Annotated in this window: 190 protein-coding genes and 5 pseudogenes (1 of these 195 only partly in view); 97 read left to right on the forward strand and 98 right to left on the reverse strand. The window is 72.5% G+C overall.

Annotated elements, in window-relative coordinates; translation table 11 throughout:
• Window positions 1-24: 24 nt before the first annotated feature.
• Window positions 25-1,917 carry a glycoside hydrolase family 5 protein gene (locus ACIGEZ_RS25025; RefSeq protein WP_399834700.1) on the reverse strand — a complete coding sequence of 631 codons (1,893 nt, stop codon included), beginning with the start codon at window positions 1,915-1,917 and terminating at the stop codon, window positions 25-27.
• 27 nt (window positions 1,918-1,944) lie between these two features.
• Window positions 1,945-3,237: a YncE family protein gene (locus ACIGEZ_RS25030; protein ID WP_399834702.1), complete on the reverse strand. Its 1,293-nt coding sequence runs from the start codon at window positions 3,235-3,237 to the stop codon at window positions 1,945-1,947.
• A gap of 289 nt (window positions 3,238-3,526) precedes the next feature.
• Between ACIGEZ_RS25030 and ACIGEZ_RS25035 the strand changes: the two genes are divergently transcribed.
• From ACIGEZ_RS25035 to ACIGEZ_RS25045, 3 genes are all read left to right on the forward strand, one after another.
• Window positions 3,527-4,654 (forward strand): sensor histidine kinase, encoded by a 1,128-nt coding sequence (locus ACIGEZ_RS25035; RefSeq protein WP_399834704.1) that lies wholly within the window; start codon window positions 3,527-3,529, stop codon window positions 4,652-4,654.
• Window positions 4,642-5,283, forward strand: coding sequence for a response regulator (locus ACIGEZ_RS25040; RefSeq protein WP_399834706.1), 642 nt, complete (start codon window positions 4,642-4,644; stop codon window positions 5,281-5,283). The genes ACIGEZ_RS25035 and ACIGEZ_RS25040 overlap by 13 nt, the downstream gene beginning before the upstream one ends.
• Before the next feature lie 69 nt (window positions 5,284-5,352).
• Window positions 5,353-8,403 carry an AAA family ATPase gene (locus ACIGEZ_RS25045; RefSeq protein ID WP_399834708.1) on the forward strand — a complete coding sequence of 1,017 codons (3,051 nt, stop codon included), beginning with the start codon at window positions 5,353-5,355 and terminating at the stop codon, window positions 8,401-8,403.
• Here the strand turns inward: ACIGEZ_RS25045 and ACIGEZ_RS25050 are convergent.
• The 6 genes from ACIGEZ_RS25050 to ACIGEZ_RS25075 form a co-directional block, all read right to left on the reverse strand.
• Window positions 8,392-9,924 carry an ATP-binding cassette domain-containing protein gene (locus tag ACIGEZ_RS25050; protein WP_399834710.1) on the reverse strand — a complete coding sequence of 511 codons (1,533 nt, stop codon included), beginning with the start codon at window positions 9,922-9,924 and terminating at the stop codon, window positions 8,392-8,394. The two genes, ACIGEZ_RS25045 and ACIGEZ_RS25050, sit on opposite strands and share 12 nt — an antisense overlap.
• Complete coding sequence (gene lanKC / locus ACIGEZ_RS25055) at window positions 9,921-12,710, reverse strand: class III lanthionine synthetase LanKC (protein ID WP_399834712.1); 2,790 nt, start codon at window positions 12,708-12,710, stop codon at window positions 9,921-9,923. The genes ACIGEZ_RS25050 and lanKC overlap by 4 nt, the downstream gene beginning before the upstream one ends.
• Before the next feature lie 114 nt (window positions 12,711-12,824).
• Window positions 12,825-12,938: a class III lanthipeptide gene (locus ACIGEZ_RS25060; protein ID WP_399834714.1), complete on the reverse strand. Its 114-nt coding sequence runs from the start codon at window positions 12,936-12,938 to the stop codon at window positions 12,825-12,827.
• A 195-nt stretch (window positions 12,939-13,133) separates the two neighbouring features.
• Complete coding sequence (locus tag ACIGEZ_RS25065) at window positions 13,134-14,288, reverse strand: hypothetical protein (RefSeq protein WP_399834716.1); 1,155 nt, start codon at window positions 14,286-14,288, stop codon at window positions 13,134-13,136.
• Between the two features lie 72 nt (window positions 14,289-14,360).
• Window positions 14,361-15,071 carry an HNH endonuclease family protein gene (locus ACIGEZ_RS25070; RefSeq protein WP_399834718.1) on the reverse strand — a complete coding sequence of 237 codons (711 nt, stop codon included), beginning with the start codon at window positions 15,069-15,071 and terminating at the stop codon, window positions 14,361-14,363.
• 105 nt (window positions 15,072-15,176) lie between these two features.
• The gene (locus ACIGEZ_RS25075) at window positions 15,177-16,487 is read right to left on the reverse strand and encodes a hypothetical protein (protein WP_399834720.1); all 1,311 of its coding nucleotides are present in this window, start codon (window positions 16,485-16,487) and stop codon (window positions 15,177-15,179) included.
• Between the two features lie 119 nt (window positions 16,488-16,606).
• Between ACIGEZ_RS25075 and ACIGEZ_RS25080 the strand changes: the two genes are divergently transcribed.
• The 3 genes from ACIGEZ_RS25080 to ACIGEZ_RS25090 all read left to right on the forward strand — a co-directional run bounded on the left by ACIGEZ_RS25080 (window position 16,607) and on the right by ACIGEZ_RS25090 (window position 19,415).
• Window positions 16,607-17,539: an aminoglycoside phosphotransferase family protein gene (locus tag ACIGEZ_RS25080; RefSeq protein ID WP_399834721.1), complete on the forward strand. Its 933-nt coding sequence runs from the start codon at window positions 16,607-16,609 to the stop codon at window positions 17,537-17,539.
• 160 nt (window positions 17,540-17,699) lie between these two features.
• Window positions 17,700-18,170, forward strand: coding sequence for a cation:proton antiporter regulatory subunit (locus tag ACIGEZ_RS25085; protein WP_399834723.1), 471 nt, complete (start codon window positions 17,700-17,702; stop codon window positions 18,168-18,170).
• 3 nt (window positions 18,171-18,173) lie between these two features.
• Window positions 18,174-19,415 (forward strand): cation:proton antiporter, encoded by a 1,242-nt coding sequence (locus tag ACIGEZ_RS25090; RefSeq protein WP_399834725.1) that lies wholly within the window; start codon window positions 18,174-18,176, stop codon window positions 19,413-19,415.
• A gap of 20 nt (window positions 19,416-19,435) precedes the next feature.
• Here the strand turns inward: ACIGEZ_RS25090 and ACIGEZ_RS25095 are convergent.
• The 3 genes and pseudogenes from ACIGEZ_RS25095 to ACIGEZ_RS25105 form a co-directional block, all read right to left on the reverse strand.
• Window positions 19,436-19,564 (reverse strand): annotated as a pseudogene (locus tag ACIGEZ_RS25095) (MarR family transcriptional regulator); the annotation flags it as partial.
• Between the two features lie 144 nt (window positions 19,565-19,708).
• Window positions 19,709-20,455 (reverse strand): DUF2071 domain-containing protein, encoded by a 747-nt coding sequence (locus tag ACIGEZ_RS25100; protein ID WP_399834727.1) that lies wholly within the window; start codon window positions 20,453-20,455, stop codon window positions 19,709-19,711.
• Window positions 20,452-20,802, reverse strand: coding sequence for a metalloregulator ArsR/SmtB family transcription factor (locus tag ACIGEZ_RS25105; RefSeq protein WP_399834729.1), 351 nt, complete (start codon window positions 20,800-20,802; stop codon window positions 20,452-20,454). Before ACIGEZ_RS25105 ends, ACIGEZ_RS25100 begins: the two co-directional genes overlap by 4 nt.
• Window positions 20,803-20,997: 195 nt before the next feature.
• Between ACIGEZ_RS25105 and ACIGEZ_RS25110 the strand changes: the two genes are divergently transcribed.
• A complete protein-coding gene (locus ACIGEZ_RS25110; RefSeq protein ID WP_399834731.1) occupies window positions 20,998-21,588 on the forward strand; it encodes a cysteine hydrolase family protein in 591 nt (196 codons plus the stop codon).
• Between the two features lie 115 nt (window positions 21,589-21,703).
• On the opposite strand, the gene ACIGEZ_RS25115 is transcribed toward ACIGEZ_RS25110, so the two are convergent.
• Complete coding sequence (locus ACIGEZ_RS25115; protein WP_399834733.1) at window positions 21,704-22,885, reverse strand: alpha/beta hydrolase family protein; 1,182 nt, start codon at window positions 22,883-22,885, stop codon at window positions 21,704-21,706.
• A 131-nt stretch (window positions 22,886-23,016) separates the two neighbouring features.
• Between ACIGEZ_RS25115 and ACIGEZ_RS25120 the strand changes: the two genes are divergently transcribed.
• From ACIGEZ_RS25120 to ACIGEZ_RS25130, 3 genes are all read left to right on the forward strand, one after another.
• Complete coding sequence (locus ACIGEZ_RS25120; RefSeq protein WP_399834735.1) at window positions 23,017-23,757, forward strand: hypothetical protein; 741 nt, start codon at window positions 23,017-23,019, stop codon at window positions 23,755-23,757.
• An 85-nt stretch (window positions 23,758-23,842) separates the two neighbouring features.
• Complete coding sequence (locus ACIGEZ_RS25125) at window positions 23,843-25,246, forward strand: hypothetical protein (protein ID WP_399834737.1); 1,404 nt, start codon at window positions 23,843-23,845, stop codon at window positions 25,244-25,246.
• A 117-nt stretch (window positions 25,247-25,363) separates the two neighbouring features.
• Entirely contained in the window at window positions 25,364-25,765 is a 402-nt protein-coding gene (locus ACIGEZ_RS25130; protein ID WP_399834739.1) for a nuclear transport factor 2 family protein, read from the forward strand.
• Between the two features lie 19 nt (window positions 25,766-25,784).
• Here the strand turns inward: ACIGEZ_RS25130 and ACIGEZ_RS25135 are convergent, their stop codons facing one another.
• Window positions 25,785-26,480, reverse strand: a complete 696-nt coding sequence (locus ACIGEZ_RS25135) for a type 1 glutamine amidotransferase domain-containing protein (protein WP_399834741.1) — start codon at window positions 26,478-26,480, stop codon at window positions 25,785-25,787.
• A 164-nt stretch (window positions 26,481-26,644) separates the two neighbouring features.
• Between ACIGEZ_RS25135 and ACIGEZ_RS25140 the strand changes: the two genes are divergently transcribed.
• The 3 genes from ACIGEZ_RS25140 (at window position 26,645) to ACIGEZ_RS25150 (ending at window position 29,366) form a co-directional block, all read left to right on the forward strand.
• On the forward strand, window positions 26,645-27,571 hold the full coding sequence (locus ACIGEZ_RS25140) for a LysR family transcriptional regulator (RefSeq protein WP_399834743.1): 927 nt from the start codon (window positions 26,645-26,647) through the stop codon (window positions 27,569-27,571).
• Between the two features lie 171 nt (window positions 27,572-27,742).
• Window positions 27,743-27,994 (forward strand): EF-hand domain-containing protein, encoded by a 252-nt coding sequence (locus ACIGEZ_RS25145; RefSeq protein WP_399834745.1) that lies wholly within the window; start codon window positions 27,743-27,745, stop codon window positions 27,992-27,994.
• A 193-nt stretch (window positions 27,995-28,187) separates the two neighbouring features.
• Window positions 28,188-29,366: a low temperature requirement protein A gene (locus ACIGEZ_RS25150; RefSeq protein WP_399834747.1), complete on the forward strand. Its 1,179-nt coding sequence runs from the start codon at window positions 28,188-28,190 to the stop codon at window positions 29,364-29,366.
• Between the two features lie 21 nt (window positions 29,367-29,387).
• Here ACIGEZ_RS25150 and ACIGEZ_RS25155 read toward each other — a convergent pair whose 3' ends face one another.
• The gene (locus tag ACIGEZ_RS25155) at window positions 29,388-30,098 is read right to left on the reverse strand and encodes a pyridoxamine 5'-phosphate oxidase family protein (protein WP_399835262.1); all 711 of its coding nucleotides are present in this window, start codon (window positions 30,096-30,098) and stop codon (window positions 29,388-29,390) included.
• 92 nt (window positions 30,099-30,190) lie between these two features.
• Window positions 30,191-31,555, reverse strand: coding sequence for a globin domain-containing protein (locus ACIGEZ_RS25160; RefSeq protein WP_399834749.1), 1,365 nt, complete (start codon window positions 31,553-31,555; stop codon window positions 30,191-30,193).
• Window positions 31,556-32,023: 468 nt separating this feature from the next.
• On the opposite strand from ACIGEZ_RS25160, the gene ACIGEZ_RS25165 reads away from it, so the two are divergent.
• Window positions 32,024-32,452: a hypothetical protein gene (locus ACIGEZ_RS25165; protein WP_399834751.1), complete on the forward strand. Its 429-nt coding sequence runs from the start codon at window positions 32,024-32,026 to the stop codon at window positions 32,450-32,452.
• Between the two features lie 136 nt (window positions 32,453-32,588).
• Here ACIGEZ_RS25165 and ACIGEZ_RS25170 read toward each other — a convergent pair whose 3' ends face one another.
• Window positions 32,589-33,014 carry an ester cyclase gene (locus ACIGEZ_RS25170; protein WP_399834753.1) on the reverse strand — a complete coding sequence of 142 codons (426 nt, stop codon included), beginning with the start codon at window positions 33,012-33,014 and terminating at the stop codon, window positions 32,589-32,591.
• 184 nt (window positions 33,015-33,198) lie between these two features.
• Here ACIGEZ_RS25170 and ACIGEZ_RS25175 point away from each other — a divergent pair, with 184 nt between their 5' ends.
• The 4 genes from ACIGEZ_RS25175 to ACIGEZ_RS25190 all read left to right on the forward strand — a co-directional run bounded on the left by ACIGEZ_RS25175 (window position 33,199) and on the right by ACIGEZ_RS25190 (window position 43,452).
• Window positions 33,199-34,677, forward strand: coding sequence for a glutamate-cysteine ligase family protein (locus tag ACIGEZ_RS25175; RefSeq protein ID WP_399834755.1), 1,479 nt, complete (start codon window positions 33,199-33,201; stop codon window positions 34,675-34,677).
• Window positions 34,678-34,720: 43 nt separating this feature from the next.
• Window positions 34,721-36,595: a transketolase gene (locus ACIGEZ_RS25180; protein ID WP_399834757.1), complete on the forward strand. Its 1,875-nt coding sequence runs from the start codon at window positions 34,721-34,723 to the stop codon at window positions 36,593-36,595.
• Between the two features lie 273 nt (window positions 36,596-36,868).
• Window positions 36,869-42,994, forward strand: a complete 6,126-nt coding sequence (locus ACIGEZ_RS25185) for a DNRLRE domain-containing protein (protein WP_399834759.1) — start codon at window positions 36,869-36,871, stop codon at window positions 42,992-42,994.
• Between the two features lie 128 nt (window positions 42,995-43,122).
• Complete coding sequence (locus tag ACIGEZ_RS25190) at window positions 43,123-43,452, forward strand: hypothetical protein (RefSeq protein ID WP_399834761.1); 330 nt, start codon at window positions 43,123-43,125, stop codon at window positions 43,450-43,452.
• Window positions 43,453-43,504: 52 nt separating this feature from the next.
• Here ACIGEZ_RS25190 and ACIGEZ_RS25195 read toward each other — a convergent pair whose 3' ends face one another.
• Window positions 43,505-44,209, reverse strand: coding sequence for a DUF2470 domain-containing protein (locus ACIGEZ_RS25195; protein ID WP_399834763.1), 705 nt, complete (start codon window positions 44,207-44,209; stop codon window positions 43,505-43,507).
• Between the two features lie 124 nt (window positions 44,210-44,333).
• Between ACIGEZ_RS25195 and ACIGEZ_RS25200 the strand changes: the two genes are divergently transcribed.
• The gene (locus tag ACIGEZ_RS25200; RefSeq protein ID WP_399834765.1) at window positions 44,334-45,596 is read left to right on the forward strand and encodes an aromatic acid exporter family protein; all 1,263 of its coding nucleotides are present in this window, start codon (window positions 44,334-44,336) and stop codon (window positions 45,594-45,596) included.
• 12 nt (window positions 45,597-45,608) lie between these two features.
• On the opposite strand, the gene ACIGEZ_RS25205 is transcribed toward ACIGEZ_RS25200, so the two are convergent.
• From ACIGEZ_RS25205 to ACIGEZ_RS25215, 3 genes are all read right to left on the reverse strand, one after another.
• Entirely contained in the window at window positions 45,609-46,181 is a 573-nt protein-coding gene (locus ACIGEZ_RS25205; RefSeq protein WP_399834767.1) for a GNAT family N-acetyltransferase, read from the reverse strand.
• Window positions 46,182-46,508: 327 nt separating this feature from the next.
• A complete protein-coding gene (locus ACIGEZ_RS25210) occupies window positions 46,509-47,510 on the reverse strand; it encodes a helix-turn-helix domain-containing protein (protein WP_399834769.1) in 1,002 nt (333 codons plus the stop codon).
• 137 nt (window positions 47,511-47,647) lie between these two features.
• On the reverse strand, window positions 47,648-51,382 hold the full coding sequence (locus ACIGEZ_RS25215; RefSeq protein WP_399834771.1) for a S8 family peptidase: 3,735 nt from the start codon (window positions 51,380-51,382) through the stop codon (window positions 47,648-47,650).
• Window positions 51,383-51,812: 430 nt separating this feature from the next.
• Between ACIGEZ_RS25215 and ACIGEZ_RS25220 the strand changes: the two genes are divergently transcribed.
• The 7 genes from ACIGEZ_RS25220 to ACIGEZ_RS25250 all read left to right on the forward strand — a co-directional run bounded on the left by ACIGEZ_RS25220 (window position 51,813) and on the right by ACIGEZ_RS25250 (window position 61,442).
• Window positions 51,813-53,342: a gluconokinase, GntK/IdnK-type gene (locus ACIGEZ_RS25220; RefSeq protein WP_399834773.1), complete on the forward strand. Its 1,530-nt coding sequence runs from the start codon at window positions 51,813-51,815 to the stop codon at window positions 53,340-53,342.
• A 38-nt stretch (window positions 53,343-53,380) separates the two neighbouring features.
• On the forward strand, window positions 53,381-54,301 hold the full coding sequence (locus ACIGEZ_RS25225) for a cyclase family protein (protein WP_399835264.1): 921 nt from the start codon (window positions 53,381-53,383) through the stop codon (window positions 54,299-54,301).
• Between the two features lie 122 nt (window positions 54,302-54,423).
• Entirely contained in the window at window positions 54,424-56,028 is a 1,605-nt protein-coding gene (locus tag ACIGEZ_RS25230; protein ID WP_399834775.1) for a GMC oxidoreductase, read from the forward strand.
• Window positions 56,029-56,194: 166 nt separating this feature from the next.
• Window positions 56,195-57,034 carry an SDR family oxidoreductase gene (locus ACIGEZ_RS25235; RefSeq protein WP_399834777.1) on the forward strand — a complete coding sequence of 280 codons (840 nt, stop codon included), beginning with the start codon at window positions 56,195-56,197 and terminating at the stop codon, window positions 57,032-57,034.
• Window positions 57,035-57,070: 36 nt separating this feature from the next.
• On the forward strand, window positions 57,071-58,552 hold the full coding sequence (locus ACIGEZ_RS25240; protein WP_399834779.1) for a cytochrome ubiquinol oxidase subunit I: 1,482 nt from the start codon (window positions 57,071-57,073) through the stop codon (window positions 58,550-58,552).
• Complete coding sequence (locus ACIGEZ_RS25245) at window positions 58,549-59,607, forward strand: cytochrome d ubiquinol oxidase subunit II (protein ID WP_399834781.1); 1,059 nt, start codon at window positions 58,549-58,551, stop codon at window positions 59,605-59,607. The genes ACIGEZ_RS25240 and ACIGEZ_RS25245 overlap by 4 nt, the downstream gene beginning before the upstream one ends.
• A gap of 59 nt (window positions 59,608-59,666) precedes the next feature.
• Window positions 59,667-61,442, forward strand: coding sequence for a cation:proton antiporter (locus tag ACIGEZ_RS25250; protein ID WP_399834783.1), 1,776 nt, complete (start codon window positions 59,667-59,669; stop codon window positions 61,440-61,442).
• A gap of 26 nt (window positions 61,443-61,468) precedes the next feature.
• On the opposite strand, the gene ACIGEZ_RS25255 is transcribed toward ACIGEZ_RS25250, so the two are convergent.
• Entirely contained in the window at window positions 61,469-63,316 is a 1,848-nt protein-coding gene (locus tag ACIGEZ_RS25255; protein ID WP_399834785.1) for a glycoside hydrolase family 15 protein, read from the reverse strand.
• A 262-nt stretch (window positions 63,317-63,578) separates the two neighbouring features.
• Here ACIGEZ_RS25255 and ACIGEZ_RS25260 point away from each other — a divergent pair, with 262 nt between their 5' ends.
• Complete coding sequence (locus tag ACIGEZ_RS25260) at window positions 63,579-64,862, forward strand: DUF2254 domain-containing protein (RefSeq protein WP_399834788.1); 1,284 nt, start codon at window positions 63,579-63,581, stop codon at window positions 64,860-64,862.
• Window positions 64,863-65,063: 201 nt separating this feature from the next.
• The gene (locus ACIGEZ_RS25265; protein WP_399834790.1) at window positions 65,064-65,252 is read left to right on the forward strand and encodes a hypothetical protein; all 189 of its coding nucleotides are present in this window, start codon (window positions 65,064-65,066) and stop codon (window positions 65,250-65,252) included.
• A 172-nt stretch (window positions 65,253-65,424) separates the two neighbouring features.
• Here ACIGEZ_RS25265 and ACIGEZ_RS25270 read toward each other — a convergent pair whose 3' ends face one another.
• Window positions 65,425-66,072, reverse strand: coding sequence for a LysE family translocator (locus tag ACIGEZ_RS25270; protein ID WP_399834792.1), 648 nt, complete (start codon window positions 66,070-66,072; stop codon window positions 65,425-65,427).
• Between the two features lie 439 nt (window positions 66,073-66,511).
• Here ACIGEZ_RS25270 and ACIGEZ_RS25275 point away from each other — a divergent pair, with 439 nt between their 5' ends.
• Window positions 66,512-66,724 carry a hypothetical protein gene (locus ACIGEZ_RS25275; RefSeq protein WP_055598567.1) on the forward strand — a complete coding sequence of 71 codons (213 nt, stop codon included), beginning with the start codon at window positions 66,512-66,514 and terminating at the stop codon, window positions 66,722-66,724.
• 25 nt (window positions 66,725-66,749) lie between these two features.
• Here the strand turns inward: ACIGEZ_RS25275 and ACIGEZ_RS25280 are convergent, their stop codons facing one another.
• Window positions 66,750-67,109, reverse strand: a complete 360-nt coding sequence (locus ACIGEZ_RS25280; RefSeq protein WP_399834794.1) for a hypothetical protein — start codon at window positions 67,107-67,109, stop codon at window positions 66,750-66,752.
• 176 nt (window positions 67,110-67,285) lie between these two features.
• On the opposite strand from ACIGEZ_RS25280, the gene ACIGEZ_RS25285 reads away from it, so the two are divergent.
• From ACIGEZ_RS25285 to ACIGEZ_RS25300, 4 genes and pseudogenes are all read left to right on the forward strand, one after another.
• Entirely contained in the window at window positions 67,286-67,477 is a 192-nt protein-coding gene (locus ACIGEZ_RS25285; RefSeq protein ID WP_399834796.1) for a hypothetical protein, read from the forward strand.
• Window positions 67,478-67,755: 278 nt separating this feature from the next.
• Window positions 67,756-68,091: pseudogene (locus ACIGEZ_RS25290) on the forward strand (nucleotidyltransferase domain-containing protein); the annotation flags it as partial.
• Between the two features lie 324 nt (window positions 68,092-68,415).
• Window positions 68,416-69,189, forward strand: a complete 774-nt coding sequence (locus ACIGEZ_RS25295; protein ID WP_399835267.1) for a metallophosphoesterase — start codon at window positions 68,416-68,418, stop codon at window positions 69,187-69,189.
• Complete coding sequence (locus tag ACIGEZ_RS25300; RefSeq protein ID WP_399834798.1) at window positions 69,186-69,689, forward strand: hemerythrin domain-containing protein; 504 nt, start codon at window positions 69,186-69,188, stop codon at window positions 69,687-69,689. Before ACIGEZ_RS25295 ends, ACIGEZ_RS25300 begins: the two co-directional genes overlap by 4 nt.
• A 123-nt stretch (window positions 69,690-69,812) precedes the next feature.
• Here ACIGEZ_RS25300 and ligD read toward each other — a convergent pair whose 3' ends face one another.
• From ligD to ACIGEZ_RS25325, 5 genes are all read right to left on the reverse strand, one after another.
• Entirely contained in the window at window positions 69,813-70,736 is a 924-nt protein-coding gene (ligD, locus tag ACIGEZ_RS25305) for a non-homologous end-joining DNA ligase (RefSeq protein ID WP_399834800.1), read from the reverse strand.
• A complete protein-coding gene (locus ACIGEZ_RS25310) occupies window positions 70,733-71,359 on the reverse strand; it encodes a DNA polymerase ligase N-terminal domain-containing protein (RefSeq protein WP_399834802.1) in 627 nt (208 codons plus the stop codon). The genes ligD and ACIGEZ_RS25310 overlap by 4 nt, the downstream gene beginning before the upstream one ends.
• 152 nt (window positions 71,360-71,511) lie before the next feature.
• Window positions 71,512-71,676: a hypothetical protein gene (locus ACIGEZ_RS25315; protein ID WP_399834804.1), complete on the reverse strand. Its 165-nt coding sequence runs from the start codon at window positions 71,674-71,676 to the stop codon at window positions 71,512-71,514.
• Between the two features lie 317 nt (window positions 71,677-71,993).
• Window positions 71,994-72,338 carry an STAS domain-containing protein gene (locus ACIGEZ_RS25320; protein WP_399834806.1) on the reverse strand — a complete coding sequence of 115 codons (345 nt, stop codon included), beginning with the start codon at window positions 72,336-72,338 and terminating at the stop codon, window positions 71,994-71,996.
• An 88-nt stretch (window positions 72,339-72,426) separates the two neighbouring features.
• The gene (locus ACIGEZ_RS25325) at window positions 72,427-72,663 is read right to left on the reverse strand and encodes a DUF6480 family protein (RefSeq protein ID WP_399834808.1); all 237 of its coding nucleotides are present in this window, start codon (window positions 72,661-72,663) and stop codon (window positions 72,427-72,429) included.
• Window positions 72,664-72,825: 162 nt separating this feature from the next.
• Here ACIGEZ_RS25325 and ACIGEZ_RS25330 point away from each other — a divergent pair, with 162 nt between their 5' ends.
• Window positions 72,826-74,028 (forward strand): PP2C family protein-serine/threonine phosphatase, encoded by a 1,203-nt coding sequence (locus ACIGEZ_RS25330; RefSeq protein WP_399834810.1) that lies wholly within the window; start codon window positions 72,826-72,828, stop codon window positions 74,026-74,028.
• 747 nt (window positions 74,029-74,775) lie between these two features.
• On the opposite strand, the gene ACIGEZ_RS25335 is transcribed toward ACIGEZ_RS25330, so the two are convergent.
• A complete protein-coding gene (locus ACIGEZ_RS25335; RefSeq protein ID WP_399835269.1) occupies window positions 74,776-74,976 on the reverse strand; it encodes a hypothetical protein in 201 nt (66 codons plus the stop codon).
• Between the two features lie 809 nt (window positions 74,977-75,785).
• Here ACIGEZ_RS25335 and ACIGEZ_RS25340 point away from each other — a divergent pair.
• Window positions 75,786-76,547, forward strand: a pseudogene (locus ACIGEZ_RS25340) (collagenase); the annotation flags it as partial.
• Window positions 76,548-76,891: 344 nt separating this feature from the next.
• Here the strand turns inward: ACIGEZ_RS25340 and ACIGEZ_RS25345 are convergent.
• On the reverse strand, window positions 76,892-77,857 hold the full coding sequence (locus ACIGEZ_RS25345; RefSeq protein ID WP_399834812.1) for a pirin family protein: 966 nt from the start codon (window positions 77,855-77,857) through the stop codon (window positions 76,892-76,894).
• Window positions 77,858-77,982: 125 nt separating this feature from the next.
• Here ACIGEZ_RS25345 and ACIGEZ_RS25350 point away from each other — a divergent pair, with 125 nt between their 5' ends.
• A complete protein-coding gene (locus ACIGEZ_RS25350; protein ID WP_399834814.1) occupies window positions 77,983-78,330 on the forward strand; it encodes a tetratricopeptide repeat protein in 348 nt (115 codons plus the stop codon).
• Window positions 78,331-78,386: 56 nt separating this feature from the next.
• Here ACIGEZ_RS25350 and ACIGEZ_RS25355 read toward each other — a convergent pair whose 3' ends face one another.
• Together ACIGEZ_RS25355 and ACIGEZ_RS25360 are read right to left on the reverse strand one after the other, a co-directional pair.
• Window positions 78,387-80,453 carry a hypothetical protein gene (locus tag ACIGEZ_RS25355; RefSeq protein ID WP_399834816.1) on the reverse strand — a complete coding sequence of 689 codons (2,067 nt, stop codon included), beginning with the start codon at window positions 80,451-80,453 and terminating at the stop codon, window positions 78,387-78,389.
• A 13-nt stretch (window positions 80,454-80,466) separates the two neighbouring features.
• Entirely contained in the window at window positions 80,467-83,169 is a 2,703-nt protein-coding gene (locus tag ACIGEZ_RS25360) for a hypothetical protein (protein ID WP_399834818.1), read from the reverse strand.
• A 143-nt stretch (window positions 83,170-83,312) separates the two neighbouring features.
• Between ACIGEZ_RS25360 and ACIGEZ_RS25365 the strand changes: the two genes are divergently transcribed.
• Window positions 83,313-83,804 carry a DUF6153 family protein gene (locus ACIGEZ_RS25365; protein WP_399834820.1) on the forward strand — a complete coding sequence of 164 codons (492 nt, stop codon included), beginning with the start codon at window positions 83,313-83,315 and terminating at the stop codon, window positions 83,802-83,804.
• An 83-nt stretch (window positions 83,805-83,887) separates the two neighbouring features.
• Window positions 83,888-84,538 carry a DUF305 domain-containing protein gene (locus tag ACIGEZ_RS25370; RefSeq protein WP_399834822.1) on the forward strand — a complete coding sequence of 217 codons (651 nt, stop codon included), beginning with the start codon at window positions 83,888-83,890 and terminating at the stop codon, window positions 84,536-84,538.
• A gap of 80 nt (window positions 84,539-84,618) precedes the next feature.
• On the opposite strand, the gene ACIGEZ_RS25375 is transcribed toward ACIGEZ_RS25370, so the two are convergent.
• Complete coding sequence (locus ACIGEZ_RS25375; RefSeq protein ID WP_399834824.1) at window positions 84,619-88,374, reverse strand: choice-of-anchor D domain-containing protein; 3,756 nt, start codon at window positions 88,372-88,374, stop codon at window positions 84,619-84,621.
• Window positions 88,375-88,677: 303 nt separating this feature from the next.
• On the opposite strand from ACIGEZ_RS25375, the gene ACIGEZ_RS25380 reads away from it, so the two are divergent.
• Entirely contained in the window at window positions 88,678-89,595 is a 918-nt protein-coding gene (locus ACIGEZ_RS25380) for a class I SAM-dependent methyltransferase (RefSeq protein WP_399834826.1), read from the forward strand.
• A gap of 138 nt (window positions 89,596-89,733) precedes the next feature.
• Here ACIGEZ_RS25380 and ACIGEZ_RS25385 read toward each other — a convergent pair whose 3' ends face one another.
• The 3 genes from ACIGEZ_RS25385 to ACIGEZ_RS25395 form a co-directional block, all read right to left on the reverse strand.
• Window positions 89,734-90,255 (reverse strand): cupin domain-containing protein, encoded by a 522-nt coding sequence (locus tag ACIGEZ_RS25385; RefSeq protein ID WP_399834828.1) that lies wholly within the window; start codon window positions 90,253-90,255, stop codon window positions 89,734-89,736.
• 98 nt (window positions 90,256-90,353) lie between these two features.
• Entirely contained in the window at window positions 90,354-92,021 is a 1,668-nt protein-coding gene (locus tag ACIGEZ_RS25390) for an amidohydrolase (RefSeq protein ID WP_399834830.1), read from the reverse strand.
• Between the two features lie 88 nt (window positions 92,022-92,109).
• Window positions 92,110-93,516, reverse strand: coding sequence for a purine-cytosine permease family protein (locus ACIGEZ_RS25395; RefSeq protein WP_399834832.1), 1,407 nt, complete (start codon window positions 93,514-93,516; stop codon window positions 92,110-92,112).
• Between the two features lie 181 nt (window positions 93,517-93,697).
• Here ACIGEZ_RS25395 and ACIGEZ_RS25400 point away from each other — a divergent pair, with 181 nt between their 5' ends.
• The gene (locus ACIGEZ_RS25400) at window positions 93,698-94,303 is read left to right on the forward strand and encodes a TetR/AcrR family transcriptional regulator (RefSeq protein WP_399834834.1); all 606 of its coding nucleotides are present in this window, start codon (window positions 93,698-93,700) and stop codon (window positions 94,301-94,303) included.
• A 2-nt stretch (window positions 94,304-94,305) separates the two neighbouring features.
• Here ACIGEZ_RS25400 and ACIGEZ_RS25405 read toward each other — a convergent pair whose 3' ends face one another.
• Both ACIGEZ_RS25405 and ACIGEZ_RS25410 read right to left on the reverse strand, forming a co-directional pair.
• A complete protein-coding gene (locus ACIGEZ_RS25405; RefSeq protein WP_399834836.1) occupies window positions 94,306-95,214 on the reverse strand; it encodes a hypothetical protein in 909 nt (302 codons plus the stop codon).
• The gene (locus ACIGEZ_RS25410; RefSeq protein ID WP_399834838.1) at window positions 95,211-96,680 is read right to left on the reverse strand and encodes a dihydrolipoyl dehydrogenase family protein; all 1,470 of its coding nucleotides are present in this window, start codon (window positions 96,678-96,680) and stop codon (window positions 95,211-95,213) included. The genes ACIGEZ_RS25405 and ACIGEZ_RS25410 overlap by 4 nt, the downstream gene beginning before the upstream one ends.
• Window positions 96,681-96,803: 123 nt before the next feature.
• On the opposite strand from ACIGEZ_RS25410, the gene trxA reads away from it, so the two are divergent.
• Entirely contained in the window at window positions 96,804-97,172 is a 369-nt protein-coding gene (trxA, locus tag ACIGEZ_RS25415; protein WP_399834840.1) for a thioredoxin, read from the forward strand.
• 116 nt (window positions 97,173-97,288) lie between these two features.
• Here the strand turns inward: trxA and ACIGEZ_RS25420 are convergent, their stop codons facing one another.
• The 3 genes from ACIGEZ_RS25420 to ACIGEZ_RS25430 all read right to left on the reverse strand — a co-directional run bounded on the left by ACIGEZ_RS25420 (window position 97,289) and on the right by ACIGEZ_RS25430 (window position 100,031).
• Window positions 97,289-98,476: a thiolase family protein gene (locus tag ACIGEZ_RS25420; protein ID WP_399834842.1), complete on the reverse strand. Its 1,188-nt coding sequence runs from the start codon at window positions 98,474-98,476 to the stop codon at window positions 97,289-97,291.
• 150 nt (window positions 98,477-98,626) lie between these two features.
• Window positions 98,627-98,896 (reverse strand): hypothetical protein, encoded by a 270-nt coding sequence (locus ACIGEZ_RS25425; RefSeq protein ID WP_399834844.1) that lies wholly within the window; start codon window positions 98,894-98,896, stop codon window positions 98,627-98,629.
• Between the two features lie 112 nt (window positions 98,897-99,008).
• The gene (locus ACIGEZ_RS25430; protein ID WP_399834846.1) at window positions 99,009-100,031 is read right to left on the reverse strand and encodes a LacI family DNA-binding transcriptional regulator; all 1,023 of its coding nucleotides are present in this window, start codon (window positions 100,029-100,031) and stop codon (window positions 99,009-99,011) included.
• Window positions 100,032-100,199: 168 nt separating this feature from the next.
• Between ACIGEZ_RS25430 and ACIGEZ_RS25435 the strand changes: the two genes are divergently transcribed.
• The 4 genes from ACIGEZ_RS25435 to ACIGEZ_RS25450 all read left to right on the forward strand — a co-directional run bounded on the left by ACIGEZ_RS25435 (window position 100,200) and on the right by ACIGEZ_RS25450 (window position 104,014).
• On the forward strand, window positions 100,200-101,483 hold the full coding sequence (locus ACIGEZ_RS25435) for an MFS transporter (protein WP_399834848.1): 1,284 nt from the start codon (window positions 100,200-100,202) through the stop codon (window positions 101,481-101,483).
• A gap of 36 nt (window positions 101,484-101,519) precedes the next feature.
• The gene (locus tag ACIGEZ_RS25440; RefSeq protein WP_399834850.1) at window positions 101,520-102,227 is read left to right on the forward strand and encodes an alpha/beta fold hydrolase; all 708 of its coding nucleotides are present in this window, start codon (window positions 101,520-101,522) and stop codon (window positions 102,225-102,227) included.
• Between the two features lie 8 nt (window positions 102,228-102,235).
• Window positions 102,236-102,460, forward strand: a complete 225-nt coding sequence (locus tag ACIGEZ_RS25445; RefSeq protein WP_399835272.1) for a hypothetical protein — start codon at window positions 102,236-102,238, stop codon at window positions 102,458-102,460.
• An 81-nt stretch (window positions 102,461-102,541) separates the two neighbouring features.
• Window positions 102,542-104,014 (forward strand): flotillin family protein, encoded by a 1,473-nt coding sequence (locus tag ACIGEZ_RS25450; RefSeq protein WP_399834852.1) that lies wholly within the window; start codon window positions 102,542-102,544, stop codon window positions 104,012-104,014.
• Window positions 104,015-104,075: 61 nt separating this feature from the next.
• On the opposite strand, the gene ACIGEZ_RS25455 is transcribed toward ACIGEZ_RS25450, so the two are convergent.
• From ACIGEZ_RS25455 to ACIGEZ_RS25465, 3 genes are all read right to left on the reverse strand, one after another.
• On the reverse strand, window positions 104,076-104,420 hold the full coding sequence (locus tag ACIGEZ_RS25455) for a hypothetical protein (protein WP_399834854.1): 345 nt from the start codon (window positions 104,418-104,420) through the stop codon (window positions 104,076-104,078).
• A 71-nt stretch (window positions 104,421-104,491) separates the two neighbouring features.
• The gene (locus tag ACIGEZ_RS25460; protein ID WP_399834856.1) at window positions 104,492-104,659 is read right to left on the reverse strand and encodes a hypothetical protein; all 168 of its coding nucleotides are present in this window, start codon (window positions 104,657-104,659) and stop codon (window positions 104,492-104,494) included.
• Window positions 104,660-104,720: 61 nt separating this feature from the next.
• Window positions 104,721-105,794 (reverse strand): glycosyl hydrolase family 18 protein, encoded by a 1,074-nt coding sequence (locus ACIGEZ_RS25465; protein ID WP_399834858.1) that lies wholly within the window; start codon window positions 105,792-105,794, stop codon window positions 104,721-104,723.
• A 70-nt stretch (window positions 105,795-105,864) separates the two neighbouring features.
• Here ACIGEZ_RS25465 and ACIGEZ_RS25470 point away from each other — a divergent pair, with 70 nt between their 5' ends.
• A complete protein-coding gene (locus ACIGEZ_RS25470) occupies window positions 105,865-106,281 on the forward strand; it encodes a type II toxin-antitoxin system PemK/MazF family toxin (protein WP_399834860.1) in 417 nt (138 codons plus the stop codon).
• Here the strand turns inward: ACIGEZ_RS25470 and ACIGEZ_RS25475 are convergent.
• Window positions 106,266-107,099: a TIGR02452 family protein gene (locus ACIGEZ_RS25475; protein WP_399834862.1), complete on the reverse strand. Its 834-nt coding sequence runs from the start codon at window positions 107,097-107,099 to the stop codon at window positions 106,266-106,268. The genes ACIGEZ_RS25470 and ACIGEZ_RS25475 overlap by 16 nt on opposite strands.
• A 129-nt stretch (window positions 107,100-107,228) precedes the next feature.
• Between ACIGEZ_RS25475 and egtA the strand changes: the two genes are divergently transcribed.
• From egtA to egtD, 4 genes are read left to right on the forward strand one after another with little or no spacing between them, the layout of a single operon-like run.
• The gene (gene egtA / locus ACIGEZ_RS25480; protein ID WP_399834865.1) at window positions 107,229-108,497 is read left to right on the forward strand and encodes an ergothioneine biosynthesis glutamate--cysteine ligase EgtA; all 1,269 of its coding nucleotides are present in this window, start codon (window positions 107,229-107,231) and stop codon (window positions 108,495-108,497) included.
• A complete protein-coding gene (egtB, locus tag ACIGEZ_RS25485) occupies window positions 108,494-109,816 on the forward strand; it encodes an ergothioneine biosynthesis protein EgtB (protein ID WP_399834867.1) in 1,323 nt (440 codons plus the stop codon). The genes egtA and egtB overlap by 4 nt, the downstream gene beginning before the upstream one ends.
• Window positions 109,816-110,568, forward strand: coding sequence for an ergothioneine biosynthesis protein EgtC (egtC, locus tag ACIGEZ_RS25490; RefSeq protein WP_399834870.1), 753 nt, complete (start codon window positions 109,816-109,818; stop codon window positions 110,566-110,568). Before egtB ends, egtC begins: the two co-directional genes overlap by 1 nt.
• Complete coding sequence (gene egtD / locus ACIGEZ_RS25495; protein WP_399834873.1) at window positions 110,565-111,530, forward strand: L-histidine N(alpha)-methyltransferase; 966 nt, start codon at window positions 110,565-110,567, stop codon at window positions 111,528-111,530. Before egtC ends, egtD begins: the two co-directional genes overlap by 4 nt.
• On the opposite strand, the gene ACIGEZ_RS25500 is transcribed toward egtD, so the two are convergent.
• The 3 genes from ACIGEZ_RS25500 to ACIGEZ_RS25510 all read right to left on the reverse strand — a co-directional run bounded on the left by ACIGEZ_RS25500 (window position 111,425) and on the right by ACIGEZ_RS25510 (window position 114,580).
• Window positions 111,425-112,351 carry a lysophospholipid acyltransferase family protein gene (locus ACIGEZ_RS25500; protein ID WP_399834875.1) on the reverse strand — a complete coding sequence of 309 codons (927 nt, stop codon included), beginning with the start codon at window positions 112,349-112,351 and terminating at the stop codon, window positions 111,425-111,427. The genes egtD and ACIGEZ_RS25500 overlap by 106 nt on opposite strands.
• Window positions 112,348-113,166: a GNAT family N-acetyltransferase gene (locus ACIGEZ_RS25505; protein ID WP_399834878.1), complete on the reverse strand. Its 819-nt coding sequence runs from the start codon at window positions 113,164-113,166 to the stop codon at window positions 112,348-112,350. Before ACIGEZ_RS25505 ends, ACIGEZ_RS25500 begins: the two co-directional genes overlap by 4 nt.
• Before the next feature lie 163 nt (window positions 113,167-113,329).
• A complete protein-coding gene (locus tag ACIGEZ_RS25510; RefSeq protein WP_399834881.1) occupies window positions 113,330-114,580 on the reverse strand; it encodes an extracellular solute-binding protein in 1,251 nt (416 codons plus the stop codon).
• Window positions 114,581-114,839: 259 nt separating this feature from the next.
• Between ACIGEZ_RS25510 and ACIGEZ_RS25515 the strand changes: the two genes are divergently transcribed.
• The 3 genes from ACIGEZ_RS25515 to ACIGEZ_RS25525 all read left to right on the forward strand — a co-directional run bounded on the left by ACIGEZ_RS25515 (window position 114,840) and on the right by ACIGEZ_RS25525 (window position 118,669).
• Window positions 114,840-115,055 carry a dodecin gene (locus ACIGEZ_RS25515; protein WP_399834884.1) on the forward strand — a complete coding sequence of 72 codons (216 nt, stop codon included), beginning with the start codon at window positions 114,840-114,842 and terminating at the stop codon, window positions 115,053-115,055.
• 163 nt (window positions 115,056-115,218) lie between these two features.
• Window positions 115,219-116,277, forward strand: a complete 1,059-nt coding sequence (locus ACIGEZ_RS25520) for an MsnO8 family LLM class oxidoreductase (RefSeq protein WP_399834887.1) — start codon at window positions 115,219-115,221, stop codon at window positions 116,275-116,277.
• The gene (locus ACIGEZ_RS25525) at window positions 116,258-118,669 is read left to right on the forward strand and encodes an ATP-binding cassette domain-containing protein (protein ID WP_399834890.1); all 2,412 of its coding nucleotides are present in this window, start codon (window positions 116,258-116,260) and stop codon (window positions 118,667-118,669) included. Before ACIGEZ_RS25520 ends, ACIGEZ_RS25525 begins: the two co-directional genes overlap by 20 nt.
• A gap of 177 nt (window positions 118,670-118,846) precedes the next feature.
• On the opposite strand, the gene ACIGEZ_RS25530 is transcribed toward ACIGEZ_RS25525, so the two are convergent.
• Window positions 118,847-119,437, reverse strand: a complete 591-nt coding sequence (locus tag ACIGEZ_RS25530; RefSeq protein WP_399834892.1) for a YceI family protein — start codon at window positions 119,435-119,437, stop codon at window positions 118,847-118,849.
• 100 nt (window positions 119,438-119,537) lie between these two features.
• On the opposite strand from ACIGEZ_RS25530, the gene ACIGEZ_RS25535 reads away from it, so the two are divergent.
• The 4 genes from ACIGEZ_RS25535 (at window position 119,538) to ACIGEZ_RS25550 (ending at window position 123,177) form a co-directional block, all read left to right on the forward strand.
• Window positions 119,538-120,392: a helix-turn-helix domain-containing protein gene (locus ACIGEZ_RS25535; RefSeq protein WP_399834895.1), complete on the forward strand. Its 855-nt coding sequence runs from the start codon at window positions 119,538-119,540 to the stop codon at window positions 120,390-120,392.
• A 109-nt stretch (window positions 120,393-120,501) separates the two neighbouring features.
• Entirely contained in the window at window positions 120,502-121,329 is an 828-nt protein-coding gene (locus ACIGEZ_RS25540) for a type II CAAX prenyl endopeptidase Rce1 family protein (protein ID WP_399834899.1), read from the forward strand.
• Between the two features lies 1 nt (window position 121,330).
• On the forward strand, window positions 121,331-122,581 hold the full coding sequence (locus tag ACIGEZ_RS25545) for a sensor domain-containing protein (protein WP_399834901.1): 1,251 nt from the start codon (window positions 121,331-121,333) through the stop codon (window positions 122,579-122,581).
• Window positions 122,533-123,177, forward strand: a complete 645-nt coding sequence (locus ACIGEZ_RS25550; protein WP_399834903.1) for a response regulator — start codon at window positions 122,533-122,535, stop codon at window positions 123,175-123,177. Before ACIGEZ_RS25545 ends, ACIGEZ_RS25550 begins: the two co-directional genes overlap by 49 nt.
• Window positions 123,178-123,191: 14 nt before the next feature.
• Here the strand turns inward: ACIGEZ_RS25550 and ACIGEZ_RS25555 are convergent, their stop codons facing one another.
• Genes ACIGEZ_RS25555 through ACIGEZ_RS25565 form a run of 3 tightly spaced genes read right to left on the reverse strand, consistent with a single transcriptional unit; the run spans window position 123,192 to window position 126,602 of the window.
• The gene (locus tag ACIGEZ_RS25555; protein ID WP_399834905.1) at window positions 123,192-123,938 is read right to left on the reverse strand and encodes a succinate dehydrogenase/fumarate reductase iron-sulfur subunit; all 747 of its coding nucleotides are present in this window, start codon (window positions 123,936-123,938) and stop codon (window positions 123,192-123,194) included.
• Window positions 123,935-125,878 carry a fumarate reductase/succinate dehydrogenase flavoprotein subunit gene (locus tag ACIGEZ_RS25560; protein ID WP_399834908.1) on the reverse strand — a complete coding sequence of 648 codons (1,944 nt, stop codon included), beginning with the start codon at window positions 125,876-125,878 and terminating at the stop codon, window positions 123,935-123,937. Before ACIGEZ_RS25560 ends, ACIGEZ_RS25555 begins: the two co-directional genes overlap by 4 nt.
• A 1-nt stretch (window position 125,879) precedes the next feature.
• Entirely contained in the window at window positions 125,880-126,602 is a 723-nt protein-coding gene (locus ACIGEZ_RS25565) for a succinate dehydrogenase (RefSeq protein WP_399834911.1), read from the reverse strand.
• A 95-nt stretch (window positions 126,603-126,697) separates the two neighbouring features.
• Between ACIGEZ_RS25565 and ACIGEZ_RS25570 the strand changes: the two genes are divergently transcribed.
• Window positions 126,698-127,687, forward strand: a complete 990-nt coding sequence (locus ACIGEZ_RS25570; protein ID WP_399834914.1) for a LysR family transcriptional regulator — start codon at window positions 126,698-126,700, stop codon at window positions 127,685-127,687.
• On the opposite strand, the gene ACIGEZ_RS25575 is transcribed toward ACIGEZ_RS25570, so the two are convergent.
• Window positions 127,684-129,861, reverse strand: coding sequence for a putative bifunctional diguanylate cyclase/phosphodiesterase (locus tag ACIGEZ_RS25575; protein ID WP_399834917.1), 2,178 nt, complete (start codon window positions 129,859-129,861; stop codon window positions 127,684-127,686). The genes ACIGEZ_RS25570 and ACIGEZ_RS25575 overlap by 4 nt on opposite strands.
• On the reverse strand, window positions 129,858-130,670 hold the full coding sequence (locus ACIGEZ_RS25580) for an SAM-dependent methyltransferase (protein WP_399834920.1): 813 nt from the start codon (window positions 130,668-130,670) through the stop codon (window positions 129,858-129,860). The genes ACIGEZ_RS25575 and ACIGEZ_RS25580 overlap by 4 nt, the downstream gene beginning before the upstream one ends.
• Before the next feature lie 499 nt (window positions 130,671-131,169).
• Between ACIGEZ_RS25580 and ACIGEZ_RS25585 the strand changes: the two genes are divergently transcribed.
• From ACIGEZ_RS25585 to ACIGEZ_RS25595, 3 genes are all read left to right on the forward strand, one after another.
• Window positions 131,170-131,913 carry a hypothetical protein gene (locus ACIGEZ_RS25585; RefSeq protein WP_399834922.1) on the forward strand — a complete coding sequence of 248 codons (744 nt, stop codon included), beginning with the start codon at window positions 131,170-131,172 and terminating at the stop codon, window positions 131,911-131,913.
• Between the two features lie 39 nt (window positions 131,914-131,952).
• A complete protein-coding gene (locus tag ACIGEZ_RS25590) occupies window positions 131,953-132,717 on the forward strand; it encodes a hypothetical protein (RefSeq protein ID WP_399834925.1) in 765 nt (254 codons plus the stop codon).
• Between the two features lie 168 nt (window positions 132,718-132,885).
• Complete coding sequence (locus ACIGEZ_RS25595; protein ID WP_399834926.1) at window positions 132,886-133,443, forward strand: hypothetical protein; 558 nt, start codon at window positions 132,886-132,888, stop codon at window positions 133,441-133,443.
• A 155-nt stretch (window positions 133,444-133,598) separates the two neighbouring features.
• On the opposite strand, the gene ACIGEZ_RS25600 is transcribed toward ACIGEZ_RS25595, so the two are convergent.
• Window positions 133,599-134,108: a hypothetical protein gene (locus ACIGEZ_RS25600; RefSeq protein ID WP_399834929.1), complete on the reverse strand. Its 510-nt coding sequence runs from the start codon at window positions 134,106-134,108 to the stop codon at window positions 133,599-133,601.
• Window positions 134,109-134,442: 334 nt separating this feature from the next.
• Between ACIGEZ_RS25600 and ACIGEZ_RS25605 the strand changes: the two genes are divergently transcribed.
• The gene (locus ACIGEZ_RS25605) at window positions 134,443-135,102 is read left to right on the forward strand and encodes a class F sortase (RefSeq protein WP_399834933.1); all 660 of its coding nucleotides are present in this window, start codon (window positions 134,443-134,445) and stop codon (window positions 135,100-135,102) included.
• A 120-nt stretch (window positions 135,103-135,222) separates the two neighbouring features.
• Here the strand turns inward: ACIGEZ_RS25605 and ACIGEZ_RS25610 are convergent, their stop codons facing one another.
• Entirely contained in the window at window positions 135,223-136,119 is an 897-nt protein-coding gene (locus ACIGEZ_RS25610) for a polysaccharide deacetylase family protein (protein WP_399834936.1), read from the reverse strand.
• Between the two features lie 105 nt (window positions 136,120-136,224).
• Between ACIGEZ_RS25610 and ACIGEZ_RS25615 the strand changes: the two genes are divergently transcribed.
• On the forward strand, window positions 136,225-136,671 hold the full coding sequence (locus tag ACIGEZ_RS25615; RefSeq protein ID WP_399834939.1) for a universal stress protein: 447 nt from the start codon (window positions 136,225-136,227) through the stop codon (window positions 136,669-136,671).
• An 18-nt stretch (window positions 136,672-136,689) separates the two neighbouring features.
• Here the strand turns inward: ACIGEZ_RS25615 and ACIGEZ_RS25620 are convergent, their stop codons facing one another.
• Window positions 136,690-137,880 (reverse strand): CapA family protein, encoded by a 1,191-nt coding sequence (locus tag ACIGEZ_RS25620; protein WP_399834941.1) that lies wholly within the window; start codon window positions 137,878-137,880, stop codon window positions 136,690-136,692.
• A 242-nt stretch (window positions 137,881-138,122) separates the two neighbouring features.
• On the opposite strand from ACIGEZ_RS25620, the gene ACIGEZ_RS25625 reads away from it, so the two are divergent.
• From ACIGEZ_RS25625 to ACIGEZ_RS25635, 3 genes are all read left to right on the forward strand, one after another.
• A complete protein-coding gene (locus tag ACIGEZ_RS25625) occupies window positions 138,123-138,683 on the forward strand; it encodes a sigma-70 family RNA polymerase sigma factor (RefSeq protein WP_399834943.1) in 561 nt (186 codons plus the stop codon).
• A 5-nt stretch (window positions 138,684-138,688) separates the two neighbouring features.
• Window positions 138,689-139,102: a PaaI family thioesterase gene (locus ACIGEZ_RS25630; RefSeq protein WP_399834946.1), complete on the forward strand. Its 414-nt coding sequence runs from the start codon at window positions 138,689-138,691 to the stop codon at window positions 139,100-139,102.
• Between the two features lie 246 nt (window positions 139,103-139,348).
• Window positions 139,349-139,780, forward strand: a complete 432-nt coding sequence (locus ACIGEZ_RS25635) for a hypothetical protein (RefSeq protein WP_399835275.1) — start codon at window positions 139,349-139,351, stop codon at window positions 139,778-139,780.
• Window positions 139,781-139,917: 137 nt separating this feature from the next.
• Here the strand turns inward: ACIGEZ_RS25635 and ACIGEZ_RS25640 are convergent, their stop codons facing one another.
• The 8 genes from ACIGEZ_RS25640 to ACIGEZ_RS25675 form a co-directional block, all read right to left on the reverse strand.
• Window positions 139,918-141,123, reverse strand: coding sequence for a histidine kinase (locus ACIGEZ_RS25640; RefSeq protein ID WP_399834949.1), 1,206 nt, complete (start codon window positions 141,121-141,123; stop codon window positions 139,918-139,920).
• Entirely contained in the window at window positions 141,120-142,868 is a 1,749-nt protein-coding gene (locus tag ACIGEZ_RS25645; protein WP_399834952.1) for a cation acetate symporter, read from the reverse strand. Before ACIGEZ_RS25645 ends, ACIGEZ_RS25640 begins: the two co-directional genes overlap by 4 nt.
• 10 nt (window positions 142,869-142,878) lie before the next feature.
• A complete protein-coding gene (locus tag ACIGEZ_RS25650) occupies window positions 142,879-143,280 on the reverse strand; it encodes a hypothetical protein (RefSeq protein WP_399834956.1) in 402 nt (133 codons plus the stop codon).
• Window positions 143,281-143,380: 100 nt separating this feature from the next.
• Entirely contained in the window at window positions 143,381-144,142 is a 762-nt protein-coding gene (locus tag ACIGEZ_RS25655) for a LytR/AlgR family response regulator transcription factor (RefSeq protein WP_399834958.1), read from the reverse strand.
• Window positions 144,143-144,152: 10 nt separating this feature from the next.
• The gene (locus ACIGEZ_RS25660) at window positions 144,153-145,013 is read right to left on the reverse strand and encodes an Fpg/Nei family DNA glycosylase (RefSeq protein ID WP_399834961.1); all 861 of its coding nucleotides are present in this window, start codon (window positions 145,011-145,013) and stop codon (window positions 144,153-144,155) included.
• A gap of 14 nt (window positions 145,014-145,027) precedes the next feature.
• Window positions 145,028-146,416 (reverse strand): wax ester/triacylglycerol synthase family O-acyltransferase, encoded by a 1,389-nt coding sequence (locus ACIGEZ_RS25665; RefSeq protein ID WP_399834963.1) that lies wholly within the window; start codon window positions 146,414-146,416, stop codon window positions 145,028-145,030.
• A gap of 124 nt (window positions 146,417-146,540) precedes the next feature.
• A complete protein-coding gene (locus ACIGEZ_RS25670; RefSeq protein ID WP_399834965.1) occupies window positions 146,541-148,634 on the reverse strand; it encodes a SpoIIE family protein phosphatase in 2,094 nt (697 codons plus the stop codon).
• 70 nt (window positions 148,635-148,704) lie between these two features.
• On the reverse strand, window positions 148,705-149,922 hold the full coding sequence (locus tag ACIGEZ_RS25675) for a DUF6777 domain-containing protein (RefSeq protein ID WP_399834967.1): 1,218 nt from the start codon (window positions 149,920-149,922) through the stop codon (window positions 148,705-148,707).
• A gap of 182 nt (window positions 149,923-150,104) precedes the next feature.
• On the opposite strand from ACIGEZ_RS25675, the gene ACIGEZ_RS25680 reads away from it, so the two are divergent.
• From ACIGEZ_RS25680 to ACIGEZ_RS25695, 4 genes are read left to right on the forward strand one after another with little or no spacing between them, the layout of a single operon-like run.
• Entirely contained in the window at window positions 150,105-151,082 is a 978-nt protein-coding gene (locus ACIGEZ_RS25680) for a YndJ family protein (RefSeq protein WP_399834969.1), read from the forward strand.
• Between the two features lie 47 nt (window positions 151,083-151,129).
• Entirely contained in the window at window positions 151,130-151,717 is a 588-nt protein-coding gene (locus ACIGEZ_RS25685) for a DUF1990 family protein (protein ID WP_399834971.1), read from the forward strand.
• A gap of 58 nt (window positions 151,718-151,775) precedes the next feature.
• Window positions 151,776-151,940: a hypothetical protein gene (locus tag ACIGEZ_RS25690; protein ID WP_399834973.1), complete on the forward strand. Its 165-nt coding sequence runs from the start codon at window positions 151,776-151,778 to the stop codon at window positions 151,938-151,940.
• A gap of 28 nt (window positions 151,941-151,968) precedes the next feature.
• On the forward strand, window positions 151,969-153,393 hold the full coding sequence (locus ACIGEZ_RS25695; RefSeq protein WP_399834976.1) for a lipase maturation factor family protein: 1,425 nt from the start codon (window positions 151,969-151,971) through the stop codon (window positions 153,391-153,393).
• A 119-nt stretch (window positions 153,394-153,512) separates the two neighbouring features.
• On the opposite strand, the gene ACIGEZ_RS25700 is transcribed toward ACIGEZ_RS25695, so the two are convergent.
• The 3 genes from ACIGEZ_RS25700 to ACIGEZ_RS25710 all read right to left on the reverse strand — a co-directional run bounded on the left by ACIGEZ_RS25700 (window position 153,513) and on the right by ACIGEZ_RS25710 (window position 156,204).
• On the reverse strand, window positions 153,513-153,683 hold the full coding sequence (locus tag ACIGEZ_RS25700) for a hypothetical protein (protein ID WP_399834978.1): 171 nt from the start codon (window positions 153,681-153,683) through the stop codon (window positions 153,513-153,515).
• A gap of 252 nt (window positions 153,684-153,935) precedes the next feature.
• Complete coding sequence (locus tag ACIGEZ_RS25705; protein ID WP_399834980.1) at window positions 153,936-155,411, reverse strand: SDR family NAD(P)-dependent oxidoreductase; 1,476 nt, start codon at window positions 155,409-155,411, stop codon at window positions 153,936-153,938.
• A 67-nt stretch (window positions 155,412-155,478) separates the two neighbouring features.
• Window positions 155,479-156,204 (reverse strand): IucA/IucC family C-terminal-domain containing protein, encoded by a 726-nt coding sequence (locus ACIGEZ_RS25710; RefSeq protein WP_399834983.1) that lies wholly within the window; start codon window positions 156,202-156,204, stop codon window positions 155,479-155,481.
• Window positions 156,205-156,485: 281 nt separating this feature from the next.
• On the opposite strand from ACIGEZ_RS25710, the gene ACIGEZ_RS25715 reads away from it, so the two are divergent.
• Window positions 156,486-157,544: a DMT family transporter gene (locus tag ACIGEZ_RS25715; protein WP_399834986.1), complete on the forward strand. Its 1,059-nt coding sequence runs from the start codon at window positions 156,486-156,488 to the stop codon at window positions 157,542-157,544.
• On the opposite strand, the gene ACIGEZ_RS25720 is transcribed toward ACIGEZ_RS25715, so the two are convergent.
• The 3 genes from ACIGEZ_RS25720 to panD all read right to left on the reverse strand — a co-directional run bounded on the left by ACIGEZ_RS25720 (window position 157,425) and on the right by panD (window position 159,968).
• On the reverse strand, window positions 157,425-158,804 hold the full coding sequence (locus ACIGEZ_RS25720; protein WP_399834989.1) for a transglycosylase family protein: 1,380 nt from the start codon (window positions 158,802-158,804) through the stop codon (window positions 157,425-157,427). The genes ACIGEZ_RS25715 and ACIGEZ_RS25720 overlap by 120 nt on opposite strands.
• Before the next feature lie 355 nt (window positions 158,805-159,159).
• Entirely contained in the window at window positions 159,160-159,504 is a 345-nt protein-coding gene (locus tag ACIGEZ_RS25725) for a GNAT family N-acetyltransferase (protein WP_399834992.1), read from the reverse strand.
• Between the two features lie 38 nt (window positions 159,505-159,542).
• Window positions 159,543-159,968, reverse strand: a complete 426-nt coding sequence (gene panD, locus ACIGEZ_RS25730; protein WP_399834995.1) for an aspartate 1-decarboxylase — start codon at window positions 159,966-159,968, stop codon at window positions 159,543-159,545.
• 366 nt (window positions 159,969-160,334) lie between these two features.
• Between panD and ACIGEZ_RS25735 the strand changes: the two genes are divergently transcribed.
• The 5 genes from ACIGEZ_RS25735 to ACIGEZ_RS25755 all read left to right on the forward strand — a co-directional run bounded on the left by ACIGEZ_RS25735 (window position 160,335) and on the right by ACIGEZ_RS25755 (window position 163,746).
• On the forward strand, window positions 160,335-160,559 hold the full coding sequence (locus ACIGEZ_RS25735; protein WP_399834998.1) for a hypothetical protein: 225 nt from the start codon (window positions 160,335-160,337) through the stop codon (window positions 160,557-160,559).
• Between the two features lie 123 nt (window positions 160,560-160,682).
• Window positions 160,683-161,630, forward strand: a complete 948-nt coding sequence (locus tag ACIGEZ_RS25740) for a flavodoxin domain-containing protein (RefSeq protein ID WP_399835001.1) — start codon at window positions 160,683-160,685, stop codon at window positions 161,628-161,630.
• Between the two features lie 252 nt (window positions 161,631-161,882).
• Window positions 161,883-162,341, forward strand: coding sequence for a Crp/Fnr family transcriptional regulator (locus ACIGEZ_RS25745; RefSeq protein WP_399835004.1), 459 nt, complete (start codon window positions 161,883-161,885; stop codon window positions 162,339-162,341).
• 23 nt (window positions 162,342-162,364) lie between these two features.
• Window positions 162,365-162,994 (forward strand): CBS domain-containing protein, encoded by a 630-nt coding sequence (locus ACIGEZ_RS25750; RefSeq protein ID WP_399835007.1) that lies wholly within the window; start codon window positions 162,365-162,367, stop codon window positions 162,992-162,994.
• Between the two features lie 65 nt (window positions 162,995-163,059).
• Window positions 163,060-163,746: a response regulator gene (locus ACIGEZ_RS25755; protein WP_399835010.1), complete on the forward strand. Its 687-nt coding sequence runs from the start codon at window positions 163,060-163,062 to the stop codon at window positions 163,744-163,746.
• 10 nt (window positions 163,747-163,756) lie between these two features.
• On the opposite strand, the gene ACIGEZ_RS25760 is transcribed toward ACIGEZ_RS25755, so the two are convergent.
• From ACIGEZ_RS25760 to ACIGEZ_RS25775, 4 genes are read right to left on the reverse strand one after another with little or no spacing between them, the layout of a single operon-like run.
• Window positions 163,757-165,487: a GAF domain-containing protein gene (locus ACIGEZ_RS25760; RefSeq protein ID WP_399835013.1), complete on the reverse strand. Its 1,731-nt coding sequence runs from the start codon at window positions 165,485-165,487 to the stop codon at window positions 163,757-163,759.
• Between the two features lie 51 nt (window positions 165,488-165,538).
• Window positions 165,539-168,160: a cation-translocating P-type ATPase gene (locus ACIGEZ_RS25765; protein WP_399835016.1), complete on the reverse strand. Its 2,622-nt coding sequence runs from the start codon at window positions 168,158-168,160 to the stop codon at window positions 165,539-165,541.
• Between the two features lie 7 nt (window positions 168,161-168,167).
• Window positions 168,168-169,028, reverse strand: coding sequence for a universal stress protein (locus ACIGEZ_RS25770; protein WP_399835019.1), 861 nt, complete (start codon window positions 169,026-169,028; stop codon window positions 168,168-168,170).
• Window positions 169,025-169,927 (reverse strand): universal stress protein, encoded by a 903-nt coding sequence (locus ACIGEZ_RS25775; RefSeq protein WP_399835022.1) that lies wholly within the window; start codon window positions 169,925-169,927, stop codon window positions 169,025-169,027. The genes ACIGEZ_RS25770 and ACIGEZ_RS25775 overlap by 4 nt, the downstream gene beginning before the upstream one ends.
• A 249-nt stretch (window positions 169,928-170,176) precedes the next feature.
• Between ACIGEZ_RS25775 and ACIGEZ_RS25780 the strand changes: the two genes are divergently transcribed.
• Both ACIGEZ_RS25780 and ACIGEZ_RS25785 read left to right on the forward strand, forming a co-directional pair.
• Window positions 170,177-170,800, forward strand: a complete 624-nt coding sequence (locus tag ACIGEZ_RS25780; protein ID WP_399835024.1) for a CBS domain-containing protein — start codon at window positions 170,177-170,179, stop codon at window positions 170,798-170,800.
• A 22-nt stretch (window positions 170,801-170,822) separates the two neighbouring features.
• A complete protein-coding gene (locus ACIGEZ_RS25785; RefSeq protein ID WP_399835027.1) occupies window positions 170,823-171,812 on the forward strand; it encodes an Acg family FMN-binding oxidoreductase in 990 nt (329 codons plus the stop codon).
• Between the two features lie 27 nt (window positions 171,813-171,839).
• On the opposite strand, the gene ACIGEZ_RS25790 is transcribed toward ACIGEZ_RS25785, so the two are convergent.
• The 3 genes from ACIGEZ_RS25790 to ACIGEZ_RS25800 all read right to left on the reverse strand — a co-directional run bounded on the left by ACIGEZ_RS25790 (window position 171,840) and on the right by ACIGEZ_RS25800 (window position 176,083).
• Complete coding sequence (locus ACIGEZ_RS25790; protein WP_399835030.1) at window positions 171,840-174,230, reverse strand: glycoside hydrolase family 65 protein; 2,391 nt, start codon at window positions 174,228-174,230, stop codon at window positions 171,840-171,842.
• On the reverse strand, window positions 174,227-174,967 hold the full coding sequence (locus tag ACIGEZ_RS25795; protein ID WP_399835032.1) for an HAD family hydrolase: 741 nt from the start codon (window positions 174,965-174,967) through the stop codon (window positions 174,227-174,229). The genes ACIGEZ_RS25790 and ACIGEZ_RS25795 overlap by 4 nt, the downstream gene beginning before the upstream one ends.
• Window positions 174,968-175,042: 75 nt before the next feature.
• Complete coding sequence (locus tag ACIGEZ_RS25800) at window positions 175,043-176,083, reverse strand: zinc-dependent alcohol dehydrogenase family protein (protein WP_399835035.1); 1,041 nt, start codon at window positions 176,081-176,083, stop codon at window positions 175,043-175,045.
• 174 nt (window positions 176,084-176,257) lie between these two features.
• Here ACIGEZ_RS25800 and ACIGEZ_RS25805 point away from each other — a divergent pair, with 174 nt between their 5' ends.
• From ACIGEZ_RS25805 to ACIGEZ_RS25830, 6 genes and pseudogenes are all read left to right on the forward strand, one after another.
• Window positions 176,258-177,685, forward strand: coding sequence for an MBL fold metallo-hydrolase RNA specificity domain-containing protein (locus tag ACIGEZ_RS25805; protein ID WP_399835038.1), 1,428 nt, complete (start codon window positions 176,258-176,260; stop codon window positions 177,683-177,685).
• A gap of 93 nt (window positions 177,686-177,778) precedes the next feature.
• Window positions 177,779-178,249: a cyclic nucleotide-binding domain-containing protein gene (locus ACIGEZ_RS25810; protein ID WP_399835041.1), complete on the forward strand. Its 471-nt coding sequence runs from the start codon at window positions 177,779-177,781 to the stop codon at window positions 178,247-178,249.
• A 12-nt stretch (window positions 178,250-178,261) separates the two neighbouring features.
• Window positions 178,262-178,915 (forward strand): CBS domain-containing protein, encoded by a 654-nt coding sequence (locus ACIGEZ_RS25815; protein WP_399835043.1) that lies wholly within the window; start codon window positions 178,262-178,264, stop codon window positions 178,913-178,915.
• 53 nt (window positions 178,916-178,968) lie between these two features.
• The gene (locus ACIGEZ_RS25820) at window positions 178,969-180,309 is read left to right on the forward strand and encodes a nicotinate phosphoribosyltransferase (RefSeq protein ID WP_399835046.1); all 1,341 of its coding nucleotides are present in this window, start codon (window positions 178,969-178,971) and stop codon (window positions 180,307-180,309) included.
• Window positions 180,310-180,416: 107 nt separating this feature from the next.
• On the forward strand, window positions 180,417-181,292 hold the full coding sequence (locus tag ACIGEZ_RS25825) for a potassium channel family protein (protein WP_399835049.1): 876 nt from the start codon (window positions 180,417-180,419) through the stop codon (window positions 181,290-181,292).
• Window positions 181,283-181,552, forward strand: a pseudogene (locus ACIGEZ_RS25830) (DUF4389 domain-containing protein); the annotation flags it as partial. The gene ACIGEZ_RS25825 and the pseudogene ACIGEZ_RS25830, both read left to right, overlap by 10 nt.
• Here the strand turns inward: ACIGEZ_RS25830 and ACIGEZ_RS25835 are convergent.
• The 8 genes from ACIGEZ_RS25835 to ACIGEZ_RS25870 all read right to left on the reverse strand — a co-directional run bounded on the left by ACIGEZ_RS25835 (window position 181,534) and on the right by ACIGEZ_RS25870 (window position 191,185).
• On the reverse strand, window positions 181,534-184,275 hold the full coding sequence (locus tag ACIGEZ_RS25835) for a cation-translocating P-type ATPase (RefSeq protein WP_399835052.1): 2,742 nt from the start codon (window positions 184,273-184,275) through the stop codon (window positions 181,534-181,536). The pseudogene ACIGEZ_RS25830 and the gene ACIGEZ_RS25835 overlap by 19 nt on opposite strands.
• Window positions 184,268-184,858, reverse strand: coding sequence for a hypothetical protein (locus ACIGEZ_RS25840; protein ID WP_399835054.1), 591 nt, complete (start codon window positions 184,856-184,858; stop codon window positions 184,268-184,270). Before ACIGEZ_RS25840 ends, ACIGEZ_RS25835 begins: the two co-directional genes overlap by 8 nt.
• 50 nt (window positions 184,859-184,908) lie before the next feature.
• Window positions 184,909-185,412, reverse strand: coding sequence for a flavodoxin domain-containing protein (locus tag ACIGEZ_RS25845; RefSeq protein ID WP_399835056.1), 504 nt, complete (start codon window positions 185,410-185,412; stop codon window positions 184,909-184,911).
• Window positions 185,409-185,867, reverse strand: a complete 459-nt coding sequence (locus tag ACIGEZ_RS25850; RefSeq protein ID WP_399835059.1) for an Hsp20/alpha crystallin family protein — start codon at window positions 185,865-185,867, stop codon at window positions 185,409-185,411. Before ACIGEZ_RS25850 ends, ACIGEZ_RS25845 begins: the two co-directional genes overlap by 4 nt.
• A 217-nt stretch (window positions 185,868-186,084) precedes the next feature.
• A complete protein-coding gene (locus ACIGEZ_RS25855; protein WP_399835061.1) occupies window positions 186,085-186,498 on the reverse strand; it encodes a CBS domain-containing protein in 414 nt (137 codons plus the stop codon).
• A gap of 243 nt (window positions 186,499-186,741) precedes the next feature.
• Complete coding sequence (ppsA, locus tag ACIGEZ_RS25860) at window positions 186,742-189,144, reverse strand: phosphoenolpyruvate synthase (RefSeq protein WP_399835063.1); 2,403 nt, start codon at window positions 189,142-189,144, stop codon at window positions 186,742-186,744.
• A 128-nt stretch (window positions 189,145-189,272) separates the two neighbouring features.
• On the reverse strand, window positions 189,273-190,283 hold the full coding sequence (locus tag ACIGEZ_RS25865) for a universal stress protein (protein WP_399835066.1): 1,011 nt from the start codon (window positions 190,281-190,283) through the stop codon (window positions 189,273-189,275).
• A complete protein-coding gene (locus tag ACIGEZ_RS25870) occupies window positions 190,280-191,185 on the reverse strand; it encodes a universal stress protein (RefSeq protein ID WP_399835069.1) in 906 nt (301 codons plus the stop codon). Before ACIGEZ_RS25870 ends, ACIGEZ_RS25865 begins: the two co-directional genes overlap by 4 nt.
• A gap of 222 nt (window positions 191,186-191,407) precedes the next feature.
• Between ACIGEZ_RS25870 and ACIGEZ_RS25875 the strand changes: the two genes are divergently transcribed.
• Entirely contained in the window at window positions 191,408-192,265 is an 858-nt protein-coding gene (locus ACIGEZ_RS25875; protein WP_399835071.1) for a universal stress protein, read from the forward strand.
• Window positions 192,266-192,460: 195 nt separating this feature from the next.
• Here ACIGEZ_RS25875 and ACIGEZ_RS25880 read toward each other — a convergent pair whose 3' ends face one another.
• Both ACIGEZ_RS25880 and ACIGEZ_RS25885 read right to left on the reverse strand, forming a co-directional pair.
• On the reverse strand, window positions 192,461-193,168 hold the full coding sequence (locus ACIGEZ_RS25880; protein WP_399835074.1) for a helix-turn-helix domain-containing protein: 708 nt from the start codon (window positions 193,166-193,168) through the stop codon (window positions 192,461-192,463).
• Window positions 193,165-194,067 (reverse strand): universal stress protein, encoded by a 903-nt coding sequence (locus ACIGEZ_RS25885; protein ID WP_399835077.1) that lies wholly within the window; start codon window positions 194,065-194,067, stop codon window positions 193,165-193,167. The genes ACIGEZ_RS25880 and ACIGEZ_RS25885 overlap by 4 nt, the downstream gene beginning before the upstream one ends.
• A 367-nt stretch (window positions 194,068-194,434) precedes the next feature.
• Here ACIGEZ_RS25885 and ACIGEZ_RS25890 point away from each other — a divergent pair, with 367 nt between their 5' ends.
• The gene (locus ACIGEZ_RS25890; protein ID WP_399835080.1) at window positions 194,435-195,037 is read left to right on the forward strand and encodes a CBS domain-containing protein; all 603 of its coding nucleotides are present in this window, start codon (window positions 194,435-194,437) and stop codon (window positions 195,035-195,037) included.
• A gap of 43 nt (window positions 195,038-195,080) precedes the next feature.
• On the opposite strand, the pseudogene ACIGEZ_RS25895 reads toward ACIGEZ_RS25890, so the two are convergent.
• Window positions 195,081-195,308: pseudogene (locus tag ACIGEZ_RS25895) on the reverse strand (DUF1918 domain-containing protein); the annotation flags it as partial.
• 202 nt (window positions 195,309-195,510) lie between these two features.
• On the opposite strand from ACIGEZ_RS25895, the gene ACIGEZ_RS25900 reads away from it, so the two are divergent.
• From ACIGEZ_RS25900 to ACIGEZ_RS25935, 8 genes are read left to right on the forward strand one after another with little or no spacing between them, the layout of a single operon-like run.
• Complete coding sequence (locus ACIGEZ_RS25900; RefSeq protein WP_399835082.1) at window positions 195,511-196,188, forward strand: CBS domain-containing protein; 678 nt, start codon at window positions 195,511-195,513, stop codon at window positions 196,186-196,188.
• Window positions 196,185-197,987 carry an acetate--CoA ligase gene (gene acsA, locus ACIGEZ_RS25905; RefSeq protein ID WP_399835085.1) on the forward strand — a complete coding sequence of 601 codons (1,803 nt, stop codon included), beginning with the start codon at window positions 196,185-196,187 and terminating at the stop codon, window positions 197,985-197,987. The genes ACIGEZ_RS25900 and acsA overlap by 4 nt, the downstream gene beginning before the upstream one ends.
• A complete protein-coding gene (gene pdhA / locus ACIGEZ_RS25910) occupies window positions 197,987-199,051 on the forward strand; it encodes a pyruvate dehydrogenase (acetyl-transferring) E1 component subunit alpha (protein ID WP_399835088.1) in 1,065 nt (354 codons plus the stop codon). Before acsA ends, pdhA begins: the two co-directional genes overlap by 1 nt.
• Window positions 199,048-200,058, forward strand: a complete 1,011-nt coding sequence (locus tag ACIGEZ_RS25915; RefSeq protein WP_399835090.1) for an alpha-ketoacid dehydrogenase subunit beta — start codon at window positions 199,048-199,050, stop codon at window positions 200,056-200,058. The genes pdhA and ACIGEZ_RS25915 overlap by 4 nt, the downstream gene beginning before the upstream one ends.
• 1 nt (window position 200,059) lies before the next feature.
• Complete coding sequence (locus ACIGEZ_RS25920; RefSeq protein ID WP_399835093.1) at window positions 200,060-201,382, forward strand: 2-oxo acid dehydrogenase subunit E2; 1,323 nt, start codon at window positions 200,060-200,062, stop codon at window positions 201,380-201,382.
• A complete protein-coding gene (locus ACIGEZ_RS25925) occupies window positions 201,379-201,648 on the forward strand; it encodes a phosphopantetheine-binding protein (RefSeq protein WP_399835095.1) in 270 nt (89 codons plus the stop codon). The genes ACIGEZ_RS25920 and ACIGEZ_RS25925 overlap by 4 nt, the downstream gene beginning before the upstream one ends.
• Window positions 201,648-202,328 (forward strand): CBS domain-containing protein, encoded by a 681-nt coding sequence (locus tag ACIGEZ_RS25930; RefSeq protein WP_399835097.1) that lies wholly within the window; start codon window positions 201,648-201,650, stop codon window positions 202,326-202,328. The genes ACIGEZ_RS25925 and ACIGEZ_RS25930 overlap by 1 nt, the downstream gene beginning before the upstream one ends.
• Window positions 202,325-203,182, forward strand: a complete 858-nt coding sequence (locus ACIGEZ_RS25935; RefSeq protein ID WP_399835100.1) for a universal stress protein — start codon at window positions 202,325-202,327, stop codon at window positions 203,180-203,182. Before ACIGEZ_RS25930 ends, ACIGEZ_RS25935 begins: the two co-directional genes overlap by 4 nt.
• Window positions 203,183-203,194: 12 nt before the next feature.
• Here the strand turns inward: ACIGEZ_RS25935 and fdhF are convergent, their stop codons facing one another.
• Together fdhF and ACIGEZ_RS25945 are read right to left on the reverse strand one after the other, a co-directional pair.
• Entirely contained in the window at window positions 203,195-205,888 is a 2,694-nt protein-coding gene (fdhF, locus tag ACIGEZ_RS25940; protein WP_399835102.1) for a formate dehydrogenase subunit alpha, read from the reverse strand.
• Window positions 205,885-207,579, reverse strand: a complete 1,695-nt coding sequence (locus tag ACIGEZ_RS25945) for an NAD(P)H-dependent oxidoreductase subunit E (protein ID WP_399835105.1) — start codon at window positions 207,577-207,579, stop codon at window positions 205,885-205,887. The genes fdhF and ACIGEZ_RS25945 overlap by 4 nt, the downstream gene beginning before the upstream one ends.
• A 343-nt stretch (window positions 207,580-207,922) precedes the next feature.
• On the opposite strand from ACIGEZ_RS25945, the gene ACIGEZ_RS25950 reads away from it, so the two are divergent.
• From ACIGEZ_RS25950 to ACIGEZ_RS25960, 3 genes are all read left to right on the forward strand, one after another.
• A complete protein-coding gene (locus ACIGEZ_RS25950) occupies window positions 207,923-209,137 on the forward strand; it encodes a nitrate/nitrite transporter (RefSeq protein ID WP_399835107.1) in 1,215 nt (404 codons plus the stop codon).
• Window positions 209,138-209,257: 120 nt separating this feature from the next.
• Window positions 209,258-209,989 carry an ABC transporter ATP-binding protein gene (locus ACIGEZ_RS25955; protein ID WP_399835109.1) on the forward strand — a complete coding sequence of 244 codons (732 nt, stop codon included), beginning with the start codon at window positions 209,258-209,260 and terminating at the stop codon, window positions 209,987-209,989.
• Window positions 209,986-212,934, forward strand: coding sequence for an ABC transporter permease (locus tag ACIGEZ_RS25960; RefSeq protein WP_399835112.1), 2,949 nt, complete (start codon window positions 209,986-209,988; stop codon window positions 212,932-212,934). Before ACIGEZ_RS25955 ends, ACIGEZ_RS25960 begins: the two co-directional genes overlap by 4 nt.
• Window positions 212,935-213,162: 228 nt before the next feature.
• On the opposite strand, the gene ACIGEZ_RS25965 is transcribed toward ACIGEZ_RS25960, so the two are convergent.
• The 7 genes from ACIGEZ_RS25965 to ACIGEZ_RS25995 all read right to left on the reverse strand — a co-directional run.
• A complete protein-coding gene (locus ACIGEZ_RS25965; RefSeq protein ID WP_399835115.1) occupies window positions 213,163-214,023 on the reverse strand; it encodes a DUF3592 domain-containing protein in 861 nt (286 codons plus the stop codon).
• 42 nt (window positions 214,024-214,065) lie between these two features.
• Complete coding sequence (locus ACIGEZ_RS25970; RefSeq protein ID WP_399835118.1) at window positions 214,066-215,166, reverse strand: hypothetical protein; 1,101 nt, start codon at window positions 215,164-215,166, stop codon at window positions 214,066-214,068.
• A 577-nt stretch (window positions 215,167-215,743) separates the two neighbouring features.
• The gene (locus ACIGEZ_RS25975) at window positions 215,744-215,986 is read right to left on the reverse strand and encodes a DUF5302 domain-containing protein (protein ID WP_399835120.1); all 243 of its coding nucleotides are present in this window, start codon (window positions 215,984-215,986) and stop codon (window positions 215,744-215,746) included.
• 305 nt (window positions 215,987-216,291) lie between these two features.
• Window positions 216,292-216,915 carry an HD domain-containing protein gene (locus tag ACIGEZ_RS25980; protein ID WP_399835123.1) on the reverse strand — a complete coding sequence of 208 codons (624 nt, stop codon included), beginning with the start codon at window positions 216,913-216,915 and terminating at the stop codon, window positions 216,292-216,294.
• A gap of 95 nt (window positions 216,916-217,010) precedes the next feature.
• Window positions 217,011-221,882, reverse strand: a complete 4,872-nt coding sequence (locus ACIGEZ_RS25985) for a NaeI family type II restriction endonuclease (RefSeq protein WP_399835125.1) — start codon at window positions 221,880-221,882, stop codon at window positions 217,011-217,013.
• Window positions 221,875-222,819: an AAA family ATPase gene (locus ACIGEZ_RS25990; protein WP_399835127.1), complete on the reverse strand. Its 945-nt coding sequence runs from the start codon at window positions 222,817-222,819 to the stop codon at window positions 221,875-221,877. The genes ACIGEZ_RS25985 and ACIGEZ_RS25990 overlap by 8 nt, the downstream gene beginning before the upstream one ends.
• On the reverse strand, window positions 222,816-224,532 hold the 3' portion of the coding sequence (locus ACIGEZ_RS25995; RefSeq protein WP_399835130.1) for a hypothetical protein. It continues 458 nt past the right edge of the window; only the last 1,717 of its 2,175 coding nucleotides appear in the window; its start codon lies beyond the right edge, outside the window; the stop codon is at window positions 222,816-222,818. Before ACIGEZ_RS25995 ends, ACIGEZ_RS25990 begins: the two co-directional genes overlap by 4 nt.

Genomic DNA, 224,532 nt, shown 5'->3' on the forward strand with positions numbered 1-224,532 from the left:
CTCCGGCAGGCCCCTTCGTCGCGTCTAGAGGGTGCGGCAGAGCAGGGCGTCCGGGGTCTTGCCCTTCGCCCAGGCGCCGGTGAAGGCGATTCCGGCCGCGTACTCGCCGGTGGCGCACTGGCCCTTGTAGTTCCCCTGGGCGAACTCGCCGCCGGGCCCGCCGGGCGGGCGGTTGTCGCCTCGGTCGAACCAGAGCGTACGGCCGGTCACGGGAAGCGCGCGGGACGCCGGGGCGCACAGCACGCCCGAGACGGCCTGACCGCGAACGCTGTAACCGGTCATGAACTGGCCCTGGGGGCACTGGAGTTTGGTGTATCCGGTGGCCCAGTCGCCCTCCTTGACGTACCGCTCGTCCTTGACGACGGTGAACCCGCCCGTGGGTGCGGCGAGCCGGGGTGCGCCCGCGTCCGTGCACAGGCCGCGGCCGTCGCGGTGGGCCAGGCCGATCAGGCGCTGCCCGTCGGGGCAGACGCCCTTGCGGGCGCCGGAGTCCCAGTCGCCGTCGGCCCGTGCGCGCGGGGACTGCACGGCGTCGGCGTGGTCGAGGTTCAGCATGTCCCAGGTCTCTGCGACCGGGACTTGGCCCGTCCTGCCGGGGGCGGTGACCAGGCGGCTCCAGTGGGGGGCGCGCCAGTCGGCGCCGTCGAGGATGCCGGAGCGGCGGCCCTGGGTGTCGTAGTCGAGCAGCTTCCAGCGGCCGTGGCCGGTGAAGCCGACCGCCGGCCAGTAGGCGAAGTCGGTGTCGCGGGCGATGAGGTGGTCGACGAAGTTGCCGAACCAGGCGCGTGCCTTGGGGTCGGTCTCGTCGGCGCCGATGCCGAACTCGCTGATCCAGACGGGTGCGGTGTAGTGCCGGCCGGTGTCGGCGGCGACGTAGAAGGCCTGGCGGTCCAGGGTCGCGAACAGGTCGTCGCGCGACAGCTCCTGGTAGCGCCAGTCGTGGGTCTCGCCGGTGCCGGTGGCGCCGGTGTGGTTCGGGCCCGTGTAGCCGTAGAAGTGGGCCGAGTAGACGAGCTTGTCCGAGGCGACCAGGGTGTGGGAGAGGGTGCGGGCGGGTTCCAGGGTGGGGCGCCCGTGCGGGAGGCCGTCGGCGGGGATGCCCTGCCAGTTGATTCCCTCGACGACCACGAGGAGGTCGGGGTTGGCCTCGGTGAGGAGCCGGTCGCCGAGACGCTGGGTGGCCGCCCACCAGTCGTGGTCGTCGCCCCATCCCCAGTTGGCGTCGTCGGTGATGGTGCGCCGGACCTCGTTGTAGAGGTCGGCGCCGACGACCCGCTTGTTGTCCTTGTAGCGCCTGGCCAGGAACAGCCAGTCGGCCTCCCACTGGGCGGTGGTCTGGCTGGTGTTCCAGCGTTCGTTGCCGTCGAGGCTGCAGCACCAACGGGAGGTGTTGGTGTGGTTGTTGAGGACGACGGCGAATCCTTCGGCGGTGGTCTCGGCGATCACCGCGTCGAACACCTGGAGCGGTGTCCGGCCGCGCAGCGCCGGGTTGGCCGCGACCGCCGCGTCGGGGACGGGGCGCTGGTCGTGCAGCATCTCGTTGGAGAACGGCAGCCGGACGCTGTTGATGCCGAGGGCGTGGAAGTCGGCGAGGATCGTGGCGAGGGGCGCACGGTCGAGGCCGAGTGGCAGCTGGTCGGACTTCTCGGCGTCGTGGTGGTTCGCGGGGTCGGCCATGTCTCCTGAGCCGTTCCACGAGCCTTGTGCGCCGTGCCAGTTGGCCGATGTGAGCTTGAAGCGGTCGCCGTTCGCGTCGACGATGTAGCGGCCCCGGGTGCTGAGCGGGGGCTGCCAGCTCTCCGCGAGGGCGGTGGCGTTGGGTGGGGTGGATGCGGTCGGTGCGGCGGGGGCCGCTGCCGGGGTCCCGGCAGCCAGAAGGGCCGCGGTGAGCGCGGCCCCCAGGAGGGTTCTCTTCACGATGTCCTTCGGTGGGAGGGGTTGAGGTCAGTCGGCCGAGGGGCCGGTCCAGTCGGCGGGGACGTGGGCGAGTCGTACGCGCTGCGGGTGGTCCCCCACGTTCACGCTGGCCACGCGCTGCCCGGTGGCGAAGTCGATCGCCGTCACCTTGTCGGCGCCGCTCTCGGAGATGACGCAGGAGCGGCCGTCGCCGCTGACCGTCGCCCAGTAGGGCTTGCTGGCCTCGACGAGCGGGCCCTGCCGGAGCGTGGCGCGGTCCACGACGGTCGCGTAGTCGTCCATGGTGCCCGCGACGCAGAGTTTGCCGCCGTCCGGGCTCATCGAAAGTCCGTGGTGGCGCGAGTCGTTGACCCACTTGGTGCGGTCGGGGTCGGTCGCCGGGTTGCCGGGCAGGACCTTGAGGCGGGTGATCCGGTCGGCGGCGATGTCGTACTCGAGGAAGCCGTTGAGGAACGAGACCTGGAAGTAGAGCTTCTTCTCGTCGGGGGTGAACGCGACGGGCCGTACGGCGTCGGAGAGGTCGGTGCGGCCGAAGGCGTCGAGGCGCTCGCGCATGTCGATGACGCGTACGGTCTCGAAGGTCTTCGCGTCCACGATCGTGATCTTCCGGTCACCCTTGGTCCAGTCGAGCCAGGGCTCGTCGAGGGCGGTGGTGACCTCGCCGATGGCCATGTTCCACAGCAGGCCGTCGGAGGTGAACACGTTCTCGTGGGGCTTGTCGCCGGTCTTGAAGGAGCCGACCTGGCGGCCGGTGACGATGTCGAGGACGTGCACGGTGTTGGCGGTGGAGGCGGAGACCGCGACGCGGGTTCCGTCGGGCGAGACGGCCATGTGGTCGGAGCGGTAACCGGCCACGGGGAAGCGCCAGTTGATCCTTCCCGTGCGTAGGTCGAGGGAGACGACGTCGGCGAAGCTGGGCCGGGAGACGACCATGGCGGTGCCGTCGGGGGTCGCGTACATGTCGTCGACGTACTGGTCGTGCCCCTCGCCGGGCCCGCTGCGGACGCCGAGGAAGAAGGCCAGCTTGATCGGGTTGAGGTAGATCTCCCGCAGCCGCTCCTCCTTGTCGGGGATGACGTCGAGGCGGCCGACGCGGCCGAACGCGCCGCGGGACTCGATGACGTCGGCGGTGCCGTCCCAGTTGTTCCCGACGAACATCACCTCGCGCAGTCCCTGCGCGCCGGCGCGCTCGGGGGCCGCGGCGGCGCCGGTGCCGCCGACGGTGGCGACGAGGGCGAGCGCGGCCGCGAGGGCTCCGCCGAGGCGGCGCCGGGCGCGGGTGCGAGGGGGGTGGGGCTGGGTCAGGCGGGGAGAGGGCATGGGGGTTCCTTCTTCCGGCTCCAGAGGGCGACTTACCCGAGGTAACCATGCACATGCCACCCCCACAAGCCCTGTGGACGACCTTGGTTACCCCTCGGTACGGGCTACCCGCACAACCCGGCCACATCGCCTTCACATCGCGCACAAAACGGCTGGTAGAAGCGCTGTCGGCAGGTCCCGGCTGGGGCAGAATGCGGCCGACGGCGACAGGTGCGGCACGGGAGGCGTGGTCTTGCCGGTGGGGTCCTTACCGAAATGGCGGCTGCCCACGCTGCGGCGGAGGACGGGGGTGGGGTCCGGGCTGCAGCGCGCCCAGTCCTTCATGATCCTCACCACCTTGCTCTACCGGGCGAGCCATCTGACCGTCGGCGTCCTCGCGGTCGCCCAGCGCCGGTCCGACCACCTGGTCGCCTACCTGGGCATCGCGACCGCGCTCGGGCTGAGCGTCCTCGTGTACGGGACGGCCCTGCGGCGCGGCTGGTTCGACCCCCGGCACGTGTGGGCGGACGTGCTGGTCACCGGCTGCGCCCTGCCGTTCGCGCTGTACGCGTGGGCCGGGATACGGGAGACCTCGTCGCTCGGCTGGGCGATGCTGCTCGGCGGGTCGGCCAGCGCCGCCGCGGCCATCGCCCTCGTACGCTTCCAGGCCCCCGTCGCGATCGCGCTGTTGGTCGCGACCCATCTCCTCGGCTACCACCTGGTCGGCGCGCGCCCCGCCGTCCTCGGCGGACACGTCAACTCCCTGCTGTCCTCTGCCGTGATGGCCTGGGTCATGTGGTGGTACCTGTGCCGTCAGGGCCGGCTCCTCGACGAGGCCAACGCCCGCGCGCTGGCCGCGGAGGCGCAGCGGGCCCGCTACGCCGAGCGCCTCGCCCACCACCGGGCGCTGCACGACACGGTTCTGGCCACCCTGACGACCCTGGCCGGGGGCGGGATCGACGCCAACGCTCCTGAGGTGAGGGCGCGTTGCGGCCGGGAGGCCGCGTATCTGCGCCGGCTGATCCAGCAGACCGCCGACGAGGTCCACCACCCGGAGATGGGCGCCGCCCTGGAGGAGGCCGTGAGCTCCGTGGAGAGCCTGCAGCTACGTGTCACCGCCCAGTACCACGAGCTGCCCGAGGTGCCGCCCGAGGTCGCCGCCGCGTTCGCCGACGCGGCGCGGGAGGCGCTCAACAACGTACGGCGGCACGCCGGCACCGGGCACGCCTACCTCACCGCCACCGGGGACACCGGCGGGCGGGGCGGGGCCGTCGTCACGGTGGTCGACCGGGGGCGCGGCTTCGATCCCGACAGCTACGAGGCCGGGTTCGGGCTGCGCGGTTCGGTGCTCGCCCGGATGGCCGAGGTCGGCGGCCGGGCCAGCGTGGACACCGCGCCGGGCGAGGGCGTCCGTGTGGAGCTCAGATGGCCCGGCTGATCACCGTCGCCGTCGTCGACGACGACCGGATGCTCCTCGACGGCATGCGCTCCTGGCTGGGCTCCGTACCCGAACTGCGGCTCGTGGCGACGGCGGCCACCGTCGGCGAGCTGCTCGGGGCGGCGACCGGCGCGGCGCCGGACGTCGTCCTGCTCGACCTGCTGCTCCGGGACGGCTCCGCGCCCGCCGACAACATCCGGCGGCTGCTGCACTCGGGCAGCCGGGTCCTGATGATCAGCACCGTGCCCGACCGCGCCCGGGTCATCGACGCCGTCCGCGCCGGCGCCGACGGCTATCTGACCAAGGACAACGATCTACCGACGCTGGTCGCCGCCGTCAAGGACGTCTTCGCCGGCCACGGCGCCCACTCCCCCGAACTCGCCTTCGCCTGCGCGCACGACGACAGTCCGTCACGTCCCCGGCTCTCGCCGAGGGAACGCGAGATCCTGCTCGACTACGCCTCCGGGATGACCCTGAAGTCCGCCGCCCGCCGCGCCGGCATCACGGTCCACACCGCCAAGGACTACCTGGACCGGGTGAAGGCCAAATACCAGCAGGCCGGCCGCCCCGCGTACACGAAGATCGACCTCGCGCGGCGGGTCCGCGAGGACAGCCTCGAAGGGGGCTGACGGCCGGTCCCCCACCGCAAGCCCCCCAAATGGACGGCTGCAACGCGTCCCTCCCCCGTTCCTATCGTCATGCCCGGCGAACGCCGACCGAGCTTCCTCTTCCCCACCCACCTGGAGAGGCAGATGACGATTCCGTACGCCTGTACCACCCCGCTCCCCGACGGCGGCGTCCACACGCGGCCGGGGGAACTCGTGGGCCGGGGTGCCGAGTGGGCGCGGATCACGGCGGTGCTCGCCGCCGCCCGGTCCGGGCGGGGCCGGGCGGTGCTCGTCACGGGCGAGCCGGGCGTCGGCAAGACCCGGTTCGCCGCCGAGGCCGTGGGGGCGGCCGAGGCGGCGGGCATGGTCACGGCGCGGGGCCGGGCGGGCACGGTGGGGCCGGCCGTGCCGTACCGGCCGCTGGTGGAGGCGCTGCTCGCGCTGGTACGGGCCGAGCCGCCGGCCCAGCACCGGCTCGGCCGGTACGGGCCGGTGCTCGCCCGGCTCCTCGACGACGCGCGGGGCACGGGGGTCTCCGCGCTGTCGCCGCTCGTGGTCGCCGAGGCGGTGCTGCGGCTGACCTCCGTCGTCGGCCGCGGGCGGGGCTGTCTGCTCGTCCTGGACGACCTGCACGAGGCCGATGCCGGGACCCTCTCCGTCGTCGAGTACCTGCTCGGCAACGTCGGACCACTGCCGGCGGTGCTCCTGCTCACCACCGGCAGCGCGCCGGGCCCCGCGGCCGAACTCGCCGCGCGGGCCCGCGAGGACGGCACCGCCGCGGTCCTCGACCTCGCGCCGCTCGGCCGTACCGACGTGCGCCTGCTCCTCTCGAGCGAGCTGGGGGTCGCCCCGGAGCAGGTGAGTCCGGCCCTGGTCCGGCGCGCGGCGACCGGCGGCGCGGGGATCCCGTTCGTGGTCAGGGCGCTGGCCCACGACCCCGCGCCCGTCCCCACCGCCCTGGTGGAGCACGTCCGGCTCCGCGCGGAGCGCCTCGGCCCGTCGGGGGTGGAGCTCCTCGGCATGGCGGCCGTGTTCGGCGGCCGCTTCCCCGCCCCGGTCCTGCGCCACGCGACCGGCCGCACCGACGCCGGGCTGTGCGCGCTGCTGCGTGCCGCCGTCGCCGCGTCCCTCGTCGTACCGGACGGCCCCGGCACCGACTGGTACGCCTTCCGCTTCCCCCTGGCCGCGGACGCCCTGCGATCGGCGCTCGGCCCGGTCGAACAGCCCGCCCTGGCCCGGCGGGCCGCGGCGGCGCTCGCCGAGCTGCACCCGGGTCTGCCGGGGGTGTGGTGCGGCCACGCCGCCGAACTCCACGAGCGCGCCGGCGACACCGGGGAGGCCGTCCGGCTGTACGGGGAGGCGGCCGATCGGGCGACGGCGGAGGGCGCGACGGAGCGAGCGCTCACGCTCCTGAGGCGGGCCCACGATCTGCTGGACGCCGCGACCGCGCCGGAGCTGCACGCGACGGTGCTGGAACGGCTCCTCGACGCGGTGGCGCGTTCGGGCAGGCTGGACCGGTTACCGGCGGGCGCCGGGCCGGAGACGCTCGGCTCCCCGTGCCTGCCGGGGCCGCGCCGGGCCGGGCTGCATGCACGACTTGCCGAGATACACGCGCTCGCGGGGCGGCCCGCCGAGGCGCTGCGCCAGCTCGATCTGGCGCGCTGGCTGCTCGGAGAGCGGCCGGATGACGGTGCCGGCGCTGCCCCGGACGACCGTGCCGGCGGTGTCCCGGATCACCGCGCCGGCGCTGACCCGGATCACCGTGCCGCCGTTGCCCCGGATGACCGTGCCGGCACGGTCGTGGATGACCCTGCCGCCGCGGTCGTGGATCTCGCCGCCGCCTGCGTGGAGCCGAGCCGGCTGGCGCCCGAGCGGCTGCGTACCGCCGAGGACTGTGCGCGGCGGGCGGTCGGGCGGGGCGGGGGCCCGGAGGTGGTCGGGCGGGCGCTGCTCGTGCTCGGAGGCCTTGACGAGCGGGGCGCGCCGGGGCACTTCGCGCGGGCCCGGGCGCTCGCGGACGCGCACCGGCTGCCCGGGCTCAGGGTCGCCGCGGAGGCGGGGATCGCCCGGCTCGCGGTGGAGCGGGACGGCCGGGCGGGGCCGGCCGAGCAGGCGCGGCAGGCGGCGCTGCGGATGGGCCTGTTGCCGACGGCGCACGAGGCCGGTTTCGCCTTGGCGCTCGAGCGGGTGCGGCGCGGCGCGTTCGGGGCTGCGCGCGAGCTGATCCAGGAGGGCGGCGCCGAGGCGGCCAGACTCGGGCTCGGCCGGGCCGACGCCCTGTGGCGGCTTGCGGACGCGGTGCGATGGGCGCACCTGGGCAGGCGCGCCGAGATGCTGGACGCGCTGGAACGGCTCGCTGCGCCGGTCGACGCAGCGCCGGGGGTGCGGCCGATGGCGTACGGGCTCGCGCGGGCGTTCTGCTCGCTCCTGGAGGAGGACCACGAGGCCGCCGAACGGGAGTGGGCGCAGGCCCTCGCGTACGACGCGGAGAACCCGGCGACCGGCGACTTCGGCCGGCACGGTGTCGTGCTGCTGCTCGGCGTGCTCGCGGGGCGCATGGGACGGCACCATCACGAACGGGTCGCGGCCGCGAGCGCCGCGGGCACCCGCTGGAACCGGCCTTTCGTCGGGCTCGCGCATGCGGTGCTCCTCGGCCGGGAGGGCCGCGCCGCCGAGGCGTCGGCCGCCGCCGCGGTGGCGTTCGACGCCGCCGGCCCCTACCCCCTGGCCCGGCACCTGTCCCAGCGGCTCGTCGCGCGGTCGGCGTACGAGGACGGCTGGGGCGCCCCGGTCGCATGGCTGCGGGAGGCCGAGGAGTACGTCCATGGCGCGGGTCTCCCCGCGGTCGCCGGCGCCTGCCGGGCCCTGCTGCGCGGGATGGGCGCATCGGTGCGGCAGCGCCGGACGGGGACCGAGCAGGTGCCGCCGGGGCTGCGCCGGTGCGGGATCACCGTCCGCGAGTTCGAGGTGGCGCGGCTGCTCGCCGAGCGGTTCGGCAACCGGGACATCGCGGGCCGGCTGCACATCTCGCCCCGCACCGTCGAGAAGCACGTGGCGAGCCTCCTGCAGAAGACCGGCCACCCCAACCGGGCGGCGTTCGCCTCCGCCGCCCGGGACCTGGTGGCGGGCTCAGCGTCGTAGCGCATCGGCCGTCGCCGCCAGGTCGACCACCCGGTCGAACGAGCCGTCGAGGTGCTCGTCCCCGTGGTGGACGACGAGCAGGGCGCGTCCCTCGGTCCGCTCGCGCAGCATGCGCAGGACGAGGTCGCGGCCGTCGTCGTCGAGGTTCGCGAACGGCTCGTCGGCCAGGTAGACGTCCGCCTCCTCGCTCAACAGCGTGGCCACGCCCACCCGTTGGCGCTGTCCGGAGGACAGCTCCGAGGGCAGCTGGTCGGCCAGGCCGTCCAGGCCCATCGCGGTCCGCAGGCCGGGGTCGGCGACGAGGGCGCGTACCGGCAGCGGGGGAAGCTGCACCGGCGCGGTGAGGCTCGCGACGCGCGGTGGCAGGGTGACCGTGCCGGCGTCGGGGGCGAGGGTGCCGGCGACGACGTGCAGGAGGGTGGTCTTGCCGCAGCCGTTGGGGCCGCGGAGCAGGGCGTGTTCGCCGGGCCGGAGTGCGAAGTCGGGGAGCGCCACGACCGGTCCGTCGCCTCCGCCGTAGTCGATGCGGGCGCCGTGGACGCGGACCAGGGGGCCCGCGTCGTGGTACGGGGTCGGATCGGAGGCGCGCAGGGCCTCGATCCGCCTGAGCACGGCCGTGCTCCTGCGCGTCTGCGGGATCATGTTGACGAGGTCGAAGATGCCGGTGACGGCCCGCCACAGCGAGTTCACGAAGGCGAGGAAGCTGCCGAAGGACATCCGGCCGGAGAAGACGAAGAAGGCTCCGACGACCATCGACGCCGTGTCCGACAGGTTCATCACGAGGTCGCTGAGGGTGCGCTGCTTCTGCCCGAGGCGGTAGTTGACGAAGGTGATGCCGAGGAAGCCGCGCAGGGCGTCCTGGTTGGCCGCGCGGGTGGCGGGCAGCAGCGAGGGCAGGCCGCGCAGGGCGTGGAAGGCTTCGAGCGTCCGGGTCAGGGTGTTGATGTAGCGCGCCTCGGCCTCGCGTTCGGGCCCCGTGTTCTTCTCGATCCGCTTGCCGAGCCGGTTGCTGACGAGGACCAGGGGCGGCACGATCACCAGCAGGATCAGGCTGGCCTGCCAGGACAGGTAGAGCAGCACACCGAGGAAGACGGCGGAGGCGACGGCCTGGCGCGCGATGCGGATGCAGACGTCGACGGCCGGGAGCACGCCCTCGCGGACGTCGTTGTGGATGCGGCTGACGTACGAGGCGTTGCCCGCCTCCGCCATGGTCCGCCCGTCGAGGCCGAGCGTACGGCCGAGGAGTTCGGTCTCCAGGGCGAGGACGAAGGTGTTCTCGAACCGTTTGCGCCACCAGGCGATCCCGTAGCCGGCGATGTTGAGGGTCAGCCCCAACAGCAGGTAGCAGGCGCCGAGGAGGAGGAAGCGGCGGAAGTCGGCGGTGAGGATGGCCTGGTCGAACAGCGCCTTGAGGAGGAGCGGGTGGAGCAGGGCCTCGATGCCGCCGGTGGCCGCCTCGGCGGCGAGGACGGCCACGAAGGGGGCCCGGTGGCCGCGCAGGGTGCGCCACAGCTCGTTCACCGGGCCGTCCCTCCGACGTTGTCGGGCGCGGCCGGCGCGTCCGATGCGGCCGGTGCGTCCGGTGCGTCGAGCTCGTCGAGGAGGAAGTCCGCCGTTCCGCCGTGATTGACCCGGTGCAGCACCCGCAGCACGCCCGCGGAGCCGGTCAGGTAGTCGGTCGAGCAGCGCAGGAGCCCCTCGCCGGGTACGCCGAGCGGGGCGGGACCCTCGCCGCGCGGCACCCGGAAGCGCTCGGCGGGTTCGAACAGGAAGACCTTCCGCACGAAGTCGAGCTGGCGCAGGGCCGTGTCGCGGTACGCGCGGTCGCCGGTGAACGCGGCCGCGTCCAGGAGCGCGTCGGCGATCCCGCTCATCCCGAACGAGTAGCCCGGCAGCACGGAGTGACCGACGTCGAGGCCGCGCAGCACCGTGCGGGCGGCGTCGAGGTCGCCGTAGCGCAGCAGCACCTGCGCCACGCCGGCGGAGCCCACCTCGACGTACGGCTCCATGGTCTTCTCGTGCTCGAACATGATCGGGCCGCCCTCGTCGTCGAGCGGCTTGGCGTGGGCCATCTCCCAGGCGAGGGCGTCCTGGCCGAGCCGGAGATACCTCTCCTCCCCGGTGACCTGGTGCATCCTCAGCAGGAACAGCGCCACGCCGGCCTGCCCGAAGCCGAGGCCGGTCAGCGGCTGCTCGGGCGAGAAGGAGTTGAGCCAGTAGGCGTGCCGGCCGTCGCGCCGTGCGCTGTCGCACAGCAGACGCGCGCAGTCCTGCGCGGCGGCGAGGTCGCGCGGGTCGCCGTCGCCGTGCAGGTGGAAGCGCAGGTTGGTCATCCCGAGCCCGGCGAGGCCGTAGTAGAAGGTGTGGTCGGCGGTTTCCGGCGCGCGGCGGTTGGCGTGGCCGAGGAGCTCCCTGGCCTGGCGCCGCAGCCCGAGCGAGTCCGCCGCCCAGGCGATGCCGGCGAGTCCGCTCATCAGGCCGTCGGGGTAGGCGGCCAGGTCGAGCCGGGAGAGCTCGCCGCGGAACCAGTCGCGCCATTCGTCCCGTACCGGGATGCCGGAGGCGCCCAGCGCCCACAGCACACCGCTCGCGCCGAAGCCGAGGCTCAGCGGGTTGGTGACGTGGGCGAACGGGTCGACCGGGAAGAGCGTGGCCCGTTCGGTGTCGGCGACCGCCTCGACGAAGGCGGCGACCCCGGCCTCGGCCTCCGCGAGCCCGAGCCGCTCCTGCACGACGGGGCGCGGCGGCGCGGAGCGTACCTCGTCGAACAGGCTCGTCTCGTCGGACAGGGCGTCGATGACCTCGGTGAGGGTGATGCGGGCGCCGGCGAGCTCGGTGAGCAGCTCGTGGATCCGGGGCGGCCAGCCGAGGGCGTCGAGGAAGACGCGGTAGCTGTCGAGGACGTTCTCGCGGAGGTACGACATGGCGGCGATCGGGAACACGAAGTACGCCATGGTGGTGGCCAGGGCGAACAGGTCGCCTTCGGTGCCGAAGGCCCGGTAGGTGTGGCGGGAGAGGCTGAAGCCGGGCGTGAAGAGCTCGACGGGCCGGTCGAGCGCGGTCCCGCCCCCTTCCGCGTCCCCTTCCGCGTCCGCCTCCGCGTCCGCCTCCGCGAGCCTGCAGGCCTCGAGGTCGACGATGGTCACCTCGTACGTCTCGGTGTCGATGAGCAGGTTGGCGGCGGTGAGGTCGCCGAGGATCACGTTGCGCTCGTGGGCGGCGCGGACGGCGCGGGCGAGGCTGCGGAAGACGGCGAGGAAGATGCGCAGGAAGTCGCGGGACCTGTCGATGTCGAAGCCCGGGCGGGCGAGCGGGTTGCGTTCGAGCAGGACGGAGCGGATGTCGGAGCCCTCGACGAACTCCTCGGCGATGTAGTGGTGTTCCCAGTGCCGGAACCGCGCGACGGGGCGCGGGTACGAGCCGGCGTCGGCGAGGCGGTTCAGGAAGGTCCACTCGCGGGCGAGGATGTCGACGGCGTCGTGGTCCTGCCGGGGGTTGGGGTTGGTGTGCGGGCGGGCCTCCTTGAGGACGACCTTGCGGTCGCCGTCGGCGGTGTCCTCGGCCGTGTACACGCCACCGCTGTTGGAGAACTGGATCGCCCCGGTCACCCGGAAGCGCCCGCCGAGCAGTCCGTCGTCGTCCCCGTCCGCGTCCTCGTCGGGCTTCCAGTCGTCGAACGGCCAGGGGACCCAGGCAGGTTGGGCGTATCCGGGCCGGCGTTCGTCGGGTAAGGCCGATCCGTCGGGGCCGAGGATGTGCGGCACCCGTCGGCCGAGGACGTCGACGGTGTGGGTGTCGAGGAACTGCCCGTACCGGAAGTACAGCGACCTGCTGTCGCGGTAGCGCAGGTCCGACAGCACGTACGCGCCTTCGGCGCCCTCCAGGAGGCGGGCCAGGTCGGCCAGGCAGGTGCGGAACTGGTCGTCGTCGCGCGGGTAGACGGTGACGAGCTTGCCGCCGCTGCCGCGGGACATGCCCTTGGAGTTGAGCATCTCGAAGACGTTGAGGTCGAGGGCGATCTTGAAGTCGACCGCGTGGCCGGTGAGGTACCCGATCACGGTGGCGGCGACCTCGCGCACGTTGCGGTGGTGCGCCGAGACGTGGATCTTCCAGCCCTGCGCGGGAAGCGCCGGGTTGTGCCGATGGCTCCACCAGATGCCGCTGCGGACGAACCGCGCCCGGGTCCGCTCGTCGAGCGCGGCGAGGAAGTGATCGTCCCTCGGGATGTAGTGGACGTCGAGCGGATCGAAGAACAGCGTGTTGTTCCAGGCGAACAGGAACCGGTTGACCCATCGTTCGTTGCGCATCTCAGCCTCTGTGTCCGTCCGGGGGGCCGCCGTCGGCCGGCGGCCGGTGAGAACAGCGGGATCCGCGGGGGGACACGGGGTGCAGTCCGCGTCCCCCCACGGATCACCGTCGGGTCACTCCGGCTGGGTGGAGCAGCAGTTGCTGCTGCTGCTCGTCAGGGACACGACGGCCGCGTTGTTGGTGGCGGCGGTCGCCTGCAGGTTCTGGAGCTTGAGGACGCTGCTCATACGGGACATCTCCTCGGTATGCGAGTGCGTGGACCACGCACGTCGGAATGGGGTTCCGTACCGGCCGGCCGATCGGCATGCGCCAGTCAACGCCAAGCGACCGGCCGCCACATGGGAGATGCGCCCCCATAATTCCGCCCCCTGGCCCCCACGTACGCCCGTCGGCGTCCACCCGGGAAAGGTGGTGGCGGGCCCTCAGACCGTGTCGACGATGAAGACGTCGAGCGCCTGCGTCACGATGTCGATGGGATTCGCGAAGGACCTGCTCCCGTTCACCGCGCCGGCGAAGTGGAGGCCCACCGGATTGCGCACCAGGTCGAGGGTCCAGACGATCGCGCCGGAGTCGCCCAGCACGGTGAAGGGGCCGCTGTCCCCGACGATCGCGAGGGAGCCGGAGAAGTACGCCATGGCGCCGGTGGGATATCTGACCCAGTGCGAGGCGCCCACCTCCTGCACCGTGCCCGAGGTCACCTCGGTCGTCCGCCCGCTCTTGCCCACGGCCGAGCCCACCGTCACGGCCGCGGTCGTCGGGCTGATGGGCACCTCGAAGGGGCCGAACGGTCCGGGCGCGAGGACCTTCGGACTGACGTTCAGGCGGTCCGCCCAGGCCGTCGCACAGTCGACGCTGTTGATGGTGCCGTCGAACTCGATCCGGACCGTCTTCTCCAGGACCGCCACCAGATCCGGCGGAAAACCGCCCCCGTCGGCGGTGGCCGGCTGGATGACCCCGTTGCCGAGCGCTCCCTGGTTGACGTTCGCAAAGACATGGTGGCAGCTGATGATCAAGGTCCGCTGGTTCCGCGGGAACGACCGCCCGGTGGACAGACACCCGAGTGTGCCCCGGTCGAGTGCGTTGGGCAGACCGATGAGCGAGATCCCTCCGGGCGCCGGCCTTCTCACGAAGGTGAACGACTGCGCCTCGATCTCACCCGTGACCACCGGCACCACGGCGACGCCCCGGGATCCGGCCGCGCGCACCCCCATCCGCTCGACGAGTACCGACACGACGTCCTCGGGGTGCCTCGGCCGGCGGAGGTAGACGTTCAGCGTCCACTGGCCCGGCTCCACCGCGTCCCCGCGCGCCCCGTAATCGGACGGTCTCGCCCGGCCGATGCCGACGCCTTGGATGTTGGTGGTCTCGGTGAGGTCCTCGGCGCTCCTCACTCCGTTGCGCTCGTCGGCCTGGCCGGTCAGGAACGCCTCGATCCCGGAGCGCGCTTCGAGGAGGTCCACGGGGAAGAGCGAGGGGTCGGGTGCCGCACGCTGGTACAGGTCCCGCGGCGCCCTGATCTCCACCTCTTCACCGGAGCCGGCGAAGTCCTCAGGCGGCGGCTCGCTGATCCGTGGCATGGGGCACCTCCTGCGCCGCCCCCCTCTCGTCCATGCTCGCACGGAGGAAGGCGGCTCGCTCGCCCGGCCGCGTCACGCCGGGCAGGTGTCCAGCATGCGCCCGAGCATGCTCTTCTCGGACTTGGTCACCGTCAGGTCGTACGTCGACTTCACCGACGTCCAGGCCCGGGCGTAGACGCACCAGTACGCCCGGGACGGCGGCTGCCACTCGTCGGGGCCCTGGTCGCCCTTGGAGCGGTTGGAGACCGCGGAGACGGCGAGGAGTTGAGGGTGGGTCAGGTCGTTGGCGAAGGCCTTGCGCCTGTCCTGGGGCCAGGTGTTCGCGCCGGAGCGCCAGGCGTTGGCGAGGGGCACCATGTGGTCGATGTCGAGGCCCGACGCCTTGGTGTAGGTCTTGCCGTCGTAGACGCTGACCCAGCTGCCGGAGACGGCACGGCACTCGTCGTCCCGCCGTACGTCCGTGCCGTCGCGTTCGAGGACGGCCTCGCGGGTGTTGCAGCTCTGGCCCTGTTCGGCCCAGTGCGGGAAGCGGTCGCGGCTGTAGCCGGTCATCGAGCCCTGGGGCGCCATCTTCAGGCCGGCGAGGCGGGTGCGGGCCTGTGCGGGGGTGGGCAGGCCGGGGAGGGTTCCGTCCTGCGCGGCGGTTCCGCCGGGTGCGCCGGTGCGTGGCGGCGGCGACGGTTTGGCATCGCCCTCGCCCGCCGTGCCCGTGGAGCAGCCCGTCACCGCGAGCAGCAGCGCCGCGACCAACCCCGATACCCTGCCGTACGTCTGACGCCCCATGAGCCGGACCTTTCCCTCCTCCGTGTGACCTACACGCCCACACGTGCGTGCGGGCCGCGGCTCGATGCCGCGGCCCGCTCATGCCTCACCGCCCGCTCCCGAAGGTCAGGCGGGGTTCTTCACGTCCGCCACGTAGACCGCGCCGCCGAGGCAGTCGCTGATCTCGTACCGGGGCGCGGTCGCGCCCGTCCAGCGCAGGAAGCCGCTCGCGCCGGTCGCGGCCGCCATGTCGATGAAGCGGCAGCCGTCGTAGATGAGCTTGCCGGCGGTGGTCGCGGCCGAGCCGGTCGCCACCTGGTGCGAGCCCATCAGCGCGCAGTCGGTGTAGCGCACGGTCGGGCCGCGGTCGCCGTTGGCGTTGAACGCGTACACGTGCGTGACGGCGTTCGGTGCCCACGACTTGAAGCTGTTCGCGGTGTCGTCGCACGAGACGAAGGAGATGCTGCCCTTGTACCAGCGGGAGTCGATCACCTTGTGGCCGAGGCCGCGCAGCTCGAAGCGGATGCCCTGGGCGTACAGCCGCATGGTGGAGTCGGCCCGGGTGGCGGCGTCGGACGACAGCTGGAAGAAGGTGCCGTTCGAGGCGGTGTCGGTGAGGATGTAGGAGCCGCCGGTGAAGTTCATCGAGCCGCCCCGGTTGTTCTTCACGAACACACCGGACTGGTACTCCACCTTGCAGTCACGGAACCAGTAGTTGAGGAACTGGTCCTGCTGGCTCGCGGCCGGGGTCATCCCGATGACGAGGAAGGCGTCCGAGTAGGAGCCGCCGACCTGGCAGTGGTCCCAGCCCATCTCGCTGTTGAGGTTGGAGGTGGTGGCGGGGCCGTCCAGGCCGATGCCGCGCTTCCAGCTGCCGCGCCACTCCACGTCCGTGTACCAGGTGTCCTGCACGCCGTACGTCGCCGAGGAGTACGCGTAGTTGAAGCTCGACGTGGGGTTGTTGCTGGTGAACGTGAGGCCGGAGATCCGGATGTTCTTGTAGCGCTGGTAGTTCGTCCACAGCGTGGTGTCGTTGGCCGTCGGCGCGTAGACGATCCGGGAGAGCCGCTTGCCGTAGCCCGTGATCGACAGGCCGTCGACGATGCCGCCGCCGCCCTCGCCGTTGACGTTCGGCAGCAGCGAGTCCGGCTGGGTCAGGAGGTACGTGCCCGGCGGGATGACCAGGACCTTCTTCGGGATCGCGCCCGAGATCGGGTCGGGCTGGAAGGAGGCGAGCACCTCGGCGGCGGCCGCGCGGAAGGCGTCGTCGCTCGCGGTGGCGCCCGTCGGGTCGGCGCCCTTGCTGATCACGTCGACGCTGTACGGGTCGTCACCGGCCCCGGCGGCGTACGCCGGAGTGCCCCCCATCACCAGTGCTCCCGCAGCGGCGCCGGCTCCGGCCGTCGCCATGCCGCGGATGACGGAACGTCTGTCCATGCGTCCGGTCATGCCCCTACCCCCAGTTTTGTGATCATGAGAAAGACAGCACATCCGATCATGACTCCGAAGAGGACGCAAGACCGGTCGCGACCACCCGGGGCCCGTAGGGTGCCGGAATGATCGCGATTCCTGGGGACTTCGTACGGAGCACGGTCGCTCGCGAGGGGGAGCCGGGGCGGGCGTGGGCCGCCCGTCTGCCCGGACTCGTGGTGGAGCTCCTCGAGCGCTGGAGCCTGACCCTGGACGGGGAGGTGCTGCACGGCGGTGTCGGCGTGATCGTCCCCGTACGGCGAGGGGACAAGGAGCGTGCCGTCCTGAAGCTGTCCTTCCCGCACCCCGGCAACGTCCACGAGCCGGACGCCTTCGGCGTATGGGGCGGGCGCGGTGCCGTGCGCCTCTACGAGCGCGACGACGAACGGTTCGCGATGCTGCTCGAACGGGCGGACACCTCGACGCTGGCGGAGCTGGCGGACGGTGACGAGGTGGTCCGGGTCGCGGGACGGATCGGCCGCCGGCTCGCGGTCCCGGCGCCGCGCGGGCTGCCCCGGCTGAGCGAACAGGCCGGCGCCTGGGAGCGGGAGTTGCTGACGGACGCCGATGAGCTGCCGCACACGATGGCGCGGCGGGCCGTGGACGCGGCCGTGGCCACCGTCCGCGAGCTGGGCCGTGAGCAGCCGGACACGCTCGTGCACGGGGACCTGCACGCCCGGAACATCCTGCGCGCCGAACGCGAGCCGTGGCTGGCCGTCGACCCGAAGGGGTACGCGGGCGACCCCGCCTACGACGGCGGCACGCTGCTCAAGTCGCGGGCCTTGACATTCCTCGAGGCGGACGATCCGCGCCGGGCCGCGCACCGGGTCGTGGCCGGGTACGCCGAGGCGGCGGAGCTGGAGCGCGAACGGGTGCGGCGCTGGGCCCAGCTCCATGTGGTGCAGGCCGCGTTCTGGGGGCGGCGGCACGGTCTGCGGGTGGCCCGCGGCGGGGCGGCCCTGGACGAGCTGATGGTCTTCGCGGACCGGCTGGCGGAGGCGCTCGTCGAGCGGGCGTGACCAGGCCGCTCGGCGAGCGGACTGGTCACACGAAGGGACGCGATGTGGGCGCATACCTCCGCGATCATGGCCGAATCCGCCGATTTGTTGCCTGGGTAAAGTAATCACCAAGACACCACGCCGCCCGCCGTCGAGGAGAGCCGTCGTGCCCGCTGCGCGCATGAGCCGTACACCCCTGCCCGGAATCGGGGTCCGCTACGACCTGACGACGCGTGAGGAGCGTCGTCTGTCGGTCGTCGCGGGACGGGACGGGTCACGGGTGCTCAGTTCCTACCGGAGCGACGATCCCGACGAATGCTCCCTGTCGGTACGGCTGACCGCCGAGGAGTCGGAGGCGCTGATCGACGCGCTCATGCCGTCCCACCACAGCCCCAGCCTGCTCTCCACCACGGACCTGGGCCTGGTGGCCGAGCGGATCTCGCTGTCCGCCGCCTCCCACTGGAACGGCCGCCACCTCGGCGAGACGCGGATGCGCACCGAGACCGGCGTCTCGATCGTGGCGGTGCTGCGCCGCGCGGACGCCGTTCCTTCGCCCGGCCCCGACTTCCGGCTCGCCGGGGGCGACACCCTCATCGTCATCGGCACCCGTGAGGGCGTCGACGCCGCCGCCGCGATACTCGGAAGGGAGTGATCCGTGCACTCCTCCGCGGTCTTCCTCATCGAGTTCGGCGCGATCATCCTCGGCCTCGGCCTGCTCGGCCGCATCGCCGGCCGGCTTCAGTTCTCCCCCATCCCCCTCTACCTCCTGGCCGGACTCGCCTTCGGCGAGGGCGGGCTGCTCCCGCTGGGCGCGAGCGAGGAGTTCGTGGCCATCGGCGCCGAGATCGGCGTCATCCTCCTGCTGCTGATGCTGGGCCTCGAATACACGGCCACGGACCTGGTCGGGAACCTCAAGACGCAGTACCCGGCCGGTCTCGTGGACGCCGCCCTCAACGCCCTGCCGGGCGCCGCGATGGCGCTGCTCCTCGGCTGGGGCCCGGTGGCCGCGGTCGTCCTGGCGGGCGTCACCTGGATCTCGTCCTCGGGCGTCATCGCCAAGGTGCTCGGCGACCTCGGGCGGCTCGGCAACCGGGAGACCCCGGTCGTCCTGAGCATCCTGGTCCTCGAGGACCTGGCGATGGCCGTCTACCTGCCGATCGTCACCGCCCTGCTCGCCGGGGCCGGCCTCGCCGCGGGCAGCGCGACCCTGGCCATCGCGCTGGGCGTCGCGGGTCTCGTGCTGTTCCTCGCGGTCCGGTACGGGCGGCTGATCTCCCGTTTCGTCTCCAGCGACGACCCCGAGAAGCTGCTCCTCGTGGTACTCGGCCTCACCCTGCTCGTCGCGGGCGTCGCGCAGCAGCTCCAGGTCTCCGCCGCCGTCGGCGCGTTCCTGGTCGGCATCGCCCTGTCCGGCGAGGTCGCCGAGGGCGCCCACAATCTGCTCAGCCCGCTGCGGGACCTGTTCGCCGCCGTGTTCTTCGTCTTCTTCGGCCTCCACACCGACCCCGCGAGCATCCCGCCCGTCCTCCTGCCGGCGCTCGCGCTGGCGGTGGTCACGGCGGCCACCAAGATCGCGACCGGCTACTGGGCGGCCCGCCGGGCCGGCATCTCCCCCAAGGGCCGCTGGCGCGCCGGGGGGACGCTCGTGGCCCGGGGCGAGTTCTCGATCGTCATCGCGGGCCTGGCCGTGACCGCCGGCATCGAGCCCTCCCTCGGCCCGCTCGCCACGGCGTACGTCCTGATCCTCGTCGTCCTCGGCCCGCTCACCGCGCGCTACACGGAACCGGTCGCCAGCCGCCTGACGGGCCGTCGCCGCCCCGTCGCCGCCCCCGCGCCCCCGCCGAGGGAGGAGATGCTCGACCCGGTCGGCGACGGCACGTCCGGCCGGGCGTCGTAGGCGTGGTGACCAGGAGCGCCCGTCCCTCCGACGTTGGCGATCATCCTGCGCAGCACCTTGAGCGCCGCCACGTACTCCTCGTCACTGATGCCTTCGTGGACCTCCACGCGCAGCTGCGCGACCGGCCCGCGCAGCCGGACCCTCGCTGCACATGTGCCGAGGGGCTGGCCGGCCAGCACGTTCTCCGTGGCGGCCGGATCGGCCGGCGCCTGGTCGGTGACGCCACCGCTCGGCGAATTCATGATCACAAAGCTGCATTCCCGTCGTGCGCACAGGCAGCGTCGAACGCCGGATCACGGCGCACCCACGGCCGTTCCGCAGGTCGCCATCGCGGCGAGCGGCTCCCAGCGCACCGGGACGTCGCGCATGACGAGTACGGAGTCCAGTCGGGCGCTGCCCGGCGGGAAGCGGTCGGGGGCGTCGAAGTAGCTGGACGAGGCCGCGGTGATGCGGCCGGGTTCGATGTGCCAGGCGGTCGTGTCGAGTCGCATGCCGTCGAGGTGGCGGCCGGAGCGGGTGGCCGAATAGCCCCTGCTGCCCGTACGGAAGAAGGCGGAGGCCTCGGCGAGGTCGGCGAAGAGTTCGCTTCCCTGCAGGCGGTCGGTCACCTCGGCGGTGACGTCGACGCGGGTGCGGCCGTCGCGGGTGGCGTAGGCGACGCGGAGGGTGTCGGGGGTCTCGTGGACCTCGAAGTCGGCGTGGCCGTGTTCGCCGGGGAAGACCCGGCCGCCGGCCCAGCGGTTGACGAGGGAAGCCGTGTCGCGGCGCGGGATGTAGACGCCGGTCTCGACGCCGTCCGGGCCGTCCCACTCGACGGCGATGCGGTGCGCGGCGTTCTCGCTGCGCAGCCCCACGGCGGCAGGCGCCCAGGCGGGCCGCACGGAGCCGAGACGCAGGAGGCAGATGCCAGCGACGGCGTGGCCCCGGACGAGCTGCGGGCGCAGCGTGGCGGGCAGGAGGGGCGCGACGGCCTCCGGGGCGACGCGGTAGTTGACGAGCAGGCGCCGTTCGATGACGGAGGCGAGGCGTGGGGGTCTCATGCGTCGTTCTCCTGCTCGTGGGCGGCGCGGCCCGTGTCGGTGCGCCACTTGGTGTGGCGGAGCACGATCTGCTCGGGGCAGACGGCGCTGAGGAAGCGCCCCACGCTGGTGGCGAGCCGGTCCTCGACCAGGGAGTAGAGGATCCGGTTCCCGTCCCGGCGCTCGGAGACGAGTCCGGCCCCCTTGAGCACGCCGAGGTGACGGGAGATGGAGGGGGCGCTGATGGCGAAGCGGCTCGCGATCTCCCCGGCGGGGAGCTCGCCGCTCCTGAGGTCTTCGAGGATCTGTCGCCGGGTGGGATCGGCGAGGGCCCGGAAGACTCCGGCGTCGTCGGCGCGCTCTGTCATGACACCTATTTAGCATGTTGGCTAAACAGCTAACAACCCTGGGAGGGGGATCAGGCACCCGGAGCCGATGTCCGGATCTGCAACTCACATGACATTGCCGCCATCCGGGGCGGGTTCGTAGCGTGGGAGCACGGTCGACGGGCGCTCGCCCCGGCCTTCTTCCCACCCGCACCAGCATTCCGAGAGAGGGCGGCCATGCCGACCACGACCCTGCGCGAACTCAACGGCTTCGACCAGACCCCGGCCTCGCTCGCCGGCTCCACGCTGCTCCTGATCGACTACCAGAACACCTACACCCGCGGCGTGATGGAGCTGGACGGCTGGGAGGCCGCCCTCGACGCCGCAGCCGGGCTGCTCGCCCGGGCCCGGAGCGCGGGCGCGAAGGTCGTCCACGTCGTCAACGACGGCGGCGAGGGCACCCCGTACGACATCCGCGCCGAGATCGGAGAGATCCACCCGCGCGTGGCCCCGGTCGAGGGCGAGCCCGTCGTGGTCAAGACGGTGCCGGACGCCTTCGTCGGGACCGACCTGGCCGAGCGGCTCGACGCCGCCGGCAACAAGGACGTCATCGTCGTCGGGTTCATGACCCACATGTGCGTGGCCTTCACGGCCGCCAGTGCCTTCCTGCGCGGCGACCGCCCGACCGTCGTCGCCGACGCCTGCGCGACCCGCCCGCTGCGGACGGCCGTCGGCGAGGTGTCCGCCGCCGAGCTCCACCACGGCGCGCTCGCCACGATCGAGGACCTGTACGGGGTCGTCGTACCGACCGGCGCCGCCCTGAACTGATCCCCGTCCACGGGACGTACGACGGCCGGCGGCGGCTCCGGAGGGGAAGCCGCCGCCGGCCGTCAGCCGCGCACCGGGCTCAAGGCCTGGCCGGCGGCCGTTCCCACAGCCGGGCTCACGGCTGCTGGAACCGCACCTCAGGATGCGCGGCGCTCGGCCCCACGAGCAGCGGCTGCGGCCGGCCCTTCAGGTGCTGGTCGAAGAAGGCGCCGACGTACGCCCGCGTCACGGCCAGCGCCCGGCCGGCCGGGATGTCGCCCGCGGGCAGGCCGAAGTGACGCTGGATCACCGGCCCGTCCGAGAAGCTGAAGTGATCCGTCCCGGTCACCGTCAGCCAGCGCTTCCAGCCGCCGAGCCGCGGCCAGGTGGTGTTCCACGAGGCGTCCTCCCCGCCCGGCCGGTGCATGTCGTCGTCGGTGCCGAGCATGAGGAACGGCCGTCCGCCCAGACCACCGGCGGGGAGCTCGTCATGGAACGAGCCGTCCATGTTGACCCCGGCGTCGATCCGGCGGTCCGCGAGCATCGCCGTCGCCGCGCTCGCGCCGCCGATCGAGTGGCCGGCCATGCCGATCCGCTTGCGGTCGATGCTCGCCGCGTACTTCCAGGCGGGCTTCGGGCCGGTCAGCCGGTCGAGCAGGAAGCGCACGTCCGCGGTGCGCGCGGCGGTGACGTCGTTGCCGTGCACCCGGCCCTCCTCCAGGGCGGTGCACGCCACACACGTGAGGATCCGCCCGTCCGGCACGGCGGTTCCCGAGGACTCGTAGGCGTGGTCGACGGACGCGACGACATAGCCGCGCGAGGCGAGGTCCACGGCGAGGTTCGTGAGGGTGAAGCGCGGCACCCCGAAGCCGGGCGAGAGCAGCACCAGGGGATGCCGGCCCGGCGCGGGCCGCGCGTCCGTCCTGCTGTAGGTACCCATGCCGGCCAGCGCGCTCACGGACGCCGGGTCCTCGACCTTCACGCCCTTCAGGAGCAGACGTGACTCCGCCTCGGTGGCGTACGGAGCCGGCTTGCCGTCCGCGCCGCGCGCCGACGGGTAGTGCAGGGTCACCATGAGTTCCCGGCCGTCGGCCTCGGGCACCCAGGGGTCCTTGCGGGACCGGTCGACCAGATGGAGGGCGGAGGTCCCCACCCCGTACTTCCCGGTGGGCGCGGGAAGTTCGAGCGGGACGGTGGTGGCCGCCGCGACGGACCGGGGCGGGGCGGGGGTCGCCGCGGCGGCGGGGAGGGCCGTGGCGGGTAAGGCGACGGCGCAGGCGAGGAGAGCGGCCGTGGCCGCTCGTGTCAGTTTGACCATGAAGATGACGCTACGGCGGCCGGCATGGCCGGCACGTCAGCCCTCGGTCGTACGCACGTCGCGGGGCGTACGCCTGTAGTCGGACCCTTCCACGTACGCTCACCCCGGCGCGCCGTGACGAGGAGGACCCGATGAACGCCCATGACGAAGCACCGCCGGAGCTGGACCCGGCCAGCGTCCTCAATGCGAAGCGGACGCTCGTCCAGCTGCTCGCCCGGGCGGGCGTCTACTCCGGTGACGCGGAGGAGCTGATCGGGCTCGTGGAGGCCGGCGCCCTCGCCGTCGCGCACGAGGAGACGGCCGGGATCGGTCAGGAGGCGCCGCGGGAGAAGGGCGAACTCTACGTGTCGGGCTGGCTGGACGGCACCCAGGCGGCCGGCGCCGCCCTCGCCGGGCTCGCCGAGCGCGCGCTGCGGGACGCCGTCGCCGGCGGCCGGCCCGGCGCCTCCGCCGACGACCGGCCGCCCGTCGGCAGGATGGAGCTGGAGCGGGCCAAGGTCGCCGTCATCCCGCTCTACCTCTCGTTCACGGCCGAGTCCGACCTCGACCCCGAGGCCACCGACCAGGTGCTCAACGCGGTGCTGCGCACCATGAGCTCGCGGCAGCGAGCCGGGTACCCCGGGCTCCTGACGCAGTTCTCCACCACCCACCGCGCCCACCTGGAGCGCCTTTACGCGGAGTACGGGCCGGGCAGCGCCATCGCCATCCACGGCCGTTACTCCCTCGTCCACTCCCCCACCAGCGTGGCCGTCCTGGAGCGGCTCGCCACGGACCCCGCGCCCCTGCGCGAGGAGTGGGACGCCGCCGAACTGCCGCCGGCGTGGCTGGACGGGCTGACGACCGCCTGGGACCGGTCGGCGGACGCCCGGTAGCGGCGGGCGGTGAGCCGCCGTCACTGACTGTTCGTCATGTTGCTAACGTCAGGGCTATTTGATCACTGACGCAAGGGAATCAGAGATGCGAGCAGCGAAGGCGACGGCCCTGGCCGTGCTGACGGCCGCGACGCTGGCCGGCTGCAGCAGTACGCCGGACGCGGACGCCAAGAACGACCCCGCCGCGGCCGCGACCGGCGACAAGGCGCTCGCCACGGTGGCCGTGCCTCCGGCGTACGACGCCACCAAGGGCTGGGACGAGACGCTGCCCTGGGTGCCGGGCGACGTGGACGAGCCGCCCGTGGCCGTACTGCCGGGCGGCGACGCCGTCGCGATGCTGAACGTGGACGCGGGCGGGTTCCTCGTGCAGTCCAGGGCCGCCGACAGCGGCAAGGTCCGGTGGGCCTCGGCCGCCTGGCGACCCCCGATGCCGATGGACGGCGCGAAGCAGGAGGGGGAGATCCCCGACGTGCTCGGCCTCGAGCAGGACGGCCGCAGGTTCGTCGTCGTCTCCGCGCACGGGATGGCGGGCAAGGACGAGCTGCACGACGGCACCGAGGTGGTGCGTCTCGCGGTGTACGCCGCCGAGGGCGACGGCACCGGTCGCAAGCCGCTGCGGGAGATCGACGTGCCGGTGTCCACGGACCCGGGTGACTGGCGGGTGAGCGCCGACGGCGGCCGGCTGCTCGTCGGGTTCGGCGAGGACGGCGACTACCCGCTGCGGTCGGCCGCCGTGGACGTGGTCACGGGCAAGGTGACGCCGTACGACGACGCCGCCGGGCTCCTCCGGCAGTGCGACGGCAGGCCCCTGGAGTGCGGCTGGGACCGCGTGGTCGCGGCCGGCGCCAAGGGCCCGCTGGTCGGGCTCGGCCACGGGTTCGGCGTCCCGGGCGTCTGGTTCAGCGACGGCGTCCGGCCCGAGGGCGTGGCGGCGAAGACCCCCTTCGGCTTCGGCGACAGCTGGAACGGCGACGTGTACGGCGTGGCCGGCGGCCGCTTCCTCGCGCAGTGGCACCGTACCGGCAAGGACGGTTCGAGCGAGCCGACGGCGTGGTCGGTGCACGAGGTCGGCTCGGGCGCCCTGCTGGCCCGGATGGACTGCGCCTACGACGACTTCCCGACGGTCACCTCCCAGGGCGACTCCCGCAACCACCCGGTCGTCACCTCGCCCTCGGGCCGCTTCCTCGCGGCCGGTCCGGTCGCCTTCGACCTGCAGCGCAAGCAGGGCGTCTGCCTCCAGGGCGACGGCAACCGCAAGACGATCACGGTGGGTGCCATCGCCGACGACGGCACCGCGTACGGGAAGGTCGGCGACGACGCGTCCGGGGCGCTCGTGGTGCGGCTCGACCTGACCACCGCGACGGGCGAGGCCAAGGTGCTCGGCGCCGGGGTGGAGATCCCGCAGCACACCGCGGTCGGCGGTTCGGGCCTGTTCGTCGCGCGCGACCAGGACGACAACGTACGGGTCTCGGTGCGGGCGGGCCGCTGAGCCCAGGGGATCCCCGGGGGGCAGGGAAGGGGTGGCCGGCCTGGACAGCCACCCTCCCCTCCCCCTACCCTCCAACGCACCTATTCAACTTATTGAATAAGCGATCGTGAGGGACCCATGCATCCGTTCCGCACCGCCGTCGAGAACCGCGACGAGGCCGCCATCGAGGCCCTGCTCGCCGACGACGTCGTCTTCACCAGCCCCGTCGCCTTCAAGCCGTACCCCGGCAAGGCGATCACCGCCGCGATCCTGCGCGGAGTGATGCGCGTCTTCGAGGACTTCACCTACGTCCGCGAGATCGCGGACCCCGACGGCCGCGACCACGCCCTCGTCTTCACCGCGACGGTCGCCGGCCGGCAGATCCAGGGCTGCGACTTCCTCCACTTCGACGAGGACGGGCGGATCGACGACTTCACCGTCATGGTCCGCCCGCTCTCCGCCGCACAGGCCCTCTCCGAGGCGATGGGCGCCCAGTTCGACCGGATCGCCCGCGAGGCCGGCGAGGCGGCCGGGGCCTGACCGGCGCCGACGTCCTCGCTCAGGCCAGCTTCTTCAGGACCTCGGTCGCCAGCGCGGCGGAGGAGGACGGGTTCTGACCCGTGATCAGGTTGCCGTCGACGACCACGTGCGGGGCCCACGGCTCGCCCGCGTCGATGGTCACGCCCGCCTCGGCGAGCCGGGACTCGAGCAGCCACTTCGCCCGGTCGGCCAGGCCGGCCTGGATCTCCTCCGCGTCGGTGAAGGGGCTGACCTTGCGGCCGGCGAAGGCGTTGGTGCCGTCCTCCTTCACCGCGGCCAGGAGCGCCGCCGAGCCGTGGCAGACGACGGCGAGCGGCCGGCCGGAGTCGAGGGCGTCGATCAGCAGCCGCCCGGAGGCCGCGTCGGCGGACAGGTCCTCCATGGGGCCATGGCCGCCGGGGTAGAAGACGGCGTCGTAGTCGTCGAGCCGCACGTCCTCCAGGCTGATCGGGTTCTTGATCTCGTCGACGGCGGCGAGGGCGGCGGCGACCTGGTCGGCGCCCTCCTGCCCGCCGTTGAACTCGGGTGCGAGGCTGCCCCGGTCCACGGTCGGTACGACGCCGCCGGGGGTGGCGACGGTGATCTCGTGGCCCGCGGCCTTGAACGCCGCGTACGGCGTGACGGCCTCCTCGGCCCAGAAGCCGGTGGGGTGCTTGGTGCCGTCGGCGAGGGTCCAGTGGTCGGCGCCGGTCATCACGAAAAGGATCTTCGACATGGGTTTCTCCAAAAGGGACGGGCCCAGGGCGGACGCGCGCCGGGGCGTGCACCGCGGACGCGGATCGCCGGTGCGGTGACGTCCTCGACCGTAGGGCCGCGAACCCATGGGAATCCAATAGGCTCGGGCATATGGCCGATAGGAAATCCGATGGACAGCCGGGAATGCCCGCGGGGCCCGTGCACGGGCCGGGACTGCCCGACCTGAACCTGCTGCGGACCTTCCTCGCGGTCTACCGGGCCGGTGCCTTCACCGCGGGCGCCCGCATGCTCGGCCTCTCCCAGCCGACCGTCACCACGCAGATCCGCGCCCTGGAGGGCCAGCTGGGCCGGGAGCTGTTCGAACGGCTGCCGCGCGGCGTCGCCCCGACCCCGTTCGCGGACGAGCTGGCGGCTCGTGTCATGGCGCCGCTGGACGCGCTCGGCGCCGTCGGCGGACCGGGCGGGCTGCTCGGCGAGGGCGACGTGGACCCCGTCCATCTGGCGGGCCCGGCCGAGTACCTCTCGCACAGCGTGCTGCCGACCCTGGCGCCGCTGATCGAGAAGGGCGTACGGCTGCGCGTCGGCTTCGGCCTCACCGACGACCTGCTCGACGCGCTGCGCGCCGGGCGGCACGACCTGGTGGTGTCCACCCTGCGCCCCCGCGGCCGGTCACTGGCCTCGGTCCCGCTGGCCGACGAGGAGTTCGTGCTGGTCGCCGCGCCCGTGTGGGCCGAGCGGATCGGCTCCCGGATCGCCGCCGAGGGGCCCGCGGCACTTCAGGGCTTGCCCCTCGTCTCGTACGCCGAGGACCTGCCGATCCTCCGCCGCTACTGGCGGCACGTCTTCGGCCGCCGCCTCACCGCCGACCCCGCCGTCACGGTGCCCGACCTGCGGGCCGTGCGGGCCGCCGTGACCGGCGGCGCGGGCTTCAGCGTCCTGCCGCGCTACCTGTGCACGGCCGAGCTGGCCTCCGGCGCCCTGGTCCTGCTGCACCGGCCGGACGACGCCCCGATCAACACCGCCTTCCTGGTCCAGCGCCCCGGCTCCTCCGCCAACCCGCACGTCACCCTCGTACGCGACCACCTGATCAGGAGCGCGCGAGAGGAGTGACCGTACGAGCACCGTTCGGACGGAGAGACCATGGGACCGGCGCCGTCGAGGGTCGGAGAGAACCCGCTGAGGGCCGGAGACGACGAGGCAACCCGCCGGGCGGACCCGACGTCCTTACGATGAGGACGACGGCCGACACGACGCCCACGGCCACAGGGGACAGGACACGCGATGAGCGACAAGGCCCGGATACTCTTCGACGCGCTCGATCTCGACCAGGACGGCACCCTGACGCGCGCCGAGGTCATCAGTGCCCTCCGTGCCAAGGGCCCGACCCTCGCCGCGCAGGGAGTGATCCCCTTCTGGGGCGTGGGCGGCGACGACGACTCCTCGGCCCTGTTCGACGAGGCCGACGTGAACGGCGACCGCGTGCTGACCTTCGAGGAGTTCGCCGCCCTGGTCGACCGCCGCTTCGGCTGGTGACACCCGCGTGACCGGGCGGACAGGACCCGGGGCCTGTCCTGGCGCCGGGCCCCCCCGTCGAGCACCGGGCGGTCCCGCGGGGCGCGTTCGGCGGCGAAGGGGCCGGAATCGTGATCTGATGCAGCGGGTCTGATGCGGCAAGTCGTCACCTCAGGCCGTGCCGCAGCCGAAACCCGCCCTCCCGGATGGCCCGATGAGCACTCCGCACCCGACGGCTCCGTCGCCCGAGTCCGCGCCCTCGCCCGCGCCCCGGCACGCCGGCTGGCTGGAGCTCTTCTTCGACCTGGTGTTCGTCGCCTTCGTCGCCCAGCTCTCGCACGGCCTGCACGGCGACCCGGGCTGGCACGAGTTCGGCGTCTTCTTCGCCCTCTACTTCCCTCCCTGGTGGATGTGGGCCAACCTCACGGTCTCCGCCAACCTCTTCGAGGACGACCGCGCCCGCCGCCGCGTCGCCATGCTGGCCGCCATGCTGTGCCTGGCGGTGATGGCCGCCGCGGTGCCGGAGGCCGACGGCGACCGGGGACCCGCCTACGCCCTCGGCTACGCGGGCACCCGACTCGTCCTGCTGGCCCTGTGGTGGCCCGCCACCCGCCTTCCCGCGCCCGACACGATCCCCCGCTGGCGGCCGCTGACGTACTGCCTGCTCTCCGGGCTGCTGTGGGCCGGCTCGGCCGCCGTACCCGCGCCCTGGCGCTACCCGGTCTGGGCCGCCCTGCTGCTCGCGGAGATGGTCCTGCTGCTCGCCTCTCGCGGCCAGGGCGTCCCGGGGCGGTTGCACACCGGGCACCTGGTCGAACGGGTCGGCCTCTTCGTGATCATCGTGCTCGGCGAGTCCGTGCTCGGCCTCATCACCTCCACCGACCAGACCTGGACGGCGGCGGCCGGTGTGGTGGCGGTGCTCGGGTTCGTCCTGCTGGCCGCGCTCTGGTGGTCGTACTTCGACTTCGCGTCGACCGCGGCGGAGCGGGTCATCGGGAGCGCGAACAGGCGCGACGCCTATCTCCTCGCCCGTGACGTGGGCGGCTTCCTGCACTTCTTCGTCACCGCCGCCGTCATCTCCATGGCCGCGGGACTGGCCACCGCCGTGGAGGAGTCCGGCCACGACCACCTGGCCCGCGGGGCGGTCTGGGCGCTCGCCGGGGGCCTGGCCCTCTACCACGCGGCGCACGCCCTGATCGCCCTGAGATTCGGCCGGCCCCTGCGACACGTCGCCGTCTGGGCGGTCCCCGGCATCGGCATCCCGCTCCTCGTCGTCCTCGGCGCCGACGCCCTCGCGCCCTGGCTGGTGGTCCTGCTGCTCGCCGCCGAGGCGATCGGCCATCTGCTGTTCGCGAAGGCCCTGGTCCGCCGGCAGGCGGCCGCGGCCACGTAGACCCGGCCGACCACCCTCACGTCATCCGACGGGCGTCCGCCTGCTGAACCACCCACTGAACCGCCGTGCCCCCGCGTCGCCCGCGCGCCGTTCCGCCCGCTCCAGGGCCTTCTCGGCCTCCGCCCGCCAGGTCGCCGCGTCCGCGCGGGGTGGCGGCAGGAACGGGCCGCGCCCGGGTGCCTCGGCCGCGGCCTCGAAGAAGTCGCCGCCCTTGCGCTTGAAGTCGTCCGTGCCCCAGGGACGTCCCGCGCCGTGCCGGGGGACCTTCTGGAGGTGCGGGATGTGCTTCGCGCAGTGGATGTACGCCTCGTCGACGTCGACCTCCACCCACACCAGGGCCCGCCGGCCGGGCACCGGGTCGACCGCGAGCCCGGAGTGGGCGCGGCGCATCTCGTCGTCGGCCACGATCCGGGCCGAGCCGTTGACATGGAGGCCGATGCGGTCCCGGAGGAAGTCGACCATGAGGATGCCGACGTGCGGGTTCTCCTCGATGTTGCCGAGGCTGGCGTGGACGCCGTTGCCCCGGTACTCGGGGTAGGCGAGCGTCCGCTCGTCCAGGACGTGGAGGAAGCCGGGCGGTCCTGCGCGGAAGGTGTTGTCGCACTCGCCGTGCCGGTCGGCGGTGGCGAGGAAGAACATCTCCTGTCGTGCCACGAACTCCCGCATCAGCGGGTTCAGCCGGTCGAGGACCTGGTCGGCGTAGAAGCGGTCGGCGCGCTCCGTGGTGCCCATGCGTTGCTGGACGTCGTGTTCGCCGTCGCTGCCGGGGCGGTGGGTGCGCAGCGGGGTCGCCTGCCGCTGTCCGGCTGCCTGTTCGAAAGTGCTCACGTCGTTGCCCCGACCAGTTCCTCGATGGAGTCGTGCCGTATGCGGTGGGTGGGGACGCCCATGCCCACCAGGGAGTCGACGCTGCGGCGGATCATGCCGGGCGGGCCCGACAGGTAGGCGTCGTAGGTGTGCCAGGGGCCGAACTCGCGTACCGCCTCGGGCAGGCCGCCGGACAGCAGGCCGACGGGGCCGTCGTCCACGACCGGGCGGACGGAGAGCCAGGGGTGGGACTGCTGGAGCCGCAGCATGGTGTGGATGTCGTACAGGTCGTCGTTGCGGCGGGCTCCGTAGAACACGTCGACGGTGCGCCGCCTGCCGTGCTGGGCGACGTCCTCGACCAGGGCCTTGATGGGCGCGATGCCGGTGCCGCCGCCGAGACAGAGCAGGCCGTTGTCGCGGCTGTGGTCCACGGTCATGGAGCCGCTGGGGGGACCGAGCCGGATGACGTCCCCGGGGCGGGCGCGGTGGACGAGCGCGTTGGAGACCCAGCCCGCGGGGACGGCCTTGACGTGGAAGGAGAGCAGTCCGTCGGAGCGTGGCGCGGAGGCGAAGGAGTAGTGCCGCCAGACCCGCGGCCACCAGGGGGTCTCCAGGGTGGTGTACTGCCCGGCGAGGAAGGGGTAGGGCTGGTCGGGCCGGACCGTGACGACCGCGATGTCCTTCGTCCGCATGTCGTGGGCGACCACCTCCGCCTGCCACCAGGCGGGCGCGCGCAGCTCGTCCTCGGTCGCCGCGTCGATCATGATCTGGGATATCAGGGTGTACGCGCCGACCCAGGCGGCCTCGGTCCTCGGCCCCCAGACCGACGGGGCGTAGCGGGTGAGCGCGCCGATCAGGGCCTCGCCGACGGCCGGGTAGTGCTCGGGGAGGGTGCCGTACTTCCGGTGGCCGCGGCCGAGGTGTCTGAGGTACGTGGTCAGGGTCTCGGCGTCGTCCGCGTGGGTGGCGGCCGTGAGCAGCGCCTTGAACAGGCGGTCGCGCTGGGAGTCCATGGCCGCGGGGAAGAGCGCGCGCAGGTCGGGGTGGCGGAGGAAGAGCAGCGCGTAGAAGTACGAGGTGACCTTGTCGGCGATCGGCTCGATCTCGGCCATGGTGCGGCGCAGGAGCGCGGCGTCGGAGGTTTCCTCGGGAGCCTCCGGAGCCGGCCGCTCTCCTCTGGGGCCTACCGGTGGGGGGCCCGGCCGCCTGGGAGTCGCCTCCCTGGGGCTTTCCCGCCAGGGGCCCGCCTCCCTGGGAGCCGCCTCCCTGGGAGTCGCCTCCCCGGGGCTCGCCACGTCGGGGCTCGGCCCGAACCAGCCTCCGGCCCCACCTCCACCACCAGGTCTGCTCCCGCCGGCCGACGGGGTCGTCGGAACTTCCATCGGTCTGCCTCGCCTCGAACGTCTTCGGTCGGTCCTCGCACGCGGGGTCCGAGTGTGCCCCGTTTTCCCTCTCTCCAGCGGAATTCCCGCAGATTCCCTCACCCGTACGAGTGAATGCGCCCGACCATACCTGTCGTACACAACTCCCGGGTGGCCGCTGCCTCCACGCCCGAGCGGAGCACGAATGTGCTGGTCAAGGAGGGTTACTGATGAGTTGGAACGCGGCGGCGGCAGGATCTCCACCGGATCCGCGAGGGATTCGCCGACGGAAAACTCACGAGGTGATCAGATTTCCTCCACATGTCAGCCGAAGCGGCCCTCCACGTGGTCGGCGGTACGGGGTGCGGGAGACGCCATGGCCCCCTGGCCCGATCGGACCCCTGCGCGCGGACGCGGCGGCGCCCTGCGCGGCCCCGTTTGCCAGACTGCCTCGATGCCTCCGAAACGCGACCCCGAGGAGCCCGGCCGATGAGCGAAACGCTGTTCGTGCGCTACCAGGGGACGGTACGCAGCCCACGGGCCCACTTCCCGGGCGTCTTCGCCCTGGCCAACGGACTGGCCCGGGAAGGGCGGCTCAGCGAGGAGGAGTTCCGGTTCTGGCGGGCCGCCAACGACTGGTACGACGCCGCGTACCCCGATCCGTCCGCCACCGATCCGACCGTCTACGACCACGACCTGCACCCCGGCGCCGTCGCCTGGTTCAAGGCGACGGCCGCCCATCTCCTCGACCGGGTGACCGGCTACCTGGATCTCCTGGCCGCGCACGGGGTGGCGTGCGAGCGGATCGAGTCGGTGGACCCGGGGCGGATCGTGTACGAGGACGAGGTGCAGGTCGTGGTGGTGCCGCACCGGATTCCGGACACGGGCCGCCGGCCGGCGGCGGGGCCGCCGCGGTGAGCTGGTAGGCGCGCACATGGAGCAGGAGGTGGGGCCGATGTCCGGGTGCGCGCGTCATCCTGCCCCGAGTGCGGTCGTCAGTAGAGGGTGCTGACAGTCGTCCCCCTGTCCGCCGTGCGGTGCCGGCCGTCGGAGATCAGGCCTCCGGGAGCAGGCCCAGCTGGTCCAGGAACTCCATCTGGTCGAAGTACAGCCGGTAGCTCTCGATCCGGCCGTCCTTGACCGTCGCGAGGTCGACCCCCCGGATGTTGACGGTCTTGCCCGTGGGCGGCAGGGTCTCGCCGGTGGGGAGCGGGATCGGCCCCGTGTTCACGCCGCTGTAGATGCCCTCGTCGATCGCGGTGTCGCCGATCTCGTACTGATGAAGGGGCGTGAACGTGGCATCCGGTATCGGTTCGGCCAGCGAGCGCCAGTACTCGACGATCGCGTCGCGCCCCCGTATCTCCCCCTCGTCCGGGGTGAGGGCGACGGCGTCCTCGGCGAACAGCTCGGCGATCGCGTCGAGATCCGGCTTCGTCACCGCCTCGGTGAGACGGTCCATGACCGTGCGTGCCTCTCCCATGATCCACCTCCGTGGCTCGGATCCGGGTGGCGTCCAGGACTGATGTGTCCCGTTCCCCTGATTTTCTCATCGATGCCGGCGCACCGGTCGGGTGAGCGCCCGGCCGTCGGCCACGGTGGTTGGGTCGGCCTCGAAGTGGGACGCTGAAGGGGCAGGTCCGTGCCGATGAGCTCGGGAGGGCCGAATGGGACGCGACGTCCCGGCGCTGGTGTTCACCCGTGACGACCGTCGCCGGTTCCGGAACAAGATGCACACGTGCCTCGACGTGTTCGCCCAGATGCTGCGGGAGTCGCGCTTCGACTTCGAGCGGCCCCAGGTCGGCATCGAGATCGAGCTGAACCTCGTGGACGCCGACGCCGAGCCCGCCATGCGCAGTGCGGACGTCCTGGAGGCGATCGCGGATCCCTCCTGGTCCAGCGAGCTGGGCCGGTTCAATCTGGAGATCAACATCGCGCCGCGGGAGCTCACCGCGGGCGGCCGTGGCTCCTGGGAACAGGAGATACGGGGCGCGCTCGACCACGCCGAGGAGCAGGCCGCGGCGGTCGGCGCGCACCTGATCATGATCGGGATCCTGCCGACCCTCGAACTGAAGGACGTGGGGCCCGAGTCGCTGTCCGAGAACCCGCGCTACCACCTGCTGAACGAGCAGATCTTCTCCGCGCGGGGCGAGGACCTGCTCATCGCGGTCGACGGCGTGGAGAAGCTGCGCACCTACACGGAGACGATCACGCCGGAGGCGGCCTGCACCAGCACCCAGTTCCACCTGCAGGTCTCGCCGGACGAGTTCGCCGACTACTGGAACGCCGCGCAGGCCGTCGCGGGGGTGCAGGTGGCCCTGGCGGCGAACTCCCCGTTCCTGTTCGGCAAGGAGCTGTGGCGCGAGACCCGTATCCCGCTCTTCGAGCAGGCCACCGACACCCGCCCGGACGAGATCAAGGTGCAGGGGGTACGCCCCCGGGTGTGGTTCGGCGAGCGGTGGATCACCAGCGTCTTCGACCTCTTCGAGGAGAACGCCCGGTACTTCCCGGCGCTGCTGCCGCTCTGCGACGACGAGGACCCGCAGGAGATCCTCGCCGGCGGCGGGATCCCCGGCCTCGCCGAACTCACCCTGCACAACGGGACGGTCTACCGCTGGAACCGCCCCGTCTACGCCGTGGTCGACGGCGTACCGCACCTGCGGGTGGAGAACCGCGTGCTGCCCGCCGGCCCCACGGTGGCCGACGTGCTGTCGAACGGCGCCTTCTACTACGGGCTCGTCCGCGCCCTGGTCGACGAGGACCGGCCCGTCTGGTCCCGCATGTCCTTCGCGGCCGCCGAGGACAACCTGCACGCCGCGGCCCGGCACGGCATCGACGCCCAGCTGTACTGGCCGGGCATGGGCGAGGTCCCGGCGACCGAGCTGGTGCTGCGCCGCCTGCTCCCGCTCGCGGACCGCGGCCTCGAACGGCTCGGCCTGGACGCGGCCTGGCGGGAGCCGTTGCTCGGGATCATCGAGCAGCGCTGCGTCAGCGGCCGCAACGGCGCCGTATGGCAGTCGGAGACCTTCCACCACATCCACGACATCGGCCATGTGGACCGGCACCAGGCACTGCGGCGGATGACCCGCCAGTACATCGACTTCATGCACATGAACGCCCCGGCGCACACCTGGCCGGTCGAGTAGAGACACCATGCCCCACCCCGCCCGCGGGGAAAGGACCTCCACCATGACCTCGGTACGAACCACCACGCTCGGCCCCGAGAGCGACCTCTCGCAGGTCTTCGAGCTCGCCCAGCAACTGCGGGTGGACTCCGTGCGCGCCAGCACGGCGGCGGGGTCCGGGCATCCCACCTCCAGCCTGTCGGCGGCCGACCTGATGGCGGTCCTGATGACCCGCCACCTGCGCTACGACTGGAACGCGCCCGACAACCCGGCCGGCGACCACCTGATCTTCTCCAAGGGACACGCCTCCCCGCTGCTGTACGCGATGTTCAAGGCCGCCGGCGTGATCGGCGACGACGAGCTGATGACGACGTACCGCCGCTTCGGGCACCGTCTGCAGGGCCACCCCACTCCGGTGCTGCCCTGGGTGGACCTGGCGACCGGGTCGCTCGGGCAGGGCATCGCCTACGGGGTCGGCATCGCGCTCGCGGGCCGGGACCTGGAGCAACGGCCGTTCCGGGTGTGGGTGCTGTGCGGCGACAGCGAGATGACCGAGGGCTCCGTGTGGGAGGCGCTCGACAAGGCCGGCCACCGCCGGCTGGCCAACTTCACCGCCCTGATCGACGTGAACCGCCTCGGCCAGAGCGGCCCCACCGAGCTGGAGTGGGACACCGGCGCGTACGCACGCCGCGTCGAGGCGTTCGGCTGCCGTGCCGTCGTCGTCGACGGCCACGACCTCGAAGCGATCGACCACGCCCTCACCGTCGCCTCCGACGGGCAGGGCCCCACCGTCGTCGTCGCCAGGACCGTCAAGGGCCGCGGCGCGTCGGAGGTCGCCGACAAGAACGGCTGGCACGGCAAGCCCCTCCCCCAGGACATGGCCGACCGCGCCGTCGCCGAGCTCGGCGGCCGCCGTGACCTGAGCGTACGAGGCCCCCTGCCGCCCGACGACTCGCCGCCCCCCGCCCGCCCGGCCGCCGGGCCCGTCGAGCTGCCGCGCTTCGAGGTGGGCGACGAGGTCGCCACCCGGGTCGCCTACGGCAAGGCGCTGGCCGCGCTCGGCGCTCGTCCCGAAGTCGTCGTCCTGGACGCCGAGGTCGGCAACTCCACCCATGCCGAGGACTTCGGGAAGGCCCACCCCGACCGCTACTTCCAGACGTACATCGCCGAGCAGCAGATGGTCGCCGAGGCCGTCGGCATGGCCGTCCGCGGCTTCCGCCCGTACGCCACCACCTTCGCCGCCTTCCTCACCCGCGCCCACGACTTCCTGCGCATGGCCGCCGTCTCCCGGATCACCCTGGCGGTGTGCGGCACCCACAGCGGTGTCGAGATCGGCGCCGACGGGCCCTCGCAGATGGGCGTCGAGGACCTCGCCATGATGCGGGCCCTCCTCGGCTCCACGGTGCTCTACCCCAGCGACGCCACCTCCACGGCGGCCCTGACGGCCGCGATGGCCGACCTCGACGGCATCGCCTACCTGCGCACCACCCGCGGCGCCTACCCCGTGCTCTACCGGAGCGGCGAGGCCTTCCCGGTGGGCGGGTCCAAGACCCTCCGCCACGGCGAGCGGGACCACGTCACCCTCATCGGCGTCGGCGTCACCCTCCACGAGTGCCTCAAGGCGGCGGACGACCTCGCCGCCGAGGGCATCCGGGCCCGGGTCGTCGACCTGTACTCGGTCAAGCCGGTCGACACGGACACCCTCACCCGCGCGGCCCGGGACACCGGCGCGCTCGTCGTCGTCGAGGACCACCACCCCGAGGGCGGGGTGGGCGAGGCCGTCCTGTCCGCGCTCGCCGCGGCCGGCAGCCGCCCGGCCTTCGCCCACCTCGCCGTCACCGTGCTGCCGGGCTCCGGTACCACGCGCGAACTCCTCGACCAGGCCGGCATCTCCCACCCGCACATCGCCGAGGCCGCCCGCCGTCTGATGAAGCACTAGTTGCGCCGATTGCGGCCGTAGAACGCGCTTTCCGGGCGAATAACTCGGCTTTTCCGAAACGCACTTGACCCCTGGTCACATCCCCCTTGGCCGAATCCGCCATTACCTCAAGAGAACCTCTGAAACCTATGAAGGTTTCCGGGCATCCGAGGCGTGGCGATCACCGGTTCGAAATCCTGTCCGCCGGAAGTCACAAGGCACGGACAAGATTTGGGAGGGATAGTGCCAAACGGACCCCAGCGGTCAGGAAAGCACAGATCGACCCATCAGCGCTTGCGCACGATCGCCGGCGTGGTCGCCGCGGTGCTCGCCGCCGAGACGGCGGTGATGGTCGCCACCACCGGCCAGGCCGTCGCCGTCGGCTCGCAGCAGCCCACCGTGCGCACCACGCCCGTGGAGGCCGCGCCCAAGGGCCCGGCCGAGGCCCAGGACGAGGCGTCCGCGCGGCTGATGGCGCGGCTGCAGAAGCGCAGGATCGAGGTCCTCTCGGCGCGCACCGAGACCTCGGCCACGTACGTGCTGCCCGACGGGCAGATGCAGACCGCCGTGTACGCGGCGCCGGTCCGGGTGCAGAAGGACGGCACCTGGCAGGACATCAACACCACCCTCGCGGACGCGGGCGCCGATCTGAAGCCCCGCACCGCGACGGCGGACGTCACCGTCTCGGACGGCGGTGACAAGAGGCTCGCCTCCGTCTCCCGCAGCGGCCGCAGCTTCGCGATGGGCTGGGAGAAGAACCTGCCCGCGCCGAAGCTCAGGGGCGACACCGCCGCGTACGACCTGGGCGGCGGCCAGACCCTGACGGTCACGGCGCTGCCGCAGGGCTTCTCGCAGAACGTCCTGCTCGCCAAGGCCCCGACACAGCCGGTGAGTTACCGCATGCCGGTGGAGGTCAAGGGACTCAAGCTCTCCAAGGCCGCCAGCGGGCGCCTGCTGCTCAAGGACGCCGCGGGCAAGCTGGTCGCCGAGGCCCCGGCACCGATGATGTGGGACTCCTCCAAGGACCCGCGCTCGGGCGAGTCCAAGCGGCTCGCCAAGGTCCCGGTCACGATCGAGACGGCGAAGGACGGCAGGCAGACCCTCGTCCTGACGCCGGACCCGAAGTACTTCACCAAGGACGTGACCTACCCGGTCACCGTCGACCCCACGTCGACGCTCGCGGCCTCCACCGACACCTGGGTGGCCACCAACTACCCGGACTCGCAGGTCTCCTCGGAGGAGCTCAAGTCCGGCACGTACGACGGCGGCACCACCAAGGCCCGCGCATACGTGAAGTTCGACGTGTCGGCCTTCAAGGGCAAGCGCATCAACGACACCAACCTGGCGCTCTACTCGTACTACGCGTCGTCCTGCTCGACCACCGGCTCAGGCACCCAGGTGCGGCGCATCACCGCCGACTGGAACTCGTCCACGGTCACCTGGGGCGCGCAGCCGGCGAGCACCGACACCGGTGCGGTGGTCAGCACCGCCGCCAAGGGCTACAGCTCCGCCTGCCCGGCGGGCACCGTCGACTTCGACATCGACGCGATCGTCCAGGCCTGGGCCGACGGCCAGCCCAACTACGGCCTGCAGATCAAGGGCACCAGCGAGACCGACTCGCTGACCTGGCGGCGCTACCGCTCGGCCAACTACGTGAGCGGCGACAACGCCCAGGAACCCCACCTGACGGTCACCTACGACTCGTTCCCGGGTACGGCCACGTCCTCCGCGATCTCGCCGTCCGCCGTCAACGCGTACAACGGCATCCGGTACGTGACCTCGCTGACCCCGACGCTGTCCGCCAAGGTCACCGACCCCGACGGCGCCACGGTCCGGGCGCAGTTCGAGATCACCCCCGACCCGGCGTACAACAACACGACGTACACCTACACGGGCACCAGCGCCGCCGTGGCCTCCGGGTCGACCGCGACGCTGACCATCCCCACGGCGAACGCGCTGCCGTCGGGCCCGAAGCTGCGCTACCGGGTGCGGGGCTACGACGGGACCTTCTACGGCCCGTGGAGCGCCTACCTGCCGTTCGGCGTGAACACGGCCAAGCCGGCCGCGCCGACGATCAGTTGTGAGACGTACGCCAAGGACACCTGGACCGCGCGCGCGACCGGCGCGGTGACCTGCACCCTGGACACGGCCGCCACGGACGGCCAGGGCTTCCTGTGGGGTGTCGACGACGCCAACCTGCCCAACCGGGTGGACGACACCGTCGACGGCACCGGCGGCGACGCGCTGACCATCCCGGTCAACCCCGAGGACGGCTGGCACACGCTGCGCGCCAAGACCGTCGACTCCGGCGGCAACCTCTCCGCCGACGTCACCACCTACGCCTTCGGCGTCGGCGCCGACGGCGCGGCCGTCATCGCCCCCGCCGACGGGGACGACACGGCGCGGCGCATCGCCCTGCAGGCCAAGGGCAAGGCCGAGTACACGGGCGTGACGTACGAGTACCGGCGCGGCGAGACCGACGCCTGGAAGACCGTGCCGACGGCCCAGGTCACCACCGCCACGGGCGGGGCCGTCAGCTGGCCCGCCACGGTCACCTCCGGCACCGCGCCTCCGCTGGTGTGGGACGCGGCCACCTCGCTGGCCGAGGACGGCGTCCTCGAACTGCGGGCCGTGTTCGACGCCGGCACGAGCGCCAGGTACCACTCGCAGATCGTCGAGGTCACCCTCGACCGGCAGGCGGGCAACGCGCCCAGCCTGGAGGTCGGTCCCGGCACGGTGAACGCCCAGACCGGCGACTTCACCTTCAGCGACAGCGACGCGGACGTCTTCGGGCTCTCCGTGGAGCGCTCGCACTCCTCGCGCCAGCCGGTCGCGCAGGAGGTCCAGGAGGGCCAGGCCGCGATCTTCGGCCCCAACTGGTCCTCCGGCGTGGGCGCCGAGGACGCGGGCACCGACTGGACGGTGCTGCGCAGGACCTCGGCCACCTCGGTCGAGATCCTCGACTCCTCCGGCGTCGCCACCGCGTTCACCGCGACCACCGGCGGCGGCTGGAAGGCCGAGTCGGGCTCCGAGGACCTCACCCTGACGGGCTCGCTGACCGGCACCTTCACCCTGAAGGACACCGGCGGCACCGTCAGCGTCTTCCGCAAGGTCGACGCGGCGGCGACGGCCTGGACGCTCGCCACCACCGCCCTGTCGGTCGACGACTCCACCACCACCGTGGTCTCGGAGAAGGTCACCGTGGGCACCACGGTGCAGTCCCGTCCCAAGTACCTGATCGGCGCCTCCCCCGCGGTCGACGCCGCCACCTGCCAGGCCACGCCCGCCACCAACGGCTGCCGGGTCCTGGAGTACGTGTACGCGTCCTCCACCACCGCGACGGCGAGCGCCTTCGGCAACTACGCCGGCCAGGTCGCCCAGCTCAAGCTGTGGGCCACCACGCCCGGTGCGGGCGCCGCCACGGCCGAGACCGTCGCCCAGTACGCGTACGACACCTCCGGTCGGCTGCGCGAGGTGTGGGACCCGCGCATCAGCCCCGCGCTGAAGACCGCGTACGGCTACGACGCCGCCGGCCGGCTCACCGCGCTCACCGACCCCGGCGAGCTGCCGTGGACGCTGACGTACGGCAAGGCGGGCACGGCCGTCACCGCGGGCGAGGGGATGCTCCTGTCCGCTTCGCGGCCGACGCTCACGCAGGGCAGTGCCACCCAGACCGACGGCGGCAAGGCGACCACCACGGTCGTCTACCAGGTGCCGGTGTCGGGCGCCGCGGCCCCGTACCAGATGAACGCGGCCGCGGTCGCCGTCTGGGGTCAGAACGACGCCCCGGTCGAGGCCACCGCCGTCTTCCCGGCGGACCAGGTCCCCGCCTCCAACGTCGGCACCTCGCTGAGCGCGGACGCGTACAAGCGGGCGACGATCGTGTACGCCGACGCCTCGGGCCGTGAGGTCAACACGGCCCTGCCCGGCGGCCACATCGACTCCGTCGACTACAACCAGTACGGCTCCGAGGAGCGCTCCCTGACCGCCGGCAACCGGGCGCTGGCGCTCGGCGCCACCGACGCGGCGAAGGCGCAGCTGACCCGGCTCGGCATCATCGACGCGACCGTCGCCGAGCGCGCGGAGCAGCTCTCCACCCGCACCGTGTACACGGTGGACGGGCGCCGCGAGACGGAGGAGTCGGGACCGCTGCACCTGGTGACCCTGGAGCGCGCCCTGACCGGGGGCACCGCCGAGGGGACGCTGCCCGCGGGCAGCGAGGTCCCGGCCCGTACCCACACCGTCAACACCTATGACGAGGGCCGTCCCGCCGACGCGGTGGTGCAGGACCTGGTGACCACCGCGGTCACCGGGGCCGCCGTGCAGGGCTACACCACCGACGCCGACCGCCGCACCACGGCCACCGGTTACGACTGGACCTCGGGCCAGCCGGTGCGCAGCGTCGTCGACCCGGGCGGTCTGGCGATCACCACCACCACGGCGTACGACGCCGCGGGCCGCAAGACCAGGGAGACCACGGGCCGTTCCCAGGGCACCGACGCACTGACCACCCTGACCGAGTACTGGACGGCGACCGGCACCGGTGCCTGCGCGGGCAAGCCCGCCTGGGCCGGTCTCGTGTGCCGCACCAGCCCGGCCGGCACGGTCACCGGCGGCGGCGCCCAGCCGGCCGAACTGGTCACCAAGACCTTCGGCTACGACCGCTGGGGCAACATCTCCACGGTCACCGAGACCGCCAACGGCACCACCCGCACCACCACGGTCACCACCGACACGGCGGGCCGGCAGACGAAGACCACCGTCACCGGCGGCGTGGGCACGGCGATACCCGAGGCCACGACGGTCTACCAGCAGCAGAACGGCGAGGTCGCCTCGCAGACCGCCGCCGGCGCCACCGTGGCGTACGGCTACGACGCCCTCGGCCGCCGGATCAGCACCACCGACGGCAGCGGCAACACCGTCACCACCGCGTACGACGCCCTGGACCGCCCGGTCCAGGTCTCCGACTCGGCGCCGTCCAGCACCACGTACGCCTACGACACGGCCGTGGAGCCGCGGGGCCTCGCCACCAAGGTGACCGACTCGGTCGCCGGCGCCTTCGGGGGCAGCTACGACGCGGACGGCGAGCTCGCCACCGAGTCCCTGCCCGGCGGCATCACGCTGACCGTGGACCGGGACCCGGCGGGCAACACCACGGCCCGCAGGTACGCGGCCGCCGACGGCACGGCCCTGCTGGCCGACACCACCGGCTACACCACGCACGCCCAGCAGGCCGGGCACAACCAGTCCGACGGCACCGCCACCTCCACCGCGTACGGCTACGACGCGGCGGGACGGCTCGTGACCGCGCAGGACACCGCGGACGCCCTGTGCACCCGCAGGACCTACGCGTTCGACGCCAACAGCAACCGCACCGGCCTGACCACGGCCGACTGCTCCGAGGGAGGAACCGGTTCCACCAGCGTCTCGCACACGTACGACAGCGCCGACCGGATCGTCGACAGCGGCTACGCCTACGACGCCTTCGGCCGCACCACCGCGACGCCGGCCGGTGCCCAGCTGACGTACTACGCCAACGACCTCGTCCGCAGCGAGACCGTCGGCGACAGCCGGCAGACCTGGAACCTCGACGCCACCGGCCGCCTGGCCGCGTGGACGGTGGAGGCCAGGGGCACGGACGGCACCTGGACGCAGACCGCGTCCAAGACCCACCACTACGGCACCGGGGACAACCCGACCTGGACCGCCGAGGACGCCCAGGGCACCATCACCCGCTACGTGGGCGGCCTCAGCGGCCGGCTGACCGCGACGACGGACAGGACCGGCGGACTCGTCCTGCAGCTGCTCAACCTGCACGGCGACGTGTCGGTGCAGCTCCCGGCGGACACCGCCCAGGCGCCCGTGGTGCTGCGCACCGACGAGTACGGCAACCGGACCGAGGGCACGACCGCCGCGCGGTACGGCTGGGTCGGCGGCCAGCAGCGCTCCTCGGAGACCCCGAGCGGCTCCACGCTGATGGGCGTCCGCCTCTACTCGCCGGCCACCGGCCGCTTCCTCCAGCCCGACCCGGTCCCGGGCGGCTCGCTCAGCGCCTACGCGTACCCGGGCGACCCGGTGAACTCGCAGGACCTGGACGGCCAGCGCTGGAAGAAGAAGAAGGTCTGGTACGTCAAGAAGAAGAAGGCCAAGAAGCTGGCCCGCGCCATCAAGGCGGGTGCGCGGCTCGTGTCGGCCTTCGGCCGGATCGGCCTGACCATGCCCGCCGTGTGGGCCAAGATCGCGGGCCTGGCCCTCGAGGCCATCGGCGGAGCGATGCGGTGGTTCGCCGCCGAGATCCAGATCAAGAACGCGATGCCGAGAAGCAAGGGCGTCAAGATCACGGTCGGGATCTGGCAGCACAAGGGCTTCTGGTCATGGGTGATGTACCCGAAGATCAAGGTCAACCGCTGGAAGAAGTAGCGCCCTGAGGGGAGGGGGCCGGCCGGCTCCCTCCCCTTGCTCTTTCGTGGCCCCTTCATCACCGTCGACGTCTTCATCACCTTCGACGTGCGCTCTCCACGTCGCCGTTCCGGAAGCGAGGACATCTCGTGATCGTGTTCCAGGCCGCTTTCCTTGTACTCCTGGCGGCCCAGGCCGTTCTGGTCGTGCGTCACGGCCGCGGCCTGCGGCTCGAGTCGGCCGTCACCGCCGGTTTCGCGGCGCCGTTCCTCCTCCTGCCCCCTGACGGCGGCTGGCACCTGATGGAGACGGCGCTCAGGGTGTACGTGGCGGTGGGCGTCGCCCCGCTGGTCGAGACGGCCTTCCGCAAGGCCGGCACCCCGCGCAGGACCCTCGACGACCCCCGCGCCCCGCGCTTCTGGGCCGCCGCCGTGACGTGCGCGCTGCTGGCCGCCCTGGTCGCACGGGTGCCGGTGTAGCCCCCCACGGCGAGCGGCGTGGAGTGAGGGACCGTCGGCGCCGGGGGCGCCGTCAGGCCGGCAGGTGGTGGTGGGACGAGCGGCGGGCCGCCGTCAGGAGGGCGTGGATCTGCAGGCCGGCCTGATCGACGTCCGTCATGGGCGTGGGGAACGACAGCCGTACGTCGCGGTGCGCGGCGCGGAATTCGAGGCGCAGGGTCATGCCGTAACGGTCCATGGCCAGCGGCAGGGCACGCACCAGGCCGGTCTTGGCCTGCGGCTCGACGAGACGCAGGAGGAGGGGGACGAGTTCGGGGTGGTCGTCGACGAGGTGGGTGAGCATGCCGGCCTCGCAGGAGGCCATCGGATCGATCTCCGCCTCCTGCAGTTGCTCGAGGGTGACGTACGTGCGTCCCCCGGCGTCCTCGATCACCGCCTGGCCGAACTGCATGCAGGTGCTGTCGGTGGACGCGGCGGTGTACGGCGCGGCCATGAGGCCCGACAGCGTCACGCGGGCGCGCAACCGGGCGCGTACGGGCGTGGGTGCGATGTCGGTGAGCTCCAGTCGGACGGGGATCCGCGGCGTCCGGTGGTCGGGCCCGAACGTCCCGGCCGGCTCGTGGAGGTGGATGCGGCCCATCGGGCCGGTCCCGTCGAGGCTGTGGACCACCTCGCGCTGGCCGTCGGTCACCACGGTCATGGAATGGGCCGCCGTGAGGATCGACCGCATCCGCTCGGCGGGTGTCGGCTGCGTGGCGCGGGCACGGTGAGAGCGCATGCGAGTTCTCCATGAGGATGTCGTGGACACCCAAGCACTTACTTAGGTATGCCTAACCTAACTCATCGCCTGGGAGTGAGGAAGGGCGGGGCGCGGTGTGCCGGGGCCCGGAAGGGGCAGCGGGATGGCAGGCTCGGGTGGGCCGGACACCGTGAGCGGAGCGAGGTGGTACGTGACCCGACTCAGCGGACCGCGCGCCGGGTACGCCGATCTGGTGAAGCGGCTGCGCCGCGACCCGTTCGTCGTCCAGACGGTGCGGTCGACGGCGGCGGCGACCCTGTCGTACGTCGTCGCACTCTGGCTGAGCAGCGAACCGGCGCCGCTGACCGCGCCGTTGACCGCGCTGCTCGTCGTCCAGGTCACGCTCTACTCGACGCTCACCACGAGTCTGCGCCGGGTCAACTCCGTCGTCGTCGGCGTGCTCATCGCCATCGCGTTCAGCGTGCTCGTCGGACTCTCGTGGTGGAGCCTCGCCCTGGTCATCCTGGCGTCACTGGTGGTCGGACGGCTCGTCAAGGTGGAGGAGTTCATTCCCGAGGTCGCCATCAGCGCGATGCTGGTGCTCGGTGTCACCCAGGTCGCCCACACCGCCTGGGACCGGGTCCTGGAGACGCTGATCGGCGCTGTCGTCGGGATGCTCTTCAACCTGGTGCTCGCCGCGCCCGTCTGGGTGGACACGGCGGGAGAATCGATCGAGGACCTGGCCCGGCGGATGCGCAGACTGCTGCTCGACGTGGCGGAGGAGTTCGCGGGGGCGCCGCCGGTCGAGCGGGCGGCGGCGCGGCTGCACGAGGCGCGACGGCTCGACAACGACGTGGCCGACGTGGACGCCGCGCTGCGCACGGCCGAGGACAGCCTGCGCTTCAACCCGCGGGTCAAGGAGGGGCTGCTGCACCGGATCGTGCTGCGCACCGGGCTCGACACGCTGGAGATCTGCGCCGTCGTGCTCCGCGTCCTCACCCGCACCCTGACCGACCTGGCCAAGCGACGGGCCGGTGAGGAGCTCCTGCCCCGTCCGACCGCGCTCGCCCTGCAGGAGACGGCACAGCACACCGCCGACGCGTTCGTGAGTTACGCCGTCCTCGTCACGGCTCCCGGCAGCCAGGGAGCGGAGGCCGCCGAGACCCGGCTCGCCGGCGAACTGCGGGCGGCCCGCGCCTGCCGGGACAGCGCCGCACACCTGCTGCTCGCCCTCGCCCTGCGGGACCCCGGCAGCTGGCAGCTGTACGGGGCCCTGCTGGCCGAGGTCGACCGCGTACTCGACGAACTGGACCCCGACCACCGGGGCCGCCGCCTCATGGAAGAGCTCGACCGCCACACGCGGGACCGCCGCGACCGGCTGCGCCGCCTGTCGCCGAGGCGCGGCCGCACGCCCCCAGCGGACTGATCCGCGTACCGCTCACCGCAGATCGAGCCGCATCAGGATCCGGGGATGCCCCGCGAGCACCGAGGTGGTGTCGGCGGCGTGGGTGAACCCGGCGCGCTCGAAGTTCTTCCGGAGCCCGGCGTACGCCATCGTGAGGTCGACCCTGGCGTCACCGTTGTCGAGCGGATACGCCTCGATCACCGGTGCTCCGTGGGCACGGGCGAACTCGACCGCCCCGGCGATCAGCGCGTGCGAGATGCCCGTCTTGCGGTGACCGGGGCGCACCCGGATGCACCACAGCGACCAGACCGGCAGGTCGTCGACGTGCGGGATCTTCCGGCTGCGCGCGAAGGTCGTGTCCGAGCGCGGCGCCACGGCGGCCCAGCCGACCGGCTCGTCACCGTCGTAGGCCAGCACCCCCGGCGGGACGGCGGCGCGGCAGAGCCCGGCCACGTACTCGCCCCGGGCCGGCCCGCGAAGCTCGTTGGCGAGCTTGGAGGGGATCCGGTAGCTCAGACACCAGCAGACGGTGGCCCCGGGCGACTTCGGGCCGATCACTGCCCGGACGTCCTCGAAGACCGAAGCCGGGCGAACCTCGATGCTCACCGTGCCACGATCTCACGCCGGAGCACGGCGGACCATGGCAGGGCCCTCGGTCACAAGGCCGGGGTACCGCCCGGCCGTTACTCGATCCGGTGTCGCCGAGGGCCTCGAGGACCCGTCGCAGGCCGTCGCCGGTCTGCGTGACCAGGCCGCGGTCCACGTCGGCGAGGAGTCGGGCGTGGTTCGCCAGGTGGTCGGCGAAGGCGGCGCGGGTGACCTCGCCGGCGATCGCGGCCCTGATCATCCTCGGCGTCCGAACCCCCTGCCCGGCCGCACCGAACCTCCCCGGCCGGACGCGCCGGCCATTCCGTCCCTCGACTCCCTGCTCATTCAGTCACGTTCGCAGGGCTCCGCCCAGCCGTTTCGTACCGCGCAGGCGCCGAGCTGCATCCGGGTCCGGACTCCGGCCAGGTCCATGAGGTGACGCAGGCGCCGGTGCAGCGTGCGCGGTGACAGACCGAGTTGTGTCGCGGCCGCCAGGTCCGTCAGGCCGGCCAGGAGCAGCGCGAGGATCCTGCGGTCGAGCTCGGTGGGGCCTTGCGGACCGACCTCGACGGTGGGTTCGGCTGCTCCGGCCGTGGCCGACAGCGCGAGCGGGTCGGCAGCGCGCCATACCGTCTCGAACAGAGCGTCCAGCGCGTCCAGCAGTCCGCTGCGGTGCAGCAGGGCGGCGCCGGGCTCCCCGTCCGGTGTGACCGCGAGCGGGACGAGGCCGAGGTCGGCGTCGGCCAGCACGAGCTTCATCGGCAGCTGGTCGGCGACACGCAGGTGCACGCCCTTGCGCAGGGAATCGATCGCGTCGTCGAGGATGCCCGGCTCTGCCAGCACGGCCCGGTCCAGGACCGCCCGGAACCGCACGCCGCGGCCGATGGCCATGGGTTCGGCCGTGTTCTCGTCGGGCGGCAGGGCGACGAACGGTGCGGTGATGAAAGAGCGGACCTGCGTACGGGCCGCCTGCTGTACCTGGAGGAAGCGATGGCGGATGGCGTCGACACCCGTGACGACCTCGATGAGGTCGCTGATGCTGCTCCCGGTCATCGCCGCCCGGTGTTCCTCCGCGAACGTCGCCAGGGCGTGCTCGGCCATGCGGAGCCCGTCCCAGCGCTGGCTGATGAGAGCGCCGAGTGCCATGGCCGGAGGTGCGGCGGTGAACCGCTCGTCCGCCGACCTGGTCACGAGTCCCCACCCGACCAGGCGGGACAAGACCTGGTCCGTGTGGGTCCTCGACAGGGCGAGCAGGCCGGACAGCAGGATCGCGGTGGAGTTCGGGCGTCCGAGCAGCGCCCGGTAGACGCGCTCGTCATCGGGTTCGAGGCCCAGAACATCCAGCATCGGCGACCGACTCTCTTCCGCTTGCCGCAGCGGGGAGAGTATGCGCGATGGCGGCAGACCCTGGAAAGTCCCTGATGGGAGCAGGTACGAGGGGAAGGGCCCCGGGGAGTCGCCTCCCCGGGGCCCGACGGTGCGGTTCATCGCAGGCCGTACGCCCGGATGATCTCGTTCTTGACGCTGAAGCCGCTGTCCGTCCCGGCGCTCGCGCGGACCGAGAGGAAGCCGCCGGGCTTGCCGTCCGCCTTGAACGAACCCGTCCAGTTGCCGTCGGCGCGCTTGGTCACGGTCACCTTCCGCCAGGTCGCGCCGTCGTCGTACGAGACGTCCAGCCTCACCGTGGTGACGGTCCCCGGCACGGTGCCGCGGCCCATGGACACCGGCTTGAGCGCGATCTCCTGGGTCGCATGGGCCTTGACGTCACCGTGCAGGTCCGACTCCAGCCTGTAGTCCAGGTTCAGCACCGGGAACGGCTCGAAGAAGTCCGAGTCGACGGTGTCGGACATGAACGTCCATTCGGTGTGGGTGCGCGTCGACAGCCGGAAGACGTCACCGGGCCGCTCCGCGTCGAGGACGGCGCGGTAGGGCAGCTTGCCCGCCGGAACCTCCACCCACTGCATGTCCGTGCTGTTCGGGTTGTCGTGGATCAGTGTGTCGCCCTGGAAGACCCGCAGTCGGGTCGGCGTCTCGCCCCACGGCAGGAAGCCGCCCAGCCGCATGGCGTCGCTGGCGGATGCCCACGCCTGCACGTTCCACGTCATGGAGTTCTGCCAGCGGGAGTTGTACACGCCGAACGACTCGCTCTGGCCGGGCCTGGTCGCCGGAGCGAACCAGTCCAGCCGGGTGGCGCTGCCCTTGGCGTACACGTTGTCGCCCGACACCATCACCCACGGCAGGGTTCCGTCGACGCCCTGCGCGTGGAACTCCCTCCAGACCTGACCGGGTGTGACCCATTCGGTGCGGGTGCCCGGGTGCCACTCGCGCTCGGGGAAGTTGAACGACGGGCTGAGGGTGAAGTCGGACCGGTAGCCCTCCGCCGCCCGGCCTTCCGTGGCCGAGTAGTAGCGGGCATCGATCCGGGCGAGGTCGCCCTTGGCCGGCTTGTAGACCAGGGCACGGTCCGGAACCCGGCCGGGGTACTCCCGGGTGAGGTCGTACACGAACGGGGTGTACTCGCTCTGCTGTGCGGTCAGCTTGAAGATGCCCGCCTTGGCCATCGAGACGAGGGCCTTGCCCGCGTCTCGGTGCACGGAGGCGACCGGGATGGCCGACTCGCCGACGTACTCCATCAGGGGACCGACACCGTCGTTGACCACGATCAGCGCCTTCGCACCGGCCACGACCGCCGCCTCGGTGCGCTCCTGGGGCGGGACCTCGTCGCTGCGCTGGACGACGACGACCTTGCCCTTGGCCTTGACCCGCTCGTACGCGGCCGACGCGCCGTTGCCCGCGTAGACGGCGCCCAGGATGTCCGTGGCGGTGCCCAGAGCGCTGCCCGCCTGCACCAGTGCCTCGAACCGGAGTCGACCGCCGACCGTGCTCAGGCCGAACTGCGGCTCTCCCTTGCGCCAGCGGGTGGTCAGCATGAACTCGCCCTGCTTCATCGGCTCCGTCGGCGCGACGTAGACGTCGTCGTACGTCGGCGGCAGCACGTACGCGCTGCGGTAGTCCATGAACGGGTCGAGGCCCTTGTAGTGGACGTTGAAATCGACCTTGCGCTGGCGGTCCTCGGTGCGCTGCGGCGCCTCGGTCTGCAGCAGGCGCGCCTTGCTCGCGTCGAGCACCACGTCCGCGGCGCCGTCCTCGAGCACGGTCTCCGGATCGACCAGCACGGCCAGACCCGAACGGTCCGCCTTCTCACCGGCCACGTCGACATACCCCGCCACGGTGTACAGGCCGGGTGCCATGCGCAGGGTCGTCGAGCCGTCGACGTAGACCTGCCACGGCCAGAAGTCACCGGCCAGGTTGACCGTGACCCAGCCGGCGCCGGGCTTGCCGTCCCGTCCGACCAGCTTGACGTTCAGGTCGTAGCGCTCCTCCTCCTTCAGCAGCGCCACGGACGTGCGGGTCACCGGCTGCCCGGTGGCCGCGTCGGTGGCTGTCACGTAGCCGGCGTGCCGGCCGGCGGAGGCGGACTGCGGGTCACCCGTCACCGGGACGGTGGCGGTACCGCCCGCCGGGACGGTCACCGTGGTGGCGCCCAGCGTGAACGGGCCGCCGGCGTCGGTCAGCGCCAGGTCCAGCGCGACGTCGGCGGAGCCGCTGTTGGTGAAGGTCAGGTCCTTGGTGACGGCGCCGTCGCTCGGCTCGTGCGGCCAGGTGTAGTTGCCGAAGAAGAGCGATCCGGTGCCGCGGACCGTGGTGCGCACGGCGGCGGCCACGTCGAGACGGCCGGTGCCGACCTCGTACGGCGAGTACCCGCCGTCCAGGCCCCTGGCGGTGCTCATCAGGTGTTCCTTGAGCTGCGCGCCGGTCCAGTCCGGGTGCCGCTGGGCCAGGATCGCCGCCGCGCCGGCCACATGCGGGGTGGCCATCGAGGTGCCGCTGAGGGTGCGGTAGAGGCCCTCACCACCGCCGGTCATCTGCTGCGAGCGGGCCGCGGTGATGTCCACGCCGGGCGCCGCGATGTCCGGCTTCATGCCGCCGGAGTAGGCCAGCGGGCCGGTACTGGAGAAGGACGCGAGCCGGTCCTGCTTGTCCGTTGCGGCCACGGTCAGCGCGGAGGCGGCCGCGCCCGGGGCGGAGATGGACTCCGGCCCGGAGTTGCCGGCGGCTATGACGAACAGCGTGCCGTACTGGGCGGACAGCGCGTCGACCGTCTGCGACATCGGGTCGCTGCCGTCCGTCGGGTACGAGTCGCCGAGGCTCATGTTGACGACGTCCGCACCGGATTCGGCGGCCCACTGCATGCCGGCCATGACCCAGGAGTCCTGGCCGTAGCCCTCGGCGCCGCCGAGCACCTTGCCGACGAACAGGTCGGCGCCGGGGGCGACGCCCTTGTTGTCGCCCCCGGAAGCGGCGCCCGAACCGACGATCGTGCCGGCGACGTGGGAGCCGTGCCCGTTGACGTCGGTGACGGCCTCACCCGGCACGAAGCTCGCCGTGCCGTCGATCAGGCCGGCGAAGTCGGGGTGGTCGACGTCGATGCCGGTGTCGAGCACCGCGACCTTGACGCCCTTGCCGTCGTACCCGGCCGCCCAGGCCTCGGGCGCGCCGATGAGCGGCACGCTCTCCTTCAGACCGGCCTTCACGCGGCCGTCGAGCCACAGCTTCGCCACGCCCGCGCCCAGCGACGGGCTGCCCTGCGGCGCGACGGCGTCCCAGAAGGTGCGGGTCTGCCGCTTCTCGGTGCTGAGCGCGGCGCCTCGGATGCCCTTGAGCCTTCGGGTCAGCCTGCTGCCCCGGGGGGCCGTGGGCTCGACGGCCGCGCGGGACTTCGGCTGGGTGTACGTCGCGATCAGCGGTACAGCGCCCGACTTCGCGTCGTCGTAGCCCATCTCGATCAGGTCGGTGACGTTGAACAGCCGTCTGTCCAGCTTGTCCGTGCCCAGCAGCGGCGCGGCCTCGTCCGGGACGACGAACAGGTCACCCTTGATCTGCTGGACCTTCACGCCGCCGACGGCGCTGTCCGGCCGGTCGACTTCGGCGATCTGCCTGCCGTCGGCCGTCGTGGTGACGGTGACGACGTCGCCGGTGACCAGGGTGACCTTGTGGGTCGCCGAGGGCTTGGCGGGAACGGTGGGCTTGCTCGGAGTGGCCTGTGCGGGCGCTTGCAGGACCGCAAGCCCCGACGCCAGCAGCGGCACCGCGGTGACAGCCGAGATCAGCCGCCAGCGCCTGCGCCGGAAGGCGGAAGCATGAGAGGGGGAGGACATGCCATGGGTCTATCGACCGGTGAACGCCGTCGTGAAGGCCTCACGACGGCAAGTCCTCGCCATGGCAAAGGCTTGCCGCCGTGAATCGTGGGATTCCGGACGGAAACCGGCGCCCTCCGGGGGTGAACGTCCTGTGGTGTCGACCGCGTGCCGGTGACATGGGGAGGTGGCCCTCCAGCCGCGCCGGTGGGGTGCCTGCGCCACCGGTCCTCTCGCCTTGCCGACGTGCGCCCGGTGGGCGACGGGGGGCAGATTGGAGGTATTCGGTCCACCGGACGAGGACGCCTCGGCGGACCGGCCGGACGATACGAAGGAGCCTGGCATGACGACCCATACGAGCTCACCCGGCCGGCGAGCGGACCCGCACAGCGGCGGGTGGCTGGTGTTCGCCGCCGTCACGGTGAAGGACTGACGGACGGCACCGGCGCCCATGGCACACGCAACAGCGAAAGGGGAGCTGCCGCAGGTGGTGCTCGTCGTCGGCGTCGCCGGGGCGGGCAAGTCGACGGTGGGGCGCCTCCTCGCCGATCGACTGGGCTGGGTGTTCCGGGACGCGGACGAGTTCCACTCCGAGGCCGACCGCGCCAAGATGGCGGCCGGTCATGCCCTCACGGACGACGACCGGGGGCCGTGGCTCGAAGCGATCGGGGCGTGGATGGACCGGGCGATCGCGGCTGGTCGGCAGGCCGTCCTCACCTGCTCCGCGCTCAAGCGTGCCTACCGGAACCGGCTGCTGGCAGGGCGCCCCGGCGTTCTTCTGGTGTACCTGCACGGCTCGCGCGAGCTGCTGCGTTCCCGGCTGGCCGCGCGGCACGGTCACTTCTTCCCGGCAGACCTGTTGGGGAGCCAGCTCGCGGAGCTGGAGGAGCCGGAGCCCGACGAACACCCGTTGGTGGTGGAGGTCGATCAGCCTCCGGAGGCCGTCGTCACAGCGGTGCTTTCGCTGATGCGCCGGCAGGCCGGCTCCGGGAGGCCGGTGTCCGGATCCGGGACGGCGCAGGCCGTCCACACCGCTGTGCGCGACGGCCCTTCCGCGTCCCCCGGCCCGACGGGGGCGTCGTGGCGGTTGGTCCACGGAGAGCAGAGCGTGACAGTGGTCCAGCTGGGCGGCGCCCTGCGCGATTACGTCGTGAACGGCCGGCCACTGCTCGACGGGTTCTCCGCGGGATCCGCCATCACGGGCGGGCGGGGGCAGCTGCTGGCGCCCTGGCCGAACCGGGTGGGCGGCGGACGCTACCGCTTCGGCGACCAGGACCTCCGACTCCCTCTGACGGAACCGGAGAAGGGCAACGCGATCCACGGGCTGCTCCGCTGGTCGCTGTGGACGCTGCTGGCCCGTGCCGACGACGCGGTCCGGGTCGGCACGACGCTCTGCCCTCAGCCCGGATATCCCTTCCTCCTCGAGGTCTGCGCGGAGTACCGGCTCGGGCCCGGCGGCCTCGAGACCGCCGTCTTCGCCACCAACACCGGTTCGGGGCCGGCACCTTACGGTGTGGGCCAGCACCCCTACCTGACAGTCGGCACCGACCTCGTCGACACCGCGCTGCTGACCGTTCCCGGCCGGTACCTGATCCGTACCGACGACCGGGGGCTGCCGATCGGCCAGGAGCCGGTCGACGGGACCGCGTACGACTTCCGCACCGCCCGCCCCATCGGCGGTCTGCGGCTGGACACGGCCTTCACCGGACTCGACCGCGGCCCCGACGGCCGGGCCGTCGTGCGCCTCGCACACCCTTCCGGGCTGCGGGGTGTCGATCTGTGGCTCGGCGAAGGCACCCGGTACGTACAGGTGTACACGGGCGACACACTGGCGGAACCCGAGAGGCGACGGCGTGGTGTCGCCGTGGAGGCCATGTCCTGTCCGCCGGACGCCTTTCGCAGCGGCACGGATCTCACCGTGCTCGAGCCGGGCGACACGCATGTGCTCCGGTGGGGCCTCAGCCCCTGGGGGCCGCCATGACCCCGGCCTCCGAACCCTCGGCCGTGCCCGGTCCCGTCATGCCCGTGCACGAGTTCCGTGCGCTCTACGAGCGGCTGCGACGCGGAGCGGCGCGATCGACGCAGGACGGCGGTCGGCCCGGCGCGCTCCGCCATGTCACGCCCGAGCGGGTCGTGGCGGCCGTCGCGGAGGTCCGCCTCGGGCGCACGGTGTCGCTGGCCGCTCCGATCGAGACCGTGCCGGGCCCCGACGACCCCGAGCCCGCGGTGCACCGGATGACCGGGCCCGCTCCGGACGAGCTCGGTGCGGACGGGCTGCACTTCGCCACCGACCGCTTCGCGATGAACGTGCACGGGGACGCGGACAGCCATCTCGACGCGCTCTGCCACGTGGTGCTCGACGGGGAGCTGTACGGCGGGGCGCCCGCGAGCAGCGTGACGCCCGAGGGTGCCCGCGCGCTCTCCGTGGACCTGGTCGCGCACGGCATCGTCGGTCGGGGCGTGCTGCTGGACATCCCGCGGCTGCGCGGCGTGCCCTGGCTGGAACCGGGCGACCAGGTGACCTCGCACGACCTGAGGGCCGCCGAGGCCGCGCAAGGGGTCCGCGTCGGACCGGGAGACCTGCTGTTCGTCCGGGTGGGGCACCGCCTTCGCCGTACGGAACTCGGACCGTGGAACGCGGCGACGGCTCGGGCCGGCCTCCACCCTTCCGCCATGGGGTTCCTGGCCGAGCGGGAGGTCGCCGTCCTGGGCGGAGACGGCAACAACGACACCGCACCCAGCGCGGTGCCGGGCGTCTCCTTCCCCGTGCACGTCCTGGCCGTCCACGCCATGGGCATCCATCTGATGGACTACCTGCGGTTCGAGGACCTGGTCCCTGTCTGCGCGCAGGCGGGGCGATGGAGTTTCCTGTGTGCGGTCGCCCCGCTGCGGCTGCCCGGAGCCACCGGCTCGCCGGTGAACCCGATCGCGGTGCTGTGACCCGCAGGGCGGCCGGCGACCGCCCCTCCGGTCGCCGTTCACGAGGAGGCCGGATACGTTCGAACGGGTGGGACGCCCGGCCCCGCACAGCGGAGACGAAGGCCCGACGCCAGTTCAGGGCCATGATCGCAAGGACGGTGGTCGTCGTGGGCGACGCCCCTCACTACGACGTCATCATCATCGGTACCGGCGCCGGCGGCGGCACCCTCGCCCATCGGCTCGCCCCGTCCGGCAAACGCGTGCTCCTCGTCGAACGCGGCGACTACCTGCCGCGCGAGCGGGACAACTGGGACTCGACGGCCGTGTTCGTCAAGGGCAAGTACCGGGCACCGGAGTTCTGGCTGGACAAGGACGGCAGTGAGTTCCCGCCCGAGGTCAACTACTACGTCGGCGGAAACACCAAGTTCTACGGTGCCGCCCTCTTCCGGCTGCGGCCGGAGGACTTCGGCGAACTCCGTCATCACGGCGGCCTCTCCCCCGCCTGGCCGATCCGGTACGAGGACCTGGAGCCGTACTACACGCAGGCCGAGCACCTCTACCTCGTCCACGGACGGCACGGTGAGGATCCCGGCGAGGGGCCGGTGAGCGCGCAGTACGCCCATCCGCCCGTGGAGCACGAGCCGCGCATCCAGCAGTTGAGCGACGACCTCGAGAAACGCGGTCTGCACCCCTTCCACCTGCCGATCGGCGTCAATCTCGGCCAGGAGAACGGGGGGCGGGCCACCCACTCCAGTGTCTGCATCCGCTGCGACCGGGTGGACGGCTTTCCCTGTCTGGTGCGCGGCAAGTCCGACGCCGAGGTGATCTGCGTCGAGCCGGCCCTGCGCCACCCCAACGTCGAGATGGTCACGAACACGCGCGTGGTCCGCCTGGAGACCGATGCGGGGGGACGCCGTGTCAGCGCGGTCGTCGGCCGGCTGCCCGACGGCTCGGAGGTCCGGTTCACGGCGGACGTGGTGGTCGTCTCCTGCGGGGCGGTCAACTCCGCCGCGCTGCTCCTGGCCTCGGCGAACGAGCACCATCCGAACGGTCTCGCGAACAGCTCCGACGTGGTCGGCCGCTTCTACATGCGGCACAACAACCTGGCGCTGATGGCCGTGTCGAAGGAGCCCAACGACACCCGGTTCCAGAAGACCCTGGCCCTGCACGACTGGTACCTCGGCGCGGACGACTGGGACTACCCGCTGGGCGGCATCCAGATGCTGGGCAAGTCGGACGCCGAGCAGATCCACGGCGAGGCCCCGCGGTGGGCCGGTACGGTCACACCTGACATGCCGTTCGAGGTGCTGGCGCACCACGCCGTCGACTTCTGGCTGTGCGGTGAGGACCTGCCACTGGCCGCCAACCGGGTCACGGTCGACGGTGACGCCCGCATCCGTCTCGCTCTCGACGAGAAGAACAACGTCGAAGGTCTCAGGCGGCTGAGGCACAAGCTCCAGGGAATGCTGGGCCACCTGGGGATGCACGAGCACCACCTGCTGTCCCACAGCATCTATCTGCACAAGGGCATGCCGATCGGTGCGACGGCTCACCAGGCGGGCACCGTACGCTTCGGCGCCGATCCCGCCGACTCCGCGCTGGACGTGAACTGCAAGGCCCACGACCTCGACAACCTGTACGTCGTCGACACGAGCTTCTTCCCGAGCATCGGCGCGGTCAACCCGTCCCTGACGGCCATCGCCAACGCGCTGCGGGTCGGCGACCACCTCGTGGCCCGGCTGGGCTGAGACCGGGTCCCCGCTGGTCCGATCGGACGAAGATGCTCGGCCCAACGGCCCAGCGGGGGTTGTCCCCGCATGCCGAACGCCGCGGCCGGTGGTTCCGTGACCTCCGTGCCTGGCCGGCTGCAGCCGGGCGGAGCGCAGCCGCAGGAAACGAGGAGGCAGGGGCATCATGGGTTCCACCGCGGAAGCACCGCAGGGTGCTGTCCCCGCACGTCTGCTGCGGGGCCAGAAGGCCCTGGTCACCGGAGCCAACTCGGGCATCGGCAAGGCCACGGCCATCGGCCTGGGCCGAGCCGGTGCCGACGTGGTCGTGAACTACGTGACGGGCCGTGAGGCCGCCGAGGAAGTGGTCGAGGAGATCACTTCGTTCGGGGTGCGCGCGGCGGCGTACGAGGCGGACGTGTCCCAGGAGGACCAGGTCGCGGCCATGACGGGCCGGATGGTCGAGGAGTTCGGGACCATCGACATCCTGGTCGCCAACGCGGGACTGCAGCAGGACGCACGGCTCACCGACATGACGCTCGCCCAGTGGCAGAAGGTCATCGACGTCAATCTCACCGGTCAGTTCCTGTGCGCCCGTGAGGCGGCCAAGGAATTCCGGCGCCGCGGCGTGGTCCCCGCGGTGTCCCGAGCGGCCGGGAAGATCATCTGCATGAGTTCGGTGCACCAGATCATCCCGTGGTCGGGCCACGTCAACTACGCGTCCTCCAAGGGCGGTGTGCAGATGATGATGCAGACCCTGGCCCAGGAGCTCGCACCGGAGAAGATCCGGGTGAACGCGGTCGCCCCGGGGGCGATCAGGACTCCGATCAACCGCGCCGCATGGGAGACGGCCGAGGCCCGGGAGGACCTCCTGAGGCTGATCCCGTACGACCGCATCGGCGACCCGGAGGACATCGCCGACGCCGTGGTCGCCCTCTCCTCCGATCTCATGGACTACGTGGTGGGGACCACGCTGTACGTCGACGGCGGGATGACCCTCTTCCCGGGTTTCGCCACCGGCGGCTGACCCCTCTCCCGGACGTCACGGACAGCGAAGGCGCGTATGCCCACCTCGTTCCACCTGCTGGCGGATGCCCCGGCGCAACTTCTGCCGGCCCGGGAGCTCATGGCCTTCACCCTGGCGTCCCACATCATCCTGGTGCCCCTGGGCGTGGCCTTCCCCCTCATCACCCTGGTCATGCACTACCGCGGGCTGCGCCGCAGGGACGCCACGGCCCTGCTCCTGGCACGGCGCTGGTCGGCCGTCATGGCGGTGCAGTTCGCGCTCGGCATCGTCACCGGCACCGTGCTCTCCTTCGAGTTCGGCCTGCTCTGGCCCGGCCTGATGGGCAGGTGGGGTGATGTCTTCGGCATCGGATTCGGCGTCGAGGCCTGGGCCTTCTTCCTGGAGGCGGTGCTCATCGCGGTCTATCTGTACGGCTGGCGGCGGCTGAAGCCCCGTACCCACTTCCTGCTCGGGCTGCCGCTGCCGGCCGCAGCGCTGCTCGGAGCGTTCGGCATCCTGGCAGCCAACTCCTGGATGAACACGCCACAGGGCTTCTCCCTCGACTCCGAGGGCGATCCGGTCGACGTGAACGTCTGGAAGGCGATCTTCACGCCGATGTTCGGGCCGCAGTACTGGCACTTCGTCGTGGCGATGGTTCTCACCGCGGGCTTCGTGGTGGCCGGTGTCTACGCGGTGGGCTGGCTGCGCGGCCGCCGGGACCGCTATCACCGGCTCGGTTTCGCCGTTCCGTTCACCATCGCGGCGGTGGCCGCTCCGGTGCAGTTCGTGCTGGGCGACTCCATCGCCCGGTCGGTGTTCCACAAGCAGCCGGTGAAGTTCGCCGCGATGGAGATCGTCTGGGAGACCGACACCCGCGTGCCGGAGTACCTCTTCGGGCGCCTGCACCCGGACGGATCCGTCTCGGGAGGCATCAAGATCCCGCTGCTGGACTCGGTCCTGGCCGGCTTCTCTCCGGACACCAAGGTGGTGGGGCTGACCTCCGTGCCGGCGGACCAGCGGCCCACGGCCACCCAGGCGACCATCGCCCACTGGGCGTTCGACCTGATGGTCGTCATCGGTTCCGTCCTGGTGCTGCTCGCCCTCTGGTACGGCCTGGTCTGGCTGCGGCACCGCCGGCTTCCCGCCTCGACGTGGTTCTACCGCTCCGCCGCCTGTGCGGGCGTCGCCTCCGTCCTGGCCGTCGAGTCGGGTTGGATCGCCACCGAGGTGGGTCGTCAGCCCTGGATCGTCTACCAGAACATGCGGGTCGCCGAGGCGGTGACCTCCACCCGCTCCACGACCCTGTGGATCACGCTCGGCGTGGTGATGCTGGTGTACGTGTTCCTGTTCGGCTCGTTCCTCCTCATCCTGCTCAGGATGCGCACGCGCTGGCGGCTCGCCGACGAGGAGCGGGCCGCGGGCGGGCCACCCCACGCGCCGGAGGCCGACATCCCCTACGGGCCGCGGGCCCCCGTCCCGGCGGGTGACGCCCCCGTCGCGGACGGCGGATCCGCCGGGACCGAGGACGGCCGCCCATGACCGCCGACCTCATCGCCGTGGTGCTGCTTCTCGCCGTCGCCGCGTACGCCTGCGCGGGCGGGACGGACTACGGGGCAGGGTTCTGGGATCTGACGGCCGGGGGCGCGGAACGCGGCAAGCGCCCCCGGTGGCTCATCGACCACGCCATGGCTCCCGTCTGGGAGGTCAACAACGTCTGGCTGATCTTCGTCCTCGTCATCCTGTGGACCGGCTTCCCCCTCGTGTTCCAGACGGTGTTCACGGCGATGTGGCTCCCCTTGGTCCTGGCCGCCATGGGCCTGGTGCTGCGCGGCGCCGGTTTCGCCTTCCGCAAGCCGTCCCGGCGGCTCGCGGGCCGCCGGCTGTACGGTGCCGTGTTCGCCGTGGCCTCGGTCGTCACGCCGTTCTTCCTCGGTGCCGCCGTCGGCGGGGTCGCGTCGGGACGGGTGGCGCCCGGTACCGAGGCGTCGGCGGACGCCTGGTCCAACCCCACGTCCCTGATGTTCGGACTGATCGCCATCGCGACGACGGCCTTGCTCGGCGCGGTGTTCCTCACGGGGGACGCCCGCCGGTTCGAGGCGCCCGATCTCGTCGGCTACTTCCGGTGGCGGGCTCTGGGCAGTCTCGCCGTACTCACCGTCCTGGCGGTGATCACCGGGTTCGTCACCCATGAGGACTCCCCTCACGTGTGGCACGGACTCACCCACGGTCTGGGGCTGCTCTTCGTCATCGTGGCCGGGGTGGCCGCCCTCGCGACATCCTGGCTGCTCCTGCGGACGCCGGGCGCGTGGACGCGCGTCACGGCGGTCGGGGTCGTCGCCTCCGCCGTCGTCGCCTGGGGCATGGCCCAGCGCCCGTACCTCATCCCCACGTCACTGACCGTGGCCGACGCCGCGGGCGCACCCGCCACGCTGACGTGGCTGGCGGTCGTCACCCTGGTGGCCCTCGTGCTCGTCGTGCCGGCCGTCGTCCTCCTCTACTGGCTGGACGCGCGCGGTGAGCTGGAGGAGCTCACCGACGCCGAGCTGCGAAAAGGAAGCGGCACGGACGGCGGCGGTGCGGGACCCGGCGGCTGACCGCCCGGACCGACACCGGACCTCCCCCTCGTGCCCGGACTCCTACGAAGGAAGCCGCTGTGACCGACGACGAGATCCTTCTCGGACTCGCCCTGACGGTGGTGCTCGCCACCGGCTCGCAGATCCTGGCGAGCAAGCTGCGCGTCCCCGCCCTGATCATCCTGCTTCCGGTCGGGTTCGCCGCCGGTGCGATCACGGACGCCATTCATCCGGACAGGTTGATGGGGCCGACCTTCTCCGCCCTGGTGTCGCTGTCCGTCGCGGTGATCCTCTACGACGCCGGCCTGGGGCTCGACCTGCGCAAGCTCACCGGCCACACCCGGGGGATCGTGGGGCGGCTGCTGGTGTACGGGGTGCTGCTCACGTTCCTGGTCATCGCGGCGGTGTCACCCGCGATGTTCGACATGCCGCTGCGCGTGGCCGCGATGCTGGGCGTGATCCTCGTCGTCTCGGGGCCGACCGTCGTGGGGCCGCTGCTCGACTTCGTGCGGCCGACCGACAAGGTGCGACGCATTCTGATCTGGGAGGGGACGCTGACCGACCCGATCGGCGGCATTCTCGGCGCCCTCACCTTCCACGCCATCGCCACGGCGCACCAGGTCGACATCGGCCGGGGATACCAGCTGGGCCAGTTCGGCATCAGCCTGGCCGTCGGCCTGGTCGGCGGGGTCGTGGGAACCGCGTTGCTCGGGTTCACTCTGCGGACCCTGAGACTCGGCGAGACCCTGGGAACGCTGGCTCAACTGGCCACGGTGATCGCCGTATCGGCGGGCTGTGACATCGTGCGGGACGACACCGGGCTCATCGCCGCGATCGTCACGGGCCTGGCCGTCGCCAACATCCGCGGCTTCGACATGCCGGCTCGGCGTCCCTTCTTCGAGACCCTTGTCCAGCTGATCATCGGGCTGCTCTTCGTCTCGATCTCCTCCACCGTCACGCCGGCATCCCTGGTACCGGTGCTCCTTCCCGCGCTCGCCCTCATCGCGATCCTCGTCCTGGTGGTGCGGCCGCTCGTGGCCTTCGCCGCGACGGCGCGCTCGGGCCTGGGCCGCGGGGAGCGGGCCTTCATCGGATGGATGGCCCCGCGCGGCATCGTCGCGGCGGCCACGGCATCGGCCTTCTCCGCCAGCCTGGTCCAGCGAGGGGTGGGCGGGGCCGCGCGGATCCTTCCCGTCACGTTCCTGGTGATCGTGGGAACCGTACTGCTCTACTCGCTGACGGCCGCACCCATGGCCAGACGGCTGGGCGTCGTCAAGCCGGCGGGCACGCGCATCCTCCTGGTGGGCGGCGAGCCGTGGGTGGTCGATCTGGGAAGGGCCCTCCGGTCCGCGGGACTCGACGTGCTGATGTGGGCGGGGCTCGACGAGGAGCGGGAACTGATCAGGGCGGCGGGGCTCGAGCTGGCCAAGGGCGACCTGCTGGCCACGGCCATCAACCCCGGGGCGCGTCTCGAGGGCGTGACGGCCGTGTTCCTGGCCACCGACGACGACGACTTCAACGCGCTCGCCTCGGTCGTGATGCAGGACAACGTCGAGGGGCCCGTCTACCGGGTCGGACCCCCGCACGACAGCCACGGCGTGGTCGCTCCCTACACCGGTGGCGACATCCTCTTCGGCCGTTCCCTCGTCCGTCGCGTCCTGGCGGAGCGCTACGCGCGGGGCGCCCGGTTCGTGGTGCAGCCGGCCTCCGGCCCCCTGCCGCCGGAACACGACACCCTCTTCGTGGTGCGGGCCGACCAGCGGCTGGACCCGGTCACCGAGCGGCAGGCGGCCGTCCCGCAGGAGGGCGACACCGTCGTACTCCTCGGTTCCGTCCCGACGGCCGGCGGGCAGTAGGCTCGCAGGCCGGCTCGTGCGACCCGCTAGGTCCCGCCCCTGCGTGCTCCGTTGAGCTTCGCGTCCAGGGTGATCGCCGCGTCGATCAGCGCCAAGTGCGTGAAAGCCTGGGGGAAGTTGCCCAGCTGCTGACCCGTCAGGGCGATCTCCTCGGAATACAGGCCCAGGTGGTTGGCGTAGGTGAGCATCTTCTCCAGCACCAGTCTGGCCGTGTCGGTGTGTCCGGCCCGTGCCAGGGCGTCGACGTACATGAACGTGCACAGGGAGAAGGTGCCCTCGGAGCCGCGCAGTCCGTCGGGTGACGCCTCGGGGTTGTAGCGGTAGACGAGGCTGTCGCTGACCAGCTCACGGTCCATCGCGGCCAGGGTGGACGTCCACTTCGGATCGTCCGGCGTGATGAAGCCGACCGTCGGCATGCGCAGCAGCGACGAGTCGAGCACGTCGTCGCCGTAATGCTGCACGAACGCCTGCTTCTTGGGGTCCCATCCCCGGCTCAGGACCTGCGCGTAGATCTCGTCTCGCGCGTCCGCCCAGCGGCCGCGGGCGGCGGGACGGCCGTCGTCGTAGGCGATCCGCAGGGCGCGGTCGAAGGCGACCCAGGACATCACGCGGCCGTAGGTGAAGTCCTTCCGCCCGCCGCGGGTCTCCCACAGCCCTTCCCCGGGCTGGTCCCAGTGGTCGACCAGCCAGTCGAGCAGCGTGTGCAGCGCGGTCCAGCCCCCGGTGTCGAGATGCATGCCGTGCTGGTGCGCGAAGTAGATGCTGTCGAGCGCCTCGCCGTAGATGTCCAGCTGCAGCTGGCTCGCGGCTCCGTTGCCGATGCGGACCGGCGCGGAGCCGCGGTACCCCTCCCAGTGGTCCAGGGTCTCCTCGACCAGGTCGGAGGTGCCGTCGACGCGGTACATGATGTTCAGTGGCCCGGTTCCGTTTCCCCCGCCCGCCTCTTGCTTCACCCGGTCGTGCAGCCAGCTGATGAACGCGGACGCCTCCTCCGTGAAGCCCAGTCCCAGCAAGGCGTACACCGAGAACGACGCGTCGCGGATCCAGGTGAACCGGTAGTCCCAGTTGCGCTCTCCGCCCAGTTGCTCCGGCAGACCCGTCGTCGGCGCGGCCACCAGGGCGCCGGTCGGCGCGTAGGTCATGAGCTTCAGCGCCACGGCCGAACGTTCCACCGCCTCCCGCCAGCGACCCGAGTAGGCGGACTGACCGAGCCACGAGCGCCAGAAGCCGACCGTCTCGTCGAAGAGCCGCTCGAACTCCGCCACTCGGACCTCGTGCGGCGGCCCGCCGGGGGACGACTCCATGATCAGACCGCGCTGCTGACCCGCCTGCAAGGTCAGGCTGAAACGCAGATCCCTGTCGCCCGAGAGGATGGTCAGCAGCCGGTCGTCCTGCGGCTCACGGACGGCGTGGACGGCGAGGTCCATGTGCTGCGAAGTGAACAGGGCCCCGTGCTCCGAGATGTGGAGCTCGTGCGGCGTACGGCCGTAGTCGAAGCGCGGAGCGATCTCCCCTTCGAACGTCATGCTGCCCCGCACACAACGCAGCATGCGCACCAGGCGGTGCCGGTCCGTCGCCGTCGTGCCGGTCACCGGCATGAAGTCGACCACCTCGCCCGCACCGGCCTCGGTCATGAAACGCGTCACCAGAACGGCGGTGTCCGGGTGGTAGAGCTGCTTGGTGGTGTAGGTGTCCGCGGCCGGCCTGACAGTGAAATGGCCGCCCTTCCGCCGGTCGAGCAGAGCGCCGAAGACGCTGGGCGAATCGAACCGCGGACAGCAGAACCAGTCGATCGTCGCATCGGTCGTCACCAGGGCCGCGGTCTGCAGATCACCGATCAGGCCGTGGTCCTCGATCAGGGGGTAGTCGTCCATCTTGAGCCCCTTTCGGCCCCGGTAGACAACGATCGGGCACCCTGAGCGGCGCCCGGGGTGGTGCAGGCGCCATTCGGCCAGCTTAGGCCGACGGTGCCCTCCCGTCCTGGCGAGCCAGGCGCACCGGGGGACGACGGGAGCACTGCCGCTGCGCCGCTGCCAGAAGGGCTCTACGGTGAGGTGGCAGCGCTCCCGCCGAGGGAGCCCGCGGTCTCGTGCGCCTCGTGAGCACCGGACTCCTCCGGGTGTAAGGAGGCGTGACGTGGGTGTCCTGACGTCCTGGGCAGCCAGATTCAGGCTGCGGCAATACGTCAAGGCGAGTCTGTGGATCGTGCCGTTGTTCGGTCTCGTCCTCGGCGTCCTTCTCGCCGAGCTCGCGCTCACCGCCGACAGCGCGGACTGGCCGAGCGGCTGGCAGTACTCCGCGACGACGGCGAGCGGCGTGCTCTCCGCCATCGTGGGGGCGATGGTGGCGTTGCTCGGATTCGTCGTCACCATCGGCGTACTCGTCGTGCAGCAGGCGACGGGAACGCTCTCCCCTCGCTACATGCGCCTGTGGTACCGGGACCGGCTGCAGAAAGCGGTGCTGGCGACCTTCACCGGGACTTTCGCGTTCGCGTTCTCCTTGCTGCGCAGCGTGGAAACCGGCTCCGTCCCCGACCTCGGCGTCACCCTGGCCGGCGTGGCGGTGGCCGTCAGCCTCGTGCTCCTGCTCGTCTACCTCAACAGGTTCACCCACAGTCTCCGACCGGTGGCCATCGCCGAACTGGTCACCCGCATGGGAGAGGCCGTCTTCGCGAGCGGGGCCGCGGCGATCCGGGACGCGGTGCCACGCGGGGACGGAACCGTGTCGTCCGACGGTCCGGTGATGCGACTGCGTACCGGACGCGGCGGGGCCATCCAGGCGTTCGACGTGGCCGGGTTGGTCGCGGAGGCGGCGCGCCACGACTGCGTCTTCGTCGTGACCCGGCTGATCGGCGACTTCGTACCGCCCGGCACCGTCCTCATCGAGGTCCACGGGGGTACGTCGCGACCGGACCCGGACCGGGTGACCGGTCTCGTCGCCCTCGGGGCCGAGCGCACCATCGAGCAGGACCCCGCCTTCGCCCTGAGGGTCCTCGTCGACGTCGCGATCAGGGCCCTGTCGCCCGCGGTGAACGACCCCACGACGGCGGTGCAGGTGGTCAACTACATCGAGTCCTTCCTGCACACGGTCGGCAGCACACACCTCCCCGGCCGATACGTGCTGGCCGATCAGCACAAGCACGCCCGGCTCGTGCTCCCGGGGCGTGACTGGGAGAACTTCCTTCAGCTCGCCGTGTGCGAGATCCGCGACTACGGTTCGTCGTCCGTACAGATCTGCCGACGGCTCCACGCCATGCTCGAGGGGCTGCTCGAGACTCTGCCGCCGTCTCAGCACGCCGCCGTGCGAGCGGAGATCAGCCTGCTGCAGGAGTCGATCGACCGGGAGTTCGCCGACCCGGCCCGCCGGGCCATCGCTCGACAGCCCGACCACCAGGGCATCGGTGGGCAGTACTCCTCGTAGTGCGGTTGCACGGGTCGCCGGGACGTCGGCGCAGGTCGCCGGCTTCGGGCGAGTCCTGCGGGCGCACGACGCTCGGCACCACGTCCCCGGAGCCCCGCCCCAGGGGACCACGTTCGCTCATCGGAGATGCGGATCACCGCTCCCGGTGCCAGCTTGGGAGGGGCGGAACATTCGCCTCCACGCGGTAGAGGAGTTGTCGTCATGGGCGGTATGCAGGACAAGCGCCAGGAGCCCGGCAAGGGCCGCGAAGAGCAGGAGCGCCCGATCCACGATCAGGACCCCGTGCATCCGGAACCCGCCGCGCCGTCCCGCGGGAAGGACCCCGCACCCGGGAGGCGCAAGGGGAGCCGGAAGAGCGACAGGGCACGCGAGCGCGACGAGGGCCTCTGAAAGGAACGCGACGTCCGCCGCTTCCGCTACGGCGAGACTCCATCGGGCACTGCCTTCGAGTACGAGGGTCTGCTCATCGTCGGTGACACGGCGTACGAACGCTCATGACCCGTATGGCCCTTCGCCCGACCAGGTCGCAGCAGCAACGGTGTCACAGGCGCGCGTGCACGGCTCAGGCAGCCGAGACAGGCGTACGGGACAGGGCTGTGCGCAGCGCGAAGACACCGAGCAGGCCGCCTGCCGCGAACCGCTGAGCGGCCATCACGCGGGGCCGGGCGGCCAGAAACCCCGACACCCGTGCCGCGCCCAGCATGATCAGGGCGTTCACGGAGATCCCCACGATGATCTGCACACCACCGAGCTGCAGCAGTTGCGCCCAGGCCGGACCCGCCTGCGGATCCATGAACTGGGGCAGAAGAGCGGCGTACATGAGAGCGATCTTGGGGTTCAGCAGGTTGGTCAGGAGCCCCGTCGAGAACAGGCGGGCGTCGGAGACGGGAGGCAGGTCCCGGGCCGGAGCGAAGGGGGAGCGGCCACCCGGCTTGAGCATGCCCCAGGCCAGGTAGGCCAGGTAGGCGGCACCGGCCAGCTTGACCACCGTGAACGCCAGGGGCACGGCGGCGAACAACGCGGACAGGCCGGCTGCCGCGGCCAGCAGATAGCACAGGAATCCCACGGCGGTCCCGCTCAGGCTGACCAGGCCCGCCCTGCGGCCTTGGGTAATGGCCCGGGAGGCGAGGTGGATCATGTTCGGTCCCGGAGTCAGAGCCATGCCCAGTTCGACCAGGGCCACTCCCCCCACTGCGGCCGGACTGATCACTGGTCAACTCCCGTTCGTTTGCCGGGTACCCGGTACCCGGCGTGGGCGGCGTCCGGCGGCGACGGACGGCTGCGACGCATCGGCAGGCCCTGCGTCGCAGCCGCCTCAGGATACGGGCCTGCCATTCGGTGTCTCCGTGCGCCCTGGGTCGCCGTGGTGTCTTGACCCGCCCTCGGACCGCTCGGGCGGTCGCGACCGCCGTCGTACAGCGGTGCCGGAGCCCGAGCCCGCCCAGGTGAGGAGGTAGGAGCGGCCCTTCCTTCGGCGGCCGAGCTGACAGAAGCGCCGTAACACGACGTCCCGCCGGCCCAGGGTCGGCTTGACTCGCCACCCTCTGAGCAGGCCGCTTCCCGGCGCCTCGGCCCGCTCAGCGCACTCCGACCGCCGCTCTGGGGCGGCGGGCTCGGCGTTCGCGACCTGCCGGAGGCACCCTGGAGGTGTGGGTACCGCTCCGATCGTCGTCCACCCGCCCTCCCCGACCGGAGGCCGGCGGGTCACCGTGCGTGGCGAGATCCTCGGTCTGGCCCACCGCGACGAGGACGTCGTCGAGTTCCTCCGCCGCGCCGGCCTGCCCGAAGCGGAAGACCTGCTCGACGATCCCGCCTGGGTCACGTGGCGAGGCAGCCGCCCGCACCGGTACGAGGCGGCTTGAGCGGGCGGCTCGTGCGCGGCCTGTCTTACCGGTGTCCCCACCAGCTGCTCGGCCCCGGACTCCCGGTGAACCGGGAGAGGAGACCGTGGCGGCGACGCCCCACCCTCAGCCCGAGGGCGTACGCCCCGGTGAGGGCGGCCGCCGTGCCTGCGGCGGCGCCGCCTGCGAGGGCCTTGCGGGCGCGTGGGTCACTCCAGACCCAGCCGCCCCGGCCGACGGTGCCCTGCACGGCCTGCACGGCCGCCAGCGTCTTCTCGGCCACTGGCGCGGGGAGCGCCGTGAGGGTTCCGGTTGCCGTCGGCTCGGCGTCGGCCGCCTTCGGCTGGGCGGCATGCGAGCCGCTACGACGGGGCTGGTCGTCCTTGCTCGATTCGCTGGCACTCATGTTGTCCGTCTGCCCGACTCCGCCGGAGCAAACCCGGTTGGCGGCACGACTTTCGCCGATGCCCGCCGCTCGCAGAACCTTCACATCCGGGGCCGTGAAGCGTCCGGTTGTGCGGGAACGCGGGCAGGGAGCGAGGAACGGCAAGGAAACGAGGTTCGGCCGAGAGGAGAGGGGCCGTGACAGCGGTTGCCGTGTTGCTGCTGCCCGTCATGGGGTTGCTCCTGTTCATGATGGACCGGGTCGAGGACCGGGTGACGGCCGCGCCGAAGCCGGCGCGGCGCGCCACACGGAACCACCTGCGGCTGGTCGAGGACCCGGACCTATCTCCGGGCGCCGGACACGAGGCGGGGCGCGCCGACGCCGCATGAAGGCGCAGGGGCGACGCCTGGGCGCTGTGGCGGCCGTTTGCGGTCGGCCGCGGACCGCGGCCCCGGGGGACCCCGTCCGCGTCGGACCGACGGGGAGCCGGCGTTCAGCCGGGTCCCCGGTCGCATCCGGTCCGCGTCGAGTGACCTGCCGTGATCGCGCTCGCGGGCGGTCTCCTCGCCCGCGCATTCTTCCCGGCGCACGGGGTACCCGCGTGTCCCCCGCCTCGTACCCGACGACGGCGCCATACGGCACAAGCGCATACGGCAGGAGGCATCGCATGAACCTCGCTGAAGGACGCCGAGCCGACGCCGGCCCTCCGGCAGAGGCCTCGCCGCCCCTGCGGCCGCACGCGCCGTTCGCGGCGGAAGCCGCGGCGGACGGGCGGCGGGCCCAGGTCCTGCCACCGGACCACACCCAGGCCATCCTGGAGGTCACGAAGGAGGTGGCCGGAGTCCTCAAGTCGTCGGGGTGCCCGTTCGCCCTGGTCGGCAGCGTCGCGGTCTACGCGTACGGCATTCCGGTCAGGCTGCAGCACGACACCGACTTCGCCGTGCGGCGCGAGGACGCCGAGAAGGTGACCCGGCTGCTGCGCGAGCAAGGCGTCGAGGTCGTCGACCCGTCCGAGGACTGGCTGGTGAAGGCACGCAAGGACGGCGAACAGATCGACCTGATCTTCGCCCTGGCCGGCCGGCCCGTCACCACCGAACTGCTCGATCGCGCCCCGACCCTGCCCGTGGACTCGGTTCACATGCCGGTCATCGACCCGACGGACCTCATGACCGGGCGGCTGGCAGCGCTCTCGGAACACCACTGCGACTACGGCCCGCTCCTCCCGGTCGCGCGCGGGCTGCGTGAGCGCGTCGGCCTCCACGGACGCACCGGAGCGGATGGAGGAGCTGCCATGAGTCCGGGGCCGATCACCCGGCAGCCGGACGGCGTGGTCCGGGTGGCGGCCGTGGGCGACATCCACCTGAGCCCCGACTGCGCCGGACTGCTGCGCCCCGCCTTCTCGACTCTGCCGGAGTGCGCGGACCTCCTCCTGCTCGCGGGTGACCTGACCCGGCACGGCACCGTCGACGAGGCCGCGGTGGTGGCGGACGAGGTCCGGGACCTGGGCGTCCCGGTGGTGGCCGTGCTGGGCAACCACGACTACCACTCGGACGAGGAGGCCGACATCACGCGGGTACTCGCGGCCGCGGGCGTCAGCGTCCTGGAAGGACGCTCCGTCACGCTCTCCGTGGCCGGTCACACCGTCGGCGTCGCCGGTGCGAAGGGCTTCTGCGGTGGCTTCGCCGGCCGCAGCGCCGGCGCGTTCGGCGAACCGGAGATGAAGGCCTGGGTCCGCACGGCGCACATCGCCGCCGAGCGTCTGGCGACCGCGCTGGAGGAGCTGTCCGCCGACCGCTGCGAGGTCCGGATCGCGCTGACCCACTTCTCCCCCGTGCCGGACACGCTGGCGGGCGAGCCCGTGGAGATCTACCCCTTCCTCGGCAGCTACCTGCTCGCCGAGGCCATCGACGCGGTGGGCGCCGACCTCGCGGTACACGGTCACGCACACCTCGGCACGGAACACGGCAGGACAGCGGGCGGGGTCCGCGTACGCAACGTCGCCCAACCGGTCATCGACCGCGCGTTCGCGCTGTACCAGCTGCCCGTCCACAATCGTGGTTCCGGCAGGCGCACAGGCAGTCGAGCAAGGAGGACGACGTGAGCACCGACAGCAAGCGGGACCAGGACGTCGTCGCGGTGATTCTCGAGGACCACCGCGCCATGGAGGACCTCTTCCGCCGAATGCGGAGCATCGAGGCCGATCGCGCCACCGCGCTGAAGGAGTTCTCGGCCCTGCTCATCGCGCACGGCGAGGCCGAGGAGGCCGAGGTCTACGGCGCGCTCAAACGCTTCCGGGGCGTCGACGACGAGGAGGTGGAGCACGGGACGGAGGAACACGCCGAAGGGAACAAGGCGCTGCTGGCCCTGCTCGAGGTCGAGGACGTGGGCTCCGACGAGTGGGACGAGCGGCTGGAGGACCTGGTGGAGGCGGTCTCCCACCACGTGGACGAGGAGGAACGGACGATCCTCAACGGTGCCAGGGAGAACGTCCCCGACGAGCGCAGGGCCGAGTTGGGCGTGGCGTTCCGGAAGGAGCGTGCGAAACAGCTGGCCTCGGACTGCGGGAGTCCGGAGAACGTACGCAAGATCGTCGACGGGTGAGGTGGCCTTCCACGCCGTCAGGCCGGCCCGGTCAGCGGCTCCGGACCCTCAGGAGTCCCGGTCAGCAGCTGCGGACCCTCAGGAGCCCGGTTCACGGGGCAGGGTCAGGGTCAGGAGCCCGGTTCACCGGGTCAGTGCGGTGAGACGTTTGCGGGCCCTGGTGAGCGAGCGCGGTCTCGGCGGGTCGTGCCAGGGGTTCTCTTCGAGGCGCCGGCCGACGGTGGCGAGGGTCCATCGGCGCGCGGAGAGACCGGGGTCGTCGAGTTCGGCCCACCCCAGCGGCGCCGCGACGGGAGCACCCGGAAGCGCGCGGACGGCGTAGGGGGCGACGGCGGTCTGGGCGTAGGCATTGCGCTGGACGTCGAGATAGAGGCGGCCTCGCCGGGCCTTCTTGCGCGGCTCGGTGGTGAATCGGTCGGCGTCGCGGGCCGCGAGGACCCCGGCGACGTCGTGGGCGAAGGACCGCACGTCGTCGAAGGGTGCCCGGCGGTCGAGGGGCACGACGACGTGGAGGCCTCGTGATCCGGTGGTCATGACCTGGGACGGCAGCTCCAGTTCGTCGAGCAGCTCGTGGAGGCCGTGCGCTGCGTCCCGCACCAGGCTGAAGTCGTCTCCGGGCGGGTCGAGGTCGAACACGAGCCGGTCGGGATGGTCGGGGCGGTCGGCCCGGGACAGGAAGCGGTGCGGGGTGATGCACGCCTGGTCGGCCAGGTAGAGCAGGGTCGCGGTGTCGTCGCACAAGGCGTACGTGACGGTGCCGCCCTGCTTGGGCAGCTCGGCTCGGTGGACCCAGTCCGGGAAGTGGTCCGGCACCTCCTTCTGCATGAAGGCGGGTCCCTGCGTCCCGTCCGGGTGCCGTTCCAGCATCAGGGGGCGTCCGCGCAGGTGGGGCAGCATCCTGTGGGCGGCGGTGCGGTAGTACTCGGCGAGGTCGGCCTTGGTGATGCCGTCGCCGGGGAACAGGACCTTGTCCGGGTGGCCGATCCCGACGCTCCGGCCGCCGGCCCGTATCCGCCAGGGCCCAGTCGATCGCTGGTGCGTCGTCATCTGCCTCTCCCTGATCGCTCGGCCGCGGCGACCTGCCGCAGCGTGCGGCCGGTACGGGCCGAGCGCGCCCGCCTGGGGTCGGGCGTGCCGGTTCCGGCGGCCCGCTCGTCGGCCTCCTTGACCAGGAGCCATGCCTCGCGTCCCTCGTCCTCGGCGCGGCGGATCCGGGTGAGCGCGTAGCCGCCGTGCAGCTTGCGGCCGTCGAGCCGGAACGAGGCGTGGCCCCGCTCCAGTGCCTCGGCGAGGGGAACCTCGTGGCCCTGACGGTCCGTCGTGGCGTTGTGGTAGGTGCCCTCGTCCCACACGATCACGGTGCCGCCGCCGTATTCGCCTTGCGCGATGACGCCCTCGAAGTCGCGGTATTCCAGCGGATGGTCCTCCGTCGGCGTGGCGAAACGCTTGTCGTGCGGATCCCTGGAGGGGCCCTTGGGCACGGCGAACGACTTCAGTACGCCGTCGGCTTCGAGCCGGAAGTCGAAGTGCATGCTGCGCGCGTCGTGGATCTGTACGACGTACGACGGCGGACCGTCGGCCCGTTGCGCCGCTGACCCGCCCTCCGGCTCGGCCGTCTTTCCGAAGTCCCGCCGGGCGTGGTAGCGCGCCGGCTTTCCGGTATCCGTCACGGCCTCCTCCTCGCATCCTCGTGCCGTCGGGGAAGCAGTCCCGATCAGCGGCCACCCCAGGACCGCGGCGCCAGTCGTCGCCGATTCGGGAGCAGCCGCCTGGGCGGCACGCCCGGTCCCCCGACGGCGCACCGCCCCCGGCCGTCCGGCCGTCAGGGGGTCGGGGTGCCGTCCGCCGGCGGCTCGGGCTCCTCGTCGTCATCGGCCTTGGCCCGTACGTCAGGCGGGGTGGGCGCGGTGATGTTCCGCTGCTCCGAGGACCGTTCCCTGGTCTCTTCGTCGATGTGCGGGTTGTCGTTCCGTTCGGGGGTGGTCATGTCCTCACCTCTCTCGTCGGTCCGGATGGGGCCGCCCCCGGCGCACTGTCGCGTCGGGCCTTGGGCGGCCGGAGTGAGGCCTCGACGGCCCCGTTGAGGGTTCGCCGGGCAGGGCGGCCGGGATGCCCGGCGGCTGCCCACCCGGACGGTCGGGAAACGGCGCCGGCTTCCACTTCCGCGGGTGGCGCGGCTGGGGTCGCGCGGGCGGCAGGCCCGGGGGAAGTGAGCCGCCCGGAGGATGGAGGCGACTCGCCCTGCGATCAAGGCCCTGCTCAGGCCCTGCCAGGGACCAGTGCCGGTGCAGCGCTCGAACCGGTTCAGCCCGCCACGGCCGGGCCGAGGACGAAGAGCCCCATCGACCCCGTGAGCTCCAGCAGTCGCACCATCTGGTGACTCGGCGCCGCGAGCCTGAGGCGGTGACCGGACTCCGTCGCCTCCTGCCGGGCGGCCAGCAACGCGTTGAGCCCCGAGGAGTCGCAGAATGACGAGTGCCGCAGGTCGACGACGATGTCGGCGCCTCGTGGCGCTTCCGCGACGGCCGCCATGAGCGAAGCACGGAGCTCCTCCGCGTGGTCGAGGTCCATGTCGCCGCGTACCCGCACCACATGAGGGGCACGTGCGGCGGTCGGGGTATCCGGTGTGTGCTCGTTGCTGACAGGCATGGCGCGCCTCCTCGCACGACTGGGCGACTGCCCCTCGCACAGCGTTCCATGCCTGCCACCGCACGGCGCGGCGATCGGTGCCTCCGGGTCAGCGGGTGGCCAGCACGACGGCGTACGCGAGGAAGAACAGCGCGCACACGATCGCGACGGCGCACACGGCGATCAGCGGCCCCCGTCCCCAGCCCCTGCGGGGAGGCCGGTGGGGCCCGACGCCCGTACTCGTGCCCGCTTCGGCGGGCGGCGTTTCACCCGGGGGCAGTACTGCGTCTCGGTTCAGGCCCGGTGTGGTCCGCGGATCCGGGTCGGGATTGCTGGGGGTCGTCATGACGGACACCTCCTCGGAAACGTGAAGACCGCCCGGCGACTACCCCGCTTGCCCCGAAGCATCCACCGAGCCCGACACCCTCCGAGGAGGATGCGATCACGACCGGCGTCTGCCTAGCCTGAAGGCACCGCAGGCAGGCCCCAGAGGACACAGGGAGATCGCGTGGCGGCCTTCGAGGGTGTTCTTGCCGATCTGGCCCGCTCCCATCTGCTGTCCGGGCGCGAGCTCGCGTCCGTGGTGAACGACGCGGGCCGCAGGATGGGGCTGACGGGCAGCGCCATGTACGTGACCGATCTCCAGCAGATCCGCCTCATCGCACTGCCGCCGCCCGTGGCGGCGGATCAGCAGACGCTGGACATCGACACGTCGCAGGCGGGTCTGGCGTACCGGACGCAGGTGGTGCAGCGGTCGCGGGACGGCGCCACCGCCTGGGTGCCGATGATCGACGGGGCCGAGCGTCTCGGCGTACTGAAGGTCACCGCGCCTTCCCTGGACACCGCCCTGCTCAAGGGCTGCGAGGCGCTGGCGGGCATGGCCGCTCTGCTGGTGGTGTCGAAGTCCTCCCACAGTGATCTGCTGGTCGAAGCGGAGCGGTGGCGGGCGATGACGGTGCAGGCCGAGCTCTTGTGGGCGTTCCTGCCGCCGCGGACGATCGGCACGGCGGAGGCGACCTCCTCGGCGGTGCTGGAGCCCGCGTACGACATCGGCGGTGACACCTTCGACCACTCCCTGGACGACGACGGACTGCACCTGACCGTCCTCGATTCCATGGGGCACGACCTCGCCTCCGGCGGGGCCAGTGCCGCCGGGCTCGCCGCCTGCCGTGCGACGCGCCGCTCCGGCGGCTCGCTGACCGACATCGTCACCTCGATCGACCGGATCCTGGCCGACTGGTTCACCGACCGTCTGATGACGGCCGTCGTCGCTCACTTGGACACCGCCGGCGGTGTGCTCACCTGGATCAATTGCGGGCACCCCGCGCCGCTGCTGATCCGCGCCGGCAGGGTCGTGCGCAACGCGCTGGAACGCGAGCCGGATCTACCGCTCGGCTGGGGCTTTCTCGTCGAGTCGCCGCCCACCGAGCACCGGCAGCGACTCCAGCCCGGCGACCGGATCCTCATGTACAGCGACGGCGTCACCGAAGCACGCTCCCCCGAGGGTGACCTCTTCGGCGAACAGCGGCTGGCCGACACGGTCATCCGTGCCACCGCCGCCGGCGACCCGGCCCCCGAGGCCCTGCGACGCCTGGTACAGCGCCTGCGGCAACACCAGGACCACAAGCTGCGCGACGACGCCACGATCCTGCTGATCGAGTGGCACCCCACGGCCCAGGAGCGCCGGCACACCGCGAACGAGGGACGGTGACGTCGGCCGGCCGCGTACCCGGAGGCGGGCGGGGCTGAGGCAGGAAGTGGAGGCACGTCCGCCGGCAGGAGGCCCAGCGCGGTTCGCCGGAGTCCAAGAAGGTCCACGAAGCCGGTACCGAGAGCGAACGGGAGCAGTTGGCGGAGGCCGTCCAGCCGGCGGTGAACAGCGACAGGAACAGGGTGTCTCCCCGCAGCCGTACCAGCGCCTGCCGCCCGTACGCCTCCACATCCTCGACGCCTGCCGTCCTGGGCAACTCCTGCGCGGCCAAGGCTGTCGGGCAGGCCTTCTGCTCGTCCTGCTCCAGCTGCTGACGGGTCTGCGGAGCCAGCAGCCGGCAGGCCCGGACATGGTCGCCGGCCGCTGTTCTCCAGGATGTGGTCCGTCATGTCCGGTGCGGCCTCGCGGACGGCCGGGCGGAAGAACCAATCCTCGATCCAGGCGTGGACGGTGGGTTCCCGACAGGGGGGCGCTCCTCGTCAGGTGTTGACGCGGCTGTTGGTGCCGTCGTGGCCGTCGGCCTGGTCATCGTCGAACCAGTAGTCGCCGGCCGCGGGGTAACGGAAGGAGTGGCCGCTGTGCGCGGCCAGGACGACCGTCGCCGCGCGTATGCCGTCGCCTCGGGCCTGCAGCGGGTGCGCGGCGGGGTTCCAGTGGTCGAAGTCCCCCACGACGCTGACCGGACCGTCCGGTCTGTCGGCGGGGAGGACGAAGGTGACCTGGGTGCGGCCTTTGAGCTGTTTGCGGTCAAGCACCTGGGACGACTTGGGTGAATTCGGCGGGCGACAGCCAGCCGTCGGTGTCGAGGTGACGGAACGCCTCGGCCGCGTTCTCCTCGGTGAACCCCGGGAAGTGCCCGCGCTGGAAGGCGAGCAACTCGGCGGGGCTGACCCGGCCGTCCCGGTCGATGTCCGCGATCTGCAGGTAGATCTCGGCGATCCTGCCCAGGGTGGCCTCGGCAGCCCCGGATTCTCAGCCAGCGACCGGGTCGACGCGACGAACCGATCCCTCGAAATCCCCTGGCTGCCGGCCGGCAGGAACGGCAGGTGCACGTCCCGCCAGACGCCCAGGTAGGCGTCGACGATCCGCCGCGTCTCCGGGGAGTCCTCGGCGTGCCCGAGGGAGGACGCCACCCGGCGGCCCATCACCAGGTGGTCCTCCTCGGTCAGTACGCCGTTGCCGTGCACGTCGAGCTGGTCGAAACCGCGCTCGATCTTCGCCGTCAGAGAGTCCTGACCGGTCATCACCGCTCCTCGTCATCGCGTGTCCCGCGACTGGGCGCGAGGATGCGCCTGCCGCGCGGGTCAACGAGGCGCCGCTCGGGGAGGAAACGCTTTCCTCGTACCGCCGAGAGCCTGCTCAGCCTGCGGGTGGTCGCGTTGGGGGCGCACGGCCGCAGACGCCCACCGGCTTCGCTTATCACGGCGGCGCGGTGAACACTCTTGCTAAGACATGTGACATGTGCCATTTTACAGCGCATCCGTCGTCGACGGTTTCCCCAACTCGTCTTCCAGGAGCCGACATTGCGCACCTTGGCCATCGCCACCGCTGTGCTGATCGCAGCCGCCACCCCCGTCGCCGCCGCCCACGAGGCCCCGGCCGCCGCGGGCACCCACACCTCTCGGTCCGCCACCGAGACGGCGCCGCCGACCGGCCGGGCCGAGCCCAGGCCGGACCACGTCTTCGCCGACGCGGGGCAGCGCCCGGCCCACGGCACGAGCAGGAACGCGCCGACCCTGACCGCGGCCGGCGGCGGCAGACTCGAAGCCAGAATCCTGCCCATCGTCCACGACTGCAGCCCGACACTGCGGATTCGCGCCCAGGAGATCACCACCGCCCAACTGGCCGCCACCTGCGCGAGCCTCGCCAACCAGGACGCCTACTTCCACAGCGTGGTCAAGGACTCGGGCCCCGTCGCGGACGACTACAACACCAAGCTCGAAGTCGACGTCTTCAACTCGAGCGCGGACTACAAGGCGTACGCCGGCCGGATCTACGGCATCGACACCAACAACGGCGGCATGTACCTGGAGGGGGACCCCGCCCGGCCCGGGAACCAGCCCCGGTTCATATGCTACGAGCGCACCGACGCGAGCCCCGGCTGGCAGATCTGGAACCTCAACCACGAGTACACCCACTACCTCGACGGCCGCTTCGACCTCCACGGCGACTTCGCCGACAGCCAGACGACCCCCACCGTCTGGTGGGGCGAGGGCATCGCCGAGTACATCTCCTACTCGTACCGCGGCGTCCCCTACACCAGCGCGCTGATGGAGGCCGGCAAGCACACGTACGCCCTGGGCACGCTGTTCGACACCACCTACGCCGACAGCGACGTCAACCGCACCTACAGCTGGGGCTACCTCGCCACCCGCTACATGGTCGAGCGGCACCCAGCAGACGTAGCCACCGTCCTCGGCCACTACCGCTCCGGCAACTGGACCGCCGCACGCGCGTTCCTGGACACGCTGGACTACGAGAGCGACTGGCGCGCCTGGCTGACGGACGTGGCGGCCGGCGCCTGATCGCCGCCTCACCACAGAACTCCCGGTGAGCCGCCGGGCAGGCGGGAGGACCGTGCGACGCGTGGGGTGCCGTGGCGGCTACACCACCGTGTCGAAAAGGACCTTGCGCCTGCCCGCGAAGATGACCTGCGACGGGCTGGAGAATCGTTCCTATCGCCGCAGCGGGTCAGCATTCAGCTGACCAGATCTGCTCACACCCGAGCACACCCTGGAAGTGCACCCACCGACTGCACGACTGCGGAAGGGACTGCGCTCCGCACCCTCCCGCAGTCACGACGACAGCCGCGGCGGAGCCGAGCGCCCCTCGACCTTGAACCGACAGAAGAGAAAGCCCCGGGTCAGCGCACCCGCCCCCGCGCCTTCAGCTGCGTCGCCGGGACCTCCGGGGCGTCCAGGCGGGCGCCGTCGTAGCCCTTGACCTCGCCGAAGCGGGGGCCGGACATCCAGTCCTCCCTCGCCTCGCGGATCTCCTCGTCCGTGCGGCCCACGAAGTTCCACCACATGACGATCTCCTCCTCGAACGGCTCGCCGCCCAGGAGCATCAGGCCCGCGTCCGAGACGGCCCGCAGCGGGAGTTCGGTGCGGCCGCAGCCGAGGTAGAGCATGGAGCCGGGCAGGACGGGGACGTCGTCGACGTGGGCCTCGCCGGACATCGCGAGGACCGCGTACTCGAAGTCCGGCTGGAGCGGGAGGCGGGTCTCGGTGCCGGCGGCGAGGGCGAGGTCGGCGCCCGTGATGGGGGTGTACGCCGTGCCCGGGGAGACCGCGCCGTCCAGCTCGCCGAGGATCACCGTGGCGGTCAGGCCCGGAGCCGTGACGTGCGGGAGTCCGGCGTGGTGCTGGAAGTGGGGCTCGACGTGCCGGTGGGCGTCGGGGAGGGCGACCCACAGCTGGGCGCCGTGCAGATAGCGGGCGTGGGGCCTGGGGCTCTCCTCGGAGTGGGAGATCGCCCGGCCCGAGGTCATGAGGCCCAGTTCGCGGGGGCGGATGGTCTGCAGGCTGCCGGTCGAGTCGCGGTGCAGGACCTCGCCCTCGTGGAGCCAGCTGACGGTCTGCAGGCCCATGTGGGGGTGGGGCGGGACCTGCATGCCCGCCTCGTCGGCGATGTCGTCGGGGCCGTAGTGGTCGACGAAGGCCCAGGCGCCGACCATGCGGCGGCCCAGGTTGGGGAGCAGGCGGCGGACCTCGGTCGACTCTCCGAGCCGGACGCGGCGGGGGCTGAGGAGTTCCCGTACCGGTTCGGCGACGACGAAACCGCGGCCGCCGCAGACCTGCAGGGCGGCCTGGCGATCAAGATTGCTCATGTGCCTCAACCTATTCCTGTCGCGGTGCCGTACGGGGTGGACCCGCGCCAAAATAGTAGTGGAATATTGAACCATCTGGGGGTGTTGCAGCAGCCGCAGAGGCCCGACCTACGAAAGAGTGAGCCGTGAGCGACGACACCTACTACGAGTTCGGCACCGCCGCCGAGCGGTGGGACCGTGCCCAGCTGTTCTTCGACGCGAAGGAGTACCGCACGGCCGTCCGCATCCTGCGCGGTCTGGTCGCCGAGCACCCCGGCCAGACGGCCCAGCGGCTGCTGCTCGCCCGGGCGTACTACCACTCCGCCCAGCTCAGCCGGGCCGAGGAGGAGCTGCGCGCCGTCCTGGAGCGCGACCCCGTCGAGCACTACGCCCGGCTCATGCTCGGCCGCACCCTGGAGCGCCAGGGCAGGGCCGAGGAGGCCGCCCCGCACCTGCGGCTCGCCGCCGCCATGTCCGGCGACACCCTCGCATAGGACTGCGGCGACCCCCGCGCGCAGGAGTCACCCCGTGAAGCGCGTGACGCCGGCGCTCACGCCTTGAAGCGGAGGTCCGCGGCGCCCTTGAGCAGCGGGGCGTCGTTGGCCTCCGTCCACTCCTTGTGACCCACGAGGTCCTGCACGCACGTGTCGTTCGCCGTGGCGATGACCGTGCCCGGCCGGACCGCCGAGGAGTACCGGCGGGTGAGCGCCGTGTTGCCGTGCACGGACTTGCGGACGGACGCCAGCGTCACGTCCACGCGCGGCGCGTCGGGGAACGTCGCCTGGAGCACGAACACCCCGCCGCCCTTGGCGAATTGCGGCTTCGCCAGGGCCGCGCCGTGCTCGTCGTAGCCGCAGCGGTTGCCGGTGATCTCGCTCGCCGCGTCCGTGCGGACGGTCACCTGGGTGACGCCGAAGACCTCCCGCAGGATCGCCGTCCACATGTCCGGCACCCCGCCCATGTTCCCCTCGGTGTCGGCGTAGTGGACGATGCCGCCGCCGGGCCGGTCGGACGTCGTGTTCGCCTCGATCCGGGTGCCGGTGAGGGTGAGGTCGGCGTTGCGGGCCGAGATGCCGCCCCCGCCCGGCTTCGCCTTGCGCCGCTCCCCCGGCCGTGGCGCGGCCTCCAGGCCCCGCGCGACGTTGTTCCTGATCACGCACTGCTCGAAGGTGCCGGCCGAGCCCATGGTGATCCGGACGCCGCCGCCCATGCTGCCCGCCCGGTTGCCGCTCACCTCGGTGCCGACCAGCCGTACCGGGGACAGGACGGAGGCGTAGAGCCCACCGCCGTCGTCGGCGGCCGCGTTGCCGGTGATACGGCACTCCCGCAGCGTCACGGCGCGCCGCCGGGCGTCCAGGATTTCCTGCTCCTGCCAGGCCGACCAGCGGTCGAGCCGGAGGGCGGAGGCGGCGATCGCGTAGAAGGCGAGCTGGACGGCCTCGTCGACCCGGCCGGTGACGAGGTCGGCGAGGATGCGCGGGGTCTTGGCGAGCACCGGGTTGGGCTCGAACGGGTCGAGCAGCCAGCGCAGGTAGTGGTAGAGCTCGCTCGGGGTGAGGCCGACGATCGTGCCGGGGCTCAGCACGGCGGTGCGGGCCGCCGACGCCCGGTCGGCGAGGAACTTGACGAGGTCGAGCTCGCTCAGGTCCCGGGCGAGCCGGCCCGGCAACGACACCTCGCAGCCGATGCCGCCGCCGTCGAGCCTGCCCCGCCGCCCGGAGGCGTTGCGGTCGATCCAGCACCCCTCCAGGGTCGGCCAGCCGTAGCCGACGACCGCGAGCCCGCCGCCACGCCCCTCGGCCTTGTTGCCGCGGATCAGGCAGTGGCGGACGGTGGGGCTCGCCCAGACGGTGGCGACGCCGCCGCCGAAGGACTGGCCGGCCAGCCACATGGCGGTGATCCCGGGCGGTACGAGGGCGTCGAAGCGCCGACCCGCCTCGACGAGCAGCGCGGCCCGGTCGATCCGGGGCAGCGCGGGGGTGCCCCGTACGAGAGCGAGCATGGTGTTGGCGGCGTCGATCACCCGGTTGACCGAGCCCACCGTCCCGGCCGGCAGGACGTCGCCGATCAGGTCGAGCACGGCGGCCCGCAGCGCCGTGCGGTCCGGCTCCGGCCACGGCCGGAAGGGCGCTGTCTCGGTCCGGTTGCCGGTGATGACGCACCGCTCGATCAGCACGTCGTCGGCGTCGACGACCGCGACGCCGCCGCCCGCGCCGAGTGCCGGATCACGCGGGGTGTGCACCGAGTGGCCGCCGCTGATCCTCAGGCCCCGGACGGTGACGGGGCCGAAGCCGCGCCGCCCGCCCGGTCCGGAGGGCCCGATCCGCAGGACCCGGTGCCGGTCGCCGCCGTCGAGGGCGGGCAGCACCCGCGGGTCGAAGCCGGGCGCGGCGGGGTCGGCCTGCGGGTGTTTCAGGAGGTGGTCGCTGGTGAGGGTGACGGGCCGGTCGAGGACGAGTTCGGGCTCGCGGTAGACGGCGTTGTCGAGGATGACGACGGTGTCGCCGGCCGCGGCGGCGCGCAGGGCGTCGGCGACGGTCTTCGCCGGCTTGCGCTCGCTGTCGAAGCGGCCGGACCGCACGCCCCTGGTCGCGTGCACATAGCGGGTGGTGGCCATGGGGCGGGCCGGCCTAGAGCTGCTGTCCGGTCTTGGGGTCGTACGTCACCTCGACGGCGACGACCTGGTCGGTGGGCAGGACCTCCACCCACTGGTCGAAGATCCGGTACGGCTCCGCGGGCCGGAAGCCGCCGGCCAGCGGGTCGAAGCCGGTCTCGAAGACCTGCTCGCTTCGCAGCGTGTTGGGGACGCTGGTGTTGGACTCCCGCAGTTCCGCGGCGAGCAGTTCGAGTACCCGGCCGATGGTCTGGCCGCGGTACTCGTCCGGGTCGCCCTCCTGCCAGGCGTACGGACGGTCGAGCGCGGCCTCGCCCTCGACGCCCGCCCTGGTCAGCCAGCCCAGCGCCTCCGACTCGTGCCCGGGCCTGATCGGCAGGACGGCCTTCACCCAGGCGGAGTTGAGGAACTCGTTGCGCCGCTCGTCCCCGTCGGCCTGCACGAGCCAGCCGAGCGAGCTGCCCATCGGCGCCGGCTGCGAGTCCGCCGTGACCAGGTAGTCGACCCGCCACTCCTGCTGGGGATTCGGCCCCTTGGCGTCGGGCGGGTTGTGCGAGCTGGTGCGCGAGTATGCGGTCAGGACGGTCTCCCCCGCCAGCGGATCCGCTGCGGAACCCTCCCAGCGGGCCGGGGGCACCGGGTAGCGGCCGAGCGAGTCCGGCCCGGCCGGGGTCGCCACGTCGTCGGGACGCCAGAAGTCCGGCGAGACGAAGTACAGCATCTGGTCGACGTCGAAGATCTGCCGGATGAGCTCCGCCTCCAGATGCGCGTCCCTCGGGTCGAACAGCCGCAGCTGGTCCAGGAGATGGGCGAAGACCGAGTGCCGCTCCTCCTTGCGCAGGTCCTCGGCGGGCCGCGGCCGCACCTTGCTGAGGAGCGTCGTCCGGTCCCGTACGGCCGCGGCGTACGCCTTGCGCTGCAGAGCGGCGACGTCCTTCTCGTACTGCTCCAGCGCCGCCTTGTACGCCACCTCGGCCGGGTTCACCGCCGGCGGCTCCCAGCGCAGCTGCAGGCTGAAGGTGATGATCGCGGTGCCGCCGAAGTGGACGTTGTCGGCGCGGACCTGGAACCGTCCCGTCTCGGGCCGCTGGATCACGTACTTGACGAGGAACTTGGCGTCGCCGCCGTTGCCGTTCTTCGCCGACACCAACTGCACGAAGTCCGGGTTGGCGCTCAGGGTGTAGCCGGGGGCGGGCGGGATGGCACCGTAGTCGAAGTTCGCGACGATGTACTCGTCCTCCTCGCCCCGCCACAGCCGGTCGAAGCCGTCCTGGCGGCGCCAGTCGGCGTCGTTGTGCGGGGCGTTGGTGCTGTCGGGGTGCTCCGCGATCGGGAACGTGCCGGTGAACGTCGTCAGGACGGGTGCGAGCGGCTCGGGCGGCTCGGGCTTGCGCAGCGAGGTCAGGTCCGGCGCGGGGACGACGTCGACGAGCTCACCCAGACCGAGCACGCGACCGGGGGCGTTGACGAACACCTGCCAGCTCATCCGGGTGCCGATGTGCTGCACCTGGACGCCCACCTTGCGCATCTTGCGGCGCAGTTCGTAGTTGGCGAGCCGGTCGGTGGTGTTCTGCACGACATAGCGGCGGCTGGACGTGTCGGTGGTCTCCGTCACCGTCTTGAAGGTGGTGGTGAAGTTGCGCCGGATCTCGCTGCTCACCTTGGAGCTCTGGGTCCGCGCGTGTTTGTGGGTGAGCTCGGAGGACTTGCTGGTGGTGGTCTTCGTGGCGTAACTGGCGCTCGCGTCGGCGTGGTACATCCCGGCGAACGAACCTCCGGCGGAGGCGCTCGCCCCGAGGCTGGTGTCGTTGGCGTTGGACTCCTTGACCGCGTCGGCCACGTCGCTCTGGTCGGTCAGCGTCTCCTCGGACTTGCGCGTGGTCTCCTCCGACTGGGACGCGGTCCGCTCGACGAGGGTGCGGCGCGTGGTGGTCTCGACGAGCTCCACCATGCCGCCGGGGCTGAGCCACAGGTGGCCCGCGGGCGCCCCGAGGAACGTGTCGAACTCGAAGAAGTACTGCCGGAAGAGGTTGACCAGGCCGACCGGCGACAGGATCCCCTCGGTCGGCGGGTCCTGGCCGGCGAACCGCGCGAGCACGGCGAGCTCGGGGCTTTCCAGGGCGCGCGCGGCGGGCCCCGCGAAGGCCTCGGGCGCGGGCGGCGGCCCGCCCGGGGCGGCGAGCCGGCCGGCTGCCGAGTAGCCGAGCCAGCCGGGCAGCGGCTGGTACACCCCGAAGAGCTCGCTCGCGTACGGCAGGGTGCCGGCGAACTCGGTCACCGGCCTGCCCGTACGCACCGGACCCGGCACGGGGGCGGTCAGCACCCGCACCGGACCCGACGGCCCGCCGGAGGAGGTCGCGAACGGCGTCACCGTCCACGGCTGGCCGGGTCCGCGCACGACGAGGAGCAGGTCCCGCTCGGACTGGGCCGGGGGCGCCACGAAGGAGATCGTCTGCGGCCCGGTGCCCGTCACCGTACGGCCCGCGTACTGGCGGCCCGAGCCTGGATCGGCCTCGACGAAGGCGCCGTCGAGGGCCGGCACCCCGGGGAACAGGGCCGGGTCGCGCAGGTCGACGTCGGCAGGCAGGGCGAGCGCGACCCGCTGCCCGGGGTGGAGGTCGGCCGGACTCGAGGGCTGCACGCGGTAGGACCAGACCTGGTACCAGGAACCCGCGGTGGGCAGCGGGGTCCTTCCGGCGAAGGTGACGACGATCGACATGGGCGTGCCTCCCGGCGTGGTCAACGCGGACGGGCCGGTGTCGGCGCCTCCTGGATCAGCGTCGGGGGCGCAGGGGGCGCACGTCACGGGCGTGGCGGGTGTACGCCAAACGGGGGTACGCGAAGGGCCCCGCAGGTACCGGTGTGGGGTATTGGGTAGGGTCGGATCAGGAGGTCGAGACCCTGCACGCGCACCCACGGACACGACGCAGCAGCACCCGGGCGGGAGGCGCCCCGGCGCACCTGCTGCTCGTCGTCGTGCTCGCGCTCGGCGTGTTCGTGATGCACTCCGTCGGACACCCGGAGGGTTCTTCGGGCGGCGGTACGGAGGGGACGACGCATGCGTCATCCGCGCCGGCGCACCACGGAGGCGACTCCACGGGATCGCCGCCCGGGCCCGCCTCGGAGTCGTCGCCGAAGTCCTCCTCGCACGACTCCGGCATGGCGATGGACATGACCACGCTCTGTGTGGCCGTGCTCGGCATCTGGCTGCTCGCCGGACTCGTCAGGGCCGCGCTGTGCCGCCACGCCGACTGGACCGCGCTGCTCGCCGCACGCCTGCTGCCCTCGTCGGGCCCCAACGCGCCGCCGCCACGCCCTCCTGACCTCGCCCGGTTGTCGGTCCTCCGGATCTAGGCCGTACCGCACCCGCGGGCGCTTCGCGCTGCCCGCAGACGTGTTCGGCCCATCCGAGAACGACAGCACACGAGGTGTCACACATGCGTGCCTTCATCAACCCCTCTGCCCGCAAGCTCGCCCTGACCGGCGCCGTCGCCGCCGGCGCCCTCCTGCTCGCCGCCTGCGGCGGCGGCTCGGCGGACGACACGAGCGCAATGGACCACGGCGGAAAGCCGTCCGTCTCGACCACCGCCTCCGCTTCCGCCTCGGCGGGAGCCTCCGCATCCGGCTCCGCGGGCGCGTTCAACGACGCGGACGTGATGTTCGCGCAGATGATGATCCCGCACCACGAGCAGGCCCTTCAGATGGCGAAGCTCGCCGGCGGGCGGGCCGAGGACGCCGAGATCAAGAAGCTCGTCGGCGAGATCGAGAAGGCCCAGGACCCGGAGATCCGCACGATGCGGACCTGGCTCGAGGCCTGGGGCAAGCCCGAGTCGGCGGGCCACGCCGGCCACGGCATGGCCGGGATGATGTCCGACCAGGACATGAAGGAGCTGGCGGCGGCCAAGGGCAAGGCCTTCGACCGCAGGTTCGCCGAGCTGATGATCGCCCACCACGAGGGCGCGGTGGAGATGGCGAGGACGGAGCAGAAGGAAGGCTCCGACGCGGCCGCGAAGAAGGTGGCCGACGACGTGGTGCGGACCCAGGCCGCCGAGATCGCTCAGCTGAAGCGGATCCTCACCCGGCTCTGACCCGTTCCCCACGCACACGAAGCGGCCCCGCGCCCATCGCGCGGGGCCGCCCCCTTTCCCCGTATCCCCGTATCCCCGTGTCAGTAGCCGATCCGTACCCCCGCGACCGCGTGCTGGTCGGTGCTGCCGCCCGTCGCGCCGCTGAAGCCGACGAGGACGTTCTGCGGGAGGGCCACGGCGACGTCGATGACGCGGGTGCCGTCGATGCTGACCTGGAGGTGACCGCTGACGACGACGGCTTCGACGATGTGGCTGCCGCTGCGCAGGTTGGGCACGTTCGTCGCCGTGGCCGCGTACGTCAGCGCGGAGCCGGTGCCCTTGGTGGCCACCGCGACGAAGTTCGACGACGGGTCCGTATCGTCGTTGGCGTACGTGTCGAGGGTGACGGCGACGCCCGGGAGCCCGGCGTAACCGAGTCCGCCGCCGCCGGAGCCCAGTGACTTGGGTGTCGCCTTCGTCGCGTCGAGGAGCAGCAGCGCGAGCCCGTCGGCGCCGGTGCCGCCGCCGATGGTGGCGGCGAACCGGGCGTTCAGCTGGGCGGACGGCACGGCCGTGCCGTGGATGGCGGAGCCGGTCTTGTCGGACTGGGCGGGGGTCAGGATCAGGTTGCCGCCGGAGAGGACGGCGCTGCCGTTGTACGTCCAGCCGTTGGGGCCGGGCGGCGGCACCGCGAACGCGGCGGCGGTGATGGCCGCCTTCCGTACGGTGTGGATGTCGTGCTTGCCGCCGGTCGCCCCGGTGAAGGCGAGGTAGGCGGTCGGCGGCAGCGAGGCCACGCTGGTGCTGAGCCGCTGGGTGCCGTCGACGGAGACGGTGAGGGTGCGGCCGCTGACGGCGACGTCGACGGTGTGGGTGCCGGAGCGCAGGCTGGGCACGTTCGTGGTGGTCGAGGCGTAGGTGAGGGTGTCGCCGGTGCCGGCGGTGGCGATGCCGACGAAGTTGGCCGAGGGGTCGGCGCCGTTGCGGTACGTGTCCAAAGTGACGGCCACACCCGGCAGGCCGGAGTAGCCGAGACCGCCGCCCCCGGCACCGAGTGCGGTCGGGGTGGCGCCGGCGGCGTCGAGAAGGGCGAGGGAGAGGCCGTCGGCGCCGTTGCCGCCGCTGAGGGAGGTGGTGAAGGAGGCGTGGAGGCCGTCGGTGAGCACGGGCACGGGCCAGACGGCCGAGCCGCGCTGGTCGGTGACGGCCTGGGTGAGCTGGAGGTCGCCGCCGGACATCCGGGCGTTGCCGTTCAGCTTCCAGCCGCCCGCGTCGGGGGCAGGGACGGTGACGCCGGTGCCGGCGGTCCCGGTGCCGGTGAGGGTCTCCTTGAGCGTGCCGCTGCCGTCGTCGGCGGAGATCTCGTACGTGGCGTTCGCGGTGCCGACCGCGGTCGGCGAGAAGGTCACCTTCTGGTGGAACACCTCCCCGGGGCGCAGGACCAGGCCCTCGCTGACGGGGTCGGCGACGTGGAAGGGGGCGGCGGGCGCCTTGGCTTTGGTGAGGGTGAGCGGGATGTTGCCCGAGTTGCCGATGTCGAAGGTCTCGGTGATCGACTGCCCCACCTTCACCGATCCGAAGTCGGTCGAGGCGGGTGTCAGCGTCAGCTTGGCCTGCCCGCTCACCGCGTTGCCCTTGAGGTCCACGGTGGCGGTGCCGTTCTGGCCGGTCAGCGAGAGCCTTCCGGTCTGGTCGCCGGCGGCCGTGGGGTTGTAGGCGACCTGTACGGACACGGACTGCTGGGGCTGCACGACCGTACCGGAGCCGGGCAGGCCGGTGACGCGGAACGGCGCGGCCGGCGCCACGGAACCCGAGACGGTCTCGGGCTGGGTGCCGGTGTTGGTGAAGACCACGCCGAGCGACTTGGTCGTCGTCGTGGGGATGGAGCCGAAGTCGAGCGCGGTGGGGGCCGCGACGAGGCCCGGCCGGGTGCCGTAACCGCTGAGCCCGACCGCGCTGTCGCCGAGGTTCGTGGCGAAGGTCAGCACCGAGGCGGCGGGCCCTGGACCGGTCGGCGCGAAGGACACCGGCACGGAGTAGGTGTCGCCGGCGTGCAGCGTACGGGGAAGGCCGGTCGGGCGCGCCGTGAACGCCCCGCCCGCCGGAGTCCGCACGGCGTCGATCGTCACGTCACGGGTCGCCTTGACCGTTGCCGTGGCGCTGCCCGAGGAACCGACCGCCACCTTGCCGAAGTCGACCGGGTCGCTGGTGAGGGCGATGTTGGCGGGACGCCCGAAGGCGAGGACACGGCCGTCGCGGGTACCCACGTAGACCCGGCCGGCGTCGGTGGCCGGCACGGAGAACTTCGAGGCGGTGCCGATCGGCGCCGACCAGCGCAGCTTGAGCGTGCCGTCGACGGGGACGGCGTCGTACGCCCGGAGCTGGCCGTTCGCCCCGTTCGCGCCGTCCGTGTACACGCCCCACACGAGCGCCGAGCCGGGGTTGGTGCCGGTGGAGGTGATCACCGGCGAGCCGGAGGTGTAGCCGAACTTCTCCGCGCTGCTGCCGGTGTTGGTCAGCGCGGGTGCGCCGGAGCCGGTGAGGCCGTACGCGAACGCGCGCAGCGGACCGCGGTTGCCGATCGTGTACACGTAACCGCCCTGCCCGCCGTACGCGGCCGGGTGCCCCCACACACCCTCGTACGGGCCGAAGGTGCCCAGCACCTTGTCGGTGCCCCCGGGGCCCTGGCTGCGTCCGCCGAGGTCGTCGCGGTCGAGCAGGAACAGCCGGCCGTCCTTGCCGATCTGTACGAGGAGCCTCGGGTGGCTGCTGGTGCCGAAGGGCGTGCCCGGCAGGGCGACCGGGCCGCCGGCGCCGAGGTCGGTGTCCTTCTGGTCCAGCTGTTCGGCGTCGGAGGGGCTGAAGAAGTCCTTGGCGGACAGGCTGCCGTCGCTCTGGACGGCCAGCCTGACCACGGACTCCGACAGCTGGCCGGGCGGGGTGTTCCCGGGGCCGACCGGCGGGGTCCTGCCGTTGCCGGTGGTCACGAAGATCCGGCCCGGCCCGTCGGAGACGGGGGCGCCGCCGCCCTGCCAGATGCCGGCCGCGCCGGTGGCGGAGGAGTCCTGGGTCGCCCACATCGTGGTCTTGCGGGTGGTGGTGTTCACGCCGAGGAGGTAGCCGACGTACGGGGGGCGGATGCAGTGCGAGGCGAAGCCGATGTACACCGAGCCGTCCAGGAGGAGCAGCCCGGCGCGCTGCCCCGCGGTGAACGGGTTGAAGGCGTGGGCCGGGTCGTTGGTCGGCGTGCCGCCCACCTTGATGGGCCAGCCGCTCCGCTCGGCGCCGGTCACCGGGTCGAGGGAGTGCACGTACCAGTTGGGGTGCTGGACGTCCGGGCCGTCGTTCACCTTGGAGGTGAGGAGGAGGGACTTGGTCTCCGGGTCGTACACGGGGGTGGAGGTCACGCCGATGTTCGGGACCAGGTCCCCGCAGTTGATGGCCGAGGCGGGCCAGGGCGTGCCGAGCTCCTTGGTCCAGCTGATCTTTCCGGAGGCGGCGTCGAGGCCGTAGACCTTGTTGTTCTCCGTCGCGACGACGACGGTGCCGCCGATGACCAGGGGCTGGGCGTAGACCTGGCCGTCGACCGCGGTCGAGAACTGCTGGCCGAAGTCGGAGCTTGACACCTGGTCGGGGGCGAGGCCGGGCTCGTTCTGGTCCCAGCCGGTGCGCAGCGTGTCATGGGAGATGGTGGTCTGGTCGGCGGCGGCCCGCGGGTCGGGGATGGGAGGGACCGGCCGGCCGGCCGGGCTGACGGCCGCGGTCGCGGTCGCGGTCGTGGGCGCCAACGCCCCGCCGGCACCGAGGATCAGACACATCGTCAGCATTCGGGCGAGCGCTCGGCGTCTGCCGGTCATCATCTCCACCTTGTGTGGGGCCTCCACCGTGTGTGGGGGCGCGGGGCGGGGCGGAGACCGGATCGCCCCCACCGAGCCCATCGTGCGGCGAGCCGGCCGCAGTCGGGCGCCACCGCGTCAGGGAAACGGTGCACTTCACCTGGTCGGGTGGCTGCGGCCCGCTGGACGGAGGCAGGCCGGCCAGTCCTCGGAGGCGTCGGCAGGAGCGCAATTCCGAAGAAGCGGCGCCGGTGGACCGCCGCCTAACGTGGTGATCACGAGAAGCGGGGCGCAGCCCCGTACGGGGAAGGAAAGCGGAGCACCATGTCTGACGAGCGAGCAACGGTCATCGACGGCAATGCAGTGGACGGCACGGCAGTGGAGGGCGCGACGGTCGACGGCACGGCGGTCGACGGCACGGCCCTGCGGGTCGCCCTGTGGCGGGCCCTGCACGTACAGGCCGACCCGCGTCCGCATGTCATCGAGGACGAGATCGGGCTGCGCCTGGCCGGCCCGGAGGACGGCTGGACCGGCCGCCCGGACATGGACCGCGAGGCCACGAGCCGTATGCGCGCCTCCATCGTGGCCCGGGCCCGATTCATCGAGGACCTGGTCGAGGAGCAGGCCGGCCAGGGGGTCACCCAGTACGTCATGCTCGGCGCCGGCCTCGACACGTTCGCCCAGCGCAGGCCGGACCTGGCTGCCGGACTTCGGGTCTTCGAGGTCGACCAGCCCGGTACACAGGCCTGGAAGCGGCAGCGCCTGGTCGAGCTCGGCCTCGGCGTCCCCGACTGGCTGCGGCTCGTGCCGGTCGACTTCGAGGCGGGTGACTCCTGGTGGGAGCGGCTGGTGGCGGCCGGCTTCGACGCGGACCGGCCCGCGGTCGTCGCCTCCACCGGCGTCATCATGTACCTCACGCGGGACGCGGCCGCGGCCACGTTCCGTCAGATCGCGCAGCTCGCCCCCGGCTCCACGCTGGCGTCGACGTTCATGCTGCCACTGGAGCTCGTCGCACCGGAGGAGCGTCCGCTGCTCCGGGCGACGGAGCAGTCCGCACGGGCGGCCGGGACGCCCTTCGTCAGCTTCTACTCCCCGTCACAGATGCTGGAGCTGGCCCGCGAGACCGGCTTCGGGGAGGCCCGGCACATCTCGGCCGAGTCCCTCACCGAGCGCTACTTCGCCGGCCGTACGGACGGACTGCGGCCCTCCAGCGCCGAGGAGCTGCTGGTCGCGAAGGTCTGATGCCCGCCGCTTGCCCCAGGTGCGGGAGCGGAGCACTGGCCGGCAGCCGAACGAGGTGGTCGACGGACATGAGAACTGCTCCGCCGCGGCGAGGTCCCGCGGGGGGGCGGGTGACGCGGACGTGCGCGGCGGCGTCGATCACGCCGAGGCCTCCAGGGCGGCGCGCCAGACGGGGCTGTCGACGTAGTGGTTGTCGTACTGCTCGGCCGAGTCGGCGATCTCCTGGAAGTCGGCCTCGCCGCGCATGACGCGGCCGAGCAGACGCAGGTAGTCGAAGCGGCCCATGCCGGGCGTGAAGACGAACAGGACGTCCGCCTCGCAGCCGGGCGCGGCGGCGAAGGCGTGCGGGGTGTGCGGCGGCACGGCGAGGAAGTCGCCCGCGTCGAGGGTGGTGATCTCCTCGCCCACCAGGACCTGGAGGGAGCCGCTGATGACGAAGAACAGCTCGGTCGCCTTGGTGTGGAAGTGGGCGGGGGCGCCCACCGCTCCCTTGGCGAAGGTGGAACGGTAGCTGGTGAAGCCGTCCGCGGTCTGGCCGGAGTCGGCGAGCAGGGTCATGACGCTGCTCGGGTCGGCACAGGTCTCGGCCTCGGCGTGGCGGGTGAGCACGGGCGCGAAGGGCGCGGCGGGCAGGGACGTGGCGTTCTGGTCTGCGGTCACGACAGTGACTCTATGATCTTGAACACCACCCCGGCCAAACGGATTTTCGACCTCCGGGCCCGGCCCGCCGCGTCCACCCCTTTTCCGTGGATTTCCCGCTAGCGGGAGGCGTGCACGGCTTCCCCGCCCACGACGTCCCCGCCCACGACGACCGTGTCGGCGACGGTGCCCGGGATGGCGTCGGGGTCGATCCGCAGGATGTCCCGGGACAGCACGACGAAGTCGGCGAGCTTGCCGACGGTGAGCGAACCCCGGTCCCGTTCCAGGAAGTTGGCGCGGGCCGATCCCATGGTGTAGCCCTCGACGGCGGTGACGACGTCGATCGTCTCCTCCTCCGTCCAGGCCGCGCCTCCGCCGGGCGGGCGGCGGGTCACGGCGGCGTGGATGCCGATCATGGGGTCCATCTCGGCGACGTTCCAGTCGCTGGACAGGGCGAGCAGGGCTCCCGCGCGGTGCAGGCTGCGTAGCGGCCAGGCCTTGTGCCAGCGTGCGGGGCCGATGTTGACGGCCCAGTCCTGGCCGGGGCCCGCGATGTCGGGGGCGGCGTGCCGGGGCTGCATGCAGGCGGTGACGCCGAGGGCGGCGAAGCGCGGGGTGTCGGCGGGGTCGAGGCATTCGACGTGCACGATCTGGTGGCGGGCGTCGCGCGGCCCGTTGACGGCGCGCGCCCGCTCGACGGCGTCCAGGACGGTGCGGATGCCCCGGTCGCCGGTGGCGTGCACGAAGCACTGGAAGCCGCGCGCGTCGAGGCGGGTGAGGAGCTCGGCGAACTCCTCGGGCGGGTAGAAGGTGTCGCCGCGGTGGTGGCGGCAGCCCGCGTACGGTTCGAGGAGCGCGGCGGTGCGGGGTTCGACGACGTCGTCGATGTAGAGCTTCAGCGGGCCGACGCGCAGCCGGTCGTCGGCGAACTCGCGTGCCGCGGCGGCGAATTCGTCGAGCTCGGCGTCGGTGGTGCCGCGCGGGTGGAAGAGGGCGGCGACGATCCGGGAGCGGAGCCGGCCCTCGGCGCGGGCACGCTGGAAGAGGGCGAGGTCGTCGAGGGAGTTCTGGGGTTCGACGACGGTGGTGATGCCGTAGCGGGCGGCGTCGTCGAGGCTCTTGGCGAGGCGCCCGTACTGGCGGTCGGCCGAGGCCCAGGGGACACCGAGTTCGCGCAGCGCGCGATGGCCCTCGCGGGAGAGTCCCTTGATGGCGAAGTCCTTGACGAATCCGGTGGGTTCGCCGGTGTCGGGGTCGATGACGGCGGTGCCGAACGGCAGGTCGGTGCGGCCGGTGTGGACGCCGAGGCGGTGCAGGGCGGCGGTGTTGAGCCAGGCGGTGTGGACGTCGTAGCTGAGGACGAGGGCGGGGGTGTCGCCGGTGACGGGGTCGAGGTCGGCGGCGGTGGGCATCCGGCCGCCGGGGATCGCGGAGTAGTCGAAGGCCTCGGCCTCGATCCAGGCGGCGTCCGGGTGCGCGGTGTGCCAGGCGCGGATGCGGGAGTGGATCTCGTCGAGGTCGCGGGCGCCGGCGAGTTGGACGCAGGCGTCGTCGGAGCCGAGGCGTACGTGGTTGTGGGCGTCGACGAAGCCGGGCAGGACGAGCCGGCCCTCCGCGTCGAGCACCCGGGTGCCGGGCCCGGCCCAGGCGTGGGCCTCGGCGTCGGCGCCCACCCACACGATCCGGCCGTCGCGGACGGCGAGGGCCTCGGCCTCTGGCAGGTCGGGGTCGACGGTGTGGATGCGGGCACGGGTGAGGAGCAGGTCGGCGGGGGCGGGGCGGTTCATACGGGGCTTTCTCCAGGTGCGGTACGGCGGGGGGGGCTGCGGGGGGCCTGCGAGGGGGGGGGCCTGCGAGGGGGCGGCGGGCCGTCTGTCAGACGGGGGTGGGCCGTACGGTGCGGCGGGCGAGGACGACGTACACGAGCGCGGAGACGACCGAGCCGAGGAGGGTGAGGTCGGCTCCGCCGAGCGGCGCGACGAGCGGGCCGGTCCACAGCTCGGAGTCGCAGGTGAGCGCCGCGAAGAGCATTCCGGCGAGGAGTGCGAGGAGACCGGCCGGATGCCATCCGGCGCGGTACCCGTACGCGCCGCCTTCGGCGGCGTGCAGGGCGTCGGAGTCGTACGTGCAGCGGCGCAGCACCATGTCGGCGAGGAAGACGCCGCCCCAGGGGGCGAACACGATGATCAGGAGGGAGAGGAAGGCGAGCAGCGAGGTGGTGAAGTCGGCGAGGAAGAGGGCGCCCAGCGAGCCGACGGCGGTGACGGCCGCGCTGATGACGATCGCGCGGGCCCGGCTCCAGGGGATGCCGAGGACCTGGAGGTTCAGGCTGGACGAGTAGAGCGTGATGATCGAGTTCGTGACGGAGCCGCCGAGGACCAGTACGAGGAAGACGGGCCCGAACCAGCCGGGCAGCAGTCCCTCCGTACCGGCGACCGCGTCGGCCATGTCGGTCTGGGTGGCGGCGGCGACGCCCGCGACGCCCAGGGCCACGGAGGAGACCAGGCCGCCGAGGCCGCCGCTCCAGGTGAGGGACTTGAGGGAGGTGGTGCGGGGCAGGTAGCGGGTGTAGTCGGCGGGCATCGGCAGGTACGAGAAGGGGCCGGCGAGCATGACGACGAGGGCCAGGCTCCAGCCGGAGGCGCCGGGCGCGGCGGCGGGGGCGGCGGTGTCGGCGCCGGGGAGCACGAAGGCGATGAGGGCGGCGAAGCCGACGGCGAGGGCGTAGGCCATCCAGCGTTCGGCCCACTGGACGGTGGCGTGGCCCCACAGGGCGACGGCGAAGGTCAGCGTGAGGGTGACGGCGAGGGCGACGGCGCGCGGGAGGCGGCCGCCGCTCCAGCCGAGGTCGGCGAGGAAGGCTTCGAGGGCGAGCGTGCCGACGACGGTGTTGACGACCGTGTAGCCGATGCTGACGACCCAGTTGAGCAGGCCGGCGGGCCAGTTGCCGCGGACGCCGAAGGCCGCGCGGGAGATGACGAGGGTGGCGGTGCCGGTGCGGACGCCGCTGAGTCCGGCGGCGCTGATGACGAAGAAGGAGAGTCCGCCGAGCACGACGACCCCTGTGGCCTGCCAGAAGGAGAGACCGAAGGCGACGGCGAGGGCTCCGTTGATGACGTAGGTGAAGGTCAGGTTGGAGCCGAACCAGAGCCAGAAGAGGTCCTTGGCCCCGCCGTGGCGTTCGGTGTCGGGGATCGGGTCGATGCCGTGGCCCTCGACCTGGAAGACCTCGTCCTGGCCGCTGCGGCCCGCTGTCGCGGGCGCCGTCTCGTGTCCGAGCACGCCGCACTCCTGTCGTGAATGGCGATCGCCAATGACGATCTTGAATGACGATCTTGAATGCTGTTCTAACTCTTTGAATGGCATTCAAGATGTGGGATGGGTTCCGGCCACGTCAAGACCTGACCGGATCGCGGATTAGAGTCGTCCCCGTAGAGAGCGGCCGACGACGAGGACGGGACCGGTGGCAGGGGCAGCACGGCGGCGGGACGGGAGCATCACCCAGGAGCGGATGCTCGAGGAGGCCATGACCGCCATCGCCGAGGACGGCCTCGGGGCGCTCACCATGTCCGCCCTCGCCGAACGCCTCGGGACCAGCGGCGGCCACATCCTGTACTACTTCGGCAGCAAGGACCTGCTGCTGCTCGCCGCCCTGCGGTGGAGCGAGGCCGCGCTCGCCGAGGAGCGGCGCGAACTGCTCGCCCGCCGGGTCACCGCCCCGCGCCGGCTCGACCTCTTCCTCCAGCTCTATCTGCCGCGCGGGCCGGGGGATCCCCGCTGGACGCTGTGGATCGAGCTGTGGGCCCGCATTCCGGCCAACGAGGAACTGCGCGCTGCGCAGCGCGAGCTCGACCGGGGCTGGCAGCAGGACCTGGAGGCGCTGCTCGCCAAGGGCGTCGCCCAGGGACGGTTCGCTCCCCTGGACGTGACCGCGCGCGCCTCCGAACTCCTCGCGCTGCTCGACGGGTTGAGCACGCGCGTGGTCCTCGGGTACGAGTCGGGCCCGGACGCCCGGCCCGCCCTGGAGGCGGCCCGGGCGGCGGCCGGGCTGCTGGTCCCTCGCGTCTGAGCTCAGCCCTCCGGCGGCGGCTCCCAGGGAAGCGGCCGCAGGGTGGCGAACGGCCATTGGAGGGCGTCGGGGTGGCGGCTCGTCTGCTCCGCGTACCAGAGGATCTGCTCGGTGTGCAGCATGGGGCGGGAGAGCCGCGCGATCGGCGGATACGAGGCCGCAACGGCCTCGGCGACCAGGAGGCTCGCCTCGGCGTCCGACCCGGGTTCGCCGGGGTGGCCGTGCGGCACGCCGTACCACGCGGCCACGGACCGCAGCGAGCGGCTGCCCGGGCGGTAGCGGTCCGCGTGCCGGTCGAGGACGAGCGGGTCACAGACAGGCGCCACCCCGGCCGGCAGCCGCTCGGTGAGCGGGGCGAGGCCGTGCCGGACGAGCTCGGCATGCAGCGTGCTCAGGACATACGGGGCGAACCAGACGACGAGCAGTTCCCTGGATCCGAGATGCGCGGCGACGAGGCTCGCGAGCTCGTCCAGGGCGCGGCCGGACGGGACGGCACCGTCCGAGCCCGCAGCAACAGGGGACGACGTATCCACGGACGGGATATTGGATCCAGGATGCACCACAGGGGACGCGGGATCCGCGGACCGGAGATCGGATCCTGGATCCAATATCCAATCGTGTGCCGTGCCGTCGCTGCCCCGCAGGGCCGCGGATCGGATCCGATCCACCGCGGGCCGGTTGCCGGTGGCCGCGATGTCCAGCGCCAGAAGCCGCCGCCGGTGCCAGCCGGGATGGTCGCCGCGCGGCGGCGGGCCGGGCACCGGGGCGTGCTCGGGGTGGTAGACCTCCCAGCCCTTCGCCCCGTGCCGCAGCAGCCCGGCGCCGGCCGGGACGGGCGCGCCACAGTGGGCGCAGGAGGCGTCGTACTCGTTGACGCGCTCGCGCGGCCGCCCGCCCGGCCCTTCGGTCATGACGTGCCCGCTCCGTCCCGGTACGCCTCCAGGAGCCGCAGCCAGGCCTCGCTCAGCGTGGGATAGGCCGGAACGGCGTGCCAGAGGCGGGCGATCGGGACCTCGCCGGTGACGGCGACGGTCGCCGAGTGGAGGAGTTCGCCGATGCCGAGCCCGACGAACGTGACGCCGAGGACGGTCTCCCGGTCCAGGTCGACGACCATGCGCGCCTGCCCGCGGTAGCCCTGGGCGTACAGGCCCGCCCCGGCGACCCCGGACAGGTCGAGGTCGACCGCCCGCACCCGGTGCCCGGCGGCCTCGGCGGCGGCGAGCGTGAGACCGACGGACGCGGCCTCCGGGTCGGTGAAGACGACCTGCGGGACGGCGGCGTGGTCGGCGGTCGCCGCGTGCGGGCCCCAGGCCGCGGCCTCCACGGCCCCGTCCCCGCCGGCCCGGGCGGCGATGGCGGCGCCCGCGATCCGGGCCTGGTACTTGCCCTGGTGGGTCATCAGCGCCCGGTGGTTGACGTCCCCCACGGCGTAGAGCCAGTCGTGCCCGTCGACGCGCAGGCTGTCGTCCACCGACAGCCAGGAACCGGGTTCCAGGCCGACCGACTCCAGACCGATGTCCTCCGTACGGGGCCGGCGCCCGGTCGCGAACAGCACCTCGTCGCCCTCGACATGGTCCCCGCCCTCCAGGACCACGGTCACCGGACCCGTGCTCCCGTCCCGTACGACCGCGCTGACCGTGACACCGGTACGGACGTCGGCGCCGCGTTCGGCGAGTGCGGCGGCGACGTGCTCGCCCGCGAACGGCTCCATCCGGGGCAGCACGCCCGCGCCCCGTACCAGCAGCGTCACGCGCGCGCCGAGGGCCTGCCAGGCGGTGGCCATCTCCACGCCGACCACTCCCCCGCCGACCACGACCAGACGGCCGGGCACGACGGACGAGCTGGTCGCCTCGCGGCTGGTCCACGGCCGGGCACCCGCCAGCCCCGGCAGGTCCGGCAGGACGGCCCGGCTGCCGGTGCAGACCACGACGGCGTGCCGGGCGGTGAGGACCCGGCGGTCGCCCTCCGGCCCCTCCACGGTGACCCGGCGCGGCCCCTGGAGCCGGCCGTGGCCGCGGTAGAGGCGGGCGCCGGTGGATTCCAGCCACTCCACCTGGCCGTCGTCCTTCCAGTCGCCGACGACGGCGTCCCGGTGGGCGAGGACCTCCTGGGTATCGAGCGGGCCGTAGGCGTGGCGGCGAAGGCCGGGAACCCTGCGGGCCTCGGAGCGGGCGATGGCGGGCCGGAGCAGCGACTTGCTGGGCATGCAGGCCCAGTAGGAACACTCGCCGCCGACCAGTTCGCCCTCCACCGCCGCCACACTGAGCCCGGCCGCCCGGACCCGGTCCACCACGTTCTCCCCGACCGGTCCCGCGCCCAGGACCACCACGTCGTACGCGTGCTCGTTCTCGTGCCGGTGTTCCGCCGCTTGTGTCATGGCTTCCAGTCTGGGGGCGGCGGTGCGGAATAGCGCGGCTCGATACGCCGTTGTGCGGGGCGAGTCCCCAGGGGACCGTGTGGACGGCACGCAAAGGGCGCTGGACCCCGAAAGGTAGGAAGAATGAGCACTGTCGAGCTCACCAAGGACAACTTCGACCAGGTCGTGAGTGAGAACGACTTCGTCCTGATCGATTTCTGGGCGACGTGGTGCCCGCCGTGCCGTCAGTTCGCGCCGGTCTTCGAGGCCGCGTCCGAGCGCCACGACGACCTGGTCTTCGCCAAGGTCGACACCGAGGCGCAGCAGGAGCTGGCGGCCGCGTTCGAGATCCGCTCGATCCCGACGCTGATGATCGTCCGCGACAAGGTCGCGGTGTTCGCGCAGCCCGGCGCGCTGCCGGAGGCGGCCCTGGAGGACGTCATCGGCCAGGCGCGTGCCCTGGACATGGACGAGGTCCGCAAGTCCATCGCCGAGTCGCAGCCCCAGGCGTAGCCACCGCGGCACGGGTGGTCGGCCCGCACGCGGCGTGCGCTCACCCCGCACGCGGCCGGGCGTCGCGCAGGGGTGGTCCGGGATCCGGGCCACCCCTGACGCGTACCCGCGGGCTCTCAGCGCTCCAGGACGAGCGCGAGGCCCTGCCCCACGCCGATGCACAGCGCGGCGAGGCCGGTGCCGGAGCCGGCCGCCGCGAGCTGGTGGGCGACCGCGCCGGCCAGGCGGGCGCCCGAGGCGCCCAGCGGGTGGCCGATGGCGATGGCGCCGCCGCGCGGATTGACCACGGCGGGGTCGAGTTCCGGCCATTCGGCGAGGCAGCCGAGGGACTGGGCGGCGAAGGCCTCGTTCAGCTCGAAGGTCGTCAGGTCCGCGAAGCCGCGGCCGGCCTTGTCCAGGGCACGTCGGACGGCCTCGACCGGGCCGAGTCCGAAGAGCTGCGGCTCGATGCCGGTGACGGCGGAGGCTCGGATCCGGGCGAGCGGCTCGCGGCCGGTCTCGCGCAGCCCCTCCTCGTCGACGACGAGCAGGGCCGCGGCGCCGTCGTTGAGCGGCGAGGCGTTGCCCGCGGTGACGGTGCCCCCCTCGCGGCGGAAGGAGGGCTTGAGCTTGGCCAGGGCCTCCATCGAGGTGGTGTCGCGGATGCACTCGTCGCGTACCAGGTCGACGCCCTCGTAGGGGACGACCTCGCCGTCGTACAGGCCCTTGGCCCAGGCCTCGGCGGCCTTCTGGTGGCTGGCGAGGGCGAAGGCGTCCTGCGCCTCACGGGTGAGGGCGTGCTTGTCGGCGACGAGTTCGGCGCCCTCGCCGAGGGCGACGGTCCACTCGGCGGGCATCCTCGGGTTGGTCATGCGCCAGCCCAGCGTCGTGGAGTGCAGCTGCTGGTGGCCGGCCGGGAAGGCGCGCTCCGGCTTCTGCAGGACCCAGGGGGCCCGCGACATGGACTCGACGCCGCCGGCGATGACGACGGAGGCGTCACCCAGGGCGACGGCGCGGGCGGCCTGGATGACGGCCTCGAGGCCGGAACCGCACAGCCGGTTGACGGTGACGCCGGGCACGGAGGTGGGCAGCCCGGCGAGCAGGACGGCCATGCGGGCGACGTCGCGGTTGTCCTCGCCGGCGCCGTTGGCGTCGCCGAAGTAGACGTCGTCGACGCGGGCCGGGTCGAGGGCGGGGGTGCGGTCGACGAGCGCCTTGACGACGTGGGCGGCGAGGTCGTCGGGGCGTACGGAGGAGAGGGCGCCGCCGAACTTGCCGATCGGGGTGCGGACGGCGTCGACGATGTAGACGTCGCGGATGCTCATCGGTTCTCTCCCACGGGGCTTGCGTGACCTTTGTCAGGGCAACGGCGCGGGGATGTTCGCCTGGTGAAGCATTGTTCGTCCCCGCGGGCCCGAGTCTCCGCCCGTCCGCGGGCCCCTGTCAACGCCCCCAGGACCCGTCACGGCCGCGCCCTACGCCGTCTGCGGGCCCCTGATCAGCGCCGTCAGGCCGTAGTCGAGTTCCCGGCCGTCGACGAGCAGGGCCTCAACCGTCCGCGTCTCGGGGTCGATGTCGACGACCAGGCCGTGACCCTCGTAGATCGGGTAACCGGACTCGCCCGTACGGCCGGTGGCCTCCACGACCGCGGAGCGGACGGCGCTGTTCTCCACGGACGCGCCGCCCCGGTCCTCCACGTGCGCCGGCACCAGCAGGATCTCGAAACGCTTCGGGTGTGTGCTCATGGACCGACGCTAAGCCGACCGCGCTTCCACCGCCGCCCGGCCCGGCGCGCTCCCCGGCCCCCGGCCGCCCGGCCCGCCGCGCCTCCCCGCCACACCGCCCGGCCCGCGACGCTCAGCTGGACTCGCGGTGCAGCACCCGGGAGGCGAGCAGCTCCTGACGCACCGGCGCGGACTCGGGGTCGCGCACCACCCGGTCGACCAGCTCGGCGAGCTCGCGCCCGATGACCATGTCGATGTGTACGGTGCTCAGCCGCGGCCGCAGCAGCCGGCCGAGGACCAGGTCGTCCGAGCCGACCACGGCCGTCTCCCCGGGGATCGCGATCCCGGCGTCCTTGAGCGCGCGCATCAGCAACATCGCGTACTCGTCGTTGTACGCGAACACGCCGTCCAGGCCGAGGTCCCTCCAGCGTGCGGCGAGCTCGTTCGCCGGCTCCTCCTCGTAGTGCAGCGGCAGCGGTACGACGCGGGCGCCGACCCCCTCGGCCGCCTGCCGTACCCCCGCGAGGCGGGGAGCGGAGAACATCTCCAGGCCCGGCTCCTCGGGCATCACGACGCCGATGGACCGGCAGCCCCGCTCCACCAGGTGCGCGCCGGCCACCCGGCCGACCTGCGCCTGGTCCATCACCAGCGCGTGGGTGCCCTCGACGCGCTGCGGACCGACGGTGATCACGGCCTTGGCACCGGAGCGCCGCAGCAGCTCGACGCCGTGCGCCGTCAGTTCGACCTGGCCGAGCGAGACCACCGCGACCGGTCTGAGCTCGGCCCAGGCGCGGGCCGCCTCGTCCGGGTCGAGACCGACGCTGCCGTACTGCACCACCGTGTAGTCGAGCCGGCGCAGCGCCCACTGGAGCTCGTTGAAGAAGCGGCTGTAGAGCGGGCCGATCGGCACGTGCGCGGTGGGCATCAGGACCATCCGGCTGTGTCCGGCGCGCAGGCTGCGGGCCGCGGCGTGCGGGACGTAGCCCAGCTCCTCGGCGGCCTCGCGGACCCGGCGGCGGGTCGGTTCGCTGATGCGGACGGCCGCGGTGTTGTTGAGGACGTAGCTGACGGTGGCCCGGGAGACGCCCGCGAGGCGCGCCACATCGGCGCTGGTGGGAACGGAACGTCCGGCGGACTGCTTGGGTGACTGGCTCATCGCGACGGCATCTTTCCAGAACGATCCGGACTCAGCTCTGGCGGATGGCCGGATTCGAGTGCTAGACAGGGATTACACGTGCCACTGACACGTGTAAACATCCTTGTCGCCACCCTTTTCACATTCCGCTCTCGCCCCCCGCACGGGCGATCACCTCAGGAGGGCACCGTGGCCCTTTCCTCCTCCGGCACGTCCACCGGCACCGCCCCGGGCTCCATTCCGGGCTCCGGCACCGCCGGCACCACCGCCCCCTCGGCCGGGCGGCCGACACGCGGCCTGCTGCCCCTGCTGCTCGCCGGCAACACGGCGATGTACGCGCTGTACGTCGGCGTCCCCGGCATGCTCCTCGCGCTGCAGATCGAAGCCATCGACCCGGCCGGGAAGGTGGCCAACTTCGGTCTGGTCTCCGGGGTGTCCGCGATCTTCGCGACCGTCTTCAACCCGGTGGCCGGCGCGCTCTCCGACCGCTCGGGGCGCCGCAACCCGTGGATCCTGACGGGCGGCCTGCTCGCCCTGCCCGTGATGCTGCTGCTCGGCAGCGTGCACACGATCCTGCTGGTGACGATCGCCTGGTGTCTCGGCCAGGCCGTGATGAACGTCTACCAGGCCGCCCTCACCTCCGTGGTGCCCGACCGCGTCCCCTTCACCGCACGTGGCAAGGCCTCGGCCGCCGTCGGTCTCGGTCTGCCCATCGGCTCCACCATCGGCGCCCTGGTCGGCGCCGCCTTCTCCGAGGACTACCGCACCGGCTACCTCGTCTTCGGCGCGATCGTCGCCGCGACCGCCGCGCTGTTCACCGCCTGCGCCCGCGAGGAACGCATGCCCCCGAAGGCCCCACTGCCCGTCAAGGAGCAGATAGCCGCCTTCGGCAGCGCGCTGAAGGACCACGACTTCCGCTGGGCGTTCATCGGCCGGGCCCTGCTCGTCCTCGGCTACTTCGCCGTCGCCGGCTTCCAGCTGTACATCCTCAAGGACCACACCGACCTGCCCGCCGGGCTGACCGCCGAGGAGGCGGTGGCGATCCTGATGCCGCTCAACTCCGTGGCCATGGTGGTCTCCACGGTGCTCGGAGGCTGGCTCTCCGACCGCTTCGACCGCCGCAAGCTGTTCGTCGGCGCGTCCGCCGCGCTCGCCGCCGTCGCCCTGGTCATCCCGGCCGTCTCGGCGAGCTGGACCGCGATGCTCGTCTTCTCCGTCGTCAACGGACTCGGCTTCGGCTGCTACATGGCGGTGGACACCGCCCTGGTCACGATGGTGCTGCCGAAGGCCGAGGACGCGGCCCGCGACATGGGCGTACTGAACGTCGCCAACGCCGGCCCGCAGATCGTGGCGCCCTTCTTGGCCTCGCTGATCGTCTCGCTCAGTGGCGGATACACCGCGCTGTTCCTGGTCGCCGCCGTACTGTCGGTGGCCGGTGCACTCGCCGTGCGCCCGATCCGTACCGTGCGCTGAGCCACCGCGCCACGCGCCCCGCAGAAAGGCACCGCCGTGCAGTTGCACACGACCACCTGGGGAGAGGGCGAGCGAGTCGCGCTCCTGATCCACGGCATCATGGCCGACCACCGCACCTGGCGGCGGGTCGGGCCGGCGCTCGCCGAGCGCGGCTACCGGGTGGTGGCCGTCGACCTGCGCGGCCACGGCGCGAGCGGCCGGGCCGACGGGCCCTTGGGCTACACCCCGCAGGACTACGCCGACGACCTCGTCGAAACGCTGCCTGCCGGGGCCGAGTTGGCGATCGGCCACTCGCTCGGCGCCCTGACCCTCGCGACCGCCGTGGAGCGGCTCGCGCCCCGCCGCGCCGTGTACGTGGACCCGGCGTGGCACCTGCCGACCGGCCGGGCCGGCTACCAGCCGGAGCTGTTCACCCAGGCCAAGTCGCTGACCCGGGAACACATCAGGGAGTTCAACCCCCGCTGGGCCGACGAGGACCTGGACATCGAGGTCGACTCGGTACGGGTCTGGGACGAGCGCTCGGCGCACGGCCTGGTGCCGTTCACCGGCCGGGACCTCGGGCCGGCCCGCCCGGTGGTGCCGTCGCTGCTCATGCTCGCCGACCCGAGCATGCTGGTCGCCCCGGAGCGGGCGACGGTGCTCAAGGAGCGCGGTTTCGAGGTGCGTACGGTGACGGGTGCGGGTCACACCATCCAGCGGGACGATTTCGACGGGTTCATGTCCGCCCTGGACGGCTGGATCTGACGTACCTTCTGTTCATGGACGACGCTTCGATGGTGGGACTGTTCGGCCGGGTGACCGGCACCGTCGGGCCCGGCCTCGTCGGTGAGGTGATCGTCCGCATCCGGGGCGGGGCCGAGCACTTCCTCGCCTACCCGGCCTCGGCGAAGGACCGGATCGAGACGGGCACGGTCGTGATGGTCGTGGAACATCTACCGCCGCGCACCGTCTATGTCACAGCCGCGTACGACAGTTGACCGATCCATTGAGCGCCGGGCGCACCGGGCGCACACTCCCTTCACCGGAACCGCACGGGTCCGGTGAAGGGGGACCAGCCCATGAGCCTCGGGATCCTGGCGGGCGGCATCGCCGGCGCCGTCGTCGTTCTGATCGCTCTGTTCAAACTGATGTGGCGCGTCGCCGAGCCCAACGAGGCGCTGATCATCTCCGGTTCGAACCACAAGATGGAGGGCCTCGGCGAGGGCATGGGGTTCCGGATCGTCACCGGGCGGGGCACGCTCGTCGTGCCGGGCGTCCAGGCGGTGCGGAAGCTGTCGCTCGACCTCAACGAGACCCAGCTTTCGGTGGAGTGCGTGACGCACCAGGGCATTCCGCTGAAGGTGCGGGGTGTGGTGATCTTCAAGGTGGGTGACGACTTCGTGTCGATCGCCAACGCCGCCCGCCGTTTCCTCGACCAGCAGAAGCTGATGTCGGAGCGGGTGCACATCGTGTTCGCGGGTCATCTCCGTGCCATCGTGGGCGGGTTGACGGTGGAGGACATGATCCGTGACCGGGAGAAGCTGACCGGGCAGGCACGTTCGGCCTGTGGCACGGAGATGGAGAAGCTGGGTCTGATCGTGGATTCGCTGCAGATCCACGAGATCGAGGACCCGACCGGGTACATCAAGAACCTGGCGGCGCCGCACGCGGCGGCGGTGCAGCGCGATGCCCGGATCGCGCAGGCGGAGGCCAACCGGCGGGCGACCGAGGCGGAGCAGCAGGCCGCGGCGCGCATGTCGGAGGCGACCAGGGACAGCGAGATCCTGCAGGCGGGCTATCAGGCCGAGCGGGACCAGGCGTCGGCGAAGGCCCGGCAGGCCGGTCCGCTGGCGGACGCGGCGTCGCGGCAGGAGGTCGTGGTGCAGGAGACGCGGGTGGCCGAGCTGGAGTCGCACCGTAAGGAGCAGCAGCTCCAGACGGAGGTCCGCAAGCCGGCTGACGCCCTCGCATACGAGAAGCGGACGCTGGCGATGGCCGAGCGTGATGCCCGGATCTCGGCTGCCGAGGCGGAGGCGAAGGAGACCGAGCTGGCGAGTGCGGCGACGGCGACGGCCACCCGGGTGACGGGTGAGGCGGAGGCCGCTGCGGCGCAGGCCAAGGGTCTCGCGGAGGCCGAGGCGGCGCGGGCGAAGGGGCTCGCGGAGGCCGAGGCGATCAAGGCGCGGGCGGCGGCCCTCGCCGAGAACCAGGAGGCCGTGGTCGCCCAGCAACTGGCCGAGCGGTGGCCGGAGATCGTGGAGGCGGGCGCGTCGGCGTTCGGCAACGTGGACCAGATGGTGTTGTTGAACGGCGCGGACGGGATGGCGGACATGTTCGCCAAGGCGCTGACGATGGGTGGTACGGGGCTCGGTCTGGCGCGTCAGCTGCTGGCCAACATGAGCCCGAACGGGGCGGCGCAGTCCCAGGCGCAGTCGCAGGCGCAGTTGCAGGCCCCGTCAGCCCAGGTCCAGCCCCCGTCGCAGGCGCAGTCGGCCGTCGCGGTCGGCGCGCCGCGGTCGCAGGAGATCACGGTCGGCGACGACGACGCGTGACGTGGTGAAGGGCCCGGCGGCGCCGGGCCCTTTCGCGTGGGTGTCGTGCGTCCGCGGGTGGTCAGCAGTCCTCGTCCTTCTTGACCGCACCGAGGTGGATCCTCGTGCCGTCGATCGCGGCGCCGGGGGCGGGCTCCTGGGTGCAGATCTTCCAGTCGGGGGCGTTCATGGGCACGATGCGCCCCTTGCCGGAGACGTCTTCGACGAGCATGCCGCCGGTGATCTGGCCGACCGCTCCGGCGACGCTTCCGCCGATGACGTCGGGCATGTAGCCCTTCGCGGCCTGGTGCGGGGTGATGGTGGCCGGGCTTGGCACCGGGTTCGGTTCCGGTTCCGCCGAGGAACAGGCGGTGAGTCCGGTGAGCAGGGCGACGGCGAGGACGGCGGTGAGACCGGTGGTGCGCATGTTCCCCCCTGGGGCGAGCGTGAACGGGGGTCCATCATCCACGCATCGTCCCGACGGTGATCACGCGCCTGTCAGTTGTGCCCGAACTTCCGCTCCTTGCGGTGGGCGGGGACGTCGATGGCGGGGCGCGGCGCCTCGGACATGGCCGAGCGCGTGCTCTCCTTCGGCGTGGCCTCGGTCCGGTGCTCGTGGCCGCCCGTGCGGGCGCCCTTGTTGACCCGGGTCTGTTTCTTGCCCACGATCGTGCCTCCCGTTCATGGATCTCGTTCCAGGCTCGCACGGGGGTACGAAAGGCGCATGTCAGGCCGCGGGTGACGGTGAGGCGCCCTGGGCGAGGGCGGGCCAGAGGGCGGGGTCCTCGAAGCCGAGGGCCCACAGGGCGGTGTGGACGACGCCGTGGCGGCGCAGGACGGGCAGGTGGCCGGTGACGCCGCGGGCGTCCTGGTACCAGACCTGGTGGGTGAGTTCGCCGTCCTCGTATCCGAAATACGGGGTACTGGACATTGGATCCAATCGGTACGGGGCGCCCTGGGCGCGGCGCAGGGCCTCGGCCTCCTTCCAGGTGACATGGCCCGCCCTCCCGACGCTTGTTCCGTCGGCCCGGATGGCCCAGTCCCAGCCGTACCCGGGCAGGGCGAACTCGATGCGCTCGGCCGGCACGAGGGCGGTGGCGGTGCGGAGCACCTCGTCGTACCAGGCGGTGGAGGCGAGTGGTCCGGGTGGGCCGCCCGCCCAGTGGAGGTTGTAGCCCATGATGCGGACCCGGTCGGCGGAGCGGCCGAAGGCGGCGTAGTCCCAGATCCGACCGCTGGTGGCGGTCTTCGGCATCACGGTGACCACACAGGTCTTGTCGCGGGCGTGCAGGCGGGCGCACACGTCGCCGACGAGGGCCGCGTACCCGTCGCGTACGGCCGCGTACGTGGCGTCGCCGGTGGTGGCGATGGACTCGTAGTCCAGGTCGAGCCCGTCGTAGGCGCGGCTCGCGACGGTGGCGAGGAGGGCGTCGGCGTGGGCCGCGCGCCGGTCGGGGTCGGTGACGAGGGCGGCGAGGGCGCCTGCGGGCATCGTCTCCATGACGGTGGGCACGACCTTGGCGCCGGCCCGGTGCAGTCCGTCGATGATCAGTCGTTCGCCGGCTCCTGGGTGGGCGGCGACGGTCCCGTCGGCCTTGGCCTCGTACCAGAACGGGCTCACGGTGTGCAGCTGGTCCGCGTGGCGCAGGGCGTCCTGGTACGCGGTCTCCTGGTCCCAGTAGGGCAGCCAGGCGGAGACGGTGCGGGGCGGGGGCGGGGTGTCGTCGGCGGCCACGGCGGGCTGGGCGACGAGCAGGGCGAGGGCGGCGGCCAGCAGGGCGGCCGTGCGGAAGCGGGTCATGCACCGAGCCTGGTGATCTCCTGCGCGACACGCCCGGCGTGCTGGGCCGTTCAGCCGCTACGGTGCGGGGATGACGATGCCGCTGTACTCCACGACCGAGGCCGACTCGCACGCCATCGGGCCGGTCCGCACCTCCTACGCGCCCGACCACGACGGCGATCCCGATCCCGGGGAGATCGTGTGGACCTGGGTGCCCTTCGAGGAGAACGACGGGCGGGGCAAGGACCGTCCGGTGCTCGTGGTCGCGCGGGAGGAGGCGGGCACCCTGCTCGCCGTGCAGCTGTCGAGCAAGCGGCACGACCAGGACCGCGAGTGGGTGGCGATCGGTTCGGGCCCGTGGGACGCGGCGCGCCGCGAGTCGTGGGTGGATCTGGACCGGGTGCTGCGGGTGCACGAGTCGGGGATGCGGCGCGAGGCGTGCGCGCTCGACCGGCCGCGCTTCGACCGGGTGGTGGAGCGGCTGATCGAGCGCTACGGCTGGTCCTGAGCGAACGCCCGGCGGAAGGCGCCCAGGGTGGCCTGGCCGCGGGTGCGGTCGAGGATCGCGAAGACGATCTCGTCGAAGTGGCCGGCGAACCGGCCGTCGCCGGTGATCAGCGCCTTGAAGGCGCCCGCGACCTCGGCCGGGTCGTTCTGGAAGACGCCGCAGCCCCAGGCGCCGAGGACGAGCCTGCGGTAGCCGGCCGCTGCGGCGGTCTCCAGGACCCGCTCGGCACGGGCGGCCAGGGCCGCGGGCACGCGGTCGGCAAGCTCGGGGGTGCGGCGCCGGATGACACCGGCGTTGGGGGCGGGCGAGGTGAGGAAGCCGGCCGTGAACGGTTCGGCGAGCAGCGCCCCGCGGACGTCCCGGAAGACGGGCACGCCGGGTGAGTGGATGACCCGATCGGTGTAGAACGCGTCCCTTTCGGCGCGGTGGTGCGCGTAGTACTCGGGGGCTCGCAGCAGGGTCGCGTGCAGCGCGGAGGCGCGGCACAGGGCCTCCTCCTGCGCCTGGGCGCCGTTGAGGTAGCCGCCGCCGGGGTTGCGGGCGGAGGCGAAGTTGAGGACCGCCACGGAGGCCGCGGGGTCGGTGCGGGTCATCCGGCGGGCGGCGACGAGGCTGCTCTCGTCGGTGACCTCGATGGCGGTGTCGCGGTCGGTGTCAGGGGTGACGGGGACGGGCTCGGGGCCGTGGAGACGGGTTCCGGCCAGGGCCGCGGCCAGGTCTTCGGCGAGGGAGACGGTCCGGCCGTCCGGTGCCGTGTAGCTGCCCGCCGCCACGATCTGTTCGGTCTGGCCGGCGATGGCCCGCAGTCGTGCGCTCATGAGCCGAAAGCATGATCGAAACGGTTCCGTGGCGGCAACGGGATTTCCCGGCCACGGCGCCGGGGCGCTCTTGCACGCCCGTCCGGGGTGGCTTTAGGTGGAAGCAGCGCTTTCCCAGGAGGTGCAACGATGCCCACGTCGCCGACGAGCGGCATACCCCGCGGCGGTCCCCCTCTGACCGAGGACGAGGCCGAGGACCTGCTGCGATGTATCTGTTTCAAGACCGGGCCGCCGCGCACGGTCGGGGTCGAGCTGGAATGGCTCGTCCACGAGCTGCGTGACCCCCGCCAACCCGTTCCGCCGGGCCGCCTGGCCGCGGCCATCGACACCGTGCGGGCCCTGCCACTGGTGTCGGCCCTCACCTTCGAACCCGGCGGGCAGCTGGAGCTCAGCTCGCCGCCCGCCGCCTCCCTCATGGAGTGCCTGGACGCGCTCGCCGCCGACCTGCGGGCGGTGCGCGGCACGCTCGCCCCGCTCGGACTCGGCCTCAGCGGTTACGGGGTCGACCCGTGGCACGCGCCCCGCGCGCGCGTGCTGCACGAACCGCGCTACGACGCCATGGAGATCGCCCTGGGCAGGACCGGGCCCGCCGGGCGGGCCATGATGTGCGAGTCGGCCTCCGTGCAGATCTGTCTCGACGCCGGCATCGACGGGCCGGGCCCGCTGGGCTATCGCAGCCGGTGGCGGCTCGCGCATCTGCTCGGCGCGGTGCTTGTGGCGGCCTTCGCGAACTCCCCCGTGCACGGCGGCCGCAGCACCGGCTGGCGCTCCACCCGGCAGCTGCTGTGGACGGAGCTCGATCCGGAGCGGGCGCTCGCCCCGTCGCCGGACGGCGAGCCGCGCGCCGAGTGGGCCGCGCACGTCCTGGACACGCCGGTGATGTGCGTACGGACGCCGAACGGGCCGTGGGCGGTGCCGGAGGGGCTGACGTTCCGGCAGTGGCTGCGTACGGGCGAACCGCACCGGCCGACGGAGGACGATCTGCACTACCACCTGACCACCCTGTTCCCGCCGGTACGGCCGCGCGGGCATCTGGAGCTGCGCATGATCGATGCACAGCCCGGGCCGGACGGGTGGATGGTGCCCGTCGCCGTGACCACCGCCCTCTTCGAGGATCCCAAGGCCGCCGAGGCCGCCCATCGGGCGGTGCTGCCGCTGGCGGCGAGAGCGACGCCCGGGCCCGCCCCGCGCAATCCGCTGTGGCGGGCGGCCGCCCGGGAGGGGCTCGCCGATCCGGCGCTGCACGCGGCCGCGCTGGCCGCGTTCGACGCCGCGCTGGAGGCGCTGCCCCGGATCGGGGCGTCCGCCGAGGTGGTGGGCGCGGTCGCCGCGTTCCACGACCGCTATGTGGTTCCGGGCGGAAGCCCGGCCGACGAGCTTCAGGAGGTGGCGTCATGAGCGCGCCGGAGACGACGCCGGCGGCGCTGCGGCTGCGGGCCGTGGCGGCGCTGACCGCGGCGCGGGAGCGGACCGCGCTGCTCACCTCCTGCGTGGACGACGGTGAACTCACCGCCCAGCACTCTCCGTTGATGTCGCCACTGGTGTGGGACCTCGCGCACATCGGCAACCAGGAGGAGCAGTGGCTGTGGCGGGCCGTCGCGGGCCGGGAGGCGCTGCGTCCGGAGATCGACCCGCTGTACGACGCCTTCCAGCACCCGCGGTCGACCCGGCCGTCGCTGCCGCTGCTCGCGCCGGCCGAGGCCCGGGCGTACGCGGCGGACGTCCGCGGCCGGATTCTGGACGTCCTGGACGGAACCGCTCTGGAGGGCGGGCCGCTGGTGGAGTCGGCGTTCGCGTTCGGGATGATCGCCCAGCACGAACAGCAGCACGACGAGACCATGCTGATCACCCATCAGCTGCGGAGGGGGCCGGCGGCGCTGACCGCGCCTCCCCCGCCCTCCACGTCATCGGCCGGGCCGGAGGCGGCAGAAGTCCTGGTGCCGGGAGGTCCGTTCACCATGGGGACGTCCGACGAGGCATGGGCGCTGGACAACGAACGCCCCGCGCACACCCGGATCGTGGCCTCGTTCTTCATCGACACCGTCCCCGTCACCAACGGCGCCTACCAGGCGTTCCTCGCGGACGGCGGCTACCGCGAGGAGCGCTGGTGGCAGCCGGAGGGGTGGGCGCAGATCCGTGAACACTCCATCGAGGCACCGCTGTTCTGGCGGCGCGAGGGCGGGCAGTGGCTGCGCCGCCGCTTCGGGGTGACCGAGCCCGTGCCGGAGGACGAGCCGGTGCTGCACGTCAGCTGGTACGAGGCGGACGCCTACGCCCGTTGGGCGGGGCGGCGGCTGCCGACCGAGGCCGAGTGGGAGAAGGCCGCCCGCCACGACCCGGCGAGCGGCAGATCGCGCCGCTATCCATGGGGCGACGCCGACCCCGGTCCCGTACACGCCAATCTGGGGCAGCGGCACCTGGGGCCCGCCCCCGCCGGGAGCTATCCGGAAGGCGCGTCCCCGCTCGGGGTACGGCAGCTGATCGGTGACGTGTGGGAGTGGACGGCGAGCGACTTCCTGCCGTATCCGGGGTTCCGGGCGTTCCCGTACAAGGAGTACTCGGAAGTGTTCTTCGGGCCCGCACACAAGGTGCTGCGGGGCGGGTCGTTCGCCGTCGACGCGGTGGCCTGCCGGGGCACGTTCCGCAACTGGGACCTGCCGGTCCGGCGGCAGATCTTCGCCGGCTTCCGCACCGCACGGAACGCGGAGGCGGCCTGATGTGCCGGCATCTCGCCTTCCTCGGCGAACCGGTGGCGCTCGGCGAGCTCCTGGTGCGTCCGCCGCACTCGCTGGAGCGGCAGGCGTGGGCGCCGCGCGGGCAGACGAGCGGGGTGGTGAACGCCGACGGCTTCGGCGTCGGCTGGTACGCCGACGGTGATCCGGTCCCGGCCCGCTACCGGCGGGCGGGGCCGGTCTGGGGCGACCTGTCCTTCGCCGACCTGGCCCGGGTGGTGCGGACCCGTGCGGCGCTGGCCGCCGTGCGGGGGGCGACGCGGCCGGGGGCGGACGGTGAGGCCGCTGCGGCGCCGTTCGCCGCGGACCGGTGGCTGTTCAGCCACAACGGGGCCGTTCCGGGCTGGCCCGGCTCGCTCGCCGGGGTGGCCGCGACGCTTCCGGCGGCGGAACTGCTCGGTCTCGAGGCGCGGACCGATTCGGCCCTCGTGTGGGCGCTGGTACTGCACCGGCTGCGGGCCGGGGACGCGCCCGAACGGGCGCTGGCCGACACCGTGCGCGAGGTGGCCGAGGCCGATCCGGGCTCCCGGCTCAATCTGCTGCTGACCGACGGGGCGACGATCACGGCGACGGCGTGGGGGAACTCGCTCTGGTGCCTCACCGGCCCCGACCGGGCGGTCGTGGCCTCCGAACCGTATGACGACGATCCGCGCTGGCGCGCGGTGCCGGACCGCACGGTCCTCAGCGCCTCCCGCGCCGACGTCGCCCTGACCCCGCTCAAGGAGCCCTCCCCGTGAGTCCGTTCCAGCTGACCCGCACCCTCGCCGAGGACGCCGCCGGTGCCGCGCTGCGCGCCGATGTGCTCCACGGCCTCACCCGTATGCCCAAGGAGCTGCCGCCGAAGTGGTTCTACGACGCGCGCGGCAGCGAGCTGTTCGACGAGATCACCCGGCTGCCGGAGTACTACCCGACGCGGGCGGAGCGGGAGATCCTCGTCGCCCGTTCTCATGACATCGCGGCGGCGACGGGGGCGCGGACCCTGGTGGAGCTCGGTTCCGGGTCGTCGGAGAAGACCCGTCATCTGATCGACGCGCTGTTGCCGGAGCTGGACAGCTATGTGCCGGTGGATGTGAGCGAGTCGGCGTTGCAGGGGGCGTGCGAGGCGCTGCTCGCCGAGCGGCCCGGGTTGTACATCCATGCGATGGTGGCCGATTTCACGCATGGGTTGGTGCTGCCGGCGACTCCCGGGCCGCGTCTGGTGGCGTTCCTGGGCGGCACGATCGGCAATCTGCTGCCCGACGAGCGGCGCGGGTTCCTGGGTGCGGTGCGCGGCATGCTGTCGCCGGGTGACGCGCTGCTGTTGGGGACGGATCTGGTGAAGGACGAGGCGACGCTGGTCGCCGCTTATGACGACGCGGCCGGCGTGACGGCGGCGTTCAACAGGAACGTGCTCGCCGTCATCGACCGTGAGCTGGGCGCGGACGCCGATCCCGGCGACTTCGATCATGTGGCGCTGTGGGACCGCGAGCAGGAGTGGATCGAGATGCGGCTGCGGGCGCGGCACGCGCTCGTGGTGAAGATTCCGGAGCTCGATCTGGTGGTGCCGTTCGAGGCGGGTGAGGAGTTGCGGACGGAGGTGTCGGCGAAGTTCCGTCAGGAGGGGGTGCGGAAGGAGCTGGCCGCGGCGGGGCTGACGTTGGCTCGCTGGTGGACGGACAGCGAGGGGCGGTTCGCGTTGTCCCTGGCGACGGTGGGCTGACGGGGGACGGTGACGGGACGGAGGTTGACGGCGGTCTCGGCGGCGTGGGCGAGGGTGCGGCGGTCCGGATACCGCGCACTGGAGATTGGATCCAGTATTCGGATGTGGGCGTCGAGTCGCTGTGCGGTGGCGATCCGCCACAGCGACGCGCCGAGCGTGTCCTCGCCGACGTACGCGGCCGGGCCGCTCGGCCCGTAGTCGATGCGTACCGGCTGGACGTCGGATCCGGTGTGCACGGCGGCCTGAAAGGCGGCCCGCCGGAAGGTCCCGCGGGCCCGCCCGCACCAGGTGGAGCCCTCGGGGAAGACGATGACCCGGCCGCCGCCGGCGAGGACGCAGGTCATGGCGCCGACGGTGCCGGGCAGGCCGCGGAGCCGGTCGCGGTCGATGAAGAGGGTGCCGCCGAAGGCGGCGAGCCGGCCGAGTACGGGCCAGCCGCGCACCTCCCGCTTGGCGAGCATGCGGCCGGGCAGGACGGCGGCGATCAGGGGGATGTCCAGCCAGGAGACGTGGTTGGCGACGACGAGCAGCGGGCCGTCCGGCGGTGCGGCCGGGCCGGTGACGTGGATCCGTACGCCGAAGGCCCGCAGTACCGCCCGGCACCAGCAGCGCGCCAGGAGCAGGCGTCCGGCGGCGGGCAGCAGGGCGGTGAGCGGCGAGAGCAGCACACCGAGGAGCACGGTGGCGAGCCCGGTGGTGAGCCGGAGCACGCCCCGGGCGGCCGTCGCGCGGGGCGCGGCGGGCCCGGGGTGGGCGGCGCACCGGCCGGGGGTGCACGGCGCCGTGGGGAGCCACGGCGAGGGGGCCGTGGGGGTGCTCACCGGGCCGGGGCGAGGGAGAGGAAGTGGTTGAGGTAGCGGGGGTTGGTGCGCTGCAGGGACAGCAGGACGTAGAGGTCGGCGACGCCGAAGTCGGGGTCGTGGGCGGGGGCGCCGCAGACCCAGGCGCCGAGCCGGAGGTAGCCGCGCAGGAGCGGGGGCAGTTCGACGCGGCCCTCGGCGGGGGTGACGCCCTCGGGGGTCCACAGGCGGTGCGGGGTGACCCAGTACTCCTCGGGGGCGAGGTGCTTGGCCTTGACGGTGTCCCAGGTGGCGGCGGCGAGGGTGCCGCCGTCGGCGAGGGGGACGGAGCAGCAGCCGGCGAGCCAGTTGTGGCCGGTGCGGGTCATGTAGCGGGCGAGGCCGGCCCAGACGAGGGCGATGACGGCGCCGTTGCGGTGGGCGGGGTGGACGCAGGAGCGGCCGACCTCGACGAGGTCGTGGCGGATGGGGGCGAGCCGGGTGAGGTCGAACTCGCTCTCGGAGTAGAGCCGGCCGGCGACGGCGGCGCGTTCGGGCGGCAGCACGCGGTAGGTGCCGACGACCTCGCCGGTGTCCTCCTGGCGGACGAGGAGGTGGTCGCAGTAGGCGTCGAAGGCGTCGCTGTCGATGCCGGGCTCGGGACCGTCGAGGCGGGCGCCCATCTCGCCGGCGAAGACCAGGTGGCGCAGCCGCTGGGCGGCGCGGACGTCGTCCTGGTCGCGGGCGAGGCCGACGACGTAGCGGGGCTCCGGTGCGTTCCCGGTCTTCGGGCGGGCGGGTACGGTGACGGCCTGGGCCGGTACGGCGAGGGGCTGGGCGACGGGTACTGCGGCCATGTCGGGCTCCTCCGGCGGTACGGAAGCGGGGACGGTGGGGGCCGGACCGCGAGCGGTGGTCCGGCTTCCTCACTTCTTCCGTGACCGGCTGGATTCGACGTGACCGTCCGGGGGCCGGTTGGTGTGGAGGCGCTGAATGCTGGTCGGCGGCCCGGTCGCCGGGCTATTCGGCGAGGCCCTCCGTGATCTGTTCGGACGCGTCTTCGGCGGCCTTGCGGGGGTCGTCGCCCTGGAGGACGGCGGTCATGTAGGGCTTGATGGGGTTCTCGGCTTCGATGTCGGCCCACTGGGGGGAGTTGGGGGTGGCGCGGCCGCGGGCGGCGCCGACGGCCATGGTGGCGGTGGCGTCCTGGCCGGCGACGACGGAGGCGAGGGAGGTCTTGTTGGGGACGTAGTTCATGGCGCGGGCGAGTTCGCTCTGCCATTTCTCGCCGGCGAGGGCCTTGACGACGTCGATGGCGGCGGCGCGTTCGGGGGCGTTCTCGGGGATGATCAGGTCGGAGCCGCCGGTGAAGACGGCGCAGGGCTGGCCGGCCTTCTTGCCGGGGATGGGGAAGAAGCCCAGTTTGTCCTTGAGGCCGGGGTTGGCCTTGGTGATGACGGGGATGGCGCTGGGGGTGGCGATGATCTGGGCGACGTCGCCCTTGGCGAAGACCTCGGCCTGGGGCGGGGTCTGTTCGTCGGCGTCCCTGGGGCCCCTGCCGAGGGCCTGGAGGTCCTTGTAGAAGTCCATGCCGCGCAGGGCGGCGGGGGTGTCGAGGGCGCCGGTCCACTGGCCGCCCTTGTCGACGGCGAGTTCGCCGCCCTCGTCCCAGATGAAGCCGGAGAGGGTGTACCAGTCCTGTCCGGCGAGGTAGATGCCCTGGGTGCCGGCGTGGTTGAGCTTCTCGGTGTCGTCGAGCCACTGGGCGCGGGTGGCGGGCGGTCTGCTGATGCCGCTCTGGGTGAAGAGGTCCTTGTTGTAGATGACGATGCGGTTGGCGGCGTACCAGGGGATGCCGTACTGGGCGCCGTCGATGCTGCCGGGTGCGGCGAGGCCGGGGAGCCAGTCCTGGCCGCCGAGGTCGCGTACGGATTCCAGGGTGAGGTCGAAGAGCTTGTCGGTGTCGGCGTACTGGGCGACCTGGGTGTTGCCGACCTCGATGACGTCGGGGCCGCCGGAGCCTGCGATGGCCTCGGTGACCTTCTTTCCGATGCCGGTCCATTCCTGGATGGTGAATTGCAGCTCGACGCCGTCGTGCTCGGACTCGTACGACTCGGTGAACCGTTGGAGGAAGTCGTCGCTGACGCTGTCGCGCATGAGCCAGACGTTGACGGTGCGGCTGGTGCCGCCGCCTCCTGGGAGGAGTCCGCAGCCGGTGAGGGCGAGGGCGGACACGATTGCCAGCGGACAGACGAGATGGCGGTTCTTCACGTGGGTCACCTTCTGCGTTCCAGGGCACGGCCTGCGGCACGGAGTGCGGCATGGGGGGCTGACCCGACGTGTGGGGGGACCTGACGGGAGGTTCGCGCGGGTATGTGGCCTGGATTCTGGTCTGGACCAAAGCGGATGGTCAAGTCCTTGACGACCGCGTTCCGGCAGCACCCGGTCGGCCGGGAGGAGGCGGACGTGTCGCGGACCTCGGCACGGTGGGGCACGGTGGAGGGAACGCACCGAGAGGAGTCCGGCTCCCATGTCGAACCACACGTATCGCGTGACCGAGATCGTCGGCACGTCCACCGAGGGCCTGGACCAGGCCATCCGCAACGGCATCGAGCGGGCCTCGCAGACCCTGCGGGGGCTCGACTGGTTCGAGGTCACGCAGGTCCGCGGCCATCTGGTGGACGGGACGATCGAGCACTTCCAGGTCGGTCTGAAGGTCGGCTTCCGTCTGGAGGACGGCGACTGAGCCTGGATCCCGGATGGTGGATCCCGGACAGGGGATCCACGACATCGGATCCCGGACAGCGGATCCCGGATATTGGATTCCGGATATTGGATCCAAGATCCTGGAATCCTCGGCGTCGCCGGGTGTTGAACCCTGTGTGAGCACCACGACAGAGCCTGACACCATGACGACGGCATTCGACGGCATCCGCTTCTCCGTCCTCGACCGGTCCCGCACGCGGGAGGGCGAGGACGGCCCGCAGGCGCTGCGCGACACCGTGCTGCTCGCGCGGGAGGCGGAGGCACTGGGCCATCACCGGTTCTGGGTGTCGGAGCACCACAGTGTGCCGGGGGTCGCCGGGTCGGCGCCGACGGTGCTCGCGGCGGCGGTCGCGGGGGCGACCTCGCGGATCCGGGTGGGTACGGGCGGGGTGATGCTGCCGAACCACCAGCCGATGGTCGTGGCGGAGCAGTTCGGGGTCCTGGAGGCACTGTTCCCGGGGCGGATCGACATGGGTCTCGGCCGGTCGGTCGGATTCACGGACGGCATCCGGCGGGCGCTCGGCCGCGACAAGGAGGACGCGGACCGGTTCGGGGAGCAACTGGACGAGCTCCTCGGCTGGTTCACCGGCGAGCAGTCGGCCCACCCACAGGTGCACGCCCGGCCCGCCGAGGGGCTGCGGGTGCCGCCGTACGTGCTCGCCACCGGTGAGGGCGCGGCGATCGCCGCGGCGGCCGGGCTGCCGCTGGTGATCGGGGATCTGCGCGGCCGGGCCCGGATGCTGGCGGCGATCGACGCCTACCGGGCCGCTTTCCGCCCGTCGGTGTGGTCGGCGGAGCCGTACGTGGTGGTCGCGGGCACGGTGGCGGTGGCGGCGACCGAGGAGGAGGCGCGGCGGCTGCTCATGCCGGAGGCCTGGTCGCTGGCGTACTCGCGGACCCAGGGGGTCTTCCCGCCGCTGGCGCCGCCGGAGCGGATCGAGGCGCTGGACATGCCGGGGAAGCAGCGTGACTTCTTCGAGTCTGGGCTGCGCGGCCACGTCCACGGCACTCAGGAGCAGGTCGCCGAGGCCCTGGAGCACGTGGTGAAGGAGAGCGGGGCGCAGGAGGTGCTGGTGACGACGAGCACGTACGACCGGGGCGCGCTGCTCGACTCGTACCGCAGGCTCGCCCGGGTGGCGGGCCTGACCAGGGCGAACGTGCCCAGCGGCCTAGAATCGCCGGATGCACGACCGCACCGCTGACGCCCCGCTCGACCCGGCCGCCCCGACCGGCTCCCCCGCCCCGCACGGCGGGCCGCACGCGCCCCACGATCCCTTCGTCCGGGTCCGGGGCGCGCGCGAGCACAATCTGCGGGCGGTCGACGTCGACATCCCGCGGGACGCGCTGACGGTGTTCACGGGGGTGTCGGGTTCGGGGAAGTCGTCGCTCGCCTTCGGCACGATCTACGCGGAGGCGCAGCGGCGCTATTTCGAGTCGGTGGCGCCCTACGCGCGGCGGCTGATCCACCAGGTGGGGGCGCCGAAGGTCGGTGAGATCACGGGCCTGCCGCCGGCGGTGTCGCTGGAGCAGCGCAGGGCTTCGCCGAACGCGCGGTCCTCGGTGGGGACGGTGACGACGCTGTCCAACTCGCTGCGGATGCTGTTCTCCCGCGCGGGGACGTACCCGGCGGGGGCGGAGCGGCTCGACTCCGACGCCTTCTCCCCCAACACCGCCGCCGGGGCGTGCCCTTCGTGCCACGGGCTCGGCCGGGTGCACGACACGAGTGAGGAACTTCTCGTGCCCGACCCTGAGTTGTCGATCCGGGAGGGTGCGATCGCCGCGTGGCCGGGGGCCTGGCAGGGCAAGAACCTGCGGGACGTCCTGGACACGCTGGGGTACGACGTGGACCGGCCGTGGCGGGGACTGGACGCGAAGGACCGCGCGTGGATCCTGTTCACGGACGAGCAGCCGGTGGTGACGGTGCATCCGGTACGGGAGGCGGGGCGGATCCAACGCCCGTACCAGGGAACGTACATGAGCGCCCGGCGCTATGTGATGCACACGTTCTCGGATTCGAAGAGCGCGACGCTGCGGGCGAAGGCGGAGCGGTTCCTGACGAGTGCGCCGTGTCCGGTGTGCGGGGGTGGCCGGCTGCGGCCGGAGGCGATGGCGGTGACGTTCGCGGGCCGGACCATCGCCGAACTGGCGGCGCTGCCGCTGACGGATCTCGCGCGGCTGCTCGCGGGCGCCGGGGGCTCGGAGACGGCGCGGGTGCTGACCGGGGACCTCGTGGCGCGGATCGGCACCGTCACGGAGCTGGGGCTCGGCTATCTGAGCCTGGACCGGGCGACGCCGACCCTGTCCAGTGGGGAGCTGCAGCGGCTGCGGCTCGCGACCCAGTTGCGGTCGGGGCTCTTCGGGGTGGTGTACGTGCTCGACGAGCCGTCCGCGGGCCTGCATCCGGCGGACACCGAGGCGCTGCTCGTGGTCCTGGACCGGTTGAAGGCGGCGGGGAACACGGTGTTCGTCGTGGAGCACCATCTCGACGTGGTGCGGCACGCCGACTGGCTGGTGGACGTGGGCCCGCGGGCCGGGGTGCACGGCGGGCGGGTGCTGCACAGCGGTCCGCCTCAGGGTCTGGCGGAGGTGGCGGAGTCGGCGACCCGCCGTTTCCTCTTCGACGGGGAGCCGGCGCCGGAGCGGGCGGTGCGCGGGCCGTCGGGGTGGCTGCGTACGGGCCCGGTGACCCGGCACAATCTGCGCGGTCTCGACGCGGCCTTCCCGCTGGGGGTGCTGACCGCGGTCACCGGTGTCTCCGGGTCGGGCAAGTCGACGCTGGTGGGGGTGGTGTCGGAGGACCTGGAGGGCGTGGACCGGCTGGTGACGGTCGATCAGAAGCCGATCGGGCGGACGCCGCGCTCCAACCTGGCCACGTACACGGGTCTCTTCGATGTCGTACGGAAGCTGTTCACCGCCACGGAGGAGGCGCGGGCCCGAGGCTACAAGGCGGGCCGGTTCTCCTTCAACGTGCCGGGAGGGCGCTGCGAGACCTGCCAGGGGGAGGGTTTCGTCTCCGTGGAGCTGCTGTTCCTGCCGAGCACGTACGCGCCCTGCCCGGACTGTCACGGTGCCCGCTACAACGCGGAGACGCTTCAGGTGCGGCTGCGCGGGCTGACGATCGCGGAGGTGCTGGATCTGACGGTGGAGTCGGCGGCGGAGTTCTTCGCGGACACTCCGGCGGCGGCCCGCAGTCTGCGCACCCTGCTCGATGTGGGCCTGGGATATCTGCGGCTCGGCCAGCCGGCGACGGAGCTGTCCGGCGGGGAGGCGCAGCGCATCAAGCTGGCCTCGGAGCTCCAGCGGCCGCGCCGTGCCCACACGCTGTACGTTCTGGACGAGCCGACCACGGGTCTGCACCCGGCCGATGTGGAGGTGCTGATGCGGCAGCTGCACGGGCTCGTGGACGCGGGGCATTCGGTGATCGTCGTCGAGCACGACATGGACGTGGTGGCCACGGCGGACTGGGTGATCGACCTGGGTCCGGGCGGCGGCGACGAGGGCGGCCGGATCGTGGCCGCGGGCCCGCCGGCACGGGTGGCGCGGGCGGCGGGGAGCCGGACCGCGCGTTTCCTCGCGGCCCGACTCGGATCCTGAGACCAGAACTCCCGACCCCCCCCGAACTCCCGAACCCCCGAACTCCCGAACCCCAGAGGTCCCGAAGCCCAGAAGCCCAGCAGTCACAAGCCGAGCAGCCCACAAGCCCACAACCCCAGAGGCCCACAAGCCCGAGGCCCAGAAGTCCCGCACGCCTGAACTCCCGCGCCCCGTCTCCTACTCGGGCTCGACGAACTGGACCTCCAGGTCGACCTTCACCACGTCGCCGAGGATCCCGGGCGCGAAGTCGAGGCCGTAGTCGGAGCGCCGGAACTCGCCGGAGGCGTCGAAGCCCGCGTGCCGGCTGCCGTCGACGGGCACGTGCACGACGCCGCCGAACTCGACGTCGAAGACGATGGGCCGGGTGATCCCGCCGATGGTGAGGTCGCCCTCGAGGGTCCAGTCCTCGCCCGCGCCGGCGATCCGGGTGGAGCGGAAGGTCATCGTCGGCCGCTTCTCCACGTCCAGCAGGTCGGCGGCGCGCACATGTGCGTCGCGGTCGGCGTTGCCGGTGTCGATGGAGGCGAGGGCGATGGTCGCGGTGATGGAGGAGGTGTCGAGGCTGTCGCCGACGACCAGTTCGGCCTGGAGGTCGTTGAAGCGGCCGCGGACCTTGGAGATGCCGAAGTGGCGGATGGTGAAGCCGACGGCGGAGTGCAGGGCGTCGAAGCCCCAGCGGCCGGCGACCAGCGGCAGGGCCGACGCGGAGGCGGAAGTGGCGAGGGTGGTGGAAGTGGCAGGAGTGGTGGTGTTCGTCTCGGTGGTCATGGCTCCAACCTGCCGCCGGCCCGGGCGCGGAGGAAGGCCGCGCTGAGGCTGGTAGTGGCAGGGCCACCCTGGGCCCGCGCCGCGCTCGTAAGATCACGAGATGAGTGACAACGAACTGGGGGCGTTCCTGCGCGCCCGCCGCGAAGCGCTGACCCCGGCGGAGGCCGGGCTTCCGGCGGGTGCGCGGCGGCGGACGCCGGGGCTGCGCCGGGCGGAGCTGGCGATGCTCGCCGGGATCAGCGTCGAGTACCTGGCCCGCCTGGAGCAGGGCCGGGACCGCAATCCGTCCCCGCAGGTCCTGGGCGCGCTGAGCGAGGCGCTGCGGCTGCCGCTGGACGCCCGCGTCCATCTGCGCAACCTGATGAAGTCGGGCAGCATCCGGCAGATGTGCGCGGTGGGGCCGGGTCCGGCCCGTGAGGTGCGGGCGCCGGTACGGCTGCTGCTCGACCGGCTCGGGCCGACGCCCGCGGTGGTGGTGAACATGCTGGGCGAGACCGTGGCGTACACGGACGGCTACGCCCGGCTCGCCGCCCCGGTGGGGTTGCTCGAAGGCGATCCGCCGAGCGGTCCGCGGTTCGTGTTCACCGATCCGCGGGCCCGTGAGGTGTACCCGGACTGGGACCGGGTCGCCGACCAGCAGGTCGCGGCGCTGTACTTCACGATGGCGGGCGCGGACCCGGCCGTGGCCGAGCTGGCCCGGGAGCTGACGGTGACCGCGGGACGCGCGTTCTCCGACCGGCTGCGGGCGCCGGGGCTGTTGCGGGCCCGCTCGGGCGTGGACCGGTTCGTGCACCCGGATGCCGGGGAGCTGCGGCTCGCGTACGAGGTGCTCGAGCTCGCCGAGACCGACGGGCAGCACATGGTGGTGCACCTGCCGGCGGACGAGGCGACCTCGGCGGCCCTCGACTCTCTGGTGGGCCGTCGTCCGGGCACCCTGCGCGCGGTCGGCGGCTGATCCCGTACGGCCCCGGGGGCGCGCCCTTCAGCGGGAGGTGTATCTGGGTACACCCCGTTCGGGCAGCTGGACGCAGTGGCCGGGCCCGCGGGGGGCGGCAGAGTCGGCGGTGACGGAGACGGAACCGAGCGACCGGGAGGCCGGCGGCATGCGGGTGTGGAAGGCGGAGACGGGGGTGTTCCTCGGCGTCGCGTTCGTGGCGGCGGGGATGCTGGGGGTGGCGCAGCCGGCGACGGGGATACCGGACGAGGTGGTGCAGCTGACCCAGTTCGGGCCGGCCGTGGGGGTCGCCGCGGTGGCGTTGCTGTGGCCCTCACGGATCCGGGTGCGGCTCGCGGGGGCACTGCCCGCGCGGGGGGCGGGCGGCTCGGGGGCGGCGGCGGGGTGGCTGCTGCTCACGGCGCCGCTGATCATCGTGCTCTCGGCCGGGGGGTACGCGGCGCTGCGGGGTGACGCGGTCGTCACGGATCCGCGTGGTCTGGCGCATCCGTTCGGGCTGGTCGTGGTGGCGCAACTGGTCGGCGCGTGTGCGGAGGAGCTCGGCTGGCGGTGCTGGTTCCAGCCGCTGCTGCGGGCCCGGTTCGGGGCGCCGGCCGCGTCCGTGCTCGTGGGCGTGGTGTGGGGCGTGTGGCATGTGCAGGTGTTCGCTCAGGCGCCGGCGTACGCGGCGGGGTTCCTGGTGGCGACGGTCGCGATGTCGGTGGTCCTCGGGCTGGGGCTCGAGCGGGTCCGCGCCGGCCGGCTGCTTGTGGCGGGGGGATTCCACACGCTGGTCAACCTCGGCATGCTCCTGTTCATGGACGAGGAGTCCGGTGCCGTGGCTCCGATGGTGCTTTTCGGCGCCGCGTGCCTGGTCGCGGCGGTGCCGTGGGTGGTGGGAGCGGGGCGCCGGAGGGCGCCCGATACGATCGGGACGGCGCGGCGGAGCGCGCTCTGACATGGGGGAACGGCCGGTGGGGAAGGCTCTGTTGCGGTGCCAGCTGCTGTCGCTGGCCGCGCTGGCGCTGCCGCTGACGGGCGGCCTCGTGGTGGGCGCCTTGCTGCTGCTCCCCGTGGGTGTCGGCTTCCCGTTGCTGCCTCCCGCCGCGGCGGCCCTGCGCCGGCGCGCCGACCGCGGGCGGGCCAGGGCCGCCGACTGGTCGGGCCTCGCCGCCGGCCCGCCCGGGCCGCTCGCCCGCGGGGCGAGGGCGGTCCTCGGGGACGAGGGCTTCTGGCGTGATCTGCGCTGGGCGTGGCTGGAGCCGTTGACGGGCGGGCTGCTTGTCGCGGTGCCGCTGTGCCTGTTCTGGTACGGGGTGTTCGGCGCGCTCGTGCAGCCTTTCGTGTGGCGGGAGTTGGGCGAGGGCAACTGGTACGCCTTCGTGCCCGTCGGTTCCGCGGGTACGGCGCTGGCCGCGCTGTTCCTCGGTCTCGGGTTCGTCGCGGGCGCGCTGTGGCTGGCGCCCCGGGTGCTGGCCTGGCACGCCCGCTGGAGCCGGCGGGTGCTTGCCGCCCCGTACCGCGCCGAGCTCGTCCGCAGGATCGACCGGCTCACCGGCACCCGGGCCGACGCGCTCGACATCCAGGCGGCCGAACTGCGGCGCATCGAGCGGGACTTGCACGACGGGGCGCAGGCCCGGCTCGTCGCGCTCGGGATGACTCTGGAGAAGGCGACGCTGCTCGTGGACAGCGATCCGGTGACGGCCCGCGCGCTGCTCGCGGAGGTGCGGGTGGCCTCGGAGCGGGCGTTGCAGGACCTGCGGGAGCTGGTGCACGGGGTCCTGCCGCCGGTCCTCGCCGACCGGGGGCTCGGCGACGCCGTACGGTCGCTGGCGCTCGACAGCTTCCTGGACGTGTGCGTGGAGGTGCGGCTGCCGCCCGGCCGGCTCCCGGCGGCCGTGGAGTCGGCCGCCTATTTCGCGGTCGCCGAGCTGCTCACCAACGCGGCCAAGCACTCCGGCGCCCGCGAGGTCCGTATCGTGCTCGACCACGACGGCGCCGGGCTGCGGGTGAGCGTGGCCGACGACGGCCGGGGCGGGGCGGACCCGTCGCGGGGCGGCGGCGGCCTGCTCGGTGTCCGGCGCCGGCTCGGCACCTTCGACGGAACCCTCGCCCTGGACAGTCCGCCGGGCGGACCCACCCTCGCGACCCTGGAGATACCGTGCGCGTCGTCCTCGCCGAAGACCTCTTCCTGCTCAGGGACGGGCTGACCCGGACCCTGGAGGAGCACGGCTTCGAGGTCGTCGCGGCGGTGGACAACGGTCCGGCGCTGCTGCGCGCGCTGCGCGAGGAGCGGCCGGACGTCGCCGTGATCGACATCCGGCTGCCGCCGGACTTCACCGACGAGGGCCTGCGAGCCGCTCTGGAGGCCCGCAGGGAGCGGCCGGCGCTGCCGGTCCTGATCCTCTCTCAGTACGTCGAGCAGTTGTACGCCCAGGAGTTGCTGGCCGGCGGGGAGGGTGCCGTCGGCTACCTCCTGAAGGACCGGGTGACGCACACGGCTCAGTTCGTGGACGCGGTGCGGACGGTCGCCGCGGGCGGCACGGTCCTCGACCCGCAGGTCGTCGCCCGGCTGCTGGCCCGTAGCGACGCCCGCGGGAACACCGCGGCGCTGACTCCGCGCGAGCACGAGGTCCTGAAGCTGATGGCCGGGGGCCGGTCGAACGCGGCGATCACGCACGCCCTGCACATCAGCGAGAGCGCGGTGGCCAAGCACACGGCGAGCATCTTCGCGAAGCTGCGGATCGAGCCGTCCGCCGACGACAACCGGCGGGTGCTGGCCGTCCTCGCGTATCTGCGCCGCTGACGCCGGGACAGGATCTAGCGCGCCGCCTTGCGCCGGGCGCGCAGCCATTCCCTGTTCATCGCGGCGATCGACGGGAGCGGGATGCCCTTGGGGCAGGCGGTGGCGCACTCGCCGGTCAGCGTGCAGCCGCCGAAGCCCTCGGCGTCCATCTGCGCGACCATGTCGAGGACGCGGGTCTCGCGCTCGGGGGCGCCCTGGGGCAGGACGCCCAGGTGGTTGACCTTGGCGGAGGTGAACAGCATGGCCGAGCCGTTGGGGCAGGCGGCGACGCAGGCGCCGCATCCGATGCACTCGGCGTGTTCGAAGGCGAAGTCGGCGTCGGCCTTGGGTACGGGGGTGGCGTGGGCCTCGGGGGCGGAGCCGGTGGGTGCGCTGATGTAGCCGCCGGCCTGGATGACGCGGTCGAAGGCGGAGCGGTCGACGACCAGGTCCTTGACGACGGGGAAGGCGGCGGCCCGCCAGGGTTCGATGTCGATGGTGTCGCCGTCGTGGAAGGACCGCATGTGGAGCTGGCAGGTGGTGGTGCGTTCGGGGCCGTGTGCGTCGCCGTTGATGACGAGGCTGCACGCTCCGCAGATGCCTTCGCGGCAGTCGTGGTCGAAGGCGACGGGGTCCTCTCCGCGCAGGATGAGGTCCTCGTTGAGGGTGTCCAGCATCTCCAGGAAGGACATGTCGGTGGAGATGCCGTCCACGTCGTAGGTGGACATGGCGCCTTCGGCGTCGGCGTTCTTCTGGCGCCAGACGCGCAGGGTGAGCCTCATGCGTAGCTCCGCTGGGTGGGATGGACGTACTCGAAGGTGAGGGCTTCCTTGTGGAGGACGGGGGTGCCCTCTTCCCCGAACTCCCAGGCGGCGGCGTAGGAGAACTCCTCGTCGCGGCGGGCGGCTTCGCCGTCCGGGGTCTGGGACTCCTCGCGGAAGTGGCCGCCGCAGGACTCGGCGCGGTGCAGGGCGTCGAGGCACATGAGCTCGGCGAGCTCGAGGTAGTCGACGATGCGGTTGGCCTTCTCCAGGGACTGGTTGAACTCCTCGCCCGTACCGGGGACCTTGATGCGGTGCCAGAACTCGTCGCGGATCTCGGGGATGCGGCGCAGGGCCTTGCGCAGTCCTTCCTCGGTGCGGGCCATGCCGCAGAACTCCCACATGAGTTCGCCGAGTTCGCGGTGGAAGGAGTCGGGGGTGCGGTCGCCGTCGACGGCGAGGAGGAGGCGCAGGCGGTCCTCGGTGTCGGCGAGGACCTCGCGGACGGCCGGGTGGTCGTCGGTGACGGGTTGGGTGTGCGGGTGGCGGGCCAGGTAGTCGTTGATGGTGGCGGGCAGGACGAAGTAGCCGTCGGCGAGGCCCTGCATGAGGGCGGAGGCGCCGAGCCGGTTGGCGCCGTGGTCGGAGAAGTTGGCCTCGCCGATGGCGAACAGGCCGGGGACGGTGGTCTGGAGGTCGTAGTCGACCCAGAGTCCGCCCATCGTGTAGTGCACGGCGGGGTAGATCCGCATGGGGACCTCGTACGGGTTCTCGGCGGTGATCCGCTCGTACATGTCGAAGAGGTTGCCGTACTTCTCCTCGACCTTGGCGCGGCCCATGCGGCGGATGGCGTCGGCGAAGTCGAGGTAGACGCCTTGTCCGCCGGGGCCGACGCCGCGGCCTTCGTCGCAGACGTTCTTGGCGGCGCGGGACGCGATGTCGCGGGGGACGAGGTTGCCGAAGGAGGGGTAGATGCGCTCCAGGTAGTAGTCGCGCTCGTCCTCGGGGATCTCGTTCGCGGGCCTGGTGTCGCCGTGGGCCTTGGGGACCCAGATGCGGCCGTCGTTGCGGAGCGACTCGCTCATCAGGGTGAGCTTGGACTGGTGGTCGCCGGTGCGCGGGATGCAGGTGGGGTGGATCTGGGTGAAGCAGGGGTTGGCGAAGTAGGCGCCGCGCCGGTGGGCCCGCCACACGGCGGTGGCGTTGGAGTTCATGGCGTTGGTGGACAGGTAGAAGACGTTGCCGTAGCCGCCGGTGGCGAGGACGACGGCGTCGGCGTAGTGGGTGGAGATCGCTCCGGTGACGAGGTCGCGGGCGACGATGCCGCGGGCGCGGCCGTCGACGACGATCAGGTCGAGCATCTCGGTGCGGGGGTGCATCTCGATGTTGCCGGCGGCGATCTGCCGGGACAGTGCCTGGTAGGCGCCGAGGAGGAGTTGCTGGCCGGTCTGGCCGCGGGCGTAGAAGGTGCGGGAGACCTGGACGCCGCCGAAGGAGCGGGTGTCGAGGAGTCCGCCGTACTCGCGGGCGAAGGGGACGCCCTGGGCGACGCACTGGTCGATGATCTCGACGGAGATCTGGGCGAGGCGGTGGACGTTGGACTCGCGGGCGCGGAAGTCGCCGCCCTTGACGGTGTCGTAGAAGAGGCGGTGGATGGAGTCGCCGTCGTTGCGGTAGTTCTTGGCGGCGTTGATGCCGCCCTGGGCGGCGATGGAGTGGGCGCGGCGCGGGGAGTCCTGGTAGCAGAACTGGACGACCTGGTAGCCCTGTTCGGCGAGGGTGGCGCCGGCGGAGCCGCCGGCGAGGCCGGTGCCGACGACGATGATGCGGTGGCCGCGGCGGTTGGCGGGGTTGACGAGCCTGGCCTGGAAGCGGCGGGTGTCCCAGCGTTCGGCGATGGGTCCGGTGGGGGCGGCGGTGTCGGTGAGGGGCTCGCCGGTCGGGTAGTCGGGAAGGGTCATGTCAGCTCACCACTCCGGTCATGACGGCGACGGGTACGGAGACGAAGCCCGCGGTCAGGGCGAGCGCGAGGGTGTCGGCGGTGGCCTTGAGGAGGCGTTCGCGGCGGGCGTTGCCGACGCCGAGGGTCTGGGCGGCGCTCCAGAAGCCGTGCCGGACGTGGAGTCCTACGGCGAGCATGGCGACGATGTAGATGAGGTTGCCGTACCAGGTGGAGAAGGTGTCGACGACGTTCTGGTAGGGCTTGCCCTCCTGGAAGCCGCCGGGGTGGACGGTGCCGGTGGTGAGGTCGAGGACGTGCCAGACGATGAAGAGGGCGAGGATGACGCCGCCCCAGCGCATGGTGCGGGTGGCGTAGGAGGAGCGCTTGCGGCGGTGGACGTAGGCGGTGGGGCGGGCCTTGAGGTCGCGCCTGCTGAGCTGGTACGCGCAGACGGCGTGGGCGGCGACGGCGGCGAGCAGCACGATCCGGACCAGCCAGAGGGCCCAGTGGTGGTGCAGGACGGGTGCGCCCATGACGCGCAGCCAGTGGCCGTAGGCGTTGAACTCGCCGGGGCCGAAGAAGACCTTGAGGTTGCCGGCGACGTGGGCGACGAGGTAGCCGAGCATGGTCAGGCCGCTCGCGGCCATCACGGTCTTCTTGCCGATGGTCGACGCCCAGAAGCCGCGGGTGGGGGCGGCGGGTGGCCGGTCGGGCCGCCGGTCGGTCTTGGTTGCCAGAGCCATGCCAGCGACGGTAAGGGCGAAGGGCCCGAGAGGTCCAAGACATGGTTCGGCTGATCTCGATAGGCGAGGACTATGGAGCCGGGTAGGCTGGTGTCATGCAGTTCCAGCAGCTCCTGTACTTCGTCGCCGTCGCCGAGACGCTCCACTTCACCCGGGCCGCCGAGCGTGTCCATGTGTCGCAGCCCTCGCTGTCCCAGCAGATCAAGGCGCTGGAGCAGGAGCTCGGCGCGGAGCTGTTCAGCCGGGCACGGGGCAACATCGCGCTGACCGAAGCGGGCGAGGCTCTGCTGCCGCTGGCCCGCCGGATCCTCGCCGACACGGACACGGCCCGGCACGAGGTGCAGGAGCTGGTGCAGCTCAAGCGCGGGCGGGTGCGGCTCGGGGCGACGCCGAGCCTGTGCACGGGGCTGCTTCCGGACGTGCTGCGCGCTTTCCACGACCTGCATCCGGGGATCCGGCTGCTGATCGAGGAGGGCGGCTCGCACGACCTGGTGCGGGAGCTGGCGCGCGGGGCGCTCGACCTGGCGCTCGTGGTGCTGCCGCTGCCGACGCCGTCACCCGCGCTGACGACGGTGGAGCTGCTGACCGAGGACCTGGTGGTGGTGTCCGCGGCGTCCGCGCCGGCGCCGCGCAGGCCGGTGCGGATCGCGGATCTGCGCGACCAGCCGCTGGTGATGTTCCGGCACGGCTACGACCTGCGGGAGCTGACCGTGGCGGCCTGCCGGGCGGAGGGCTTCGAGCCCTCGTTCACGGTGGAGGGCGGCGAGATGGACGCCGTCCTCGGTTTCGTACGGGCGGGGCTCGGCCTCGCGGTCGTGCCCACGATGGTCGCGGCGCGGGCGGGCCGCGACCTGAGGGTCACGGCACTGGCGCGGCCGGGCCTGCGCCGCACGATCGCGCTGGCGCACCGCAGCGACGTGGCACCCCCGCGGGCGGCGCGCGAGCTGCAGAAGCTGCTCATGGCCTCCCGCGGGGGCAGTCGGACCACACCGGGCACGCGGGAGGCCCAGGGCCTGTCCGGCGGATCGGGGCAGCCGGACAGAACCCGGGGACTGTCCGGCGGATCAGGGCGGGACACCCACTAGACCGCGTCCGCCAGCACCAGCGAGTGGATCCGGTCCGGGGCGCCGGGGCGGGCGTAGTACCAGCCCTGGGCGGTGTCGCAGCCGAGTTCACGCAGTTGCTGGGCCTGGGCGCCGGTCTCCACGCCCTCGACGGTGACCGCGAGCTCCAGGCTGTGGGCGAGCTGCACGATCCCCTCGACGATCTTGAGGTCGACGGGGTCCGCCGGATGCCGTTGCATGCCCTGGGTGAAGGAACGGTCCAGCTTGAGCACGCTCACCGGCAGCCGGCGCAGGTTGGCGAGGTTGGAGTAGCCGGTGCCGAAGTCGTCGAGGGCGATGTCCACGCCCATCTCGGCGAGCTGCCGCAGCGGCTTGAGCAGGTCGTCGTCGGCGCCGATGAGCGCCGACTCCGTCACCTCCAGGCACAGCGCGCCCGGTTCGAGGCCGGCGCGTTCCAGGACGTCGACGGTGTCGGCGACGAGCCGCGGGTGGTGCAGCTGGGTCGGCGACAGGTTGACGTTGACGCGCAGCGGCCGGCCGCCCCGGCCCCCGGGGGTCTCGGTCTGCCAGAACCGGGCCTGGCGTACGGCCTCCTGGAGCACCCAGCGGCCGAGCGGCACGATGAGGCCGGTGTTCTCGGCGAGCGGGATGAACCGGTCCGGGCCGAGGACCCCGTGCTGCGGATGGCACCAGCGGACGAGCGCCTCGGCGCCGTGCACGCTGCCGTCGTCGAGGTGCACGAGCGGCTGGTACTCGATGAAGAACTCGCCGCGCTCCAGGGCGGCCGGCAGGGCGGTGGTGAGCCCGTGCCGGGTGATGGCCCGCGCGTCGGCCTCGGCGTCGGCGAACTCGAAGCGGTTGCCGCCCGCCGACTTGGCCCGGTACATGGTGATGTCGGCGCTGCGGAGCACCTCGGCGGCGGTGCGCTCCCCCGCCAGGCCCTCGACGACGCCGACGCTGCCGCGTACGGGCAGCTCGCGCCCGTCGATGCGGATGGGGGTGGCGAGGGCGGCGAGCATCCGGTCGGCGAGTTCGGCGACCTTGCGTTCGCTGCCGGGCCCGGTGGTCAGGGCGACGAACTCGTCGCCGCCGAGCCGGGCGACCATCTCCCCGGGCGCGGTGACGCAGCTCTGCAGCCGGTCGGCGACCTCGACGAGCAGCCGGTCCCCGGTGGCGTGGCCGAGGCTGTCGTTGATGACCTTGAAGCCGTCGAGGTCGAGGTAGCACAGGCCGAAGCGGCTGCCCTCGCCCGGCGCGAGGGTCTTCTCCAGGCGTTCGAAGAACAGGGTGCGGTTGGGCAGCCCGGTGAGGGCGTCGTGGGTCGCCTCGTACCGAAGGCGCAGGTTGAGCAGCCGCCGCTCGGTGGTGTCCTCCATCAGCGCCAGCTGGTAGCGGGGGACGCCGGCGGCGTCGCGCAGCAGGGAGACGGTGAGGTTGGTCCACAGGGCGGTGCCGTCGCCGCGGTAGTACGGCTTCTCGACCCGGTAGTGCTCGCGCTCGCCGCGGACCAGTTCGTCGTAGAGCCGCCAGACGTGCGGGCCGTCCTCGGGGTGGGACCACTCGGCGATGTTGCGGCTGAGGACGTGCTGTTCGAGACCGCCGAACATGCGGGTGAGGGTCTCGTTGACCTCCAGGACGTTGCCTTCGAGGTCGGCGATGCCGATGCCTATGGCGGCGCCGTCGAAGACCGCGCGGAAGCGGCTCTCGGTGGCGTGCAGGGCGTGTTCGGCGTCGCTGCGGGCGGAGAGCGCCGAGTGGGCGATGGACTCCTGCTCGGCGAGGGTCCGCTCGCGCAGGGCCTGGGCGAAGCCGGCGGCCATGGCGTGCTGGAGCCGGGAGCAGCGGGCCCGCAGTTCCTCGGCGGTGGCGTCGGGGTCCTCCGTACCGCAGTAGAGCACCAGGTAGGCGTCGACGACGCCGAGGCTGCGGGCGAGCGCGTCGGGGTCCGTGCAGTGTGCGGCCACGAGGGCCTGGCCCGCGCGGTGCGCGGGGGCGGTGTCGAAGGGCCGGGCGTGCAGGGCGTCGGACAGGTCGCGGGCCGGCGGCAGCAGGTGCCGCTCCAACTCCTGACGGGTCATCGAGGTCGCGGTGACCGGGAAGACGGTACGGCTCCAGATGGTGACGAACCGTCTGAGTCTGTCCTCCGGTCCGTCGGCGTCGGCGACGGAACCGGCCGGCTGGGACGGCAGCTTCACGCCTTGCGCCCCACCCCTGCGAACCCGGAGAAGGCGTAGGGGTCCTCCTCCTCTTCCGGAGCGTCGGGCCGCCAGCGGGGCATGGGGACGAGTCCGGGCTCGACGAGTTCGGTGCCGTCGAAGAAGCGGGTGATCTCGTCGTGCGAGCGCATGACGAGCGGGTTGCGGATGTCGCGGTAGACGCCGACCGTGCCGCCTGCCTGCTCCTGGGGCAGGGGGACGCCTTCGTAGGAGGCGTGGGTGACGACGAGGAGGCTGCCGGGGGCGAGTGCGTCGAGGAGTTCGGCTACGGCCGCACGGGGCTCGTCCTGGTCCTCGAGGAAGTGCAGGACGGCGACGAGGAGCAGGGCCACCGGCCGGTCCAGGTCGATGAGTTCGCCGACCTCCGGGCTGTGCAGGATCTCGCGGGGCTTGCGCAGGTCGGCGGCGACCACGGCCGAGCGGTCGTCGCCGGCGAGCACCGCTCGGCTGTGGGCGACGGCGACCGGGTCGTGGTCGACGTAGACGACGCGGGCCTCGTCGCTGGCGGCCCGGGCGACCTCGTGGACGTTGCCGAAGGTCGGTATGCCGGAGCCGATGTCGAGGAACTGGGTGATGCCGTCGGAGACGGCGTGGCGGACGGCGCGCCGCATGAAGGCGCGGTTCGCCTGCATGATCTTGGGGAGTCCCGGTATGAAGTCCATGGCCTTGCGGGCCGCCTCCCGGTCCACTTCGAAATTGTGCGAGCCGCCCAGATAGAAGTCGTACATACGGGACACGCTCGGCACCGAAATATCGATACCCGGCGGAGCCCAGGCGGGACGCTCCATCAAAGTCTCCAACAAGTCGCCATGGGGGATGCGGCCATGTGTTCGCGGCCGGCGTTCGAGCCGAGGCTACTGATCGCCTGCCTGGAGAGCGAGTGGAAACGGAAATTCGCGATCCGTTCTTGGTCACACGCCAATGGCACGTGCGGCCGGTAAGGAAGAGTTCACGCCTTCAGACCGTGCACCTTCACGTGCATGCGGTCGTGCGCGCCCCGTTCGGCTCCTCCGGTGCAGTCCGGAGGCCCGGCGCCACCGCAGCCGCGCCCCAAGGGACGGCGACAACCGGCCAGTTCCCGGATCGGCGCTCCATGGCCGTCGGGTGACACCGCCTCAATCCGCTTTCCACCACCCGCAACGGCGCACACCGTCGTGCCGTTGGGTACACGTGGAACGACAGAATCGGCGGAAACGTCAAACCAGTACGCCGCGAGATCCCCTCCATCCGGGGAATGCGGGGCCGTTCCGGCCCTGCGGACCGGATCGCGCGATCAGGCTGCTCGGCGTGTCTTCGTTGCCTCAGTACGGGTTCACCCGCTACGGGTCGCTGCTGGCGCGCCCGCTGGCCGCCGGCGCGCTGGTGTGGCTGCTCGCGGCGCCGGTGCCGGCCGCGGCCGACGCCTGCGCCTATGCCGTGACCGGGTCCGGCGGGGCGAACACCGCGGTCGCGGTCGCCGGGTCGGGGGCCTGTTGCCCCGGCCGTCCACCGCACCCCAGCCGTCCACCGCACCCGGGCCACTCCGGCCATCCCGGCCACCCCAGCCATCCCGGCCATCCGGGTCATCCGGGTCATCCGGGTCACCACCATCCGACGCACCCGTCCTGCCCCACACCCACCCCCAGTCCCACACCGAGCCCCACACCCACCCCGAGCCCCACGCCCACCCCACCGAAGCCCACCCCACCGAAGCCCACCCCGCCGAAACCGCCTCCGCCCAAGCCCGTCCCCACCACCGCTCCCCCGCCACCGGTGCGGACCCCGCCCCCGGCGAAGCCCGCGCCCGCCCCGGAGCCCGCGCCGCCCAGGCCCGCCCCGCGCACGCCGGAGGCGGAGCCGCCGCCCCCGCCGCCGAGCCCGTCACCGCCACCGGCGGTGCGCTCGCCCGCGCCCGGGCCGGTCGCCCTGCCGCACTACCAGCGCGCGTCCCGGGTGAAGCCGAAGCGCGCCCCGAACGTGCTCACCACGACCCTGCTCGTCACCGCCCCCGCGGTGATCGCGACCGCGATCCTGCGCCCCCGCTCCCGCTGAGCCCGCGCACCCGCCCTTGCCTCGCCAACGGAGGAAATCTTGTCGGAATGGCTTGTTCTGACCATCGCGATGGCCGCCGCGTGCGCCGTCGTCCTCACCATCGTCGTCATCAACCACCGCAGGCTGCCCGAGGACGACGACCCCAGTGAGACCCCCGACGTCATCGAGTACATGACGATGATGATCGGCGTGGTGTACGCCATCGTCCTCGGCCTCGCCATCGCCGGCGTCTGGGAGGCCCGCAGTGCCGCCCAGGAGACCGTGCGTCAGGAGGCCCAGGCGCTGCACGAGGTGTCGGCGCGCGCCCAGGTGTACCCGACCGTCGTGCGGGACCGGATCCGGGGCGACGTCGACACGTATGTGCGTTACGTCGTCGACGAGGAGTTCCCGCACATGACGGAGCACGGCGAGCTCAGCGAGGAGGGGACGCAGCTGCTGGAGAAGGTCCGGCGCAGCGTCACCGACTACCAGCCCGCCAACGACTTCGAGGGGCAGGCCTATCAGCCGCTGGTGGACCAGGTGGCGGTCGCGGACGACGCCCGCGGCGCCCGGGGGCAGAGCGCGGGGGCGACGATGCCGGGGGTGGTGTGGTTCGGTCTGATCATCGGCGCCCTGGTGACGGTGGGCCTGATCTTCACGCTGCAGATCCGGCGCACCGGCCGTGAGGTCCTGCTCGCGGGCCTGTTCAGCGCCCTGATCGCCTTCCTGCTCTTCCTCATCTGGGACTTCGACGCGCCGTTCGGCCGGGGCATCGCCGCGACCGCCGCGCCGTTCACCGATCTGTTCCCGCAGCTCACGGGCTGATCCAGGGCCGGAATGTAGGCCGGGCGGGGGACATCGGTGACCCATTCGCGCGACTGGGATCGCGGTTGTGGTACGGGGCTCCTAGCGTCTGCGGTATCGAGGTGCATGTCATGCCTTTTGCGGAAAATCCCTTCCGCAGGTGCTCCTCGGGGACCCGGAGGATCCACCATGCGCGCGATACGTGCCGCATCCACCGCTCTGTTGGGGGCGGCCGCCATCGCCCTGGCCGCCCCCCTCGCCGCCGCCGACGGCGCCCCCGCGCCGAACCCCAAGGCGGCGCCCAGAGCCAAGGCCCCGGGCGATTTCGTCGTCTCTCCCGGCGTCGTCAACCCCGGCGGCCGGATCACCGTGAGCGCGCCCGGGTGCGCGAGTACGGCGACGGCCTCGGCGGGCATCTTCGACACCGTCACCATCGCCCCGGGTTCGGCGGCCACCGCGACCGTGGACCTCGATGCGAGGCGCGGGGCCGTCTACACGGTCTCGTTCAACTGCACCGGCGGCATCTCCGGCACCGTCGACCTGACCATCAGGGGCGGTGCCACGTCGACGCCGACGTCGAGCTCCACACTGCTCACTCCCCCGCGCGGCGTGCAGGGCGGGCTCGGCGGCTCGACCGACTCGGCCGACACGTGGGCCCTTGCGGGCGGCGGGGCCATGGTGCTCGCCGCGGCGGGCGGCGTGGTGTTCGTGGTCCGGCGCAGGGCGTCCGCCGGCCGCCGCCACTGACGGCGCGGACGGTGCCCCCGCCCGTACAAGCGCGTTCGACACCGTACGAGTTTCCTCGCCCGAACCCGTACCTGACCCCACGCCCGTCGCCCCCGAATCCTCGAAAGGACTCGGGGGCGACGGGCGTTGCGGGCCGGACCGGGAGGTTCGGCCGGTCAGGCCCCCGCGCCGGTCACGCGGCGCCGGCGGGCGATGAACACGCCGCCGCCCAGCGCGGCCGCGGCGACGAGGCCGCCGCCGACGGCCATCTCGGTGGAGCTCGGGGCGAGCGAGCCGCCCAGACCGCCCTGTGCGCCGCGGCCCGGGAGCACGCGGAACGGGCGGGTCACCACCCGGTTGTCGTCGTTGCACCGCACGGCGAGGTTGTAGTTGCCGGGTGTCGCGTTGTTGAAGATGCGGGCGACCGCGGTGGAGAGCCCGCTGTTGTCCCTGGAGAGGCTGGTCTCGGGGAAGGCGTTGGACGTGACCGTGCCACCACGGTTGCAGCCCCTGACCGTGACGGTGAGCGTCGCCCCGGGGAAGACCTCGAACGGGCTGACCTGGACGTCGGACGGCCCGCCGTTCCCGCCGGCCCCGCCGTTGTTGGTGGCGGTGGCGAGGGGGGCCGCGAGCCCAAGGGCTGCGAACGCCGTCGCCGTCACCGCCAGAGTGCGTGCAGCACGCATGGTTGAACCTCCTGTGGAAGACGCCCCAAAGCGGTGCTCCGGGAGATTCGACGAGTACGCCTTCCTTGACGAACCATCACAAGCGGCGACGACCCGCGCATTTCGGCACTGGTCCACCCTGGTGAGGCGGGGTTGCGGCCGAACGGGGTGGGAATCCGACGGAGCCGCAGGTCACGCGGTACCGGAACGATGATCCGACGATGACTCGGATGGGTCATCACCCGCTTGCCGCAGTGGCCCCCGCGGGTAGCGGGCCGCCACCCGTTCGCCGCACTCGGATCGCCGGACCGGCCGGGTCCCCTTACCGTTCCGATGACGCCACGAAGGGAGAACCATGAGGCCCAAGGACTTCAGCGTCTTCGAGGCCGCCAGGCGACGCCAGCCCTGGGGCGCACTGGCTCTCGTCATGCTGTCCGGCCTGGCGATAATGCGCAACGGGGTCGGCTTCGAGTCCGGCCCGCCCCAGCCCGCCGCCGCGGCCCGCCCGGTCGCCCCCGTCGGCCCCGCTCCGACCGCGGCCGCCGGTGTGGAACCCCTTCCGTTCGCCCCGGCCTCACGGATCCGCATCCCGGCGATCCGGGTGGCGGCGCCGATCATGGACGTGGGCCTCGACCCGAACGGGTGGATCGCCGCTCCCCCGGCCCAGGACGCCAACCTGGCCGGCTGGTACCAGAACGGCATCGCCCCGGGCATGCGCGGCACCTCCGTCGTCGTGGGCCATGTCGACAACCTGTCAGGCCCCGCCGTCTTCTACGGGCTCGGCTCCCTGGAGAAGGGCCAGCACGTCGAGGTCGAGCGGTACGACGGCCGGATCGCCGTCTTCGAGATCTACGGCGTCGAGGTCTACGCCAAGGACAACTTCCCCGGCGTACAGGTGTACGCGGACACCGGCGAGCCCGAGCTGCGGGTGATCACGTGTGGCGGCGGCTACTCGCGGGCGCGGGGCTACGACGGCAACGTCGTCGTCTACGCCCGGATGGTCGGCTCGCGCTAGGGGGTGTCGCGAGCCCCGGGCATGACCGGCGGGACACTCCCTGGCGAACCCAGCCCCGGCGCGAAGGGCCCTGGCACGGACGTCCGTGCCGGGGCCCTTCGGCGTTTCCCGTACCGGTGTTCAGCGGCGCGGGACGGTGATGCTGTAGCCCGCGTCGAGGAGCTGGGGCAGATAGCGCTTGAGGGCGGCCACGCTCTGCGCGCGGTTGCCGCCCGCGTCGTGGTTGAGGACGACGACCCCGGGCCCGGCGCCGTCGAGGACCCGGCGGACGATGGTGGCGGTGCCGGGCTCCGTCCAGTCGAGGGTGTCGACGGTCCAGGCCAGCGGTTCCATGCCCAGCTCGGCGCCGATCTCGAACGAGTGCCGGTTCCAGGCGCCGTACGGCGCCCGGTACCACAGCGGCGGGGTGCCGAGGGCCTGTTCGACGACGTCGCTGGTGGAGCCGAGCTCCTGGCGGATGCGGGAGGGCCGCAGTTTGGGGATCAGGGGGTGGGACCAGGAGTGGTTGCCGACCACGTGGCCGTCCTCGGCCATCTCCTTGAGGAGGTCCTGGTTGTCGACCGCCATCTCGCCGCAGACGAAGAACATCGCCCGGCAGTCGTAGCGTCGCAGGGTGGCGAGGATCTCCGGGGTGTAGCGCGGGTCGGGCCCGTCGTCGAAGGTGAGCACCATCGAGCGGCCGACGCCGGACATGCGCAGGAAGGGCCGCTGCCGCACCGGCGGGATCGCGCGGCGGAAGGCGGGGGGCGCGTACTCGGTCATCGGCTGGAGGCGGTACGCGGCGGGGCGCTGCCTCGCCTGCGCCTTGGCAGCCTGGGCGGCCTGGCCGGCCTGGGCGCCGGCCGCACCCGGGGCGGGCCCGGCGGGCGACCCGGCGGGCCCGGCGGGCGCCGCCGGAGCGGCCCCGTCGGGGGACGCCGGCGACGTGGTCAGGCGGTCCGCCGCGAAGACGCCGACCGTGGCGGTGGCCCCGAGGGCGGCGGCGATGCGCAGCAGCGAACGGCGCCCCGTGGGCATCTCATCCTTTTTCATGACCAATGGTTCGTACGGAGGACGGCGCGGTCTCCTCAGCGACACCGGCCGCCTGGCGGAAAGCACCCGATGAGCCGATAGCCTCGGAGGGTGAGTGGCTTCGAACGAGGTACGGACGGCCCGAAGGTGATCGTCGCCGGGGTCGACGGTTCCGCGTCGTCCCTGCGCGCCGCCGCGTACGCGGCCGGTCTCGCCCGGCGGCAGAACGCGCTGCTCGCCCTCGTCTACGTCCAGCCCGTGCTCGCGGCGGGGACGGCGCTCGGCGCTCCGGTCGCCGCGGTCACGGACGAGATCGCCGAGAGCCTGGTGGCCGAGATCCGGGAGTCCGCGGAGCGCGTGAAGGAGATCTGGCAGGTGCGCTGGCAGTTCCACACCTTCCGTGGGGACGCGTACGCGGGTCTGGTCTCGGCTGCCGACGAGCTGAAGGCGGACGCCGTCGTGGTGGGGGTCTCGGAGTCGGCCGGGCACCGCCTCGTCGGCTCGGTCGCGGTGCGCCTGGTGAAGGCGGGCCGCTGGCCCGTCACCGTCGTGCCGTAGCCGGCCACCCGCCGGCGGCTACTCCCCCATGACCAGGCCGTCGCGTGCGGCCCCGCGGCCGAGGACGACCTCGCGGATGGTGTCGCGGGTGTCGGTGTACTGCCGCTCGCCCTTCCTGATGGCCGCGTTGAGGTTGACCACCTTCCCGCGGACGGTGTCGAAGAACTGCGGGATGAACTCCGCCCGGCTCACCTGCCAGCGGGCGCCGGGCGAGGTCGGCGGGGCGAAGGTGAAGCGGGCGAGGGTGCCCTGGTTGCCGCGGCCGTCGCGGGAGCCCTCGTAGTTGATCATGTCGCCGGCGATCTGGTCGCCCATGCCGTAGACGATCCAGGTGCCGTTGACCTTCTCGTACGCCTGGGGGACGTGGGCGTGGGTGCCGAGGACGAGGTCGATGTCGGGGCGGCTTCCGGTGCGCGAGGCGGTCAGGGCGCGGCCGAGGGTGAGCTGCCGGTCGTCGGGGTCGCTCTGCCACTCGGTGCCCCAGTGGATCGAGACCACGACGACGTCGGCTCCGGCCTTGCGCGCGGCCCGGGCGTCGGCCACGATCCTCTGCTCGTCGATCAGGTTGACCGCCCAGGGCTGGCCCTCGGGCAGCGGGAAGCCGTTGGTGTCGTACGTGTAGGCCAGCTGGGCCACGGTCGCGCGGCCCGCCTTGAGCAGGGTCGGCCTGGCCGCCTCCTCGGCGGTGCGGGCCGAACCGGCGTGCCGTACACCTGCCTTGTCGAGTGTGTCGAGGGTGCGGCGCAGGCCGGCGGCGCCGTCGTCCAGGGTGTGGTTGGAGGCGGTGGAGCAGGAGTCGTAGCCGGTCTCCTTGAGGGCGGCGGCGATCTCGGGCGGCGACTTGAAGGCGGGGTAGCCGGTGTAAGGGCCGCCGTCGGCCCCGTAGACCGTCTCCATGTGGCAGATCGCGAGGTCGGCGGCGGAGACGACGGGCTTGACGCCGGAGAGCATGGGGCGGAAGTCGTAGCCCGAGCCGCCCGCGTCGACGGCGGCCCGGCTGATGATCGAGTCGTGCGGCAGGACGTCGCCGGAGGCGACGAGGGTGAAGGGGGCGGGCGCGGAGGCAGCCCCGGGGGCCGCCGGGCGCTGGGGCGGCTTGCCGGTGGCCGTGGGGGTGCCGGGGGTGCGGTCGCCGGCGGCGCAGCCGGTGGCGGCGGCGAGCAGGACGGCGGCGAGGGCCGCCGCGCCCGATCTCGTGCGTGGGGTCATCTGCCGAACTCCGCTGCTTCATGGGATGAACATCTGTTCATACGAATTCACAGGGGAGGAAGCCCCCAGTCAAGGGTCAATGCCGCAGACCGCGGGAAACCCCGCTGAATCGGACGCAGTAGTTCCGCGCGACGGCTCGCCCTACCGTTCGCCGTACCGTTCACCGCTCGGTGCGACCGTTCGTCGCAGACCACTGTCCGTTCCCTGTCCCTTGTCGCCCGGATGCGTTCGTATACGTCGACATGACGACGGCTACCACCGATGAGCGGGCCCTGAAGGTGCTCCAGCGCGAGCACGGCCAGGCGCTGCTCGCCTTCCTCCTCGGACTGACCCACGGCGACCGCCAGCGCGCCGAGGACCTGGTGCAGGAGACCCTGGTCAGGGCCTGGCTGCACCCCGAGGTCTTCGACGCGCCCTACGAGTCGATGCGGCCCTGGCTGTTCACGGTCGCCCGGCGGCTCGCCATCGACGCGCGCCGCTCCCGGCTCGCCCGGCCCGCCGAGGTCGGCGACGGGGTGCTCGCCGTCACCGCCGACCCGGCCGACGCCACCGAGTCGGCCGACGCCGTCCTCGACGTCCGCGCGGCGGTACGGGGCCTGAGCCCGGAGCACCGGGCGGTCCTCATACGGCTCTACTTCCACGGCCTGACCGTCAACGAGGCCGCCGCGGACCTCGGGATCCCGGCCGGCACCGTCAAGTCCCGCTCGCACTACGCCCTGCGCCAGCTCGGCACCCGGCTGCCCGGCTACCGGCCGCCACGGCGCACGGCCGTTGCCCGGCCACGGGCCGCCGCCGCACAATGACCGTCGTGACGCTCACTCTCGCCGCCGCCGAAAAGGTCCTCGCCGACAACTTCGCCCCCTGGGTGCTCGACCTCGGGCTCTCCGTGGCCTCGGTCGACGGCCACGAGGCCGTCCTCAGGCTCCCCTGGTCCGACCGGCTCGCCCGGGAGGGCGGCGGGCTCAGCGGCCAGGCGCTGATGGCCGCGGCCGACACGGCGACGGTGATCGCGGTGGCCGCCGCCCGCGGCGGCTTCGTGCCGATGACCACCGTCCAGCAGTCGATCAGCTTCCAGCGCGCGGTGATCGGCGCGGACGTCCTGGTGCGGGCGCGGCTGACCAAGGCCGGCAAACGGATGGCCTTCGCGGACATCACCATGACCGCCGACGGGACGGACGAGACGGCCGCCCACGCGACGGCGGTGTACGCGCTGCTCGGCTGAGCGGCGGTAGGCGGTCCCCGACCCGCCAGACCCGCCCATCACCCGAGTCACACGGCTCTCACCTGCACCGATGTGGCGGGGGCCGTATCCGGAACCGCACCGGCGAGTTGAGCCAAGTGCGCCCCGCGCGCGCCCTTCTCAGGGGAGGCTCGTCGCCGGGGGCCTCGACATGAGACGTCCGGGAGAGGTGGAGCGTTGCTGCCCGAAAGCACGAACGGCGCCGGCGGAGGCGGGCTCGCCGTCCCCATGGACTGGCTGCGCGCCGAGTACGCCGCCGAGGACCTGCTGCGCACCAGCGGGCTCGTCGAGCCGGGGACCCTGGAGTTCCGGGCCGGCCTCCAGGCCCTCGCCCTCACCGTCCATCTGTCCGGCCCCGGGGTGGAGGACTGGCTGCGGCGGACCGCCCACGACCACCCCTGGTCCGGCTGGGTCACCGCGCGACTCGCCGCACCGCGGGACGCCACGGCCGAGGGGCCCGACACGGCGCTCGCCAGGGCCACCTGGCGGCGGCTGCGCGCGACGGAGCTGCGCGCGGCCGACCTGGCCGACCTCGCCGGTGTGGCCGGGCCGCCGGCCTCCGCCGCGGCGGGGGCCGGCGTGGACGAGGACCGTCAGGTGTGGCTGCCTGCCTGGCAGTTGGGCGTTGCCCTGGCCCATCTCGCCCTGTACCTGCGCTGAGGGAGCGGATCGTCCGGACTCGCGCGTCGCGGCCGAGGCCGTCGAAGCTCAGGCCGTCGGGGCCGAACAGTCGAGGACCAGGCCGTCGAGGACCAGGCCGTCGCGCCGCAAGCCGCCGGGGCTCAGGCGGTCGGGGCTCAGGCGGTCGGGTGGACCCCGGGCCGGTACTTGGGGATCCGCACCGTCACCTTCATCCCCGCGCCGACCCCGGTCTCGATCACGAGACCGTGCTCGGGCCCGTACACCTGGCGGAGCCGTTCGTCGACGTTGGACAGGCCGATCCCGGAGGACGAGGGACGCTCGCCGCGCAGGATCGCGCGCAGCTCCTCCGGATCCATGCCGACCCCGTCGTCCTCGATGGTCACGACCGCCTCGGCGCCCGCGTCGCGCGCCGCGATCACCACCCGGCAGCCCTCGGCGGAGTCCTCCAGGCCGTGTTTGACCGCGTTCTCCACGAGCGGCTGCAGACAGAGGAAGGGCAGCGCCACCGGCAGCACTTCGGGGGCGATCTGGAGGGTCACCTTGAGCCGGTCGCCGAAACGGGCCCCGGCCAGCGCCAAGTACTGCTCGATGGAGCGCAGTTCGTCAGCGAGCTGGGCGAAGTCGCCGTGGCGGCGGAAGGAGTAGCGGGTGAAGTCGGCGAACTCCAGGAGCAGTTCGCGGGCCCGTTCGGGGTCGGTGCGGACGAACGAGGCGATGGCGGCGAGGGAGTTGAAGATGAAGTGGGGAGAGATCTGCGCGCGCAGGGCCCTGATCTCGGCCTCGACGATCCGCGTCCGTGAGCGGTCGAGCTCGGCGAGCTCCAGCTGTACGGAGACCCAGCGGGCCACCTCGGTCGCCGCTCGCACCAGGACCGCCGACTCCCGTGAGCCGTAGGCGACGAGGGCGCCGAGCACCCCGTCCTCGCCGGTGAGCGGGGCGACCACCGCCCAGCGCAGCGGGCAGTCGACGTCGGCGCAGCCGGTGTGCGCGGAGCGGCTGCGGCCGGAGCCGAGGGTCTCGGCGGCCAGGTCCATGGCCCGGTCGCGGTGGCGTCCGCCGCCGGGGCCGTGCCAGGCGAGGACGGCGGTGCGGTCGGTGAGGCACAGCGCCTCGGTGCCGAGCAGTGAGCGCAGCCGGCCGGCCGCCCGGCGGGCGGTCTCCTCGGTGAGTCCGGCGCGCAGGGGTGGTGCGGCGAGGGAGGCGGTGTGCAGGGTGTGGAAGGTGGCCCGTTCGACGGGGGTGCCGAGGTCGAGGTCGGCGGTGCGGCGCCCGCGATGGGCGGTGATCCGGCCGAGGACGAACCCGGCGGCGAGCAGCACCGCCCCCACGGCGCCGGCCGCGGCCAGTTCGATGCCGGTCACCGATCGGCCCCCCGCGGTTCTGGCCCCCGCGGTTCGGGCCGGCCGCTGAACTCCTCGGGCAGGTGCAGCCGGGCCAGGATCCGCGGGGTGCCGGCCGGGATGCTCCGCGGGGTCGCGAGCGACACCAGGATCATGCTGAGGAAGCCGAGCGGCACCGACCAGACCGCCGGCCAGGCCATCAGGGTGTGGGACCAGCCGGCGGGCGGCAGCCCGGCGCGGGTGGCCATGACGGCGGTGAGCGCGGAGCCGCCGCCGAGGAGCAGCCCGGCGGCGGCGCCCGGCGGGGTGAGCCGGCGCCACCAGATGCCGAGGACGAGCAGCGGGCAGAAGGAGGAGGCGGAGACGGCGAAGGCGAGGCCGACGGCGTCGGCGACCGGCACCTTGGAGGCGAGGATGCCGGCGGTCAGGGGGACGGCGGTGGCGAGCAGGGTCGCGAGCCGGAAGTGCCGCACGCCCCTGGAGGGCAGCACGTCCTGGGTGAGGACGCCCGCGACGGACATGGTCAGTCCTGAGGCGGTCGACAGGAAGGCGGCGAAGGCGCCGCCCGCGAGCAGTGCGCCGAGCAGGTCGCCGAGGACCCCGCCGAGCATCCGCTCGGGCAGCACGAGGACGGCGGCGTCGGCGGCGCCGGTCAGGGCGAGTTCGGGGACGTAGACGCGGCCGAGCGCCCCGTACAGCGGCGGCAGCAGGTAGAAGACGCCGACCAGTCCGAGGACGACGAGGGTGGTGCGGCGGGCGGCGCGGCCGTTGGGGCTGGTGTAGAAGCGGACGGCGACGTGCGGCAGGCCCATGGTGCCGAGGAAGGTGGCCAGGATCAGCCCGTACGTGGCGTACAGCTGGTGGCCGTCGCGCCCGCCCGCGAGCGGCTGGGACCAGCCGAGGGGATCGTCTCCGGTGATGGCCCTTCCCGGGACGGGGGCGCCCGCGGGAAAGGCGAGTTCGGTGCCGCCCGCGACCAGGTGGGTGCCCGGGTCGAGGGTGACGCCGGCCTCTTCGTAGGCCCGCTCGTCGACGCGGCCGGTGACGGTGAGGGTCAGCGGGGCCTCGACCTCGATCCGTACGGTGTCGGCGACGCGGACGGCGGTCGTGTCCTGGAAGACGGCGGGGGCGTCGAAGCGGGCGCGGGGGGCGCCGTCCCCGTACCAGGCGGTGACGAGGAAGAGGGCGGGGACGAGGAGGGCGGTGAGTTTGAGCCAGTACTGGAACGCCTGGACGAAGGTGATGGAGCGCATGCCGCCGGCGGCGACGGTACCGGTGACGACGAGGGCGACGAGCAGTCCGCCGACCCAGTCGGGCGCGCCGGTGAGGATCTCCAGGGTGAGGCCGGCGCCCTGGAGCTGGGGCAGCAGGTAGAGCCAGCCGATGCCGACGACGAAGAGGCTGGCGAGACGGCGGACCTGCGGCGACTCGAGCCGGGCCTCGGCGAAGTCGGACAGCGTGTACGCGCCGGAGCGGCGCAGCGGTGCGGCGACGAGGAGCAGCAGCACGAGGTAGCCGGCGGTGTAGCCGACGGGGTACCAGAGCATGTCGGGGCCCTGGACGAGGACGAGTCCGGCGATGCCGAGGAAGGAGGCGGCGGAGAGGTACTCGCCGCTGATGGCGGCCGCGTTGAGGCGGGGTCCCGCCGTGCGGGAGGCGACGTAGAAGTCGGAGGTGGTGCGGGAGATGCGCAGGCCGAGGGCGCCGATGAGGACGGTGGCGAGGACGACGGCGGTCACGGCGGCGACGGCGTGGCTCTGGTTCACGGGCGTGGGTTCAGCGCTCGACGAGGCCGGTGAAGGCGCGTTCGTTGCGTTCGGCGCGGCGCACGTACCAGCGGGCGATGGCCCAGACGACCGGGTGGACGCCGACGCCGAGCACGGCCCACACGGCGGCCTCGGGGGCGGGCAGGGCGAGCAGCAGCGGCAGCGAGCCGACCAGGAGGGCGAGGGCGCCGAGGCCGGTGAGGGCGGCGCGCAGCTGGCTGCGCATCAGGGAGCGTACGTAGGTGTGGCCGAGGGTGGTGTGCTCGCTGATCTCGGAGCGGGCGGGCGGGTGATGGGGGCGCGGCCGGGGCACGGGGCCGCCCATGGCCGAGGCGTGGGTGACGGTCTCGCGCCGGGGCCGTGGCTGGTTGTCCGCCCTGCCGGAGGCGGGGGGAGGGTGCTGCTCGGACATCGGCGCGTCCGCTCTCTCACGGTCTGGTGGGCCCGTGGAGTGTACGCAGAGGGGGCGCGGCCCCGGTAGGGGTTCCCGGCCTGCCCGTTTCGGGTGCCGGTCAGCCGTCCGCCCGCCGCATCAGCAGGTCGCGGAGCTGGCGGGCGTGGCGGCGGGAGACGGCGAGTTCGGCGTCGCCGACGCGGACGGAGGTCGCGCCGCCGTCGAGGCGGAGCTCGTCGATGCGGCCGAGGGCGACGAGATGGCTGCGGTGGACGCGGACGAAGCCGCGGGCGGCCCACCGCTCTTCGAGGGTGGACAGGGGGATGCGGACGAGGTGGCTGCCGTGGTCGGTGTGCAGGCGGGCGTAGTCGCCGTGCGCCTCGACGTACGCGATGGAGTCGACCGGCACGAAGCGGGTGACGCCGCCGAGTTCGACCGGGATCTGCTCGGGCGCGGGCGGCGGGGCCTGGACGGGCTGCGCGGCGGTGGCGTGCACGAGGTCGTGGACGCGGCGGACGGCCTCGGCGAGGCGTTCGCGCCGCACGGGCTTGAGGACGTAGTCGACGGCCTCCAGGTCGAAGGCCTGGACGGCGAAGCCCTCGTGGGCGGTGACGAACACGATCAGCGGCGGCCGGGCGAAGCCTCCGAGCAGCCGGGCGAGGTCGAGGCCGCCGAGCCCGGGCATGTGGATGTCGAGGAAGACGACGTCGACGGCCTCGTCGCCGTCCACTCCGCTCTCCAGGGCGCGGCCGATCCTGCGCAGCGCCTCGGTGGCGTCGCCGGCGCCTTCGGCGCTGCGCACCCGCGGGTCGGCCCGCAGCAGGTAGAGCAGTTCCCCGAGGGCCGGCGCCTCGTCGTCGACGGCCAGTACGCGCAGCATGCGCGGGAGTCTATTTGAGGAGCTTGGACATGCGGCGGTCGGCGAGCGGCTTGCCGCCGGTCTGGCAGGTGGGGCAGTACTGCAGGGCGGAGTCGCTGAAGGAGACCTCGCGGATGGTGTCCCCGCAGACCGGGCAGGTCTCGCCGGCGCGGCCGTGGACGCGCAGTCCGCTCTTCTTCTCGGCCTTGAGTCTGCCGGCGGCGATGCCGTGGGAGCGTTCGACGGCCTCGCCGAGGGTGGTGCGCATCGCCTCGTACAGGACGGCGGTCTCCTCGGAGGTGAGGTTCTGGGTGGGTTTGAAGGGGGACATCCTGGCGGCGTGCAGGATCTCGTCGCTGTACGCGTTGCCGATGCCGGCGATGAGGCTCTGGTCGCGCAGTGCGCCCTTGATCTGGCGGCGTTCGCCGGCGAGCAGGGCGGTGAAGGCGGCGAGGTCGAAGTCCGCGGCGAGCGGGTCGGGTCCGAGGCGGGCGACGCCGGGCACGTCGGCGGGGTCGTGGACCAGGTGGACGGCGAGGCGCTTGGTGGTGCCGGCCTCGGTGAGGTCGAAGCCGTCGCCTCCGGTGAGTGCGGTGCGCAGGGCGAGTGGGCCCTTGCCGGGGTGCGGTGGCCCCGACGGCAGGACGTCCTTCCACTGGAGCCAGCCGGCCCGGGCGAGGTGGACGAGCAGGTGGAGCCCGCCGGCCTCGATGTCGAGGAACTTGCCGTGCCGGGCGACCGCGGAGACCGTGGCGCCCTCCAGCGCGCTCAGCGGCGGGTCGTACGTCTTGAGCACGCTGATCGCGACGGGCAGCACGCGGGCGATCTCCTTGCCCACGAGGTGCTCGTCTAGGAACTCGCGGAGGGCTTCGACCTCGGGCAGTTCGGGCATGGCTCCACCCTGCCTCAGACTCCGGGGTCCAGCAGGTCGAGTTCGGCGTGGAAACCGGCCGCGAGGGCGTCGAGGTCGGGGACGGCCCGGCCGTCGGCGACCAGGCCCACGTGGACGTGGCCGCCGTACGGGGAGAGGGCGACGGCAAGGGACTGGCCGCGGGCGAGCGGGGCGAGCGGGAACAGGGCGCGCAGCGGGGCGCCGCCGAGGGAGAGGGCGACGCGGGGCAGCGGGACGTGGGTGACGAGCAGGTCGAACAGGAGCCGCGCGGCGCCGGAGGCGAGCGGGGCGCCGAAGCGGTGGGCGAGCGGCGGCAGCCGGTCGGCGAGCAGGGCGACGGCGCCGGCGCCGCGCAGCGGGCCCGCGGCCTTGTTGCGGTCCATGGCGGTGCGGACGGCGGCGAGCCGGACGGCCGGGTCGGGCTCGGTGACGGGCAGGTCGAGGAGGTAGCCGGAGAGGCTGTTTCCGTGGGAGAGGGCGGGGGTGCCGGGGCGGCGGCGGGTGACGGGGACGAGGGCGCGGGGATCGGCTGCGGGCGGGCTCTCGCCGCGGCCGTCGAGCCAGCGGCGCAGGGCTCCGGCGGTGACGGCGAGCAGGACGTCGTTGGCGGTGCCGCCGGCACCGCGGCGTACCCGCTGGACGCGCTGCTCGTCGAGGACGGCGGTGGCGATGCGGCGGGTGCCGCTGGGGGCGGCGGCCAGGGCCCGGAAGGCGGTGGGCGCGAGGGCGGCGGGGCGGGAGGCGCGGACGACGGAGGCGCCGAGTTCGACGGCCCGGCCGAGCTCGCCGAGCCGCTCGCCGAGCCCGCCGAGCCGGTCCCCGAGGTGCTCGCGGGCGGCGCCGACCAGGCCCGCGGGCCCGGCGGGCGAGGCGGACGCGGTGCGGCGGGGCCGGGCCGGCGCGGGGCGGTGGCGGCGGGCGGCGGCCCGGGCGGCGGCGGTCTCGTCGAAGATGCCGGAGCCGATGGCGACGGCGCGCAGACCGTCGGCGAGGGCGTGGTGGAGTTTGACGAGGACGGCGAAGGAGCCGTCCGGCGCGCCGGTGAGGAGGTACATCTCCCAGGGCGGCAGGCCGCGTTCGACGGGCCGTTCCATCAGCTCGCCGGCGAGCCGGACCGTTTCGGCGGCGAAGTCGGTGCCGGGCAGGGCGATCTCGTGGACGTGACGGGCGACGTCGAAGTCCGGGTCGGTGGTCCAGGCGGCCCCGCCGACCGGGATGAGGACGTCCTGGACGCGCTTGCGCAGCCGGGGGACGGCGGTGGCGCGGTCCGCGAGCAGGGCGGTCGGGTAGGTGGCGTCGGGGGTGGGGCCGAAGTGGGCGAGTGCGCCCAGGTGCAGCGGGTGGGCGGTCGATTCGAGGTGCCAGAAGGCCAGGTCGAGCGGGGCAAGGAGCTCGCTGCGCACGGTGTCCTCAGGGGTCGGGGAAGTCGTGGAGGGGCGGTCCGGAGGAGAGACCCTGAAGGGGGAAGGCAGACGAAGTCAATCGCCTACGGTCGGTTACGGTCAAGTACGATCAGTTCACGTACCGTTAACGCGTCGTGGGCTCGGTGATGAACTCGCACCACACGCACTTGCCGCCACCCCTGGGCTCCACGCCCCACAGGTCGGAGATCCGGTCCACGAGCAGCAGGCCGCGGCCCGAGACGCCCGACTCCCCCGCCTCCCGGCGCCTGGGCAGGGCGCTGGAGCGGTCCTCGACCTCCACCCGCAGCCGCCGCTCGGGCCCGGGCAGCATCCGCAGGGTCACGATGGCGCCGCCGTCGGTGTGCATCAGGGCGTTGGTCGTCAGCTCGTCGGCGACCAGCTCGATCTCGTCGGAGCGGCTTTCCGCGCCCCAGGCCCGTACCGCGGCCCGGATCATGTGCCGGGCCGAGCGCAGCGCCTCCGGGTCGTTCTGCCCCACGTGCTGCTGGAGGCGCCCGCCGGCCTGGGGATACGTTCCCTCGCGACGCAGCAGCAGGATCGCCACGTCGTCCTCGCCGCCCCGCTCCTCGACCACGTCGCACAGGTGGTCGGCGAGCTCCTGGAGGTCCCTCGGGCCGCGCTTGACCAGCGAGGACAGCCACTGGAGGCCCTCGTCGAGATCGGTGCCGGGCTTCTCCACCAGGCCGTCGGTGTACAGCAGCAGGGTCTGGCCCGGGTCGAGCTCGACGGTGGTCACCGGGTAGTCGAGCCGCGAGAACTCGGCCGAAAGACCGAGCGGCAGGCCGCCGTCCACCGCCACCCTGCGGGCGGTGCCGTCGGCCTCCTGGACGAGCGGGTCGACGTGGCCGGCGCGCACGATCTGGACGAGCCCGGTGGCGGGGTCGGCCTCGGCGTAGGTGCAGGTGGCGAAGCGGTCGGTGTCGAGTTCGTGGAGGAAGACCGAGGCACGGGCCATCACGGTGGCGGGGGTGTGGCCCTCGGCGGCGTAGGCACGCAGCACGATCCTGAGCTGCCCCATGACGGCGGAAGCGTGGGTGTCGTGGCCCTGGACGTCGCCGATGACGGCGCCGACCCGGCCGCCGGGCAGCGGGATGATGTCGTACCAGTCGCCGCCGATGTCCCGGCCGAGCCGGGCGGAGCGGTAGCGGACGGCTATCTGGGCGCCGGGCACGTCGGGGATGCGGCGGGGCAGCATCGCCTGCTGGAGGCCCTCGGCGAGGTCGTGCTCCTGCTCGTACAGCACGGCCCGCTGGAGGCTCTGGGCGATGGAACTGCCGAGCGCGACGAGCAGGTTGCGCTCGTCGGCGCTGAAGCCGGTGCGGTCGCTGTAGAGCAGGCCGAGGGCGCCGATCGGGCGGGCCTGGGCGATCAGCGGGAGATAGGCCGCCGAGGTGATGCCGAGCCCGCTGATGTGCGGCCAGAGGATCGGGTAGGAGGCGGCGAAGTCCTCCGGCGACTCGATGAAGCGGGGGCGCAGGGTCCGGACGACCTCGCTCATCGGGTACGGCTCGTCCACCCGGGTGAACCGGGTGCCGGGGACGAACGCGCCGTCCGGCCCCTCGGCGACGAGATGGATCCGGCCGGCCTCCAGGAGGCCCATGACGAGGCTGGCCGCGCCGAAGTGCTCCAGACCCTGGGAGTCGCCCAGCAGATCGATGATGTCCTGCACCGTGCGGGCGTGGGCGAGGGCGGCCGTGGTGCCCTCGACGACGCTGGTGCGCTGCCGCCGCCCCTCGTCGAGGCCGAGCCGCGCGGCGGACTCGGTCAGCTCGTCGGAGGCGTCCCGGACGATCCCGACGATACGGAACGGGCGGCCGGTCCCGTCGCGCCGGACCAGGCCCTGGGTGTGGGTCCAGCGCTGCTCGCCGGAGCGGGTACGGATGCGGAAGTAGGCGCCGTAGCGCTCGCTGCCGTCCTTGAGCGCCTGGGCGACGAGGGCGTCGAGGCGGCGGCCCTCGTCGGACAGCACCCGGGAGCCGAGGGTCGCGGGGTCGTCGTCGTAGTCGGCGGGGTCCATGTCGAAGACGTGCAGCGCGCCCTGGTCCATGGTCATCCGGCCGGTGAGCAGGTCCCAGTCGAAGCTGCCCATCCGGAATTCCCGGCCGAACTCATGGAGAAAGCAGCAGGTCGGCCCCGCCGACCCCGCTTCGCAGCGGCACCGCCCGGCCGCCTCCCCGCCCCCTGTACCCGCAGTCATGGGGCCACGCTAGGCGCAGCCCCGCCCGCGCGCACGGCGAAGATCGGAACCGGGTCCCAACCGAGACATGTCAGCCCTCGAAGGTCTCGGGCTGCTGCGGCGGGTCGCCGGGGAGCAGCTCCTCGAAGGAGGGCGGCGGCTCGGGGACGGGGTTGTCGCTCGGGCCGCCCGGCTCGCTCGGGCCGCCGGGGTCGCTCGGGCCGCCGGGGTCGCTCGGGCCGTCCGGTACGACGGGGGCGTCCGGTGCGACCGGCGCCTGCGGTGCCGTTCCCGGGCCTTCGGGGGTCGGTACGGTCCTGCCGGCGTCCGGCGGGGGCTGTACCGGGTTCCTGGGCGTGGCCGGGTCGTCCGGCCTCGTCGGGGCGGCCGGACGGTCGGGGTCGGCGGGCGACTGCGGGGTCTGGGTCTCCGGCAGCGGCGCGGGCGGGGAGGTGACGATGTCGCAGGAGGCGGGGTCGCAGGGCGGCAGGACGTCGGGCCTGCGGTCCTGCTCGCCGTGGCTGCCCGACCTGCGCTGGAGCCAGGTGTTGTCGGCGAGGTTCACGATCACCAGGTCGGTGACGACGGTGCCGGTCGGTTTGATGACGACGACCCGGTCCGGCCGGTAGCCGGACCAGGGCTGCCCGGTGTGTACGGCGCCGTCGGCGGCCCCCGGGGAACGCACCGGGTTTCCGCAGGCGCAGCGGACGCGCGGGGTGCCGTACTGGTCGACGAGGACGGCCGTACCGGCCTGGAGGACGGACTGGAAGGCGGTGGCACGCCCGTCGCGGTAACCGTGGTTGGTGACCCGGGTGTCGGCGCGCAGCAGCACGGGGGTGAGCCCGCGCAGCCAGCCCGCCACATTGGTCTCCGGGATGCCGGCGGCCTCGGCGAAGGCGCGCGCCTTGGCCTGGTCGGTGGTGAGGTAGGAGATCTGCTGCTCGACGTTGCAGCTGGCGACCGAGCGCGTGCCGCCGTAGAGGCCGGGGGTGGCGCCGCTGAGCTCGCGGCCGGCCGGGGCGGGGCTGCCGACGGTGGTGGCGGGCGGGTCGGCCGGCCCCGCGGGGGTGGCGGCAGGATCGTCCGGTTCCGCGGGCGCGCCCTCCTGCGCGGTGGAGGCGGTGAAGGCGTCGGGGCCCTGGCCGCCGGCCGGCTGGAGCAGCACCTCCCGGGCGGGCGCGGCCGCGGTCTGCTCCGCGCCCGCCTCGCCGGTGTCGCCGGCGGAACATCCGGCGATCAGCGCGGCCGAGGCCAGCGCGGCCAGCGTGACGGCAACGGGCCGCGAGGGCCATCGTCTGAGTGAGCGCACCTGCTTCTCCCGCCTTTCACCCCCGAGTCGTTCCTTCATTCCTGCCGCAGCGCCCCGAGGCCCGCAATCCAGGCGCGGCCATCCGGCGAACGCCCCGCCCCACCCCGACCTTGAACACGTTCAAGGCAGGCTCTACGCTCGACCACGACGGTTGAACGTGTTCAACAGGGGGGTGTGGTGCCATGTCCGTACTCGTGGGACTGATCGTGATGCTCGGGATGCTGGTGGTCGTCCCCGCCGGCCTGCGCCTCGTCGACGACGGCCGGCGACCGGCCGGGGTCCAGGCCGGAGCCGAGCGGGCCGGGGTCCAGTCGGCCGGGGTCCAGTCGGCCGAAGCCGAGCCGGCCGGGGTCCAGGCCGGAGCCGAGCCTGCCACCCTGCGGCTCCTGCGCCGCGCCTGGCCGCTGCTCGCCGCCCCGGGTGCGCTCGCCCTCTGGCTCCCCCGCTCCCCGCTCGCCGCCGCGCTGGCCGGCTGCTATGCGCTCGCCACCCTGGCGCTCGCGCTGCACGCCCCCGCCCGCCTCGTGGTCACGCGGTCGCTCGCCCCCGCCGAGATCGCGGTGCTCACCGCCCTCGCGACCCCCTCGGTCGCGGGCCTCGCCCTGGTCGCCGAGCGCGCCGGCCACGGGCTGTTCGGCTTCGAGCTCGGCATCCTCGCGCTGACCGTCCCCCACTTCCACTTCGCGGGCTTCACCGCCGCCCTGGTCGCCGGACTCGTCTGCCGTACGTCCCCGGGGCCCGCCGCCCGGTTCGCCGCGCTCAGCGTCCCGCTCGGCACCCTGCTCGTCCTGCTCGGCTACTTCGTCGACGACTGGGCCGAGCTGGCCGGAGCCCTCGTCCTGACCGCCGGCATGTGGACCGTCGGCCTGCTCACCTGGCGCGAGGTGCGCAGCACCGCCCCCGACCCGGCCACCCGCGCCCTGCTCGGGGTCTCCGCCGTGGTCCTGGTCGCCACCATGCTGCTCGCGCTCAGCTGGGCGGTCGGCGAGGCCACCGGCCTCGCACACCCGAGCCTGACCTGGATGGCCGCGACCCACGGCCTCGGCAACGCGCTCGGCTTCGCCCTGTGCTCGCTGCTCGCCTGGCGGCGCCTGCGGTCGCTCCCGGCCGACCGGCCGGGGGAGCCGCGCCTGCCCCACCCCCTTCCCCGGACCGCCTGAACAGCCCGCCACTCCACGAACGCCACACACCGAACGGAGCTCCCGGCATGACCCGACTGATCCGCAGCCTCTCGGACGCCCCGGCCACCGCCACCGGGCCGAACTACCCCGAGGTCGGCGCCACCCGCACCGGACCGCTGCCCGCCGGCTACCACCACCTGCACCACACGGTCCGCGTCGGCCACGGCAGGGCGGCCTACCAGGCCGCCGGGGCCGCCGTCACCACGTGGCGCATGCACCGGGCGACCGGCGCCCGGGTGGACAGCGCGGCCGTCAGTGCCGAGCCCGGTGTCACCCTGGAGGTCTCGATGGGCCTGGGGCCGGTGCGGTTCACCGCGCCCTGCCAGGTGATCTGGACGGCGTACACGGCCACCGCCACCGGCTTCGCGTACGGCACCCGAAGCGGGCACCCCGAGTGCGGTGAGGAGTCCTTCGTCGTCGACCTGCGCGAGGACGGCTCGGTCTGGTTCACGGTGACCGCCTTCAGCCGCGCCGCCGCCTGGTACACCCGGCTCGGCGGCCCGGTCGTCCGGGCCCTCCAGCTCGGCTACGCCCGCCGCCTGGGCATGGCCCTGACCCGGCTGGTCGACGAGTCGGCCGAGGGGCCGGCCGGCGGCCCGGCCGGCGGCTCATAGGCGCCCCGCGAGAGTTACGCTCCTTCTGTACTCCTCTGCACTCCCCTAGGAGGCGGCCATGAGCCAGTACGACGAGTACACCAGCCCCTCGCAGGCCGAGGGCGAGCGCCTCGAAGAGGACATGGACACGATGCAGAAGCAGCAGATGCATCCCATGACCACCCGTACCACTCCTTCCCAGGCGGAGGGCGAGCGGGCGGCGGACGAGGACGAGAAGGGCTGACGGCCGCCGACCTCCACCGCCGGACGCGATGGAGTGGTTCACCGCACCCGACTACTGGCTGAGCCGGATCGTCTTCCAGCGCGGGCTCGCCGGGCTGTACCTCGTCGCCTTCCTCGCGGCGGCCCTCCAGTTCCGGGCCCTCATCGGCGAGCGCGGGATGCTCCCGGTGCCGGAGTACGTGCGCCGGGTCCCCGCGCGCGCCGCGCCCAGCCTCTTCCAGTGGCACTACTCCGACCGGCTCTTCGCGGGCGTCTCCTGGGGCGGTGCCGCCCTGGCGCTCGCGCTCGTCGCGGGCGCGGGCGACGCCGTGCCCCTCGCGGTGTCGATGCTGCTGTGGCTGGTGCTGTGGGGGCTGTACCTGTCGATCGTGAACGTGGGGCAGACCTGGTACTCGTTCGGCTGGGAGTCGCTCCTCCTGGAGACCGGTTTCCTCGCCGTCCTGCTCGGCAACGACGACACCGGTCCGCCGGTCCTGGTGCTGTTCCTGCTGCGCTGGCTGCTGTTCCGGGTCGAGTTCGGCGCCGGGCTCATCAAGATCCGCGGCGACCGCTGCTGGCGGGACCTGACCTGCCTCTACCACCACCACGAGACCCAGCCGATGCCCGGCCCGCTGAGCTGGTTCTTCCACCACCTGCCGAGGCCCCTGCACAAGGTCGAGTGCGCCGCCAACCACGTCGTCCAGCTGGGCGTGCCGGTGCTGCTCTTCACCCCGCAGCCGGTCGCCACGGTCGCGGCGGGCCTGATGGCGGCGACCCAGCTGTGGCTGGTGCTCTCCGGCAACTTCGCCTGGCTGAACTGGCTGACCATCGTCCTCGCCCTCTCCGCGATGGACGGCTCGCTCGTCGCCGGAGAGCGCCCGCAGCCCGGTGCCCCGCTCTGGTACGTGGTCGTGGTCTGCGCCGCCACCGCCCTGGTGCTGTTCCTGAGCCGGCGGCCGGTGCGCAACCTGATCTCGCGGCGGCAGGCCATGAACCGCTCGTACGACCCGCTCCACCTGGTCAACACGTACGGCGCGTTCGGCACGGTCGGCCGGGTCAGGGACGAGATCGTGATCGAGGGCACGGACGATCCGGTGCCGCATCCCGGCACGGTGTGGAAGGAGTACGGCTTCAAGGGCAAGCCCGGCGATCCGCGCCGGCTGCCGCGCCCGTTCGCCCCGTACCACCTGCGGCTCGACTGGCTGATGTGGTTCGCGGCGCTCTCCCCCGGTTACGCGCGCGACTGGTTCGGGCCGTTCGTCGAGCGGCTGCTCGCCGGCGACCGCGACACCCTGCGGCTGCTGCGCCACAACCCGTTCCCCGACGCGCCGCCCACGCTGGTGCGGGCCAGGCTGTACCGCTACCGATACACGACCTGGCGCGAGCTGCGGGAGACCGGGGCGTGGTGGCACCGGACGCTGTTGCGCGAGTACCTGCCGCCGATCCGGCTGCGGGAGCCGGCCGGGCGGGTCTGACCCCCCTCGGGCCCGATCCGGGGGGGGCGGACCCGGGCGGGTCCGACCCCCTCGCACACACCCGTGCCCCCGGCCGCGCAGGGGCGGCCGGGGGCACGGGGCGAAGCGACAGTTCCGACTCAGTCGATGCCTGGCAGGATGTGCGGCTCGGCGAGGTCGTCCTCGTATCCGGCGAGCCGGATGGGGGCCGAGCGTGCCCACACTTCGAGGCTTCCCAGCTCTCCGGACCGGCGCGTCCGCTCGGTCGGTTCGGCGGGGGTCTTCTCCTGCTTGGTCAGTTCTGGTGTCACCGCGCACTCCTTCGTGTCGCGTACCTATGGGGACAAGGGCCGTTCGGTCGCGGTGGCGCCGTTCTTCGGGCGGGACCGCGGCCTTGGTGACAGGCCAGTCCCCGGGCCGGCCGTGAGGGTTCGGTGAAACCCCGGTGGCCGACCGTGGACATCAGACTAACCAGATGAGCGCGTCAGCGCTCTATGGGGCGCCAAAGTGTGACGCGAACGGGTGACAACGCCTTCCCGAATATCCGGACAAAAGGCGGTGAATTACCAGTTTCCGGGCGCGTAATCCTTCATGAACACGCCGTAAAGGTCCTCGCCCTGCTCACCGCGCACGACCGGGTCGTAGACCCGGGCCGCGCCGTCGATCAGGTCGAGCGGGGCGTGGAAGCCCGCCTCGGCCAGGCGCAGCTTGTCGAAGTGGGGGCGCTCGTCGGTGATCCAGCCGGTGTCGACCGAGGTCATGAGGATGCGGTCGGTCTCGAACATCTCCTGGCCGCTGGTCCGCGTCACCATGTTCATCGCGGCCTTGGCGGCGTTGGTGTTCGGATGGCCGGCGCCCTTGTAGCCGCGGCTGAAGACGCCCTCCATCGCCGAGACGTTGACGATGTAGGCGCGTCCGCTGGCCGCCTTCTTCGCGGCGTCCGCCATCACCGGCCGCAGCGCGCTGATCAGGATGAACGGCGTCGTGTAGTTGCACAGCTGGGTCTCGAGCAGCTCCACCGGGGAGATCTGCTCGATGGTCTGCACCCAGGTGTTGGTCTCGACGACGTCCGGCAGCAGGCCGCCCGCGTCGATGGCGGTGCCGTCGAGGTGCCGGGCGAGGCTGGCGTTGCCCGCGACGAGCGCGAGGTCGGCGACCTTCTGCGCCTCGAGTCCGCTCACGCCGACGGGCAGCGCGGCGAGCCCGTCGACCGCGCCGGAGTTGAAGGCGCCGATGACGTGGTGGGCGGGAAGCTCGCCGGCGGGCAGCGGCGCGCTCTCGCCCTCGACCAGGGCGGCGTACGCGGAGGGCAGACGGCGCACGGTCTGCGTCGCATTGTTGATGAGGATGTCCAGCGGGCCGGCCTCGGCGACCTGCTCGGCGAGCGCGACGGCCTGCGCCGGGTCGCGCAGGTCGATGCCGACGACCTCGAGGCGGTGCATCCAGTCCGCCGAGTCCTCCATGGCCTTGAAGCGGCGGATGGCGTCCTTGGGGAAGCGGGTGGTGATGGTGGTGTGCGCGCCGTCGCGCAGCAGCCGCAGCGCGATGTACATGCCGATCTTGGCGCGGCCGCCGGTGAGCAGCGCGCGCTTGCCGGTGAGGTCGGCCCGGACGTCCCGCTTGGCCCGGTTCAGGGCGGCGCAGTCCTGGCAGAGCTGGTGGTAGAAGTAGTCGACCTCGACGTACCGGGTCTTGCAGGTGTAGCAGGACCGCGGGCGCTGAAGTATCCCGGCGATCCGGCCGGCCTCGGTGACGGAGGAGGGCAGGATGCCCTCGGTCTCGTCGTCGATGCGCTGGGCGGAGCCGGTCGCGGTGGCCTCGGTGACCGCCTTGTCGTGGGCGGTCTTGGCGGCCCGGCGCTCCTGGCGGCGGCGCTGCTTCACGGTCCGGTAGATGCCGGCGGTGGCGCGGCGGACGGCGATGGCGTCCGGGTGGTCGACCTCGATCTTGTCGAGCTCGTCGAGCACGCTCAGGCAGACGGCCAGGCGCTCGGGGTCGATGCCCGGCCCGTAGTCCTGGGTCTCTTCAGTCACCGTCATGGCCTTCGTCGTTCCTCGGTCGCTCGCGCCGTCACTGGATTCAAGGACGGGTTTCGAGTACGCAACTTTACGGAGCCGGGGGCCGCCCCTCCAAACCCGTTCCGGGCGGGTGGTCGAACACACAGTCGCCGCACAGGCCTCCGGAGGGGCAGCGGTAGTAGAGGCAGCAGCTGGTGCGGCGCAGCGCGGGCCCCCGGACGGTACGGGCGAGGTCCGGGTGGTCGAAGAGGCCCTGGACGAGCCGGGCGGCCCGCTCGGCGGCCTCGGGGCGGTCATGGGCGCGGGCCCAGCGGGTCAGCTCGCGCAGCGCCCCGGCGAGCGCGGAGCCCGCGTTGCCCCACAGCAGCCGCGGGGAGATCCGGCCGTCGCGGGCGAAGGCCGCGTGCAGCGGGATCAGGTGGGCCTCGTGGACGGCGGCCCGCAGCTCGGCGACGGTGGCGGGACGGGTGGCGGTGCCGGACCACCACAGGTCCTCGGGCGACGTGAGCGCGCCGTCCCAGTGCAGGGTGTCGGGGGCCAGGTCCGGGAAGCGGCCGTAGAGCGCGGCGGGGCCGAGGGCGGTGGACCACAGGCGGGCGGCGAGACCGAGCTGGGCGACGGAGGCGCCGACCCGCCGCTCGGGGGCGCCGAGGCGGGCGCCGACCCGGTCCACGCGGGCGGTCAGGGGGCCGTCCTCGCCCGCGTACAGGCGCGCGAGCGGGCGGTGCGCCGCACCGCCGCCGGGCTCGGGCGCGGTGGTGCGCAGCGCGAAGAAGCCGCCGATCCGCGCGCTCTCGACAAGATCAAGCTCCACCCCTGCGTCCTTCCGCCGCCACCGGTCTCCCGGAGGGACACGGTACGGGCCAATGTGGACCGGATCGCCGGCGGACTGGCTCGGGTTGGGTTTTCCCGCCGGCCCCGATTCGCGCGGGCCGCTGCGGCCCAGACACCGGAAAAGTCGGATTAGCCCCTTCCTGACCTGCGAAGGCGTACATCCCGAGGTGTACCGGAGTCCGTCGTACTCCATCTGCGGTACTTCCGATCACGTTCCCCGGTACGACGACGTGAAGGCCCGGAAGAGAGATCGTGGAAGGTATGAGCCCCCTCGTGCTGTCCGTGCTCCTCGCCCTGGTCTCGGCGGTCGCCTACGCGGCCGCGGCGATCGTGCAGGAGCGGGTCGCGGCCTCCACCACCGGCCCGCGCTACGCACCGCTGCGCAGCCCGGCGTGGTGGGGCTCGGTCCTGCTCAACGGCCTCGGCGCGACCCTCCACGTGGCCGCCCTCGCCTACGGCCCGCTCAGCCTGGTGCAGCCGCTGGGCGCCCTGACGATCGTGTTCGCGCTGCCGATGGCGGCGCTCTTCGTGGGCCGCCGTGCCGGGCGTACGGCCTGGCGGGGAGCCGTCATGGCGACCGTGGGCCTGGCCGGGCTGCTCAGCCTGACGGGCGGCACCGGGGCGCAGGCTCTCGCCGACGGCGAGCGGCATCTGCTCGCCGCGGCGACGTTCGGCGCGGTGGCCGGTCTCTTCGTGGTGGCGCACGTGGTGGGCCGCTCGGTGCTGCGCAGCGTGATCCTGGCAGCGGCGGCCGGGGTGTCGTTCGGCATCGCCTCGGTCTTCACCAAGTCGGTGGCCGAGGAGTGGACGGCGAGCGCACCGCTGGCCGAGTGGACCAGCCTGCTGATCCTCTCGGCGCTCGCCGTGACCGGCCTGCTGCTGTCGCAGGCCTCGTACCGGGGCGCGGGCCTCGCCGCCCCGCTGGCCACCGTCACGGTGGTCAACCCGGTGATAGCCGCGGCGGTGGGGCTGACCCTGTTCGGCGAGTCCTTCCGCTACGGGGCGGCCGGCACCGTCGCCGCGCTGATCTGCGGCGCGGTGGCCGCGGGCGGCCTGGTCCAGCTCACGATGGACCGGCTTGCGCGGCCCGAGGACTCGCTGTCGGTGTCAGATCCTGCGCCGGACCGGGCGCCGGACCGGGATCGGGAGTCACCGGACCGGGATCGGGAGTCACGGGATCGGGAGTCACCGGATCGGGCCTCAGATCGAGACGCCCCGGGCGCGGAGGTAGGCGAGGGGGTCGATGTCGGAGCCGTACCCGGGACCCGTGCGCATCTCGAAGTGCAGGTGCGGTCCCGAACTGTTGCCGGTCGATCCTGACCGCGCGATGCGCTGACCGGTGTTGACCCGCTGCCCCTCACGGACGGTGAGGGCGGAGAGGTGCGCGTACTGGCTGTAGCGGCCGTCCTCGTGGCGGATGACGACCTGGTAGCCGTACGCGCCGCCCCAGCCGGCGGAGACGACCCTCCCGGTGGCCACGGCCCGGACGGAGGTGCCGGTGGGGACGGGGAAGTCCACACCCGTGTGGTAGCCGCTGGACCAGGAGGAGCCCTGGACGCGGTAGCTGGTGCCGATGTCGGTGTCGGAGACGGGCGAGGTGAAGCGGTCGGGGGCGGGGCGGGGCGCGGGCTTGTGGACCGGCTTCGGGGCGGGCTTGTGGACCGGCTTGGTCGCCTGCTGGGCGGCGGGCTTGGTGCCGGGCCTGGCGATCGGCTTGGTGCCGGGCCGTGCGGTCGGCCGGTCCGTGGGCCCCGTGACGGGCCTGGCGGTCGGCTTGGTGCCGGGCGTCGCGGCGGCCGGCGGCTTGGGCGCGGGCTTCGCGGGGGCCTGGGAGGTCGGGGGCTTCGCGGGGGCCGGGGGCTTCGTGGCCGGCTTCGGCGCGGCCGGCTTCGGCACCGCGGGCTTCGCGGGGGCGGCGGGGGCAGTCATCCGCAGGGTGAGGCGCTGGCCGGGGTAGATCAGGTCGGGGTCGCTGCCGACGACCCGGCGGTTGGCCTCGTAGAGCCGCTGCCAGCCGCCCCTGACGTGCTGGTCACGGGCGATCGCGGAGAGGGAGTCGCCGGGCGTGACCGTGTACATCTCGCGGACGGTCGGAACGGTGGTCGGCGTCGCGCTCGAAGCCGGTTTCCGCTGGGCCGGTAACGCGGCGTTCGACAGCGGGCGCGTGCGCTCCGTCTGGGTCTCGACGCCAGGGGCGTCACTGCCCCGTTCCAGCCCGGCGCGCGGCGCGCAGGCCGGCCAGGCGCCCGGGCCCTGGCCCTTCAGGACGCGCTCGGCGACGGCGATCTGCTGGTCCTTGGAGGCGAGGTCGGCGCGCGGGGCGTAGTGCGTACCGCCGTACCGCTCCCAGGTGGACTGACTGAACTGCAGTCCGCCGAAGTAGCCGTTGCCGGTGTTGATCTGCCAGTTGCTGGAGGACTCGCAGGACGCGAGCTTCTCCCAGACGTCGAGCGAGGCCGCCTGCGCCGTGCCCGCCCCGATCAGCGGCAGGGCCATGCCGGCGCCGCCCGCGGTGACGGTGAGCGAGGCACGGTTGATCCGGCTCGGCTGGTACCGGCGGTGTCTCCCGCGTACGGCCATGGGCCCCCCTTGAACGCATCGGCAGTCGCCCACGGTAAGGGCGGGCAACCGTGCGTGACAAGGTCTTGGGCGCAATCCCCCGCCCCGTCCGTCACCTCGCCGTCAGAACCCGGCAGGTCCCGGCTCCGGCTGGGGCTCCGGTTCCGGTACGGGCGAGGGAGTGGGCGGCGGCACGGGGCTCGGCGGAGGCACGGGCGTCGGCACCGGCGGGACGGGCGGCGGCAGCGGATCCGGGATGGGGGGCTGGGTCATGGTCGGGCTCCAGTGGTGGGCGCGGACATTCGGCTCCAGGTTCTCCCGGTGCGTGTGCCCGCGCTCGCGGAGCCCATTCATTCGGGTCGGTACCCGGCCGGGGTCACCAGAGTTCCGGCGTGGCCTTCAGCTGACGCTTGGCCGCGCGGACGACGTCCTCGGCGGGCACGGGGGCCTCGCCGGGGTGCCGCTCGGCCCACTTGGCCGCGTACGGGCACAGCGGCACGACGGGCACGCCCTCGGCCGCGGCCATCCGGTAGAACTCCCGCACCAGCGCTCCGGCGACGCCCTTCCCCTCGTGCGTCGCCTCGACCACGGTGTGCACCGCGACCAGGGCGTGCGGCTCGGCGTCGAGGACGAAGTAGACGACGACCCCGGCGTACTCGCCGTCGTCGAACGCCTCGAGGCGCCCCTTCTCCCGGTCGTCCCGGATGGTCGGCTCGGCCATGGTGCGCTTCTCCTTCTCGGCTCGGACCCGCGCTCGGCTCAGGCCCGCGCGGGCACGGCGTGCGGCGGCCGCACGGTGTCGCTCCCGGGCACCGGCGCGGACGCGTCGCCGCCCAGTTCCACGATGCGGTTCTCACCGTCGACGTGCACGACACGCGGCACGAGCGCCCGCGCCTCGGCGTCCTCGACCTGGGCGTAGCTGATCAGGATCACCAGGTCCCCGGGGTGCACGAGATGTGCCGCGGCCCCGTTGATCCCGATCACCCCGGAGCCCCGCTCCCCTTCGATGACGTACGTCTCCAGGCGGGCCCCGTTGTCGATGTCGACGATGTGGACCAGCTCACCGGGCAGCAGATCGGCGGCGTCCATCAGGTCGGCGTCGACGGTGACGGAGCCGACGTAGTGGAGGTCGGCCTGGGTGACGGTGGCACGGTGGATCTTGGACTTGAACATCGTACGCATCATCGAGGTACTCCTGGAACTAGGCTCCCTGCCTGCGTTTTTGCAGGTCAAGGGCGGTTTCCCTACCTTACAACGAGTCGCATGTCCGGGCAGCGTTCCCTAGGTTTTTCAGGACTGATGCTGACCACTTGCTGACTTTTCTGACGCGCCGTCAGGATGGGTCGGGAGGGCTGAGTCGGCCCGTCCACTCCCCGCCGCTGCGACGATGCCAGCCTACGCAACGGACCTCGGAGGCTCCGCGTGATCACTGTCACTGCGGCGTCCAAGGATGCCAGCAGACCGTAGGTACAGCTGCTGCCCCCGAGTGGTCCGGGGGCGTCGTATCGAGCCCCGAATGCCCCGAGGACAGCCCCTCCGCAGCACGGACGGGTGGGTCAGGGAGCGCGGCAACATAGCAGCGGATCGCCGGTTGGCGAAACCGCCGTTTCTCTCGACGAGCTGGGTCACAGAGAAGCCGCGAAGCTGGGACTGAAGGGCTACAAGCTCGGTCGCGGCAGGAATGCCAAGGTCCTCTACAAGAAGAACGAAGTCCTCGAATGGCTGGATCAGCAGAAGGTCCATGAGGCGGGCTCCTTGGACGGCCTTCGACTCTGAGTAAGGCAGGGGCCGGCCGCCGCCGTGGAGCCAGCCACGCCGCCACGCGACCGGGGACCGTTCGGCCCCAGCGAGATGCCTGCCGGTTGACCAGACTGGTGATGTCGGATCCGGGAGGTGTACATGAATGCCCAGCCGAGCGCCGCCGCGACAGCCGAGCCTCTCTTGCTCGACGCGGCGCTGCCCGAGTTCCGGTTCTCCCGCCTGGCGTGCCGGCCGGTGGTCACTCCGCCTTCGACGCGAGTCCCCGGCCTGCTCGAAACCGAACCCGGTGGCTACGCGGGCTTCGATGAGCCCGGCTGGGCGAAGATGGCGGCCGCCTTCTTCGTCCACGCCTACGGGGTACGGCGGTCCCTGCTGACCTACGAAGCTCGCGCTACCCGCACCGACCCGGTCTCCACCGCACGGTTCGGCCGCTACTCGACGCTGGTTTGGCCAGGCGTCGGCGTCGTGCTGCGGGGGGCTGCGGACGATCGAAGCGGGCTCAGAGGCCGGAGAACGACACCCATGAGGAGATGTGTCGAGATGCGTGCCGTGATCGTCTACGAGAGCCTGTTCGGCAACACGCGCGAGGTCGCCGACGCGATCGGAGAGGGCGTGAAGGAGGCCCACCCAGACGCTGAAGTCGAGTGCGTGGCAGTGGTCGACGCGCTGCCGGAGCGCATCGGTCCCACCGACCTGCTGGTCGTCGGCGGGCCGACCCACATGCGAGGCATGACCACCGGGATGAGCCGGAAAATGGGGCTGAAGGCCGAGGAGAAGGAGGCCGAGAGGGAAGAGCGTGCCTTCACCCCCGAGGAGGGCGCGGAGGGCCCTGGCGTCCGCGACTGGTTCCACGACACGCTCCCGAAGGCCCACACCGGTACCCACGCTGCCGCGGCCTTCGACACCCGTGCGGACATGCGCCTCGCGGGCGCCGCCGCCGGCGGCATCGCACGTCGGCTGCGCAGCCACGGTTATGAACTCGTCGCAGAGCCGGAGGGTTTCGTCATCGAGAACACCGAAGGACCGCTGCGCGAGGGCGAAAGGGAGCGCGCGCGGGCGTGGGGCGCGTCCCTCCAAGTCGCTTGACCGACCCATCGGGTCCCCCGCCGGCCAACGGGAGATCACGTCGGAGGCGCTCCGCTCCACGGGTACCGGAGATCGTCGCGCAGGCGTCGCGGCCGTGGTCAGGGACCGACGCGTGCCGCCGGCCGCGGGATGCCGGAACGGTCTGATCCTCCTCGCGCAGGCCGAACAGCGCTGCAAGGGGGACCATCCGGCCCTCCTCTCCCCTCCCGGAACAAGGACAGACTGGGAGTGAACACCGATCAGGAGGCCCCGATGAGCACTCCCCCCAACCCACGCCTCACCGCGGCCCTCTCCGCCGACCAGCGGGACCGGCTGTTGCAGTGTGCCGACCCGGTGGACTTCCCTGAAGGTACCCGGCTGTTCGAGGAAGGCGGCTACGCTGATCGGTTCTGGGTCATCCGTACGGGGACGGTCACCCTGGACGTCCGTGTCCCGGGCAGGCGGCCGGCCGTGGTCGACAGCGTCAGTACCGGTGAACTGCTCGGCTGGTCGTGGCTGTTCGAGCCATACCGCTGGCGCTTCGGAGCCGAGGCCATGACGAGGGTCCGCGCCGACGAGTTCGACGCGGCGACCGTGCGCATGATGATGGACGCCGATCCGAGCTTCGGCCTCGCCCTGGACCACTTCGTCGGACAGATGCTCGCCCACCGCCTCTTCTCCGCTCGTGTGCGGCTGCTGGACCTGTACGCCCCGCACGGGAGCGGCATGTAGATCCTCACCCCTGGGAGAACGTGATGCCCGCCTCGCGCTACACCGTCAGCGACGTCATGACCCACACCGCCGTCGCCATCGGGCGTGACGCTCCGTACAAGGAGATCGTCGCACTCATGGACCAGTGGAAAGTGAGTGCCCTGCCAGTTCTGGAGGGCGAGGGGCGGGTGATCGGGGTCGTGTCGGAGGCCGATCTGCTGCCGAAGGAGGAGTTCCGCACGGACGAGCCGCGCGCGGACGAGTTCGCTGCGGCGTCCAAGGCCGGAGCCGTACGGGCCGGGGAGCTCATGTCCAGCCCTGCCGTGACCGTCCACCCGGACGCGACCCTCGCCGAGGCGGCACGGATCATGGCTACCCGTCGCGTGAAGCGCCTGCCCGTGGTGAACGACATCGGCATGCTGGAGGGCGTGGTCAGCCGGAGCGATCTGCTGAAGGTGTTCCTTCGTACGGACGCCGAGGTCGAGGAGGACGTCCGCCGCTCCGTGCTCAGCGAGTCCGCTGTACCGGAGGAGCTGGACGTCACGGTGAAGCAGGGGGTGGCCACGATCCACGGTGGGCTCTCCGACAGGTCGCTGGTGCCGCTCCTGGCCCGGGCGGTTCGCGCGGTGGAGGGGGTCGTAGACGTCCGGATGGATCTCGATCCTGCCCGGTGAGGCGTTCGATGACGGACAATCCTCTTGAGGGGCGGGTACGTACGCGACGGACCACAGGGATCGCCATGAACGATCTGCCGACAGCCACCCCACCCACGCGGGTCTTCCTCGTCGACGACCACGAGGTTGTCCGCCGGGGCCTTCGTGACCTGATCGACGACGAGCCCGACATGGAAGTGGTCGGCGAAGCGTCGACGGCCGGCCAGGCGCTGGCCAGGGGGCCCGCCCTGCGGCCGGACGTCGCGGTTCTCGACGTCCGGCTGCCCGACGGCGACGGCATCTCCGTATGCCGGGAGCTCCGCTCCCGTATGCCCGAGCTGGCCTGCCTGATGCTGACCTCGTTCGACGACGAGGACGCCCTCCTCGACGCGATCATGGCCGGCGCCGCCGGGTACGTCCTCAAACAGATCAAGGGGTCCGACCTGGTGTCGGCGATCCGGACCGTGGCCACCGGGCAGTCGATGCTCGACCCGGCGACCACCGCCCGGCTGATGCACTCGCTCCGGGACCCGGAGTCGGCGAAGCCGCCGGAGGACGAGCGGCTAGCGGTGCTGTCCGAGCGGGAGCGGTCCGTCCTCGATCTCATCGGCGAGGGTCTCACCAACCGCCAGATCGCCAAGCGGCTCTATCTGTCGGAGAAGACCGTCAAGAACCACATCTCCCGGCTGCTCGGCAAGCTCGGCGTCGAGCGCCGCGTCCAGGCGGCCGTCATCGCCGCGCAGGTCCACGAGCACGACACCGAGGGGACTTAAGTAGAGGCTCTCACTCCCGGTCGACCGAGAGGGGGATCCGCCACTCGAGGACCGTGCCGCTGCGCGGCGCCGCACGCGTGCGGACCGTCAAGGTGCCGCCCAGCCGCTCGGCCCGCTCGGACAGATTCCGTAGTCCGCTGCGCCTGCCGTCGTGGGGGATGCCGACCCCGTCGTCGCTCACCGTCACCGCCAGCACGCCCTCGTCGGCCACGACCGACACCTCCGCGCTTCGGGCCCGGGCGTGCCGCGCCACATTCGTGAGCGCTTCCCCGAGGACGGCGAGCGCCTCCTCGGCCGCTTCCGGTGGTACGTCGGTGTCAAGCAGACCCTCCATGCGCAGCGCGGGAGCGAATCCGAGCGTCGACGCGGCCAAGTCCACCGCCTTGACCACGCGGTTTCGTAGTTTCGGGGCGGTTCCAGGGGTGTCGTGTTCCCGTAGACCGAAGATGGTCGACCGGATGATCTTGATGGTGGCGTCGAGATCCTCGATGGCCCGGCTCAGCCGCTCCACGGCTTCCGGGTGCTCGATGAAGCGCCGGGCGCTCTGCAGTGTCATCCCGGTGGCGAACAGACGCTGGATCGCCAGATCGTGCAGATCGCGCGCGATCCGGTCACGATCCTCCAGCAGGCTCACCTGTTCGGCGTCACGACGGCGGTCGGCCAGTTCCAGCGCCAGTGCCGCCTGCCCCGCGAATCCCGGAAGGGCGGTGGCCTCGGCGGTGGTGAACGGGGGCCGCCCGTGACGCCGGGCAAGGATCAGCACCCCGCTGAGACGCTCTTTGGTGCCGACCGTGACGGCCACCGCAGGTCCGAACCCCCTCCATCGTTCGGGCTGCACCGTGATGCGCGGCTCGTTCTCGACGTCGGCAACCATGACCAGGCCCTCCTGCGCGAGGGCAGCCTCGACCAGGGTTCCTTCACTGCTCGGCAGGACCACGCCGCTGTGCGCTTCGGCTCCCTCGCCGCAGGCCAGCGAGCCACGCAGCTCGCCGCCGACACCCACCAGGTAGAAGACCCCCATGTCGGCGCCCGCGATGTCCACCGCCTGCTCCAGCATCCCGTCGAGGACCTCGGCTTCCTCCGCGCCGGACAGGAGAGCGTTGGTGAAATCGGAGATCGCGGCCAGCCAGCGCTGGCGGAGCCGTCCCTCCTCGTAGAGCCGGGCGTTCTCGATGGCGATGCCGGCGGCGACGGCCAGGGTTGTGACAACGGCCTCGTCCTCTGCGTCGAAGTCCGCCGCTCCCCGCTTCTCGGTGAGGTAGAGGTTGCCGAAGACCTCGTCGCGGACCCGGATGGGGACACCCAGGAATGAGTGCATCGGCGGGTGATGGGGCGGGAATCCGTACGAGGCCGGGTGCTCGGACAGCTCGGCGAGGCGCAGGGGCTGGGGGTTGCGGATCAGTTCGCCGAGGATGCCGTGCCCGGAGGGCAGGTCGCCGATCCGCGCCCGCAGGTCGTCGTTGATGCCGACGGGAAGGAACTCCGAGAGCTTCTGGTCGTCCCCGATGACGCCCAGGGCCCCGTACTCGGCGTCCACGAGGGTGACGGCTGCATCCACGATGCCGCGCAGCACCTGTGGCAGATCGAGTTCCCGGCCGACGGACATGACGGCTTCGAGCAGCCCGTTGAGCCGGTCCCTGGTGCCCCGCACCTCGTCGATGCGTACCTGAAGCTCGTCGAGCAGCTCGTCGAGTCTCAGCCGCGGAATCCTGCCGTCCGCGGGCTCGGGGCCACGACCCATCGAAACCTCCGGCTGCGCCGAGCGCTCGGGCAGTACCCGAGGCGCACAGTTTCACCGTAGTCCGGATGCGGCACCGGTTCCTGTCGGCTCCCCTGGGTGGAATGCGGTCCGCAGGACGCGAGCCGCCACGAATCCGGCGGGCGCGCACACGAGAGCGATTCCGGCGCCTGCCCAGCCGAGCGGCTCGGTCTCGAGGACCGATCCGAGGAAGGGCACGTACAGGGCTGCCGCTGCCAGAAGGGCGGAGGCGAGAACGGACAGCGGGAGGAACGGGTTCTCCTTGGTCAGGAGTCGGGTGCGCAGGCCCAGGACCACACCGAGCTGCGCGGCGAGCAGGGCGAGGAAGAGGACGCTCTGCCAGGCCAGGTCCAGTGCCTGGGCGGTAAGTCCTGCACCGAGGGAGGCCGCCGTGACGACGGCCGCGAGAAGGAGCAGCCTCTGCCAGGCGCCACCGCCGAGAATGTGCTGGTCAGGTGGGCGCGGGGAGCGGCGCATCGCGCCCGGGGACGCGGGCTCGGCACCCATCGCGACGCCCGTGAGACCGTGTGTCAGGAGGTTGATCCACAGGATCTGGCCCGCGCGAAGAGGCAGCGGAAGCCCCAGGAACGGGCCGATGAGCATCACGAGGATCTCTGCCGCGCCGCCGGCCATCCCGTAGACGAGGAAGCGGCGGATGTTGTCGTAGACCCGCCTCCCCTCCTCGACGGCCGCCACGACCGTCGAGAGCTCGTCGTCGGTGAGGACGAGGTCCGCGGCCTGCCGCGCCACCTCCGTGCCGCGCGCCCCCATGGCTACACCGATGTCGGCACGGTGCAGCGCCGGGCCGTCGTTGACCCCGTCGCCGGTCATCGCCGTCACCGCTCCCCTGGCGCGCCACGCCTCCACGATGTCCAGCTTCTGCTGGGGGTCCGTACGGGCGAAGACCCGCACCGAGGTGAGGTCGGCGACCCGTCCCGCTGCCACGTCCGCCCCGGTGACGACGTGACCTTCCGTCTCGTCGCCGTCGCCCAGAAGTGCGACGTGGGACGCCACCGCCCGAGCCGTCGCCGGATGGTCTCCGGTGATGAGGACGGGGGTGATGCCCGCCGCACGGCAGGAGGCGAGGGTCGCTGCGGCATGCGGCTTGGGCGGGTCGCTGAGCGCGACGAGGCCGAGGAGCGCGAGCCCCGACTCCGCCGCGGTGACCGGGCTCGGGATGTCGTTCCGCACGCCCGATGCCACGGCGAGCACGCGGTACCCCCGGGCGGCCAGGCGCGCGGCCTCCAGGCGAGCCGCCGCGAGCGCGTCCGGAGGATCGAGCAGGACGGCCGGGTCGAGTACGGCTTCGGGGGCGCCCTTCAGACAGACGAGCACCGCGCCTCCGCCAGTCGTGTGGAGCGTGGTCATGCGTCTGCGGAGACTGTCGAAGGGCGCTTCTCCGATCCGAGGGCGGGTCATCGACAGTTCCGTCGGCTCCCGGCAGCCCGTCTTGGCCGCGGCCGTCAGCAGGGCGGCCTCCATGGGGTCGCCCAGGGCCGTCCATCGGCCGTCGGACGCCCTGTCATCCGGCGGGCGCAGCGTGGCGTCGTTGCAGAGAGCGGTCACCGTCAGCAGCTCGCGCAGCGTCTCGAGCTCGTCCGCCCCTGCCGGCCTCCCGGCGACAAGTGCCTCGCCCTCGGGTTCGTACCCCACGCCCGAGAGCTCGGCGCTCACCCGTGGTGTCCAGACGTGCTGGACGACCATGCGACCTTCGGTCAGGGTGCCGGTCTTGTCGGTGGCGAGGACGGACACCGAGCCGAGCGTCTCCACCGCGGGCAGCCGACGCACCAGGGCGTGCCGGGCGACCATGCGCCGGGCCCCGAGCGCGAGGGCCAGGGTGACGACGGCGGGGAGCGATTCGGGGACCGCCGCCACGGCCAGGCTGATGGCCGTGACGGCCATCGTGCCGAGCGGGAGCCCCCGTACCAGGCCGAGGGCGAAGACCAGGACGCACAGGAGGAGCGTCACGGCCGCGAGGACGCGCCCGAGGGCGGCGAGGCGGCGCTGCAACGGGGTCGGCTCGCGACGTTCGTCCAGCAGCGCGGCGATGCGGCCGAGAGCGCTGGACGCGCCGGTCGCCGTGACCATGGCCACGCCCCGGCCACGAACGACGACCGTGCCCGCGCTCAGCGTCGCGCCGGCGTCCTTGTCGACGGGCACGGACTCCCCCGTGAGCATGGACTCGTCCACCAGTACGGCGGACGCCTCGGCGAGCTCGGCGTCGGCGGCGACGATGTCGCCCTCGCCCACCAAGAGGACGTCACCCGGGACGACGACGGCGGCCGACATGTCGCGGACGACCCCGTCGCGCCGCACTCGCGCGTGCGGGGCGGTGAGGGCCGAGAGGGCGGCGACGGCGTTGTCGGCCCGGATCTCCTGCGCCACGCCGACGGTCGTGTTCACGAGGACGACCAGCCCGATGACGATCGCGTCGGGATGGTCACCGATCGCGAGGGTCAGCACGACCGCACCGAGGAGCACCATGATCAGCGGGTCGGTCAGCTGAGCCAGGACCCGCTTGTGGAGCCGTACGGGCCTCCTCGCGGCCACCTCGTTGGGTCCCGTGTCCGCGAGCCTCCGCGCGGCCTCCACCTCGGTGAGTCCCGTCGTCTCCCGCACAGAGGCGAGTGCCCGGTCCGCCGCCGACGCCGTCATGACTCGCTCACCCGGCGGGGACGGTGATCACCGGGCAGTGGGCACGGTGCAGCAGCCCGTGGACCACGGAGCCGACGCGCATCCCGGTATACCCACCGCGGCCCCGACGGCCGACGACGAGGGCGAGGGCGTGCTCGGCTGCTTCCGCGAGCACTTCGACGGGGGATCCTATGGGCACTTCGTGGGTGAGCCGGACGTCGGGATACTTCTCCGTCCAGCCCGCCGTCGTCTCCGAGAGCATCCGGCGTTCGGCGTGGAACAGCGTGTCACCGGAGCGCAGGGTGAAGACGGGCGGTTGCCAGACGGCGATCGCACGCAGTGCGCAGCGTCGGAGGTCCGCTTCCTCGAAGGCCCAGGCCAGGGCCGCTCGTGAGGGCTCGCTGCCGTCGACGCCGACCACGAGATAGGGCGTGTCCTGCGTAACGTGTTCCGCGTCGCCGACGACGGCCACCGGGCAGTGCGCCTTCGCGGTGACCGGGACGACCAGGGAGCCGGCGCTCAGGAACTCCTCGGTACGACTGAGATGCCGGGAGCCCAGCACGATCAGGTCGGCCTCGTGTGACAGACCGGCCAGGACTCCTCCGGGGAACCCGTCGAGAAGGGACGAGGTGGCCTCGATGCCCGGCTGCCTTGCGTGCGCCCAGGCAAGCGCGGTACGCAGAGTTTCGGTGCCCGCCCGCCGCTGTGCCACGTGACGGGGGGTGTCGTCGACGTGGTGGGTGTCGTGCTGCGGTGGTACCGCGACCACCAGGCGCAGTGCCCCTGCTCGCAGGTGGGCCTCGTCCGCAGCCCAGGCCAGGGCCATGTGCCAGTCCTTGACCGGGTCGATGCCGACGACGATGCCACCGCGATCCGTGGTGCTGGTCATGACGTGCTCCCATGTCCAGGCCCTTGCCGGGGGATGAGTTCCACAGGGCAGTGGGCGTGCTGCAGCAGGGCCAGCGTGATCCGGCCGAGCGTCGGTCCGAGGTAGCCGGGCGATCGCCGACCGCCCACGACCAGGAGGTCGGCGTGGTGAGACGCGTCGACGAGAGCTCCGGGCACGCTGCGGCTCTTCTGGCCCTCGGCGTGCAGCGTCAGGTTCGGGAACTCTTCCTGGATCCGGTCCGAGACAGAGGACAGTGCGCGTGCGTGATCGCGGGCGATCCGGTCGCAACCGTTGCGCAACGCAGCCCGTGGGTCGACGGACAGCGGCACACTCCACACGTGCAGGAGCCGCAGAGGCACCTTTCGCAGCAGGGCTTCGCGGGCCGCCGCGCGGGCGCACCCCGTGTCGGCCTCGCCCCGGATGGCCGCGAGAACCGTGCCGGCCTCGACGGTCTCCTCGGCCCCGCGCACCACGACCACGGGCGTGGTGGCGCCGGCCGCGACCTCGAGACCGACCGAACCGAGCAACAGCGACGAAAACCCGCCAAGGCCCCGGTGTCCGACGACGATGGTGCCGGTCAGGGCTGCGGCTCGTCGCAGACTGCCTGGAGCTGGGCCATCGGTGAGTTCCTTGACGACCGCCAGGTCAGGATGACGCGCCGTGACCGCCTCGGCAGCCTGGTCGAGTAGCTCCCTCCCCGCTTGCCTGCTCCTGACGATCTCGGCCTCGGAGAGAAACGGAACCGGTGCGTCTGTGGGCGCGGCATGAACGAGGCAGAGAGTGCTGCCTCGCAGGGCCGCCTCCGCTGCCGCCCACATCACCGCCGTGTGTGCGGACGGTGATCCGTCGACACCGACGACGACCCTGCCGAGACCGGGCCGGGCTGTGATGCCGTTCATGGCTCCTCCTCCCGAGGTCCGAGGGATCTCCTTTCACCCTGGCAGCTGGTTCCGAACAGCCGGAGGGCCGCTGGGGGCAATGACGGGACCAAAGGTCCCCACCCCGGCCGGGCAGGGGCGCGGTTCGGCGGTGAGGAGCCCGTTCGGTCCTGCGGGTGGACCATTCGGCCCTCGCAGGCCCCGCGGGCGCGTCGGAGGGTGGTGACACAGGACAGCACCCGTCCGACCCCTCGAACAGGAGGCGCGGCGATGAAGCACTTGAAAGTCGGCGGTCTGATGACCGCAGATGTGGTCTCCGCCGTCCCTGCGACGCCGTTCAAGGAGGTGGCGAAGTTGCTCGCCGAGCGCGACATCAGCGGGGTACCCGTCGTGGACGAGGACGATCATGTCGTCGGTGTCGTCTCCGAGAGCGACCTCCTGGCCCGCCACGAGCCGACCGTGCGGGACCTGATGACCACGCCGGCCGTCACGGTGCACGCCGAGGAGACGGTGGCGGACGCGGCGCGGCTGATGGTGCGCCGCGGAGTCGAGCGCCTTCCCGTGGTCGACGAGGAGGAACGGCTGGTAGGCATCGTGACCCGCCGCGATCTGCTCTGTGTCTACCTCCGCCCGGACTCGGAGATACGGCGCCGCATCCGTGAGGACGTCCTCACGGACGTCATGGGCCTGCCCGGGGACGCGGTGGACGTGCACGTCCTCGACGGCGTGGTGACGCTGGGAGGCCGTGTCCGGCGGCGGAGTCAGGCCCTGTCGCTCGTCGGACTCGCCGAGCGTGTGGACGGCGTCGTCGCCGTCGTGGACCAGCTGTCCTTCCGCGAAGACGACACACGTCTCACAGCCCCCACCCGGACCCCGCACGCCACCTCATGGTGACTCGCCACAGGCAGGACGAACCGTGTCTACCACCGCTCTGACCCGACCACTCGTGACATCGCTGATCGAAGACGCCGTCACGGCCCCTTCGATGCACAACGCACAGCCCTGGAAGTTCGTCTGCAAGACGGCCACCGGGGTCATCGAACTGCACGGCGATCCGCTGCGCGGCATGCCGCACGAGGACCCGGACCACCGCGCCCTCCACCTAGGCTGCGGCGCCGCACTGTTCGGTCTGCGGGTCGCCGCCGCACACCGTGCCCTGCGTCCCGTGGTTCGGCTGCTGCCCTATGCCGACGATCCCTGGCACCTCTCCGACGTACGGTTCGACGGCCCTGGCGACGCCGACAGCGACCTGGACGTGCTCCATGCGGCCCTGTCGCAACGGCACACCAGCCGCTTCCCTTTCACCGAGGAGCGGATCCCCTCGGAGGTCATCGACGGGCTCCGAGCCGCGGCCTTCCTCGAGGGCTGCCGACTCGTCGTACCGGGAGCGTGGCACACCGACACCGTCATGGAACTCGTCCACGCCTCTGAACTGTTCGAAGCGGCAGACGAGGCCGTGCGCACGGAGATCGCCGCCTGGACACGCACCGGTGCGGCCGGAGAAGGCCCCGCCACCGAGGGCATCCCGGCGTACGCCTTCGGCCCACGGCAGTACGACGTGACCTCCCCCGTCAGGGACTTCGGTGCTCCCCGTCAGGTGCCCGGCCGTGCCTCGGCGCGCTTCGAGAAGAAGCCGCAGATCGCGCTGCTCGGCACGGTCGAGGACACCCCGGAGGCATGGCTGAAGGCCGGCCAGGCGCTGCACCGGGTCCTCCTGCAAGCCACCCTCGACGGTCTGTCCACCTCCCTCATGTCCCAGCCTCTGGAATGGCCCGAACTCCGTTCCGACACCCGCGACCCCGGCTCGACGATCGGCTTCGTCCACATGGTGATCCGCCTGGGCTACGGCCCCCGGGGCCGGGCCACACCGCGCCGTCCCGTCTCCGAGGTGCTCGCCTTCGGATGAAGCGCTTCTCACGGCCGGAGCCGCCTCTCAGAGACGGAACCAACGCTCCTGTCCCGGTGCGACGGTGACCCTCCGGTCGCCGGGGAGGACGACGGCGAGCGGGCCCCCGGGCGAGGCGGGGACACGGATGGCCAGCCGGCCAGGGAGTATGCGCAGGCGCACGCCTCGATGACGGCCGACGCACACCGTGAAGGCAAAGCGTGGGATCTCCGCCAGCGGCGCCGGAGCCACCCGAAGCCCCTCCGATCCCGTTTCCAGGCCGGTGATCCCGCGTTCGACGAGGTCGACCGTGCCGGCCATCGCGCCGAGATGGATGCCCTCGCCGGTCGTTCCACCCTGGACGTCGGCGACGTCGGCGAGCAGGGCCTCCTCGCAGTAGCGCCAGGCGTCGGGGCCTTTCTGCCGGGCGAGCACCCAGCCGTGGACGAGGCTGCTGAGCGTCGAGCCGTGGCTGGTGCGCCGCAGGTAGTACGAGACGGTGGCGCGCCACACCTCGTCGTCCAGCCGGTAGCCGAGCCGGGCGAACAGTCCGTACAGCTCCTCGGGCCTGAAGAGGTAGCCGAGCATGAGGGTGTCAGCCTGCTTCGACGCCTGGTAGCGGTTGACCGTGTCGCCCTCTGCCTCCAGGATCCGGTCGAGTCTGCGGATGTCTCCGTAGCGGGTCCGATAGGACTCCCAGTCGAGCTCCGCCAGGCCCCCGTAGCCCTCGAACTGGCTGACCACGCCTTGGTGGAACGGCACATACAGGCGGCGGGAGAGATCCTCCCAGCGTGCGAGTTCGCCGTCGTCCAGCGCGAGTTGCTCAGAGAGTTCCGAGCGTCGGGCCTCGGGCAGTTCGCCGAGCAGGTCGAGGCCGCGGGCGAGCACCCAGGCGGCGGTCGCGTTGGTGTAGGCGTTGTCGTCGATCCCCGGGGTCGCGGCACCGGGATAGGCGTCGTGATACTCGTCGGGTCCCACGACCCCTCGGATGCGGTAGCGACCCAGCGCCGGGTCGAACGTGGCGGCCCCGGCCCAGTGGCGGGCGACCTCCAGCAGGATCTCCGCGCCTGCGGAGTGGAGGAATCCACGGTCACCGGTGGCCTGGCCGTACTGCCAGACGTTGAAGGCGACGGCGGAGCCGACATGGCGCTGGAGCCGGGAGTGGTCGGGCAACCAGCGTCCCGAGCGCGGGTTCAGGTGAAGGACCTGCGTCTCCTCCCGGCCAGAACTGGCGCTCTGCCATGGATACATGGCCCCTTGGCGCCCGGCGAGGCGGGCGGCCTCGCGGGCAGCCGGCAGTCGCCGGTGCCGGTACATGAGCAGCGCCCGGGCCACCTCGGGGAAGTGGAGGTTGAGGTAGGGCAGGACGAAGAGCTCGTCCCAGAAGACGTGGCCCCGGTACGCCTCACCGTGCAGTCCGCGCGCGGGCACGCCGACGTCGAGATCCGCCGTGTGCGGGGAGAGCGTCTGCAGCAGGTGGAACACGTGCAGCCGCAGGACGCGGCCGGCCTCACCCGGCACATGCAACTCACCCTGCTCCCAGACGCGCTGCCAGGCCGCCTTGTGAGTGGCGAGCAGCTGGGGGAAGGAAGGAGTACCAGCGATCACGTCGGTGGCCGCCGAGAGCGGGTCGACGGCGGGCCAGTCCGACGAGCTGCGCAGCGCCAGAGTCTTCACGACCATCGCCGAGCGCCGGGGAACGACCGGCAGGCGGTACGTCTGTACGGTGGCGGTCGGGGTGGCCGCCTCCCGGGCGGGCCGTACGGGGCGGGTGACCGTGCGCACGGCCATGGCGATTCTGATGCCCGGGTCGACCGTACGGCAGGAGATCCAGGCGACGCCCTTTGGCTCGAATCCGGTCCGGTGGTCCGTGAGATGACGCCCTTCGAGATGCCGGTACCGCTCGACTCCGGCATTCGTGACGGCGCCGTCCAGAATGGACTGCACCTCGACGAAACCGCTCCAGCCGTAGGCGCGGAACACGGTGCACTGGGCCGCCAGCCCGGGGTCTGCCATGTGCACGACGCGGATGTGGCTGACGTGCAGGCCCCGCCCGCGGGCGTCCTCGAAGAACAGGCGTCGGGTGAGCACGCCCGCGCGCAGGTCGAGGTGCACTTCGTAGTGGCGCAGCTCCCCGGCGTCGGGCGTCAGCCAGTCGCCCGCCTGACCGTCGTCCGGAAGACACCGATAGCGCAGAAGCGTCCAGTTCGGAAGGTTGACGAGGTCCTCGTTCTCGACCCGTTCGCCCGCGACGACCGAGGCGACCCGGTCGTAGCAGCCGGCCAGATAGATGCCCGGGTAGTGCGCGCCTCCGGCGGTGCACTCGGGAGCGGATCCTCGGGTGGCGAACCGGCCGTTGCCTAGGGTGCAGAGCGCTTCGACGAGCCGCTCGCGTTCCGGGTCGTACCGCTCGTACCCCCACGTCCAGCCGTTGGTCATCCGCGCTCACCCCACACGTTCCGGACCAGCGTCGTGAGATCGGGAACCGCCAGGTCGGCGCCCTGCTCCCGCAAGGGGCCGGCCGCGCTCCACAGCGCCGTGCGGTCGACACCGACGACGAGCCCGAATCCGCCGCGCCGCGCCGCCTCGACCCCGGCGATCGCGTCCTCGGCAACGGCGGTCTCCCGGGGGCGGCGGCCGAGGAGGGATGCCGCCTGCAGGAAGAGCGCCGGATCCGGTTTGCCCGCGAGGCCGAGCCGGGCTGCGTCCTCACCGTCCACGATCACCGCGAGGAGACCGGCGAGCCCCGCCGCATGGATCAGCGCCCGGGCGTGCCGGGAGGCGGACACCGCGGCGCACGGCACGCCTGCTGTGCGCAGGGCCGCGAGAGCCGGCCGGGCGTCGGGGAAGGCCGTGACGCCTTCCCTGCGAAGCAGCTCGACGAACGCGTGTTCCTTGCGGGCGGCGACCGCCCAGATCGTCGTGCAGCCGGGCGGGTCGCCGGGCGTTCCGGCCGGGAGTCCGACGCCCCGGGCGGCGAGGAAGGCCGCCGCCCCGTCGAAGCGTGGTCTTCCGTCGACGAACCGCCGGTAGTCGGCGTCCGCGTCGAACGGCGGCCGCTCCTCGCCCGCCGCAACGTGCAGGCAGGGGTCCAGCGCGATCTTCCAGGCCGCCGCGTGCAGACCCGCCGAGTCAAGCAGCACGCCGTCCGTGTCCAGGACCAGGGCACGGAGCATCGGGAGCCCGGGGCCTCGGTCCTCCACCGGAACAGCCCGTGCCGGACGGTCGTCGGAGCCGGCCATCGGCACGCCCTACGACCCGCCCAGCGCGACCTTGAGGGCACCTGTCTCCGCCGCGCGCCCGAAGACGTCGTACGCCTCCTCCATCTGTCCCAACTCGAAGCGGTGAGTGATCAGGGACGAGGACGGCAGCCGCCCGGCGGCCATCATGCGGAGCAGCAGGGGCGTGGACGAGGTGTCCACAAGACCGGTGGTGATCGTGACGTCCTTGATCCACAGGTCTTCGAGGTGGAGCACCGCGGGCTTGCCGTGGACTCCGATGTTGGCGACCCTGCCGCCGGGCCGGACCATCCGCGTGCACAGCTCGAACGCCTCCGGAACTCCGACGGCCTCCATGACGACATCGGCCCCGAGGCCCTCGGTCAGGTCCGCGACCAGCTGTTCGGGGTCTTCTCCCGCGTTCACGGTGGCGTCCGCGCCATGGGCACGGGCGGCGACGAGCCGCGACTCGGCCAGGTCGACGGCGACGATCCGGCCCGGACTGTAGAAGCCTGCGGTGGTGATGGCGGCGAGACCGATGGGGCCGGCGCCGACGACGACCACGGTGTCGGCGGGGCTCACAGCGCCGTTCAGGACCCCTACCTCGTAGGACGTGGGAAAGATGTCGGCAAGCAGGACGGCGTCCGAGCCGTCGATCGAGTCCGGCAGCGGGTGGACCGAAAGGTCGGCAAAGGGCACCCGGACGTACTCGGCCTGTGTGCCGTCGACGGTGTGGCCGAGGATCCAGCCACCTCCGCCACGGCACTGCCCGAATCGGCTCTCACGGCAGAACCTGCACCGGCCGCACGCAGAGATGCACGAGACCAGGACACGGTCCCCCGGCCGCACGGTGCGGACATCGTCTCCGGTCTCGACAACGGTTCCCACCGCCTCGTGTCCAAGGACTCGGCCGGGCGTCACCTCCGGCACGTCCCCCTTCAGGATGTGCAGGTCCGTGCCACAGATGGTGACGACGTCGACCCGCACGATCGCATCGGCCGGGTCCTCGACCGCCGGGTCGGGTACGTCCTGCCAGGCGATACGGCCCGGCTCCTGGAAGACGAGTGCCTTCATGGCGCCCACCCACTTCCTGTCGCACGTCGCTGAGGTCCTGCTCCACCAGGCTCCGCGGAGCCCCGCGGCAGCACATGAGCCGACCGGCCCCGAGAGGGGCCCGCTCGGACCCTCCGGGCCCGGCCGGTCCGGATGCGAGGGTGGAAACCGGTCCACTCCGAAGGAGGGCTGACCATGTCCGAGGCAGCCCCGAACCCTGTACCCACCGCTCCGCGTCCTGCACTGCTCAGTTTCCTGGGCGGGGTGGGGACGGTCACCGGAAGCAAGTTCCTCGTCGAGAGCGACCATGCGCGAATCCTCCTCGACTGCGGACTCTTCCAGGGTTTCGCGACCCTGCGGCGCCGCAACTGGGAACGGTTCGCCCGCGACGCCGCCGACGTCCGCGCCGTGGTGATCACCCACGCCCACCTGGACCATTGCGGCTATCTGCCCCGCCTGGTCCGGCAGGGATTCCGGGGGCCGATCCTCACCAGCGCCCACACCGCCCGGCTCGCCGGGATCGTGCTCCGCGACAGCGCCCGCCTGCAGATGGAGGCCGCCCAGCACGCCGACGAGCACGGCTGGTCCAAACACCGCCCGGCCAAGCCGCTGTACGACGACTCCGATGTCGAGAAGACGCTCGCGTACTTCGACCCGGTCCCGGTCGGCGAGGACGTCGAGATCATGGCCGGTATCCGGCTGACGCTCCACCACGGCGGGCACATCCTCGGGTCGGCGTGGGCCCGTCTGACGCTCGAGGACGGCCACACCCTGGCCGCGTCCGGCGACCTGGGGCGGCCCGGACACCCCCTGCTGCTGCCGCCCGAACCGTTCTCCGGCGCCGACGTGCTGCTCATGGAGTCCACGTACGGCGACCGCCGCCACGACCAGGAGTCCGCCCGGTCGGAGTTCGCCGCCGTGATCGCCCGGACCCTCGCCCGGAGCGGCACCGTCGTCATCCCCGCCTTCGCGATCGACCGCACCGAGGTCGTGCTGCACGAACTCACCCGGCTTCGCGAGACAGGCGTCCTGCCCCGGTCGGTGCCGGTGTACGTGGACAGCCCCATGGCCCTGGCCGCCCTCGACGTGTACCGGGACGCGGTGCGCGAGCGGTCCCCTGAGCTACGGCCGGAGATCCTCTCCCAGGGCGAGGCCGCGCTGAGCCCCGAACCGTTCCTCGCCGCGCGTACAGTCCAGGAGTCCATCGACATCAACAGCACCCACGGGCCCGCCGTCATCGTTTCCTCCGCAGGCATGGCGACCGGCGGCCGCGTCCTGCACCACCTGCACCGGCTGCTCCCCGATCCACGCAACGCCGTCGTCGTGGTCGGCTTCGCCGCGGCCGGCACCCGGGCCCGGGACCTCGTGGACGGCGCCAGGACACTCAAGATGTTCGGCGAGTACGTGCCCGTACGGGCCGAGGTCGCCGACGTTCCCCACTTCTCCGCCCACGCCGACGCCGGACAGATCATCGACTGGCTGCGCGGCGCCCCTCCCCCGCACACCACCTACCTCGTCCACGGCGAACCGGCCGCGTCCGAGGCGCTGCGCGACCGCATCGACCACGAGCTGGGCTGGACGGCCGTCGTCCCCCGGTCGGGTGAGGCCGTTCTGGTCCGGTGACCCGGGCCGTTCGGGCCCCGGGTGTGACCTGCGCGGCCCTGTCACGGACCGCCCGCCGCGCGCGAGTCTGAGGGGGAAGGGCTGGAGGACACCATGACCACCACACGGACGCTGCTCAACGACCTCGCCCCCGAGGCACGCGACCAACTCTTGGAGCACTCCCGCCCGGTTCACTTCGCCGCGGGCACCCGCATCTTCCGCGAACGGCAGCACGCCGACCGGTTCTGGATCCTCGAATCGGGTCGGGTCGAGCTCGACACGCACGTCCCCGGGCGCCGCAACGCGGTCGTGGACACCCTCTCCGCCGGCGCGCTCCTCGGCTGCTCATGGATCATGCCGCCGTACCAGTGGCACCTCGGTGCCACCGCGACCACGGAGGTTCGCGCCCTCGAGTTCGACGCGGAGGCCGTACGCGAACTCTGCTCGACGGATCCTTCCGTCGGGGAGGCCGTCTTCGCGCGCGTCGCGGCGACCATGGCGCGTCGGCTCCTGTCGGCCCGCAGTCGGCTCCTCGGCGACCTCATGCCGCGCGTCGGCGCGGAACCCCTGGCCTACGCCCGGTGAGGAGAGAGAGTCATGACATCGCAGCCCTTCACCGTCGCCGACGTGATGACCAAGAAGGTCGTCGCGGTCCTGCCCGGCGCGGACTTCAAGGAGATCGTCACCACGATGCAGCGGTGGAAGGTGACCGCCGTCCCGGTCGTCGAGGGCGAGGGACGTGTCATCGGCGTGGTCTCCGAGGCGGACCTCCTGCTCAAGGAGGAGTTCCACGACCACCGCCTGGGACTCGTCGAACAGCTGCGCCGGCTCGACGCCACTGCCAAGGCCGGTTCGCGCCGGGCCGAGGGCCTGATGACCTCGCCCGCCGTCACTGTCGCCCCCGAGGCGTCCCTGCCGCAGGCCGCGCGCCTCATGGCCGCGCATCACGTCAAGCGACTGCCGGTCGTCGACGCGAGCGGCACGATCCAGGGGATCGTGAGCCGGTCCGACCTCCTCAAGGTGTTCCTCCGGTCGGACGACGATCTCGCCGCCGAAGTGCGCCGCGACGTCATCGAGCACCTTTTCCCGCTCTCCCACCACCAGGTCGACGTCCGTGTCGACGCCGGTGTCGTGACGCTGTCCGGCGAGGTCCGCGACAGTGCTCTCGTCCCACTCGCGGCACGCCTGGCGCGGGCCGTCGAAGGCGTGGTGGATGTACGGTGCGAACTCACCGCCCAGGACCGGACGTAGCCATGCCCCGCCGATCCGGTGCGGGCCACGGGCCCGCCGTACGGGCTCGAACCATGTCGCAGGTGACCGCCACCGACCTGTACGAGGTCACGATGGCCCTCTCGTACCTGCGGGAGGACATGCAGGCACCGGCCACGTTCAGCCTCTTCGTCCGTGACCTCCCGCCAGGTCGCGGGTTTCTCGTCGCCGCCGGGCTCGAACCTGCCCTCGACTACCTCTCCGGCTTCCGCGTGGGCCGTTCCGACGTCCAGGAGTTCGCCGAGGCGCTGCGGCGGCCTGTCGAGGACCTCGAACCGCTGCACGGCCTGTCCTTCGACGGTCACGTCCGCGCCGTGCCCGAAGGGCGGCTCGTCTTCGCAGGTGAGCCGCTCCTGGAGGTCACCGCGCCGCTGCCGCAGGCGCAGCTCGTCGAGACGTACCTGCTCTGCCTTCTCTGCCATCAGACGGCCGTCGCGTCCAAGGCGGCGCGGTGCGTGGTCGCCGCCGCCGGGCGGCCCCTCGTGGACTTCTCCCTGCGCCGCGCACACGGGCCCGAAGCAGGCATGCAGGCGGCACGCCTCGGCGCCCTCGTCGGTTTCACCGGCACCAGCAACGTCGCCGCCGCCAACCGGTACGGCATCCCCGCCGCCGGCACGATGGCCCACTCGTACATCGAGACCTTCGCGTCGGAAGAGGAGGCGTTCCGGGCATTCGCCCGCACCCATCCCGGCCCGGTGACCTTCCTGGTCGACACCTTCGACACCGACCGCGGCGTCGCGACGGCGGCGCGCGTGCTCAAGGACCTCCGGCTGGGCTCGGGGTGCGGAGTCCGTCTCGACAGCGGAGACCTGGGCGCACTGGCTCGCCGGGCCCGCGCGGCTCTCGACGCGGCGGGTCTGAGGGACGTGCGGATCATCGCGAGCGGCGGTCTGGACGAGTACGGCGTCGACCGGCTCGTCCGTGAGGGAGCGCCGATCGACGTCTTCGCCGTGGGGACGAAGGTCGGCACGGCCGCAGACGCCCCGTATCTGGACGCGGCGTACAAGCTGGTCGAGTACGACGGACACCCTGTGATGAAGCTGTCGTCGGCAAAGGTGACGGCGCCGGGGCAGAAGCAGGTCTTCCGAGGTCCCTGCCTTCGGGACGTCATCGGCCTGGCCGACGAGGAGTCGCCCGCGGGCACGGAGGCCCTGCTGCGGACCGTCATGCGTGACGGGCTGCGTACGGAGCCGCCGGGCACCCTGACCGCTGCCCGCGCCCGCTTCGAAGCGGATCTCGCCGAGCTGCCGAACGAGGCACGGCGTATCGATCGCCCGGTGACGCCGGAGCCCATGGTGTCAACGCGGCTGACGACACTGACGACCGCCGTACGACAGCGCATCGAGGCGCGGACGCGCGCCGGACGGTTGGCGTGACCCGGCCGCCCGCAGCCTCCCGCCGTCCGCCACCGGGCTGAGATCGGCGGCCAAACAGAGGGGGTGCGACGCCTCCGGGGGAAAGTGCCGTAATGACGTGGCTTCCGATGCTCACAGGCGCTTTCCTGGTGCTGTTCATCCTCCGGGACCTCTTCCACACCCTCTGGCACCCGACCCGCCACGGCGGTCTCAGCAGGCTGGTGATGAGGTCCGTGTGGTGGCTGTCGGCCCATCTCGGCGAGCGGTGGCGGTCGGCCGGTCTCGCCGGCCCGATGGGCATGGTGACGGTCCTCGCCGTCTGGGCGCTCACGGTGGCCGTGGGCTGGGGTCTCATCTACTGGCCCCACATGCCCGAGGACTTCTCGTACGCCACGGGGCTTGCCCCCGCCCAGCACGCGGGTCCGGTCGATGCCCTCTATGTCTCCCTGGTCACCCTGGCCACGCTCGGCCTGGGGGACATCGCGCCGGCCTCGGGCTGGCTGCGTGTGCTCGCCCCGATGGAGGCGCTGGTTGGCTTCGTCCTGCTGTCGGCGACCGTCGCCTGGATCCTCGGCATCTACCCGGCACTGGCCCGCCGCCGGGCGCTCGCCCTGCGGCTGTCCCACGTGCGGCGCAGCCGGGTCACCGCCGAGGCGCTGGACTCCGACGGGGGTGCCGCGCTCCTGGACGGTCTCGCCTCGGCCCTCTCCACCATCACCGTCGACTTCATGCAGTACGCCGAGTCGTACTACTTCTACGACGGGGACGAGAACACGTCCTTGGCCGGCCAGCTCGGCCATGCCGTCGGTCTGGCCGACCAGGCTGCGGAGGCACGTCATCCGGACGTCCGGCTCTCCGCATCGGTGCTCCGCACGGCTCTGGAGGACCTGGCCACCGTGCTCGACGAGCGATTTCTGCGCACGGAAGAAACACCTGAGCACGTCTTCAGGGCCTACGCCCACGACCACGGACGCTCCGCGCTCCTGACCCTCCGGTGGCCGTGAGCGCCGAGCTGGAGACCCCACTGTCGCGCTGGCTGTGGCTGGTCAAATGGATCCTGGTGATCCCCCACTGGATCGTGCTGTTCTTCCTCCGGGTCGCGTTCTTCGTCGTGACGGTGATCGCGTTCTTCGCCATCCTTTTCACCGAGCGCTTCCCACGGGGCCTGCTCGACTTCAACCTCGGCGTGCTCCGCTGGTCCTGGCGCGTGTCGTACTACTCGTACGGCGCCCTCGGCACCGACCGCTACCCGCCCTTCCGCCTCGACCAGGGCGGGACCGAGACGGCCGGGGCCGAGCGCGCCGCGGATGCGGGCTGACGTCGCCGCCTGGCGCGCCGCAGCTCGTCCGTGCCCCACACCACGACCGGGAAGGTCGCGATGAGCAGGACGACGTCCAGAGGAAGTGCGGCTGTGCCGAAGAGGTGCTGGAGCGGGGGCGCATAGACGAGCGCGGCTGTGAAGGCGAGCTCGAAGGCTATACCGGCGAGCAGCAGCGGGTTCGAGAACAGGCCGATGTCGCGCAGCGCGGCGTGATCGGTGCGGGCCGCGAGGGCTGTCCCCACCTGGCACGTGACGATGCCTGCGAAGGTGGCCGTGGTGGCCGTCACGTAGGCGTGGTGCAAGGGGCTGCCCGTGCCCGTGAGATCGCCCGGCTGCCAGCCCGCACGCCACAGCACGTAGAAGTAGCCCGCCATGACGAGGGCCGCCGACACCAGCCCCAGGTAGCCCCAGCTCCGGATGAGCATGTCGCGGGAGATCACGCCCTGGTGCCGCGGCCGGGGAGGCCGCTGCATGATGCCGGGCTCGGAGCGTTCCCGGCCGAGGGCGAGGGCGGGCAGGGTCTCGGTGCCGAGGTCGATGGCGAGGATCTGCAGCACGGTGAGGGGCAGCGGTACCGCGCCGGCCGAGAGCGCGAAGACGAGGAAGGGCACGATCTCCGGGGTCGCGTGGGCGAAGATGTAGACGATGAACTTGCGGACGTTGTCGTAGACCCGACGCCCGGACTCGACCGCGGTCACGATCGTGGCGAAGTCGTCGTCCGTGAGCACCATGGTGGCGGCCTCCCGGGCCACATCGGTGCCCGAGCGCCCCATGGCCACCCCGATGTGCGCACGGTGCAGCGCGGGGGCGTCGTTGACCCCGTCGCCTGTCATGGCCACGATCCGGCCGTGCGCCCGCAGGGTGTCAGCCACCTTGAGCTTCGTCTCGGGCGAGGAGCGGGCGAAGACGATCTCGGCGTCGCCGTGCACAAGAAGCTGGTCGAGCTCGTCGTCGCCAAGCGACTCGGAGGCCGAGACCACGTGGAGACGGGGCACCCCGATGCCCACTTCCCGGGCGACCGCCGCTGCGGTGGCTCCGCTGTCCCCCGTGACGATGTGCACGCGTACCCCGGCCTCGTGGCAGCGGCGCACGGCCTCCGCCACCTCGGGGCGCGGCGGATCGTACAGGCCGACGAGGCCGAGCAGCGTCAGTCCCGACTCGGCGTCCTGACGTCGTGACGGCGGCTCCGAGCCCGGCGGCAGGTCGCGTACGGCGACGGCCAAGACCCGCATGCCGCTCCGGGCCAGCTCCTCAGCCGCCGAGCGGGCGGCGTCCGTGGCGGAGCCAGGACGAACACGGGCCAGGACCGTCTCGGGCGCTCCCTTGGCGACGACCCGGAGACGCCCCGTCGCCTCGTCGTCCTGCACGACGGACATCAGCCGCAGCCGCGGATCGAAGCGGAACAGTCTGCGCCGTTCCGCGTCGCGCCGGGCGAGATCCACCGGCGCCTCGCGGTCGGCGGCCCCGACGACGAGGGCAGCCTCGGTCGGATCTCCGTGCAGCTCGCCCTCCTCCTCGCGGGTGACGGTGGTGCAGAGGGCACTCGTCCGTACCAACTCCTGCGCCCAGGGCCCGGGTTCCGCGCCATGACCGGCGGTCCAGAGGGATCTCAGGCGCATGCGGTTGCGGGTCAGCGTGCCGGTCTTGTCCGTGCAGATGACGCTCGTGGAACCGAGCGTCTCCACGGCACTGAGCCGCTTCATCAAGGCACCCTCCCGCGCCAGCGCGCGGACGCCGACGGCCAGGGCCAGCGTGATGGTCGGAAGCAGACCTTCGGGGACGTTGGCGACGAGCAGCCCTATGGCGAACATGAGGGAGTCGGTCACCGGCAGCCCTACGGCCACCCCGACGAACAGGAACAAGGCCCCCATCCCGGTCGCGACTCCGGCGATGAGCCAGGCGACCTTCTTGACCTGTCGCTCCAGCGGGCTCGCTTCGCGCCGGGTCCGCTGGCTGAGGGCGGCGATGCGGCCGAGTTCGGTGTGGTTGCCGGTGGCGAACACGATGGCCCGAGCCTGTCCCTCGACACACGTCGTCCCACTGAAGACGAGGTTCGGCTCCTCCAGCAACGGGGCGCCGAGGAGCCCGGACGCAGCCATGCGTTCGGCGGGGACGGACTCCCCTGTGAGCATCGACAGATCGACTTCCACTCCCCCTTCGGTGACGCGTGCGTCGGCCGGTACCTTGTCGCCCTCTTCCAGGAGAATCACATCGCCCGGCACCAGGTCGCGGGCCTCCACGGTGAGGGGCCGGCCGTCGCGTACAGCGAGGGCGTGCTCGGGCAGATAGCGTGCGAGGGTCTCCACCGCGCGCTCGGCCTGGCGCTCCTGAAGCAACGCGAAGGCCGCGTTGACGGCGATCACCGCAAGGACCGCCCAGCCGAGCACCCCGAGATCGGCGACGAAGGCCAGCGCGGCGGCGGCCCAGAGCAGCAGGGCGAGGGGGTGGACCAGCTGCCCGACCAGCTCCCGCGCGAAGGAGGAACGAGCCTTGCGCCGTACCTCGTTGGGCCCGTGAACGGCGAGCCGGCGGGCGGCCTCGCGAGCGGACAGCCCATCCGGCCCGGTGGCGAGCTCCCGGCGCAACCTGGGCAGGGGCTCACTGGGGTCGAAGGGCAGCACCCCGGCGGGTGTGGCGGCTCGCCCCGTGGCTGCGCGGTCAGTCATCGTCGGCCCCAGGGGCGCTCCCCCGGCGGAGTCGGCCGGACCATACGGGTTCGACCAGTTCCCACTCCTTCTCCCAGGCCGCGAGCCGGCGGCTTTCGGTCCCCCGCCGTACGAGGGCGAGAGCGCCGACCCCGATCGCTCCGACGGCGGCCGTGGCGGCGCTACCGCCCGCGAGTGAGGTCAGCGCGCGGTCGGCGGCGCTGCCCGGGGGGCGCGCGGGGGTGCCGGCGTCGTCCACCCAGATCGTCACGGTGCGGCCCTGGGGCGTCCGAGGAGGCACGGGGATGCTGCCGGACCGCCGGGCGTTGTCGGGCTGTTCCCAGACCGCAGGTGCGACGGACTTCGGCGTCGCTCCGTAGCGGGCGACCGCGGGCGGATCCTTGGCCGGTCCGGTGGTGGTCGCCTGCACCTGGTGGCGGTGCGCGGCGAGTTCACGGTCGGCCTTGGCTCCGGCGTTCCACAGCATCCCGGCCGCCACCGCGCCGCAGATCAGAGAGATCAGCAGGACGAGGACCAGGGTGGCGCGCCTTGCAGGTCTCCTGGGCGGGGTGATCCCGCTCTCGGACGGCTCGTTGTGGAGCATGCCGCACCTCCCGAAGGGAGTGGACCTCGCCGGACTGTCGCCCACCCGATTCAGTCGGTGGAGCCGAGTTCCGTTCCGATGTGGTGGGCCCACGCCCGGATCCGTTCCGGATTGCGGAAGTCACCGCCCTTGCCGCGGCTCACCATGTGTCGGGCGACCGGGTCCGACGTCTCGGCTGTCACGGCGCCACCGAAAGTCATGTGCTCCCGAGCACCGAGCTTCCTCATCCGCCGGGCGACCCCGCGTACGGGCGGGATGTCGTGCTCGTCCGCTGACCTGTCCACAGGGCCGCTGCTGAAGAGCCACAGAGGCCGGTGCCTGAGTTGTTCGGCGTTACGTCGCGCACACCGGCGGGCCTTGCCGGTCCAGTGCCCGGCATAGAGAGCTCCTCCGAGGACGACTCCGTCGTAGCCGCTGACATCGGTGACGGTGTCGGCCGGCAGGACGACAGCATCGAAGCCGTCGTCCCGAAGCGTCTGGCCGATCTCTTCCGCGATTCCGGCGGTCGCGCCGGCCTTGCTGCCGTAGGCGACCAGGACTCGCCTGGCGTTCATGATTCCCCGCCCTCGGCCGGCTTGGCGGTGCGCTTCACAGGAATCGTCCGCACGGTCGTCGTCTCCTCCTCGTCGGGCATCGGGACGCGGACGGTGAGGATGCCGTCCGCGTACGACGCCTCGACGTCGTCGGCCGGGATCGTGCCCGGAAGACGCACGGTCCTGCGGAACGAGCCGTAGCGGAACTCCGAGTGCTCCTTGTCCTCCTTGCTCTCGCTGTGCTCCGCGCTCACCGTGACGAGGTTGTCGTCGACGGTGATCGTGATGTCGTCGGGGTCCATCCCCGGCAGCTCGGCCCGCAGCACGTACTCGCCGTCACCGCTGGACACCTCCACCGGGATGGAGTGTGCGGCTGTGGCGGGGCGCCATCCGGGCAGCCCGGGGAACTCCCGGCCGAACCAGGTGTCGAAGTCGGGGAAGAGGCTGTGCCTGCGTTCCACGTGGTGTCCGGTCATCGTTCTGCTCCTCGTGTATGGGGCCAAGGACGGCGCCGTGGACCCGAGTCGGTGGGGACGGGGGCGGATCGGGTCGGGGGCCCGGTCCGGCTCCGTATCCCCATCGTCCGCCCGCGAGGCCAGGTGACGCAGCGTCCAAGAGGGCTCTTCGACGGGGCCGAACGGGCCCTACCTGGAAGGACCGACCGGCCCACGTTGCGCCACGTAGCCGGTGCGATCAGCGACAGATCTCCTCGACGAAGTGGCCCACCCGTTCCTCCGGCAGGTGCCGGGCCAGGTCCGCCTCACTGATCATGCCGACCAGGCGATGGTCGTCGATCACGGGTACGCGGCGGATGCGGTGGTCCTGCATGGTGCGGAGCACCTGCTCGCTGTCGGCGTCCGCGTCGACCGTGATCGGCTTGCCCTGAGCGAGGTGCCCGGCCGTCATGTGGTGGGGGTCCTTGCCCTTGGCGAGGCACTTCACCACGATGTCCCGGTCGGTGATGATGCCGTGCAGCCGGTTGTCCGGCCCGCAGATGGGCAGCGCCCCGACGTCCAGTTCGCTCATGAGTCGTGCCGCGTCCGTCAGGCTCTCGTTCTCCTGCACGCAGCTCGCACCGGTGTGCATGATTTCCCTTGCGGTCGTCATGGCCGCGTCCTCCTTTCCTGCCCCCTGCTCGTGATCCGGCCGATTCGCCGTGTGTTCAGAGGAAGAGCGTCGACACCCTGATGGTGTGCACTGGGCGCCTGGGACGCCCGTTCGCCCCCTCCGCGGGCAATCTGTGGCTCCTGGGGCCACCGCGCCGCGTGTCCGTGGCCGCCGCCTGCCGACGGAACCGGGCCGACGACTCGATGTCCGGGGCCACTCGGCGCCGTGTCTTCCTCGGCACGGTCACCGCCCCCTTCGTCCGGCGCCGGTCTCCAGCGTCGCCTCAGCGTCGGCCACGAGCCGTTTCACCGCCGCGAAGCTGTCCGGCGCCACGGAGATGGAGTCGAGACCGGCGTCGACCAGGATCGCGGTGAACGCCGGATCGTCACTGGGCCTCTGCCCGCACAGTCCGACAGGGCGGCCGACGGCGTGGGCGCGGGCGGCGAGCATCTGAATGCTGCGGACGACGGCGGGGTCGCGCTCGTCGAAGACGTGGGCCAGGGACTCGGAGTCGCGGTCGACCCCGAGGGTGAGCTGGGTGAGGTCGTTGGTGCCGATGGAGAATCCGTCGAAGCGTTCCGCGAAGTCCTCGGCGAGGATGATGTTGGCCGGTATCTCCGCCATGACGTAGACGCGCAAGCCGTTCTCACCCCGTACGAGTCCCTCCTCCGCCATCACCGCGAGCACCTGGTCCGCCTCTCCGAGTGTCCGGCAGAAGGGGATCATGACGACCACGTTCGTCAGTCCCATCCCGTCACGGACCCGGCGCAGCGCACGGCATTCGAGGGCGAACCCCTCACGGTAGCCGTCGCTGTAATAGCGGCTGGCCCCGCGCCAGCCGATCATGGGGTTGGCCTCCTCGGGTTCGAAGGGCTGGCCGCCGAGCAGTTTGGCGTACTCGTTCGTCTTGAAGTCGCTGGTGCGCACGACGACGGGTGCGGGCCAGCGAGAGGCAGCGATCCGGGCGATGCCATGGGCCAGGCGCTCGACGAAATACTGTCCGCGGTCGAGGTACCCCTCAGTGAGCCGGTCGATCACATGACGGTCCGCGGGCTCGAGCCGTTCGGGGTGCAGCAGAGCCATGGGGTGGACCTTCACCTGGTGGGCGACGATGAACTCGAGACGCGCGAGGCCCACTCCGTCGGCGGGGAGCCGCCACCAGCGGAACGCGGCTGAGGGGTCAGCAAGGTTGAGCATCACCCGGGTGCGCGTGGCAGGCAGCTCCGCGAGGTCGGTGAGGATCTCCTCGTACGCGAGCAGGCCCTCGTAGACCCGCCCGCGCTCGCCCTCGGCACACGAGACGGTCACCAGCCCGCCGTCCTGCAGGATCCGGGTCCCGTCTGCCGTTCCGACAACGGCGGGGACGCCGAGTTCGCGGCTGACGATGGCCGCGTGCGAGGTGCGTCCGCCGTGATCGGTGACGATCGCCGATGCCCGCTTCATGACCGGTTCCCAGTCCGGGTCGGTGACCCGGGTGACGAGGACCCCGCCCTGCGGGAAGCGGTCGAGGTCGACGGGGGCGTCCAGGGCCACGACGGGTCCCTGGCCGATCGCCTCGCCGACCGCAATGCCCTCCACGAGGGGATCGCCGGGAGCGGCGGTCAGGCGGCAGCGGCGCAGGGTCGTGGACCGTCGGCGGGACTGCACGGTCTCAGGGCGCGCCTGGACGATCCAGAGTTCCCCGGTGAGGCCGTCCTTGGCCCATTCGAGGTCCATCGGGCAGCCGTAGTGTTCCTCGACAGCGGCCGCCCAAGCGGCGAGCTCGCGGATCTCCGCGTCAGCGAGGACCCGTTGGTTCCGCTCGCCGTCGGGGGTGTCGACCGTCCGTGTGAGCCCGGTGTCCGCGTACACGGTCTTCAGTCGCTTGGTGCCGATCCGCATATCGATCACCGGGTCCAGGGCGGGGTCCTTCAGGCTGGGCTTGAACACGGTGTACTCGTCGGGGTCGACACGGCCACTGACGACGGTCTCGCCCAGGCCCCACGCGGCACTCACCACGATCACCTCGGGGAAGCCGCTCTCCGGGTCGACGGTGAAGGCGACCCCCGCGCCGGCGAGGTCGGAGCGGACCATGAGCTGGACGCCGATGGACAGGGCGACGGCGAGATGGCCGAAGCCCATCCGCTCGCGGTAGTCGATCGCCCGGTCCGTGAACAAGGAGGCATAGCAGTGACGGCACGCCTTGAGGAGCGCATCGGTGCCGCGGACGTTCAGGAACGATTCCTGCTGCCCGGCGAAGCTCGCCTCGGGCAGGTCTTCGGCCGTCGCGCTGCTGCGCACGGCCACCTCGGGCGCAGCCCGGCCGCTCTCCTCGGCCAGCCGCTCGTACGCGGTCAGGATGGCGTCCCGCAGAGGCCGGGGCAGTGGCTGCGCGAGGAAGAGCGAACGGATGCCCGCCCCGACCTCGGCGAGCGGGGCGCCTTGGTGCAGGCGGCCGATCTGCTCCTCGACGGAGTCGCGCAGTCCCCGGCCGGCAAGAAGTTCCTCGTACGCCTCGGCGGTGGTGGCGAAGCCCGGCGGCACGCGTACACCCGCGGAGCGGAGCCCGTTGGTCAGCTCTCCCAGCGAGGCGTTCTTGCCTCCCACCCGGCCGATGTCCGAGCGGCCCAGCTCCGTGAACGGTACGACGCGTCGTGTCGGTCCCATGGCATCCTCCGTGGCTCTCGAGCGTCCTCAGTACGGGAGCGGTCGGCCGGACGGGGTGCGCAGATCGAGCGGGCTCGGCCTGCGGGGCTGACGGGGCCGGGGGCTGATCCGGATGCGCTGCATGATGCTCACCTCTCCGGGGAACCGGGGGACGGACCGGGGTGGTCCTCTCGCCCCACCGTCCCGCGTAGAGGTCGTCGCGCCCCAGTGCCGAGCGGGTCAGCGGGCGAGGGCCGGTCGATCGAACCGGAACGGGACCGGTCGGCCCATGCCGGGTCGCCGTTCAGCCCCTCGCGATGGGGGACGGGGACGGTGATCACGGGACACGTGGCGCGGTGCAGCAGGCCGTGGACCGTCGAACCCAGCCGCATGCCGGAGTACCCTCCACGACCCCTTCGGCCGACGATCAAGGCAAGGGACTCCTCGGACACCAGGGCGAGTTGCTCGACCGGGTGTCCCCGAAGGACCTCTTGGGAGACGGCGACGTCCGGATACCTCACCGCCCACCCCGCAACCGACTCGGCCAGCAGCCGGCGGCGCTCCGCGAGACCCTCGTCGAGATCGTCGTGGGTGAATACGGAAGGGGGCCAGACCCAGACGGCGCGCACGCGTGCCTCGCGCAGGCTCGCCTCCTCGACGGCGAAGGCGACCGCGGCCTGTGAAGCCTCGCTGCCGTCCACGCCGACGACAAGGGTCGGTGGGTGCACGGCAGCGTGCTCGGGTACGCGGACCACGACGACGGGGCAGGGGGCCCGCGCGGTGAGCGGGACGACCACGGAGCTCTCGCTGAACACCTCGGCCGCCCTGCCGAGACCGCGCGAGCCGACGACGACGAGTGCCGCGTGCGCCGCCCTGTCACGGAGCACACTCGCCGGCACGCCGTTCACGCGTTCCGTCGCGATCCGCAGACCGCCGTGGAGTTCCCGTACGAAGTCCTCCGCGTTGGCGATCGCCGACTCCGCGCGGATGCGCAGCGCGCTCTGGTGGGCCAGCACGTCGTACCGCAACCCCTCGTGAACGGGCGGTACGACGACGACCAGACGGAGCGCCAGCCCCCTTCGTACAGCCTCGTCGGCGGCCCAGACGAGAGCGGGGATCGGCTGCTCCCGGGGGTCGACTCCGAGCAGGATCTCGTTCACGTCTCCTCGACCCGGGTGGCGAAGGAGGGTGGGACGATCTCCACCGGGCAGTGCGCGTGGTGGAGCAGGACGTGGGCGACCCGCCCCAGGGACGGACCTGCGCCCAGGGCGCGGTGTTCTCTGCCCATCACGAGCAGATCGGTGTGGGCACTCGCCTCCACCAGGATCCCGGGCGTGCTCGTGCCCGTCTCGACGTGATGGCTGACGACGAGCTCGGAGTAGAAGTCACGCACGAGGTCGGCGAGCGCCTTGACCTCCTGAACGCGCTGCCGCGCGATCTCGTCGAGGTCGTCCAGCATGGTCGCGACACTGCCGACGTGGGTGAGCAGGTTCCAGACGCTCACCAGCCGCAATGCCGCCTTGCGGGCGTCCGCCTCGGCAGCTGCGACGAGCAGCCAGCCCAGATCCGAAGCGCCGTGCACCGCTGCTGTCACCGAGCCCGACGCGGGACGATCGCCGTCACCACGGACCACGATCACGGGTACGTCGGAGCGGGCTGCCACGCCCAGACCGACGGATCCGAGCATGAGCGCCGAGAAGCCACCGAGCCCTCGGTTGCCCACCACGATCGTGCCCCGGTTGCCGGCGGCCGCCCGGAGGCCCGCGACCGGCTCCCGACGGCTCAGCTCCTTGGTGATCTTGAGGTCCGGGAAGTCTTCCTGGACCGCGCTCGCGGTCTCGGTCAGCAGGTCGCGGCCCGCTTCACGCACCGCCTGGAGCGTCTCGGCATTCGCGTAGACGGCCCTGCGGTCGGTGTCGGCGGCATGCACGAGATGCAGGAGCCGCCCTCGGCGGTCAGCCTCAGCCGCGGCCCACAGCACGGCCGTGCGCCCGGTGGGGGATCCGTCGACTCCCACGACGACGTTGCCGAGCTCCGGTCGGGCGGGGGTCTTGCTGCTCATGGTTCCTCCTCCGGGGTACGCCCGAAGCTCGGGAACACGTCCCGAAGGGCGACACCTCCCACGCTGGCACCGTGGTGGGCCCCTCGGGATGGGCCGTTCGGCCCCGATCGAGACCTGCCCGGCCCTGCTGCCCGGAGCAAGTGGGGCACCAGCCTGAAGTCGAACGTCACGTCCGATCCGGACCCCGGACGGAACGGAGCGGACACCCTGAGGAGGCACGTCATGACACCCCAGGTCACCGTCGGTCTTGACGGCTCGAAGGAAAGCCTCGCCGCCGTGGGCTGGGCGGCAGCGGAAGCAGTGTTGCGCGAAGTGCCCCTGCGACTGGTGCATGTGGAGGAATGGCCGAACACCCCGGAGGCCCCCCTGCCGTACGCCCGCACCTTGGCCGAGCGGGCCGAGAGTCTGTTGCGGAAGGAGGCCGACCGGGCGCGGAAGGACCATCCGGGCCTGGAGGTGCTCACGGAGCGTGCGCGGGGCCGGGCGGCCGAGGAACTGACAGCCGCCGCGAACGAGGCGGATCTGACGGTCCTCGGTTCGCGCGGGCTCGGTGGCGTCCGCGGATTCATCGTCGGCTCGGTCTCGCTCGCCGTCGTCGGCGCGGCGCGACAGCCGGTCGTCCTCGTGCGCGCGGAGGAGGACCACTCGGCTCCCGAAGGCGGAATCGTGGTGGGCGTCGACATCTACCATCCGTGCGAAGCCCTGCTCGCGTTCTCGTTCAACGAAGCCGCCCGCAGGGGCATGCCCCTGCGGTTCCTGCACAGTTGGACGCTTCCCGCCTCGTACGGTTACGCGGCCGTCATGGACCCGGGGATCGGCGAGGAGCCGGGCGACCACCTCCTCGGGGGTCTGGACGACCTGTTGGAACCGTGGCAGATGAGGTACGCGGGCGTGGACGTAGCGGCCCCGGCGGTGATGGGCTCGGCCGCGTACCAGCTGGTCGAGGCGTCACAGACCGCGCAACTCGTCATCGTGGGACGCCGGAGCCGGAAGGTCCCCCTCGGCGCGCACCTCGGCCATGTCACCCACGCGGTCATCCACCACAGCCCCGCGCCGGTCGCCGTCGTCCCCTTGACGTGAGCGGACGGCAGCGACTCGGCTTCGACCGCTCATTGATGGCCGCCGTCTCCCTCGGTGCCCTGCAGATGTCGGCTGCGCCTCGTCCTCGGCCGTGTCGGCGGGTGCACGAGGTCCCACGGGTACGGGCGTACGGGCACGCCGCCCCACAGCGGATACGAACCCGCCCGGTACTCAGAGACCACGTGCGGGCGGCTTTCAGTCAGCAGACCCGGATGGCGTGCCGGGCGCGCCCGGTACCACGATGCGCCGCCCGGTAACCCGGCGCGGTGAGAGCGTCACCACGGTGTCTCTCCCGTTCCCCGCCCATGGCGCCGAGTGGACAGCGTCCTTGATCCTCCGCACCTCACTCTCCTCCGACACCGTGCGTACCGGACCTACAAGGAGCACGCTCCAGCCCTGGCTGAAGGCTTCGTCCATGCGGTCCTCCTCGAAGGCGACCTCCGCGCCGGACGCCGAGGCGCGCGCGAGGGACGAGTCCGGAGCAGTCATGAAGACGATGTCCCCGTCGACGACCTGGTAGTTCACGGGGATCACCATCAGCCCGTCCCGTCCTTCGACGGCGACCCGGCCGACGCCGTGGCCGTCGAGCAGCTCCCAGCACTCGGCCTCGCCGATCTCCTCCATGCGTGCCCGGTAACCAGCGCGGGCTCGTCCTGCCGCGAGGTCCGCCGTATAGCCGGTGAGATCCTGGACAGTGGTCTCCAGAGCGTTCGCGAGCCGGACCAGGAACTCGATCCCCGGAGTGGGCACCTGCTCCTCCACGTAGGCGATGTAACCGGGCGTCGAGCCTGCCCGTTCTGCCACGTCCTCCAAGGACAGCCGGAGTAGGGCGCGCCTGGACGCGACGCGGCGGCCGAGGTCGCTCGTGGCGTGCGGGGCGTGCGGGTCACGGGCCGCGTTCATGACCGGTCTCCTTCCATGGTCTGCGGGCCGCGCCGAGGAACAACGGCGACCGGACATGAAGCGTGGTGCAGGACGCGGTGGGCGACCCTGCCAAGCTCCAGACCGACGAGACCGTCACGGCGCCGGGCCCCGACGACCAGCAGGTCGGCGGCGGCTGACCGCTCGGTCAGCACTCTGCGGGCGGGGCCCTCGACCGTGGTCCTGCGCAGGCGCACCCCAGGATGTTGAGACGCCGCGGCCTCAAGGGCCTTGTCGAGCAGCTCGGCGGACCGTTCCGCGAAGTGAGCTCCACCGTCGCCAGTCAGCAGCGGGTGGTCGACCGGCTCATGGGCCGGCCGTCGCCAGGTGTGAACGACGTCGAGTTCCGCGTCCCGGACCGCCGCCTCCCGGAAGGCGAACCGCACGGCCGGCGAGTCCACGTCGTGGTCTCCTAGGCCGAGCAGGACGCGCCCGTGGCGTGCCTCCAGAGCGTGCCGGTCACCACGGACGACGACGACCGGGCAGTGGGCCCGGGCGGCCACGACGAGGCCGACGGATCCGAGCAGAAGATCGGCGAACTCGCCGCGCCCGCGGGACCCGACGACGAGGATCGCGCCCTCCTGCCCCTCCCTGAGCAGCGCGGTGGACGCGTCCTCGGCCAGGACGTCCGTGGTGACGTGGAGGTCGGGTGCGCGGAGCCGGGCGCGTTCGGCCGCGACGCCTGCGATGTTCTCGGCGAAGATCTGTCCTGAGGGTCGGTCCGTTGTCCAGGCCGGCACGACTCCTTCGTACCGTTCCCACAGCGAGGCGTGGACGATCCGCAGGGGAAGCTCGTGCCGTACCGCTTCGTCGACCGCCCAGTCCAAGGCCGTGAGACTGGCGTCGGACCCATCGACTCCTACCACCAGGGGCGATTCCATCGTGCCCACCGCCTTTCGGGGTCGTGAGGTGGCCTGCTGCCACGCTCGCACCGCGGTGGAGTGTCGGGATAGGGCCGGTCGGTCCCGGGCGCGGACCGCCCGGACCGCGGAGGGCGAGCGGAGACGCGGAGACACGGCAGGAGGAGGGGCCCATCCGCTTCTCGCGGATCCTGATCGCGCGGTGCGCGGCTCGAAGCCGCTTCCCCGCGTCCTTCGGGCGAGCCCCTCCTCACTTTCAGGAGAACACCGGTCGACCGTCGGCGCCAGGGCAGTCCGGGTACCGACCTACCCCTTTCGGCCCTTTCGTCCGACGCTCGGCGGCGGCACCCTCGCATCGACAGGACCCGCAGGAGTACGGAGGCCGGCCATGAAGCACCCACGTACGGTCGACGACGTGATGACCCATGCCGTGGTCTCCGCCAGGCTCGACGCACCGGTCAGGGAGATCGCTCAGTCCATGCGGCGCTGGGGCGTGAGCGCGGTTCCCGTGCTGTCGGCCGAGGGTCGGGTGGTCGGCGTGGTGTCCGAGGCGGACGTACTCGCCAAGGTCCCGGGCGAGGACCGGGGGGACGGAGCGGGATCGGTGACGGCAGGCAGCTTGATGTCGTCGCCGGCCGTCACCGTTCCGCGCGGTGCCACGATCGCGGGGGCCGCGCGGCTGATGGGGCGTGGGCATCTCAAGCGGCTACCCGTCGTGGACGAGGACGGCCGTCCGGTCGGTGTCGTCAGCCGGAGCGACCTGCTCAAGATCTACCTGCGCTCCGACGCCGAACTCGCGGAGGAGGTGAGGCACGAACTCCTGACGCACCTGATCCCTGAAGGCGACGCAGAACTGACCGTGCGGGTCACCGACGGCGCGGTGACGCTCGCCGGACGCCTGCCACAGTCCGTACCTGCGGATCTGGCCCTGCGGCTGACCCGGGCCGTGCCCGGAGTCGTGGACGCGGCGGCGGAGTTCACGACCGCGTAGCGTCCTTCGCGCGTGCGGCCTCCTTCGTGTCATGCGGCGGAAAGTGCTGGACCCGCGCGTCCGGGCCCGGGAACACCAGAGTGACCCGGCCCGTGTCCGACCATCGGACGTCGAAGGGTGGGGTGCCGTCCTCATGGTGCAGCCCGACGATCTCACCATCACGCCCGTCGTCCCCGACCGTGGCACCGCCCACGACCAGCCGGTCGCCGACGCGAGCCCAAAGCCCGGCGCGGGGCCTCTCCTGACCTTGTCGTGTTCCTGTCGCGGTCATGGTTCTCGCCTCCCGGCGCGAGCGCCTGGGCTGCGGCCATTCCGGGACCGGCGCTCTCGCGTTCCACCCTGCGTCCCGGCCGGCCGGCCGCCATAGGGGCCAACCGTCCCGGATGGGGACCATTCGGCACTGCCCCGGGGTGGGGTGCGCGCAGCAGGGTGAGAACTACCGGGGCCGCCGCTTCCCGTGAAGGAGGACCGCCATGCAGCACCGCACGGTTTTCGAGGTGATGACACACGACGTGGTCACCGCCGCCCCAGGGACCCCGTTCAAGGAGATCGCCCGGCTCTTCGCCGAACACGACGTCTCGGCGGTCCCGGTCGTCGACGCCGACCGACGCCTGCTCGGCGTGGTCTCGGAGGCCGATCTGCTGCGGGCCACCGCCGAGCTTCCCGACCTGGAGGGCCGTTGGGCGGGCGTCAGGATGCTGTCACAGGAGCGAGGGCTTCCTGATGCGGAGACAGCCGCCCAGCTGATGACCTCGCCGGCTGTCACGGCACAACCGAACTGGAATCTCGTCGAGACGGCCCGGACGATGCACCGCAAGGGAGTGAAGCGGCTTCCTGTCGCCGACGAGACCGGCCGTCTCGTCGGGATCATCAGTCGCAGCGACCTGCTGCGGCCCTTCCTGCGCAGTGACACCGCCATCCGTGACGAGATCGAGCACGACGTCCTGGCCGGCACGCTGCGCCTGGCTCCCGACTCGCTCCGTGTGAGCGTCGACGACGGAGTCGTGGGGTTGACAGGCCGCGTCGACGAGCGCGCCGACATCCCCGTGATCGTACGGCTCTGCCGCTCGGTCGACGGCGTCGTCGCCCTGCACGAATCGATCGAGTACACCTACGACAACCTCGCGCTTGACACGGAACGACCGCGATGAACGCGCGATGGGTGGCACCCGTCATGCCGGACTACGAGAGCGCCCGGGCCACGTTCTCCTGGCGACGCGAGCGGTCCCGGCTCGCCGGGCTGCCGGACGGCGGCATCAACATGGGCTACGAGGCGGTCGACCGGCACCTGCACGAGGGCCACGGTGAGCACGTCGCTCTGCGCTGCATCGGACGTGACGGATCCGTGTCGACGATGACTTTCGCCCGGCTCGCCGCCGAGAGCTCCCGCTTCGCACATGTGCTGGAGTCGCTCGGCCTGGAGCGCGGCGAGCGGGTGTTCACCCTGCTCGGCCGCCGGTTGGAGCTGTACAGCACGGTCCTCGGAACGCTGCGTGCCGGGCGAGTCCTGTGCCCCCTGTTCACTGCCTTCGGCCCCGAACCCGTCGCACTGCGCATGGAGTTGGGCAATGCCCGGGCGCTGGTCACGACCCGGGAGCTGTACGAGCGCAAGGTGGCTCCGGTACGGACCCGGCTTCCGCACCTGCGGCACGTCCTGCTCCTCGACCCCGGGCCCGACCCGCCTCCGGACACACTCTCCTTCCCCGCGCTCACGGACGCCGCGCCGGACGAGTACAAGGTGGGACCGACCGATCCGGCGGAGCCGGCGCTTCTGCACTTCACCAGCGGCACGACAGGCACGCCCAAGGGCGCGATACACGTGCACGAGGCGGTCCTCGCCCATCACGTCACCGCCTCCTACGCCCTGGACCTGCACGAGGGCGACATCTTCTGGTGCACCGCCGATCCCGGCTGGGTCACCGGCATGTCCTACGGCATCATCGCCCCGCTCACCCACGGAGTGACGACCGTCGTCGACGAAGGGGAGTTCGCTGCCGCCCGCTGGTACGGGATACTCGCCGACCAGCACGTGACCGTCTGGTACACGGCGCCCACCGCGCTCCGTATGCTCATGCGGAGTGCACCGCGCAACGGCGACCAGACGCCTGCCGAGCGGCATGACCTCTCCGCGCTCCGGTTCGTCGCCAGTGTCGGCGAGCCGCTCGATCCGGAGGCCGTGCACTGGGGCCGGGAGGCGCTCGGGCTTCCGGTCCACGACACCTGGTGGCAGACCGAGACCGGTGCCATCATGATCGCCAATTTCGCGGCCGATCCGGTGCGGCCCGGTTCGATGGGCCGACCGCTTCCTGGTATTGAGGCTGCCGTTCTGGCGTGCGGCGAGGACGGCCGTGCCGCGGTCACCGGCGGGCACGTCCAGATCCTCCAGGAGCCGGGTGCCCAGGGCGAGCTCGCCCTACGGGCGGGCTGGCCGTCGATGTTCCGCGGCTACCTCCACGAGCCGCGCCGATACGAGGCGTGCTTCGCCGACGGGTGGTACCTGACCGGCGACCTGGTCAGCCGCGACGCCGGCGGCTGGTACTGGTTCGTGGGCCGGGCCGACGACGTCATCAAGTCCGCGGGGCACCTCATCGGGCCGTTCGAGGTGGAGAGCGCCCTCATGGAGCATCCGGCGGTCGCCGAGGCCGGCGTCATCGGACGGCCCGACCCGCTGGCCGGCGCGATCGTCAAGGCGTTCGTGCTGCCGCGCGCCGAGTATCCGCCCGACACCGAACTGCGGCGCGACATCATGGCGTTCGCCCGTCGGCGCCTCGGCCCGGCCGTCGCCCCCCGGGAGATCGAGTTCGTCGAGGACCTGCCCCACACCCGCAGCGGAAAGGTGATGCGCCGCCTGCTGCGGGCCCGAGAACTGGGCCTGCCCGAGGGCGACGTGTCGACGCTGGAGACACCTGAACCGGCCCAATCGACCAGGCCCTCAGGGAAGGAGCCGTGATGGCCACCGCAGATGGCCGCACGTCCGCCAGGACATCCCAGACGAAGCGCCCCCGTCGCGCTCGGGGACCCGCGACGCCCGCCCTCACCCCTGCGGCGACCCACGACCTGGACCTGCTGCGGCAGATGCTGCTCATCCGGCGCTTCGAGGAGCGGTGCGTCGAGCTGTACAGCGCGGCGGCGATCCGGGGCTTCGTCCATCTGTACATCGGCGAGGAGGCGGTGGCGGTCGGCGTCCACCAGGCCCTCGACGAAGCGGACGCGGTCGTCTCCACGTACCGCGAACACGGCCACGCGCTGGCCCGTGGGGTACCGCCCGAGGCCGTGATGGCGGAGATGTACGGGAAGAGCACCGGGTGCAGCCACGGCCACGGCGGCTCCATGCACCTCTTCGACGCCGGCCGCCGCTTCTACGGCGGCAACGCGATCGTCGGCGGCGGGCTGCCGCTCGCGGCCGGTCTGGCGCTTGCCGACCGGATGCGCGGAGAGTCCCGGGTGACCTGCTGCTTCTTCGGTGACGGGGCCTTCGCCGAGGGCGAGTTCCATGAGACCGCCAACCTGGCAGCGCTCTGGGGCCTGCCCGTGCTCTTCGTCTGTGAGAACAACCTGTACGCGATGGGGACGGCCCTCGCCCGCGAACACGCCCAGACGGACCTGGCGCTGCGGGCCGCTTCGTACGGCATGGCGGCGTGGGCCGTGGACGGCATGGACGTACACGCCGTGGAGAAGGCTGCACGCGGGGCGGTCGAGTCCATCCGCGCCGGCAGCGGACCGCACTTCCTGGAGATGCGGACGTATCGGTTCCGCGCGCACTCGATGTACGACCCGGACCGCTTCCGGCCCAAGGACGAGATCGAGGAGTGGAAGCGACACGACCCGGTCACGGGCCTTGCCGACGGCATGCGTGCGGCCGGCCTCCTCGGCTCGGCCGCGCTGGAGGCCCTGGAGCACGAGGTCATGGAGGAGATCGACCGAGCCGTCCGAGCGGCCGAACGGGCTCCCGAGGAGCCGGCCGAGGACCTGCTGCTCCATGTCACCGGCCGACCCGAGGAGGCTCCGTCATGAGCACGCGTACGCGACCAGGGGCGCATCCCGACAACGGCACCACCACGTACAGGGAGGCACTGAGGGAGGGTCTGCGTGAGGCCCTGGCGTCGGACGACCGGGTCTTCCTGATGGGCGAGGACGTGGGCCGCTACGGCGGCTGCTTCGGGGTGAGCCTCGGTCTCCTGGAGGAGTTCGGCCCCGAGCGTGTCCGGGACACGCCCCTGTCGGAGTCCGCGTTCGTCGGAGGCGGGATCGGCGCCGCGCTGGCCGGGATGAGGCCGGTCGTGGAGATCATGACGGTCAACTTCAGCCTGCTGGCCCTCGACCAGATCCTCAACAACGCGGCCACCCTGCGGCACATGTCCGGAGGGCAGCTCGGTGTGCCGCTGGTGATCCGGATGACGACGGGCGCGGGACGGCAGCTGGCCGCCCAGCACTCCCACAGCCTCGAAGGATGGTACGCGCACATCCCCGGCCTCCGCGTCCTGGCGCCGGCCACCATCGACGACGCCCGCCATGTGCTGTCCGCAGCGCTGGCCGACCCCGACCCGGTGCTCCTCTTCGAGCACGGCAGCCTGTACAACGCGGCCGGAAAGCTCGACCCGGCGCTCCAGAAGGTCGACCTGGATCGCGCGGCCGTCCGCCGCGAGGGCACCGACGTCACAGTCGTCGCGTATGGCGGTTGCCTACCCAAGGCCCTCGAAGCCGCGGAGGAACTGTCGGGCGAGGGGATCAGCGCGGAGGTTGTCGACCTGCGGACGCTGCGGCCCTTGGACGACGCCACGATCGTCGGCTCGGTCCTACGGACCCACCGGGCCGTCGTGGTCGACGAGGGCTGGCGGAGCGGCAGCCTGTCCGCCGAGATCGAGTCACGCATCTGTGAGCAGGCGTTCTTCGAACTCGACGGACCCGTCGAGCGGGTGTGCAGTGCGGAGGTTCCGATCCCCTACGCCCGACGGCTGGAGGAGGCGGCACTCCCCCAGCCGGCCGGAATCGTGGCGGCGGCGCGCCGGGCGGTGAGCTGAGATGGCCGAGTTCACGATGCCCTCGCTCGGAGCCGACATGGACGAAGGCACGCTCTCCCAGTGGCTGGTGCACCCGGGCGACCGGGTGACCCGGGGCGACGTCATCGCCGTGGTCGAGACCGCCAAGTCCGCGATCGAGGTGGAGTGCTTCCAGAGCGGTACGGTCGAGGCCCTCCTCGTCGACGAGGGCACCACCGTGCCCGTGGGCACCCCGCTGGCACGCATCGGCACGACCGCCGAAGGCCCGCCTGTCGAAAGCCCGCCGACGTCGACGCCCCTGGTCCGGCGAATCGCCCACGACAGGCACGTCGATCTCGCCGCCGTCCATGGCTCGGGCCCGGGAGGCAGGGTCACCCGCGCGGACGTGGAGCACGCGGAACCCGAACACGCACCGGCACCAGCACCAGCACCAGCACCAGCACCAGAGCGCGACAGGAGCGCGCCGACGGCACGACCCACGAAGCCGGTACGCGTCGACACGTCGATCGGGCGGCGTCCCGCTCCGCCGCGCGTGAAATCCTCACCCCTCGCGCGGCGGCTGGCCACGGAACTCGGCGTCGACCTCGCCGAGGTGACCGCCACGGGCCGGGGCGGCACCATCCGCGCGCAGGACGTCCGTTCGGCGGCGGCCGCCGAGAGCGACGCACCGCGGCCGGCCGTCCCGGATGCGGCACGAGGGGCGACCGCCCGGCTCATGAGCCGATCCAAACGGGAGATCCCGCACTTCTACCTCTCCACGACCGTGGACATGGCGGCGGCCCTGGAATGGATGCACGCCCGCAACCGCGAACTGCCGCTGTCCGCCCGCCTGGTCCCCGCCGCACTCATGTTCAAGGCCGTCGCGCTGGCAGCGCGGAAGGTGCCCGAGCTCAACGGGCACTGGGTCGACGACGGCTTCGTCCCGGCGGATGAGGTACGGCTGGGGGTCGCCGTCTCCTTGCGGGGCGGTGGTCTCGTCGCCCCGGCCCTCGCCCACGCCGACACGCTCTCCGTCGCCGAGATGATGGCCGCGCTCAAGGACGTGGTGGCACGGGCACGGGGCGGACGGCTCCGAGCGTCGCAGACCGCCGATCCCAGTCTCACCGTCACGAACCTCGGCGACCAGGGTGTCGAGACGGTGTTCGGCGTCGTCTACCCCCCGCAGGTCGCGCTCGTCGGCCTCGGCCGGATCGTCGAGCAGGCGGTGGCCGTCAACGGCCTGCTGGGAGTACGGCCCGTGCTGACGGCGACGCTGTCCGCCGATCACCGAGCCGCGGACGGCGCCACCGGCGCCCGTCTCCTGACCGCCCTGAACAGGCTCCTGCAACAACCGGAGGAACTGTGAACCACGACCAGGCAAAGGCGTTCGTCCGGCAAGCCGTGCAGCGTGTCGTCCCCGGCGCCGACTTCACCGGACTCGATCCGGGCGTGCCCCTGCGGGACACGTTCGAGATGGATTCGCTGGACTTCCTCGAGTTCGTCGAGGCGCTCGCCGAACTCAGCGGGACCGAACTCACCGAGGACGACTATCCGGCCCTCGACACCTGGGACGGCTGTGCCGCTCGCCTGGTGGGCGAGGCACACGCGTCCGCGCAGGGAAGGAGAGGGTAATGCGTCATCGCACGATCGGCGAGCTGATGACCCGTAAGGTGGTGAGCGTCCGTGGCGACGCCCCGTTCAAGGAGATCACCCGCACACTCACGCAGCACCAGGTGACCGCCGTTCCCGTGGTGGACGGCGGGGGCCGAGTGCTCGGGGTGGTGTCGGAGGGGGATCTGCTGCGTAAGACCGCCGACCAGGCCGCCACACCGGGTGACCTGCCGGCCGTTCCGTTCGTAGAGGCGTGGGAGCGGGCGAAGGCCGAGGGGACGCGCGCCGAGGAGCTGATGTCCGCACCCGCGGTGTGCGCCCGGCCCGAGTGGACCGTGGCGGAGGCGGCGCGGCTGATGGAGGTCCAAGGGATCAAGCGGCTGGTCGTCGTCGACGACGAGGAGCGGCTGGTGGGCATCGTGAGCCGCCGCGACCTCCTGGGCATCTTCCTCCGCCAGGACGACGACATCCGCCGGGAGATCGTCGAGGACGTACTCGGTGACACGCTGCGTCTCGAACCGACCGCCCTCGACGTCGAGGTGCACGACGGGCGGGTGGAGCTGAGCGGCAGGCTGCCCTTCCGGGGCATGATCCCGGCGATCGAGCGAATGTGCGCCATGGTGGACGGCGTGGTCTCGGTCTCCCGCACCCGGCTCGTGTACGACTTCGACGACACCAAGCGAGGAGGTGGACGGTCATGACGCGGAGCATCGTGGTCGGCCTGGACGGCACAGAACAAGCGAACGCCGCCGCGGAGTGGGCGGCCGAGGAGGCACAACTGCGCGGCACCGGCGTGCATCTCGTGCACGCGAAGGAACCAGTGCCGGAGGCCCTTCTGTCACGCGTGTCGCGGGAATCCGAGGAGGCGTGGGGCGAGGAGATGATGGCGCGCACCGCCGGTGGACTGCGCGGGCGCCATCCCGGCCTGTCGGTGACCACCCAGCTGCTGCCCACGGGTCCGGTACCGGGGCTCGTCGCCGCGGCTGAGGGGAGCGAGCTGCTGGTCCTGGGCTCGCGGGCGCTCGGAAGCGTGGCCGGTTACCTGCTCGGCTCGGTGGGCCTCACGGTCGCCGGTGCCGTCGAGCGGCCCGTCGTGCTGGTCCGGGCTGTCAGCGGGGCGACCACTCCACAGGGCCCCGTCGTGGTCGGGACCGACGCGCGGCAGCCCGTGGACGCCGTCCTCGGCTTCGCCTTCGACGAAGCCGCCCGGCGGCACACCCCGGTGCAAGTCGTGTACGCACAGCAGCTCCCGCTGTACGCGGGACTGGGACCCGCCATGGTCCCGGACCTCCGCCCTGCCCTGGCTCCGGAGATCAAGCATTCGCTCGAGAAGCTGCTGGACCCCTGGCGCGCGAAGTACCCCGACGTCGCGGCAGCCGCCCGCGTGGTGGTCGGATCGGCCGGCCTCGAACTGGTCGGGGCCGCCCGGGACGCCGCGCTCGTGGTGGTGGGTCGGCGTACTCGTCATGCGGCTCTGGGCGCGCACATCGGCAGCGTGGCCCACGCGGTGCTGCACCACAGCCCGGCGCCTGTGGCCCTCGTGCCCCACACCTGAGCTCGGTGCCGATCAGTCGTCGGACGCCGCCGGTCGCAGCCGTACCGCCGTGACCTTGTACTCCGGACACGAGGTCACGGTGTCGGCGTGCTCCGAGGTGAGGGAGTTGACGCCGTCGGCCGGGAAGTGGAACGCGCAGAAGACCTGCCCGGGAGTCAGTTCCGTCCCGACGCGGGCGACGAGTCGCGCCTGTCCGTGTCGGCTCTCGACGGTGACGGGGGTGCCGTCCCGCAGCCCGTAGCGGGCGGCGTCCTCGGGGTGCAGGTCCAGGCGGTCGTGCGCGTCGAGAAGCAGGTTGCCACCGCGCCGGGTCATGCTCCCGGAGTTGTAGTGCGCCCATCGGCGCCCCGTGACGAGCACCAGCGGATAGTCCTGGTCCGGTTCCTCGCCGGGCGGCAGATAGGGGGCCGCAGACAGGTGGGCGCGCCCGTCGGGTGTGGCGAACTCGTGGGTGTACAAGGTGCGTTCGCCCGGCTGGTCCGGCGCGCGGCACGGCCAGGGCACAGCCCCCTCCCGGTCGATCCGCTCGTGCGAGAGTCCGGCGAAGAGGGGTGTCACCCGTCCGCACTCGGCGAGAGCCGCCGCCGGCGTGGGGCAGCCCAGGTCGGCACCGAGGGCATCGGCGACGGCGTGCACGACCTCGAAGTCCGAGCGCGCCGTGCCGGGCGGAGCCACCGCTCGCCGTACGCGCTGGAAGCGGCGATCGAAATTGACGAAGGTCCCGTCCTTCTCCAGCCACGAGGCCACGGGCAGCACGACATCGGCGTGGTGGGCTGTCTCGCCGAGGAAGAGCTCGTTGACGACGACGAGCGGGCAGGCGTCGAGGGCCTCGGCGACGCGCCGGCTGTCCGGGTCGGTCGCGCACACGTCCTCGCCGATGACCCACAGCGCCCGCAGCCGGCCCTCGCGAGCCGCCGCGAACATCTCGGGGATACGCATACCTGGCCGCTCGGGGACCGGCCGGCCCCACACCGCCTCAGCGCGAGCGCGGGCCTCCGGGTCGGTGACACGACCGTAGCCCGGGAGCAGATCGGGCAGGGCTCCCATGTCGGAAGCGCCCTGCACGTTGTTCTGGCCGCGCAGGGGGCTGATGCCGAACCCGTGACCGGTGCCCCCGACAGACCCGCGCAGGATCGGGAGGTTCGCCAGGGTCCTTACGCCGTCGGTGCCGTGCAGATGCTCGGTGACCCCGAGCCCGTACAGGACGGCCGGCCGCTCGGCGCGGCCGTAGAGCCGGGCGGCCTTCCTGATGTCGTCGGCGGGGACGCCGGTGATTTCGGCGACCCGCTCGGGCGGGTAGCCGGCCAGCAGGCCGGCGAGTTCGTCCAGTCCGGTGGCGCGCTCGCGGAGGAAGTCCGGGGCGGTCATGCCTTCGTCGACGAGGACGTGGGCGAGGCCGTGGAAGAGGGCGACGTTCGTACCAGGGCGCGGACGAAGGTGCACGTCGGCATGGTGCGCGAGGCCCACGGCACGCGGGTCGGCCACGATCAGGGACGCGCCCGTGAGCGCCCGCTGGAGGAGGCGGGCACCGACGACGGGGTGAGCTTCGACGGGATTGGCGCCGACGACCAGGAGACAGTCGGCGGTCTCGACGTCGTCGAAGGGGTCCGTGCCGCCGGCGCGTCCGAAGGAGGCGGTGAGTCCTGCGGCGGAAGGGGCGTGGCACAGGCGGGAGCAATTGTCGACGTTGTTGGTGCCGATGACCGTCCGCAGGAACTTCTGGAGGAGGTAGTTCTCCTCATTGGTGGCACGGGCGGAGGAGATCGCGGCGACCGCGTCGGGGCCGCCGTCACGTACCGCAGCGCGCAGGCCGTCGGCGACCCGGGCGACCGCCTCGGCCCAACTCGCCGACCTCAGAGCCCCGTTCTCGCGAACCAGGGGCTCGGTGAGTCGTTCGGCAGAGCCGAGATATCCGTACGCGAAGCGGCCCTTGACGCACGCGTGGCCCCGGTTGACGGGCCCGTCCCGGGCGGGCAGCACGGCGGCGACGCGGTCCTCGCTGACGACGACGTCGAGGGTGCAGCCGACTCCGCAGTAGCCGCAGGTCGTGCGCACGCGGTCATCGGGGGCCTGCCGCGAGGTGAGGCCCTGACCGGGTCCCGGCTGGGTGATCGCGCCGGTCGGGCAGGTGTCGACGCAGCCGCCGCAGGAGACGCAGTCGGAGTCGGCCCAAGGACCGCCAGTGCCCGGGGCGACGACCGTGTCGGGGCCGCGTTCGGTGAGGGTGAGCGCGAACGTGCCCTGGACGTCGGAGCACATCCGGACGCAGCGCCCGCATGCGATGCACAGGTCGCGGTCGAGATGGACGTACGGGTGGCTCTCGTCCCGCCCGCGCGTGGGGTCGGCGGCCGCCGTGTCCGCGGGGATTCCCAAGGCTCGGCACGCCTCGGCCAGTTCACTGTGCGAACTGTCAGCGAGCGCGTGAGGCGGGAGCGCCGAGGCGATCAGGCCGACCGCGTCGCGGCGCAGGTTCCGCACGTCCTCGTCGAGTGTGTCGACGTCTATGTCCGGCGTCGCGGGCGTGACGCAGGCGGCGACGGTTCGCCCGTCGGCGCGGACCAGACAGGTCCGGCAGGAGCCGGCCGGCCGGAGGCGGTCGTCGTGGCAGAGGGCGGGCAGTTCGGCCCCGATGGCTCGTACCGCGTCGAGCAGTGAGGCCCCGGCGGGCAGTTGGACGGGCACGCCGTCGACCTGGAGCCGGGTCATCGGTCCCATCCTTCCAGGGCCGGCCCGTAGGCGCGGGAAAGGCTGCGGACCGCGGCGGGGACGCGGCGGCCGAAGGCGCAGAGGCTCGCCTCGCCCATCAGGCGCGCCAGTCTTTCGTAGGACTCCCCCGGCCCGCCCCGGCCCTGGGCGAGGCCGAATCCTCGCCGAGTGCCTACCCGGCAGGGCGAGCAGGCTCCACAGCTCTCGTCGGCTGCGAACTCCCAAATGTGCCGGAGGAGTTCATACGGATCGGTGTCGGCGTCGAAAGCGACCATGCCGGCGTGACCGAGTGCGGCGCCGTGCTCGGCGAGCGCTGCCGTGGTGAGCGGCACGTCGAGCGCGGTTCCGGCGAGGAAGCCGCCAAGGGGGCCGCCGATCTGAAGGGCGACGAGCTCGCGCCCGTCCTTGAGGCCCCCGCCGAACCGGGTGACGATGTCGCCCACAGGAGTTCCGAGTTCGACCTCGTAGGCGCCGGGCCTGGCGAAGCGCTCGGACAGGCAGACGAGTTTGGTGCCGGTCTCGTCCGGTACACCGCGTCGTGCGTAGGCTGTGCCGCCGTGGGCGACGATCCAGGGCACGGCCGCCAGGGTCTCCACGTTGTTGACCACTGTCGGTGCGTCCCACAGGCCGTGGTCCGTGGGGTACGGGGGCCGAGGGCGCGCACAGCCGCGCGCGCCTTCGAGGCGGGCGATGAGGGCGGTCTCCTCGCCGGCGACATAGGAACCGGCTCCTTCGACGATCTCGACGAACGGCCGCGGACCGGCCGCCTCGACCGAGGCGGCCAGGTCCCCCGCCGCCGTCGCGCTCTCCACCGCCCGACGCAGCCGCGCCATGGCCCTCGGGTACTCGGAGCGCACCAGGACGATCCCGCGCCGAGCGCCGCAGGCGAAACAGGCCAGCGCGAGTCCCGCGAGGACGCGCTCGGGGTCCTCCTCCATGAGCAGCCGGTCGGCGTACGAGCCCGGGTCTCCCTCGTCCCCGTTGGCGACGACGAGGGTTTCCGGCTTTCCCGCCGCCGCTGCCCATTTGTCGGCCACCGGGAATCCGGCGCCGCCGCGCCCGCGCAGTCCCGAGGTCGTGACCTCCTCCCGTACGTCCTCGGGCCGCCGCCCGGCCACCGCCTCGCGCCACACGTCCCAGGCGGAGTGCCCTCCCACGATCCCGGTGAGCAGGACGGGCACCCCGGTGGTGTCCGCCACGGGGATGCCCGGCGCGCGCGGTTCCGTCCGCCCGCCGAGCTGGTCGGCCACGTCGGGGCCCGTGCGGGGCAGGGTGCCGTCGAGCGCGGCGGGACCCGCGTAGCAGTAGCCGAGGCAGTGCACGGTCTGCAGCGAGGTCGCACCCGCCTCGTCGACCGTGCCCGCCGTCACTCCGAGAGCCCCTTCGACTTCCGCCAGATGGCGTCCGCCCCGCGCGGCGAAGCACGCCGTCGCAGTGCAGACCCGCACATGCCGCTCGCCGCGCGGGGCGGCGAGATCGGCGAAGTACGTGGCGGGACCGAGCCCCGCGGCGGCCGGCAGTCCGGCTGATTCCGCAACCTGGGGTGCCCACTCCTCAGGCCCTTGAGCAGTGCCCGACCTGGCGCGCTCCAGCGCGGGCGGCAGCAGCCCCTTGCGTCCTCCGTGCCGTGCAGTGAGCAGGCGGAGCGCGTCTGGGCGTCTGCCCGGCTCCCCGGACATCCGACCGGTCATGCTCCCAGGGTGACCGGCCGTCCCTCCGACCGCATCCCAGCCGGTCATGGTGTTCACGGTTCCGCGCTACGCAGGGCGGACAGGAGCCGGCTGCGCTCCTCCCCGTCTCTCCCGACCGGCGGGACCGGGCCGGATCCTTGACGCTCCTGCCTCCGGTTCGTCCGTCACTCCCACCGTGCGAAGCCCCGGCACACCCCGCACAGGGCCGACCGGCCCTCGGCGGGGGGCCGGTCGGCCGTGGAAGGGAGCAGGTGGGCCCTGGAGCCGGGATCCGGCGTCGCCGAGGGTGGAGAACAGCAGGGCTCACGCTGCCCATGCGGATCACTCCCGGGAGGAGGCCACCATGGTCCAGAACACGGGGAACCGGGCGGTGGCGAACAGGCCGCAACCGTGGCAGATGCTTCTCCTCGCCACCATCGGGTTCGCGCTCTGCTTCTGGGCGTGGGCGCTGCTGGCTCCCCTCGGCCCACGGCTCAGGGACGACCTCGGCCTCAGCTCCTTCGAGCAGTCCCTGGTGGTCGCGGTGCCGGTGGTGGTCGGCGCGCTGGGCCGGATCCCCGCGGGGGCGCTGACCGATCGCTGGGGGGCACGCCGAGTCTTCCCCCTCGTCGCGGCCCTGACGATCCTCCCTGTGCTGTATCTGGGTCATCTGGCCGACTCTTTGGCGAAGGTACTCGCAGGGGGCTTCCTCCTCGGGCTCGGGGGAACGACCTTCGCCGTCGGCGTGCCGTTCGTCAACGCCTGGTATCCACCCGCACGGCGGGGCGTCGCCCTCGGGATCTTCGGCATCGGCACCGGTGGAACGGCCCTGTCGGCCTTCACCACCGTCCAGCTCGCCGACGCCGTCGGACGGGCCTTCCCCTTCGATCTCGTGGCCGCCTGCCTCGCCGTATACGCCGTGGTGGCCCTGTTCCTGCTCCGCGACCGTCCGGGGCGCGTGACGGCGACGGGGTCGATGGTCTCGCGCACGGCCCTGGCCATGCGTACCCCCGCCACCTGGCAGCTGGCCTTCCTGTACGCCGTGTCCTTCGGCGGGTTCGTCGCGTTCAGCGTCTACCTGCCTGCCTACCTCACCCGGGCCTACGAACTCGGCCGCTCCGACGCGGCACTGCGGACCGCCGGATTCGTCTTGCTCGCCGTCGCGATGCGGCCGGTGGGCGGCTGGCTGTCGGACCGTATCCATCCCGTACCCGTGCTGACCGCTTCGTACGGGCTCGTTTCGGTGTGTGCTCTGGTCGCAGCATTCGAGGCGGAACTGGTCCCGGTGGGAACAGCGGCCTTCTTCGGCCTGGCCGCCGGCCTGGGTGCCGGGTCCGGGGCGGTCTTCGCGCTGGTCGCACGTCTGGTTCCGGCCGAGCGAGTCGGCTCGGTGACGGGAGTGGTCGGGGCGGCGGGGGGGCTCGGCGGCTTCTTCCCACCCCTCGTGATGGGAGCGGTGGTGAGCATCGCGCACGACTACACGTGGGGGTTCGTCCTCCTCGCCGTCACCGCGACGGGTGCCGGAGCCCTGGCCGCCACCGCTGTCCGGCGACGCGCCCGGGTGATCTCGGATGCCTGACCGCCGTGGCACAGCCGCACGAGCGGGCCGTGCGGTGACCTCACGATTGGGCCCTTCGGCCCCTCCCCCGGGCCTGGGTTGCCGTAGCCGCCGCTCTCTCCGAGCGCTGGTATGGAAGGCATGAACACCGACCAGGCACTCCTCGTCGCCACCGGGGTACGCAAGATCTACCGGACGGGTTCCGTCGAGGTCGCTGCGCTGCTCGACCTGGATCTCCTTGTGCGCCACGGGGAGATGGTGGGAGTCATGGGGCCGTCCGGCTCCGGGAAGACCACACTCCTGAACTGCCTGTCGGGGCTCGACGACATCGACGGCGGCCGGGTGGAGGTCGACGGGCACGACCTGTTCGCGATGTCTGACGCGGCACGCACAGAGCACCGGGCTCGCACCATGGGTTTCGTCTTCCAGGCGTTCAACCTCATCCCGGTCTTCTCCGCGGTGGAGAACGTCGAACTGCCCCTGCTTCTCGTGGGCACCCAGCCGCGTGAGGCACGCCGCAGGGCACTGGCCATGCTCGACCGGGTCGGCCTCGGCCACCGGGTCGAGCACCGGCCGAGCGAGATGTCCGGCGGTGAACAACAGCGGGTGACCATCGCCCGCGCACTGGCCGGACGCCCGGCCATCGTCTGGGCGGACGAACCGACCGGCAACCTCGACAGCGCGATGGCAGACCAGGTCATGGACCTGCTGTGCGAGCTCAACCAGGACGAGGGGCAGACGATCGTCCTGGTGACCCATGACAGCTCCATCGGTGCGCGCGTTCCCCGGCTGATCCGGATGCGCGACGGGCAGCTCGTCGACGACGTCCGCCAGGCCGTCACCGCGCCCGGCGCGGACTCCGACGTCCCGTGAGGCTGACGATGTATCCGAACCTCCTCGTCCCCCTGCTCACCGTTTTGGCGCTCGCCCTCGCGGCCCTCGTGCTGGTCGCCGTCCGGCAGCCGGTGTCACGACGGCTGGCCTTCCGGCAGGTCGCCCGCCGGCGCACGGAGGCGGCGCTGGTGATCGGCGGATCCATGCTCGGAACGGCCATCGTCATCGGGGCCCTGGTCGTCGGCGACACCCTGAATTTCTCCGTACGGCAGGAGGCGTACCGGACCCTGGGGCCGGTGGACGAGCGCGTCGTCGCCCCGCCGGGGCCGACCGGACGCGCCGTCACCGAGCGGCTGGCCGCCCTGTCCGACGACCCCGACGTCGACGGCGTGCTGAACGCCCAGGCCACCCAGGCGTCGGCCGTCAGCCGCGCCGGGGACCGCACGGCCGCCGAACCGCGCGTCCTGGCCTGGCAGATGGACTTCGACGACGCATCGCGCTTCGGCTCCCCAGGCGGAGGCTCTGGTCTGGGCGGGCCGAACCCGAAGCCCGGCCAGGTCGTGGTCAACGAGCCGCTGGCCCGGTCCCTGCGTGTGGGCGCCGGGGATCCGATCACGGTGTATCTGTTCGGGGCGCCGCAGACGTACCGGGTCGAACGTGTGGTGCCGGAACGGGGTCTGGCCGGTGTGGGCCTCGGCGGCAGGCTGAACCGCGACGTGTTCCTGCCACCGCATGCACTGGACCACGCCGCCCGGGTCTCCGGAACGGAGCCTCGTTCCGTCACCTTCGTGTCCAATCGAGGCGGGGTCGAGAGCGGCGAAGCCCTGACGGACCGGGTGACCGCCGACATCCGGGAGGCTCTGGGTCCGCTCGCCGGCCAGACGGCGATCGAGACGCCGAAGCACACGGTCCTGCGGGACGCCAAGCAGGCCGGCGACTCCCTCGGAGCCCTGTTCCTCATGATCGGCAGTTTCAGCATCATCGCGGGCGCCCTGCTGCTGGTGAACATCTTCGTGATGCTCGGCGAGGAGCGGAGGTCCCAGATGGGCATGGTGCGAGCCGTGGGGATGAAGCGCTCGCGGCTCGTCGGGTCCTTCACCCTCGAAGGGGCGACCTACGCGTTGCTGTCGACGCTGCCGGGCGTGGCCATCGGGGTGGCCGTCGGCTGGGGCGTCGCCGTGGTGGCGGCGCAGATCTTCCAGGGCTGGTCTGTCGGGGGCAGCAGCATCCGGATCGCGTTCGCCATGACGCCCACCAGCGTCCTCAACGGACTGGCGATGGGACTGCTCATCGCCTTCGCCGCGATCCTCGCGACCAGCGTCCGCATCAGCAGGTTCAACATCATCGCCGCCATCCGTGACCTCCCCGCCACCCCCGGACAGGGGCCACGCCGCCGCCTGCTCGCGGCCTCCACCACCCTGGCCGTGCTGTGCGCTCTCGTTGCGGTCCCGGCCGTGGCAGGCAGCCAGCCCGACGCCACGTACCTCATGCCGGCGCTCGCCCTCGCCTTCGCCACTCCGGCGCTCCTGCGCGTCCTCCCCCGGCACACGACCACCACCCTGGTCGCCGGGGCCGTGCTCGCGTGGACGCTTCTGGCGCCAGTCATACGCCCCCGGATCTTCGACACGCCCTCGATGTCCGTGTACGTCATCCAGGGCGCCCTGTCGGCCTTCTCCGCCGTCGTGCTGGTCAGCGACAACCAGAGGACGCTGCTCCGCCCCGTACGGCGATTCCTCCAGCGCCCGACGGAAGGCGGCCTGGCAGCCCGGCTCGCGATCGCATACCCCCTGGCCAAGCGATTCAGGACCGGCGCGACGCTGGTGATGTACACGCTGATCGTGTTCGTCCTCGTTCTCTTGACGGAGATCTCGGGCACTCTGCGCGCCGGAGTCGACGGAGTCGTCGCCGACGCCACCGCCGGATACTCCCTCCGTCTGGACTACAACCCCCATGTCGCAGGCGACCGGCTGATTCCCGCCCTTCGCGACGGCCCGTCGGCCGCCGGGGTCGCCGCCGTGACACCACTGCTCAACGCCACGGGGCGGGCCAGCGATCCGGGACACCGCAGCTCTCAACCGCTGGACACCGCGGTCGTCGGCGTGCCGGACGGGGCGATCACCGGCATCACCTTCCGGGAGCGGCTGCCCGGCCTGACAGACGACCCTGCGGTCTGGCGGGCACTCGCGACCGACCCCCGCTACGTCGTGATCGACGGCTTCTTCGGCAGCACAGGCGGCCCGGCCGGCGACTACTACGACCCCGGCGACGCCCTCACCCTGACGGACCCCCGGACGGGCCGCAGCGAAGAGAAGGTCATCGCCGGCGTCCTCAGCAACGGACTGGTCTTCTACCCGGGAACCGGCGCCAGTTCGACCACGTACCCCGCCGTCATGGGCGAGCACGGCATGCGCGCGCTCTTCGGCCCCCAGGCACAGAACGCCTCCGCACTCGTGCGAACCAGCCCCGGAACCTCCCCCGACGCCCTGGCGGCCCAACTGCAGGGCGAACAGCTCTCGTCCAGCCTCGTCGCTACACCCATCGAGACGGACATCCGCCAACAGTTCGACTCCAGCACCGCCTTCTTCCGCCTCATGCAGGGCTTCCTCGCCCTGGGCCTCGGTGTGGGCATCACCGGCCTCGGAGTCGTCATGGTCCGGGCCGTACGCGAACGCCGACGCACCATCGGCATCCTGCGGGCCCTCGGCTTCCGGGCACGGACCGTCCAGCGGTCCTTCCTCTGGGAGAGCAGCTTCGTCGCCGTCGAGGGAATCGTGCTCGGATCCCTGCTCGGTGTGCTGACGACCTGGCTGATGTACAGCAACAGCGCGGCATTCGAGGGCCTCGAAGGCGGATTCCCGGTCGAATGGACCAGTATCTTCGGCCTGGCGGCAGCCACCTTCGCCGCATCACTCCTGGCCACGATCGGCCCGGCCCGCCGCGCGGCCGCGATCCGCCCGGCGCTCGCGGTCCGAGTCACCGAATGACCGGTGCTCGTTGGGCGGGGGGGGTGTACGGCCCAGCCGCACCACTGCGGCGCGCTCGGCTGCGGCTACCGCCTAGGCCGGATGGCCATCTCGGACTTGAACATCGTACGCATCATCGAGGTACTCCTGGACATAGGCTCCCTGCCTGCGTTTTTGCGGGTCAAGGGCGGTTTCCCCGCGGAACGACGGCTCGTCGCCGCGCGGCACCCGGGCAGCGCTCGTCGGGCGTCACAGCAGCATCGCTCCGACGACGACCGCCACCACACCGAGGAGGAGCGCCACGACGCCGAAGGCGGTGTCGAGGGAGCGGGATCGGTGTTCCGCCGCGAGATTGGGGGTGAACACAGCGGGGTCTTCGGGCGTGTAGTGGATGGTGACCTTGCGGCCGTAGGAGTTCGCTGGGTCGGGCAGCCCGTCGGTGCAGTAGGCGGTGACGGCGGTGCCCTCGTGGGTGGTGAAGGAGATGACCGGCGTGTGGCTGGTACTGGTGTGGCCATCCTCGTCGGTGCCGGTGTCCGTGAGCACGGCGATGACCCGGCCCTGAACGGGGGGCCGGGAGGTCAGCCCATGGATACGGCGGCTCGCCGCGCGTTCGTTCTGCGGCAGGTACCAGACTCCGGACATGGTCCAGGGCCCGCCGAAGCCGATCAGGGCCCACGGCCAGGCCCAGTCGACCGCGGCGAAGACCACCAGCCCGACGTAGATCAGGAAGATCGCGAAGTTCGGCCACCCGAGCCCGCGTCGGCCCGCCCAGAGGTCACCGACGAAGTGATAGGCGTGCGATCTCCCGCGCGGATAGCGGACACCGATCTCCCGGCCCGTCCAGGCGGCGGTGATCCTCTCCCCGTGCTCCCCGTCGTTCGTCACGGTGAACTCCTGCCCGGTGGAGGGGTCTTGGAAGGAGACGACCACGGGTATCCCGTCGTGCTGCGAGCTTCCGTGCCTGGGCTCCCGCACCCGCTCGATCCGCCCCGTGACCCTCACCGCCCGCTGCGCCCGGGTCACCCCGGCCAGCGACCGGGCGTACCCGACCAGCGCGAAGGTGCCGAACGCCCCGCACCACAGCGCCAGGTATCCCTGCAGGCCCATGTGTCTTCCCTCTTCCGTGAGATGCGGCCGACGCGGCGTCCGTCAGCGCGCCGGGGTGCGCCGCACCACCTTGCCCTGCGCGTCCGCCTCCAGCGAGGCCGCTCCCTCGGTGCCTGTCACACCGACCCTGACGGTGAGGGAGCCGGTGAGGCGCTCGACGGTGATCTGCCAGGTCTGCGGGGAACCGACCCCCAGGCTGCTCCTCGCCTCCTTGACCAGGGCGGGGAAAGCGGCGTAGGGCAGGGAATCCGGGTCGAACGTCGGGGCCTGCGCGCCGGTGGGCGCGTACACGACCGTCAACCGGCGTTCCTGTACGACGACGGTGAGCGCCGCGCGCGTGTCCGTGCCCTTGGCGAGCGAGCTGACGGCCCGGCGTAGTTCACCCTTGTCGAGGAACGACTGTTCCGGGCCGAGGGTGACCGTGCCGGACGCCGACGACACCACCGTGGTCGACGACGAGGAAGACGAGGAGACCGACGGCCCGGCGGCGGAGGGCGGCTGCGCGGAAGCGCTCTGGTCGAACAGGTCGGCGCGGAACAGCAGGACCACGCCGACCGCGGCGAGCAGCAGGGCGAGCAGCGTGACGAAGCCGACGGCACAGCCCTCGGGAGTCTCGCTCACCAGGGCCGGGCCGGGCGCGGAGTCGACGCGGGCCCCGACCGCCCGCTCCTCCCACTCCGGGGTCGGCCGCTTCACGATCCTCACCCGCCACGGCCGGTCCGGCGGGTACTGGACCACCACGACGCCGCCCGGCCGGTAGTCGGCCAGGTCGACGAGGTTGATGTTCTGCGTGAACGCGACGCGGTACGCCGGTACGTCGTCTGGCGCGACCGTCAGATCGAACCGCACCGCCACGTCGCTCGTCGCCTCACCCCCGACCGCCTCCAGGCTCTCGACCATCGCGAGCGCGGTGCGGGGCGCGACCGCCGCCTCCCGTGCCCGCCGCGGTGCGCCGACGAGGAAGAAGAGCAGGCCGTGGACCACGGGCAGGACCAGCCCCGTGACGAAGAGCGGCACGTTCTCGATGATGCCGCCGACGACGAGAGCGGCCAGCGACGCCCCGATCACACCACCCGTGAGGAACCCCAGGGCGACGGCGGCGGGGGTGTTGCGCGTGAGCGGCGCGCCCGTGGTGATGGCCATACGGGTGATTGTGCCGGGCTGGGGTGACGGCCGGAAGATCTTCCAACCTCCCGCCTTCGGGCCTGCCGGGTACGACTTCGTCAGCGGAATCGTGGTCGTGCCGGCCGGCCGATCGCCGCAGCACTCCGTACACCGGCGGTGGCCACGGTGGCAGCGACGCGGGCCCCCTTCCATGGCGGGTTCCCCCGCGGCAGCCGTCGGCGTGTGCCGGGTGATCCGGTCGGCCAGGTCCCGTGCGGCGTCGAGGAGTTCGTCCGCCGGTACGACCGCGTTGAAGAGGCCGATCTCGGCGACGGCCACCGGGGGCAGGTCGCCCGACGGCGCACCGAGGCAGGGCTGGTGACCGGCGGACGATACTCGGAACGGCCTCGTCATCGGAGCCCTGGCCGTGGGCGACACCTTGACTTCTCCGTAACGGCCACGACGTCGACCGCCAGAGTCCCCTGCGATCCCCGATTTCGAACGCGAAGGGCGACCGCGCTACAGCATGATGGAGGGGTGGCCGCCGCCTCGCTGAGCCCGGATCCACCTCGTGAATCCTGATCGGGGTTACCGACCGGCTGTCGGGTGGTTCGACTCAGCCGCCGCTCTTACGCCTGAACGACCGCTGGCTCGCAGCCGGGCCGTGCGCCGCGCGCACCTTCGACGCATCCGGGTTGGCGCCGGCATCGGCCGCGTCCGCCTGCGCACCGCGCTTGCGCGCCAGGGCCTCACGGAACTTGCGCTTGAGGTCGTAGTTGCCGTCGCTGTCCGGCGCCAGAGGGGACGTCTCGGGGTCGGCCGACTCCGAACCTTCCGTAGGTACGGGCTCTGCGGTCATGGTGACCTCCTGTGGTTCGGGGGTGGGCCAGCACAGCTTGTCATGCCGGGCGCGGTCGGTGCGCCGGCCCCCGGGCCGTTGCGACGCACGGGGGCGGCCCTGCGGACCCAGGCGAGCCTGCGGGCCCGGGTTGACGGTCGCGGCCCGCCCGTCAGAGCCGGAAGCGGCCGGCGGTGTGCCGCTGGTCCGCTCTCACGCTGGCATGGACAGTCACGGTACGACTGAATTCACCGCCCTTCCGGATCAAGCCGGACACCGTGGGCCCGGCTTGGTCCGGAAGGTGGCCCGGAAGCCGTCAGGTCCGTTCAGCTGTCCAGCGGGTGCGGGTTCGCCAGGATGCGCTCGGCGAGACCACCCCGTACGGACGCCGCCGGGGAACTCTCCGGCTTGCGGGCCGCCTGGTCGCGGAAGCAGGCCAGGAACTCCTCCGCGAGGCCCTCGCGGGGGTACCTGGCCAGGACCTCCGCGCGGAACCCGGCGGTGAAGTCGTCCGCGTTCCGCCCCGAGATGTCCACAGCGGTGGCCCGCTCCAGCAGATGGCCCTCGGGGTCTTCCCGTACGTCCACCGAGTCCCACATGTGTCGCACGATGACCTCGGACAGTCGCTGCCGGCGCTCCGCCGGCCACCCTGCCCCGGCGCCGAACACCCAGGCCACGTGCCCTCCGGCCTCGTCGAAGGCGACGGTGTGGCTGTCGAACTCGGGAGCCAGCCCTATGTCGTGGAGCAGCGCCGCCACGTACAGCAGCTCGGCGTCGTGCTCGATGCCCCGGTCCGCAGCGTAGGCGGAGGCCCACACGTAGGACCGTACCGAGTGGTTCAGGAGGGCCGGGGTGCAGTAGGCGGTGGCGACTTCGAGAGCCGCGGCACAGGCGGCGGTCTCGGGGGCGGCGGGTACGGTCAGGGCTTCGCGGGACGTGTGGAGAGTCATGGTTCCGAGTATGCCGACCGCCCGGGCCTCTTTCGGTCACCGGAGCCCCGAATGCCTCCTGGACGGCCTTGGGGCCGATGCGCCTTCGCGCTTCCTCAGCGGCTTCGGCGCAGGCCGGGGAACCCCTCGGGGAGCGGGGCGGGTTCGTCGTCCTCGCGGGCCAGGACCCAGGCGGCGCCGTCGGCGACGATCGAGGGGCGGGCGCCGTGGTCCGAGCGGCGGCGGACCAGGGGGGCGCAGAGGTATTCGCCGGGCTCCGGCACCGGTAGGCGCAGGGTTTCGGCCGCGTCCCGGCCGCGGGCGTTGCCGGTCAGGAGGAGCAGGCCGTCCTCGCGGAGGGCGACGGCCGCGAGGCGGACGGTGCGGTCCGGGTCCTGCGCGCGGATCAGGGGGCGCAGGGCCGAGGCGGGGACGGGACGGAGGCGGACCTGGCGGAAGAGTTCGCAGACGCGGGTGACGTCGTCGGGGCGGGAGAGGACGGTGTCGCGGGTGGCGGGGTCGAGGCGCAGGAGGACGTTCTCGGGGAGGGGCGCGTCGCGGTGGAGCCAGAGGACGGCGGTGCGCCGGGCTTCGGCGGTGAGGGTGGCGGAGCCGTGGCGGCTCGTACCCGGAGCGAGCAGTTCGGGGCGCAGCCGGATCAGGCCGGCGGACCAGCAGGCGCTCGCGTCGTCCGCGTACACGAAGAGGTGGACGGCGCCGGGAGGTCGCCAGGCGAATCTCCAGCGCGGGCCTTGGACGGTGAAGGTCAGGTCGAACGGCACAGCTCCTTGCGGCCGTTGCCATACCAGGTCCGTCGCCCGGCCTGCCTCGAAGGGGAAGGAGCCTCGCAGCGCGCTCCCCAACGCGTGGGGGAGCCGCGCATGTTCCTCCAGGCGCAGGTACGCCAGGTCGAACCGTCCTGTGGTCCGCGCGTCGAGTGCCGCGTCGAGGCAGTCCCGCAGGATCCGCGCCATGCGCCGGCCGTCGGGGTCGAGTTCGTTGAACACCCGTGCCAGGGCGAGCAGTTGGGTGTCGAAGGCGGACAGGTCGACGCGTGGGGTGAGGATCACGCAGACCTCCGCGCCGTCCTGGCTGCGCACCTCTCGCGCGGTGTAGCGCTGGTTCAGGGCGTCGGGCAGGCCCTCGTACACCTCGGGAGACACGCACAGTGTGGCGGCGCGCGGGTAGTTCTCTGACACCCTGCGGAACTCGGCGGAGCGCAGCATGGTGCGGGTGTATTCGACGCCCAGTCCTGGGGACGGGTCCTCGCGTCCGACGCGGACCGGACCGCTGTGCACGGCCAGTCGAAGCGTGGTGTGTTCGCCTGCGGCATCCAGTCTGACCGGCAGTCCGTCGACCAGCTCCTCCAGCAGCCGGTCGACGGGCACGGCGGGGTCGACGAGCAGGAGGAGGCAGTCCTCCAGGGCCCGGATCTGCCATCCGTCCGGCCGGAGCAGCGCGCTCACCGCGAGAAGGGCCTTCGCCGCCGCCGTGAGGCGCTCCGCCTGGGCGGAGGACTCCACCGCGATGATGGTCCTCCGGCCGGGGAGGCCCTGGGGTTCCGCCGGCTGGGGTGCCTGCGCCGCCTGTGCCGTGGCGAGTACCCGGGAGGCCTCGTGCCGGCCACGCTCGTCTCCGACGCCGTCGATGATGCTGACCGCACGCCGTGCCGCCGACTCCGCGTCGGCCGGAAGGTCCAGGAGGAGCAGGGTCTCTGCCAGGCGGATGAGGACCCGGCCCTCTTCTGCGTGCAGGCCGCGGTGACGGAGATGGGCGCGCAGCCTGCGCTGGGCGGCGAGCAGTTGGTCGGGGGCGTCGGATGCGGCGAGGGCCTGTTCGAGGAGGCGGAGGGCGTCGCCGGTCTCGGGGCTGAGGGCGGTGGCGCCCACGTCGAGGTGGCGCAGTGCCTCCTCGGCCCAGGAGAGCGCCGCGCGCGCCCCGCCCGACTGCCTCGACTGCCTCGTGAAGGTCAGCCGGGCGAGCAGCGAGGCGGTCAGGCCGCGGGTGGCCGGGTCGCTCTGGAGCTGGGAGCTGCTCGCCTGGCGCAGGGTGTCCCAGGCGCCGTCCGGGCGCCCGGATGCCTCCTGGGCGTGCGCCAGCGCGACCACGGCCCGGATCCACGCCGTGTCGGCGTACAGGGCCCGGCCGTCGATCAGCGAGCGGGCGGCCTGTCCGAAGCGCGCGCGGTAGAGCGGGGACGTGGCGGTGTGATGGAGGAGGAGCAGGGTGTCCGCCGTCATCCCGCCGGCCCCCCTCCCGGAGGGCACGAGCGCGTTGGGGATCCATACCTCCGGCTGTGGCGCGGGCGTGGCCTCCGCGCCGAGCAGGACGGGCAGGGCGGTGCCGGGGCTGCGCTCTTCGCAGAGCGCCGCGGCGGCGGCGCGCCGGAAGCGGGCGATGCGCTCGCGGGCCACGGTCCTTCGCGAGTCGAATCCGGACAGGCTCTCCACCTCGGCGTGCACGGCGGCCTGGAACGCGTAGCGCTCCTGTCCCGAGCGCTCCAGGAGCCCCGCCCTGACGAGGACGTCGAGCCGTGCGGCGGCTTCGGTGGCGTCCCGGTCCAGGACGGCCATGGCCTCCTGCAGGGTGCACTCCCCCGCGGTCGCCACGGCGAGGCGGACGAGGTCGGTGTCGAGGCCCCCGGAGAGGTGCGCGAGCCGGTGCCGCAACAACGCCCGTGGATCCATGGGGGGTTGACCGGTTCTCGACCGGGTCGGCAGACGGTCCGGCAGGAACGCCGTGGCGTCCGGTGAGGCGAGCGCGCCGCCCAGGACCCTCAGGGTGAGCGGCCACCACCTGCCCGAGCCGACCACGGCGTGGTCGAATCGGCCTTCGGGGTCGGGGCCGGTGCTCGCGGCCAGCAGCCGGACCGCGTCCGCGCCGGCCAGCGGCGGCAGCTCGACGCGGCCGGAGCCGCGCAGTCCGTACGGCTGTTCCCGCGCGGTGAGCAGGACGGCGCACCCCTCGGGCGGCTCGGTCCCGAGGATGCGGATCTGCTCCGGGGTGCCGAGGTCGTCGAGGACCAGGAGCACCCGCCGCCCTGCCAGGGTGCGGCGCAGTTCGTGCTGGAGCACGTCCGCCGTCCGCCCCTCGTCCGTGGTCCCGGTGTCCGCCGCCCCCAGGTCGCGCAGCACCCCGCACAGTGCCGCCTCCGGTGGCACCGGATCCCGGGTGGAGCCGCGCAGCGGCACGTACAGCACGCCGTCGGGGAAGTGCTCCCGTACGCGGTGGGCGACGTGCAGGGCCAGGGCCGTGCGGCCGGCGCCCGGAACGCCGCCGGGTGCGGTGAGGCAGACGAGGCGGGCCATTCCCGCCGTCAGGTCCCGGACCAGCTCCTCCACGGTCTCCCCGTGCCCGACGAACGGCTCCGGCGCCGGCGGCAGCCCAGGCTCCCCTTCCGCGTCCACGGGCCCCGGCTCCTCCTCCGGCTCCGCGAAGCCCAGCAGCTCCAGCGTGCGCCGGGACGCCCTGGCGAAGGCCTCCTTCTCCGCCGCCAGGTCGTGCGGGCCCTGCCCGTCGTGCGCCACGGAGGGGAGGCGGGCGGGGCCTGCGCCGTGGGTGGCGACGTAGCGGTCGAGCTCCTGGTGCACGGCCCACAGTTCGTGGGCGGGGAGGTGCTCGCGGAGGACGGCCTGGGCGTCGGGCGGAAGCAGGAGTTCCACTGCGCCCCCGGTGCCGTGTTCCTCCAGGCGGAACACCCCGCTGGTGACGACCTCGGCGACGTCCGCGACGGTGGCCTCGGGGACCAGCTGTTCGCGGACGAGGTGCAGGAGCCGCAGGCTGAGGCGGTCGAACGGGGAGCAGAGCACGGCGAGCCGGGCGGCGCGCGGGGAGGCGGTGCGCAGGAGGTTCCGGGCGAGCGCGGCGGGTGGCAGTGGGGTCGCCGGGGGCCGGTTGGGGCTGGTGGTGCGGCCGGTCGGGGGCACGAGGACGGCGGTGCACCCTTCGGGGGCGCCGCGCATGAGGGTGTGTGACCAGCGGGCGAGGGAGTGCGGGGTCAGGGACAGGACGGGGACGGGCAGCCAGTCGCCGTCCTCGTCCGGGCCCATCGGGTCGAGCAGGGGCGGGGGTTCGACGGGGACGCGGCTGCGGTGGGTGCCGGGCGCGGCCGGGGAGAAGCGGGCCGTGGGCAGGTTGAGGCCACCGCGCCGCCAGAGCTTGGTGGGCAATGGGTTGAGGACGGCGGTCGGGTGGGCTCCGGCCCAGTCGCGGAGCAGGTGCCACACCTCGGGGCGCCGCCAGGCGTCGGCCATGCAGTCGGAGACCACGACGACGAGCCGGCGTCCGTCGGCGGAGCGCAGCTGCCCGGGGACCCTCGGCTCGCCCGCCCCGTCGAAGGTGAGGTCGTGGACCTGGAGGGTGCGGAAGGCGCCGAGCCGGTCGAGGACGCCGGTGAACTCGGCGATGGTCTCCCGCCATACGCGCATGCCGGGTGAGCGGTCGACGACGAGGGCGAGGTCGAACCAGCGCTCGGGCGCCGCCGACAGGACCGGGATCAGCTCGCCGCTGCGGGCGTAGCCGTCGACGGTCGCCTCGATGTCGAGTTCGGCACGGCGGCCGCGGGGCCAGCGCCGCTTCCAGGGCCGCAGGGCGCGGGTCAGTTCCAGGGCGCGCGGCAGGCCCGGCGCGCGGGGTGCGGCGACGGCGTGGCCGCGCACCCGGTTGCCACTGCCGGGGAGGCGTTCGTGCAGGGGCCGGGCGGAGGGGGTGGTGGCGCCGGGGCCCGTGGGTCCCGTGGCCGGGCCGGGGGTGGCCCGCGCGGCCTCGGGTTCCTTAGCTCGCGACGGCGTGTCCGGTCGCTCAGGCCGGTCGGCCGCCCCGCCGGCGGAGGCGGAGGCGGACGGCTGCGGTGCGGGCCTGTCGCCCGCGGCGGCCTGCTCCTCGGCCATGTGGGCGGCCAGCCAGAGCGCCTCCGCGAGCGCGGTGCCGTCCAGGTCGGGGACGGCGTCGCGCAGCGCGGAGAGCAGCCCGGGCAGCGGATCAGGCATGCGAGAGCTCGCGCAGGATCAGGTCCTCGATGGCCTGCCGCCGGTTCTCGTCCGGCGCGCCGGCCCCGGCGAGCAGGTGGACGGCGTTGAGCAGCTGGTCGACGGCGAGGCTCTCGCCCGCCGTGAGCCGCTCCAGGAACACGGTGAGCAGCCGGCCGGCCTCGGGGGTGCGGGCGGTGTCGGCGCCCATGTGGGCCTCGACGATCCGCAGCAGCGTCTCGGGGGTCGGCAGCGGCATGGTGAAGCGGACGCAGCGGCGCAGGAAGGCGGCGGGGAAGTCGCGTTCGCCGTTGCTGGTCATCACGATGAACGGGAACTCGGTGCACTGGACGCGGCCGCGCCGTACCGCGTGGTGCTCGTCGCCCTGCCACTCCCGTACGTCGACCACGTCGGTTCCGTAGCGGGCCAGTTCGGGGATCTCGAACTCGCCGCGCTCCAGGACGTCGAGCAGGTCGCTGGGCAGGTCGAGGTCGCTCTTGTCGATCTCGTCGATGAGCAGCGCCCGGGGCCGGCCGGTCGGCAGCAGCGCGGTGCCGAGCGGGCCCATGCGCAGGAAGGGCGCGATGTCGTCGGCGCCGTGGTGAGCCTTGAGGCGCTGGGCGTGGATGCGGCCGAGGGCGTCGTAACGGTAGAGGGCCTCGGTCAGGTTGCTGCGGGAGGTGATGTGCCAGCGCAGGACGGTGCCGAGGCCCAGTTCGGCCGCGACCTGTTCGATCACGGTCGACTTGCCGGAGCCGGCCGGGCCGGTGACGAGCAGCGGGCGGCGCAGCGCGAGCGCGGCGTTGACGGCTTCGACGAGGCCGGGCGGTGGCACGAACTGCTCGTGCAGCGAGCGGCGCGGGAACTCCCGCCAGGGCGGGGCCGGGGGGAGTGCGACGCGGTCCTCGTCGCCGGCCGGCGCGGTGCCGTCGCCGACGTAGAAAGGCTGCCAGGTCATACGGGATTCTCCCCCTCCGTCGGGAACCGTTCAGGGGAGAACTGTTCCTGACCGGTGTACTCGCGATCGAACCATTTGCAGAAGTCCAGCCACTCGGGACCGTCCCACACCGTGCGCAGTCCCGCGAGATGGCGCAGCCCGCCGTCGCCGTCCGCGCCCGCGCACTCCTCGTCCGGCTCGGCCCGTGCGCTCCACTTCTCCCGGTACGCGCGGCTGAACTCCGCGGGCAGCAGATGCCAGTAGGTGTCCACGGAACGTCGTACCGGAGCGGGTACGGGGGTGGTGTGGGCGGTGTCGTCGGGCCACAGCACGATGGGCGAGGAGGCCAGGAGGGTCTCCATCATGTCCTTGAGGTGCGCGGGCCGGTGCTCCAGGGCGACGGCGCGGGTGCGGGGCGCGTCCCGCCGCAGCCGTTCGTGGAGTTCGTCCACCCGGCGGGTGTCGGACTCGCCGATCCAGTCGACGCGGCTGCCGTCGGCGTGGCTCGCCATGGCCTTCAGGGTCCGGCGGGCCTGGTCGTTGATCCACCACAGGTGCTCGGGCGGCTGGATCCGGTCGCTCCAGCGCAGCACCACGTCGTGCAGGGCGCCGAGGCGCATGCCGAAGTCGGTCTCCTCCGGGCGCCAGGTGGCGAGCAGTGGGGCGGGGGCGGCGATCTCGACCCGGCGCAGCGGGGTGTCGAGCGCGTCGGCGTGCCGTGACGCCCAGCGCAGGACGAGGGAGAGCGCGCGTTCGGCCCCGGTCCGGTCCTGGGCGCAGGGGAACTCCTCGCGGTGGCGTACGGTGCCGCCGTCGAGCAGCCAGGCCGCGAGTGATTCGGGCCAGTCGTCGCCGACGGCGGAGTGCAGGCTGACGACGAGCCGCAGTCGCATCTCCCGGTTCCGGTCGGCGAGTCCTTCGAAGGCGTCGTTGAGGTCGATGGCGGCGTCGACGTCGGCCGCCCAGCCGCGCAGGGCGTGGTTGCGCGGGTCGACGTGGGTCTCCCGGGCCAGTACGGCGACGAAGGCGGCGAGCGGCGCGGTGCGGCGCTGTCCGGCGCGCGGGGCCCGGAGCAGCAGGTACTCGACGGCGTCGCGCAGGAGTTCGGTGCCGGAGGAGTGGGGCAGTGGGGCGAGGGGGGCGGGGCACGCGTCGGAGAGGGCGCGGCGCAGCAGTCCGGTGGTCAGGTCGGCGCCGGGCCAGTCGCCGAGCAGGGCGAGGGTGCGTACGGCGTCCTGGAGGGCGGCCACGACGCCCCGCGCCCAGGCCTGTTGGGGGTACGGGAGGGTCGCCAGGCGTCCGTGCAGGGCGTCCAGGTCGCGGGGGTGGGCGATGCGGTCGGGGGTGGGGGCGCAGGCGTGAGGCTGGGGCGTGCCGTCGGGCGGCCGGGGCGGCGTGCTGTTCAGCGGCTGGAGTGCCCGGTCGAGTGCGGCGCGGCCCACGGGGCCGAGGAGCGAGTCGGGGCGGGGCGTGGCGTGCCGGGCGTTGTGGGCGAGCCACAGCCGGCCCTCGGCGAACTGGGCGCCGTCGTAGTCGGCGTGGAGGACGGCCTGGCCGAGGGCGCCGCCGTCCTCCCGTACGGCGTGGACGACGGCCGCCGGGGAGAGGGTCTCGCCCGCGTCGGCGACGCCTGCATGGAGCACCTTGACGAGGGTGCGGCTGAAGCGGAGCTCGTACGCCTCCTCGTCGGCGCCGGAGCCCATGAGCAGGGAGAGCCGGCTGTCACCGCGCCGG

It is taken from the genome of Streptomyces sp. NPDC085481, assembly GCF_044541845.1.
Taxonomy (GTDB): domain Bacteria; phylum Actinomycetota; class Actinomycetes; order Streptomycetales; family Streptomycetaceae; genus Streptomyces.

Excerpts from the sequence above, each read along its gene's own strand:
- ligD (WP_399834800.1), bottom strand. The coding sequence starts at position 70,736 with ATGACGACGCACCAGCGATCGACTGGGCCCTGGCGGATACGGGCCGGC.
- ACIGEZ_RS25800 (WP_399835035.1), bottom strand. The coding sequence starts at position 176,083 with ATGAAGGCACTCGTCTTCCAGGAGCCGGGCCGTATCGCCTGGCAGGAC.
- ACIGEZ_RS25230 (WP_399834775.1), top strand. The coding sequence starts at position 54,424 with ATGATCGCAAGGACGGTGGTCGTCGTGGGCGACGCCCCTCACTACGAC.
- lanKC (WP_399834712.1), bottom strand. The coding sequence starts at position 12,710 with ATGCGCAACGAACGATGGGTCAACCGGTTCCTGTTCGCCTGGAACAAC.
- ACIGEZ_RS25580 (WP_399834920.1), bottom strand. The coding sequence starts at position 130,670 with ATGGAGCGTCCCGCCTGGGCTCCGCCGGGTATCGATATTTCGGTGCCG.
- ACIGEZ_RS25770 (WP_399835019.1), bottom strand. The coding sequence starts at position 169,028 with ATGACCAGCACCACGGATCGCGGTGGCATCGTCGTCGGCATCGACCCG.
- ACIGEZ_RS25375 (WP_399834824.1), bottom strand. The coding sequence starts at position 88,374 with ATGACCGGCAGACGCCGAGCGCTCGCCCGAATGCTGACGATGTGTCTG.
- ACIGEZ_RS25740 (WP_399835001.1), top strand. The coding sequence starts at position 160,683 with ATGAATGCCCAGCCGAGCGCCGCCGCGACAGCCGAGCCTCTCTTGCTC.
- ACIGEZ_RS25030 (WP_399834702.1), bottom strand. The coding sequence starts at position 3,237 with ATGCCCTCTCCCCGCCTGACCCAGCCCCACCCCCCTCGCACCCGCGCC.
- ACIGEZ_RS25160 (WP_399834749.1), bottom strand. The coding sequence starts at position 31,555 with ATGGAAGTTCCGACGACCCCGTCGGCCGGCGGGAGCAGACCTGGTGGT.
- ACIGEZ_RS25820 (WP_399835046.1), top strand. The coding sequence starts at position 178,969 with ATGTCGCAGGTGACCGCCACCGACCTGTACGAGGTCACGATGGCCCTC.
- ACIGEZ_RS25815 (WP_399835043.1), top strand. The coding sequence starts at position 178,262 with ATGACATCGCAGCCCTTCACCGTCGCCGACGTGATGACCAAGAAGGTC.
- ACIGEZ_RS25235 (WP_399834777.1), top strand. The coding sequence starts at position 56,195 with ATGGGTTCCACCGCGGAAGCACCGCAGGGTGCTGTCCCCGCACGTCTG.
- ACIGEZ_RS25955 (WP_399835109.1), top strand. The coding sequence starts at position 209,258 with ATGAACACCGACCAGGCACTCCTCGTCGCCACCGGGGTACGCAAGATC.
- ACIGEZ_RS25610 (WP_399834936.1), bottom strand. The coding sequence starts at position 136,119 with ATGCCCACGGGGCGCCGTTCGCTGCTGCGCATCGCCGCCGCCCTCGGG.
- ACIGEZ_RS25410 (WP_399834838.1), bottom strand. The coding sequence starts at position 96,680 with ATGACACAAGCGGCGGAACACCGGCACGAGAACGAGCACGCGTACGAC.
- ACIGEZ_RS25695 (WP_399834976.1), top strand. The coding sequence starts at position 151,969 with ATGGAGTGGTTCACCGCACCCGACTACTGGCTGAGCCGGATCGTCTTC.
- ACIGEZ_RS25465 (WP_399834858.1), bottom strand. The coding sequence starts at position 105,794 with ATGACCCGCTTCCGCACGGCCGCCCTGCTGGCCGCCGCCCTCGCCCTG.
- ACIGEZ_RS25595 (WP_399834926.1), top strand. The coding sequence starts at position 132,886 with ATGCGCGCGATACGTGCCGCATCCACCGCTCTGTTGGGGGCGGCCGCC.
- ACIGEZ_RS25755 (WP_399835010.1), top strand. The coding sequence starts at position 163,060 with ATGAACGATCTGCCGACAGCCACCCCACCCACGCGGGTCTTCCTCGTC.
- ACIGEZ_RS25210 (WP_399834769.1), bottom strand. The coding sequence starts at position 47,510 with ATGCTGGATGTTCTGGGCCTCGAACCCGATGACGAGCGCGTCTACCGG.
- ACIGEZ_RS25655 (WP_399834958.1), bottom strand. The coding sequence starts at position 144,142 with ATGCTGCGCGTACTGGCCGTCGACGACGAGGCGCCGGCCCTCGGGGAA.
- ACIGEZ_RS25680 (WP_399834969.1), top strand. The coding sequence starts at position 150,105 with ATGTCCGTACTCGTGGGACTGATCGTGATGCTCGGGATGCTGGTGGTC.
- ACIGEZ_RS25100 (WP_399834727.1), bottom strand. The coding sequence starts at position 20,455 with ATGAGACCCCCACGCCTCGCCTCCGTCATCGAACGGCGCCTGCTCGTC.
- ACIGEZ_RS25155 (WP_399835262.1), bottom strand. The coding sequence starts at position 30,098 with ATGGGCACCACGGAGCGCGCCGACCGCTTCTACGCCGACCAGGTCCTC.
- ACIGEZ_RS25530 (WP_399834892.1), bottom strand. The coding sequence starts at position 119,437 with ATGACCACCGAGACGAACACCACCACTCCTGCCACTTCCACCACCCTC.
- ACIGEZ_RS25900 (WP_399835082.1), top strand. The coding sequence starts at position 195,511 with ATGCAGCACCGCACGGTTTTCGAGGTGATGACACACGACGTGGTCACC.
- ACIGEZ_RS25635 (WP_399835275.1), top strand. The coding sequence starts at position 139,349 with ATGGACTGGCTGCGCGCCGAGTACGCCGCCGAGGACCTGCTGCGCACC.
- ACIGEZ_RS25225 (WP_399835264.1), top strand. The coding sequence starts at position 53,381 with ATGCCCGTGCACGAGTTCCGTGCGCTCTACGAGCGGCTGCGACGCGGA.
- ACIGEZ_RS25880 (WP_399835074.1), bottom strand. The coding sequence starts at position 193,168 with ATGAACGCGGCCCGTGACCCGCACGCCCCGCACGCCACGAGCGACCTC.
- ACIGEZ_RS25390 (WP_399834830.1), bottom strand. The coding sequence starts at position 92,021 with ATGAACCGCCCCGCCCCCGCCGACCTGCTCCTCACCCGTGCCCGCATC.
- ACIGEZ_RS25140 (WP_399834743.1), top strand. The coding sequence starts at position 26,645 with ATGCCCGCGGGGCCCGTGCACGGGCCGGGACTGCCCGACCTGAACCTG.
- ACIGEZ_RS25370 (WP_399834822.1), top strand. The coding sequence starts at position 83,888 with ATGCGTGCCTTCATCAACCCCTCTGCCCGCAAGCTCGCCCTGACCGGC.
- ACIGEZ_RS25430 (WP_399834846.1), bottom strand. The coding sequence starts at position 100,031 with ATGAGCCAGTCACCCAAGCAGTCCGCCGGACGTTCCGTTCCCACCAGC.
- ACIGEZ_RS25120 (WP_399834735.1), top strand. The coding sequence starts at position 23,017 with ATGAACGCCCATGACGAAGCACCGCCGGAGCTGGACCCGGCCAGCGTC.
- fdhF (WP_399835102.1), bottom strand. The coding sequence starts at position 205,888 with ATGACCCGGCTCCAGGTCGACGGCGTGCCCGTCCAACTGCCCGCCGGG.
- ACIGEZ_RS25200 (WP_399834765.1), top strand. The coding sequence starts at position 44,334 with ATGGCAGGCTCGGGTGGGCCGGACACCGTGAGCGGAGCGAGGTGGTAC.
- ACIGEZ_RS25760 (WP_399835013.1), bottom strand. The coding sequence starts at position 165,487 with ATGGGTCGTGGCCCCGAGCCCGCGGACGGCAGGATTCCGCGGCTGAGA.
- ACIGEZ_RS25265 (WP_399834790.1), top strand. The coding sequence starts at position 65,064 with ATGGGCGGTATGCAGGACAAGCGCCAGGAGCCCGGCAAGGGCCGCGAA.
- trxA (WP_399834840.1), top strand. The coding sequence starts at position 96,804 with ATGAGCACTGTCGAGCTCACCAAGGACAACTTCGACCAGGTCGTGAGT.
- ACIGEZ_RS25165 (WP_399834751.1), top strand. The coding sequence starts at position 32,024 with ATGAGCGAAACGCTGTTCGTGCGCTACCAGGGGACGGTACGCAGCCCA.
- ACIGEZ_RS25790 (WP_399835030.1), bottom strand. The coding sequence starts at position 174,230 with ATGACCAACGGCTGGACGTGGGGGTACGAGCGGTACGACCCGGAACGC.
- ACIGEZ_RS25505 (WP_399834878.1), bottom strand. The coding sequence starts at position 113,166 with ATGGCCGCAGTACCCGTCGCCCAGCCCCTCGCCGTACCGGCCCAGGCC.
- ACIGEZ_RS25725 (WP_399834992.1), bottom strand. The coding sequence starts at position 159,504 with ATGGCCGAGCCGACCATCCGGGACGACCGGGAGAAGGGGCGCCTCGAG.
- ACIGEZ_RS25795 (WP_399835032.1), bottom strand. The coding sequence starts at position 174,967 with ATGCTCCGTGCCCTGGTCCTGGACACGGACGGCGTGCTGCTTGACTCG.
- ACIGEZ_RS25920 (WP_399835093.1), top strand. The coding sequence starts at position 200,060 with ATGGCCGAGTTCACGATGCCCTCGCTCGGAGCCGACATGGACGAAGGC.
- ACIGEZ_RS25070 (WP_399834718.1), bottom strand. The coding sequence starts at position 15,071 with ATGGGGCGTCAGACGTACGGCAGGGTATCGGGGTTGGTCGCGGCGCTG.
- ACIGEZ_RS25980 (WP_399835123.1), bottom strand. The coding sequence starts at position 216,915 with ATGACTCTCCACACGTCCCGCGAAGCCCTGACCGTACCCGCCGCCCCC.
- ACIGEZ_RS25045 (WP_399834708.1), top strand. The coding sequence starts at position 5,353 with ATGCCCGGCGAACGCCGACCGAGCTTCCTCTTCCCCACCCACCTGGAG.
- egtB (WP_399834867.1), top strand. The coding sequence starts at position 108,494 with ATGAGCGCGCCGGAGACGACGCCGGCGGCGCTGCGGCTGCGGGCCGTG.
- egtA (WP_399834865.1), top strand. The coding sequence starts at position 107,229 with ATGCCCACGTCGCCGACGAGCGGCATACCCCGCGGCGGTCCCCCTCTG.
- acsA (WP_399835085.1), top strand. The coding sequence starts at position 196,185 with ATGAACGCGCGATGGGTGGCACCCGTCATGCCGGACTACGAGAGCGCC.
- ACIGEZ_RS25345 (WP_399834812.1), bottom strand. The coding sequence starts at position 77,857 with ATGAGCAATCTTGATCGCCAGGCCGCCCTGCAGGTCTGCGGCGGCCGC.
- ACIGEZ_RS25355 (WP_399834816.1), bottom strand. The coding sequence starts at position 80,453 with ATGGCCACCACCCGCTATGTGCACGCGACCAGGGGCGTGCGGTCCGGC.
- ACIGEZ_RS25315 (WP_399834804.1), bottom strand. The coding sequence starts at position 71,676 with ATGACCACCCCCGAACGGAACGACAACCCGCACATCGACGAAGAGACC.
- ACIGEZ_RS25520 (WP_399834887.1), top strand. The coding sequence starts at position 115,219 with ATGACGACGGCATTCGACGGCATCCGCTTCTCCGTCCTCGACCGGTCC.
- ACIGEZ_RS25875 (WP_399835071.1), top strand. The coding sequence starts at position 191,408 with ATGACACCCCAGGTCACCGTCGGTCTTGACGGCTCGAAGGAAAGCCTC.
- ACIGEZ_RS25525 (WP_399834890.1), top strand. The coding sequence starts at position 116,258 with ATGCACGACCGCACCGCTGACGCCCCGCTCGACCCGGCCGCCCCGACC.
- ACIGEZ_RS25975 (WP_399835120.1), bottom strand. The coding sequence starts at position 215,986 with ATGACCGCAGAGCCCGTACCTACGGAAGGTTCGGAGTCGGCCGACCCC.
- ACIGEZ_RS25870 (WP_399835069.1), bottom strand. The coding sequence starts at position 191,185 with ATGAGCAGCAAGACCCCCGCCCGACCGGAGCTCGGCAACGTCGTCGTG.
- ACIGEZ_RS25455 (WP_399834854.1), bottom strand. The coding sequence starts at position 104,420 with ATGCGCACCACCGGTCTCACCGCCGTCCTCGCCGTCGCCCTGCTCACC.
- ACIGEZ_RS25515 (WP_399834884.1), top strand. The coding sequence starts at position 114,840 with ATGTCGAACCACACGTATCGCGTGACCGAGATCGTCGGCACGTCCACC.
- ACIGEZ_RS25825 (WP_399835049.1), top strand. The coding sequence starts at position 180,417 with ATGCTCACAGGCGCTTTCCTGGTGCTGTTCATCCTCCGGGACCTCTTC.
- ACIGEZ_RS25450 (WP_399834852.1), top strand. The coding sequence starts at position 102,542 with ATGAGCCTCGGGATCCTGGCGGGCGGCATCGCCGGCGCCGTCGTCGTT.
- ACIGEZ_RS25715 (WP_399834986.1), top strand. The coding sequence starts at position 156,486 with ATGAGCCCCCTCGTGCTGTCCGTGCTCCTCGCCCTGGTCTCGGCGGTC.
- ACIGEZ_RS25945 (WP_399835105.1), bottom strand. The coding sequence starts at position 207,579 with ATGACCGGTCGGATGTCCGGGGAGCCGGGCAGACGCCCAGACGCGCTC.
- ACIGEZ_RS25220 (WP_399834773.1), top strand. The coding sequence starts at position 51,813 with ATGGCACACGCAACAGCGAAAGGGGAGCTGCCGCAGGTGGTGCTCGTC.
- ACIGEZ_RS25840 (WP_399835054.1), bottom strand. The coding sequence starts at position 184,858 with ATGCTCCACAACGAGCCGTCCGAGAGCGGGATCACCCCGCCCAGGAGA.
- ACIGEZ_RS25855 (WP_399835061.1), bottom strand. The coding sequence starts at position 186,498 with ATGACGACCGCAAGGGAAATCATGCACACCGGTGCGAGCTGCGTGCAG.
- ACIGEZ_RS25775 (WP_399835022.1), bottom strand. The coding sequence starts at position 169,927 with ATGAACGGCATCACAGCCCGGCCCGGTCTCGGCAGGGTCGTCGTCGGT.
- ACIGEZ_RS25935 (WP_399835100.1), top strand. The coding sequence starts at position 202,325 with ATGACGCGGAGCATCGTGGTCGGCCTGGACGGCACAGAACAAGCGAAC.
- ACIGEZ_RS25805 (WP_399835038.1), top strand. The coding sequence starts at position 176,258 with ATGTCCGAGGCAGCCCCGAACCCTGTACCCACCGCTCCGCGTCCTGCA.
- ACIGEZ_RS25085 (WP_399834723.1), top strand. The coding sequence starts at position 17,700 with ATGAGCCGTACACCCCTGCCCGGAATCGGGGTCCGCTACGACCTGACG.
- ACIGEZ_RS25125 (WP_399834737.1), top strand. The coding sequence starts at position 23,843 with ATGCGAGCAGCGAAGGCGACGGCCCTGGCCGTGCTGACGGCCGCGACG.
- ACIGEZ_RS25690 (WP_399834973.1), top strand. The coding sequence starts at position 151,776 with ATGAGCCAGTACGACGAGTACACCAGCCCCTCGCAGGCCGAGGGCGAG.
- ACIGEZ_RS25890 (WP_399835080.1), top strand. The coding sequence starts at position 194,435 with ATGAAGCACCCACGTACGGTCGACGACGTGATGACCCATGCCGTGGTC.
- ACIGEZ_RS25780 (WP_399835024.1), top strand. The coding sequence starts at position 170,177 with ATGAAGCACTTGAAAGTCGGCGGTCTGATGACCGCAGATGTGGTCTCC.
- ACIGEZ_RS25915 (WP_399835090.1), top strand. The coding sequence starts at position 199,048 with ATGAGCACGCGTACGCGACCAGGGGCGCATCCCGACAACGGCACCACC.
- ACIGEZ_RS25475 (WP_399834862.1), bottom strand. The coding sequence starts at position 107,099 with ATGAGCGCACGACTGCGGGCCATCGCCGGCCAGACCGAACAGATCGTG.
- ACIGEZ_RS25750 (WP_399835007.1), top strand. The coding sequence starts at position 162,365 with ATGCCCGCCTCGCGCTACACCGTCAGCGACGTCATGACCCACACCGCC.
- ACIGEZ_RS25845 (WP_399835056.1), bottom strand. The coding sequence starts at position 185,412 with ATGAACGCCAGGCGAGTCCTGGTCGCCTACGGCAGCAAGGCCGGCGCG.
- ACIGEZ_RS25110 (WP_399834731.1), top strand. The coding sequence starts at position 20,998 with ATGCCGACCACGACCCTGCGCGAACTCAACGGCTTCGACCAGACCCCG.
- ACIGEZ_RS25650 (WP_399834956.1), bottom strand. The coding sequence starts at position 143,280 with ATGTCCGAGCAGCACCCTCCCCCCGCCTCCGGCAGGGCGGACAACCAG.
- pdhA (WP_399835088.1), top strand. The coding sequence starts at position 197,987 with ATGGCCACCGCAGATGGCCGCACGTCCGCCAGGACATCCCAGACGAAG.
- panD (WP_399834995.1), bottom strand. The coding sequence starts at position 159,968 with ATGATGCGTACGATGTTCAAGTCCAAGATCCACCGTGCCACCGTCACC.
- ppsA (WP_399835063.1), bottom strand. The coding sequence starts at position 189,144 with ATGGGACCGACACGACGCGTCGTACCGTTCACGGAGCTGGGCCGCTCG.
- egtC (WP_399834870.1), top strand. The coding sequence starts at position 109,816 with ATGTGCCGGCATCTCGCCTTCCTCGGCGAACCGGTGGCGCTCGGCGAG.
- ACIGEZ_RS25555 (WP_399834905.1), bottom strand. The coding sequence starts at position 123,938 with ATGAGGCTCACCCTGCGCGTCTGGCGCCAGAAGAACGCCGACGCCGAA.
- ACIGEZ_RS25600 (WP_399834929.1), bottom strand. The coding sequence starts at position 134,108 with ATGCGTGCTGCACGCACTCTGGCGGTGACGGCGACGGCGTTCGCAGCC.
- ACIGEZ_RS25255 (WP_399834785.1), bottom strand. The coding sequence starts at position 63,316 with ATGGACGACTACCCCCTGATCGAGGACCACGGCCTGATCGGTGATCTG.
- ACIGEZ_RS25130 (WP_399834739.1), top strand. The coding sequence starts at position 25,364 with ATGCATCCGTTCCGCACCGCCGTCGAGAACCGCGACGAGGCCGCCATC.
- ACIGEZ_RS25195 (WP_399834763.1), bottom strand. The coding sequence starts at position 44,209 with ATGCGCTCTCACCGTGCCCGCGCCACGCAGCCGACACCCGCCGAGCGG.
- ACIGEZ_RS25965 (WP_399835115.1), bottom strand. The coding sequence starts at position 214,023 with ATGGGCCTGCAGGGATACCTGGCGCTGTGGTGCGGGGCGTTCGGCACC.
- ACIGEZ_RS25245 (WP_399834781.1), top strand. The coding sequence starts at position 58,549 with ATGACCGCCGACCTCATCGCCGTGGTGCTGCTTCTCGCCGTCGCCGCG.
- ACIGEZ_RS25950 (WP_399835107.1), top strand. The coding sequence starts at position 207,923 with ATGGTCCAGAACACGGGGAACCGGGCGGTGGCGAACAGGCCGCAACCG.
- ACIGEZ_RS25170 (WP_399834753.1), bottom strand. The coding sequence starts at position 33,014 with ATGGGAGAGGCACGCACGGTCATGGACCGTCTCACCGAGGCGGTGACG.
- ACIGEZ_RS25570 (WP_399834914.1), top strand. The coding sequence starts at position 126,698 with ATGCAGTTCCAGCAGCTCCTGTACTTCGTCGCCGTCGCCGAGACGCTC.
- ACIGEZ_RS25625 (WP_399834943.1), top strand. The coding sequence starts at position 138,123 with ATGACGACGGCTACCACCGATGAGCGGGCCCTGAAGGTGCTCCAGCGC.
- ACIGEZ_RS25885 (WP_399835077.1), bottom strand. The coding sequence starts at position 194,067 with ATGGAATCGCCCCTGGTGGTAGGAGTCGATGGGTCCGACGCCAGTCTC.
- ACIGEZ_RS25990 (WP_399835127.1), bottom strand. The coding sequence starts at position 222,819 with ATGACCTGGCAGCCTTTCTACGTCGGCGACGGCACCGCGCCGGCCGGC.
- ACIGEZ_RS25060 (WP_399834714.1), bottom strand. The coding sequence starts at position 12,938 with ATGAGCAGCGTCCTCAAGCTCCAGAACCTGCAGGCGACCGCCGCCACC.
- ACIGEZ_RS25320 (WP_399834806.1), bottom strand. The coding sequence starts at position 72,338 with ATGCCTGTCAGCAACGAGCACACACCGGATACCCCGACCGCCGCACGT.
- ACIGEZ_RS25380 (WP_399834826.1), top strand. The coding sequence starts at position 88,678 with ATGTCTGACGAGCGAGCAACGGTCATCGACGGCAATGCAGTGGACGGC.
- ACIGEZ_RS25565 (WP_399834911.1), bottom strand. The coding sequence starts at position 126,602 with ATGGCTCTGGCAACCAAGACCGACCGGCGGCCCGACCGGCCACCCGCC.
- ACIGEZ_RS25835 (WP_399835052.1), bottom strand. The coding sequence starts at position 184,275 with ATGACTGACCGCGCAGCCACGGGGCGAGCCGCCACACCCGCCGGGGTG.
- ACIGEZ_RS25135 (WP_399834741.1), bottom strand. The coding sequence starts at position 26,480 with ATGTCGAAGATCCTTTTCGTGATGACCGGCGCCGACCACTGGACCCTC.
- ACIGEZ_RS25970 (WP_399835118.1), bottom strand. The coding sequence starts at position 215,166 with ATGGCCATCACCACGGGCGCGCCGCTCACGCGCAACACCCCCGCCGCC.
- ACIGEZ_RS25660 (WP_399834961.1), bottom strand. The coding sequence starts at position 145,013 with ATGCCCGAACTGCCCGAGGTCGAAGCCCTCCGCGAGTTCCTAGACGAG.
- ACIGEZ_RS25535 (WP_399834895.1), top strand. The coding sequence starts at position 119,538 with ATGAGTGACAACGAACTGGGGGCGTTCCTGCGCGCCCGCCGCGAAGCG.
- ACIGEZ_RS25145 (WP_399834745.1), top strand. The coding sequence starts at position 27,743 with ATGAGCGACAAGGCCCGGATACTCTTCGACGCGCTCGATCTCGACCAG.
- ACIGEZ_RS25560 (WP_399834908.1), bottom strand. The coding sequence starts at position 125,878 with ATGACCCTTCCCGACTACCCGACCGGCGAGCCCCTCACCGACACCGCC.
- ACIGEZ_RS25175 (WP_399834755.1), top strand. The coding sequence starts at position 33,199 with ATGGGACGCGACGTCCCGGCGCTGGTGTTCACCCGTGACGACCGTCGC.
- ACIGEZ_RS25605 (WP_399834933.1), top strand. The coding sequence starts at position 134,443 with ATGAGGCCCAAGGACTTCAGCGTCTTCGAGGCCGCCAGGCGACGCCAG.
- ACIGEZ_RS25620 (WP_399834941.1), bottom strand. The coding sequence starts at position 137,880 with ATGACCCCACGCACGAGATCGGGCGCGGCGGCCCTCGCCGCCGTCCTG.
- ACIGEZ_RS25810 (WP_399835041.1), top strand. The coding sequence starts at position 177,779 with ATGACCACCACACGGACGCTGCTCAACGACCTCGCCCCCGAGGCACGC.
- ACIGEZ_RS25105 (WP_399834729.1), bottom strand. The coding sequence starts at position 20,802 with ATGACAGAGCGCGCCGACGACGCCGGAGTCTTCCGGGCCCTCGCCGAT.
- ACIGEZ_RS25545 (WP_399834901.1), top strand. The coding sequence starts at position 121,331 with ATGGGGGAACGGCCGGTGGGGAAGGCTCTGTTGCGGTGCCAGCTGCTG.
- ACIGEZ_RS25075 (WP_399834720.1), bottom strand. The coding sequence starts at position 16,487 with ATGGACAGACGTTCCGTCATCCGCGGCATGGCGACGGCCGGAGCCGGC.
- ACIGEZ_RS25930 (WP_399835097.1), top strand. The coding sequence starts at position 201,648 with ATGCGTCATCGCACGATCGGCGAGCTGATGACCCGTAAGGTGGTGAGC.
- ACIGEZ_RS25420 (WP_399834842.1), bottom strand. The coding sequence starts at position 98,476 with ATGAGCATCCGCGACGTCTACATCGTCGACGCCGTCCGCACCCCGATC.
- ACIGEZ_RS25040 (WP_399834706.1), top strand. The coding sequence starts at position 4,642 with ATGGCCCGGCTGATCACCGTCGCCGTCGTCGACGACGACCGGATGCTC.
- ACIGEZ_RS25115 (WP_399834733.1), bottom strand. The coding sequence starts at position 22,885 with ATGGTCAAACTGACACGAGCGGCCACGGCCGCTCTCCTCGCCTGCGCC.
- ACIGEZ_RS25670 (WP_399834965.1), bottom strand. The coding sequence starts at position 148,634 with ATGACTGCGGGTACAGGGGGCGGGGAGGCGGCCGGGCGGTGCCGCTGC.
- ACIGEZ_RS25080 (WP_399834721.1), top strand. The coding sequence starts at position 16,607 with ATGATCGCGATTCCTGGGGACTTCGTACGGAGCACGGTCGCTCGCGAG.
- ACIGEZ_RS25360 (WP_399834818.1), bottom strand. The coding sequence starts at position 83,169 with ATGTCGATCGTCGTCACCTTCGCCGGAAGGACCCCGCTGCCCACCGCG.
- ACIGEZ_RS25150 (WP_399834747.1), top strand. The coding sequence starts at position 28,188 with ATGAGCACTCCGCACCCGACGGCTCCGTCGCCCGAGTCCGCGCCCTCG.
- ACIGEZ_RS25685 (WP_399834971.1), top strand. The coding sequence starts at position 151,130 with ATGACCCGACTGATCCGCAGCCTCTCGGACGCCCCGGCCACCGCCACC.
- ACIGEZ_RS25765 (WP_399835016.1), bottom strand. The coding sequence starts at position 168,160 with ATGACGGCGTCGGCGGCGGACCGGGCACTCGCCTCTGTGCGGGAGACG.
- ACIGEZ_RS25850 (WP_399835059.1), bottom strand. The coding sequence starts at position 185,867 with ATGACCGGACACCACGTGGAACGCAGGCACAGCCTCTTCCCCGACTTC.
- ACIGEZ_RS25425 (WP_399834844.1), bottom strand. The coding sequence starts at position 98,896 with ATGAGCACACACCCGAAGCGTTTCGAGATCCTGCTGGTGCCGGCGCAC.
- ACIGEZ_RS25215 (WP_399834771.1), bottom strand. The coding sequence starts at position 51,382 with ATGTCCTCCCCCTCTCATGCTTCCGCCTTCCGGCGCAGGCGCTGGCGG.
- ACIGEZ_RS25240 (WP_399834779.1), top strand. The coding sequence starts at position 57,071 with ATGCCCACCTCGTTCCACCTGCTGGCGGATGCCCCGGCGCAACTTCTG.
- ACIGEZ_RS25985 (WP_399835125.1), bottom strand. The coding sequence starts at position 221,882 with ATGCCTGATCCGCTGCCCGGGCTGCTCTCCGCGCTGCGCGACGCCGTC.
- ACIGEZ_RS25325 (WP_399834808.1), bottom strand. The coding sequence starts at position 72,663 with ATGACGACCCCCAGCAATCCCGACCCGGATCCGCGGACCACACCGGGC.
- ACIGEZ_RS25745 (WP_399835004.1), top strand. The coding sequence starts at position 161,883 with ATGAGCACTCCCCCCAACCCACGCCTCACCGCGGCCCTCTCCGCCGAC.
- ACIGEZ_RS25720 (WP_399834989.1), bottom strand. The coding sequence starts at position 158,804 with ATGGCCGTACGCGGGAGACACCGCCGGTACCAGCCGAGCCGGATCAAC.
- ACIGEZ_RS25705 (WP_399834980.1), bottom strand. The coding sequence starts at position 155,411 with ATGACGGTGACTGAAGAGACCCAGGACTACGGGCCGGGCATCGACCCC.
- ACIGEZ_RS25065 (WP_399834716.1), bottom strand. The coding sequence starts at position 14,288 with ATGCCACGGATCAGCGAGCCGCCGCCTGAGGACTTCGCCGGCTCCGGT.
- ACIGEZ_RS25405 (WP_399834836.1), bottom strand. The coding sequence starts at position 95,214 with ATGACCGAAGGGCCGGGCGGGCGGCCGCGCGAGCGCGTCAACGAGTAC.
- ACIGEZ_RS25280 (WP_399834794.1), bottom strand. The coding sequence starts at position 67,109 with ATGAGTGCCAGCGAATCGAGCAAGGACGACCAGCCCCGTCGTAGCGGC.
- ACIGEZ_RS25180 (WP_399834757.1), top strand. The coding sequence starts at position 34,721 with ATGACCTCGGTACGAACCACCACGCTCGGCCCCGAGAGCGACCTCTCG.
- ACIGEZ_RS25470 (WP_399834860.1), top strand. The coding sequence starts at position 105,865 with ATGACGATGCCGCTGTACTCCACGACCGAGGCCGACTCGCACGCCATC.